This is a genomic window from Novosphingobium sp. EMRT-2 (assembly GCF_005145025.1).
Lineage (GTDB): Bacteria > Pseudomonadota > Alphaproteobacteria > Sphingomonadales > Sphingomonadaceae > Novosphingobium.
On the sequence record NZ_CP039695.1, the window covers coordinates 2837501 to 3060890 of the forward strand.

The 223390-nt window shown below is 67.4% G+C and carries 212 protein-coding genes, 1 tRNA gene, 2 rRNA genes and 1 riboswitch (1 of these 216 only partly in view); of the genes, 109 read left to right on the forward strand and 106 right to left on the reverse strand.

The genetic code is table 11. From position 1 onward, the window contains the following. A 23S ribosomal RNA gene (locus FA702_RS13900) occupies positions 1–499 on the forward strand; it begins 2294 nt to the left of the window's first position. A gap of 139 nt (positions 500–638) precedes the next feature. Next, positions 639–753 (forward strand): 5S ribosomal RNA (gene rrf, locus FA702_RS13905). Between the two features lie 297 nt (positions 754–1050). On the opposite strand, the gene FA702_RS13910 is transcribed toward rrf, so the two are convergent. The 8 genes from FA702_RS13910 to FA702_RS13945 form a co-directional block, all read right to left on the reverse strand. Continuing rightward, positions 1051–2745, reverse strand: coding sequence for an amidohydrolase (locus tag FA702_RS13910; RefSeq protein WP_136956612.1), 1695 nt, complete (start codon positions 2743–2745; stop codon positions 1051–1053). Continuing rightward, a complete protein-coding gene (locus FA702_RS13915) occupies positions 2742–3653 on the reverse strand; it encodes an NAD(P)-dependent oxidoreductase (protein ID WP_136956613.1) in 912 nt (303 codons plus the stop codon). The genes FA702_RS13910 and FA702_RS13915 overlap by 4 nt, the downstream gene beginning before the upstream one ends. A 56-nt stretch (positions 3654–3709) precedes the next feature. Further along, positions 3710–4252: a hypothetical protein gene (locus FA702_RS13920; protein WP_136956614.1), complete on the reverse strand. Its 543-nt coding sequence runs from the start codon at positions 4250–4252 to the stop codon at positions 3710–3712. Between the two features lie 861 nt (positions 4253–5113). Continuing rightward, a complete protein-coding gene (locus tag FA702_RS13925; RefSeq protein ID WP_136956615.1) occupies positions 5114–5599 on the reverse strand; it encodes a hypothetical protein in 486 nt (161 codons plus the stop codon). Between the two features lie 5 nt (positions 5600–5604). Then, positions 5605–7458 (reverse strand): ATP-dependent helicase, encoded by a 1854-nt coding sequence (locus tag FA702_RS13930; RefSeq protein WP_168196071.1) that lies wholly within the window; start codon positions 7456–7458, stop codon positions 5605–5607. Between the two features lie 176 nt (positions 7459–7634). Further along, complete coding sequence (locus FA702_RS13935; RefSeq protein ID WP_136956617.1) at positions 7635–8015, reverse strand: hypothetical protein; 381 nt, start codon at positions 8013–8015, stop codon at positions 7635–7637. 88 nt (positions 8016–8103) lie between these two features. Next, positions 8104–9219: an integrase arm-type DNA-binding domain-containing protein gene (locus FA702_RS13940; RefSeq protein WP_136957421.1), complete on the reverse strand. Its 1116-nt coding sequence runs from the start codon at positions 9217–9219 to the stop codon at positions 8104–8106. A gap of 189 nt (positions 9220–9408) precedes the next feature. Next, positions 9409–9482: transfer RNA gene (locus FA702_RS13945), tRNA-Gly, on the reverse strand. Between the two features lie 180 nt (positions 9483–9662). Here FA702_RS13945 and FA702_RS13950 point away from each other — a divergent pair. After that, entirely contained in the window at positions 9663–9950 is a 288-nt protein-coding gene (locus FA702_RS13950) for a DUF2218 domain-containing protein (RefSeq protein ID WP_136956618.1), read from the forward strand. A 61-nt stretch (positions 9951–10011) separates the two neighbouring features. Further along, a complete protein-coding gene (locus FA702_RS13955) occupies positions 10012–12129 on the forward strand; it encodes an acetate--CoA ligase family protein (RefSeq protein ID WP_136956619.1) in 2118 nt (705 codons plus the stop codon). Between the two features lie 65 nt (positions 12130–12194). On the opposite strand, the gene FA702_RS13960 is transcribed toward FA702_RS13955, so the two are convergent. The 6 genes from FA702_RS13960 to lgt form a co-directional block, all read right to left on the reverse strand. Beyond that, entirely contained in the window at positions 12195–12731 is a 537-nt protein-coding gene (locus FA702_RS13960) for an adenine phosphoribosyltransferase (RefSeq protein WP_136956620.1), read from the reverse strand. A gap of 136 nt (positions 12732–12867) precedes the next feature. Then, positions 12868–13689 carry a cytochrome c1 gene (locus FA702_RS13965; RefSeq protein ID WP_136956621.1) on the reverse strand — a complete coding sequence of 274 codons (822 nt, stop codon included), beginning with the start codon at positions 13687–13689 and terminating at the stop codon, positions 12868–12870. Positions 13690–13722: 33 nt separating this feature from the next. Continuing rightward, entirely contained in the window at positions 13723–15009 is a 1287-nt protein-coding gene (locus tag FA702_RS13970; protein ID WP_124810002.1) for a cytochrome b/b6, read from the reverse strand. 12 nt (positions 15010–15021) lie between these two features. Continuing rightward, complete coding sequence (petA, locus tag FA702_RS13975; RefSeq protein ID WP_136956622.1) at positions 15022–15588, reverse strand: ubiquinol-cytochrome c reductase iron-sulfur subunit; 567 nt, start codon at positions 15586–15588, stop codon at positions 15022–15024. A gap of 285 nt (positions 15589–15873) precedes the next feature. After that, positions 15874–16980, reverse strand: a complete 1107-nt coding sequence (locus tag FA702_RS13980) for a class I SAM-dependent methyltransferase (RefSeq protein ID WP_255504579.1) — start codon at positions 16978–16980, stop codon at positions 15874–15876. Next, positions 16977–17840, reverse strand: coding sequence for a prolipoprotein diacylglyceryl transferase (gene lgt, locus FA702_RS13985; protein WP_136957422.1), 864 nt, complete (start codon positions 17838–17840; stop codon positions 16977–16979). Before lgt ends, FA702_RS13980 begins: the two co-directional genes overlap by 4 nt. Before the next feature lie 203 nt (positions 17841–18043). Between lgt and FA702_RS13990 the strand changes: the two genes are divergently transcribed. After that, on the forward strand, positions 18044–19753 hold the full coding sequence (locus tag FA702_RS13990) for a class I adenylate-forming enzyme family protein (protein ID WP_136956623.1): 1710 nt from the start codon (positions 18044–18046) through the stop codon (positions 19751–19753). An 89-nt stretch (positions 19754–19842) separates the two neighbouring features. Then, positions 19843–22587: a [protein-PII] uridylyltransferase gene (locus tag FA702_RS13995; RefSeq protein ID WP_136956624.1), complete on the forward strand. Its 2745-nt coding sequence runs from the start codon at positions 19843–19845 to the stop codon at positions 22585–22587. A gap of 17 nt (positions 22588–22604) precedes the next feature. Here the strand turns inward: FA702_RS13995 and FA702_RS14000 are convergent, their stop codons facing one another. Further along, on the reverse strand, positions 22605–22793 hold the full coding sequence (locus FA702_RS14000) for a hypothetical protein (protein WP_136956625.1): 189 nt from the start codon (positions 22791–22793) through the stop codon (positions 22605–22607). A gap of 207 nt (positions 22794–23000) precedes the next feature. Between FA702_RS14000 and FA702_RS14005 the strand changes: the two genes are divergently transcribed. After that, a complete protein-coding gene (locus FA702_RS14005) occupies positions 23001–23561 on the forward strand; it encodes a YqgE/AlgH family protein (protein ID WP_136956626.1) in 561 nt (186 codons plus the stop codon). Between the two features lie 12 nt (positions 23562–23573). On the opposite strand, the gene gltX is transcribed toward FA702_RS14005, so the two are convergent. From gltX to FA702_RS14025, 4 genes are read right to left on the reverse strand one after another with little or no spacing between them, the layout of a single operon-like run. Beyond that, a complete protein-coding gene (gene gltX, locus FA702_RS14010; protein ID WP_136956627.1) occupies positions 23574–24926 on the reverse strand; it encodes a glutamate--tRNA ligase in 1353 nt (450 codons plus the stop codon). Between the two features lie 30 nt (positions 24927–24956). Next, positions 24957–25820, reverse strand: coding sequence for a metallophosphoesterase (locus FA702_RS14015; RefSeq protein ID WP_136956628.1), 864 nt, complete (start codon positions 25818–25820; stop codon positions 24957–24959). After that, positions 25813–26667: a diacylglycerol kinase family protein gene (locus FA702_RS14020; RefSeq protein ID WP_136956629.1), complete on the reverse strand. Its 855-nt coding sequence runs from the start codon at positions 26665–26667 to the stop codon at positions 25813–25815. Before FA702_RS14020 ends, FA702_RS14015 begins: the two co-directional genes overlap by 8 nt. A gap of 43 nt (positions 26668–26710) precedes the next feature. Next, on the reverse strand, positions 26711–26977 hold the full coding sequence (locus tag FA702_RS14025) for a hypothetical protein (RefSeq protein ID WP_136956630.1): 267 nt from the start codon (positions 26975–26977) through the stop codon (positions 26711–26713). A 277-nt stretch (positions 26978–27254) separates the two neighbouring features. On the opposite strand from FA702_RS14025, the gene FA702_RS14030 reads away from it, so the two are divergent. Beyond that, positions 27255–27557: a UrcA family protein gene (locus FA702_RS14030; RefSeq protein WP_136956631.1), complete on the forward strand. Its 303-nt coding sequence runs from the start codon at positions 27255–27257 to the stop codon at positions 27555–27557. A 69-nt stretch (positions 27558–27626) separates the two neighbouring features. Here FA702_RS14030 and FA702_RS14035 read toward each other — a convergent pair whose 3' ends face one another. After that, positions 27627–28139, reverse strand: coding sequence for a helix-turn-helix domain-containing protein (locus FA702_RS14035; protein ID WP_136957424.1), 513 nt, complete (start codon positions 28137–28139; stop codon positions 27627–27629). 145 nt (positions 28140–28284) lie between these two features. Between FA702_RS14035 and FA702_RS14040 the strand changes: the two genes are divergently transcribed. The 6 genes from FA702_RS14040 (at position 28285) to FA702_RS14065 (ending at position 33802) form a co-directional block, all read left to right on the forward strand. After that, positions 28285–28629 carry a hypothetical protein gene (locus FA702_RS14040; protein WP_255504580.1) on the forward strand — a complete coding sequence of 115 codons (345 nt, stop codon included), beginning with the start codon at positions 28285–28287 and terminating at the stop codon, positions 28627–28629. Positions 28630–28795: 166 nt separating this feature from the next. After that, positions 28796–29503, forward strand: a complete 708-nt coding sequence (locus FA702_RS14045; protein WP_136956632.1) for a hypothetical protein — start codon at positions 28796–28798, stop codon at positions 29501–29503. Between the two features lie 95 nt (positions 29504–29598). After that, positions 29599–30564, forward strand: a complete 966-nt coding sequence (locus tag FA702_RS14050) for an SPFH domain-containing protein (RefSeq protein WP_136956633.1) — start codon at positions 29599–29601, stop codon at positions 30562–30564. Next, positions 30557–30997: an NfeD family protein gene (locus FA702_RS14055; RefSeq protein ID WP_136956634.1), complete on the forward strand. Its 441-nt coding sequence runs from the start codon at positions 30557–30559 to the stop codon at positions 30995–30997. The genes FA702_RS14050 and FA702_RS14055 overlap by 8 nt, the downstream gene beginning before the upstream one ends. 28 nt (positions 30998–31025) lie before the next feature. Further along, a complete protein-coding gene (gene msrB / locus FA702_RS14060; RefSeq protein WP_125953902.1) occupies positions 31026–31424 on the forward strand; it encodes a peptide-methionine (R)-S-oxide reductase MsrB in 399 nt (132 codons plus the stop codon). A gap of 161 nt (positions 31425–31585) precedes the next feature. Continuing rightward, a complete protein-coding gene (locus FA702_RS14065; protein ID WP_136956635.1) occupies positions 31586–33802 on the forward strand; it encodes a transglycosylase domain-containing protein in 2217 nt (738 codons plus the stop codon). Between the two features lie 331 nt (positions 33803–34133). Here FA702_RS14065 and FA702_RS14070 read toward each other — a convergent pair whose 3' ends face one another. From FA702_RS14070 to hflK, 3 genes are all read right to left on the reverse strand, one after another. Next, complete coding sequence (locus tag FA702_RS14070; RefSeq protein ID WP_210417543.1) at positions 34134–35672, reverse strand: Do family serine endopeptidase; 1539 nt, start codon at positions 35670–35672, stop codon at positions 34134–34136. Positions 35673–35780: 108 nt separating this feature from the next. Continuing rightward, the gene (gene hflC, locus FA702_RS14075; protein ID WP_136956636.1) at positions 35781–36635 is read right to left on the reverse strand and encodes a protease modulator HflC; all 855 of its coding nucleotides are present in this window, start codon (positions 36633–36635) and stop codon (positions 35781–35783) included. Between the two features lies 1 nt (position 36636). After that, entirely contained in the window at positions 36637–37827 is a 1191-nt protein-coding gene (gene hflK / locus FA702_RS14080) for a protease modulator HflK (protein WP_255504581.1), read from the reverse strand. A 303-nt stretch (positions 37828–38130) separates the two neighbouring features. Between hflK and FA702_RS14085 the strand changes: the two genes are divergently transcribed. The 5 genes from FA702_RS14085 to dnaA all read left to right on the forward strand — a co-directional run bounded on the left by FA702_RS14085 (position 38131) and on the right by dnaA (position 44692). Next, entirely contained in the window at positions 38131–38898 is a 768-nt protein-coding gene (locus FA702_RS14085; RefSeq protein ID WP_255504815.1) for an Mrp/NBP35 family ATP-binding protein, read from the forward strand. A 4-nt stretch (positions 38899–38902) separates the two neighbouring features. Further along, on the forward strand, positions 38903–41230 hold the full coding sequence (locus tag FA702_RS14090) for a molybdopterin cofactor-binding domain-containing protein (RefSeq protein ID WP_255504582.1): 2328 nt from the start codon (positions 38903–38905) through the stop codon (positions 41228–41230). A 5-nt stretch (positions 41231–41235) separates the two neighbouring features. Beyond that, on the forward strand, positions 41236–42288 hold the full coding sequence (gene hemH, locus FA702_RS14095; protein ID WP_136956638.1) for a ferrochelatase: 1053 nt from the start codon (positions 41236–41238) through the stop codon (positions 42286–42288). 182 nt (positions 42289–42470) lie between these two features. After that, on the forward strand, positions 42471–42731 hold the full coding sequence (gene rpsT / locus FA702_RS14100) for a 30S ribosomal protein S20 (RefSeq protein WP_124810021.1): 261 nt from the start codon (positions 42471–42473) through the stop codon (positions 42729–42731). Positions 42732–43294: 563 nt separating this feature from the next. Then, positions 43295–44692 carry a chromosomal replication initiator protein DnaA gene (gene dnaA / locus FA702_RS14105; protein WP_124810064.1) on the forward strand — a complete coding sequence of 466 codons (1398 nt, stop codon included), beginning with the start codon at positions 43295–43297 and terminating at the stop codon, positions 44690–44692. A 45-nt stretch (positions 44693–44737) separates the two neighbouring features. Here dnaA and FA702_RS14110 read toward each other — a convergent pair whose 3' ends face one another. Both FA702_RS14110 and mgtE read right to left on the reverse strand, forming a co-directional pair. Further along, positions 44738–45145: a DUF1489 family protein gene (locus FA702_RS14110; protein ID WP_136956639.1), complete on the reverse strand. Its 408-nt coding sequence runs from the start codon at positions 45143–45145 to the stop codon at positions 44738–44740. A 19-nt stretch (positions 45146–45164) separates the two neighbouring features. After that, positions 45165–46625: a magnesium transporter gene (gene mgtE, locus FA702_RS14115; protein WP_136956640.1), complete on the reverse strand. Its 1461-nt coding sequence runs from the start codon at positions 46623–46625 to the stop codon at positions 45165–45167. A 113-nt stretch (positions 46626–46738) separates the two neighbouring features. On the opposite strand from mgtE, the gene FA702_RS14120 reads away from it, so the two are divergent. Together FA702_RS14120 and FA702_RS14125 are read left to right on the forward strand one after the other, a co-directional pair. Beyond that, complete coding sequence (locus FA702_RS14120; RefSeq protein WP_124810023.1) at positions 46739–47194, forward strand: peptidylprolyl isomerase; 456 nt, start codon at positions 46739–46741, stop codon at positions 47192–47194. Positions 47195–47420: 226 nt separating this feature from the next. Next, on the forward strand, positions 47421–48956 hold the full coding sequence (locus FA702_RS14125; protein ID WP_136956641.1) for an acetyl-CoA hydrolase/transferase family protein: 1536 nt from the start codon (positions 47421–47423) through the stop codon (positions 48954–48956). Between the two features lie 13 nt (positions 48957–48969). On the opposite strand, the gene FA702_RS14130 is transcribed toward FA702_RS14125, so the two are convergent. Further along, positions 48970–49866, reverse strand: coding sequence for a LysR family transcriptional regulator (locus FA702_RS14130; RefSeq protein ID WP_136956642.1), 897 nt, complete (start codon positions 49864–49866; stop codon positions 48970–48972). Positions 49867–49970: 104 nt separating this feature from the next. Between FA702_RS14130 and FA702_RS14135 the strand changes: the two genes are divergently transcribed. Then, a complete protein-coding gene (locus tag FA702_RS14135; RefSeq protein WP_136956643.1) occupies positions 49971–52073 on the forward strand; it encodes a malate synthase G in 2103 nt (700 codons plus the stop codon). 56 nt (positions 52074–52129) lie between these two features. Continuing rightward, positions 52130–52342 carry a DUF4287 domain-containing protein gene (locus tag FA702_RS14140; protein ID WP_136956644.1) on the forward strand — a complete coding sequence of 71 codons (213 nt, stop codon included), beginning with the start codon at positions 52130–52132 and terminating at the stop codon, positions 52340–52342. Between the two features lie 8 nt (positions 52343–52350). Here FA702_RS14140 and rsmA read toward each other — a convergent pair whose 3' ends face one another. From rsmA to FA702_RS14160, 4 genes are all read right to left on the reverse strand, one after another. After that, positions 52351–53184 carry a 16S rRNA (adenine(1518)-N(6)/adenine(1519)-N(6))-dimethyltransferase RsmA gene (gene rsmA, locus FA702_RS14145; RefSeq protein ID WP_136956645.1) on the reverse strand — a complete coding sequence of 278 codons (834 nt, stop codon included), beginning with the start codon at positions 53182–53184 and terminating at the stop codon, positions 52351–52353. Continuing rightward, the gene (gene pdxA / locus FA702_RS14150) at positions 53181–54188 is read right to left on the reverse strand and encodes a 4-hydroxythreonine-4-phosphate dehydrogenase PdxA (RefSeq protein ID WP_136956646.1); all 1008 of its coding nucleotides are present in this window, start codon (positions 54186–54188) and stop codon (positions 53181–53183) included. Before pdxA ends, rsmA begins: the two co-directional genes overlap by 4 nt. 76 nt (positions 54189–54264) lie before the next feature. Beyond that, positions 54265–55653 carry a peptidylprolyl isomerase gene (locus FA702_RS14155; RefSeq protein WP_136956647.1) on the reverse strand — a complete coding sequence of 463 codons (1389 nt, stop codon included), beginning with the start codon at positions 55651–55653 and terminating at the stop codon, positions 54265–54267. 181 nt (positions 55654–55834) lie between these two features. Next, the gene (locus FA702_RS14160) at positions 55835–58108 is read right to left on the reverse strand and encodes an LPS-assembly protein LptD (RefSeq protein WP_255504583.1); all 2274 of its coding nucleotides are present in this window, start codon (positions 58106–58108) and stop codon (positions 55835–55837) included. A gap of 159 nt (positions 58109–58267) precedes the next feature. On the opposite strand from FA702_RS14160, the gene FA702_RS14165 reads away from it, so the two are divergent. The 4 genes from FA702_RS14165 to FA702_RS14180 all read left to right on the forward strand — a co-directional run bounded on the left by FA702_RS14165 (position 58268) and on the right by FA702_RS14180 (position 61048). Next, positions 58268–59725, forward strand: coding sequence for a leucyl aminopeptidase (locus FA702_RS14165; RefSeq protein ID WP_136956649.1), 1458 nt, complete (start codon positions 58268–58270; stop codon positions 59723–59725). Positions 59726–59734: 9 nt separating this feature from the next. Then, complete coding sequence (locus FA702_RS14170; RefSeq protein ID WP_136956650.1) at positions 59735–60181, forward strand: DNA polymerase III subunit chi; 447 nt, start codon at positions 59735–59737, stop codon at positions 60179–60181. A gap of 100 nt (positions 60182–60281) precedes the next feature. Then, on the forward strand, positions 60282–60704 hold the full coding sequence (gene ndk, locus FA702_RS14175) for a nucleoside-diphosphate kinase (protein ID WP_136956651.1): 423 nt from the start codon (positions 60282–60284) through the stop codon (positions 60702–60704). A 104-nt stretch (positions 60705–60808) separates the two neighbouring features. Further along, positions 60809–61048: a hypothetical protein gene (locus tag FA702_RS14180; RefSeq protein ID WP_136956652.1), complete on the forward strand. Its 240-nt coding sequence runs from the start codon at positions 60809–60811 to the stop codon at positions 61046–61048. Between the two features lie 3 nt (positions 61049–61051). On the opposite strand, the gene cls is transcribed toward FA702_RS14180, so the two are convergent. The 3 genes from cls to purM form a co-directional block, all read right to left on the reverse strand. Next, entirely contained in the window at positions 61052–62500 is a 1449-nt protein-coding gene (cls, locus tag FA702_RS14185; RefSeq protein WP_136956653.1) for a cardiolipin synthase, read from the reverse strand. A 69-nt stretch (positions 62501–62569) separates the two neighbouring features. Continuing rightward, positions 62570–63460: a phosphoribosylglycinamide formyltransferase gene (purN, locus tag FA702_RS14190; RefSeq protein WP_255504818.1), complete on the reverse strand. Its 891-nt coding sequence runs from the start codon at positions 63458–63460 to the stop codon at positions 62570–62572. A 43-nt stretch (positions 63461–63503) separates the two neighbouring features. After that, complete coding sequence (purM, locus tag FA702_RS14195; RefSeq protein ID WP_136956655.1) at positions 63504–64613, reverse strand: phosphoribosylformylglycinamidine cyclo-ligase; 1110 nt, start codon at positions 64611–64613, stop codon at positions 63504–63506. 136 nt (positions 64614–64749) lie between these two features. Here purM and FA702_RS14200 point away from each other — a divergent pair, with 136 nt between their 5' ends. From FA702_RS14200 to FA702_RS14215, 4 genes are all read left to right on the forward strand, one after another. Next, the gene (locus FA702_RS14200; RefSeq protein WP_255504584.1) at positions 64750–66012 is read left to right on the forward strand and encodes a heavy-metal-associated domain-containing protein; all 1263 of its coding nucleotides are present in this window, start codon (positions 64750–64752) and stop codon (positions 66010–66012) included. 54 nt (positions 66013–66066) lie between these two features. Next, a complete protein-coding gene (locus FA702_RS14205; protein WP_136957430.1) occupies positions 66067–66699 on the forward strand; it encodes an ATPase in 633 nt (210 codons plus the stop codon). Between the two features lie 26 nt (positions 66700–66725). Next, positions 66726–67448, forward strand: coding sequence for a serine O-acetyltransferase EpsC (gene epsC, locus FA702_RS14210; protein ID WP_124810040.1), 723 nt, complete (start codon positions 66726–66728; stop codon positions 67446–67448). Between the two features lie 74 nt (positions 67449–67522). Further along, positions 67523–67828 carry a DUF2794 domain-containing protein gene (locus FA702_RS14215; protein WP_255504585.1) on the forward strand — a complete coding sequence of 102 codons (306 nt, stop codon included), beginning with the start codon at positions 67523–67525 and terminating at the stop codon, positions 67826–67828. A 353-nt stretch (positions 67829–68181) separates the two neighbouring features. Here the strand turns inward: FA702_RS14215 and FA702_RS14220 are convergent, their stop codons facing one another. Then, complete coding sequence (locus FA702_RS14220; protein WP_136956657.1) at positions 68182–68793, reverse strand: DUF4328 domain-containing protein; 612 nt, start codon at positions 68791–68793, stop codon at positions 68182–68184. Between the two features lie 107 nt (positions 68794–68900). Next, the gene (locus FA702_RS14225) at positions 68901–69809 is read right to left on the reverse strand and encodes an SDR family NAD(P)-dependent oxidoreductase (RefSeq protein WP_124810043.1); all 909 of its coding nucleotides are present in this window, start codon (positions 69807–69809) and stop codon (positions 68901–68903) included. Between the two features lie 294 nt (positions 69810–70103). On the opposite strand from FA702_RS14225, the gene FA702_RS14230 reads away from it, so the two are divergent. Further along, positions 70104–71549 (forward strand): porin, encoded by a 1446-nt coding sequence (locus FA702_RS14230; RefSeq protein ID WP_136956658.1) that lies wholly within the window; start codon positions 70104–70106, stop codon positions 71547–71549. A gap of 22 nt (positions 71550–71571) precedes the next feature. Here FA702_RS14230 and FA702_RS14235 read toward each other — a convergent pair whose 3' ends face one another. Together FA702_RS14235 and FA702_RS14240 are read right to left on the reverse strand one after the other, a co-directional pair. Beyond that, a complete protein-coding gene (locus tag FA702_RS14235) occupies positions 71572–72672 on the reverse strand; it encodes a branched-chain amino acid aminotransferase (RefSeq protein WP_136956659.1) in 1101 nt (366 codons plus the stop codon). Between the two features lie 435 nt (positions 72673–73107). Next, the gene (locus tag FA702_RS14240) at positions 73108–73704 is read right to left on the reverse strand and encodes a hypothetical protein (protein WP_136956660.1); all 597 of its coding nucleotides are present in this window, start codon (positions 73702–73704) and stop codon (positions 73108–73110) included. A gap of 91 nt (positions 73705–73795) precedes the next feature. Here FA702_RS14240 and FA702_RS14245 point away from each other — a divergent pair, with 91 nt between their 5' ends. From FA702_RS14245 to FA702_RS14255, 3 genes are all read left to right on the forward strand, one after another. Further along, positions 73796–74521: a TlyA family RNA methyltransferase gene (locus tag FA702_RS14245; RefSeq protein ID WP_210417650.1), complete on the forward strand. Its 726-nt coding sequence runs from the start codon at positions 73796–73798 to the stop codon at positions 74519–74521. 112 nt (positions 74522–74633) lie between these two features. Then, a complete protein-coding gene (locus FA702_RS14250) occupies positions 74634–75194 on the forward strand; it encodes a TspO/MBR family protein (protein ID WP_136956662.1) in 561 nt (186 codons plus the stop codon). 67 nt (positions 75195–75261) lie between these two features. Continuing rightward, positions 75262–75510, forward strand: coding sequence for an accessory factor UbiK family protein (locus tag FA702_RS14255; RefSeq protein ID WP_136956663.1), 249 nt, complete (start codon positions 75262–75264; stop codon positions 75508–75510). A gap of 22 nt (positions 75511–75532) precedes the next feature. On the opposite strand, the gene FA702_RS14260 is transcribed toward FA702_RS14255, so the two are convergent. Then, on the reverse strand, positions 75533–76873 hold the full coding sequence (locus FA702_RS14260; RefSeq protein WP_136956664.1) for a PAS domain S-box protein: 1341 nt from the start codon (positions 76871–76873) through the stop codon (positions 75533–75535). A 106-nt stretch (positions 76874–76979) separates the two neighbouring features. Next, positions 76980–78188, reverse strand: a complete 1209-nt coding sequence (locus FA702_RS14265; RefSeq protein WP_136956665.1) for a PLP-dependent aspartate aminotransferase family protein — start codon at positions 78186–78188, stop codon at positions 76980–76982. 96 nt (positions 78189–78284) lie between these two features. Between FA702_RS14265 and FA702_RS14270 the strand changes: the two genes are divergently transcribed. Continuing rightward, positions 78285–79616 (forward strand): phospholipid carrier-dependent glycosyltransferase, encoded by a 1332-nt coding sequence (locus FA702_RS14270; protein WP_136956666.1) that lies wholly within the window; start codon positions 78285–78287, stop codon positions 79614–79616. Positions 79617–79637: 21 nt separating this feature from the next. Here FA702_RS14270 and FA702_RS14275 read toward each other — a convergent pair whose 3' ends face one another. The 4 genes from FA702_RS14275 to uvrB form a co-directional block, all read right to left on the reverse strand. Then, positions 79638–80246: a hypothetical protein gene (locus FA702_RS14275; RefSeq protein WP_136956667.1), complete on the reverse strand. Its 609-nt coding sequence runs from the start codon at positions 80244–80246 to the stop codon at positions 79638–79640. 21 nt (positions 80247–80267) lie between these two features. After that, positions 80268–80588, reverse strand: coding sequence for a HigA family addiction module antitoxin (locus FA702_RS14280; protein WP_136956668.1), 321 nt, complete (start codon positions 80586–80588; stop codon positions 80268–80270). Continuing rightward, complete coding sequence (locus tag FA702_RS14285) at positions 80563–80844, reverse strand: type II toxin-antitoxin system RelE/ParE family toxin (RefSeq protein ID WP_136956669.1); 282 nt, start codon at positions 80842–80844, stop codon at positions 80563–80565. Before FA702_RS14285 ends, FA702_RS14280 begins: the two co-directional genes overlap by 26 nt. Positions 80845–80994: 150 nt before the next feature. Beyond that, positions 80995–83184, reverse strand: a complete 2190-nt coding sequence (gene uvrB / locus FA702_RS14290; protein WP_136956670.1) for an excinuclease ABC subunit UvrB — start codon at positions 83182–83184, stop codon at positions 80995–80997. 174 nt (positions 83185–83358) lie between these two features. Between uvrB and FA702_RS14295 the strand changes: the two genes are divergently transcribed. Next, positions 83359–83928: a DUF3617 domain-containing protein gene (locus FA702_RS14295; RefSeq protein WP_136956671.1), complete on the forward strand. Its 570-nt coding sequence runs from the start codon at positions 83359–83361 to the stop codon at positions 83926–83928. Positions 83929–84056: 128 nt separating this feature from the next. After that, positions 84057–84869, forward strand: a complete 813-nt coding sequence (locus FA702_RS14300; RefSeq protein ID WP_370385475.1) for an esterase/lipase family protein — start codon at positions 84057–84059, stop codon at positions 84867–84869. Between the two features lie 24 nt (positions 84870–84893). On the opposite strand, the gene FA702_RS14305 is transcribed toward FA702_RS14300, so the two are convergent. Then, positions 84894–86972 (reverse strand): molybdopterin oxidoreductase family protein, encoded by a 2079-nt coding sequence (locus FA702_RS14305; RefSeq protein WP_136956672.1) that lies wholly within the window; start codon positions 86970–86972, stop codon positions 84894–84896. Positions 86973–87180: 208 nt separating this feature from the next. Between FA702_RS14305 and FA702_RS14310 the strand changes: the two genes are divergently transcribed. From FA702_RS14310 to FA702_RS14340, 6 genes are all read left to right on the forward strand, one after another. After that, positions 87181–88623 (forward strand): circularly permuted type 2 ATP-grasp protein, encoded by a 1443-nt coding sequence (locus FA702_RS14310; RefSeq protein ID WP_136956673.1) that lies wholly within the window; start codon positions 87181–87183, stop codon positions 88621–88623. 48 nt (positions 88624–88671) lie between these two features. Further along, entirely contained in the window at positions 88672–89619 is a 948-nt protein-coding gene (locus FA702_RS14315) for an alpha-E domain-containing protein (RefSeq protein WP_136956674.1), read from the forward strand. A gap of 13 nt (positions 89620–89632) precedes the next feature. After that, on the forward strand, positions 89633–90505 hold the full coding sequence (locus FA702_RS14320; protein ID WP_136956675.1) for a transglutaminase family protein: 873 nt from the start codon (positions 89633–89635) through the stop codon (positions 90503–90505). A 387-nt stretch (positions 90506–90892) separates the two neighbouring features. After that, a complete protein-coding gene (locus FA702_RS14330) occupies positions 90893–91660 on the forward strand; it encodes a proteasome-type protease (RefSeq protein WP_136956676.1) in 768 nt (255 codons plus the stop codon). 254 nt (positions 91661–91914) lie between these two features. Next, positions 91915–92535 carry a response regulator transcription factor gene (locus tag FA702_RS14335; protein ID WP_136956677.1) on the forward strand — a complete coding sequence of 207 codons (621 nt, stop codon included), beginning with the start codon at positions 91915–91917 and terminating at the stop codon, positions 92533–92535. A gap of 150 nt (positions 92536–92685) precedes the next feature. Further along, a complete protein-coding gene (locus FA702_RS14340) occupies positions 92686–93174 on the forward strand; it encodes a CHAP domain-containing protein (RefSeq protein ID WP_136956678.1) in 489 nt (162 codons plus the stop codon). A gap of 43 nt (positions 93175–93217) precedes the next feature. On the opposite strand, the gene FA702_RS14345 is transcribed toward FA702_RS14340, so the two are convergent. Continuing rightward, positions 93218–93892 (reverse strand): extensin family protein, encoded by a 675-nt coding sequence (locus FA702_RS14345; protein ID WP_136956679.1) that lies wholly within the window; start codon positions 93890–93892, stop codon positions 93218–93220. A 240-nt stretch (positions 93893–94132) separates the two neighbouring features. On the opposite strand from FA702_RS14345, the gene FA702_RS14350 reads away from it, so the two are divergent. The 5 genes from FA702_RS14350 (at position 94133) to FA702_RS14370 (ending at position 99757) form a co-directional block, all read left to right on the forward strand. After that, a complete protein-coding gene (locus FA702_RS14350; protein ID WP_136956680.1) occupies positions 94133–95260 on the forward strand; it encodes a phosphoserine transaminase in 1128 nt (375 codons plus the stop codon). Positions 95261–95377: 117 nt separating this feature from the next. Continuing rightward, entirely contained in the window at positions 95378–96961 is a 1584-nt protein-coding gene (serA, locus tag FA702_RS14355) for a phosphoglycerate dehydrogenase (protein ID WP_136956681.1), read from the forward strand. Between the two features lie 119 nt (positions 96962–97080). Beyond that, a complete protein-coding gene (locus FA702_RS14360) occupies positions 97081–98205 on the forward strand; it encodes an ATP phosphoribosyltransferase regulatory subunit (protein ID WP_136956682.1) in 1125 nt (374 codons plus the stop codon). A 179-nt stretch (positions 98206–98384) separates the two neighbouring features. Then, entirely contained in the window at positions 98385–98771 is a 387-nt protein-coding gene (locus FA702_RS14365) for a hypothetical protein (RefSeq protein ID WP_136956683.1), read from the forward strand. A 176-nt stretch (positions 98772–98947) separates the two neighbouring features. Next, positions 98948–99757 carry a mechanosensitive ion channel family protein gene (locus FA702_RS14370; protein ID WP_210417544.1) on the forward strand — a complete coding sequence of 270 codons (810 nt, stop codon included), beginning with the start codon at positions 98948–98950 and terminating at the stop codon, positions 99755–99757. Between the two features lie 218 nt (positions 99758–99975). Here the strand turns inward: FA702_RS14370 and FA702_RS14375 are convergent, their stop codons facing one another. After that, the gene (locus FA702_RS14375; RefSeq protein WP_136956684.1) at positions 99976–100908 is read right to left on the reverse strand and encodes an alpha/beta hydrolase; all 933 of its coding nucleotides are present in this window, start codon (positions 100906–100908) and stop codon (positions 99976–99978) included. A gap of 253 nt (positions 100909–101161) precedes the next feature. On the opposite strand from FA702_RS14375, the gene FA702_RS14380 reads away from it, so the two are divergent. The 3 genes from FA702_RS14380 (at position 101162) to FA702_RS14395 (ending at position 104349) form a co-directional block, all read left to right on the forward strand. Beyond that, positions 101162–102451 (forward strand): adenylosuccinate synthase, encoded by a 1290-nt coding sequence (locus tag FA702_RS14380; protein ID WP_136956685.1) that lies wholly within the window; start codon positions 101162–101164, stop codon positions 102449–102451. A gap of 249 nt (positions 102452–102700) precedes the next feature. Next, positions 102701–103219 (forward strand): murein L,D-transpeptidase family protein, encoded by a 519-nt coding sequence (locus FA702_RS14390; RefSeq protein WP_255504586.1) that lies wholly within the window; start codon positions 102701–102703, stop codon positions 103217–103219. 104 nt (positions 103220–103323) lie between these two features. After that, entirely contained in the window at positions 103324–104349 is a 1026-nt protein-coding gene (locus FA702_RS14395) for a winged helix DNA-binding protein (protein WP_136956686.1), read from the forward strand. A 10-nt stretch (positions 104350–104359) separates the two neighbouring features. On the opposite strand, the gene FA702_RS14400 is transcribed toward FA702_RS14395, so the two are convergent. Further along, the gene (locus FA702_RS14400; protein WP_370385476.1) at positions 104360–106471 is read right to left on the reverse strand and encodes a TonB-dependent receptor plug domain-containing protein; all 2112 of its coding nucleotides are present in this window, start codon (positions 106469–106471) and stop codon (positions 104360–104362) included. Positions 106472–106579: 108 nt separating this feature from the next. Here FA702_RS14400 and FA702_RS14405 point away from each other — a divergent pair, with 108 nt between their 5' ends. Beyond that, the gene (locus FA702_RS14405) at positions 106580–107077 is read left to right on the forward strand and encodes a homogentisate 1,2-dioxygenase (RefSeq protein ID WP_255504587.1); all 498 of its coding nucleotides are present in this window, start codon (positions 106580–106582) and stop codon (positions 107075–107077) included. Positions 107078–107097: 20 nt separating this feature from the next. Then, complete coding sequence (locus FA702_RS14410; protein ID WP_136956687.1) at positions 107098–108072, forward strand: cytochrome-c peroxidase; 975 nt, start codon at positions 107098–107100, stop codon at positions 108070–108072. On the opposite strand, the gene FA702_RS14415 is transcribed toward FA702_RS14410, so the two are convergent. Then, positions 108069–108440, reverse strand: coding sequence for a winged helix-turn-helix domain-containing protein (locus tag FA702_RS14415; protein WP_136956688.1), 372 nt, complete (start codon positions 108438–108440; stop codon positions 108069–108071). The two genes, FA702_RS14410 and FA702_RS14415, sit on opposite strands and share 4 nt — an antisense overlap. A gap of 42 nt (positions 108441–108482) precedes the next feature. Then, entirely contained in the window at positions 108483–109112 is a 630-nt protein-coding gene (locus FA702_RS14420; protein WP_255504588.1) for a TlpA disulfide reductase family protein, read from the reverse strand. A 16-nt stretch (positions 109113–109128) separates the two neighbouring features. Between FA702_RS14420 and argH the strand changes: the two genes are divergently transcribed. Genes argH through FA702_RS14440 form a run of 4 tightly spaced genes read left to right on the forward strand, consistent with a single transcriptional unit; the run spans position 109129 to position 112861 of the window. After that, positions 109129–110505 (forward strand): argininosuccinate lyase, encoded by a 1377-nt coding sequence (argH, locus tag FA702_RS14425; protein ID WP_136957438.1) that lies wholly within the window; start codon positions 109129–109131, stop codon positions 110503–110505. A gap of 10 nt (positions 110506–110515) precedes the next feature. Further along, positions 110516–110797 carry a hypothetical protein gene (locus tag FA702_RS14430; RefSeq protein ID WP_223806816.1) on the forward strand — a complete coding sequence of 94 codons (282 nt, stop codon included), beginning with the start codon at positions 110516–110518 and terminating at the stop codon, positions 110795–110797. Positions 110798–110818: 21 nt separating this feature from the next. After that, positions 110819–112081 carry a diaminopimelate decarboxylase gene (lysA, locus tag FA702_RS14435; RefSeq protein ID WP_136956689.1) on the forward strand — a complete coding sequence of 421 codons (1263 nt, stop codon included), beginning with the start codon at positions 110819–110821 and terminating at the stop codon, positions 112079–112081. A gap of 6 nt (positions 112082–112087) precedes the next feature. Then, positions 112088–112861 carry a bifunctional precorrin-2 dehydrogenase/sirohydrochlorin ferrochelatase gene (locus tag FA702_RS14440; RefSeq protein WP_136956690.1) on the forward strand — a complete coding sequence of 258 codons (774 nt, stop codon included), beginning with the start codon at positions 112088–112090 and terminating at the stop codon, positions 112859–112861. 3 nt (positions 112862–112864) lie between these two features. On the opposite strand, the gene FA702_RS14445 is transcribed toward FA702_RS14440, so the two are convergent. The 9 genes from FA702_RS14445 to pyrE form a co-directional block, all read right to left on the reverse strand. Next, on the reverse strand, positions 112865–113314 hold the full coding sequence (locus FA702_RS14445) for a PaaI family thioesterase (protein WP_136956691.1): 450 nt from the start codon (positions 113312–113314) through the stop codon (positions 112865–112867). After that, positions 113299–113730: a PaaI family thioesterase gene (locus tag FA702_RS14450; protein WP_136956692.1), complete on the reverse strand. Its 432-nt coding sequence runs from the start codon at positions 113728–113730 to the stop codon at positions 113299–113301. Before FA702_RS14450 ends, FA702_RS14445 begins: the two co-directional genes overlap by 16 nt. A 128-nt stretch (positions 113731–113858) precedes the next feature. After that, complete coding sequence (gene ruvX / locus FA702_RS14455; RefSeq protein WP_136957439.1) at positions 113859–114326, reverse strand: Holliday junction resolvase RuvX; 468 nt, start codon at positions 114324–114326, stop codon at positions 113859–113861. After that, a complete protein-coding gene (locus FA702_RS14460) occupies positions 114323–115450 on the reverse strand; it encodes a DUF3089 domain-containing protein (RefSeq protein WP_136956693.1) in 1128 nt (375 codons plus the stop codon). The genes ruvX and FA702_RS14460 overlap by 4 nt, the downstream gene beginning before the upstream one ends. Before the next feature lie 13 nt (positions 115451–115463). Further along, positions 115464–116537 (reverse strand): AI-2E family transporter, encoded by a 1074-nt coding sequence (locus tag FA702_RS14465; RefSeq protein ID WP_136956694.1) that lies wholly within the window; start codon positions 116535–116537, stop codon positions 115464–115466. Between the two features lie 3 nt (positions 116538–116540). After that, complete coding sequence (gene lepB, locus FA702_RS14470; RefSeq protein WP_255504820.1) at positions 116541–117419, reverse strand: signal peptidase I; 879 nt, start codon at positions 117417–117419, stop codon at positions 116541–116543. Positions 117420–117445: 26 nt separating this feature from the next. Then, the gene (gene acpS / locus FA702_RS14475) at positions 117446–117880 is read right to left on the reverse strand and encodes a holo-ACP synthase (RefSeq protein WP_136956695.1); all 435 of its coding nucleotides are present in this window, start codon (positions 117878–117880) and stop codon (positions 117446–117448) included. Next, positions 117877–118635: a pyridoxine 5'-phosphate synthase gene (locus tag FA702_RS14480; protein WP_136956696.1), complete on the reverse strand. Its 759-nt coding sequence runs from the start codon at positions 118633–118635 to the stop codon at positions 117877–117879. The genes acpS and FA702_RS14480 overlap by 4 nt, the downstream gene beginning before the upstream one ends. Continuing rightward, complete coding sequence (gene pyrE, locus FA702_RS14485) at positions 118635–119219, reverse strand: orotate phosphoribosyltransferase (RefSeq protein ID WP_136956697.1); 585 nt, start codon at positions 119217–119219, stop codon at positions 118635–118637. Before pyrE ends, FA702_RS14480 begins: the two co-directional genes overlap by 1 nt. Before the next feature lie 294 nt (positions 119220–119513). Here pyrE and coxB point away from each other — a divergent pair, with 294 nt between their 5' ends. From coxB to FA702_RS14560, 16 genes are all read left to right on the forward strand, one after another. Beyond that, a complete protein-coding gene (gene coxB, locus FA702_RS14490) occupies positions 119514–120551 on the forward strand; it encodes a cytochrome c oxidase subunit II (protein WP_255504589.1) in 1038 nt (345 codons plus the stop codon). A 22-nt stretch (positions 120552–120573) separates the two neighbouring features. Beyond that, a complete protein-coding gene (gene ctaD / locus FA702_RS14495; protein ID WP_136956698.1) occupies positions 120574–122265 on the forward strand; it encodes a cytochrome c oxidase subunit I in 1692 nt (563 codons plus the stop codon). A gap of 124 nt (positions 122266–122389) precedes the next feature. Beyond that, the gene (locus FA702_RS23235) at positions 122390–123301 is read left to right on the forward strand and encodes a hypothetical protein (protein ID WP_136956699.1); all 912 of its coding nucleotides are present in this window, start codon (positions 122390–122392) and stop codon (positions 123299–123301) included. 67 nt (positions 123302–123368) lie between these two features. Next, positions 123369–124286: a heme o synthase gene (locus FA702_RS14505; RefSeq protein WP_136956700.1), complete on the forward strand. Its 918-nt coding sequence runs from the start codon at positions 123369–123371 to the stop codon at positions 124284–124286. Further along, positions 124283–124447: a hypothetical protein gene (locus FA702_RS22810; RefSeq protein WP_158453908.1), complete on the forward strand. Its 165-nt coding sequence runs from the start codon at positions 124283–124285 to the stop codon at positions 124445–124447. The genes FA702_RS14505 and FA702_RS22810 overlap by 4 nt, the downstream gene beginning before the upstream one ends. 2 nt (positions 124448–124449) lie before the next feature. Beyond that, on the forward strand, positions 124450–125025 hold the full coding sequence (locus FA702_RS14510) for a cytochrome c oxidase assembly protein (RefSeq protein ID WP_136957442.1): 576 nt from the start codon (positions 124450–124452) through the stop codon (positions 125023–125025). Positions 125026–125157: 132 nt separating this feature from the next. Beyond that, on the forward strand, positions 125158–125982 hold the full coding sequence (locus FA702_RS14515; protein WP_136956701.1) for a cytochrome c oxidase subunit 3: 825 nt from the start codon (positions 125158–125160) through the stop codon (positions 125980–125982). Beyond that, positions 125982–126356: a DUF983 domain-containing protein gene (locus FA702_RS14520; RefSeq protein WP_136956702.1), complete on the forward strand. Its 375-nt coding sequence runs from the start codon at positions 125982–125984 to the stop codon at positions 126354–126356. The genes FA702_RS14515 and FA702_RS14520 overlap by 1 nt, the downstream gene beginning before the upstream one ends. After that, positions 126353–126946, forward strand: coding sequence for an SURF1 family protein (locus FA702_RS14525; RefSeq protein ID WP_210417547.1), 594 nt, complete (start codon positions 126353–126355; stop codon positions 126944–126946). The genes FA702_RS14520 and FA702_RS14525 overlap by 4 nt, the downstream gene beginning before the upstream one ends. A 35-nt stretch (positions 126947–126981) precedes the next feature. Then, the gene (gene thrC / locus FA702_RS14530) at positions 126982–128403 is read left to right on the forward strand and encodes a threonine synthase (protein ID WP_136956703.1); all 1422 of its coding nucleotides are present in this window, start codon (positions 126982–126984) and stop codon (positions 128401–128403) included. A gap of 18 nt (positions 128404–128421) precedes the next feature. Beyond that, the gene (locus tag FA702_RS14535) at positions 128422–129315 is read left to right on the forward strand and encodes a class I SAM-dependent methyltransferase (protein WP_136956704.1); all 894 of its coding nucleotides are present in this window, start codon (positions 128422–128424) and stop codon (positions 129313–129315) included. A 39-nt stretch (positions 129316–129354) separates the two neighbouring features. Next, on the forward strand, positions 129355–129729 hold the full coding sequence (locus FA702_RS14540; RefSeq protein WP_124810912.1) for a dihydroneopterin aldolase: 375 nt from the start codon (positions 129355–129357) through the stop codon (positions 129727–129729). Next, positions 129726–130502, forward strand: a complete 777-nt coding sequence (locus FA702_RS14545; RefSeq protein ID WP_124810911.1) for an SDR family oxidoreductase — start codon at positions 129726–129728, stop codon at positions 130500–130502. The genes FA702_RS14540 and FA702_RS14545 overlap by 4 nt, the downstream gene beginning before the upstream one ends. Continuing rightward, positions 130499–131515, forward strand: coding sequence for a GTP 3',8-cyclase MoaA (moaA, locus tag FA702_RS14550; RefSeq protein WP_136956705.1), 1017 nt, complete (start codon positions 130499–130501; stop codon positions 131513–131515). The genes FA702_RS14545 and moaA overlap by 4 nt, the downstream gene beginning before the upstream one ends. A gap of 2 nt (positions 131516–131517) precedes the next feature. After that, positions 131518–131757, forward strand: a complete 240-nt coding sequence (locus tag FA702_RS14555) for a MoaD/ThiS family protein (protein WP_136956706.1) — start codon at positions 131518–131520, stop codon at positions 131755–131757. Positions 131758–131806: 49 nt separating this feature from the next. Continuing rightward, positions 131807–132199 (forward strand): molybdenum cofactor biosynthesis protein MoaE, encoded by a 393-nt coding sequence (locus FA702_RS14560; protein WP_370385515.1) that lies wholly within the window; start codon positions 131807–131809, stop codon positions 132197–132199. Here FA702_RS14560 and FA702_RS14565 read toward each other — a convergent pair whose 3' ends face one another. Beyond that, the gene (locus FA702_RS14565; protein ID WP_136956707.1) at positions 132200–132763 is read right to left on the reverse strand and encodes a hypothetical protein; all 564 of its coding nucleotides are present in this window, start codon (positions 132761–132763) and stop codon (positions 132200–132202) included. 273 nt (positions 132764–133036) lie between these two features. Here FA702_RS14565 and rplU point away from each other — a divergent pair, with 273 nt between their 5' ends. From rplU to FA702_RS14580, 3 genes are all read left to right on the forward strand, one after another. After that, positions 133037–133333 carry a 50S ribosomal protein L21 gene (gene rplU / locus FA702_RS14570; RefSeq protein ID WP_124810906.1) on the forward strand — a complete coding sequence of 99 codons (297 nt, stop codon included), beginning with the start codon at positions 133037–133039 and terminating at the stop codon, positions 133331–133333. A gap of 23 nt (positions 133334–133356) precedes the next feature. Further along, on the forward strand, positions 133357–133626 hold the full coding sequence (gene rpmA / locus FA702_RS14575; protein ID WP_124810905.1) for a 50S ribosomal protein L27: 270 nt from the start codon (positions 133357–133359) through the stop codon (positions 133624–133626). A 263-nt stretch (positions 133627–133889) separates the two neighbouring features. Beyond that, positions 133890–134465, forward strand: a complete 576-nt coding sequence (locus FA702_RS14580; RefSeq protein WP_136956708.1) for a GNAT family N-acetyltransferase — start codon at positions 133890–133892, stop codon at positions 134463–134465. A 146-nt stretch (positions 134466–134611) separates the two neighbouring features. Here the strand turns inward: FA702_RS14580 and FA702_RS14585 are convergent, their stop codons facing one another. Further along, a complete protein-coding gene (locus tag FA702_RS14585; protein ID WP_136956709.1) occupies positions 134612–135220 on the reverse strand; it encodes an NAD(P)-dependent oxidoreductase in 609 nt (202 codons plus the stop codon). A 56-nt stretch (positions 135221–135276) separates the two neighbouring features. On the opposite strand from FA702_RS14585, the gene FA702_RS14590 reads away from it, so the two are divergent. After that, positions 135277–135729, forward strand: coding sequence for a helix-turn-helix domain-containing protein (locus FA702_RS14590; protein WP_136956710.1), 453 nt, complete (start codon positions 135277–135279; stop codon positions 135727–135729). Between the two features lie 9 nt (positions 135730–135738). On the opposite strand, the gene FA702_RS14595 is transcribed toward FA702_RS14590, so the two are convergent. After that, the gene (locus FA702_RS14595) at positions 135739–136125 is read right to left on the reverse strand and encodes a VOC family protein (protein ID WP_136956711.1); all 387 of its coding nucleotides are present in this window, start codon (positions 136123–136125) and stop codon (positions 135739–135741) included. A gap of 88 nt (positions 136126–136213) precedes the next feature. Then, positions 136214–137110, reverse strand: coding sequence for a metal-dependent hydrolase (locus tag FA702_RS14600; protein WP_136956712.1), 897 nt, complete (start codon positions 137108–137110; stop codon positions 136214–136216). A 28-nt stretch (positions 137111–137138) separates the two neighbouring features. On the opposite strand from FA702_RS14600, the gene FA702_RS14605 reads away from it, so the two are divergent. Next, positions 137139–137729 (forward strand): TetR family transcriptional regulator, encoded by a 591-nt coding sequence (locus FA702_RS14605; protein ID WP_136956713.1) that lies wholly within the window; start codon positions 137139–137141, stop codon positions 137727–137729. Between the two features lie 7 nt (positions 137730–137736). Here FA702_RS14605 and FA702_RS14610 read toward each other — a convergent pair whose 3' ends face one another. After that, positions 137737–138480 carry a folate-binding protein YgfZ gene (locus FA702_RS14610; RefSeq protein WP_136956714.1) on the reverse strand — a complete coding sequence of 248 codons (744 nt, stop codon included), beginning with the start codon at positions 138478–138480 and terminating at the stop codon, positions 137737–137739. A 249-nt stretch (positions 138481–138729) separates the two neighbouring features. On the opposite strand from FA702_RS14610, the gene FA702_RS14615 reads away from it, so the two are divergent. Then, complete coding sequence (locus FA702_RS14615; protein ID WP_136956715.1) at positions 138730–140013, forward strand: amidohydrolase family protein; 1284 nt, start codon at positions 138730–138732, stop codon at positions 140011–140013. Positions 140014–140792: 779 nt separating this feature from the next. On the opposite strand, the gene FA702_RS22985 is transcribed toward FA702_RS14615, so the two are convergent. Then, on the reverse strand, positions 140793–141422 hold the full coding sequence (locus tag FA702_RS22985) for a hypothetical protein (protein ID WP_210417548.1): 630 nt from the start codon (positions 141420–141422) through the stop codon (positions 140793–140795). Continuing rightward, positions 141419–141643, reverse strand: coding sequence for a DUF2188 domain-containing protein (locus tag FA702_RS14625; protein WP_136956716.1), 225 nt, complete (start codon positions 141641–141643; stop codon positions 141419–141421). Before FA702_RS14625 ends, FA702_RS22985 begins: the two co-directional genes overlap by 4 nt. A 368-nt stretch (positions 141644–142011) precedes the next feature. Here FA702_RS14625 and FA702_RS14630 point away from each other — a divergent pair, with 368 nt between their 5' ends. Next, on the forward strand, positions 142012–143334 hold the full coding sequence (locus tag FA702_RS14630) for a dihydroorotase (protein ID WP_136956717.1): 1323 nt from the start codon (positions 142012–142014) through the stop codon (positions 143332–143334). 136 nt (positions 143335–143470) lie between these two features. On the opposite strand, the gene rarD is transcribed toward FA702_RS14630, so the two are convergent. Beyond that, positions 143471–144328, reverse strand: a complete 858-nt coding sequence (gene rarD / locus FA702_RS14635; RefSeq protein ID WP_136956718.1) for an EamA family transporter RarD — start codon at positions 144326–144328, stop codon at positions 143471–143473. A 193-nt stretch (positions 144329–144521) separates the two neighbouring features. On the opposite strand from rarD, the gene FA702_RS14640 reads away from it, so the two are divergent. Both FA702_RS14640 and FA702_RS14645 read left to right on the forward strand, forming a co-directional pair. Continuing rightward, a complete protein-coding gene (locus FA702_RS14640) occupies positions 144522–144956 on the forward strand; it encodes a glycine zipper 2TM domain-containing protein (protein WP_210417549.1) in 435 nt (144 codons plus the stop codon). A 120-nt stretch (positions 144957–145076) separates the two neighbouring features. Continuing rightward, complete coding sequence (locus FA702_RS14645) at positions 145077–145310, forward strand: hypothetical protein (protein ID WP_136956719.1); 234 nt, start codon at positions 145077–145079, stop codon at positions 145308–145310. Between the two features lie 20 nt (positions 145311–145330). Here the strand turns inward: FA702_RS14645 and astD (FA702_RS14650) are convergent, their stop codons facing one another. Together astD (FA702_RS14650) and FA702_RS14655 are read right to left on the reverse strand one after the other, a co-directional pair. Beyond that, a complete protein-coding gene (gene astD / locus FA702_RS14650) occupies positions 145331–146761 on the reverse strand; it encodes a succinylglutamate-semialdehyde dehydrogenase (RefSeq protein ID WP_136956720.1) in 1431 nt (476 codons plus the stop codon). Between the two features lie 59 nt (positions 146762–146820). Beyond that, positions 146821–148245 (reverse strand): protein adenylyltransferase SelO, encoded by a 1425-nt coding sequence (locus tag FA702_RS14655; RefSeq protein ID WP_136957446.1) that lies wholly within the window; start codon positions 148243–148245, stop codon positions 146821–146823. A gap of 161 nt (positions 148246–148406) precedes the next feature. Between FA702_RS14655 and FA702_RS14660 the strand changes: the two genes are divergently transcribed. The 5 genes from FA702_RS14660 (at position 148407) to FA702_RS14680 (ending at position 154190) form a co-directional block, all read left to right on the forward strand. After that, positions 148407–149267, forward strand: coding sequence for an alpha/beta fold hydrolase (locus FA702_RS14660; protein WP_136956721.1), 861 nt, complete (start codon positions 148407–148409; stop codon positions 149265–149267). Beyond that, positions 149264–150415 carry a glycosyltransferase gene (locus tag FA702_RS14665; protein ID WP_136956722.1) on the forward strand — a complete coding sequence of 384 codons (1152 nt, stop codon included), beginning with the start codon at positions 149264–149266 and terminating at the stop codon, positions 150413–150415. Before FA702_RS14660 ends, FA702_RS14665 begins: the two co-directional genes overlap by 4 nt. A 148-nt stretch (positions 150416–150563) precedes the next feature. Continuing rightward, entirely contained in the window at positions 150564–151349 is a 786-nt protein-coding gene (locus FA702_RS14670) for a tetratricopeptide repeat protein (RefSeq protein ID WP_136956723.1), read from the forward strand. A gap of 25 nt (positions 151350–151374) precedes the next feature. Continuing rightward, positions 151375–152745 (forward strand): PQQ-binding-like beta-propeller repeat protein, encoded by a 1371-nt coding sequence (locus tag FA702_RS14675; protein ID WP_370385477.1) that lies wholly within the window; start codon positions 151375–151377, stop codon positions 152743–152745. A 68-nt stretch (positions 152746–152813) separates the two neighbouring features. Continuing rightward, complete coding sequence (locus tag FA702_RS14680) at positions 152814–154190, forward strand: isoprenylcysteine carboxylmethyltransferase family protein (protein ID WP_136956724.1); 1377 nt, start codon at positions 152814–152816, stop codon at positions 154188–154190. Positions 154191–154194: 4 nt separating this feature from the next. Here the strand turns inward: FA702_RS14680 and FA702_RS14685 are convergent, their stop codons facing one another. The 3 genes from FA702_RS14685 to FA702_RS14695 all read right to left on the reverse strand — a co-directional run bounded on the left by FA702_RS14685 (position 154195) and on the right by FA702_RS14695 (position 156711). After that, positions 154195–154494: a putative quinol monooxygenase gene (locus FA702_RS14685; RefSeq protein WP_136956725.1), complete on the reverse strand. Its 300-nt coding sequence runs from the start codon at positions 154492–154494 to the stop codon at positions 154195–154197. Positions 154495–154512: 18 nt separating this feature from the next. Then, positions 154513–155886, reverse strand: a complete 1374-nt coding sequence (locus FA702_RS14690) for a glutamate--cysteine ligase (RefSeq protein WP_136956726.1) — start codon at positions 155884–155886, stop codon at positions 154513–154515. A gap of 75 nt (positions 155887–155961) precedes the next feature. Further along, positions 155962–156711, reverse strand: coding sequence for a 16S rRNA (uracil(1498)-N(3))-methyltransferase (locus FA702_RS14695; protein ID WP_136957448.1), 750 nt, complete (start codon positions 156709–156711; stop codon positions 155962–155964). Positions 156712–156832: 121 nt separating this feature from the next. Here FA702_RS14695 and ubiA point away from each other — a divergent pair, with 121 nt between their 5' ends. After that, entirely contained in the window at positions 156833–157750 is a 918-nt protein-coding gene (gene ubiA, locus FA702_RS14700) for a 4-hydroxybenzoate octaprenyltransferase (protein ID WP_136956727.1), read from the forward strand. On the opposite strand, the gene FA702_RS14705 is transcribed toward ubiA, so the two are convergent. Continuing rightward, entirely contained in the window at positions 157741–158118 is a 378-nt protein-coding gene (locus FA702_RS14705; protein ID WP_136956728.1) for a VOC family protein, read from the reverse strand. The two genes, ubiA and FA702_RS14705, sit on opposite strands and share 10 nt — an antisense overlap. Before the next feature lie 94 nt (positions 158119–158212). Between FA702_RS14705 and soxR the strand changes: the two genes are divergently transcribed. Then, entirely contained in the window at positions 158213–158659 is a 447-nt protein-coding gene (gene soxR, locus FA702_RS14710; RefSeq protein ID WP_136956729.1) for a redox-sensitive transcriptional activator SoxR, read from the forward strand. A 31-nt stretch (positions 158660–158690) separates the two neighbouring features. Here the strand turns inward: soxR and FA702_RS14715 are convergent, their stop codons facing one another. The 5 genes from FA702_RS14715 to FA702_RS14735 all read right to left on the reverse strand — a co-directional run bounded on the left by FA702_RS14715 (position 158691) and on the right by FA702_RS14735 (position 165008). Beyond that, positions 158691–159416: a class I SAM-dependent methyltransferase gene (locus FA702_RS14715; RefSeq protein ID WP_136956730.1), complete on the reverse strand. Its 726-nt coding sequence runs from the start codon at positions 159414–159416 to the stop codon at positions 158691–158693. Beyond that, on the reverse strand, positions 159416–162850 hold the full coding sequence (gene smc, locus FA702_RS14720; RefSeq protein ID WP_136956731.1) for a chromosome segregation protein SMC: 3435 nt from the start codon (positions 162848–162850) through the stop codon (positions 159416–159418). The genes FA702_RS14715 and smc overlap by 1 nt, the downstream gene beginning before the upstream one ends. A 27-nt stretch (positions 162851–162877) precedes the next feature. Beyond that, positions 162878–163627, reverse strand: coding sequence for a thioredoxin domain-containing protein (locus FA702_RS14725; RefSeq protein ID WP_136956732.1), 750 nt, complete (start codon positions 163625–163627; stop codon positions 162878–162880). Between the two features lie 95 nt (positions 163628–163722). Beyond that, positions 163723–164430 (reverse strand): thioredoxin domain-containing protein, encoded by a 708-nt coding sequence (locus FA702_RS14730; RefSeq protein WP_136956733.1) that lies wholly within the window; start codon positions 164428–164430, stop codon positions 163723–163725. Further along, positions 164430–165008 (reverse strand): DUF721 domain-containing protein, encoded by a 579-nt coding sequence (locus FA702_RS14735; RefSeq protein ID WP_136957449.1) that lies wholly within the window; start codon positions 165006–165008, stop codon positions 164430–164432. The genes FA702_RS14730 and FA702_RS14735 overlap by 1 nt, the downstream gene beginning before the upstream one ends. Before the next feature lie 29 nt (positions 165009–165037). On the opposite strand from FA702_RS14735, the gene FA702_RS14740 reads away from it, so the two are divergent. The 4 genes from FA702_RS14740 to FA702_RS14755 are packed head-to-tail and all read left to right on the forward strand — an operon-like array spanning position 165038 to position 169029. Continuing rightward, entirely contained in the window at positions 165038–166096 is a 1059-nt protein-coding gene (locus tag FA702_RS14740; protein WP_136956734.1) for an A/G-specific adenine glycosylase, read from the forward strand. A 28-nt stretch (positions 166097–166124) separates the two neighbouring features. Next, a complete protein-coding gene (locus tag FA702_RS14745) occupies positions 166125–167441 on the forward strand; it encodes a serine hydrolase (protein ID WP_136956735.1) in 1317 nt (438 codons plus the stop codon). Continuing rightward, positions 167438–168322, forward strand: a complete 885-nt coding sequence (gene nudC / locus FA702_RS14750; RefSeq protein WP_136956736.1) for an NAD(+) diphosphatase — start codon at positions 167438–167440, stop codon at positions 168320–168322. Before FA702_RS14745 ends, nudC begins: the two co-directional genes overlap by 4 nt. After that, a complete protein-coding gene (locus FA702_RS14755; RefSeq protein WP_210417550.1) occupies positions 168319–169029 on the forward strand; it encodes a DsbA family oxidoreductase in 711 nt (236 codons plus the stop codon). The genes nudC and FA702_RS14755 overlap by 4 nt, the downstream gene beginning before the upstream one ends. Before the next feature lie 72 nt (positions 169030–169101). Here FA702_RS14755 and FA702_RS14760 read toward each other — a convergent pair whose 3' ends face one another. Together FA702_RS14760 and FA702_RS14765 are read right to left on the reverse strand one after the other, a co-directional pair. Next, complete coding sequence (locus FA702_RS14760; RefSeq protein ID WP_136956738.1) at positions 169102–169341, reverse strand: hypothetical protein; 240 nt, start codon at positions 169339–169341, stop codon at positions 169102–169104. A 146-nt stretch (positions 169342–169487) separates the two neighbouring features. Beyond that, the gene (locus tag FA702_RS14765) at positions 169488–170855 is read right to left on the reverse strand and encodes a cell wall hydrolase (RefSeq protein WP_136956739.1); all 1368 of its coding nucleotides are present in this window, start codon (positions 170853–170855) and stop codon (positions 169488–169490) included. 152 nt (positions 170856–171007) lie between these two features. Beyond that, positions 171008–171209: riboswitch (cobalamin riboswitch) on the forward strand. A 105-nt stretch (positions 171210–171314) separates the two neighbouring features. Here FA702_RS14765 and FA702_RS14770 point away from each other — a divergent pair. The 4 genes from FA702_RS14770 to FA702_RS14785 all read left to right on the forward strand — a co-directional run bounded on the left by FA702_RS14770 (position 171315) and on the right by FA702_RS14785 (position 175819). After that, a complete protein-coding gene (locus tag FA702_RS14770) occupies positions 171315–173219 on the forward strand; it encodes a TonB-dependent siderophore receptor (protein WP_136956740.1) in 1905 nt (634 codons plus the stop codon). Between the two features lie 64 nt (positions 173220–173283). Further along, positions 173284–174093 carry an ABC transporter substrate-binding protein gene (locus FA702_RS14775; RefSeq protein WP_255504590.1) on the forward strand — a complete coding sequence of 270 codons (810 nt, stop codon included), beginning with the start codon at positions 173284–173286 and terminating at the stop codon, positions 174091–174093. Further along, positions 174090–175055, forward strand: a complete 966-nt coding sequence (locus tag FA702_RS14780; RefSeq protein ID WP_136956742.1) for an iron ABC transporter permease — start codon at positions 174090–174092, stop codon at positions 175053–175055. Before FA702_RS14775 ends, FA702_RS14780 begins: the two co-directional genes overlap by 4 nt. Then, positions 175055–175819: an ABC transporter ATP-binding protein gene (locus FA702_RS14785; RefSeq protein ID WP_136956743.1), complete on the forward strand. Its 765-nt coding sequence runs from the start codon at positions 175055–175057 to the stop codon at positions 175817–175819. The genes FA702_RS14780 and FA702_RS14785 overlap by 1 nt, the downstream gene beginning before the upstream one ends. Here the strand turns inward: FA702_RS14785 and FA702_RS14790 are convergent. The 3 genes from FA702_RS14790 to FA702_RS14800 form a co-directional block, all read right to left on the reverse strand. Beyond that, a complete protein-coding gene (locus tag FA702_RS14790) occupies positions 175803–177368 on the reverse strand; it encodes a DUF389 domain-containing protein (protein WP_136956744.1) in 1566 nt (521 codons plus the stop codon). The two genes, FA702_RS14785 and FA702_RS14790, sit on opposite strands and share 17 nt — an antisense overlap. Positions 177369–177505: 137 nt before the next feature. Continuing rightward, entirely contained in the window at positions 177506–178636 is a 1131-nt protein-coding gene (locus FA702_RS14795) for an acyl-CoA dehydrogenase family protein (RefSeq protein ID WP_136956745.1), read from the reverse strand. 50 nt (positions 178637–178686) lie between these two features. After that, a complete protein-coding gene (locus FA702_RS14800; RefSeq protein ID WP_136956746.1) occupies positions 178687–179886 on the reverse strand; it encodes an acyl-CoA dehydrogenase family protein in 1200 nt (399 codons plus the stop codon). A 402-nt stretch (positions 179887–180288) separates the two neighbouring features. Here FA702_RS14800 and FA702_RS14805 point away from each other — a divergent pair, with 402 nt between their 5' ends. Beyond that, the gene (locus FA702_RS14805) at positions 180289–180963 is read left to right on the forward strand and encodes a Crp/Fnr family transcriptional regulator (protein ID WP_255504591.1); all 675 of its coding nucleotides are present in this window, start codon (positions 180289–180291) and stop codon (positions 180961–180963) included. A gap of 18 nt (positions 180964–180981) precedes the next feature. Here FA702_RS14805 and FA702_RS14810 read toward each other — a convergent pair whose 3' ends face one another. The 7 genes from FA702_RS14810 to FA702_RS14840 all read right to left on the reverse strand — a co-directional run bounded on the left by FA702_RS14810 (position 180982) and on the right by FA702_RS14840 (position 189383). After that, positions 180982–182448, reverse strand: a complete 1467-nt coding sequence (locus FA702_RS14810) for a TRAFs-binding domain-containing protein (protein WP_136956747.1) — start codon at positions 182446–182448, stop codon at positions 180982–180984. A gap of 27 nt (positions 182449–182475) precedes the next feature. Further along, positions 182476–182955, reverse strand: coding sequence for a nucleotide synthetase (locus FA702_RS14815; protein WP_136956748.1), 480 nt, complete (start codon positions 182953–182955; stop codon positions 182476–182478). A 1-nt stretch (position 182956) separates the two neighbouring features. Then, entirely contained in the window at positions 182957–184570 is a 1614-nt protein-coding gene (locus FA702_RS14820) for a toll/interleukin-1 receptor domain-containing protein (RefSeq protein ID WP_136956749.1), read from the reverse strand. Between the two features lie 121 nt (positions 184571–184691). Beyond that, on the reverse strand, positions 184692–186092 hold the full coding sequence (astD, locus tag FA702_RS14825; protein ID WP_136957451.1) for a succinylglutamate-semialdehyde dehydrogenase: 1401 nt from the start codon (positions 186090–186092) through the stop codon (positions 184692–184694). A 20-nt stretch (positions 186093–186112) separates the two neighbouring features. After that, entirely contained in the window at positions 186113–187123 is a 1011-nt protein-coding gene (locus FA702_RS14830) for an arginine N-succinyltransferase (RefSeq protein ID WP_136956750.1), read from the reverse strand. Positions 187124–187128: 5 nt separating this feature from the next. Next, positions 187129–188325 carry an aspartate aminotransferase family protein gene (locus FA702_RS14835; protein WP_210417551.1) on the reverse strand — a complete coding sequence of 399 codons (1197 nt, stop codon included), beginning with the start codon at positions 188323–188325 and terminating at the stop codon, positions 187129–187131. Positions 188326–188357: 32 nt separating this feature from the next. Further along, positions 188358–189383, reverse strand: coding sequence for a 2-oxoadipate dioxygenase/decarboxylase family protein (locus FA702_RS14840; RefSeq protein WP_136956751.1), 1026 nt, complete (start codon positions 189381–189383; stop codon positions 188358–188360). Between the two features lie 72 nt (positions 189384–189455). Between FA702_RS14840 and FA702_RS14845 the strand changes: the two genes are divergently transcribed. Continuing rightward, on the forward strand, positions 189456–190367 hold the full coding sequence (locus FA702_RS14845; protein ID WP_136956752.1) for a LysR substrate-binding domain-containing protein: 912 nt from the start codon (positions 189456–189458) through the stop codon (positions 190365–190367). 10 nt (positions 190368–190377) lie between these two features. On the opposite strand, the gene FA702_RS14850 is transcribed toward FA702_RS14845, so the two are convergent. The 12 genes from FA702_RS14850 to FA702_RS14900 form a co-directional block, all read right to left on the reverse strand. After that, positions 190378–191274, reverse strand: coding sequence for a YdiY family protein (locus tag FA702_RS14850; protein WP_136956753.1), 897 nt, complete (start codon positions 191272–191274; stop codon positions 190378–190380). A gap of 153 nt (positions 191275–191427) precedes the next feature. Further along, positions 191428–193080 carry a DUF6351 family protein gene (locus FA702_RS14855; RefSeq protein ID WP_210417552.1) on the reverse strand — a complete coding sequence of 551 codons (1653 nt, stop codon included), beginning with the start codon at positions 193078–193080 and terminating at the stop codon, positions 191428–191430. A 92-nt stretch (positions 193081–193172) separates the two neighbouring features. Next, a complete protein-coding gene (locus tag FA702_RS14860) occupies positions 193173–194804 on the reverse strand; it encodes an AMP-binding protein (protein WP_136957454.1) in 1632 nt (543 codons plus the stop codon). 26 nt (positions 194805–194830) lie between these two features. Continuing rightward, a complete protein-coding gene (locus FA702_RS14865; RefSeq protein WP_136956754.1) occupies positions 194831–196234 on the reverse strand; it encodes an aldehyde dehydrogenase family protein in 1404 nt (467 codons plus the stop codon). A gap of 45 nt (positions 196235–196279) precedes the next feature. Continuing rightward, on the reverse strand, positions 196280–197335 hold the full coding sequence (locus tag FA702_RS23240; protein ID WP_255504592.1) for a TonB-dependent receptor: 1056 nt from the start codon (positions 197333–197335) through the stop codon (positions 196280–196282). A gap of 95 nt (positions 197336–197430) precedes the next feature. Next, positions 197431–198486: a TonB-dependent receptor gene (locus tag FA702_RS23245; RefSeq protein WP_255504593.1), complete on the reverse strand. Its 1056-nt coding sequence runs from the start codon at positions 198484–198486 to the stop codon at positions 197431–197433. 34 nt (positions 198487–198520) lie between these two features. Then, complete coding sequence (locus FA702_RS14875) at positions 198521–198991, reverse strand: cytochrome C (protein ID WP_125957181.1); 471 nt, start codon at positions 198989–198991, stop codon at positions 198521–198523. After that, complete coding sequence (locus FA702_RS14880; protein WP_136956755.1) at positions 198988–199473, reverse strand: cytochrome c; 486 nt, start codon at positions 199471–199473, stop codon at positions 198988–198990. Before FA702_RS14880 ends, FA702_RS14875 begins: the two co-directional genes overlap by 4 nt. Continuing rightward, entirely contained in the window at positions 199470–200018 is a 549-nt protein-coding gene (locus tag FA702_RS14885) for a methylamine dehydrogenase light chain (protein ID WP_125957177.1), read from the reverse strand. Before FA702_RS14885 ends, FA702_RS14880 begins: the two co-directional genes overlap by 4 nt. 3 nt (positions 200019–200021) lie before the next feature. Next, a complete protein-coding gene (locus FA702_RS14890; RefSeq protein WP_194918318.1) occupies positions 200022–200612 on the reverse strand; it encodes a thioredoxin fold domain-containing protein in 591 nt (196 codons plus the stop codon). After that, the gene (locus FA702_RS14895) at positions 200612–201112 is read right to left on the reverse strand and encodes a MauE/DoxX family redox-associated membrane protein (RefSeq protein WP_168196072.1); all 501 of its coding nucleotides are present in this window, start codon (positions 201110–201112) and stop codon (positions 200612–200614) included. Before FA702_RS14895 ends, FA702_RS14890 begins: the two co-directional genes overlap by 1 nt. A 1-nt stretch (position 201113) precedes the next feature. Then, complete coding sequence (locus tag FA702_RS14900) at positions 201114–202283, reverse strand: amine dehydrogenase large subunit (protein ID WP_136956757.1); 1170 nt, start codon at positions 202281–202283, stop codon at positions 201114–201116. Between the two features lie 150 nt (positions 202284–202433). Between FA702_RS14900 and FA702_RS14905 the strand changes: the two genes are divergently transcribed. Continuing rightward, on the forward strand, positions 202434–203138 hold the full coding sequence (locus FA702_RS14905; RefSeq protein ID WP_136956758.1) for a TetR/AcrR family transcriptional regulator: 705 nt from the start codon (positions 202434–202436) through the stop codon (positions 203136–203138). A 121-nt stretch (positions 203139–203259) separates the two neighbouring features. On the opposite strand, the gene FA702_RS14910 is transcribed toward FA702_RS14905, so the two are convergent. Together FA702_RS14910 and FA702_RS14915 are read right to left on the reverse strand one after the other, a co-directional pair. After that, complete coding sequence (locus FA702_RS14910) at positions 203260–203796, reverse strand: hypothetical protein (protein WP_168196073.1); 537 nt, start codon at positions 203794–203796, stop codon at positions 203260–203262. 69 nt (positions 203797–203865) lie between these two features. After that, the gene (locus tag FA702_RS14915; RefSeq protein WP_136956760.1) at positions 203866–204753 is read right to left on the reverse strand and encodes a LysR family transcriptional regulator; all 888 of its coding nucleotides are present in this window, start codon (positions 204751–204753) and stop codon (positions 203866–203868) included. A gap of 88 nt (positions 204754–204841) precedes the next feature. Between FA702_RS14915 and FA702_RS14920 the strand changes: the two genes are divergently transcribed. Continuing rightward, positions 204842–206026, forward strand: a complete 1185-nt coding sequence (locus FA702_RS14920) for an acyl-CoA dehydrogenase (RefSeq protein ID WP_136956761.1) — start codon at positions 204842–204844, stop codon at positions 206024–206026. Between the two features lie 145 nt (positions 206027–206171). On the opposite strand, the gene FA702_RS14925 is transcribed toward FA702_RS14920, so the two are convergent. After that, positions 206172–207929 (reverse strand): cation:proton antiporter, encoded by a 1758-nt coding sequence (locus FA702_RS14925; protein WP_136956762.1) that lies wholly within the window; start codon positions 207927–207929, stop codon positions 206172–206174. Positions 207930–208063: 134 nt separating this feature from the next. Between FA702_RS14925 and FA702_RS14930 the strand changes: the two genes are divergently transcribed. The 6 genes from FA702_RS14930 (at position 208064) to FA702_RS14955 (ending at position 218697) form a co-directional block, all read left to right on the forward strand. After that, complete coding sequence (locus FA702_RS14930; protein WP_136956763.1) at positions 208064–208441, forward strand: hypothetical protein; 378 nt, start codon at positions 208064–208066, stop codon at positions 208439–208441. Positions 208442–208479: 38 nt separating this feature from the next. Further along, on the forward strand, positions 208480–209742 hold the full coding sequence (locus FA702_RS14935; protein ID WP_136956764.1) for a threonine ammonia-lyase: 1263 nt from the start codon (positions 208480–208482) through the stop codon (positions 209740–209742). Positions 209743–209970: 228 nt separating this feature from the next. Further along, on the forward strand, positions 209971–210813 hold the full coding sequence (locus tag FA702_RS14940; protein ID WP_136956765.1) for an arginyltransferase: 843 nt from the start codon (positions 209971–209973) through the stop codon (positions 210811–210813). 16 nt (positions 210814–210829) lie between these two features. Further along, positions 210830–213079, forward strand: coding sequence for an autotransporter assembly complex family protein (locus FA702_RS14945; RefSeq protein ID WP_255504594.1), 2250 nt, complete (start codon positions 210830–210832; stop codon positions 213077–213079). Next, positions 213079–217311 carry a translocation/assembly module TamB domain-containing protein gene (locus tag FA702_RS14950; protein ID WP_136956766.1) on the forward strand — a complete coding sequence of 1411 codons (4233 nt, stop codon included), beginning with the start codon at positions 213079–213081 and terminating at the stop codon, positions 217309–217311. Before FA702_RS14945 ends, FA702_RS14950 begins: the two co-directional genes overlap by 1 nt. A 63-nt stretch (positions 217312–217374) precedes the next feature. Beyond that, on the forward strand, positions 217375–218697 hold the full coding sequence (locus FA702_RS14955) for a glycosyltransferase (protein WP_136956767.1): 1323 nt from the start codon (positions 217375–217377) through the stop codon (positions 218695–218697). 174 nt (positions 218698–218871) lie between these two features. On the opposite strand, the gene FA702_RS14960 is transcribed toward FA702_RS14955, so the two are convergent. Continuing rightward, entirely contained in the window at positions 218872–220299 is a 1428-nt protein-coding gene (locus FA702_RS14960; RefSeq protein ID WP_136956768.1) for an aldehyde dehydrogenase family protein, read from the reverse strand. A 165-nt stretch (positions 220300–220464) separates the two neighbouring features. Between FA702_RS14960 and FA702_RS14965 the strand changes: the two genes are divergently transcribed. Beyond that, positions 220465–222759, forward strand: a complete 2295-nt coding sequence (locus tag FA702_RS14965; RefSeq protein WP_136956769.1) for a bifunctional diguanylate cyclase/phosphodiesterase — start codon at positions 220465–220467, stop codon at positions 222757–222759. A 10-nt stretch (positions 222760–222769) separates the two neighbouring features. Here FA702_RS14965 and FA702_RS14970 read toward each other — a convergent pair whose 3' ends face one another. Next, the gene (locus FA702_RS14970) at positions 222770–223201 is read right to left on the reverse strand and encodes a hypothetical protein (protein ID WP_136956770.1); all 432 of its coding nucleotides are present in this window, start codon (positions 223199–223201) and stop codon (positions 222770–222772) included. Between the last annotated feature and the right edge of the window lie 189 nt (positions 223202–223390).

The window sequence follows — 223390 nt, forward strand, 5'->3', positions numbered from 1 at the left end:
TCATAGTGATCCGGTGGTCCCTCGTGGAAGGGCCATCGCTCAACGGATAAAAGGTACGCCGGGGATAACAGGCTGATGATTCCCAAGAGCTCATATCGACGGAATCGTTTGGCACCTCGATGTCGGCTCATCACATCCTGGGGCTGGAGCAGGTCCCAAGGGTTTGGCTGTTCGCCAATTAAAGTGGTACGTGAGCTGGGTTCAGAACGTCGCGAGACAGTTTGGTCCCTATCTGCCGTGGGCGTCGATACTTGAGAGGAGTTGCCCCTAGTACGAGAGGACCGGGGTGAACATGCCTCTGGTGTACCTGTCATTCCGCCAGGAGTGCAGCAGGGTAGCTATGCATGGACGGGATAACCGCTGAAAGCATCTAAGCGGGAAGCCTCCCTCAAGATAAGGTATCTTCGAGTCGTGATAGACCATCACGTTGATAGGCCGGGTGTGGAAGTGCGGTAACGCATGAAGCTAACCGGTCCTAATAACTCTGTTCATGCTTGAGAATCCCGCCATCAATGACAGGCCTGCCCTTGCAGGTCCCGTCCAACGATGTCGGACGATACCAGCCAACTTAACAACATCGCAAAATCCATCCCCAAAGGATGGACCCAATGCATCGATACAATCCGTCGGCTCCATTGCCTGGTGGCCATAGCGTCTGTGAACCACCCGATCCCTTCTCGAACTCGGCCGTGAAACCAGTCCGCGCCAATGGTACTAACGCTCAAGCGTTGGAAGAGTAGGTCGCCGCCAGGCATTGTAGCCGACGGATTATCACAATCAAAAACCCATTCATGATGATCAGACAAAAGCCTGCCTTCCCGGCGGGCTTTTTGTTTGTCTGCGTTTCGCGAACCGAAGCGGACCTTTTGTTGCAACAAAGCATCAGGCGATTGTCGAAAATGCACCCGGGTGCATTCGATGCTGGCGCGCCCCGTAAATGGCCCTAGAACACCCTCATCCACCGTTCGCCCGGCGTGGCATGGGAGAGGATGCGGGAAAACTGCACCGCGCCGGGCGTTACGGGGATTTCAGCTCTGACAGTTTGAAGTCTCAGCGCTTCTCGGCTGCGCTGTTGGCGTCTGCCTGCTCGGCGCTCCACACCTTGCCGCCGCCGACCCACGTCTCGAGGACTTTGGTGGCGCGGATTTCCGCCGGGCTGGCGAACATCGGATCGGTATCGACGAACACGAAATCCGCGCGCTGCCCGGGCGCGAGGCGGCCGAAGCGTTGCTCGGCAAAGCCAGCCCATGCCGCCGCGCTGCTATACCCGGCCAGCGCGCTGGCCCGGTCGACGCGTTCCTGCGCCTGCCATCCGCCGGCGGGCTGGCCTGAGGCGTCTTCCCGGCTGATCGCCGCGGCGATACCGGCAAAGGGATCGGCCTGTTCCACCGGCGCGTCCGAACCGAACGCGAGCGTTGCGCCGGCCGCCTGGAGCGAATGCCAGGCATAGGCACCAGCGAGCCGCTGCGGCCCCAGGCGGGCTTCCGCCATCAGTCGGTCCGAGGTCTGGTGCACCGGTTGCATCGAGGCAATGATGCCGTTGCGTCCGAACCGCGCGAAATCGGCCGGGTCGACGATCTGCGCGTGTTCGATGCGCCAGCGACGATCGCCCTTGTAGGTCTGCGAGAGATCCTCGACGGCATCCAGTACGGCGGCGTTGGCCTGATCACCGATGGCGTGCACCGCGATCTGGAAGCCGTCCATCGCCGCTCGGCTCATCAGGTTGCGCAATTGCGTGTCCGACAACTGGGGCAGTCCGCGCGTGCCGGGCGCATCGGCATAGGGGGCCTTGAGCCATGCCCCGCGCGATCCCAGCGCGCCGTCCATGTAGAGCTTCACCCCGTTGAGGCGCAGCCGGTCCTGATAGAGCCACGGGGTGGGGGCGGGACCGGCGATCAGCGCCATCTGATCGATGCCGGCGGCATAGGCCATGATCCGGATATAGAGTTCGTTGCGATCGCCGGCGCGGCGATAGGCCTGCCAGTCCTCGATGCTGGTGCCCATGTCGGCCACGGCGGTCACCCCGCGCCGGAACAGCAGGCGCTGGGCGGTCGCCAGCGCGACATCGCGGTCGGCCGCGCGCGGGGCGGGGACCACGCGCGCCACCAGCGCTTGCGCCGCATCGACCAGCACGCCCGCCGGTGCGCCGGCGGCGGTGCGTTCGAGATGGCCGCCGGCAGGGTCCTTGGTCTGCGCGGAGACGCCGGCGGCTTTCAGCGCCGCGCTGTTGGCCCAGCCGGCATGGCCATCGACGCGTTCGAGCCAGACCGGCTTGTCGGCCACCACCGCATCGAGTTCCGCCGCGGTGGGAAAGCGCCCCAGCCCCCAGCTTTCCTGGTTCCAGCCACGCCCGATGATCCAAGGACGATCGGGATGTTCGGCAGCATAGCTCTTGATCCGCTCCAACGCCTCGGCCAGCGATTTCGTGTCCGACAGATCAAGCGTAAGCGCGGCAAAGCCGATCTGCATGACATGCGCGTGCGCGTCGATCAGGCCCGGCAGCATGATCCGGCCTTTGCCGTCGACGTGGTATTGAATGCCCTTGGGCGGCTTTTTTTCGCCGGCCCGATAGATCGCCTTGATCACGCCGGCGTCGTCGAAGACGAGCGCCGAGAACGTCTGAACGCGGCCATCGGGACCGATAGTTTCGCCGCTGACGTTGTCGACCAGGGTATCGGCCAGCGCGAGCGACGGGGCCGCCGCCAGCAACAGCGCCGCGATCGCGGCCCGGCGCCTGTGGCTCACGCGGGCGAGCCCTTCTCGCCGCCTCTCCTCGGCAGGCGGCGGATCAGCGCGCTGGTATCCTCGCGCCCGCCGCCCAGCGCCTGCACATCGGCATAGAACTGGTCGATCAGCGCCGTGGTCGGCACGCTGGCGCCCAGGTTGCGCGCTTCCTCGATGGCGAGGCCCAGGTCTTTGCGCATCCAGTCGATGGCGAAGCCGAAGTCGAATTCGTCCTTGGCCGCAGTGTGCCAGCGGTTGTCCATCTGCCAGCTCTGCGCCGCGCCGCCCGAAATGGCCTCGAACACCTTGTCGAGATCGAGGCGGGCGATCTGGCAGAAGCGGATCGCTTCCGAAAGACCGGCGATGGCGCCCGCGATGCACATCTGGTTGGCCATCTTGGCGGTCTGCCCTGCGCCGGACTTGCCGACATGGACGACCCGCTTGGCATAGGCGGCAAGGATCGCGCGCGCGGCGTCCACCGCCTTCGCGCTGCCGCCGCACATGATCGAAAGGGTGCCGTTTTCCGCGCCGGACTGGCCCCCGGTGACGGGCGCATCGACGCAGAGCAGTTCCTTGTCGCGTCCTTCCACCGCGATCTGCCGGGCGATCCGGGCGGAAACGGTGGTGTGATCGATGAACAGCGCTCCTCGCCGGAGCGTGGAAAACGCGCCGGTGGGGCTGAGCACGACGTCGGCGAGATCATCATCGTTGCCAACGCAGGTGATGACGACGTCGGCTCCTTCCGCTGCTTCCGCGGGCGACGAGGCGACACGCGTTGCCAGACCGGGGTTCGCCGCCTGCCACGCCTCCGCACGGGTGGCGGTGCGGTTGTAGATGGTGAGGCGGTGGCCGGCCTGGCCGAGATGGCGGGCCATCGCGCCGCCCATTACGCCCAGCCCCAGAAACGATACGTTGAGAGGTTCGCTCATACCCGCCTGTTTAACGGCTTTGGCGGCGGGTTCCAGTCGCAAAGCGCAAGGAGGCGTCAGGCGTGCCGCGCCTGCAGGCTGGCCGTCAGCGACAGATAGAATTCCGCGATGGCGGCCATCGCCTGGTCACTGATGACAGGGGTAGCCCCATGCCGCGTGGGGACAAGCCCGCGCCCGTGCGCGGCGATGGCAAGATCATGGGCCAGTCTCGTGCCCGGCGAAACCGGGGAATGGCCCGTTGCGAAAGCGCGGACGCGCCCGATCGCGCGCAGGCGCAGGACGTCCACCGGAAAGCGGCTTTCCATCGCCTTGATCCGCGACAGCTTGCGCGTGCTATCGGTGTCACTCCCCGCTGCGGCGCCGTGGCGGGACGGCGCCTCTGAAGGCGGGGCGTGCTCGTCGATAAGGATGGTCAGGAAGCGATCGAGTTCCTTCAGGCAATTGCCCGCCAGCCGCAGCGCCACGCGCGCGGTACGTTCGCAGCCCGGCATCACGGTGGCATCGCGCGCGGCGCGATCGATCAGAAAACGGCAGCCCCGCACCATTGCGCGATGCGCTGCGGAAAGCGCCGCTGCATCGGCCTGGACCCGCGTGGGCAAACCCTTCCGCGAAAGGGAATCAGGCAAGGAAGTGGCGCCCGGACGGATGGTGACGGTAACGTTCGGTCATGGGGCTGCTCCGATCCAGGCGTGCCAGCGGGAAAGTTCATCGTGCCGGCAGCGCTATTTTCGGAACCTGACGGATGCGCCCGCTTACAGCAGTTGCGCGCGTGCGTCCAACAGCGAACTCAGGCGGTGGCTTGCGGAGCGGAATGGATCAGGAGGTAGCGGGAACCGTGAAATGGCCAGAAAAGCGCAGATTATCGACGTTTCTGGACGGAGCATTTCGCAGGATACCCCCAATCATACCCCCAAACGTGCTGGCTAGGCGCATTTTCGGACCGATGGAGGGCCGCCCCGCGCACCAATCCCAGGCTCGTGCGGAGCAGAACCGACAATCCGACTCGGGCGCGTTTACCGGCCCGAGAATTGCCGATTAGACCCCCACACCGTACGCGATAAATCGCAGCCGAAAAGCCAGCAGTTCCGGGCATTTCGGCAAATGGCAGCTTCCCCGTCAAATCTGACTTGCGGCCAGTTTTTAAGTCACTTTCAATTCACTGCCGAAAAATGACCTTTTATTCTCGTCACTTACGCGCCCTTTTGAGCGGGGAAGTCGTGACTTGAATGTGAGTGGCTGGCGACAGCTCGGTTCGGCCCAGCCGGGCGGCTGGCGCTTCGCCTTGTGGGATTGCTCTTCGAATGTCGGGAACGGCGGGAAATTGGGAACAGCCCGCCTAAACACCTGTCAAGCAACGGCAAATCGTGTTCCCACCGTTTGCCAAGCCTGTTCCCCGCATCGCGTATTGGGAACAAAAGGTGCGGAAGCCTACTCCACGCTTGAGAGTGTTCGGGCAAGCATTAGGCCCCATTCTCGGCGCGGAGACGTACCACCGCAGAGATTATCGTCACGAGTTTGTCGGCCGCTCGCCAAGCCACGAAGAGTTCACCGTGTAGAGAATCGAGGTCTGCGATCATCTCCTTGCGGCCGTCCTCGGTCTGGATTTTAAAGTTATGCCTCTCGAAGAAGCCATGCATAAGCTGATTTCGCGCCTTGAGAGCAGACGAGAAACCCTCCTCTAAGTCGCCCTCGATGGTAATGTGCCGCTTCAGATCATTCAGCGCCCGCCCGAGCGTGCTTCGATCAATGGTGTCGAGCACCTCTCGAGCGGCCTCCCCCTCCGGCATTATGTGCCAGCCTTCGTCTAAGGCGCGTAGGCACAGCAGTAACGTGCCGAGCTCGGTCTCGAAGAGCTGGGCGGCCTCTGCTGCAATCCCGTACTTTGCGTAAAGCTCGTGCCGGTCCGCCATGCCCTCATATTCGACGTTGAGCTGCGAACCGCTCATCGCCTCTACCCCTTGACCGGCGCGGGCGCCGCCGGGCCGAGCTCGCCAATAAAGCGGCTCGGCAGCAGGTTCGCCATTGGCCCCGATTGCGTCTTGAACGCCACCTTCGCCCCGTATGCGTCCTTAGCCGGCATCTGTTGGGCATACGTGATGAACAGGCTCCCGGGCCGGTCATTCGCCGGGTCCGCCTTCACCCGCGTGATGCCCACATAGAACAGCCGCCGGGCTTCCTCGAGCGCTGCGTCCTTGGCCTCCTTCGAGGGCGCATCATCGAAGGAGGGCGGGAGGATGCCCTCCACGCAACCGGCTATAAACACATAGGGCGAGCTAAGGCCCTTACTCTTGTGTAGGCTCATTAACCGGACCTCCTCGACGGTAGGCGGAATGTCCGGTTGGGTAATCTCCTGCATCATTGCGGAGAGGAGGTCCTCGGGCGTCTCGGCCGCCTCCATCTGCGCCAGCGCGAGTTCGCGCAATTCTGATACGTCAGGGTCCGCGTCCGGGAACAAGGTATCAGTGAAAGCTGCGAGATCGTCCTTAACCGCCTCGAGCTCTTCGAGGGCTTCCTTGATGAGCTTGAATTGCTCGATCAGTGGCTTGGTGTACGGGATGGTGAGCGCGTCGTCCGCAAGCTTGTCCATCGCAACCCAAGGGCTATCCCCGCTGGCCTCGCAATGTTGCCGCACCCGAGCGTATGGCTTGCATCGGAAATCGTCCCGGTCCCAGCCGAGAAGATAGCGCAGCGCAACCCGGTCCTCTTTGTCGAGGAATAACTTGAACAGCGCGAAACGCATCTGCGCCGCTTCAGAATCGAGCTGGCTCTCCTCATAGTATGACTTGGCCGGGACACCCTCGCCCTTGAGGGCGTTTAGGATTGGCTTCCCGACAACGGCGCGCTGCACGAGGACGATTATCTCGCTGGGGTGGACGCCCTTCTCGAGGAGCTCCTTGATCTTCGCCGTGATCCACGTCGCCTCGCTGTGGAGGTACGGCACCTGCACGATGGCGACCTCGCCCGCTCCCTTCTCTGGCAGGGGCGTCAGCGCTCGGGGCGCGCGGTTGGTATTCACGTTGATGAGCGTGTTCGCCATCTCGACCACCGTGGTTGGGCAGCGGTGGCAGTCGGCCATCTCGAGATCAGCGCAAGCCGCGTGAAGGTCCTTCCACTCACGGATGCCCTCGGGGTGGGCGTACTTAAAGCTGTAGATGGACTGGTCATCGTCGCCCACGATGCAGATTTCAGCCTCCTCCCCGAGGTAGGCAATGGCGGTCTGCTCGGCCTTGTTGAGGTCCTGATACTCGTCAACGAGGAGGTGCTTGAATTCCGAGCGCTCGGCCGCCGCGGGATTGTCCTTGAGGTAACGGACAAGGTACGGAATCAGCTCACCGATCAGCATCCCGTAGTGAAACTCGAGCCAAGCGAGAAGGGCGGACGAAAATGCCTTCTCCTCATCGTTGTTGGGGAAGCCGGGCTCGTCCCCTTGGCTCTGCGCCCATGCGGCAGTGTACCCCTGAATCATCTTCTTCGCAGCGAGCTTCCCGCCGCTCGCATCGGCAATGTCGCAGATCAAGGCCTTCATCTCGAAGGTGTTGAGCGACCGAGGGGTGCGCCCCACGGCCTCGAGGACGTGCTGTCGGGATAGGATGCGCATGGCGAGGCTATGGAGGGTCTGCCCCTCGAGTTCCTCGCATCCCGGCACTCCGAGCTTCTGCAATTCCCGATGGAGGTCCTCTGCCGCAACCCGCGTGAATGTCACGGCAAGGAGCTCTTTGGGCGCCACGCCCGACTCAAGGAGGCGAGCGACCCGACGCTTCATGGCGAAGGACTTGCCCGTGCCGGGACCGGCGATGACCCGCACGCGCGGCTCCGGCGCCGATGCGATGCCGTAAGCTACGCTGCCAGTGTCCAGTCCCGTATCCCAAGCCATTGATGCCCTCCGGTTTGCCCTCGGCACAAGTAACAGCGATAACGGCTGAATGAAAAGGCAAGACCGGAAATAAATGGCTTCAAACGAAACATCGAAAGTCTGCCCCACTACGCCCGCAACTCATGGCTATAGTGCAGCCTCAGCGTGGGAACCGATACCCCGATCAGCTTGGCCACTTTCGCCACGGGCATTCCCCCCAGGATTGCCCGCCTAACAATCTTGCGTGTCGCGGGCGTCGGAGCGTGTCGCCGCCGACCTTTGGGCGGGCTGGCCACCGTGCTGGGGAAATAGTGCCTTGCGACGGTGTTGACGCAGACGCCCAAGGCCCGGGCGATGGTTGGCCAGGTCGCCCCAGCCGCCTTCAATTCGTGTGCGATCAGCATTTGTTCCGGCGTTGGAACGTGCGGCTTTCTGCCGACGCGATGGCGGGAAGGCTCGGGCCGCGCCTCGAACAGATCGAATTGCGGCGGGCTATCGGGGGCGGCCATCACCAGCCGTTCAGATCATCGGCGAAGGGATCGCCGCCGTAGTCGAAATCATCCGCACCGGGCGCGGCTGGACCTTCCATCGGCCAGTCTAGGCGGCCCGCACCTTGTCAGCATCGCCATGGGCAAGCGCCCGCTCGATGGCATCCGGGTGCCACTTGCCGCTTTCATTCAGCAGCGTTGCAGCCATCGCCCGGAACCCGTGCGCGGTCATTTCGTCGCTGGCGTAGCCAAGCCGCCGCAGCCCCGCGTTCAACGTGTTCTCGCTCATGGGGCGGGCACGGGTGCGGACGGACGGAAAGACATAGCCAGCCGGGCCGGTGAGGGCGTGAATCTCGCGTAGGATCGCCACGGCCTGCCGGGACAACGGAACGCGGTGATCCTTCCGCATCTTGGTTTTCTCGGCTGGGATGGTCCACAAAGCGCCGTCCAGGTCGATTTCATCCCAGCGGGCATGGCGCAGCTCACCGGGCCGCACAAAGACATGGGGAGCCAGTTGTAGCGCCAGCCGGGTAAGCCCGAGGCTTTCATAGCCGTCTATCGCGCGGAGCAGCTCGCCCACCTTCACCGGCTCAAGGATGGCCGCGTAGTGCGTCACCTTGGGCGTTGCCAGCGCCCCGCGCAGATCGCGGGTAGGATCGGACGCCAGCCGCGCCGTCGCCACCGCATAGCGGAACACCATGCCCGCAAGCTGCAATGTCCGGCGCGCGCTCTCCAGCGTCCCCTTGCCTTCGATCTTGCGGACGGCGGCCAGAATGTCGGCAGGTTCAATCTCTCCGATCGGCAGGCTGCCAAGGGCAGCGTGCAGACGGGAAAGCAGGTATTCGCTCCGCTTGGCCGTGGCAGGTGCCCAGCCGTCCTGCCCGTCCTGTTTCCGCTTGGCGCAATACTCGGCAGAGATGATCGCAAAGGTATTCATCGCCTCTGCCTGCTGGCGCACCTTGGCCCGCCGTTTTTCCCGCGACGGGTCTTTGTTGGCAGCAATCTGTTCTCTGGCTTCATCCCGGCGCTTGCGGGCGTCGGCAAGGCTCACTTCGGGATAGGCACCGAAGGCCGCCAGCTTTTCCTTGCCCGCCAAGCGGTATTTCAGCCGCCAGAGCTTTCCGCCCGCCGGCGTGACAAGCAGATAGAGGCCCGCCCCATCGGCGAGCTTGTATTGCTTCGCCGCCGGTTTCGCCTGTCGAATTGCAATGTCTGTAAGCGCCATGGCCTGCCCTCGCATACCCCCAGCGCCGCACATCATACCCCTTGCCTATTCCGGCTTCCCCCAATCATACCCCCATCGTCGGGTGGCTAGATATGGACGCGGGCGAACGAATGCGGCCTGATATGCCGCTAAATACCGTGGATTTCAGGGGTATGTCCAGACTGATACGGACGCGGCTGGACGGGAAGGTGGAGCGGGTAGCGGGAATCGAACCCGCGTATTCAGCTTGGAAGGCTGCTGCACTACCATTGTGCTATACCCGCGCAATCAAGTGGCACGTCTTGATTGCGGCGGCGAACTCCGTCGCCACCCATGTAGGGGCCGATTGCCACGGCGGCGCGGCGGCGTCAACCGGCGTCTTGGTAAACCGGGCGAAGCGCTGCCCCTTGCATTCGAGGCGTAAAGATATATCTTTGAGCGATCTTAACAAGCGAGGATTCTCCATGTCTGTAACCCGCGCCATCGTGCCCACCGCCAGCGCCAGCCGCTATCTCCAGCAGCTGTGCAAGCACTGGAGCCACAAGTTCGACGTCACCTTTGATGCGCACCAGGGGCGGGTGCCGCTGCCGCTCGGCCCCGTCGATCTTGTCGCGGACGAGATGGCGCTTACCGTGACCTGCACCGTTGCCGAGGGCGGCGACATGGCGCGGATGCAGAAGGTGGTTGCCGATCACCTGAACCGCTTCGCTTTCCGTGAAGGCGAACTGGTGTTCGACTGGCAGCCGGCCTGACGTTCCGCCTTTACGCGCCTCCGAATATTGTTATAGAACATAGCTAATTTCGGAGGATGTCATGACTGACGCGAATCTCTCGCACGCCGCCCTTGACCGTTTCCTGCGCCCGCGTTCGGTTGCCGTCGTGGGGGCGTCCGACAAGCCGGGCGCGCTGGGCGCCACCCTGCTGACCAACCTGGCGAACAACGGCTATTCCGGCGCGATCTATCCGGTGAACCCGAAGCGCGACGAGATCATGGGGCTGCGCTGCTACCCTTCGGTCGATGCGTTGCCGGAGGGTGTGGACGTGGCGGTGCTTGCCATTCCGCGCGCGGGCGTGCTGGACGCGGTGCGCGGACTGGCGGCGCGCAAGGCCGGCGGCGTGGTGATCTTCTCCGCCGGGTTTGCCGAAGGGGGCGAGGAAGGGCTGGCCGAACAGCACGAGATCGCCCGGATCGCGCAGGAGGCGGGGCTGGTGGTCGAAGGGCCGAACTGCCTCGGCCTCGTCAACTATGTTGATCGCGTGCCGCTGACCTTCGTGGAAACCAACGCCGTGCCGCCGGGTGATCGCCGCGCGATCGGCATCGTCTCGCAATCCGGCGCGATGGCGGCGGTGCTGGGGACCATGCTGCTCGCGCGCGATGCCGGCGTGTCGTACTCGGTATCGACCGGCAACGAGGCGGCGAGCGGGGTGGAGGACTATGTCGACTGGATGGTCGACCAGCCCGACACCCATGTGATCGCGATGATCGTCGAACAGTTCCGCAAGCCGCAGCGCTTCCTGGCGGCGGCGCGGCGAGCGCGGGCGGCGGGCAAGCCGATCGTCCTGCTGCATCCGGGCAAGTCGAGCGCGGCGCGCGAATCCGCGGCGACGCATACCGGCGCGATGGCCGGCGATTACAAGCTGATGCGGGCGATGGTTTCGCGCGCCGGCGTGATCTTCGCCGAAACGCTCGAGGAACTGGGCGACATTGCCGAGATCGCGGTGCGGTGCCCCGTGCCGCCTTCCGGCAACACGGCGGTGCTGGGCGAATCGGGCGCGTTCAAAGCGCTGACGCTCGATCTGGCCGAGGAACTGGAACTGCCGCTGGCCGATCTGCACGATGCGGATTCGCCCGCGCTGCGCGCGGCGCTGCCGCCCTTCGTGCCGGTGAGCAACCCGCTCGATATCACCGCCCAGGGCCTGTCCGAACCGTCGATCTATACCCGCACGCTGGAAGCGTTGCTGGAGGACGACCGCGTCGGCACCGTGCTGGCCGGGATCATCCAGGCCGAGCCGATCACCTGCGCGATCAAGTACCCGCCGATCCTGGCGGCTGTGGACGGCAAGACGCTGACCAAGCCACTGGTCTTCGCCGGGCTGGACGAAGGGGCGGAGGTGCCGGCCGAACGCATCGCCGCGCTGCGCGCCGCCGGCATCCCCTGGTTCCCGACCACCGAACGCGCTTTGCGCGCCATCGCGCGGCTGACGCACTGGTCCGCCCGCGATCTCTCGGCCACGGACAAGCCGGCCCTGCCGCTTGCCGGGCTGGACGCGGTTTTGGGCGTGGTGCCGGAATACAAGGCCAAGGAACTGCTGGGGCCGCTGGGCCTGCCGTTCCCCGCCGGCCGGTTCGCGGCGAGCGCGGACGCAGCGGTCGCCGCTGCTGACGCGGTCGGCTATCCGGTGGCGATGAAGGCGCAGGCCGCCGCGCTGGGGCACAAGAGCGATGCCGGCGGCGTGCTGCTCAACCTGGCCGACGGCGCCGCCGTGCGCGCGGCGTGGGAGCGCATCCACGATAACGTCGCGGCCTATTCGACGGCGATCCGGCTGGACGGCGTGCTGATCGAGGCGATGGGCAAGCGCGGGCTGGAAATGATCGTCGGCGCGAAGAACGATCCCGAATGGGGGCCGGTGGTGCTGGCCGGTTTCGGCGGCGTGACGGCGGAGATCCTGCAGGACGTGCGCCTGCTGACCGCCGATCTCACCGAAGAAGCGGTCGTGGCCGAACTCATGAAGCTGAAGAGCGCGGCGCTGCTCAAGGGCTATCGCGGATCGCCCGCGCTGGACGTGGATGCGCTGGCGCGCCTGATCGTCACGGTGGGGCAGGTGCTGCGGGCCGAGCCCTCGATCCGCGAGATCGATCTCAATCCGGTGATCCTGCACCCGGTGGGCGAGGGCGTCGTGGCGCTCGACGCGCTGATGCTGGTCGATTGATCGCCGGCGAAAGTCGGTAGGTTGCACAAGACCCCGCTCTCGTAGGAGAGCGGGGTCTTCGCGTTTCAGTGCCCCGGAAAGTCCATCAGGGCTTCCACGGTCAGGCCGGCGCCGCGCAGCCGTTCGGCGCCGTGGAGATCGGGCAGGTCGATCACGAACAGCGCGTGACGGACGGCTGCCCCGGCCTGACGCAGCAGCTCGGCGGCGGCCAGCGCCGTGCCGCCGGTGGCAATCAGATCGTCGACGATAACCACGCGCTGGCCTTCGCGGATCACCGTGGGGTCGATTTCCAGCCGGTCGCGCCCGTATTCCAGCGCATAGTCGATGCCGATCGTCTTGACCGGCAGCTTGCCCGGCTTGCGTACCGGCAGGAAGCCCACGCCCATGCGCGCCGCCACCGCCGCGCCGAAGATGAAGCCGCGCGCTTCCATGCCGGCAATCAGTTCCGCGTCCGCCGCGCGGGCGCGTTCGGCCAGGTGATCGACGCAGGCGCGAAGCCCTTCGCCATGGGCGATCAGCGTGGTGATGTCGCGAAACAGGATGCCGGGGGAGGGGAAATCGGGAACCGACCGGACAAGCATCTTGAGATCGTCGGGCGTCATCGGGCAACTTTCGAGGAGAGGGTGTGGGAATTTCGGCGCGATGGGCGCGGCGCACCATGGCGTTCCGGCAGCCGTGCGCCAACGAAAAAGGCCACCGTTCCCGGTGGCCTTCTCGTGTCTGGCAATCGGCAGGCGATCAATGTCCGCCCACGTTGCTCCAGACCTGCTTCTTGGACAGGTAGGCCAGTACGGTGGCCGCCAGCAGGAAGCCCAGCACGGCCCAGCCGGTCTGCTTGCGCTTGTCCAGCTTGGGTTCCGCCGTCCACGTCAGGAACGCGGCGACGTCCTTGGACATCTGGTCGACCGTGGCCGGCGTGCCGTCGCTGTAGGTCACCTGGCCATCGCCGGTCAGCGGCGCGGGCATCGCGAGGTTCAGGTTCGCGAAGTAGGGGTTGTAGTGCAGGCCTTCCGGCGTCTTGGCGTCCGGGAACTTCTTGAGCAGTTCCGCGGGCTGGTCCTGATAGCCGGTCAGCAGCGAATACACATAGGCCGGTCCTTCGTGACGCGCCTTGGTGATCAGCGACAGGTCGGGCGGCGAGCCCTGGCCAGCGTAGTAAACCATCGGGAAGTGATCGGCGGGCAGGTTGTCACGCTCGCCACGGTCACCGGTCTTCGGGTCGAAGGTCGGCTGCTTGGTGCCCCACTGCTTGGCGATCGCCTTCACTTCGGCTTCCGAATAGCCGAGCTGCTGGAGATCGCGGAAAGCGACGTGCTTGAGCGAGTGGCAGGCCGAGCACACTTCCTTGTAAACCAGGAAACCGCGCTGGAGCTGTTCCTTGTCGAAGCGGCCGAACACGCCGTCGGAAGCAAAGTGCACTTCCTTGGGGTGCTTGTGGAACTCGTGCTCGGCTGTCGGAGCGGCCGGCTCGGTGATGGCGACATAGGCGCCATTACCGAACGACCAGAGCAGCGCGACGGCGAAGAAAAGGCCGACGAAGGGGCCAAAAAGACGGACCATAGGGGTTCTCTCGTTCTTTCCGGTTCGGCTGGCTCAGGCAGCGGGGTTGGCGGACAGCACGGCGCCGTCATCCTTGCCCAGCACGGCTTCGGTGATCGAATAGGGAAGCGGTTCGGGCTTCTCGATCGACGAAACGAGCGGGAGAATGACGAGGAAGTGCAGGAAGTAGTACGTCGCGGCGATCTGCGAGATCATCACGTAGGGCTCCGCGGCCGGCGCGCCGCCGCAGTATCCCAGGATCAGCACGTCCACGAGCAGGACGTAGAAGAACTTGCGGAACAGCGGACGGTAGAGGCCCGAACGGACCGGCGAGGTATCCAGCCAGGGCAGGAAGAACCACACCAGGATCGCGCTGAACATGGCGAGCACGCCCATCAGCTTGGCCGGGATGAAGAAGAAGTCCGACGTGAAGGCGCGCAGGATCGCGTAGAACGGCCAGAAGTACCATTCAGGCACGATGTGCGCCGGGGTGCTCATCGGGTTGGCCGGAATGTAGTTGTCCGGGTGGCCCAGCGCGTTCGGCGCGAAGAACAGCACCGCGCAGTAGAGCAGCAGGAACACGCCCAGTCCGAAGCCGTCCTTCGCCGTGTAGTACGGGTGGAAGGGAACGGTGTCGCTCTCGCTCTTCACTTCCACGCCCGTCGGGTTCGACGAACCGGGGATGTGCAGCGCCCACACGTGCAGGATCACCACGCCCAGGATCACGAAGGGCAGCAGGAAGTGCAGCGAGAAGAAGCGGTTCAGCGCCGCCTGATCGGGCGAGAAGCCGCCGAGCAGCCACTGCTGCAGCGGTTCGCCCACCAGCGGGATCGCGCCGAACAGGCCGGTGATGACCTTGGCGCCCCAGAAGCTCATCTGGCCCCAGGGAAGCACGTAGCCCATGAAGGCGGTGGCCATCATCAGCAGGAAGATCACCACGCCCAGCAGCCAGATCATCTCGCGCGGGGCCTTGTACGAGCTGAAGAAGAACCCGCGGAAGATGTGGACATAGACCACCACGAAGAACGCCGAGGCGCCGTTGGCGTGCGCGTAGCGCAGCATCCAGCCCCAGTTCACGTCGCGCATGATGTGTTCGGTGGAATCGAACGCTACGCCCGTGTTGGCGGCATAGTGCATCGCCAAGATCACGCCGGTGACGATCTGGAGCATCAGGCAGACGCCTGCCAGAATGCCGAAGTTCCAGAAATAGTTCAGGTTGCGCGGCACCGGATAACCGGCGCCGACGGCGTTATAGACGAAGCGCGGCAAAGGCAGCTTCTCGTCCAGCCACTGCATGAAGGGGTGGCTAGGCTTGTAATGGTTCGCCCAGGGAAAGCTCATCGGGTCTTATCCTCAGCCGATCTTCACGACAGTGTCGGAAGTGAATTCGTAGGGAGGCACTTCGAGATTCTTCGGTGCCGGGCCTTTGCGGATGCGCGCCGCGGTATCGTAAACCGAACCGTGGCAGGGGCAGAAGTAGCCCCCGAACTCGCCCTTCACCTCGCCTTCGCCGGCGCCGAGCGGCACGCAGCCCAGGTGGGTGCAGACGCCCATCGTGATGAGCCAGTTCTTGTGGCCTTCCTTGGTGCGCTGCTCCAGCGTCTGCGGATCACGCAGCGACGAGGCATCGACCGCGTCCGCTTCCGAAATTTCCTTCGGGGTCAGGTTGCGGACGAACACCGGCTGCTTGCGGAACACGGCCTTGATCGCCTGTCCCGGCTGGATCGCCGAGATGTCGATCTCCGTGGAGCTTTCCGCCAGGACGTCCGCCGACGGACTCATCTGCCGCACCAGCGGCCAGACGGCGGCAAGGCCGCCCACTCCCGCAAAACTTACGGCCGCGATATTGATGAAATCGCGCCGCCGCACACCTTCTCCGGTACCATCAGCCGGAGTGTCGATGCTCGCCTCATCAGCCATTGAAATTCCCTGCCTGCTGCCGCCGCGCCCGCGGACCGGGCGCGGTCCAACTTGCCCCTTTGAACGTGCCCGGGGAAAGGACCGTCCGGATTATCCCCCGTGCACAGGGGCCGGGCGCACGCGAACCGCGCGCACCAAACCCCCACTTGGGGGGGCCTGATAGACGCAAAGGCGATAGTTTGCCAACAGGCATTTTGGTCCTGCGGGAAGCGCGGATTCACAAGGGTTTGGGCAGGGGGGCGAGCAGGGTTTCGCCGGAAGAACCCCGGAAGGGGGATTCGCGGCCTAGCGCGGGAAACCGGCGCCCGCAGGCCAGCCGGGGTTCGCCAGCCCCATAACCTTGAAAAGCGCGCCCATCTGCGATTCCCCGGTCAGTCGGTCGAGCGCCGCGTTGAGGGTCGCGACCTGTGCCGGTGCCGAGCGCGCCAACGCCTGCGCGCGTGCGCCGATGCCGAGCGCGCGGAGCCAGTGGCCCTGTTCCGCCGTGCCCATCCACCGCGCGCCGCCGGCTTCGGCGGTCTCCGCCATCGCCGCGAAATCGACGTGCGCGGTGAGGTCAGCCTCGCCGGGCATGGCGAAAGCATCGACCTTGCGGTGCGCGCGTACCGCCTGCAGCGTGCTGCCAAGGCGCGGCGCGGTGTGGCCATAGTCGATGAACAGCGCAGCGCCGCCCTGCGCGGCCAGCCGTTCCGCGACCGCGCGCACAGCCGCCACAGACGCGGGACTGCTTTCGAGGATCGCGCCGTCGGGCGCGTCCGCGATCAGCGCGGCAAGCGCGGCGGAGACGGTGCCACCCATCGCCACCGCCGCATCCATAGGGCGCGCGCCCACCACCGGGGCCAGCCTGCCTTCGTGCATCCCCACCAGGCGTTCGCGCCAGCCAGCGGCGGTCTTCACCAGTTGATGCACCGGCAGCGCATCGAGGAACTCATTGGCGACGATCAGCAGCGGCGCGCCCGCGGGCAAGGTGGAGAGATCGTCGTGCCAGTTGGCATCGGGATGGTGTTCGCGCTGGATCGCGCGCAGCGCCGTGCTGCCTTCCACGAAATGCACGGCGGGCGCCATGCCCTGTCGTCGCATCACGCGCAGCGCGTCGCGCGCCAGAGTGCCCCGGCCGGGGCCGAGTTCGACGTAGTGGACGGGATCAGGCGCGCCGGCGCGGGACCAGATGTCCGCCAGCCACAACCCGATCAGTTCGCCGAACATCTGGCTGACTTCCGGGGCGGTGATGAAGTCTCCCGTCAGGCCGAGCGGGTCGCGCGAATCGTAATAGCGCGCGTTCGATTCGGCCATGAAATGCGCGATGCTCAGTGGCCCGGTGGCGGCGATCAGGCGGGTGAACGTCGCGGTGAGCGAACGATCGTCCCGGGCCGTCGTGGCCCCCCCGGTCACGCGGTGGCGGCCGGCGCGGTTGCCGGCTTCGGGGCCGAAAGCGGAGGGCGAACCAGCGCGCGAATGAAGAAAAACAGGCCCACCGCCATCATCGGCATGGTCAGCCACTGGCCCATCGAGAAGCCGGTGCTGCGGGCGAATTCCTCAAGCTGCGCGTCCGGTTCGCGGAAGTATTCCACCGTGAAGCGTGACAGGCCGTAGCCCAGCGTGAACAGCCCGACCAGCAGGCCCGGCCGCCAGCGCGCGCGGGTCTTCCAGAACAGCGTGATCAGCAGCACGGCCAGCACCAGGCCTTCGAGCAGCGCTTCGTAGAGCTGGCTGGGATGGCGCGGCTGGGGGCCGGCGCCGGGAAAGATCATGACCCAGGGCACCGTGGAGGTGGTCACGCGGCCCCACAACTCGCCGTTCACGAAGTTGGCCAGGCGGCCGAACAGCAGACCGAAAGGCACGCAAACCGCGATGTAGTCACACACCCGCACGAAATTGAGTTTGTTGCGCCACGAAACCCACGCGATGGCGAGGACCGTGCCGATCATGCCGCCGTGGAAGCTCATGCCGCCTTCCCACAGCTTCACCAGTTCACCCGGATGCGCGAACATGCGCGGGGCGTAGAACGTGGCATAGCCCAGCCGTCCGCCCAGGATCACGCCCAGCGTGGCGTAGAAGAACAGATCGTCGGCATGGCGCTGCGCCAGCGGCGCGCCGGGCGAACGGATCATGCGAAGAAGGTGCCAGTAGGCGAGCAGGATGCCCGCCAGATAGGCCAGCGAATACCACTTGATCGTGAAGAAGCCGAGGTCGACCGCGATCGGGGAAAGGCCCAGGTCTTCCCAGTGCAGCGGCTGGTGGGGCAGGGCCATCGCCCCCGACGCGAGCAGCGGAACCGACTGTGACAGCGCCGATAGTGACAGCAAGGAGTGAACTCCGTACAAGTTGCAGAAAGGGACCTGTCTGTGTCTTCGCCGGCAGGTACGCCGCCGGCTTTTGGCACGGCAGCGAATGCCTGACAAACATGAAAAGGCCGCGCTACGCGGCACGCGCACTTGGGAGAGTAACGAAAGCAATGCTGAGCCAGCTCGATCGGGATCTGTCCCGGATCATGGATGCCCTGACCGCCGAAGGCGGCATGTTTGCCACGGTTCCGTTCCAGCGCGCGGGCTGGACAGTGCCGATGATCGCCGCCGCCCCGCCCAGCCTGGCGGCCTATTTCGTGCTGTTCTGCGCGCAGCAGGGCGATCGCGAATTCATCATCGATGGCGGACAGCGGCTGACGTTCGCGCAGATCTACGCCGCCGCGCGCGTGGTGGCCGGCGGGCTGGTGGAAGGCCACGGCGTGCAGAAGGGCGAGCGGATCGGGATCGTCGCGCGCAATTCGGCAAGCTGGGTCGTGGCCTACATGGCGGTGGTGATGGCGGGGGGCTGCGTCACGCTGCTCAACGGCTGGTGGAGCGGCGAGGAACTGGCGCACGGCATCCGGCTGGTGGGGTGCCGTCTGGTCATCGCCGACGCCGGCCGCGCGGCGCGGCTCGAGGGGCTGGACCACGGAGCGACGCTGCTGCCGATGGAGCACGATTGCCCGCCGCTGCAGGGGCTGGCCGCGCTGACGGCGCAGGGCGGCGGCGCCGAAACGCCTTTGCCGGACCTGACGGGCGACGATCTGGCGACGGTGCTGTTCACCTCCGGCTCCACCGGCAATGCCAAGGGCGCCTATTCGGATCATCGCGGGGTGGTGCAGGGCACGATGAACTATCTGGCGCAGAGCGTGATGGCGCTGGGCCTGATGACCGAGCGGGGCGAAGCGCCCCCGCTGGGCGCGCAGCCGGTGACATTGGTCAACGTGCCGCTGTTCCATGTCACCGGCGAGGTTCCTGTCTTCCTCCAGAGCTTCGCCCTCGGCCGCAAGCTGGTGCTGATGCCAAAGTGGGATGCGACCGAGGCGATGCGCCTGATCGAGCGCGAGAAGGTGACCTATTTCGTCGGCGTGCCGCTGATGAGCTTCGAGATCGCCACGCATCCCGATCGCGACAAGTACGATCTTTCGAGCTGCGTGACGTTCGCCGCCGGTGGCGCGCCGCGCCCGGTCGAGCACGTCGAGCGCATCCGCAAGGCGCTGCCGCAGGGCTTCCCGATCATCGGCTATGGCCTGACCGAAACCAATGGCGTCGGCTGTGGCAATCTCAACGAGAACTATCTCGCCAAGCCCGACAGCACCGGCACGGCCTCGCGCCCGCTGGTTGATCTGGCCATCCTCGATGACGCGGGCAAGCCGCTGCCGCAGGGCGAAATCGGCGAAGTGTCGATTCGCAGCGTCTGCAATTTCCTGGGGTACTGGGACAATCCCAAGGCGACCGCCGAGGCGATCATGCCCGACGGCTATTTCCGCACGGGCGATCTCGGCTATCTCGACCCGGAAGGCTACCTGTTCATCGTCGATCGCAAGAAGGACATCATCATTCGCGGTGGCGAGAACATCTCGTGCATCGAGGTGGAAGGGGCGATCTACGCGCATCCCTGCGTCGCCGAGGCCAGCGTGTTTGGCCTGCCCGACGAACTCTATGGCGAAGTGCCGGTGGCGGTCTATCTGGCCAAGGACGGCTGCTCGGCCAGCGAGGAGGAACTGCGCGTGTTCCTGGCCGAACACATCGCGCCGTTCAAGATTCCGGTGCGCTTCTGGCAGGTTCACGCGCCGCTTCCGCGCCTGGGCACAGAAAAGGTCGACAAGCGGACGCTGCGCGAGACTTATGCGAAGCTGTGGACGGTCAAGGCGGGTTGAGCGGCCGGCACCAAACGTAGCCCGGCTTTGCGGGAACCACGGAGGACTTCGTGGTTTCCCGTCAACCCCGCTCCCTCTATAGAGCCGCCATGACGCTTCCCCGCCTTCCGCACCAGCGCGCGATCGTTGATCGGCGCACCCTGACCGACGCGGTGGCCGCCGCCGTGGCCGAGCATCGCGACAAGGCGCGGCCCGTTGTGGTCGAACTGCTGCGCGAAGCGCTGGCGCGCGGACGTTCGGAACTGATGCGGCGGCTGTCGGAAAAGCCTTCCGCCGGCTACGAATGCGCGCAGGGGCATGCCTTCCTGATCGACCAGCTGGTCCGCGTGATTCACGATCACGTGGTGGGCGATGTCTATCGCGCCAGCAACCGCAGCACCGGCGAACGGATCGCCGTGCTGGCGGTGGGCGGATACGGGCGGGGCGAAATGGCGCCGCATTCCGATGTCGACATCGCCTTTCTCACGCCGATCAAGCCGACGGCGTGGTGCGAGCAGGTGATCGAGGCGATGCTCTATTTCCTGTGGGATCTGGGGCTGAAGGTCGGCCATTCCAGCCGCTCGCTGGACGAACTGGTGCGCATGGCGCGCAGCGACCTGACCATCCGCACCGCGCTGCTCGAAGGGCGCTACGTGTGGGGCGATCGCGAACTGTTCGAGGAAGGATCGCGCCGCTTCTGGGCCGAGGTCGTTACGGGCACCGAACGGCAGTTCGTTTCCGAGAAGCTGGCCGAGCGCAACGAGCGGCACAAGCGGCTGGGCGACAGCCGCTATGTGGTCGAGCCGAACGTGAAGGAAGGCAAGGGCGGCCTGCGCGATCTTCACACGCTCTACTGGATTGGCAAATATATCCACAAGGTGCGCGATCCCAGCGAACTCGTCGACGTGGGGTTGCTAACCGCTGACGAATACCGCCAGTTCCGTCGCGCCGAGAACTTCTTCTGGGCGGTGCGCTGCCATCTCCACGCGCTGACGAACCGGGCCGAGGACCGGCTGACCTTCGATCTCCAGCGCGAGGTCGCCATGCACATGAACTTCGCCGACCGGCCGGGCAAGAGCGCGGTCGAACGGTTCATGCAGTTCTTCTTCCTGCAGGCCAAGCAGGTGGGATCGCTGACCGGCGTATTCCTGGCCCAGCTCGACGAACAGTTCGCCCGCCAGAAGCGCGGGTTCTTCGCGGCGTTCCGGCGGCGGAAGAAGAAGGTGGGCGTGTTCACCATCGATGCCGGGCGCATCACCGTGACCGGCGACGACTTCTTCCGAAAGGACCCGGTGCGCCTGCTGGAGATGTTCGCGATCGCCGATCGCGAGGCGATGGAAATCCATCCCGAGGCGATGCGCCTGGCCCAGCGCGATTCCGGGCTGATCGACGCCCGCGTGCGCAAGGATCCGCGCGCCAACGCGCTGTTTCTCGACATCCTGACCAGCCGCAACGATCCCGAAACCGTGTTGCGCTGGATGAACGAGGCCGGCGTGTTCGGCCGCTTCGTGCCCGATTTCGGCCGCGTCGTCGCGCAGATGCAGTTCGACATGTACCACCACTACACGGTGGACGAGCACACCATCCGCGCGATCGGGCTGCTGGCGCGGATCGAGAAGGGCGAGGCGCGCGACGATCATCCGCTGGCCAGCGACGTGATTTCCAAGGTTGCGTCGCGCCGCGTGCTCTATGTCGCCACGCTGTTGCACGATATCGCCAAGGGGCGGCGCGGGGACCATTCGATCCTCGGCGCGGACGTGGCGATGAAGCTGTGTCCGCGGCTGGGCCTGTCGGCAGCGGAAACCGAACTCGTCGCCTGGCTGGTGCGCCAGCACCTGCTGATGAGCGCCACCGCGTTCAAGCGCGATCTGGCGGACTACAAGACCATCGCCGATTTCGCGGGCACGGTGCAGAGCGTCGAAAGGCTGCGCCTGTTGCTGGTCCTGACGATCGTGGACATTCGCGCCGTCGGCCCCGGCATCTGGAACGGCTGGAAGCGGCAGCTGCTGGGCGACTTGTTCCTGGCGACCGAGGAAATGCTGCGGCTGGGCCATAAGCAGCACGGCCGCGCCGAACGGATCGCGGCGAAGAAGAAGGCGGTGGGCGAGATCCTGCGCGAGCGGGACAACCTGATCGGCACCGCCGGCCGCCAGCTGGGCGAAGCCTACTGGATCGCCGAGCCGGAGGACATCATCGCGCTCAACCTCCAGCAGCTCGATCGCGCGCACGGGCAGCCGCTGTCGGTCGAGGCGCAATACTACCCGGCGCGCGGGGCGACGCTGGTCACGGTGATGGCGGCGGACCATCCGGGGCTGTTCTATCGCATCGCGGGCGGCATCCACCTGGCCGGCGGCAACATCATCGACGCGCGCATCCACACCGCGCGCAACGGCACGGCGGTCGACAACTTCCTGGTGCAGGACCCGCTGGGGCGCCCGTTCAGTGAAGAGGCCCAGATCGAAAGGCTCAAGACCATGATCGGCGATGCGCTGGCGAACCGGGTCAAGCTCGTGCCGCAACTGGCGGCGCGCCCGCTGGCTCGCCCGCGCGCCGATGCGTTCGAGGTCCAGCCGATCGTGATCTTCGACAACAAGGCGTCCAACCGCTTCACCGTGATCGAGGTGGGCGCGCGTGATCGGCCCGCCCTGCTCAACCGCCTGGCGCGCGCGCTGTTCGAGGCGCGGCTGGTCGTCCATTCCGCACATATCGCCACTTATGGCGAGCGCGCAGTCGATACGTTCTACGTCACCGACGTGCTGGGCGAGAAGGTGAGCGCCGAGAACAGGCTGAAGACGGTGGAGAAGCGCCTGCTGGAAGCGGCCGGCGAACACGAGATGAAGGCGGTCGCAGCCTGACGGGATGCGGGCGGGTTTCAGCCCGCGCGCGCCACGATCTGGCGGGCGATCAGCCAGCTTGCCGGGAACGCCAGAACGAAGCCGCCCAGCGCGGCGGCCAGGATCGGCCCCCTGGCAACATAACCTGCCGCCAGCGCGGCGGTGATTCCAGCCCCCATCAGGGTGGTGGCGATGACAGCGTGAAGCACAAGCATCAGGCGCAGCACGGCGCGTTCCTTCCTGGTCCGAACGGCCCCTTGGCCGGCATTCCGCCACACCGGGCCATTGCGTTCAAAAGGGATCGCGACTCGGATTAATCAGTTTTGCCTAATATGGGTTGACCGGTATCAAATGCCCGACGATTCGTCCCGTTGTGCCGGTCGTCCAGCTGCGTCATGATGGGGTTCGGGAGGCTCGAAAGGATACGGTTTCACATGCCTGTAGCGCAGTACCTCGCCGGCCGGATCCTGCTGGCCATGCCGGGCATGGGCGATCCGCGTTTCGACCACGCGGTGATCGCGATGTGCGTGCATGACGAACATGGCGCGATGGGCATCGGCGTCGGTCAGCCCCGTGATGGCGTGACCCTGCACGGCCTTCTGGAAGACGTGGGCATCGATCCCGGCGTCGCGCCCGATGGGCCAGTGCTCCATGGCGGCCCAGTGGAACCGTCGCGCGGGTTCGTCCTCCATTCGCGCGACTGGGGCGGGGCGGGCACCATCGACGTGCATCCGCTGTGCGGGCTTTCCGCCTCGCTCGATATCCTGCGGGCGATCGCCGAAGGGCGCGGGCCGCGGCACTGGCTGATCGCGCTGGGCTATGCCGGCTGGGCGCCTGGCCAGCTCGAAGGCGAGATGCGGCGGCACGGCTGGTTCGCGGCGGACGGCAGTTCGGACATCCTGTTCGATACGCCGGTCGGCGCGCGCTGGGCCGCGACCTGGCGTATCCACGGCATCGATCCCGCCTTGCTGGCGAGCGAAACGGGCAGCGCCTGACCCGCTTCGGCGTCAGGGCGCGGGGCTGAGCCGTCCGATCGCCTCGGCCTGGCCGATCAGCGGCAGCAGCGCCTTCATGTCCGGCCCGTGGTCCATGCCGGTCAGCGCCTGCCGCAGCGGCAGGAACAGCGCCTTGCCCTTGCGCCCGGTCGCGTCCTTGAGCGTCGCCGTCAATGCGCTCCAGGGGTCGGACGCCCAGTCGATCCCGGCGGCGACCGTCGCGGCCTGATCGAGGAAGGCCCGCGTCTCGGGGTCGGCCTCGGGGGCAGTGATCGGCCCGGTTACCACGCGCCACCAGTCGGCCGCTTCGCCGATGTGCGACAGGTTGGGGCGGATCGCTTCCCAGGCGGCCTCGGTCATGCCTTCGGGCAGGAGATGGGCCACGCGCGCGAAGGGCAGGCGATGGACCACGGCGGCGTTGATGCGGTGCAGTTCGGCATCGTCGAACCGCGCCGGCGCCCGGCCGAACCGGGAAAGGTCGAACGCGGCGGCCAGCGCATCGGCATCGAGCGCGGGATCGATCGGGTCCGACGTTCCCAAGCGCGCCAGCATGGCGATCAGGGCTTCGGGCTCGATTCCCGCTTCGCGCAGGTCGGCGACGCCCAGCGAGCCCAGCCGTTTGGAGAGCTTGCCTTCGGTGCCGGTCAGCAGTGCGGCGTGGGCGAAGCGCGGCGGCTCCGCCCCCAGCGCGCCGAACATCTGGATCTGCGTGGCGGTGTTGGAAACATGGTCCTCGCCGCGCAACACGTCGGTAATGCCCATCGCGGCATCGTCGATCGCGCTGGGCAGCATGTAGAGCCACGATCCGTCGGCGCGGCGCACCACCGGGTCCGACATCTGGCGCGGATCGAAGTGTTGCGGGCCGCGGATGCCATCGTGCCATGCGATCGGCGTGTCGTGGTCCAGCAGGAAGCGCCAGTGTGGCTTTTCGCCCGCCGCCGCCCTGGCCGCGTGATCGGCTTCGGACAGGTGCAGCGCGGCGCGATCGTAGATCGGCGGCAGACCGCGCCCGAGCAGGACCTTGCGCTTTAGATCGAGTTCCTGGGCGGTCTCGTAGCAGCGATAGAGCCGCCCGGCGGCGACCAGCCGGTCGAAGGCGGCTTCGTAGATCGCAAAGCGCGCGGACTGGCGTTCCTCACCTTCCGGGTGCAGCCCCAGCCACGCCAGATCGGCGCGGATCGCTTCGACATGCTCCTCGCGGCTGCGCTCGGCGTCGGTATCGTCGATGCGCAGCAGGAAGCGGCCGCGATGGCGCTTGGCCAGCAACCAGTTGTGCAGCGCGGTGCGGATATTGCCGACATGGAGCCGCCCGGTGGGCGATGGCGCGAAGCGCGTGACGACGGGCGTGGAAGGGTTTGCGGACATGGGTGCCCTATAGCGCGTGTCGCGCCGCGCTCAATGCACCGGCGGATCAACCTCGGGCACGGCGCCTACCGGGGCTACCGGCGCGCCGGTCTCGCGCGGGGGCAGGGCGTTTTCGGGGATATCGTCGATCTGCATGGCGCGGGTGGGCACGCGTTCCAGGTTGCGCACGCGCACCTCGATCCGGCCATCGGCGATCGTCAGTTCGTTGAAGCTGACCGGAGTCGAGCGGATGCGCTGCGAAAGCGTGCCCGCGCCGATCATGCGGACCGGGCCGTTGGCGGTGGGGTGAATCAGGTCGAACGGATCGTGGACGTGGCCGGAAAGCACGGCCAGCACATCGCGCTTCGCCAGTTCCGCCAGTGCGCGCGATCCGCCCCGCGTCAGCGCCTTGCCCCGCGTGCCGGCTTCCACCAGCGGGTGATGCACGGCCACGATGGCGCGGACGCCCGCCGGCAGCGCATCGATCGCCGCCAGCGTCTGCGCCAGCGCGGGCCGGGTCACGCAGCCTTTGGACCAGTTCAGGCGCGGCTGCGCCCGTGCCGTGGTCTTGAGCGGGATGATCGCGACGTGGTTTACCGGAAGCGCGCGCTCGACCAGCGCCTCGATCCGGCGAAAGCGGCGATAGGGAGCGATGAAGCGTTCGATCAGGTTGAAATAGGGCAGGTCGTGGTTGCCCACTTCCACCGTGACCGGGGCTTCGAGCGAAAGAATCCAGTCGCAGGCAGCGGCAAATTCGCGATGGCGCGCGCGCATCGTGAGGTCGCCGGTGATGGCGACCGCGTCGGGCGTTTCGCGGGCGATGCATTCGCGCGCCCAGGCCAGCGCCTCGCTGTCCTCCAGCCCGAAATGGATATCGCTGACGTGGAAAATCCGGATCGGGGCTGCGTTACTCATGCTGCCGGATGCTAGACAGGAAATTCACGTCGCAGTCCATGATTTCGAACGTCTCGTCCCGCGATCCGGTGCGGCGTTCGCCATCGATCATAAGTTCGATCGGTTCGCTGGAGCGGCAGCGCACGCGATCGTGTTCGCCCAGCTTGTCGTGCGGGCCGGTGCGGAAATCCCGCCGCAGGATCGCGCCGGCCTGCTGCGCGACGCCGGCAATGTCCTGCGGGCCATAGGCATCGACGGCCATGCTCGTGGCGCCGGGGTGCAGGCGGATGGCGGGATAGCCTTCCTCGCGCCCGGTCGCCGGCTCGACGATCATCACGCCGGGGTCCGAGGCGCTGCGGCGAATCGCTTCGCCCAGCGATGTCGCGATGCCGCCGAGATCGCCATCGCGGATTTCCTCGCGCACATCGGCCCATACCGCGCCGGGGCCGGCCACGATCTCGCAAAGAGCGTCGCCCTGCGCGCAGCGGATCAGGCGGCGGCGCGTGGACGAGAGGCTGCCCTGTTCCAGCGCCGCGACCACGCCTTCGACCGAAACGTCTTCGCCATGCAGGGCCTTGGCCATGAGATTCTGCGTGCCGCCGGGCAGGACAAGCACGGCGCCTTGCCAGCCATAGAGCCGCGTGCACTGCGCGTTGACGGTGCCGTCCCCGGTAAACACAGCGAGCATAGCGACGCCTTCGCGGTCGAGATCGGCGCGCGCCGGCAGGGGATCGTCGGGAAAGCGCACGACGCGCGCCGGCTCTCTCCCGGTGGCGGCCAGTCTGGCCATCAGGTCGTCGAGCGCGGCGTCGCTGTTGCTGCCGCTGGCCGCGTTGGCGACCAGCCAGATTGGCGGGGTTCGGTCCATCGTTCGGGCAATGCGGCTGGGCGCGCGTGGTTCCCGGGCCGGTTCAGATACGGTCGCTCAGGATCAGCCACGCGGATAGGCCGTTGAGCGCGGTATAGCCGAGGTAGGCGACCGGCCCCCAAGCAATGCCCTGCGCGGTCAGCAGCAGCCCGGCGAACAGCATCAGGAATTCGATCGCGAAGCTGAAGCGCTGGTGGAGCGCGTGATAGAACCACGGCATCTTGCCAAGCAGCGGATGGCCGCTGTCCATGACCGCCCGGTGCAGCGCGAAATTGCCGATGCCGAGCAGGAATGTGACGAGAATGGCCATTGTCCCGTAACGATAGAACCCTTCGCCCCGGTTGTCAGCAACATGCGACGCATGCGCCCCATGCGGTTCGCCGGGTCAGGAAAGCTGTTCGTCGGACGTGATCGCTTCTCGTCGGCGGGACTGCCTGTCTTGTCGATGCCGGCGGGCGCGGTGGCGCGCGGTGGCGTAGGAAGACTTCAGCGACGGCGGTTGCCCCCCATACCCCGACCCGCCGTCGCAGCCCCCCTTCCGGGATCGAACGCCAAACGGTTTCGGACACCAGATTGAGGACCAGACCATGACCGCTCTCACCAAGACCGCTTTCGCCACTGCCCTTTTCGGCCTGAGCATCGCCGCGCAGCCCGCCTTTGCCCAGGAAACCCGCGCGGTGGACTATGCCGATCTCGACCTTTCCACGTCGCACGGACAGTCCGCGCTCGATGCCCGCCTGCGCAGCGCGGCCCGCGGCGTCTGCGGCATCGGCACCGACCGTGCGCCGCTGAACGAACAGGTGTCCGAACGGACTTGCTATAACAGCGCGCTGAACAACGCTCGGGCGAAATTCGCCTCGATCAAGCGTGGACCGGTCCACAGCCGGTAATCTGCACCCCGGGGGCGGACCTCAGCCCCCCGCTCCCGGGTTCTTTTTGCAGATAGTCTGCGGGGCTTGCTACCCGACGATGCGGACCGGAGATGTTCCGGTCGCCGCGCCGCCCGCTTCTTCCGCTTCCACATCCGCCAGATCACGCCAGGTGAGGTCGCTGTGCCTCAGCTGGCGATCGTCGTGCGCGCGGATGGTGATCGGCGCGATCGGCTTGCCGTCGCGCGCGTCGCACAGCACCGGATTGGCGGCGACGCCGAGCTGCCATTTTTCGCCCCACTGGCGCAGCGCGAGCATCGCCGGCAGCAGGTCGAATCCCTTTTCGGTCAACCGGTATTCGATCCGGCGGCGATCGTCGGCGCAATGCTCGCGCTTGAGGATGCCTGCTTCGACCAGCCTTGACAGGCGGTTGGAAAGGATGTTCCGGGCGATCCCGAGCTCGTCGAGGAAATCCTCGAAGTGCCGGACGCCGTTGAGGGCGGCGCGCAGGATCATGAACGACCAGCGCTCGCCCATGGCTTCCAGCGCCACGGGAAGGCCACACTGTCCGATCTCGGCAAGGGGTTCGTGAAGTTTGTGCATGTCGTCGCGGTTGTACCCCATATCGTCGCCCTATTTAAGTTTTTAGTTGCAACTTAAAACCTATCGATATAGGAAACGATTCGCAACGGAAATCGACCCTCTCCAAGGACCCCATGATTTCCTTGCCATGAAAAGGGGAAGAATCATGACTGCACTTCGCCATGGCGCGTTGCGCCAGTTTGCGCCTGCCGTTCTCGCGCTGGTCGGAACGATCGCCGGTTTCACCGCAACCGCCACGCCCTCGCACGCGGCCGGCGGATACTATTCGGTGACGCTGGCAACGGCTCTCGATGCACCCAAGCGCCTGATCGAACACGGCGTTTCGTGGTCCTGCGCCGGTTCGGAATGCTCGGCCGCGCGCGACACCTCGCGCCCCGCGATGGTCTGCGCCCGCATTTCCCAGAAGGTCGGCACGATCGCCCGCTTCGCCACGCCGGAAGGCGAGCTTTCCGCCGAGGAGCTTGCGCGCTGCAACGGCGGGAAGGCCTGATTTTGGCCTGAACGGTCGAGCCGGGCCTTAACAAGCGCCCGGCCGATCCGATCTTTTCTCCAGCGCGTGTCCTCCCGCTACCCTGCCGGACACGCCAAACCTGCCAGGGCCGCGGGCTTCGTGCTCGCGGCTTCTTTTTTGCGTGCGCCGCGCCTATAGCGTGCCCATGCGCATTCCCGCCGCGCTTGCCGCGCTTTCGCTGCTTGTTCCGTCCATCCTGCCGGCATCGCCCGCCGCTGCGGCCGATGCGGCCACGGGTGACCGCCTGACCCCGGAACACCGCGCCGCGCTGCAATGCGCCGCCGTCTTCGCGATCGTTGCGTCCGAGCAGGCCAACGGGGCACCTGCCGCGCTCGCGTTCCCGCCGCTGGCCGTGCGGGGCAAGCGCTATTTCGTCGAGGTGAGCACGCGGGTGATCGCCGAAGCCGGCCTGACGCGCGAACAGGTGCGCGATCTGATCGTGGCCGATGTCGGCACCCTGCAGAAGAGCGCCAGCGCCGATCCGGCAGACACGGAGCTGACCACGCGGATGCGCGCCTGCCTTCCCCTGCTGGACAAGACCGTTCCGCCGCTGCGCACGCCCGACCTTCTGCAATGTACCGCGATCCTCTCGCTCGCCTTCGAGGAAATTCACGGGCGCGAGGGCATGACGCCGGCCGCGCAGGACATGAAGACGCTGGCCTCGGTGCTGACCGCGCGCGAGCACGAGGCACTGATAGCCGCGGGCAGGAGCGGCGACCAGGCGGACCAGGCGATCGCCGAGGCGCATGACGCCATGCTCAAGGAAGCGTTCGACGATGGCGGGGGTGTCGAAAAGTACGACATCGCCCACTGTTACGATCTCGCGAAGCCGGATCAGAAGTCGCACTACTGATCGACCCCCGCCGCGTTGCGGTAGCTAGTGCGGTTTGTGCTTGGCTGGAATGCACCGTGCGCTAGACTTCGGCATCGAAGCGATTGGGGGTGGCGATGGAAGGCGTTCTCGTTCTGCTGGCGGTGCTGGTCGCCGTCTATTTCTTCACCGGCGTCCGCGTCGTTCGCCAGGGCTATGTCTATACCATCGAGCGGCTGGGCAAGTTCACCCTGGCGGCCACGCCCGGCCTGCATTTCATCATGCCGTTCGTCGATCGCGTCGGGCGCAAGGTCAACATGATGGAGCAGGTGCTCGACATCCCCGGCCAGGAGATCATCACGCGCGACAACGCGATGGTCGGCGTGGACGCCATCGTGTTCTTCCAGGTGCTGGACGCGGGCAAGGCGGCCTACGAGGTATCGGACCTCTTCGTCGCGATCATGCAACTCACCACCACCAACTTGCGCACGGTGATGGGGTCCATGGATCTGGACGAGACGCTGTCCAAGCGGGACGAGATCAATGCCCGCCTGCTGGCGGTGGTCGATCATGCCACCTCGCCCTGGGGCCTCAAGATCACGCGCGTCGAGATCAAGGACATCCGTCCGCCGGCGGACATTTCCAACGCCATGGCGCGCCAGATGAAGGCCGAGCGCGAGAAGCGCGCGCAGATTCTCGAGGCCGAAGGGTTGAAAAGCGCGGAAATCCTGCGCGCCGAAGGGCAGAAGCAGGCGCAGATTCTCGAAGCCGAGGGGCGGCGCGAAGCGGCCTATCGCGATGCCGAAGCGCGCGAACGCGCGGCCGAGGCCGAGGCACGGGCCACGCAGGTCGTGTCCGAGGCGATCGCGTCTTCGGGCACGCAGGCGCTCAACTATTTCGTGGCGCAGAAATATGTGGAGGCGGTGCAGCAGTTCGCGGTTTCGCCCAACGCCAAGACCATCCTGTTCCCGGTGGAGGCGACGCAACTGATTGGCTCGCTGGGCGGGATCGGGGAACTGATCGGTGACGCGATCAAGCCTCCGGCCAACCCCGCACCGGCGGACAAGGCGGGGGCGGACAAGGCGGGGATCGGCCGTGCTTGACGCGTTGGCGCCGCACTGGGGCTGGCTGGCGCTGGGCGTGGCGCTGGCCATCGCGGAGCTGGTTGCGCCGGGCTATTTCCTGATCTGGCTGGCGGCGGCGGCCCTGCTTACGGGCTTCGTGGCGGCGGCGCTGCCGGTGGCGCTGGCCGCGCAGGTGGTGCTGTTCGCCGTGCTGGCGGGCTGCGTGCTGTTTGCCGGACGGCGCTGGCTGGCGCGCAATCCGGTGGTCTCGGCCGATCCCCTGCTCAACGATCGCGGCGGTCGGCTGATCGGCCAGAGCGTCACCGTTGTCCAGGCGATCGAGGGCGGCGGGGGACGCGTCCGCCAGGGCGACACCGAATGGCTGGTGCGCGGCCCGGATGCGCCGGTCGGCGCGCGGATGCGCGTGGCCGGGCACGATGGCGCGGTGCTCATTGTAGAGTTTCCCGACTGACCCCATATGCGCGGCAAAGGAGATCCCCATGGCCGACAAGCTGAACCTCACCGAAGCCGAATGGCGCGAAAGGCTGACGCCGGAGCAGTACGCGATCCTGCGGCAGGCGGGCACCGAGCGCGCCTTCACCGGCAAGTATGAAAAGAACAAGGCCGCGGGCGACTATGTTTGCGCCGGCTGCGGCGCGCCGCTGTTCGCCTCCGCCACCAAGTATGACAGCGGCTCCGGCTGGCCGAGCTTCTATGCGCCGATGGAGGCCGAAGCGGTGGACGAACACCGCGATGTCACGCACGGCATGGTCCGCACTGAAGTGCGCTGCGCGCGCTGCGACGGGCACCTTGGCCATGTCTTCCCCGATGGCCCCGCGCCCACCGGCCTGCGTTATTGCATCAACAGTGCCTCGCTGGATTTTTCGCCAGAGGACTGACGGGAAACGGCCTTTTCCGCCTGCTGGAAAACTTCCGATTAACCCTGCGTTACAAATCGCCTATGCAAAGGGCGGTTCGCGTTGGGGGCCATCCATGCCGGATGCCGTGTTGCTCCCGCCAGCATGGTTCGCAGTAAACGGAAAGGTCCGGTAGAAGACTGATGGCCAGACGGGATATTCCACGCAGCCCGGATTCGGGCGGCTCTTCCCGCGCGCCGAAGAAGCCATCGGCCTTCCGCCGTTGGATACGGCGCATTTTCGTCTGGGGCGGTGGCCTTGCGCTTCTCGCGGCGATCGGCGCGGCGGTGGCGGTGTTCGTCACCGCGCGTTCGCTGCCGAGCTACGAGAAGCTGAAGTCCAGCCAGGCCGGCCAGATGATCGTGGTACGCGCCAACGACGGTTCGGAAATCGTCACCCTGGGGCCAAGCTATGGCCGGTGGATTCCCTATGACCGCATTCCGCGCGTGATGCGTGACGCGATGGTTTCGGTGGAAGACCGGCGCTATCGCGAACACTGGGGCGTGGACCCGCTGGGCATCGCCCGTTCGCTGATGGTCCGCGTCGAAAGCGGGCGCTGGCGGCAGGGCGGTTCCACGATCACGCAGCAGCTTGCCCGCAACATCTTCCTCAACAACAGCCGCACATTCGATCGCAAGCTGCGCGAGGCGGTGCTGGCGCTGGCGCTGGAGCAGAAGTTCAGCAAGGATCAGATCCTCGAACTCTATCTCAACAAGGTCTATTTCGGTGGCGGCGCCTATGGCGTCGATTCCGCCGCGCGCAAGTTCTTCGGCCATTCGGGCGAGCGCCTTTCGCTGGCCGAGGCATCGATCATCGCCGGGCTGGTGAAGGCGCCTTCGCACTATTCGCCGACCGCCGATGCCGATGCCGCCGTCGGGCGCGCCAAGGTGGTGCTCGACGTGATGCAGCGCAACGGCACGATCACCCCCGCCGATGCCGCCGCGGTCGATTTCAAGGACGTGAAGCTGGCGGGCGAGGAAGGCCAGAACTCCGCGCGTTACTTCACCGACTGGGTGCTGCCGCAACTGGACCTGATCCTGCCGGACAACGACCAGCCGATCGAGGTCTGGACCACGCTTGATCCCGTCATGCAGCACGCCGCGACCAGCGCGATCCAGGGCTATGCGCCCAAGGGCGCGCAAGGCGCGATGGTCAGCGTGGATCGCGATGGCGCGGTGCTGGCGATGGTGGGTGGCACCGATTACGTGACGTCCAACTACAACCGCGCCACCAACGCCGTGCGCCAGCCCGGCTCGGCGTGGAAGTTGTTCGTCTATCTCGCCGCGCTGGAAGCCGGTTACACCCCGGATTCGCGCGTGGTCGATGCGCCGGTCACGATCGACGGGTGGTCGCCGCGCAATTCGGGCGGCACCTATGCGGGCGAGATCGACGTGCGCACCGCCTTCGCCTATTCCAAGAACACCGTGGCGGCGCAGCTCGGCAACGAGGTGGGCTTCGGCGCCGTGGCCAACATGGCCCGCCGCTTCGGCATCACCACGCCGATCAACACGCTGCCCTCGATGGTGCTGGGCACCTCCGACGTGCGCGTGATCGACATGGTGCGCGCCTTCGCCTCGGTGCAGAACAAGGGCGCGTCCGTCACACCCTACGGCATCCGCAAGATCACCACGACCGATGGTGAAGTGCTCTACAGCCACCGCCCCGATGCGTCGCAGCAGTTGGTCCCGACTTACGTCGCGGCCGGCATCACCGATCTGCTGCAGACGGCGGTCAGCATCGGCACGGGCCGCGCCGCGCAGATCGGCCGGCCGGTGGCGGGCAAGACCGGGACGACCAGCTCGAACAAGGATGGCTGGTTCCTGGGCTTTTCCAGCGGCATCACCACGGGCGTGTGGATGGGGCGCGACGATGCCCACGCGGTGCCGGGGCTGCAGGGCGGCACCGCGCCGGCGCGCGCCTTCGCGGCCTATATGAAAGTCGCCACCGCCAAGCGCCCGGCGGAGAAGTTCGATACCGAACTGAAGCTGCCGCAATGGCAGCTTGAGCCCGACGACGAGGCCCTGCTCAACAATTCCGACAACTACTTCTACGTGGACGAGAACGGCAATCTGGTCGACCAGGGCGGGCAGGCGCCGCAGGGCGGGGCGCCGGGCGGCGGTCCAGCGGGTGGCGCGCCGGGCATCGGCAGCAATACGCCAGCGGGGGCGCCGCGCGAACGACAGCCGACCTACCGCGATGGCAGCGGCGCCGACGGCAACAGCCCGGCGGCCGCGAACGACGATTTCCTCGATCGCGCGATCGGTCGTGGCCGGAACGACGCCAACGGCCAGACACCGCCGCGCCCCCGGCCGACGGGCGGCACCCGCGTCACCGTCGGCGGGGGGCAGGGCAACCCCTGATCGTTCCACAACGTGTGGAAAGCCCACCCCGCTGCGGCTAGCGACGCCTGCGGCGACGCAAGCCTCGCTCGCCTCCCGCAAGCGGGAGGGGCTGGGGGTGGGTAGCGCGCACCCGTTGGCAAACGATCCAACCGCCGACAAAAAGGAGGGCGGTGAGGCCCTCCGTTTGGTGTTCAAGGCGCGATTGCCAGAGCCGGATGACGTAGCCTTCAATCGTCTTTGCGAGGGGCGGAGCCCCGAAGCAATCCAGAGCCGCACGCAGGACTCTGGATTGCTTCGCTGACGCTCGCAATGACGAAGCGGGTTAAATTGCCCCTATCGTCGACTACGCTCAGCGCAGGCGCACCGGCACGTAGATCGCCGGCTGGCCGCGGCGCTGGACGCGCAGCAGCACGGCTTCGCGGTTTTCCGCCTTGGCGGCACGCACCACGGCTTCGAGATCGGCGATGCTGGTCAGCGCGCGATAGTTGGCCGACAGGATGATGTCGCCACGCTGCAGCCCCTTGGAGCCGGCGTCCGACGAATCGTCGACCGCCGTGACCACCACGCCGCGCGTATCGTCGCTGGCGCCAAGCTGGCGGGCGATCTGGGTGGTCAGCGGAATGGCGGCGAGGCCCAGCGACTGCTGGATCACGGTGCCGTTCTGCTTCTGGCTCTGGTTCTTGCCGCCGAAGCTGTCGTCCTGGTCCTGCGCGTCGGGATCGAAGCTCTGCTTGGCCAGTTCCTCTTCGGTCGGGCGCTTGTCCACCACCGCGTTCACGGTCAGGCGCTGGCCGTTGCGGACCAGCTCGATCGGGATGCGCGTGCCGGGAGCGGTGTTGGCGACGATGAACGACAGAGTCTGTTCCGGCGTGACTTCCTTGCCCGCCACGGAGACGACCACGTCGCCCGCCTGGATGCCGGCCTTGGCCGCGCCATGGCCCGGCTCCACCGACTGGATGAATTCGCCGCGCTTCTTGGCCAGACCCAGCGAGGCGGCCAGATCGTCCGACAGCGGCTGGATGCGCACGCCCAGATAGCCGCGCTCAATCGCCTGGCCCTTGATCAGCTTGTCCACGATCGGCGCGGCGGTTTCGGCGGGAATGGCGAAGCCGATGCCCACGCTGCCGCCGGTGGGCGAAAAGATCGCGTTGTTGATGCCGATCACGTTGCCCTGCATGTCGAACATCGGGCCGCCCGAGTTGCCCCGGTTGATCGATGCGTCGGTCTGCAGATAGCGGTCATAGGCCGAACCCGAACCGGTGTTGCGATAGACCGCCGAGATGATGCCCTGCGTGACCGTGCCGCCCAGGCCGAACGGGTTGCCGATCGCGATCACCCAGTCGCCCACGCGCGCCTTGCGCGAATCCCCGAACTTCACGAACGGGAAGGGCTTGGAGCTGCTGATCTTGAGCACCGCGAGGTCGGATGCCGCATCGCGCCCGATCAGCTTGGCGGGGTAATCGGTGCCGTCGGTCATCGTCACGGTGATCGATTCGACCTCGCCCTGGCCGTCGGCGGTGATGACGTGGTTGTTGGTCACGACATAGCCGTCGGCCGAGATGACGAAGCCCGATCCCAGCGACTGCGCTTCGCGCGTGGTCGTGCCGCCGCCCTGTCCGCCGCCGAACAGATCGCCGAAGGGCGTGCCGGCGAACGGGTTGTTGTTCTGCACCTTCACCCGCTGGCGGGTGGAGATGTTGACCACCGCTGGCTGAAGTTGCTGGGTCAGGTCGGCGAAGCTGGCCGGCGCGCCGGCGCGGGGGACGACCGCCTGCATCTGCGCGCTGTCGTTCTGCGCGACCTGCGCCCCGGCGGGAAATCCGGTGACCAGCGTCAGAGCGCTGCCGGCGAGGAGCAGGGCCGTAGTCACACCATAAGCATATCGCACGTGGCCATTTCCTTCTTGTCTGTTCGATTGGGGCGGAGTGCCGCCGCGTGAGATCCCGCCCCGTTTTTCACGCTTTGTTGCATGAACGGGATTTGAATGACGCGGTTCCTACTTTCCCCTGAACTGCTTCAGATATTCGTTGTCCGGCGACAGCACGATCGAGGTGCTGCTGCCCTTCTGCGCGAAGGTCGCGTCATAGCTCTGCATCGCGCGGTAGAAGTCGTAGAACGCCGGGTCCTTGCCGAAGCTGTCGGCATAGGTCTTGGCGGCGGAAGCGGACGCCTCGGCGCGGATGATCTGCGCGTTCTTCGAGCCCTGCGCGCGGATCGTCGCCGCCTCCTGCTGGCGCGCGGTGCTCATCCGGGTGAAGGCACTGTCCAGCGGGGTGCCGTCGGGCAGGTCCGCCCGCTTGATCCGCACGTCGATCACCTGCGCGCCGTATTCGCGCGCTTCGTTGTCCAGCCCGGCACGGATGTTGGCCATGGCCTGCCCGCGTTCGGCGGTCAGCAGCGAGGCGAAGGTGCGGTTGCCCAGTTCCTGGCGCAGCGCGGAATTGAGGATTGGCTGGAGCTGTTCGGAAACGCGGTCCACCGTGCCGGCGGTCTGGTACATCTTGACCGGATCGATCACGCGGTAGCGGGCATAGGCGTCCACTTCCAGCCGGCGCTGGTCGGCCGAGGTCACCTGCTGGCGTTCCAGATCGACGTCGAGCACGCGCTTGTCGATGCGCACCGCCTGCTCGAAGAACGGAATCCGCCAGCTCAGGCCCGCGCCGGTCTGGCCGTAATCGGTGTTGGGCCGGAAACGGTTGATGACGCGCACGGGATCGCCCAGCCGCACGATCAGCACCTGTTCCTTCTCATCGACCACGATCAGCGAACTGATCGCAAGCAGCAGTACGGCGGCCAGCACCGCCAGCACCGCCTTCTGTTCGCGCCACAGGTTCTCGAAAAAGCCCCCCATGTCAGCGGCCCTCCGTCGGTGCGGGCTTGGGCTGCTGCATCAGTTGCGGCAACGGCAGATAGGGCGTGACGCCCGGCGTTTCGACGATCACCTTGTCGGTCTGGCTCAGCACGCGTTCCATCGTTTCGTAGTACATCCGGCGCCGCGTCACTTCCGGGGCCAGCTTGTATTGTTCATAGACCTTGTCGAATGCGGCCGCATCGCCTTGCGCGCGCGCGGTGGTTTGCTGCGCCCAGGCCTGCGCGCGGTTGACGTCGCTCTGCGCGTCCTGCTGCGCGGCCAGCACTTCCTTGAACGCGTCCACCACCTTGGCCGGCGGGTCCACCTTCTTGATGTCCACGCCCTGGATCAGGATGCCCGAACGATAGGCGTCGAGTACCTTCTGCATCCGGTCGCGCGCGCTTTGTTCGATCGAGGCGCGGCCTGCGCCCATGGCGTCGTTCAGCGTGACTTCGGCGATCGACTGGCGCATCGCCGCTTCGGCCACCTCGCGCACCGTCTGGTCCGGATCGGCCAGCTGGAACGAATAGAGCTTCAGGTTCTTGATGTTCCAGCGCACGAGGTACGACAGATCGACAAGGTTCTGATCGCCCGTGAGCATCAGCTTCTCGCCATCGCCCTCCGGAATCGATTCCCGGCGGATCGAGGTGACGTCCTGCGTCGATACCGACTGGATCGGCCAGGGCAGCGTCAGCGCCATGCCGGGGTCCAGCATCCGCGAATACTTCCCGAATGTGGTGACCACGCCCTTTTCCTGCGGCGAGATGCGATGGACCATGGATGCGCCCAGCCACACCGCCACGACCAGCGCGATGCCGATCGGCAGCCACGACTTGCCATCGGGCCGCTGCGGCAAGCGCGGCAGCGTCGGTCCCTTGCCGCCGCCGCCATCACCGCCGCCGGGGCGGCCGCGCCCGGTGCGCGCGCGGAAGATGTCCTCGATGCTGGCCGAACGGCGTCCTTCGCCCGACGAGGGCGGCAGCCAGGGATTGCGAGGGCCGTTGGGCTGCTTCGGCTCCTGCGGCTTTTCGCCCGCTGGTTGCTCCGGCGCATCGGCATCGTCGCCGTCGGCGGCAGGAGGCGTTGCGCCACCCGGTTCGGTGCCACCGGCGCCGTCAGGATCGCCCCATGGGCTTTTCTTGCCGGCCATCGCCAGGCCGATGCGCGTCATCCGCTCGCCAAAACTGCTCATGAAGTCGTTATAGGAACGGGTTTCGCGGAAAAACAGTGTCTCCTCCCCAAAATTCATCTGCTAGGACGCGCGCGAGTTGGAAGGCCCGGAAGAACAGGAAAACACGTGAGTCTGAACGAAGACGCGCTGCGAAGCGCCCTTGAAGAACTGGCCGGCGCGCGGCTGCAATCGCTGCGCGGCGCGGATGGCATCGCCACGATCGTGCTGGACGTCGGCGGGATGGACCGCATGGAGCGGGACCGGCTGGAAATGGCGGTGCGTGATGCCGCGCGCAAGGCCGGCGCGCAGGACGTGCGGCTGGCGATGACGGCGGAGAAGCGCCAGCGCCGCATCATCGCGGTCGGTTCGGGCAAGGGCGGCGTGGGCAAGTCCACGCTCTCGGCCAATCTGGCCGTCGCCATGGCGCGGCTGGGGCGCAAGGTGGGGCTGGTCGATGCCGATATCTACGGCCCTTCGCAGCCGCGCCTGCTGGCGACCGAGGGCCGCCGCCCGGAGGCCGAAGGCAACAAGATGATCCCGGTGCCGAGCCCGTTCGGCGTGCCGATGCTGTCGATGGGGCACCTTGTCCAGCCGGGACAGGCGATCGCCTGGCGCGGGCCTATGGCGGGCAATGCGCTGGGCCAGCTGATCGACGCGCACTGGGGCGATGCCGAGATCATTGTGGTCGATCTGCCGCCGGGCACCGGCGACGTGCAACTGACCATGCTGCAGAAGCACAAGCCCGCCGGCGCGGTGATCGTGTCCACGCCGCAGGATCTGGCGCTGATGGATGCGACCCGCGCGATCGGGCTGTTCGAACAGGGGCAGGTGCCGATGATCGGGCTGGTCGAGAACATGGCCGGCTATATTTGCCCCCATTGCGGCGAGGAGAGCGATCCGTTCGGCATCGGCGGCGCGGAAGCGGCGGCGAAGACGATGAACCTGCCGTTCCTGGGCCGCGTGCCGCTGGACCTGACGATCCGGCGCGAAAGCGATGCGGGTCACCCGCCGGCAGCGGGCGAAGGGCCGCAGGCCGAAGCCTTCGCCACGATCGCGCGCGGCGTGCTGCGCTGGCTGGACGGGCAGGGCTGATCGCGTGGCGCTGGGCGGGCGGCTGACCCGGCGGGGGCTGCTGGTCGGTTCGGCCGGCGCCGCCGTGGCCGGTGGCGGCCTGCTGCTGGCATTCTCGCTGGTGCCGCGCCACTATGCCACGCCATTACGCGCGGGCGATGGAGAGCATGTTTTTGACGCCTTCATCCGCATGGCAGCGGATGGCGCGGTCAGCGTCGCCGTGCCGTTCTGCGAGATGGGGCAGGGCATCACCACGCTGGTCGCGCAGATCGTTGCGTGGGAACTGGGCGCGGACTGGCGGCGCGTGGGCGTGGAGCCGGCGCCGGTCAGCCCGGTCTATGCCGATCCGGTACTGGCCGCGCACTGGGCGCCGCTGTGGATGCCGCTGGGCGCGGGACTGGCGCAGAATCCGGACGGGATTCTCGCCCGGCTGAAGGCCGAACGCGAACCGATGATGATTACCGCGGATGGCACCGCGCTGGCCGCTTTCGAACAACCGCTGCGCGCGGCAGCCGCCGGCGTGCGCGCGATGCTGGCCAAGGCGGCGGCGGCGGAATGGAACGTTGGCTGGGAGGAGTGCGAGGCGCGGGATCATTTCGTGATCCATGGCGGCAAGCGGCTGGCCTTCGCCGCGCTGCTGCAAAAGGCGCTGGCCTACGACCCGCCCGATCCGCCGGTGCAGCGCGCCGGCGCGCCGGCGGAAAGGCCGCGCGATTTTCCCGAAGGCGCGCGGGCGCGCTATCCCCGGCTCGATCTGCCGGCCAAGGCGGACGGCAGCTTCGTGTTCGCGGGGGATGTTCGGTTGCCGGGCATGGGCTTCGCCGCGATCGCGCACGGACCGCAGGGCAACAGCGTGCTATCCAGCCACGACAAGGATGCGGCGGCGGGCGTGCGCGGGCTTGTTGGCGTGGTCCATGCCAAGCGCTGGCTGGCGGCGGTGGCGACGACCTGGCACGCCGCGAACAAGGCGGTGAAGGCGATGGAGCCGCGCTTCCGGGCGGCCGGCCCGATCGCGGACAGCGCCGCGATCGACCAGGCGCTCAACACCGCGCTGCAAAAGGGCAATCCCGTCCGTGTCGCCGCGGATGGCGATCCCGATGCCCTGCTGGAGAAGGCCGGGCCAGTGAAACTGGGGCTCACCGCCCGCTACGATGTCGAACCCGCGCTGCACGCGCCGCTTGAGACGGCCACGGCCACGGCGCGGCTGCGCGATGGCAAGCTGGAGCTGTGGGTGGCGACGCAGGCGCCCGAACGGGTGCGCCGCGCCGGCGCGCTGGCGGCAGGCGTCGCGCGCGCGGACGTGATCGTCTATCCGATGCACGCCGGCGGCAGCTTCGATGCGCGGCTCGACAGCCGCGTGGCGGCCGAGGCGGCATCGATCGCGCGGCAGGTGGGTCGCCCCGTGCAGCTCGTGTGGTCGCGCTGGCAGGAATCGCTGGCCGGCCTGCCGCGCACGCCGGTTTCGGCCGAACTGGCCGGCTCGCTCAGTCCCGACAAGCAGCATATCCTGGGCTGGCGCGCGCGTCTGGCGTTGCCGCCCACCGCGATCGAATCCGGTCTGAGGCTGTTGCACGACCGTGGCGTGCCCGAAGCGCTGAAAGCGAGCGAGGGGCGGGCCGATCCGCTGGCCTGCGAAGGGGCTTTGCCGTTTTATGGCATTCCGGAAAAGGCGGTCGATCACATCGCAGCCAGCCTGCCGCTGCCGACCGCGCGCTATCGCGGCAATGCCCATGGCTATGCCGCGTTCTGCAACGAGAGCTTCGTCGATGAACTGGCCCATGCCGGCGGGCAGGAGCCGCTGGCGTTCCGCATGGGCATGCTGGGCGGGCAGCCGCGCCTGGCCGCCTGCCTTTCCGGCGTGGCGCGCATGGCGATGTGGGGCGGCGGGGCGGATGCTTCGGGGCAGGGCATCGCCTGCCATCGCATGGACCTGCCGACGGGCAAGGGGCAGGTGCGCAGCGGCTTCATCGCGGTCGTGGCCACCGCCCGGCAGGACGAAGGCGCGGTCCGGGTCGACCGGCTTTCCGTGTTCTGCGACATCGGCCGGATCGTGAACATGGACATCGCCCGGCAGCAGGTGGAAGGCGGGCTGGTGTTCGGGCTGGCGCAGGCCATCGGCGGCAGCACGGCCTATGCCGGCGGGCTGCCGGTCTCGGGACGGCTCGCGCAACTCGGCCTGCCTGTGCTGGCCGATTGCCCCAAAGTCGATGTTGCCTTCGCCGAAAGCAGCGAGGAACCGTTCGATCCGGGGGAACTGGCCGTGGTTGCGGTCGCGCCCGCCATTGCCAACGCCCTGTTTTCGGCCACGGGGTTGCGGTTTCGCCGGTTGCCGCTGCTATCCGAAGGTCTGTGACGCGAATGTCTCTCAACGAATCCTCCGCCAATCCCCGGCCCGCAGGCCATCCACCGGTCGCCACGGGCCGGATCGGCGTGCTGCTGGTCAACCTTGGCACGCCAGACGCGCCCGAGCGCGGCGCGGTGAAGCGCTATCTCAAGGAATTCCTGTCCGACCGGCGCGTGGTGGAAATTCCGGCGCTGGTCTGGCAGCCGATCCTGCGCGGCATCATTCTCAACACGCGCCCCGCAAAGTCGGCCCATGCCTATGGCCAGGTATGGGGGCCTGACGGATCGCCGCTGGCCGCGATCACCGCCGCACAGGCGGCGGCGTTGCAGGCCCGCCTTGAGCGGGCGCATTCCGGCGATGCGGTGATCGTGCGCCACGCCATGCGCTACCAGAACCCGGCGATCGCGCGCGAGCTCGATGCGCTGGTGGAGGCCGGGTGCGAACGCATCCTGTTCGCGCCGCTCTATCCGCAGTATTGCGCCGCCACCACGGCCAGCGCGCTCGACGCGCTCGGCACGTGGATCGCCGGTCGCCGCCGCCTGCCGGCCCTGCGCACGCTGCCCCCCTATCACGACGATCCGCTGGCCATCGCCGCACTACATCGCGATCTTTCCCGTCAGATGGCGGTGCTGGACTTCGTGCCCGAACTGCTTCTGCTGAGCTACCACGGGATGCCCGAGCGTACGCTGCACTTGGGCGATCCCTATCACTGCCATTGCCGCAAGACCTCGCGGCTGCTGCAGGAGGCTTTCGCGACCACGCACGCGGGCATGCGCATCGAAACGACCTTTCAATCGCGCTTCGGCCGTGCCCGCTGGCTGGAACCGGCCACCGACGCCGTGCTGAAGGCCGAAGCCGCGAAAGGCACGCGGCGGATCGCGGTGGCCGCGCCGGGCTTTTCCGCCGATTGCCTCGAAACGCTGGAGGAACTGGCGATTCGGGGGCGCGACGATTTTCTGGCGGCGGGCGGGACCGACTTCGCCACGCTTTCCTGCCTCAACGCGGGGGACGAGGGCGTGCGCCTGCTGGAAGCGCTGGTGCGGCGCGAGCTTGCGGGGTGGCTATAAAGCGATTATCGGCCTCTTCGAAGGACGAGGTGCCGGAATCCGGTCGAATCTGTTGACGATTCGCCCTCCCGTGGGTATGGGCGCCGCTTTCCGGCGGGCTTGCCCGCCTTGTACGTGCAAGCAACCAGGATTTTCCCGGTCCGTCTCCGGACGGTCCGCCAGAGGACAGAAACAGGACAGACATGGCCAATACGCCGCAAGCCCGCAAGCGCATCCGTCGCAACGAACGTCGCGCCGAAATCAACGGCAACCGCCTTTCCCGCATCCGCACCTTCGTGAAGAAGGTCGAATCGGCGATCGCCGGTGGCGACAAGTCGGCGGCGGCTGAAGCGCTCAAGGCGGCGCAGCCGGAACTGGCGCGTGGCGTGGCGCGCGGCGTGCTCCACAAGAACACCGTGGCGCGCAAGATGTCGCGTCTGACCAAGCGAGTCGCAGCGCTCTGATTCGACCGCTCATCCCCCATCGGGGATGATGCTCAGGGTCGATACGGATATCTGACAGAGGAAAAGGCCGGCGGTTCCATCGCCGGCTTTTTCGTTTTTCGGTTCCGTGACGATTTGCGGTCGCAGCAAGTCATGGATTTTCCGCGATTCGCTTCACCTCCGCAACGAAGTATATATTTTTCAAATACTTATGCGATTTCCGCGGCGTCCAGCGAGTCAAGGCGATTTATTTCAGTTTTTTTGCGTCGCCACGCTTGCGCTCCGCCCCCCGTCGCCAATAGACAGGCTGAACCGGCATCGTTGATCTCACGGAGCCGTAACAAGCACTGGGATCAGCGTGACGGTGTCACGGAAATCGCATGGTTCGAGTCCGCTGGCGGAATCCCCGCTGGCGGTCGGGGGTTCGTCATGTCTGCGGCGGGGGGATGTCGTCGCAGGCCTTGATCAGGTCGGGACAGCGCCGCGTGAAGATGGATGAATTTGGCAGCGCGGGCGGCTACCGCGCACCGGCTGCGCGTGGGGGCGGCTCGGAAGCCGTGTCAGGCAGGAAGGGACGGGACGGGATGATCGAGGACCAGGAAGCGCTGGATCTGGCAGCGGACTGGGCCGACATCAGCCAGGGTCTGAAAAAGGATCTGGGATCGCAGCTGCACGGGCAGTGGATCAAGCCGATCCAGCTTGGCAGCTTCTGCAAGGAAACCGGCACGCTCGACCTGTTCCTGCCGACCGAGTTCTCCGCGAACTGGGTGGCGGATCGCTTCGCCGATCGCCTGTCGCTGGCGTGGAAGATCGCGCGGTCGGAAGTGCGTCAGGTGCGCATCACGGTGCATCCGCGCCGCCGCGCCATGCCCGAACTGCGCATCGGCGGCGATGCACCGGTGCCGGCGGCGTCGGCCACCGTGCGTACCCCGGCTTCGATCGGCATGTCGGATTCGCTGGTTTCGGGTCTCGATCCCTCGCTGATCTTCGCCGAGTTCGTGAGCGGTTCGGCCAACGTGCTGGCAGTCAACGCGGCGCAGCGCATGGCCGCGCTGGAGACGCCCCAGTTCTCGCCGCTCTATCTCAAGGCCTCGACCGGGCAGGGCAAGACCCACCTGCTGCACGCGATCGGCCACGCCTATGCCGCGAACCGGCCCGGCGCGCGCATCTTCTACTGCTCGGCCGAGCGCTTCATGATCGAATTCGTCCAGGCCATGCGCCAGAACGAGATGATCGAGTTCAAGGCGCGCCTGCGCGGCTTCGATCTGCTGCTGGTCGACGATATCCAGTTCATCATCGGCAAGGCGAGCACGCAGGAGGAATTCCTGCACACGATCGACGCGCTGCTGGCCGCCGGCAAGCGGCTGGTCGTCGCGGCGGATCGCGCGCCGCAGGCGCTCGATGGGGTCGAACAGCGGCTGCTGTCGCGTCTGTCGATGGGGCTGGTGGCCGATATCCAGCCGGCCGACATCGAACTGCGCCGCAAGATCCTCGAACACCGCCTGTCGCGCTTCACCAGCACGCAGGTTCCGTCCGACGTGATCGAATTCCTCGCGCGCACGATCAACCGCAATATCCGTGAACTGGTCGGCGGCCTCAACAAGCTGATCGCATTCGCCCAGCTCACTGGCCAGCCGGTCTCGCTGCAACTGGCCGAGGAACAGCTCACTGACATTCTCTCGGCCAACCGCCGGCGCATCACGATCGACGAGATCCAGCGCACGGTCTGCCAGTTCTACCGCGTGGACCGCACGGAAATGGCCTCCAAGCGCCGCGCCCGCGCCGTGGTTCGCCCGCGCCAGGTGGCGATGTATCTCGCCAAGGTGCTGACGCCGCGCAGCTATCCGGAAATCGGCCGCAAGTTCGGCGGGCGCGATCACTCCACCGTGATTCACGCGGTGCGGCTGATCGAGGAACTGCGCACGCGCGATGCCGACATGGACGGCGACGTGCGGACGCTGCTGCGTCAGCTCGAAGACTGACGGGAAACGGGGGCGGGCCTGACACGCCCGCGCCCGTCGATTGCTTCAGACCAGACCCAGCTTTGCCAGCTCGCCGGCCAGCCCGGCGGGCAGGGCTTCGCCCGCTTCCCCCATGGCCAGATCGCGCGGCGCGTCCTTGTCTTCCAGATAGCGCCAGCCCTGGTGCGCCCGGCGCGGCACGGGATGGACGTCGATCAACTGGGTGGAGATGACGATGTGCGTCTTGCCACCTTCGGCTTCCTCGAAACCCAGGATCGGCGAGCGCGCGACGAGCTGGTGCTTCAACACCCAGAACAGCGATCCGCCCACCATTTCGGCGTGGCGCTTGGGCAGGTAGCGCGTGGTCAGCCGCGCCTCCGGTCCGCGCCGGGCGAACCAGGCGTGGACCTCGGCCAGCGACTGCGCGCCATAGGCAACCTTGGTCATGTGCAGGCGCGGGGTGTCATCGTCCATCGTCAGGCATCGTCCATTATCAGGCGCCGATCCCCGCCAGCGTCGCCAGCCCCAGGAAGCTGAGGAAGCCCATGCAATCGGTGCACATCGTCACGAACACGGCGGACGAGGTGGCCGGATCGATGTTCATGCGATCGAGCGTGACGGGTACGAACACCCCGGCCAGCCCGGCGACCATGTTGTTGATGAAGATTGCGGCGGCGAAGACCAGCGCCAGCGGCACGCTGTGCCAGAGGAAGAACGATCCGATCCCGATCAGCGTGCCGAGCGAAACGCCGTTGGTCGCAGCGATGCGGAATTCGCGGCTCAGCACGCGCAGGGTATTGCTGCTGGTCAGCTGGTTGGTGGCGATGGCGCGCACGATCACGGCCAAGGTCTGCGTGCCGGCGTTGCCGCCCATCCCGGTGACGATGCCCATCAGCGTCGCCAGCACCGCGTAGCGCGCGATCTCGGCATCGAACAGGCTCACCACGCTGGCCGCCAGCATCGCCGTCGGCAGGTTGATCAGCAGCCACAGCAGGCGCGTGCGCACCGTCAGGTGCAGCGGCTCGTTGATGTCGCCATCGCCGGCGCCGGACAGCAGCAGCGCGTCCTCACCCGCTTCTTCCTGGATGATGTGGACCACGTCGTCGACGGTGATCTGGCCGACCAGCCGGCCGTCCTCGTCGACCACCGCGGCGGAGATCAGTGCATACTTCTGGAAGCGGAGCGCCACTTCCTCCTGGTCCATCGTGACCGGAATCAGCGTCTGGTCGCGCTTCATCACGTCGGCCAGTGCCACGTCACGCGGCGTGCGCAGGATCCACGAAAGCACGCAGGTGCCGATCGGGCGGTGCTTGTGATCGACGATGAACACTTCCCAGAACTCGGTGGCGAGATCCTGGTTTTCGCGCAGGTAGTCGATGAGATTGCCGACGGTGAGATGTTCGGGCACCGCGATCAGATCGCGGCTCATCAGGCGGCCGGCGGTCTCTTCCGGATAGGACAGCGCGCTTTCGATCGCGGCGCGATCTTCTGGATCGAGCTCGGCGAGGACGGCTTCCTTGTCCTCCTCGTCGAGGTCCTCGATCAGGGCGACCGCGTCGTCGGTCTCCATCTGCTCGGCCAGCTCGGCCACCTCGTCGGGGTCGAGCTGCTCGATCAGCGATTCGCGGACGTGGTCGTTGAGTTCGGCGAGCACTTCGCCGCCCATCAGGTCGTTGATGGCGCGGGCTAGGCGGGGCCGTTCCTCGGCGTCGATCAGCTCGAACAGGTCGGCGATGTCGGCCGGGTGCAGCGGCTCGACAAGATCATAGACCGCGTCGCGGTCGCCTTCGTCCAGCGCATCGCAGACCTTGCGGATGAACGCCGGCTTCAGCGTGTTGTGTTCCTCGTCGAGACTTTCCGCATGGCGCGCGGTTTCCTCGGCCGGCGATGCATCGCCGCCGTCGGCAAGGGCCAAGTCGATGGCCAGATCGATCCGGTCGTCTTCGCGCTCCATCAAGGGCCGGGATAGGCGGTCGCAAGCCAAAAGCAACGCCCGAAAAGAGCATGGCGTGACTTTGTCGGGGAAGACCCTATATCGGCGGCAGACAAGGAAGGATTTTGTGACAGATGGCTGAAGAGAAACTCGTCTTCTCGCTCGATTCCGGCGATGTCGTGATCAAGCTGCGCCCCGATCTTGCACCCAATCATGTGGCGCGGATCAAGGAACTGGTCGGCGAAGGCTTCTATGACGGCGTGAAGTTCCACCGCGTGATCCCCGGCTTCATGGCGCAGGGCGGCTGCCCGCAGGGCACCGGCATGGGTGGCTCAGATAAGCCCGACCTGCAGGCGGAATTCAACAGCGAACCGCACGTGCGCGGCGTCTGCTCGATGGCGCGGACGAGCTATCCGCATTCGGCGAACAGCCAGTTCTTCATCTGCTTCGACGATGCACGCTTCCTCGACAAGCAGTACACCGTCTGGGGCCAGGTTGAGAGCGGCATGGAACACGTCGATGCGCTGCCCAAGGGCGAGCCGCCGGCAAACCCCGGCGTGATCCGCAAGGCGAGCATCGTCTCGGCCTGATCGACCGGCGCGGCTCGATTGCAAAAAGGGAACCGATCCCGTCGGTTCCCTTTTTTCATGTCCGGGCAAATGCGCTATAAATCGCCAAATCCCGGTGATTGCATTATGCGCAATTACACTTTTGCGTGGGAATATAAGGAATTGCTACGACGGAAGTAGTGGTTATCAACCACTCGCTACGGGTCTACGCGCGGCCAAACAGCGGCCCAGATGGCGGAGTTTCCCCATGTCCCAGTCCTCCCTTTCGCAGCGCATCGCCCATCCGGCCCTTCAGGCGCGCGTGACCGATGCCGATAGCGCCGCCGCGCTGATTCCGCCGGGTTCCACCGTCGGCATGAGCGGCTTCACCGGCGCGGGCTATCCCAAGGCGGTGCCGCTGGCGCTGGCCAAGCGGATCGAGGCCGCCCATGCGGCGGGCGATCCGTTCCGCATCAAGGTCTGGACCGGGGCCTCGACCGGCCCGGAACTCGATGGCGCGCTGGCCAAGGCCAAGGGTATCGACTTCCGCCTGCCCTACAATTCGGACCCGATCGCGCGCGAACAGATCAACCGCGGCGAGATGAACTACTTCGACATGCACTTGTCGCAAGTCGCGCCGATGGCGTGGCAGGGCTTTCTCGGCCCGCTCGACATTGCGCTGATCGAAGTGACGGCGATCCTGCCCGACGGGTCGCTGGTGCCGTCCTCGTCGATCGGCAACAACAAGACCTGGCTCGACCGCGCCGACAAGGTGATCCTTGAAGTCAACCGCTGGCAGAGCGAGGCGCTGCACGGGATGCACGACGTCTATTACGGCACCGCTCTGCCCCCGCACCGGGTGCCGATCCCTCTGATCCGCCCCGAAGACCGCATCGGCCAGACGACCTTCCGTTGTGATCCCGCCAAGGTGATCGCCGTGGTCGAAACGGATTCGCCCGATCGCAACCAGCCGTTCAAGGCGCCGGACGCCAACGCCCGCGCCATCGCCGGGCACCTGATGGAGTTCTTCGCGCACGAAGTGAAGATGGGGCGCCTGCCGTCCTCGCTGCTGCCGATCCAGTCGGGCGTGGGCAACATCGCCAACGCCGTGCTGTCGGGGCTGATGGACAGCCCCTTCGAGAACCTGACTGCCTATACCGAAGTGCTGCAGGACGGGATGCTTGACCTGCTCTCCAGCGGCAAGCTGCGCATGGCTTCGGCCACGGCCTTCTCGCTCAGCCCCGAAGCGGCCGAGACGATCAACGCCGATATGGCGCGCTATCGCGACCGGCTGGTGCTGCGCCCGCAGGAGATCAGCAACCATCCCGAACTGATCCGCCGGCTCGGCTGCCTCGCGATGAACGGGATGGTCGAGGCCGACATCTACGGCAACGTCAATTCCACGCACCTGATGGGATCGCGCATCCAGAACGGCATCGGCGGGTCGGGCGATTTCGCGCGCAACGCCTATATCTCGATCTTCATGGCCCCATCCACCGCGAAGGGCGGCCAGATTTCGACGATCGTGCCGCAGGTCAGCCATGTCGATCACATCGACCAGGACGTGCAGATCATCGTGACCGAACAGGGCCTGGCGGATCTGCGCGGGCTGCCGCCCCGCAGCCGCGCCGAACTGGTGATCGGCAACTGCGTGCACCCCGCATACCGGGATATGCTGGCCGATTATTATGCGCGTGCCTTGCGCGATTCCTGGGGCAAGCATTCGCCGACGCTGCTGACCGAGGCGCTGGCATGGCACCAGCGCTATATCGATACCGGTTCGATGTTGGCGCCAGCCGGCTGACGGGGCGGGCGGCTTACCGCTCCCACGGCGGCACCGGGCTGAAATGGCGGCGCAGGTGTTCGGTGAACGCGCCGACGCTCGCCGCCATGTGCTGGCCCGCCGGCCGGATCGCATAGATTGCCACGTCGTCGCTGCCCTGGTGATCGGGCAGCACGCGCACCACGCGCCCTTCGGCCAGGTCTGGCCGGATGTCCCACAGCGAACGCAGCGCGATGCCCACGCCCCCCAGCGTCAGTTCGCGCACGACCTCGCTCGAATTGGTGGCGACCACACTCTCCGCGTCGATCGTCACCGGCCGGCCGTTGGCGCTGAGCCGCCACGGCAACTGGCCACGCGCGGCGAGCAGACGGTGCCCGGCCAGGTCGCGAATCGATGCCGGCGTGCCGTGCGCGGCGAGATAGGCGGGCGAGGCGCAGAGGATGCGGCGGCTGGGCGCGAGCCGCACCGCCTCCAGTCCGCGCTCCACCCGCGCCGTGATGCGGATGGCCAGGTCGATCCGTTCCGCCAGCAGATCGGTGAAGCCATCGCTCAGCTCGATCTCGATCCGCACCTCGGGGAAGTGTTCCAGGAACGAGGGCAGCAGCGGGGCGATGAACATGCGCCCGAACGAGGTGGGGGCGGCGATGCGCAGCGGCCCCTTCGGCTCCAGCGTGCGCCCCGCGACCCGCGCCTCGGCATCGTCGATGCTGGACAGGATCGCGAGCACGTCGGCGTGGAAGCGCGCGCCCTGTTCGGTCAGTTCCAGCCGCCGCGTGGTGCGCCGGATCAGTTCCGCTCCCAGCCGCTCCTCCAGCCGCGCCAGCCGCTTCGACACCATCGGCGGGGAAAGCCGCAGCGCCCGCGCGGCGGCGGCGAGGCTGCCGCTGGCCACGATCTGTGCGAAAAGCCGATAGTCCCGATCCCCGTCCATTGGTTCTCCAGAAGAATGAGTGTCGTAACTTTAATCACTCTACCGAACGAGATGACCGAAGGCTAGGATGCGCGCATCGGAATGGATGCGCATGGGAGCAAGCGATGAGTGAACGGGTTGAACGCAGCGGTCTGAAGGTCGACGGCCAGCTTGCCGCTTTCCTCGAACAGCGCGTGCTGGCGCCGATCGGGCAGGACGCCGCTGCTTTCTGGCAGGGCTTCGCCGCGCTGTGCGATCGCCTCGTGCCGCAGAACCGCGCGCTGCTGGCCAAGCGCGATGCGCTGCAGGCGCAGATCGACGCCTGGCACCTCGCGCGCAAGGGCCAGCCTATCGACGCCGACGCCTATCGCGCGTTCCTGACCGAGATCGGCTATCTCGTGCCCGAACCGGAGGACTTCCTGATCGGCACGCAGAACGTGGACGAGGAAATCGCCACGATGGCCGGGCCGCAGCTTGTCGTTCCCGTGCTCAACGCGCGCTTCCTGCTCAACGCCGCCAACGCGCGCTGGGGCAGCCTCTATGACGCGTTCTACGGTACCGACGCGCTCGATGCGCCGCCGGCGCGCCCCGGTGGGTATGACGAGGCGCGCGGCGCGGCGGTGATCGCTGCCGGGCGCCAGTTCCTCGATGGCGCGCTGCCCGGCTGGGAAGCGGCGCTGACCGGCGGCGAATGCCCGCATCCTTACGCCACGCGCGATGGCGGGGTGATGTTCAAGCACAACGGGTTGCACATCGAGCTGGTGATCGATCGCAATCACCCGGTGGGCAAGGGCGATCCGCTGGGCATTGCTGACATCGTGCTCGAAGCCGCGCTGACCACGATCGTCGATCTGGAGGATTCGGTCGCCGCGGTCGATGCCGAGGACAAGCTGGCGGCCTACGCCAACTGGCTGGGCGTGATCCGCGGCGATCTGGCCGATACGTTCGAGAAGGGAGGCCAGACCATCACCCGCACGCTGGCGGAGGACCGCACCTGGCACGCGCCTTCGGGATCGGCGTTCAGCCTGCCGGGGCGCAGCCTGCTGTTCGTGCGCAATGTCGGCCATCTGATGACCAATCCGGCGATCCTGCTGGCTGACGGATCCGAAATCCCCGAAGGGATCCTGGACGCCGTCATCACCTCGGCGATCAGCACACACGACGTGAAGGGCCTAGGCCGCTTCCGCAACAGCCGCACCGGCAGCATCTACATCGTCAAGCCCAAGATGCACGGGCCGGAGGAAGTGGCCTTCACCAACACGCTGTTCGATGCGGTCGAAGACCTGCTCAGCCTGCCGCGCCACACGGTCAAGGTCGGCGTGATGGACGAGGAGCGCCGCACCAGCGCCAACCTCGCCGCCTGCATCGCGGCGGTGAAGGACCGCATCGTGTTCATCAACACCGGCTTCCTCGACCGTACCGGCGACGAGATCCACACCTCGATGCAGGCCGGGGCGATGATCCGCAAGGGTGCGATGAAGGCGTCCGGCTGGATCGCCGCCTATGAAAAGCGCAACGTCTGCATCGGCTTGCATCACGGCCTTTCGGGTAAGGCGCAGATCGGCAAGGGCATGTGGGCCGCGCCGGACATGATGCGCGACATGATGGACCAGAAGATCGGCCATCCGAAGACCGGCGCCAACACCGCCTGGGTGCCTTCACCCACGGCCGCGACGCTGCACGCCACGCACTATCACCAGGTCGATGTCTTCGCCGTCCAGAAGGACGTGGCGAAGGAGGAAACCCCGGGGCTGGACGTGCTGCTGGCCGTGCCGCTGGCGGCGGGCGCGAACTGGTCGGAAGACGAAGTGCGCGCGGAACTGGACAACAATGCGCAAGGGCTGCTGGGCTATGTCGTGCGCTGGATCGATCAGGGCGTCGGCTGCTCCAAGGTGCCCGACCTCAACGACGTGGGCCTGATGGAAGACCGCGCCACGCTGCGTATTTCCAGCCAGCACATCGCCAACTGGCTGCTGCACGGCGTCTGCTCGAAGGAGCAGGTCCTGGATTCGCTGCACCGCATGGCCGCCAAGGTGGATGCGCAGAACGCGGGCGATCCGCTCTACGAGCCGATGGCGGGCAACTGGGACACCAGCTTTGCGTTCCGCGCGGCCTGCGATCTGGTGTTCAAGGGCGTGGAGCAGCCCAACGGCTATACCGAGCCGCTGCTGCACGCCTGGCGGCAGAAGAAGAAGGCAGCGATCGCCAAGGTGGCGGAGCCGGCTTGATCCGCGTTGTCGGGGCGCATTGACAGGGTAGGGCTCGGCATGGTTGCTTCGCGGCCATGACCGAGCCCAAAGCCACCGGACCCGCATCGTACTTCCCTTCCATCGAGAAGAAGTACGGCAAGCCGATCGCCGATTGGAAGGCACTGGTCCGCGCCGCGCTTCCCGCGAAGCATATGGAACTGGTGGCGATGCTGAAGGAGCAGCACGGCCTGGGCCATGGCCACGCCAATGCCATCGTGGCGCACACGCTGGCCGAGGCCGACGGCTAGCGCGACGTTTACGGCGTCAGCGCGCGGGCGATGCCGACAAATTCGTCCACAGAGAGCGTTTCCGCTCTCCGCTGGGGATCGATGCCCAGCGGCTCCAGCACGTCCAGCGCGCCGGGCAGGCCCTTGAGCGACTGGCGCAACATCTTGCGGCGCTGGCCGAAGGCGGCCTCGGTCACCCGTTCCAGCATCCGCGCGGAGACGCCGGCGGGCATCGCCGCCGGCTCGACATGCACGATCGCCGACATGACCTTGGGCGGCGGGGTGAACGCGCTGCGGTGCACTTTCATCGCGATGACGGGGCTGGCGCGCCACTGCGCCAGCACGGCGAGCCGGCCATAGGCATCGGTGCCGGGCCGGGCGACGATGCGCTCGGCCACTTCCAGCTGGAACATCAGCGTCAGCGATTGCCAGCGCGGCGGCCATTCCTGGCCGGAAAGCCAGCCGGTGAACAGCAGCGTGCCCACGTTGTAGGGCAGGTTGGCGGCAACGTGCCATGGCCCGTCGAACAGCGTGGCGGGATCGATCCGCGTCGCGTCGCCCTCGATCACGGTCAACTGGCCTGGGAAGGCATCCGACAGTTCCGCAAGCGCCGGCAGGCAGCGCTTGTCCATCTCGATCGCGGTCACGTTCGCCCCGGCGCGCAGCAGCGCGCGGGTCAGCCCGCCAGGACCGGGGCCGACTTCCAGCACGTTCGCCCCGCGCAGGCTGCCGGGCACCTTGGCGATCCGGTCCAGCAACTGTTCGTCGAACAGGAAGTTCTGGCCCAGCGCCTTGCTGGCGAACAGGCCGTGGCGGTTCACGACATCGCGCAATGGCGGCAGTTGGGGCGAAGTATCCGTCATGCGGAAAGCCTGCGCGCGGCGCATTCCCCGGCCATGCGGATCGCGGCGACGGTCGCGCCCGCGCGCGCCGTGCCGGTTCCGGCGATGGCGAAGGCGGTGCCGTGATCGGGCGAGGTGCGCACGATCGGCAGCCCCAGCGTGACGTTGACGCCGGCATCGAAATCCAGCGCCTTGAGCGGGATCAGGGCCTGATCGTGGTACATGCAGATCGCCGCGTCATAGGTCTCGCGCGCTTCGGCGTGGAACATCGTGTCCGCCGGCAAAGGCCCGCGCGCATCGATTCCGGCGGCGCGCAGCGCGGCGACGGCGGGGGCGACCACGTCGGCGTCCTCGTGCCCCATGCGGCCGTCCTCGCCTGCGTGGGGGTTCAGCCCGGCGATGGCCAGCCGGGGTCGCCCGATGCCGAAATCGCGCGCCAGCGCAGCCGCCGCTATCGCCGCGCGCGCGCGGATCAGGTCGACGGTGAGCATGTCCGGCACCGCGCGCAGCGGAACGTGGACGGTCACGGGCACCACGCGCAGGCGTGGCCCCGCCAGCATCATCACCGCGTTCCGGGGGGTGACGCCGCAGGCTTCGGCGACGAATTCGGTCTGCCCCGGCTGGGTGAAGCCGATCGCGGCGAGGCGGCTCTTGGCGATGGGGCCGGTGACGATGCCCGCCGCCGCGCCGGATCGGGCAAGGCCGGTCGCCGTTTCCAGCGCGCGCAGGGCCAGCGCCGCACCGGCGTCGTCCGGCTCACCGGGGGTGTACGGTAGATCACCTAGGTCGATGACCGGCAGCGCGGTGTCATAGACCTCCACCGCTTCGGCGGGCGAAGCGATGGCGCGCACCGGAACCTCGATCCCGCGCCGATGCGCCGCCTGTTCGAGCAGCGCCCGGCTGCCTACTACGAAGAACGGGGGCAGGGCTTCGGCGCCGCTCAGCGCCCACGCGGCGCACAGCAGTTCCGGGCCGACACCGGCGGGATCGCCGATGCTGGCGGCGAGGGGAAGGGAAAGCGTCATGCCGGTTCCCTGTCATGCGCCGGACCGCCCGTCCTTGCGGAGCCGCAACGACGCCGCGATGACAGGCGGATCAGCGTCAGTTGTATTCGATCACCGCGTCGCGTCGCAGATCGCGCAGGTAGGTCTGCGCGCGCTTGTTGACGCGATCGTCTTCCATCTGCTGCTGCAATTCGTCGAAGCTCGGGCCGGAATCCACCTTGGGATCGTCACGCCCGCACAGCAGCAGCACGCGCACGCCGTCCTCGATCGATCCGAACGGCGGGGTAGCCTCGCCCACCGAGAGCTTGAGCAGCGTTTCCTGCAGCGCGCCGGGCAGGTCGCGCGCCTTGATCTGGTCGTTGGCGACCACCGATGCGCCGATCGTGGCGGCCGCCTTTTCCGCTTCGCCGCAGCCGTGGATCGTCTTCACCATGCTGGCGAAGCCGGCGGCCTTGTCGGCGGCCTGCTTTTCAGTGGTGCCCTTGGGGAACGAGATCGAGATCTGCTTGAGGCTGAGCACGGCGTCGCGCGGATCGGCGGTCAGCACCTGGCGCTTGTCGATCAGGTAGAGGATCGAGAAGCCGCCGGGAATCGGGATCGGGCCGGCAAGCTGGCCGGGGGCCATGCCGGCCGCGGTCGTGGCCAGTTCGTTGGGCAACTGGCCGAGGCGGATCCAGCCGAGATCGCCGCCGACCGCCGCCGTCGAGGCTTCGGAGAACTGGCGCGCATAGGCAACGAAGCTGCCGCCCTGCTTGATCTGCTCGACGATCTTTTCGGCGTTGGCGCGGACCTGCTGCTGGGTTTCGTCCGTCGCCGACAGGAAGATTTCGCCGATGCGGTATTCCTCGGTGCCCTTCGACGCCTGGAGCCGCTCCATCATTTCGCGCACTTCGCCGTCGGAGACGTTGATGAAGGGCTGGACGTTGCGGCGCAGCAGGCGCTGCCACGAAAGCTCGCCCTTGATCTGGCGCTTGAGCGAGGCAGCCGACGAGCCGATCGAGGCGAGGTACTTTTCCAGCGCCGGCACCGACTGGCCGAAGTTCTGCGTGGCCACGCGCTCGAACGTCTGGTTCACCTCGTCATCGCCGATCTGGATGTCGGCGGCCTTGGCTTCCTGGATCTGCAGCGTTTCGTCGATCAGGTTGCGCAGTACCTGCAGGCGCAGGCGGTCCATTTCCTCCGGCCCCACCTTGTTGCCGTTGGCGTTGACGATCAGCGCCAGGCGCTGTTCCACGTCGGTGCCGGTCACGATCTCGCCGTTCACGATCGCGGTGGCGCGGCGGACGTTGGGATCGCTCTTGCCGAACAGGGTGGGGTTGGCCGGTATGTTCAGCGCGCCATTCGCGTCGGCGCTTTCCCGCACGGCCTGCGCGCTTGCGGTTGAGGCGATCGGCGCCGCGACCATGGCGGCAAGGCCCAGAACCAGCGCGCTCTGGCCGATCAGGGGACGACGGATCGGGGAAGGAAGGCGGACGGTACGCGTCATGGCAATCTGAATATCCTGTCGAACCGGCGCACCGGCATCCTTCTGCGCATTTCCCGGCAAATGGTATCGCCGGGCTTAACCCAAGCTGAGTGGCGCGGCGATAGCCGTATTGCAACGGCGAGGGAAGCGAAAGCGGGGAAAACGCCGAACGGCCGAGCTGGCGGGCATCCCGGAACGCGGGTCAGCGCCCGCCCAGGCTGCGCAGCGACAGCGAGAACGAGAAGCCGTTGCCCTGCTTCGCGTCGCCCGTCGTCACGTAGTCGCGCACCCAGGTGAACGAAAGATCCAGGCAGTCGTCGGTATAGGCGAAGCCCAGCCGGTGCCGCAGCATCTGGAACCCGTCGGAAGCGGTGTTCGTCGGGTCCTCGGCGCGGGGCGTCAGGTTGACCACGCCCGATCCGAACACCGACCAGTATTTCGCGAAAGCCACGCGCCCGGTGAAGCGCAACTCCTGCCGGTCGCGCAAGTCCTCGAAGGTGGAGGCGATGTCGCGGTTGAGGCGCAGATAGCCTACTTCGAAGTAGGACTTGTGTCCGCCGATGGTCGCGTCGAATTCGTTGCGGCGCAGCACGAAATCGTTGTGATCCAGCCGGAACCGGTGCGTGAACTTGACGATGTCGTCAAAGCGCAGGTCCGTCCTGCCAACGATGTCGGACGCGCGGGTGGTCAGGCCGGTGCCGTCCGGCAGCAGGGTCATGTCGTTGGACAGGCGGTAGCTTTGCCCCACCGTGGTGGAAACGCGCCAGCCGGGCCGGGTCAGGCTCCAGTCGAAGCCGTAGGTGAAGCGGACGCCGTCCTCGATCCGGTCGTATCCGGGAAACCGGTTCAGCGAGAACAGGTTGGCGTCGTCGAGATCGACCGAGCGCGAATCCTCGTTGGGGATCGACAGGTTGCGCACATGCGGCGTCGCCACGATCTGGAAGCGCGGGGTCAGAACCTGCGTGCCGCCCAGGAATTCGCCCACGAAGGGCCAGCGCACGTCGACCGCGGCCGTGGCGATGCCGCGTGCCTGCCAGCCGGGATTGCCGCGATAGAGCACGGTTGGCGTCAGCGCGTTCTGGTCGCTGTGATAGACGTCGCCGCGCAGCAACCCGGTCAGTGTGATGACCTGGCCCATGCCGGTCACGGTGCGCAGGTCCCATTGCGCGCGGGCGAAGGCGCGCTGCGTATCCTGCCCGCCGGTGCGCGTGATCGCCAGCGTGTTGGCCTGAAGCTCCAGCTTGCCGCCCACGCCCGGCACATCGAGCCGCCGGCGATAGTCGATCGCCGGAATCGCGATCGGCACCTGTCCCTGGGCGTAGCCGACGCGCAGCGTCTGCACCGCCCAGCCGGCCAAGCTGAAATAGCTGTTGTCGTCGATGCGTTCGAGATTGATCGAGGAGCGCAGCCGGTCGTCGCGGCCCAAGTCGTAGCGGCGCAGGAAGGTGCGGTCGCTGGCGATGCGGCCGTAGCCCGAAATGCTCCAGTTGTCGGACAACTGAAAGCGGCCGTTGCCTTCGAAATAGCCACGGAACTGCTGGTTCTGCGCACCGGTATTGCCCGAGACCGAGATCACCGAGCTGCGCGTGAGGTAGCCCGTGATCTGGAAGGCGCCGCTTTCGGTCAGCTGGCGGTAGCGGGTCTTCACCATCGGCAGCGAGCCGGTGTAGAAGTTGCCGGTCACCGCCAGGTCCTTGTTGTCGGCGATGCGCCAGTACCACGTCAGGCCCAGTTCGGCGCCGTTCGATGCGCCCAGCCGGAAGTCCGGGATCAGCAACCCGCTGACGGCGCGGAAGTCCGATGTGTGGGCAAGGCCGGGCAGCGGCAGCAGCGGCACGCCGAACACGTGCAGCACCGCGCCCTTGTAGCGGACGCGCTTCTGCTTGTCGTCGTAATGGACGCGGACGGCGGTGATTTCCCAGCTCGGCTTCTTGGCGCAGCCCTCGATGTCCTCGATCGCGCAGCCCGAATAGGCGGCATCGTGCAGGATGATGTCGCCATTGTCCTCGCGCTCGCCGCTCTTTGCCGCCAGCCGGCCGCCTTCGCGCATTACGACCAGCAGGTCGTCCATCGCGCCGGCCTTCAGTTCCTCGGTCAGGTCGGCCTTGTCGGTATAGACGATGTTGCCCACGTCATCGACCATGCGGACGTTGCCTTGCGCCTGAATCGCGCCGGTCTTGCGGTTCCAGGTGATCGTATCGGCGCGCACCGACTGTTCCTCGCGCCGCAGCACCACATTGCCCCGGGCGGTGACGACGTCGGAGTCGTTCGCGTATTCGACCTTGTCCGCCGCGAACTGGACAGGGGTGTCATCGTCCGAATCGGCGGGGGGCGGGGTGGATGGCGCAGGGGCGGGCGGGGAGGCCGGAACGGCCGTCTGCGCCAGGGCGGGCCAGGCCACGCCGATCATCAGGCCCAAGGCCAGACTGCCCGCCAGTTCACGGGAAAACGGGATCAGCGCCACGCCTGCGGTCATGCGGCGCGGACGCAAGCGTCGGTAAAGGGCTTGCGGCTGCGGCCGCTTGGCGGGTTGCATGGCTTGCCTATCGCACCAGCGCGCCCTAACTGCAAATCCACAATTTCAGCCTTGGCGCGACTGCGCCGGGCTGTGGCCGCTTTCCGACAGGAGCACCCGATGAACGTTGTTTTCCGCCCGGCCGCCCAAGCCCGTCCCCGTCTGGTGGCCACACTGGTGCCGCAGGGCGACTTTCCGGCGCAGGCCGATGCCGTCGTGCGCGATGGCGCTGCCGCCGCGCGCTTCACCGGCAAGACCGGGCAGGTGTTCGAAGCCTTCGCGCAAGGGGCGGACGGTCTCCAGCGGCTCGCTTTCGCCGGAATCGGCGATGTGGCGGCGGCCGATCGCCTCTCGGCGCTGGAACGCGCCGGCGCGGCGCTGACCGCGAAATACCTGACCTCGGGCGAAACCGCGCTCGGGATCGATTTCACCGGCAGCGGTCTCTCGGCGGACGAAGCCGTGGCCGTGCTGTTCGGCGCGCTGCTGCGCGGCTGGCGCCTCGATGACTATCGCACGAAGCTGACCGACGAACAGAAGCCCTCGCTCGCCGAAATCGTCGCGATCGGCGCGCCCGATGGCACGGAAGCCGCGTGGCAGGCGGAAGCTGCGCTGGCCGAAGGCGTGGCCTTCACCCGCGAACTGGTGACCGAGCCGGCGAACGTGATCTATCCCGAAAGCTTCGTCGCCCGCGCGCAGGAGCGGCTGGCCGGCCTCGGCGTGGAAATCCGCGTGCTCGACAGGGCGGAAATGACCGAACTGGGCATGGGTGCGCTGCTCGGCGTGGCGCAGGGATCGGTCCGCGAACCGCGCATCCTGGCGATGCGCTGGAAGGGCAAGGCCGGGACCAAGCCGACCGCGTTCGTGGGCAAGGGCGTGACGTTCGACACCGGCGGCATCTCGATCAAGCCGGCCGCCGGCATGGAAGACATGAAGTGGGACATGGGCGGCGCCGCTGCCGTTGCCGGCACCATGCTCGCCCTGGCGAAGCGCAAGGCCGAAGCCGACGTGATCGGCGTGTGCGGGCTGGTCGAGAACATGCCCGATGGCAACGCGCAGCGCCCCGGCGATGTCGTCACCTCGATGTCGGGGCAGACCATCGAGGTCATCAACACCGATGCCGAAGGCCGTCTCGTGCTGTGCGACGCGCTGACCTGGGTGCAGAAGGAATATGCGCCCGCCACGATCGTTGACCTTGCCACGCTGACCGGCGCGATGATCATCTCGCTCGGCCATGAACACGCCGGCCTCTTCGCCAACGACGACCTGCTCGCCAGCCAGCTCGATGCGGCGGGCAAGGCCAGCGGGGACAAGCTGTGGCGCTTCCCGATCGGCCCGGCTTACGACAAGCTGATCGACAGCCCCATCGCCGACATGAAGAACGTGGGGCCGCGCTATGGCGGGTCGATCACCGCCGCGCAGTTCATCCAGCGCTTCGTCGACAAGGGTGTGGCCTGGGCGCACCTCGACATCGCTGGCACGGTCTGGGCGGACAAGCCCGGCGCGACCTGGGACAAGGGTGCGACCGGCTTCGGCGTGCGCTTGCTCGACCGCTACGTGCGCGACGTGCTGGAAGCCTGACCCGACACCGTGCGCGTTGATTTCTACCAGTTGAGCCGCGATCCCGCCGAAGGCGTGCTGCCGCTGATCGCGCGCAACACTCTGGGGGCGGGCGCCCGGCTGCTGGTGGTGTCGGAAGACGAGGCGCAGCTTGGCCGCATCGGCGAGGCGCTGTGGACGCGCCTGCCTGACAGCTTTCTTGCGCATGGACGGGCGGGCGGCGCGCACGACAGCCGCCAGCCCATTCTCCTGTCCGACACGGTGAATCCCGCCAACGGCGCGCGCTTCCTGGCGCTGGCGGATGGCCTGTGGCGCGATGCGGCGGAAGGCGCGGAGGATTTCGAACGCGTGTTCCTGCTGTTCCCGGCCGATCGCATCGACGGCGCGCGCGATTGCTGGCGAATGCTGGGCCAGCGCGAAGGCGTGGACCGGCGCTATTGGCGGCAGGACGGCGGCAAATGGCGCGAGGGGCCTTAGCAGCCCGACCGCGGTCCCCGATTTTGCGCGTCTTGCGGCGCAGCACAATCCCGGCTAGGGGCGCGCGCAACAAATCCCCAATTTCGCGAAGGAACATTCCATGGCGGTTACCCGCACGTTTTCGATCATCAAGCCCGACGCCACCCGTCGGAACCTGACGGGCGCCGTGACGGCGAAGCTCGAGGAAGCGGGCCTGCGCGTCGTCGCCTCCAAGCGCATCCACATGAGCCGTGCGCAGGCCGAAGGCTTCTACGCGGTGCACAAGGAACGCCCCTTCTTCGGCGAACTCGTCGAATTCATGATCTCCGGTCCGGTCGTGGTGCAGGTGCTCGAAGGCGAGGACGCCGTGAAGCGCAACCGCGACATCATGGGCGCAACCAACCCCAAGGATGCCGCCGAAGGCACGATCCGCAAGCTCTTCGCCGAATCGATCGAGGCCAATTCGGTCCACGGTTCGGATTCCGAAGAGAACGCCGCGATCGAGATCGCGTTCTTCTTCAAGCCGGAAGAAATCGTCGGCTGATCGTTCGCACCGAACGGACATGGCAAAGGGCCGGGGCATCCGCTCCGGCCCTTTTGCTTTGCCTCCCGCCCCCGACCAGCTATGCCGGGCGCGGGAGACAAGCGATGCACGGCATGGGTTCGGGCGATTGCCCTTTCGAGTTCAATTTCGACGCCGCGACGTTCAAGGTCGGCGATACGGTCAGCTACCGCGTCAACGGCAGCCTGGAGGGGATGCCCTTCGTCGGCACGCTGCTGGAAGTGCACGAGGACCACGTGGTGATCGCGGGCGATGCCAACGATCCCTCCTGCCGCTATCGCGGCACGCGCGAAAGCCGGCCGCAGGTGGATTACGCCGAGCTCTGAGGCTCAGAGCAGCGGGCTCATCATCGCGGCAAGGTTCTGCCACAGGCGGCGGGGCAGGCTGTATCCGGCCACGGTCGCGGCGGTGATGGGCACGGACTGCGCGATCCAGTGGTCCTGCGTGGCCCGGATCGCGCTCGTCAGCGCCGGATCGAGAAACAGGATGTTGTTCTCGTAGTTCAGCTCGAAGCTGCGGCGGTCGAGATTGGCCGAGCCGATCATCGTTACCTGTCCGTCGACGGCCATGGTCTTGGCGTGGAGCAGGCCGGGCCGGTACTCGTGGATCTTCACCCCGGCTTCCAGCAGCGCGTGGTAATAGCTGCGGCAGGCGGCGGCCACGAAGCGGCTGTCGTTGCGCGCGGGCACGATCAGCACCGTGTCCACGCCGCGCCGCGCGGTGGAGAGCAGCGCGTAGAGCAACTGTTCGTCTGGCACGAAATAGGGCGTGCTGATTACCAGTTCGCGCCGCGCGGAATGGATGAGTTCGGCGAAGCAGGCGGTCATCGCCGCATACGTCAGCGTGGGGCCGGTGCCGATGACCTGGGCGATGATGTCGCCCGGCCGTTCGTCCGTCTCCTCGCAAGCGTCGATCAGCAACGGTGATACGTCGTCCCCGCCTTCGGCCATCCAGTCGGACGCGAACAGGAACTGGCATTGCCGCGTTACCGGTCCTTCCCAGCGGGTCATGATGTCCACCCACGGCGCGAAGCGGGGCTTGATGCGGAATTCGGGATCGGCGGCGTTCTGGCTGCCGCACCAGGCGATGCGGTTGTCGATCACCAGTACCTTGCGGTGGTTGCGCAAGTCCACGCGGCCGCGCAGCATCGTCCACAGCACGTTGCCCACCGGCAGCGCGGGCAGGGCTTCCACGCCCGCCTCGCGCATCATCCGCCACAGCGGCGACGACGTCATCAGGCGCGATCCCAGCGCATCGGCCAGCACGCGCACGCGCACGCCGCGTCGGGCGGCGCGGGCCATGGTTTCGGCCAGCCGCGTGCCGTTGTTGTCGGGCAGCCAGATGTAGAAGCACAGGTGGACCGTGTCCCGCGCCGAGTCGATGTCCGCGATCATGCCGTCGATCGCGGCGTTGCTGTCGGTGAACAGGCGGGCCGCGTTGCCACCGCCCGGCTCCAGCTCGTTTACCGTGCTCGCCAGCGCGAACGGCGCTGCATAGGGACTCTGGCTCACCTGGCAATGCGCGGCCATGTCCCCGGGCGGGCGGGGCAGGGCGGCATCGATCGCGGCGCCGCGCCGCCGCCGTTCGCGGCTGAGCAGCGTTTCGCCCAGCAGCAGGTAGCCCAGCACGCCGATGACTGGGAACATCAGGATGACCACCAGCCAGGCGACGCGCGATTCGGGTTCGCGGTGCGGCCGCAGCATGGCGCGCAGCAGCGCCCATATTTCCGCCGCGACGAGAAGGAGCGCGCCGGTCACTTCAAGCTGGTAAAGCGTCATCGCCCCCTGCGTCCCACGCGCGCGGGCACCTGTAAAGGGTCAGGCAGCGAAGAACGCGGAAAGCGCCCGTCAGAATTCCATCATTGCGGCCAAGCGCTTGGGAGCGATGGCGGCCCAGCTTCGGCGCAGCCAGTCGGCGATGCCGTCCCAGTCGGTATCGCCCAGGTCGAGCCGGATCGCGATCCAGCCATCGCCGAAATAGGCCGGCCGGTAATAGCGCGTCGGGTCGCTTTCGATCAGCTGTTCCTGCTCGTCCAGCCCGCTGATCTTGACCAGCAGCGCCGTCTTGCCGTCGCCATGATGGTCCACCGAGACGTAGGCGAACTTCTTGCCCTTCAGCACGCCGAAGCAGGGCATGCCGTGGCTGGTGACTTCGTCCGCCTCGGGCAGCGCCATGGCGCGTTCGCGCACTTGCGCGACAAGGTAGTCCGGCGCGGTTTCGCGTGTCACAAAGTCGGCCAGCACGCGCGAATAGAGCTGGTGTTCCGCGATCAGCACCCGCGCGGCCAGCGTGTCGTCGCTATCGCCGGGCAGGATCGCCACCGGCGTCTGGCCCAGGATCGGGCCGTCGTCGAGTTCGGCAGTGACGAGATGGACCGAGCAGCCGCCATGGCTGTCGCCCGCCTCGATCGCGCGGTCGTGCGTGTGCAGGCCCTTGTACTTCGGCAGCAGCGACGGGTGGATGTTGAGCATCCGGCCTTCCCAGCGGCCGACGAAGGCGGGGGACAGGATGCGCATGTATCCCGCCAGCGCGATGAAGCGCGCGCCGGCCTTGATGACTTCGGCTTCCATCGCCGCGTCGTGGTCGGCGCGCGCCATGCCCTTGTGCGGCAGGCAGAACGTGGCCACGCCTTCGGCTGCGGCCAGCTTCAGCCCCGATGCTTCGGGGTTGTTCGAAAGCACCAGGACGATGCGGTACGGACAGTTTTCCGCCCGGCTGGCATAGAGCAGCGCGGCCATGTTGGTGCCGCTGCCCGAGATGAAGACGGCGACGGGGACGCGATCAGCCAAGGTGCGTCGCTTCCCATGCGGCGCGCGCGGACCAGGTTTCGGCGCCACCGGTCACGGTGCAGCCCTTGTCGCCCTTCACGATCTCGCCCACGCGGAACACGGTCTCGCCCGCCGCTGCGAGATCGGCGGTGACCGAGGCGACGTCCGCTGGCGCGACCGCCAGCACCATGCCGACGCCGCAGTTGAACGTGCGCGCCATTTCCTGCGGCTCGATGTTGCCCTGCGCCTGCAGGAACGCCATCAGGCGCGGCTGTTCCCAGGCATCGGCGTCGATCCGCGCGTGAAACCCGGCGGGCAGCACGCGGGGCACGTTTTCGAGCAGTCCGCCGCCGGTGATATGCGCCAGCGCGTGGACCCGGCCCGAACGGACCACGGGCAGCAGGCTTTTCACGTAGATCCGCGTCGGTTCGATCAGGTAATCGATCAGCAGCCGCTCGTTGTCGAACAGGGCCGGGCGTTCGAGCTTCCAGCCCTTGTCGGCGGCGAGGCGGCGCACCAGCGAATAGCCGTTGGAATGGACGCCCGACGAAGCCAGCCCCAGCAGCACGTCGCCTTCCGCCACGCGATCGCCGGTCAGTTGTTCGCCACGTTCCACCGCGCCCACGCAGAAGCCGGCAAGGTCGTAGTCGCCGGGGCCGTACATGCCCGGCATTTCCGCCGTTTCGCCACCGATCAGCGCGCAGCCGGCGATCTTGCAGCCTTCGGCGATGCCGGCGACGACCCGCTCCGCCACGCCGTTATCCAGCTTGCCGGTGGCGAAGTAGTCGAGGAAGAACAGCGGCTCCGCGCCCTGTACGATCAGGTCGTTCACGCACATCGCGACAAGATCGATACCGATATGGTCGTGTCGGTCGTGGTCGATGGCCAGCTTGACCTTGGTGCCCACGCCATCGTTCCCGGCCACCAGCAGCGGGTCCTTGTAGCCGGCGGCGCGCAGGTCGAAAAAGCCACCGAACCCGCCGAGTTCCGCGTCCGCGCCGGGGCGGGCGGTGGCACGGGCCAGAGGGCCGATCGCCTTGACCAGCGCATTGCCTGCGGCGATGGAAACGCCAGCCTGTTCGTAGCTGTAGCTTTGGGGCGGAGTGTTGGTGTCGCTTGCCATGATCGCCGCCGCCTAGCGCTTTCCTGCTTGGATTTCCACTTGCCTTTCGGCAAAAGCGCCCGCGAAGAGGTCGCGAACAACAGGGTCCGGCGGCCATTCTACGGGAGTTCCCTTGGCCGTTCCGCGCGCAATGCAGATGCCGAAGTTGAGCCGGAAGGCCTGGATCGCCGCGGGAATCGGCGGTGCGTCGGCGCTCGCGCTGGTTTTCGCCGGCCCCGCGCTGCTCGCGCAGATCGAGGGCGATCGCGGTATCGCGCCGATCGCCAGCAACGGCGATTTCGAGGTCAGCGGCATTGATGTGAACGTCTCGGGCGACAATGCCGAGGACGCGCGCATCAAGGGCTGGCGTGAAGCGCAGCGCAAGGGCTGGGAAAAGTTGTGGGAACACAACCACCTGGGCGGTGGCGGCGGTGCACCGGCGCTGGATGACGGCACGATCGATTCGCTGGTTTCGGCGGTGGTGGTCGAAAAGGAGGAAATCGGCCCGCACCGCTATATCGCGCGGCTGGGCCTGATCTTCGATCGCGCGCGGACGGCGCAATATCTGGGCTTGCAGGGCGCGCACGCCAAGTCCGCGCCGATGCTGGTGATTCCCGTGCTCTATCAGGGCGGCGCCGGTTCGGTTTTCGAAACGCGCACACCCTGGCAGAAGGCCTGGGCCGATTTCCGCACCGGGGAAAGCGTGATCGACTACGTGCGCCCCAACGGTGGCGGCGCCGATTCGCTGCTGCTCACGGTCGGGCAGGTTTCGCGCCGCAGCCGCAACTGGTGGCGGCTGATTCTCGATGAATTCGGCGCGGCGGATGTCGTCGTGCCGATCGCGCGGCTGGAACGGCAATGGCCTGGCGGCCCGATTCGCGGCACCTTCACCGCGCGCTATGGCCCCGACAACCGCTTCCTGGGCAGCTTCCAGCTGACCGCCGAGAGCGAGGACAAGCTGCCGGCAATGCTGGCCGACGCTGTGCGCCGGATCGACGGCATCTATGCGGGCGCGCTGGCCAATGGCCAGTTGACCCCCGACCCGACGATCAACATGGCGACCAAGATCGATCCCAAACTGATCGAACAGGCGCTGGGGCAGCTCGGCCCGGCGCCCGCTGCGGCTCCGGTGGCCGGGACCGACGGCGTTCCGGGGGCCGTGGCGTCGACCACGGCGGCGCCCGCCGCCACCTTCATCGTGCAATTCGCCACGCCCGACGGCGCGGCGGTCGATTCGGGGCTGGCCGGTGTTCGCGCGGCGGCCGGGGTGCAGGGCGTGGCGACGACCAGCATCGCGATCGGCGGCACTTCGGTCATGCGCGTGACGTTCGCCGGCGATCTCGACGCGCTGGCGGCGGCCTTGCGCGCGCAGGGCTGGAAAGTCACGCAGGGCGCCAATGCGCTTTCCATCCGCAAGTAACCGGCGATCCGCATATGGCCGGCGGGCGCGCGTGCGTTCCGGTCGATGAACCGCATGTCGCAGATCGCCTTGCCGCTGGTAACCGCCGTGGGCGCGGAGACGATTGCCATCGGGCCTTCGTTGCAGCCGGTGATCGATGGCCTGCGCGCCGCAGCGGACTGGCCGTTCCGCACCGCGATCCTTTCCGGCCCGCCGCGTTCGGGCAAGAGCCTGCTGGCGCGCTGGTTCGCCGAAAGCGGGGCGGGGGACGTGGTCGACGATGCCGACAGCTTGCCGCAGGACGATCTGTTCCACCGCTGGAACCGCGCGCAGGCGGAAGGCCGGCCGCTGCTGATCGTCAGCAACGCCGCGCCGGGCGAATGGCAAGTGACCCTGCCCGATCTCGCTTCCCGGCTGGGCGCGGCGCTTCCGCTGGAAATCGGCGCGCCTGATGATGCCCTGCTGGTGGCCTTGATCGAAGCGCATGCGGCGCGGCGCGGGCTGGTGCTGGGCGATGGCGCGCTGGCCTATCTGCTGCCACGCATCGAGCGGACCCATGCGGCGGCAGAACGGCTTGTCGAAACAATCGACAGGCTGAGCCTTGAGCGCAAGGCATCCGTCACCATATCGCTGCTGCGCGACGCGCTCGCCGTTTCAGGGGGCGAGAGCGGCGAGCGCACGGGCCGGCAACCGCCGCGCTTGCCTTGAGCCGTGAAAAGAGGGAGAATCGGCCCATGTTCGCGAAACTGATCGACTATCTGGATTCGATCCAGGCGCGCGATCCCGCGCCGCGTTCGCGTTGGGAAATCCTGCTCTATCCCGGCCTGTGGGCGGTGGCGCTGCACCGCGTGGCGCACTGGCTGTTCCAGGGGAAACTCTATTTCCTGGCCCGCGCGGTGAATCACTTTTCCCGCTTCATGACCGGAATCGACATCCATCCCGGCGCGAAGATCGGCCGCCACCTGTTTATCGACCACGGCTTTACCGTGATCGGGGAAACGGCCGAGATCGGCGATAACGTCACGATCTACCAGTGCGTGACGCTGGGCGGCACCAACCCCGCCAACGGCGTGCCCGGCAAGCGCCACCCCACGTTGCAGGACAACGCGATCATCGGATCGGGCGCGCAGATTCTCGGCCCGATCACGGTGGGCCAGCGCGCCCGCGTGGGGGCCAACGCGGTGGTGACCGAAGATGTGCCCGAAGGCGCAACGATGATCGGCCTCAAGGCCCGCTCCACGCTGGTCCCGGTCGAAACCTGGCTCAAGGACTTCATCCCTTATGGCACGCCCTGCAAGGAGCCGTGCGAGCCGGCGGGCGGCACCCGCGTCGATGAACTGGAGGCGGAAGTCGCCGCGCTCAAGGCGCAGGTGGCCGCGCTCGTGGCGGCGCAGCTCGAAACCGCCGACGGTGACGGAACCGCGCCGTCGCCCACGCGGCGGAGGTCGCGGACCTGAGCGGGCCGGGCGGAGCGGACGCGTCGGGCGGGGCTCCCGCCGGCACGGTCATTCCCTTTCCCCATGCGCGCGCCGTGCCGCAGGTAGCCTTCGCGCGTGACGAACTCACGCGGATTCTCGATCTCTACGGGCGCATGGTCGCGGCTGGCATCTGGCGGGACTATGCGATGGATTTCGGGCGCGATGCTGCCAGCTTCTCGGCTTTTCGGCGCACTGCCGAGCGGCCCAGCGCCCGGATCGAGAAATGTCCGGCCTTGCGGACCCGCCAGGGCATGTGGGCGCTTTATGGCGAGGCGGGGCAAGTGCTCAAGCGCGGGCATGAATTGGCCGGCGTTCTTGTCCCGCTCGAACGCAAGCTGCTCAAGGTGGTGGACGATTAGGGTACTAAGCCGGGCAACGAGCGGCTGTCTGCTGCCGCTCCTGCTGCTTTCCGCCTGCTCCGACGCCGCGCCCGCACGCAAGCGGCAGAACCGCGTCGCAGCGCAGAACGGTCCGCTGATCCGCGTTCTGTTCCGTTCCGATCACTGGCTGCTGCTGGTGCCCTACCGCGCGAAAGACACGCCGCAAGCGCGGCTGGCACCCGATTGCCTGGAGCCGCTGGTGATCGATGCTGCCAGCGGGGTGGCGCATCCTGTCAGTCGGGCGGAGGCACTGGCGCGGGTCCGGTCCATGCAGATGATCGGGGCCGAGCGCGGCGATTGCGCCCCCGCGCCGGCGCCGGTCCGGAGGCCGGTCAGGCAAACACCGCCGCTTCGCCCCGCGCCTGCTGCGCTTCGGTGATCTCGCCCACGATGCGATAGAGGAACCACGCTGACCCGGCGAGGCTGGCGGTGGCGCCGAAGCCGAGCACGGCGGCGACGGCATGGTTCACGTCTTCCAGGCGCTGGGCCAGGGTGGCGAGGATGTTGCCGCCGATCCAGCATCCCCACCACAGGCGCAGCAACGCCTGGCCATTGCTTGCCGCTCCCGATGACGCCTCAAGGCTGGCGTCCCATATTTCCTGCATGGCCTGGAACGGTTTGAACAGATTGGCCACCGGGACCAGATACCACGCCCAGGCGCCGTTGGGGCCATAGGCCAGCGCGGCGCCGGTCTGACGCAGGTTGTCGTTGGCGCGATAGAGCCACATCGATGTGGTGACCGCGCTGGCGACAAGGCACCCGAACTGGGCCAGACCCGCCGCGATCGCGATGCGGGCGGCCATCGGGTCGGTGGCCGCCTGATCGAGCAGGCCCAGGGCGGTGATGACGGAAAGCGCCAGATCGGCCGCCACGAACAGCAGCAGCACGATGGACAGGGCCTTGGCGCGACCGGCCAGTATTCGCCTGCCATCCTCGATCGTCATCGCGCTCTCCCGGTTCGCTGCCGAATCCTAGCGCGCCGGTCGGGAAAGTCAGCCGCAATCATCGCTATTGTGGCGTCATGGTTGCGGCTGGCCCTTCTTCCTGCCGGTCAGCCTTTCATCGCGGCCTGCAGCTGGCCGATGATCACCTGGCTCTGTTCCGATCCCGATGCCGGCACGAAATCGCCGGTGCGGTCGGAAATGCGGTCCCACGCCGCGGCGAAGCCTTCCACGGTGCGTTCCGCCGGCGGCAGGACCACGCCCTTGTTCATCGTGACCCATGCCGAATGGTAAGCGCCCGCGCCCGCGCCGACGATGGCGTTGCTGGGGGCGTCTTCCGAGACGAGGAACAGCGCCGCCGGGACGACGTTCTCCGGGCCGAACAGCTTGAAGGCTTCCTCGGGCAGGATGTCCTCGGTCATCCGCGTTGCCGCCACGGGGGCAAGCGTGTTGACCTTCACGTTATATTTCGCGCCTTCGAGGTACAGCGTCTTGGTCAGCCCGGCGAGGCCGAGCTTGGCCGCGCCGTAGTTTGCCTGCCCGAAGTTGCCGAACAGTCCGGTGGACGAGGCCGTCATCAGGATGCGGCCGTAGTTCTGTTCGCGCATCAGATCCCAGCACGCCTTGGTGGCGAAGGCGGAGCCGATCAGGTGGACCTTCACCACCAATTCGAAATCGGCGGGCTCCATCTTGGTGAAGCTCTTGTCGCGCAGGATGCCGGCGTTGTTGATCAGGACGTGGACACCGCCCCACTTTTCCTTGGCGCGTGCGACCATCTCGGCCATCTGCTCGTATTCGGTCACCGACCCGCCGTTGGCGATGGCTTCGCCGCCGCCGGCAAGAATTTCCTCGACGACCTTCTGCGCCGCGTCCGAAGCCCCGGTGCCGTCGCGCGATCCACCCAGATCGTTGACCACGACCTTGGCGCCGCGCCGGCCCAGTTCGAGCGCGTAGGCGCGGCCCAGCCCGCCGCCGGCGCCGGTAACGATGGCAACCCGGTCCTTGAACGAAATCGACATGCCAGTTCTCTCCACCTGCGTTTCCGTCGCGCTACCTAATCGCGCGATTAAGCGATGACGCGCGATGCCATGGCCGGGGCCGGGGTGCAACACCGTGCTTTTTCCAGGCGCGCGGGCGTGATGGCAGTTTGGTCAACTGAACGTCAAAAAAGTGTAACACAAACGTCATAATGCGCCGGCCAAGGAAGGGGCACGGCATCTCGCATCGCCTGCTTCGGGGACAATCGCGGGGCTTGCCCCGCAGCCGGGATCGCGTGCGGCATCAGCATGGGGTTTCGGCGGAAGGGGCCACTGATGAAGGGACGCGGCGCGTCAGCGCTGATCGTAGCGGCCATGGTTGCGCTGCCTCCGGTAGCCGCGCGGGCGCAGAGCGTGCAGGAGCTGCAGCGCCAGATCGATGAACTGAAAGCCGCCGTGCAAACGCTGACCGCGGCGTTGGCCGCAACGAAGGCGGCACCCAGCGGCGCGACGACCGGTCAGGTGACGGCTTCCGCAGCGCCAGCGCCGGCGCCCGTGGCCCTTGCATCGGCGGCACCGGCACCTGCCACACCCTTGCCGGTCGCTTCGTCCGGCGCTCCCGCCCGCGCGAAGGCGTGGTACGAACGCATCCAGGTGCGCGGCTATACCCAGCTGCGCTACAACAGCATCATCTCCGGCGATGCCACCGCGCCGGGGAACCGTTCGCGCCTGCGCTCCGTTTCGGACAGTGGGCTGAACGATGCCGGCAATTTCTCGCTCCGGCGGGTGCGGCTTGTTTTCCAGGGCGATGTGACCGACCGAATCTCGTTCTATCTCCAGCACGATTTCGCCACTGCTGTTGCCAGCCAGTCCGTCGGCGAACGGCGCGAATCGTTCGGGCAGTTGCGCGATGCCTATGTCGATGTCGCACTGGACCGGGCCAAGCGCTTCAAGCTGCGCTTCGGGCAATCGAAAGTGCCCTATGGGTGGGAAAACCTGCAATCGTCGTCCAATCGGCTCCCGCTCGACCGTTCCGACGCCATCAACAGCGCGGTTCCGGGCGAGCGCGATCTGGGCGTGATCGCGTTCTACACGCCGGCGCGCGTGCAGCGGATCTGGGACGATCTGGGCAGGAAGGGCCAGAAGCTGTTCGGCAGCTATGGCGCTTTTTCGCTGGGCGCGTTCAACGGGCAGGGGATTGCCCGGTCCGAACAGAACAAGACGCTGATGCTCACCGCCATGGGCACATGGCCGTTCCGGCTCGATGGCCTGGGTGATGCGTTCGCAGGGCAGGTGCTCGAACTGGGCGCGTCGGTGATGCGCAACAAGGTGCAGCCCGATACCCGCACGGGCGGCGTCAGCCCGGTGGCGTTCGACGACAACCGCGTGGGTCTGCACGCCATCCTCTATCCCCAGCCGTTCGGGATTCAGGCCGAATGGAACTGGGGGCGCGGGCCGGAATTCGATGTCGCGGCGCAGGCCATTCGCGCGAAGAAGCTGGACGGCGGCTATGTGCAGACGATGTACCGGGTCGAGGAATCCCCGATCGGCCCGTTCATGCCCTATGCGCGCTGGCAGCGGTATCGCGGCGGCTACAAGGCGGCGATCAACGCGCCGCGCCTGGAAACCGACGAGGTGGAACTGGGCGTGGAATGGCAACCGATCAAGGCGATCGAGCTGACGCTGGCCTATGCCCGGATGAAGCGCAACGAAGCCGATGAACGCCGCCTCGGCCGGGCCGAGGGCAGCGTCATCCGCAGCCAGTTGCAGTGGAACTACTAAGCGCCGGAACCCATGGGATCGTTCAGGCGATCCGCTTGACCCAGCCGTGCGCATCCGGCGCGTCGCCGCGCTGGATCGCCACCAGCTTCTGGCGCAGCTTCTGCGTGAGCTGGCCCGGGCCGCCCGATCCGATCGTGAATGCGCCATCGTGGCTGGAAACGCGGCCGACCGGGGTAACCACCGCCGCCGTGCCGCAGGCGAAGGTTTCGACGAGCCTGCCCGAAGCCGCGTCGGCCTTCCACTGGTCCAGGCTGTAGCGTCCTTCGCGCACGGTGAGGCCTTCTTCCTGCGCCAGCCGGATCAGGCTTTCGCGGGTGATGCCGGGCAGGATCGTGCCGGTCAGCTCGGGCGTCAGGATCGAACCGTCATCGAACACGAAGAACAAGTTCATGCCGCCCAGTTCCTCCACCCACTTGCGCTCGACCGCATCGAGGAACAGTACCTGGTCATGGCCGCGTTCAAAGGCTTCGGCGGTGGGGACAAGGCTGGCAGCGTAGTTGCCGCCGCACTTGGCCGCGCCGGTGCCGCCCGGGGCGGCGCGCGTGTAGTCGCTCACCCAGATCGAGACCGTCGGCGCGCCCGACTTGAAGTAGTTGCCGGCTGGCGAGGCGATCACCAGGAACTTGTACTGCTTCGACGGGCGCACGCCGAGGAAGGCTTCCGACGCGAACATGAACGGGCGCAGGTACAGCGAGCCGCCTTCCACGGTCGGGAACCAGTCCCGGTCGGCCAGTACCAGTTCCTTCACCGCCTGCACGAACAGGGTTTCCGGCAGCTCGGGCATGGCCAGCCGGCGGGCCGATGCGTTGAAGCGCGCCGCGTTGGCTTCGGGGCGGAACAGGGCGATGCCGCCGTCGGCCAGGCGATAGGCTTTCAGCCCTTCGAAGATTTCCTGGGCATAGTGCAGGACGGCAGCTGCGGGATCGAGCGGGATCGGGCCGTAGGGAACGACCGAGGCGTTGTGCCAGCCGTGTTGCTCGTCCCAGTCGATCGATACCATGTGATCGGAAAAGGCCTTGCCGAAGCCGGGGTCGGCCAGCACGGCCGCGCGCGCATCCGCCGCCAACGGCGCGGGATGGGGCAGGCGGGTGAAGGTCATTTCGGATTCGGCGAGCGTCGCCATGGCAGTCAGTCCTTCCGCAGGATTCGGCAAGGAAAGCGCCGTGAACTATTATTACGCGAAAGGCAAGCGGTTTGTAATAAATGTGAAGGGCCGCCCCGGTAACCCGGAAGCAGCCCTTCGCATGGTCAGCGGCCGGAAGTGCCGCCCACGAAGCCTTTATCGCTTAATCGAAACTCAGCGATAATGCCTCGCGCGGGACTGTACCGACCTCTCTGCTGAACCATGAGACATCGGATCACCTCCTTTCGCGCTGTTGAGCCAAAGATCGCCGCCTTGCGAGCGGCTGGACCGGGAGCGTCTGAGGCCCTCCGGCCTTGATCGGAATGTGAGTCATTCGGGCGCGAACAACAAGACTTGCATTCAACTTTTTTGGCGTCAGTATCGAGACTTCGCGTGTGCAAAATGGCGCGTCGGAAAGCCCGGACGCGACGCCCGCTAGCCCCGGCAATCCTCGATCACGCGGCCCACTTCCGACCATGCCGGCAGGTAGAGCGTGGGAAGGCCGTTCACCTCCACCGCGAAGCGGCCCCGGCTGAACGCCATGGCATCCAGCAGACGGTCTCCCGCAGGCAGAACGACCTCGAGTGTCTGCGCGCGCGAAGGGGCTGCGCTGAGAGGGCGCGTCTGCGTGCTGGTGGTTACCGACATCGGCAGCGGCCCCGGCGCCGCGCCGGCCCGCGCGATCGTCACCGTGCGGGCCGTACGGTCGCAGCGCAGGCTGAGCAGTGCCGTGGCGCTCGGCGGGTTGGAAAACTGCGCGACGCCGCCGTTTGGCGTTGCGTGATAGAACCACGATCCCACCGTCTGCGGGGCATCCCGCCAATCACGAAAGGCGGGCGGTGGCGGTGTTGTCTGCGTAGCTGGGGGTGCCGGCGCCACCCGCGGGGTGGGCTGCGGCGCCGGGGGCGGCGGCGGTGCGGCGACGCAGCCGGCAAGCGCCAGCGTGGCCGCCAGCGCGGCCAGGGCGGAATTGGCCGGGGCGGAAATCGCGACGCCGGGGCGACGTTGTTGCGCGGTACGGTTGATCTTCATGCCCGTTGTATGAAAGGAACGGGAGGTGACCTCAACCCCGCCTCCTTCCGCTTCGGTGAAGCCCGCCCGACCCGTCAAGCCGGCCGCGAAGGTGCGCGTGGACCAGTTGCTGGTCGAACGCGGGCTGGTCGAAAGCCGCGCGCGGGCGCAGGCGCTGATCCTGGCGGGGCTGGTCTATGCCGGCGAGGCGAAGATCGCCAAGGCCGGGCAAACGGTGCCCGCGGACATCGCGCTGGACGTGCGCGGGCGCGATCACCCGTGGGTTTCGCGCGGCGGAATCAAGCTCGCCCACGCGATCGCGCATTTCGCGCTGGACCCGCGCGGCGTGACCGCGATGGACATCGGCAGTTCCACCGGCGGTTTCACCGATGTCCTGCTCCAGAATGGGGCCGATCACGTTTTCGCCGTCGATTCGGGCACCAACCAGCTGGCGTGGAAGCTGCGGCAGGACCCGCGCGTCACCGTGCTGGAACAGACCAGCGCCCGCGTGCTCACGCCGGCGCATATCGACCGGCCCGCGAGCTGGGTGGTGTGCGATGCCAGCTTCATCGCGCTGCGCAAGGTGCTGGAGGTGCCCTTGGCGCTGGCGGCGCGGCCGACGCGGCTGGTCGCCCTGATCAAGCCGCAGTTCGAGGTCGGCCGGGCGGAAGTGGGCAAGGGCGGCGTGGTGCGCGATCCGGCGCTGCACGCCCGCGTCTGTGCCGAGGTCCGGGCCTGGCTTGAGGGCGAGGGCTGGGAGGTGGATGGGATCGTGGAAAGCCCGATCACCGGGCCGGAAGGCAATGTGGAATTCCTGATCGCGGCTTTTCGCGCCTGAACCGCGCATTGTGCGCGTTTGTGACATTGCGCGCCCGGCATCGGCCCGCCAATATCCCGGGCGAATCACGAAGGGCGCCGGCTTCTCCGGACTCTGCCCGCAGTAAGGTGCCATGAGATACCTCGCTTCGCCCGCACAGCTTCGGGCCAGCTTGTTGCGCTGGTCGCTTTTCACGGTTCCGCTCGTCCTCGCGCTGGGCTTCCTTTCGGGAAGAAGCGCGGGCAGCGGGCCTGACAACCCCTGGTTTGCGTCCCTGGTCAAGCCCGGCCTCTATCCGCCGCCTGCCACGTTCGGGATCGTGTGGACGGTGCTCTACGCGCTGATGGGCGTTGCGCTCGCCATGGTGCTTTCGGCGCGGGGCGCGCGGGGACGAGGGCTGGCAGTGGCAGCGTTCGTCGTGCAGCTCGCGCTCAACCTGGCGTGGAGTCCCGTGTTCTTCGGCCTGCACCGGATAGCGTTCGCTCTTGGCATCATCGGCGCCCTGGCGCTGGCGCTGGCGGTCACGATCGCGCTGTTCTGGCGCGTGCGCCCGCTGGCGGCGGGGCTGTTGCTGCCCTATCTCGCATGGGTCTGCTTTGCGTCGCTGCTCAACTGGCAGTTGCTGGCGCTCAATCCGGGCGCGGACGGCGCTTCTTCCGCGGGGGCGACGGTGCGGGTGCAACTCGCTCACTGATCGCGCCCTTGCGGCCGGCATCAATCAGTCCCATCTAGGCGGCCTCACAGTTTCAGGACAGATTGCCATGCAGAGCGAAAACCCGCTGATCGCCGATTTCGTCAAGCTGATGAACAGCGCCGCCGGAACGCTTGCCGGCGTGGGCCGCGAAGCCGGCGAAACCGCGCGCGAAAAGGTGCGGGAGGTCTTCGGCGGCCTCGATTTCGTCAGCCGCGAGGAATTCGACGCGGTGAAGGACATGGCCGCGGCCGCGCGCGAGGAAGTGGAAGCGCTCAAGGCGCGCCTCGCCGCGCTGGAAGGTGCCAAAGCCGACTGATCGACAGGACGATACGTCGCGGTCAGGACGAAGCAAGATGGTGGGCGATGTCCGCATCGCAGTCCAGCCGCCACAGCAGCCCTTCCTGCGCATAATCCAGCGTCACGTTCGCCGACAGGCTGCGCGCGGGAATATGGCGGATCAGCGTGGTGCCGAACCCGCTTTCGCGCGGCGGGGCCACGGCGGGGCCGCCGCGTTCCCGCCATTCTACCACAAAGCGCCCGTCCGCTTCCCACCAGGCAAGATGGACACTGCCCCCGATCAGGGAAAGCGCGCCGTATTTCAGGGCGTTGGTGGCCAGCTCGTGCAGCGCCATGCCGATCACTTCGGCCGCGCGGGGGGAAAGGGCGATGTCCGGGCCATCGACGGAAACGTGGCTGCGGCTCTCGCCATCGAGAATGGCGAGCTGGGCATCGGCCAGTTCGCCCATCGGGATCGTCGCCCAGCCACGGCGGACCAGCAGGTCCTGATTGGCGGACATGCTGGCGAGGCGCTGTTCGAAGCGCTGGAGGAATACCGGATCGACGTTGCCCGATCGCCGGGCGAGCGCCTGCACCACGGCCAGCATGTTCTTGGAGCGGTGGTTCACTTCCATCAGCAGGACGCGGATTTGCTCTTCCTTGTCCAGCAGCTCGGTCACGTCGGTGTTGGTCCCGAACCAAGCCAGGATCACGCCGCGCTCATCGCGGATCGGCTTCGCGCGCGAAAGGAACCAGCGATAGCTGCCGTCGCGCCCGCGCAGGGGAAACGTATCTTCCCATTCGCGGCCGGCGGTGATGTATCGCGCGAACTTTTCGCGGACCCGTTCGAGATGGTCGGGGTGCTGGACAGCCGCCCAACCCCAGCCCTGCATTTCCTCGAACCGGGTGCCCGTGTATTCGTACCACCGGCGGTTGTACCAGTTCAGCCCGCCGTCCGGTTCCGCGATCCACGCCAGTTGCGAGATGTTGTCGGCCAGCATACGGAAGCGGAGCTCGCTTTCCTTGAGCGCTTCGGCAGCGGCGAACTGGTCGGTCACGTCGCGCGCGATCTTGCTCGCGCCGATGATGTGGCCATCGGCGTCGAGCACGGGGGAGATTGTCAACGAAACGCGGATGGGCGTGCCATCCTTGCGCAGCCGGATCGTTTCGAAATGCCGCACGCGCTCCCCGCGCTGCAGGCGGCCGATTATGTCGTCTTCCTCGCCCTGGCGATCCGCTGGAATCAGCAGGCGGATGGACTGGCCGATCATTTCCGCTTCTTCGTACCCGAAGATGCGGGTCGCGGCCGGATTCCAGCTGATGACCGTGCCGTCGAGCCGCTTGCTGATGATGGCGTCATCCGATGACTGGATGATCGCGGAAAGATGCTCTTCCGCCAGCAATCGACTGCTCCCCGCTGCCCGTTCGGGACCAAACTAGCCGGGGTTTGGCCCGACTGTCCACGAACGGATGCGGCGGGGATGGGTTCCCGGCTTCAGAGGATGGCCCTCAAAGACCGGCTTTCGTCAGCGCCTGGTCGAGATCCTCGATCAGGTCGTCCGGGTCTTCCAGGCCGACGTTGAGGCGGAGCATCCCCTCAGTCACGCCCATGTCCTCGCGCGCTTCGGGGGGGACCGAATAGTGCGTGGTCGAGGCGGGGTGGCACATCAGCGAACGCGAATCGCCGATGTTGTTGGAGATGTCGATCAGTTGCAGCGCATCCAGCAGCGCGTGCGCCTGTTCGCGCCCGCCATCGAGCACGATCGAGAAGATCGAGCCGCAGGCCGACATCTGCTTCATCGCCAGATCGTGCTGGGGATGGCTGGCAAGGCCGGGGTGCAGGATCGTGGGCACGCGGCTTTCCACGAACCGGCCGACCTTCAGCGCGTTCTCGCTTTGCCGGTTGATCCGCAGGTCCAGCGTTTCCAGACCTTTCAGCACGACCCAGGCATTGAACGGCGCCAGGTTCGGCCCGGTGTTGCGCTGGAACGGCAGTAGCTTGTTGGTGATGAAATCGTCCGAACCGCACACGGCCCCGGCCAGTACGCGGCCCTGTCCGTCCATCATCTTGGTGGCGGAATAGGCGACCACGTCCGCGCCGAATTCCAGCGGGCGCTGCAGCGCGCTGGTGGTGAAGGCGTTGTCGACCACGGTGGTGATGCCGTGCGCGCGGGCGAGGCCGCAGACATATTCCATGTCGACGATGTCCATCGTCGGATTGGCCGGCGTTTCGAAGAAGAACACCTTGGTGTTGGGGCGGATCGCAGCCTCCCACGCCGCGTTGTCGCGGGAATCGATCACTGTGCCTTCCACGCCGAAGCGCGGCAGCAGGCTGTCCACCAGCCAGCGGCACGATCCGAACGCGGCCTTGGCGGCGACGATGTGATCGCCGGCGGAAAGCTGGCAGAGCAGCGCGGCAGTCATCGCCGCCATGCCGCTGGCCTGCGCGCGGCAGGCTTCGGCGCCTTCCAGCATGGCGATGCGTTCTTCCAGCATCGCCACCGTAGGGTTCTGGAGGCGTGAATAGGTCATGCCGGGCTGTTCGCCGGCAAAGCGCGCGGCGACCGTGGCGGCATCGTCGTAACTGTAGCCCGACGTGAGGAACAGCGCTTCCGACGTCTCGCCCATTTCCGAACGCCACGTGCCGGCGCGCACGGCGCGGGTTGCGGGGCGCCACTTGGCGGTGATCGAGCGGTCCTGGCCAGTCGTCCGTTTCATAGCGCAGGGCCTTACGCCGCGCGCGTTGGCGGTGCAAGGCGTGCCCCGTCACCTCCCATTGCGCGGTTTCGCGCAACGGCCTATCTGGCGATGGGCATGGCCTCGCTTCTCCACAACGCCCCCGCTTTCGACCGTGCCCACCGTTCCGGCCGGGATCGCGATCCGCTCGGCTGGTGCGTCCTGCTGGCCTTCGTGTTCTGGGTGGTGGTGCTGCACCGGCTCGGCATCCCGTCGAAGCCGATGTTCGATGAAATCCACTACCTGCCCGCCGCGCGGCGGCTGATCGAACTGTCCAGCCGGCTCAATCCCGAACATCCGCTGGTCGGCAAGGAACTGATCGCGCTGTCGATGAAGCTGGTGGGCGATACGCCGTTCGGCTGGCGCCTGCCCTCGGCGATCGTGGGCACGCTGGGCCTGTTCGCGGCCATGCGCGCGATGTGGTGGGCCACGCTATCGCGCCGGGCGACGCTGGTATTCGGCGTGTTGATGGCCACCAACTTCATCTGGTTCGTGATCGCCCGCATCGCCATGCTGGACATGGCGATGGGCGGAGCGATGGCGCTGGCGTTCTGGCAATGGGCGCTGGCCTGGCGCAGGGGCGGCGAGGGCCGGCCCGGACGCGCGCGGCTGCATCTGGCGCTGACGGGCGTGTTCCTGGGCCTTTCGCTCGGCGCCAAGTGGAACGGCGCGCCGCTGCTCGCCGCGCCCGGCCTGCTGTTCGCGTGGGACCGCTGGCACGCGCTGGCCGGCCGGCGCGGACGCTTCCTGATCGCGCGCGATGCCGCGCCGGTGCAGGGCGTCTCGCTGCTCGAAGCCGGGCTGTGGCTGGGGTTGCTGCCGATCCTGACCTACCTCGCCACGTTCGCGCCGGCCTTCTTCTACAAGGTCCAGCCGATGACGCTGCACGGGCTGCTGCCCTGGCAGAAATACATGCTGCAACTGCAGGACAGCGTGGTGAAGCCGCACACCTACATGAGCCGGTGGTGGCAATGGATGTTCAACCTGCGCCCGATCTGGTTCCTCTATGAAAAGGTCGATGGCGCGCAGCGCGGCGTGCTGATGCTGGGCAATCCGTTCACGATGCTGGCCGGGTTGCCCGCGCTGCTGTTCTGCCTGTGGGACGGGGTGCGGGGCAACCGCCTGCGCGCCGGTCTGTTCGCGCTCTATTTCCTCAGCCTGGTGTTCTGGGCGGTGAACGGCAAGCCGGTGCAGTTCTACTACCACTACATGCTGGCCAGCCTGTTCCTCACCGCCGCGTTGGCGGTGGTGCTGGCGGACTGGTGGGATCTGGGCGTGCGCTGGCCAGGGCGGATCGCGCTGCTGCTGGCGGTGGGCCTGTTCATCGGGTTCTACCCGATCCTGTCGGCGGGCCGGTTGCCCGCGAAGAACGCCTATACCGCCTATACCTGGCTGCACAGCTGGCGCTGAGGAGGCGGACTTTCGCGCGCGTCAGGTCGCCGCGTGTTCGGCCAGCTTCGGCGCGGGGGGAGCCGATGGCAGGGGCAGGGGCGATGCGTCCTCGTCGGCGGTCCGGCCCCGGCAGCGCCGCACCACTTCGCGCGCGACATCGCTGCCCGCCACGGTGATCTTGCCCGCGCCCGGGAGGGTGCCGTCGAAGCCGTTGCCGGTGAACACGGCGGCGCGCGGGTCGTCGGCCGCGATCGTGCCCTGCCAGATGTAGCCGCGCTCGCCCGGCAGGTTGGTGGCATCGACCGGCAGGCGCAGGACCTGCCCCCCGCCGATCACCGCGAACAGCGCCTGCGCGCCGATCTCGGCGGGCACCGGCCGGGTGACGATCAGTTGTCCCTCGCGGCAGGCCAGCATCAGCAGCGGCGTCTGCCCCGGAAAGCCATAGCGCGCCGCCGCCCCGTTGGCATGGGCGCTCCACCCCGCCTTGGCGTCGGGCGCGGGCGGCCCCGGCATCGGCTCATTGGCGGGAATGGAAAAACGCACCGCCCCCAGCGGCCCGCCACTGTCGGCAGACTGTGGCGCCGGTTTGGAACAGGCGGAAAGCAAGAGGGCGAGCGCAGCGCCGAACAGCAGCGGACGGGTGAGCATGGTTGCGCTGGGGCTAGACGTTCAGGCGGCGCGGCGCGCGATGCGGGCGAGTTCATCGCCATGGGCGCGGCGTTCCTCCTCAAGATCGAAATCGATCTGTAAACCGAGAAAGAAACCTTCGCTGATGCCGAAATAGCGCGCCAGCCGGAGGTCCGTGTTCGCATCAACCGGAGCAGAACAGGCGAGCAAAGCTTCCAGCCTTTCGCGGGCGATTCCCGCGCCCGTGGCAACTTCTTCCAGCGGAACGTCGCTACCGATCAGGAAGTCCTCACGCAGGATCGCGCCCGGATGGACATTGTCCAGCAGGCCGTCGTCCTCAGTGGTAGTCCTCGATCCGGACATCGTCCGCGCCTCCGTCAGACCAGCGAAACGTGATGCGCCACTGGTCGTTGATACGCAGACTATATCGTGAAGGTGTAAAGCCTTTCAACTGCTCGAAACGGTTGCCCGGTGGAATGCGCAGGTCGTGGAGCCTAGCGACGCGGTTGAGCAGGCGCAGTTTCCGGCGGGCAACCTGCTGGATGTCGGACGGCAGCTTACGGCTGCGCTGGCCCAGCCAGATGCGTTCGGTTTCGGGATCGGCAAAGGTGCGGATCATAAAGGACCTGTGAATAAGGATAACGACGAACACGATCCACGTGGCTCGACGTCTCACTCACATTTTGGGAGGCGGACCCGGTACGCGCCTTTTTGGTGTGGCCCCTTTGACGTAAACTCTATTTAGCGTGCCGGCCCATTTGGTGCAAGCTTAACGCCCCCACTTCGTCTTCTGGCTCTTCCCAAACCGCGTCTTCCGCGTCCCCGGCTTGCCCTCGTTGCTCCGCCCCACGATCGGTGCTTTCCGATCGTCCTCCGGCAGGCCGAGTTCGGTCGCTTCGAGCTTCCTGATCTCGTCGCGCAGGCGGCCGGCTTCCTCGAATTCCAGGTCGGCGGCGGCGGCGCGCATCTTCTTTTCGAGTTCCTCGATATAGGCGCGCAGGTTGTGGCCCACGAGGTTGTTGGCGCCTTCGGCGTCCACTTCCACCAGCACGCCGTCGCGGCTGGCGGTGTCAGCGACGATGTCGTGGATGTTGCGCTTGATCGTCTGCGGGGTGATGCCGTGGAGTTCGTTGTATTCCTGCTGCTTTGCCCGGCGGCGATCGGTTTCCGCGATGGCGCGCTCCATGCTGCCGGTCATGCGGTCGGCATAGAGGATCACGCGCCCGTCCACGTTGCGCGCGGCGCGGCCGATGGTCTGGATCAGCGAGGTTTCGCTGCGCAGGAAGCCTTCCTTGTCGGCATCGAGGATGCACACGAGGCCGCATTCGGGAATGTCCAGCCCCTCGCGCAGCAGGTTGATGCCCACCAGCACGTCATAGACGCCCAGGCGCAGGTCGCGGATCAGTTCGATGCGTTCCAGAGTCTCCACGTCCGAATGCATGTAGCGGACTTTCAGCCCCGCCTCGTGCATGAACTCGGTCAGGTCCTCGGCCATGCGCTTGGTCAGCGTGGTGACGAGCGTGCGATAGCCATTGGCGGCGGTTTCGCGGCATTCGTTGATGCAGTCCTGCACCTGGTCCTCGACCGGGCGGATCAGCACCGGCGGATCGATCAGACCGGTGGGGCGGATCACCTGTTCGGCGAAGACGCCGCCCGCCTGCTCCATCTCCCACGATCCGGGCGTGGCGGACACGGCGATGGTCTGCGGTCGCATCGCGTCCCATTCGTTGAAGCGCAGCGGGCGGTTGTCGATGCAACTGGGCAGGCGGAAGCCGTATTCGGCCAGCGTCAGCTTGCGGCGGTGGTCGCCGCGCGCCATCGCGCCCACCTGCGGCACCGTCTGGTGGCTTTCGTCGATGAACAGCAGGCAGTTATCCGGCAGGTATTCGAACAGCGTCGGCGGCGGTTCGCCGGGCAGGCGGCCGGTCAGGAAGCGGCTGTAGTTCTCGATGCCCGCGCACGATCCCGTCGCCGCGATCATCTCCAGGTCGAAGTTGGTGCGCTGTTCCAGCCGCTGCGCTTCCAGCAGCCGCCCTTCCGCCGTCAGTTCCTTCAGCCGTTCGGACAGTTCGAAGCGGATCGCCTCGGCCGCCTGCTTCATCGTCGGCCCCGGCGTCACGTAGTGCGAATTGGCATAGACGCGCACGTTGCCCAGCTTGGTCCCGGCCTTGCCGGTCAGCGGATCGAACTCGACGATGGCCTCGATCTCGTCGCCGAAGAAGCTGATCCGCCAGGCGGTGTCATCATAGTGCGACGGGAAGATTTCCAGGTTGTCGCCGCGCACGCGGAATGTGCCGCGCTGGAACGCGGCATCGTTGCGCTTGTATTGCAGCGCCACCAGCTTGCGGATGATCTCGCCCTGATCGACGCTGGTGCCCACCTTGAGATCGAAGATCATCGCCGAATAGGTTTCGACCGAGCCGATGCCGTAGATGCACGAAACCGAAGCGACGATGATCACGTCGTCACGCTCCAGCAGCGCGCGCGTGGCCGAATGGCGCATCCGGTCGATCGCCTCGTTGGTCGAGCTTTCCTTCTCGATGTACGTGTCCGATCGGGGCACGTAGGCTTCGGGCTGGTAATAGTCGTAGTACGAGACGAAGTATTCCACCGCGTTCTCGGGGAAAAAGCTCTTCATCTCGCCGTAGAGCTGCGCGGCGAGAATCTTGTTGGGGGCGAGGATCAGCGCCGGGCGCTGCAGTTCCTCGATCACCTTGGCCATGGTGAAGGTCTTGCCCGAACCGGTCACGCCCAGCAGGACCTGCGTCTTCTCGCCCTCGAGCGCGGTGGCGACAAGGTCGGCGATGGCGCCGGGCTGGTCGCCCGCGGGGCTGTATTCGGACACGATCCGGAACGGCTTGCCGCCTTCGACCTTGTCCGGCCGCTGCGGCTTGTGCGGCACGAAGGTGCCGGATGTGTCGGGCTCTTCCAGCCCCCTGCGGATCACGAGTTCAGCCATGCGCACAGATATGGCTGTTCATGCTGCGTTCCGCAACCGGCCGGGCGGCCGCGCGTGGCTTTTGGCCACGATGGGTGATTTGCAGCATTGGCGCGCACCGCAACCGGGCTATAGCGTGCCTGTGGTCATGGCGCCTCCCGTTGCGGAGGCCCGGTTGTTCCGAGGGGATTGTTCATGCGTCGAATCCTGTTGCCCGCGCTGGTCGCCGGTGTGTGCCTTTCGCTGGCCGCCTGCAGCGATGAGAAGAAGGTCGAGGCGAAGAACGAAAGCGTGGCGGATGTGGCCAAGAAGGTCGCCGCCTCCGATATCCGCTTCACGCCGGGCCGCTGGGAAACCACGGTGAAGATCGAGAAGATGGAAATCGAGGGGATGCCGCCGGAAGCCAAGGCCGCGATGCAGCAGGCCATGGGGCAGGCGCGCACCATGTCTAGCTGCCTCACCAAGGAGCAGGTGGAAAAGCCCAACAGCGAATTTTTCGGCCAGGTGGGCGATGGCTGCAAGTACGATTCGTTCACGATGGCGGGCGGCAAGCTCGACGCCAAGATGACCTGCAAGACCGCGCGCGGCGAACAGGTGGTGACGATGGGCGGCACTTACACGCCCGAAAGCTACGACGCGACGATGAACATGGATGGCAAGGGGCCGGACGGCAAGGCGATGACGATGGCCATGTCGATGAAGTCGAAGCGCGCGGGCGACTGCACCGGTACGGAAGATGTGAAACCCCAGCCGCCTGCCAAGTAAGTCGCCCGCCTGGCGGATGCGGCTGACGGAAAGTTGACGGTGGCGCGCAGCAGTTGACGCGAAACTGAAACAATTGCGATTGCCGTGCGTTCATCGGGGGTTGATCCGGGTGAGTGCAGGAAGGCGCGATGATCCAGATGGCGGACTTGACGCGACAGGGCATGGACGGCTTTCGCCAGGCGGGCGAACGGCTGGCCGCGTGGCGCGCGGAAGTGGCGCGCCGGGCCGCGCTGGCGCGTCAGCCGCAGCCCGAAGGCGCGCGGCCGCCATCCGTCCGCCGCCTGATCGCCGAACTGGGCTCGCCGGCCGAGCTGTGGCGCGAGGCGGGCAAGGTGCGCCGCGCCGGCGGGCTGGAACTGCCGCGCGGCACATCGCGCGCGGTCATGCTGGTGCCGGGTTTCGGCGCGCACCCGATGCGGATGCGTGGGCTGGCCCGCGCGCTGGAAGGCGCGGGGCACCGCGTCAGCGACTGGGGCATGGGCTGGAACCTTGGCGCGGACGAGGACCGCTTCGCGCGCTTATGCGAGCGTGTCGACGCCATGGCGCGCAAGGAACGCGAACCGCTGACACTGGTCGGCTGGAGCCTCGGCGGGCTCTTCGCGCGCGAGGTGGCCAAGGTCATGCCCGAAAACGTGGCGATGGTGGTGACGATGGGCACGCCCTTCTCGGGCGACCGGCGCGCCAATAACGCCTGGCGCGCCTATCAGGCCGTCACCGGCCACACGGTCGATCACCCGCCGGTCGGCGAAGACCTGGCCGAAAAGCCCCCGGTGCCCACCGTGGCGCTGTGGAGTCCGCGCGACGGCATCGTGGCGCCGCGCTCGGCCTGCGGCTGGCCCGGCGAACGCGATCGCGCCATCGCCGTGCGCTGCACGCATCTGGGCTTTGCTGGCCATCCGGACGTGACCCGCGCGGTGGCGGCGCTGCTCACCGAAGGCTGACAGGCGGTCGCGGCGGACTCCGGGTTACGCCGTAGCCTCCTCGAACGCGCTTACTTCCACGCGCACGCCCGAAAGCGCCGCGTTTCCGGAAAGCGGATCGATCGCGGTTTCGTCGGTCAGGTCGTTCACGCTGACCCCGGCGTAGGCTTTCGCCGTCTGCATGGCGATCCCGGGCAGGCCGTGCCCCCAGCCATGCGGGATGGAGACGGTGCCGGGCATGATGTCCTCGGTCACTTCCGCCGGCAGGGTGATCGACCCGGCGCGGGAACGCACGGTGGCCGTCTCGCCATCCACAATGCCCCGCGCGGTTGCGTCGTCGGGGTGGATCATCAGCGTGCACCGGTTGGGGCCTTTGGTCATGCGGCGGCTGTTGGCGAGCCACGAGTTGTTGGTGCGCAGATGCCTGCGTCCGATCAGCAGCAGCGCGCCATCGTGCCCGGCGGACGTTTCCGGCACCTCCAGCGCGGCCAGCGCCTCCAGGCATTCGGGATCGGCGCAGGCCACGGTCTTGTCCGGTGTGCGCAGCCTTTCGGGCAGGCGCCCTTCCGCGGGCGGACCGAAATCCAGTCCGGATGGGGCCGCTTCCACATCGGCCAGCGAGACGGCGTAAGGCCCCGAGCGCAGCAAGGCGTCGAGCGTCTCGCGCGGGGTGGGTGCCTGCACCGGCTCGCCCGTGATCGCGCCGGCCAGCCCGCGCAGGATTTCCCAGTCCTGCAAGGTGCCATCTTCGGGCGCGAGCGTCGGCGGCGAATAGGCGGCGATGGTGCGCACGGCCATAGGCAGCAGGAACAGGCCATAGTGATCGCGTTCGAGCGGGCCGACGGGGGGTAGGATGTAGTGCGCGCGCCGGCTGGTCGCGTTGCGGTACATGTCGATCGACACCATCAGGTCCAGCTCGCTCAGCGCCTTGTCCAGCCGGGCGCCGTTGGGCGTGGACAGCACGGGATTGCCAGCGACCACGAACAACGCGCGTAGCCGCCCCGGCCCGGGCGTCTCGATCTCTTCCGCCATCGCGGCGGCCGGCAGTTCCCCCAGTACGGAGCGGTGGCCCGAAACGCGCGAGCGATGCTTGCCGATCGAGCCGGGGGGCAGGATGGCCAGCGTGTCGAGCGCGGGCAGGGGGAACACGATGCCGCCTTCGCGGTCCAGTTGTCCTGCGGCGATGTTGATCAGGCCGATCAGCCAGGCGTTGAGCGTGCCGTGGGCCTGCGTGGCCACGCCCATGCGGCCATAGAGCACCGCCGGCCCTTGCGTCATCCGTTCGGCCAACCCGTCGATGTCCTCCGCCGCGACACCGCAGGCCGCGCCGCAGGCGGCGGCATCGAACCTTTCCAGCGCGGCGGCCACGTCTGCCAGCCCCGTGATGAAGTCCTGAACCGGCCTTGCCGGTCGTCGCGCCAGCACCGCCTTCAGCAGCGCGACAAGGAAGAAGGCATCGGTTGCCGGCCGGATGAACAGATGGCGGTCCGCCACGCGCGCGGTTTCGGTGCGCCGCGGATCGACCACGATCAGCGTTCCGCCGCGCTGGCGCAGTTCGCGCGCGCGGTTGCGGAAATCGGGCACGGTCCAGATGCTGCCATTTGACGCCATTGGATTGCCGCCCAGGATGATCAGCGTCTGCGTGCGGTCGATATCGGGGATGCCGAACAGGCTGGCGTGCCCGAACAGGCGCAGGTTCGCCACCTGATGCGGCATCTGGTCCACGGTGCTGGCCGAGAACTTGTTGCGGGTGTGCAGCGCTTTGGACAGGTATTCGGCATTGAGCGCGTTGCCATAGCTGTGCGCGTTCGGGTTGCCGATATAGACGGCGGAGGCATCCGGATCTTCGGCCAGGATGGCGCGCGTGCGCTGGCCGATTTCGGCGAAGGCCTGTTGCCAGCTGATCTCGTGCCAGGTTTCGCCCACGCGTTTGACCGGCCGGCGCAGGCGATCTGGGTCTTCCTGAAGATCCTGCAGCGCGGTGGCCTTGGGGCAGATATGCCCGCGCGAGAGCGGATTGTCCGGATCACCCTTGATCGACAGCACGGCGCGGTCTTCCGTTTCGACCAGGATGCCGCAGTTCGCCTCGCAGATGTGGCAGGTGCGGTGATGGATCCGGCGCATGGCCACTCTCCCGACTCTGTTTTAATTGACCGGTTAAGAATGCGGCGGGATCGGCATCAAGGCAAGCGGAAACCCCCGGGGCGCCTGCGGACCAACCTTCGTCGCAAATTGCACCAATTCGCGCCAAATTTATTTCGCAGGTGCAACATGAGAGCGCTTGGCAAAGCCCGAATCATATGCAAGCAATGGGCACAGACGGGATGTGCTTATGACAAACTCCTCGCCATCGTCCTATGACGAGATGCTTGACGCCGATGGCTCGGTGCGCGCCGCATACGCGGGCTATTGCAAGTGGTACGAGGAGCAGCCGCCTGACCTGCTGAGACGCAAGAAAAGCGAGGCCGAAGCCTTCTTCCGCCGCACCGGGATCACCTTCAACGTCTACGGCGCCGAAGATGCCGAGGAACGGCTGATCCCGTTCGACATGGTGCCCCGGATCATCACCGCGAACCAGTGGCGCAAGCTGGCGCGCGGGATCGAACAGCGCGTCCGGGCGCTCAACGCCTTCCTGCACGACCTCTATCACCGGCAGGAAATCGTGCGGTCGGGGCGTTTCCCCGAACGGCTTCTCAAGGGCAACGCGGCGTTCCTTGCGGAAATGTCGGGCTTCACGCCGCCGGGTGGGGTCTATACCCACATTGTCGGCATCGATCTTGTCCGCACGGGCGAAGACGATTTCATGGTGCTGGAAGACAATGCCCGCACCCCGAGCGGAGTCTCCTACATGCTGGAGAACCGCGAAACGATGATGGCGATGTTCCCGGAACTGTTCACCCGCGTGCGCGTGCGGGAAGTTTCGGACTATCCGCGCCGTCTGGCCCGCAGCCTTGCCGCCTGCGCGCCGCCGGCTTTCGATGCGTCGGGCGGGCGCAAGCCGGTGGTCGCGGTGCTGACGCCGGGTATCTACAACAGCGCCTATTTCGAACATGCGTTCCTGGCCGACCAGATGGGCGCGGAACTGGTCGAGGGCAGCGACCTGCGCGTCGAGAACGGCCGCATCGCCATGCGCACCACGCGCGGGTGGAAGCCGATCGATGTGCTCTACCGCCGCGTCGATGACGAATATCTCGATCCGCTGACCTTCAATCCGGACAGCGTGCTGGGCGTTTCGGGCATCATGGACGTCTATCGCGCGGGCGGCATCACCATCGCCAACGCGCCGGGCACCGGCATTGCCGACGACAAGGCGATCTACAGCTTCATGCCCGAGATCGTGGAGTTCTACACCGGCGAGAAGCCGATCCTCCAGAACGTGCCCACCTGGCGCTGTTCGGAGCCGGAGGCGCTGGCCTATGTGCTGGAACATCTGCCCGAACTGGTGGTGAAGGAAGTCCACGGCTCGGGCGGCTATGGCATGTTGATCGGGCCGACGTCCTCGAAGAAGGAAATCGCCGCGTTCGAGGCCAAGCTGCGCGCGCGGCCGGACAACTACATCGCCCAGCCCACGCTGTCGCTGTCGACCGTGCCCATTCTCGCCAAGGCCGGTCTTGCGCCGCGTCATGTGGACCTGCGGCCCTTCGTGCTGGTTTCGCCCAACGGGGTGGACATCACGCCGGGCGGCCTCACTCGCGTCGCGCTGAAGAAGGGGTCGCTGGTGGTGAATTCGTCGCAGGGCGGGGGCACCAAGGACAGCTGGGTTCTGGATGATTGATACCGCCTCCCGGCTGGGGGCGACGGATCGGACGGTCATGGAGACGGAATGCTAGGCAGATCGGCAAACGGTATTTTCTGGCTCTTCCGCTACCTGGAGCGCGCGGAGAACACCGTGCGCCTGGTCGAGGCGGGGTTCCGCATGGCGCTGACGCGCGACGCCAAGGACGCCAGCGACGAATGGCGCTCGGTGATCGTCACGCTGGGTCTGCAGGCGCTGTATGAAGCCAAGTTCGGCAGGGAATACACCGGCCCGCACGTCTTCAATTTCGTGCTGCGCGACAAGGAGAACCCCGGCAACGTCTTGCTGATGTGCGAACTCGCCCGCACCAACGCGCGCATGGTCCGCACCGGCATCACGCGCGAGGTGTGGGAAGCCGTCAACGAAAGCTGGATGAAGGTGAAAGAGCTGCTCGCCCGTCCGGTCACCGAAACGCGGTTGGGTGACGTGCTCGATTGCATCCGCCGCCAGTCGACGCAGGTGCGCGGCGCCATGGAAGGCACCATGCTGCGCAACGAGATCTACAATTTCGCGCGGATCGGCAGTTTCATCGAACGGGCGGACAACACCGCGCGCATTCTCGACGTAAAGTATTACGTCCTGCTGCCGGCCGTGTCCTACGTGGGGTCCAGCCTCGACAACGTGCAGTGGGAGAACGTGCTGCGCTCGGTTGCGGGGGAGCGCGCCTACCGCTGGCTCAACGCCGGGCGGATGGACCCGCGCGGCATTGCCGAGTTCATGCTGCTCGACGGGCGTTTCCCGCGCAGCCTGGCGTTCTGCTATGCCAAGCTGCGCTCGAACCTCGCCAGCCTCGCCCGCGAGTACGGCGAGGAAATGGAAAGCCACCACATCCTGCGCAACGCCGACAGCGAACTGCAGGCGCTGACGGTCGATGCGATCTTCGATCAGGGCCTCCATGAATTCATCGGCCGGTTCATCGCCCACAACACCCAGCTCGCGCTCCAGATTCAGCGCGACTACCGTTTCGTCGAATAGAGAAGGATCGCCGGTGCGCATCGCCATCGATCACACCACGCATTACCGCTTTTCGGAACCCGCCGCGCATGGCCTGCAACGCCTGCGGCTCACGCCCAAGGCAACGTCCGGCCAGACGATTCTGTCGTGGGACATGGAGCTGGCGGGCGCCGTGCTGGAAGCCGAATACGACGATCACAACTGCAATCACGTTTCGCTGATTGCCTTCACGCCTGGCGCTACCGAGGTGACCATCCGCTGCCGGGGCGTGGTCGATACCGCCGACAATGCCGGCGTGCTGGGCAAGCATTCCGGCCATCTGCCGCTGTGGCATTTCGCGCAGCCGACCGAACTGACGCGGGCGGGGCCACGCGTGCGCGCGCTGCTGGCGGCGCTGGGACAGGCGCAGAATCAGGGCCAGGCGCAGGGGCAAAGTCAGAGCCAGAGCCAGAGCCCGCGCCAGGGGGATGACAGGCTGACGATTCTGCACGATCTGTCCGCGCTGGTGGCCGAACGGGTCGCCTACGCCGCCGGGCACACCGATGCGGCGACGCCGGCCGAAGCCGTGCTGGCGGCGGGCCATGGCGTCTGCCAGGATCATGCCCACGTGTTCATCGCGGCGGCGCGGGCGCTGGGCATCCCGGCGCGCTATGTCAGCGGTTATCTGCTGATGGATGACCGGGTGGATCAGGATGCCGGCCATGCCTGGGCCGAAGCCTTTGTCGCCAATCTCGGTTGGGTCGGTTTCGATATCTCGAACCGCATCTGCCCCGACGTGCGCTACGTCCGCGTGGCGACGGGCGCGGACTATCGCGATGCCGCCCCGATCACGGGCATCCGCTATGGCGATCTTGACGAAACCATGCACGTCAAGCTTGCGGTGGAACAGCAGCGTGTGGAACAATAACTCAGGGTCAGGACCCATTACTGGCGCGGTCGAGGTTTGAAGCAAAATGGCCCAGGGCAAGGAGGAGGGGCGCAGGAATATGTCGATATTTCAAGCCGTCTCGACGCCGCAGCGGGCCATTTTGGTCAAATCCCTGCGGGACGTCCAAATGGCTTCCATCTCGAACCGAAAGGCGCTTGCAAAGGCAGCCAGCCTTCGCGGCGCGCCTTTCGGCCCGACATGTTCGCCATTTGGACGCCTCGACCGCGCCAGTGATGGGTCCTGACCCTTGGGATTCATCCGCAGCGGACGTTGACGGCGATTGCCCCCGCTGTGCGATAACCTGATAGACGAGTAATACCGGGGGACGGGGGCGGCTGGCTCCCTTTTGGCGTACACGGGGGAACGATGACCTATTGCGTGGGGATGGTGCTCGACAGGGGCCTCGTGATGATGAGCGACACCCGCACCAATTCCGGGGTCGATAACATCTCCGTGTTCCGCAAGATGTTCAGCTGGCATGTTCCCGGCGAACGGATCATCACGATGATGACGGCGGGCAACCTCGCCACCACGCAGGCGGTGGTCAGCCAGTTGGAGGAACGGACCAAGGCGCCGGGCGAACGCCGTCCCTCGCTGCTGGAAGCGCCGACCATGTTCCAGGTGGCGACCATCGTGGGCAATCTGCTGCGCGATGTGATCGAACGGCGTCAGGACGATGGCGGGCCGGCGGGGGAAGGACCGCGCTTCACCGCCTCGATCATCATCGCCGGCCAGATCCGGGGCATGGAACCGCGCCTGTTCATGGTCTATCCCGAAGGCAACTTCATCGAGGCATCGTTCGATACCCCGTTCTTCCAGATCGGCGAGACCAAGTATGGACGGCCGATCCTGCTGCGTGGCTACGAACCGACGATGACCTTCGAGGACGCGGTGAAGCTGCTGATGGTCTCATTCGATTCCACGCTGGCGGCGAACCTTTCGGTGGGTCTGCCGTTCGACCTGATGGTGATCGAGCGCGACCGGTTCGAACCGCTGCACCAGCGCCGGATCACCAGGGAAGATCCCTACTTCATGCGGATTTCGTCAAGCTGGAGCGAGGCGTTGCGGCAGGCGTTCCATTCGCTGCCTGACTACTCGTTCGATCCGCCCGCTGTTGCTTCCGAAATAGAATAAGTAGTTTCACCGAGTATAGTTACGGACGCTTTCTTTTCTATCCGTTGGCATTTGCTGCTTGCTTCTGTGGATTATTCGGATATTAGGGCGCAATATTTTCTCGAATTTGGCGGTATATGCGATAATTCCGTCCGGTTTCGATGTCGATTTACTTAGTAAAATTAGATATTAACTATATTTCGTCGCCGCTTACACTTCCGTTCTGAAGTCGATGTCGCTGGCGTAATCGCCCTGTTCGATGATGTGATGCCGTCATGGCTGAACGCATCACACTCCACGTCCTCGACAGTGACTCCGCCCGCCGTGCCCGGCTTGCCCGCCTCGCTTTCGCTGCGGGGCACCATGCCGAAATCTACGCCAGCGCGGATGAACTCATGTCTCACGCACCGTCCGGCGGCCTGGTCATCGCGCATGATGAACCGGTGGGGGAAGGCATCCCGTCGCTCCTTGGCCTGATGAACCGGTTCGGCCACTGGCTACCGGTTATCGCCGTGGCGGAGCGCCCGCAGACGGAATCGGTGGTCCGCGCGATCAAGGCCGGGGCGCTCGACTATCTGGTCCTGCCGCACGAGATCGCGCCGCTCAACGAGGCGATCGAGCGCGCCGCGCGCGAGGCGGACAACCACCGGGCGCACCGCGCCCGCGCGGCCGACGCCCGGCAGCGCATCGCGCGCCTGTCCCTGCGCGAGCGGGAGGTGCTCGATCGCCTGGCCGATGGATGCAGCAACAAGGCCATCGCGCGCGAACTCGACATCAGTCCGCGCACCGTGGAAATTCACCGGATGAAGATGATGGGCAAGCTGGGCGCGCGGCACGCGGCCGAGGCGGTGCGCCTACGGATCGAGGCGGACGGGCTGCATATCGCCGCCGCGTGATCGCGCGATGCCGAGTCCGGGCCTCCGGGAACCAGGTTTTCCACAGTGCGTTAAATCACAGTTACCATCCCCGGGTGGATGGTGTCTGCCGCACGACGACTCGTTGCGGCCACAGGTTTGTGCGCTGCGGAAATTGGCTATGAAGCTGCCATGCTTCGCACCGCCTACGCTTCGATCCTCGCTCTGCTGGCTCTCATCGCCACCGCTGTCCCGGCCCAGGCCCGCCTCCAGTGCGTGACCTATGCCCGCTCGGTGTCCGACGTGCAGCTGTTCGGCAATGCGCGGACGTGGTGGGATCAGGCCGCCGGCACGTATGCCCGGGGCCATCGCCCGCGCGCGGGTGCGGTGCTGGCCTTCCGCGCCACCGGCGCGATGCCGATGGGCCATGTCGTGGTGGTGAGCAAGGTGCTCGACAGCCGCCGCGTGCTGCTCAACCATGCCAACTGGTCGCGCCCCGGCATGGTCGAGCGCGAGGCGCTGGCGGTCGATGTTTCCGAAGCGGGCGACTGGAGCAAGGTGCGCGTGTGGTACGCGCCGACGCACTCGCTGGGCCTGCGCGAAGCGCCGGCTTTCGGCTTCATCTACCCCGACGGGTCGGATACGCTGGCGGCGGATAGCGTGCAGGACGCGAAGGGTTGATTGGCCGGGCCGCGCGGAGCGGTCCCGGCTAATCCGTCCCGGATCAGCGGCAGAAGGGCCGGCTGGCCCCGATTTCCAGATGGAAGTGGTTGCGGTGCGCGGCGTTGTAGTCCGGGCTGAGCACCGTGCCGAAGCGCTTGCAGGCGCTGGCGTGGATCACGCGCAGGAATTCGCGTTCCGCGGGTGTGCCGCCTGACCAGTTGTTGAGCACGCTCACGCGGCGGCCATCGGCCAGCAGGAAAGCGGCGATGTCGATCGCGTTGGCGGTGGCGTGGCCCGAAAGCCGCGCGGTGCCCGCCACGGTGCGGCAGGAATAGGTGCCCATCGTCTCGATGCGCAGCAGCGGGCTGCCCAGGATCTGGCGCGCGGCGCGGTCCACGCCAAAGCGCGCCCAGCCCGAAAGCGTGGTGGCGAGCGGGCAGCTGACCGGACCAAGGTTGGACAGTTGCAGCCGCCGGTCGTCGCTTTCTAGCCAGGTCAGGCGCACCGCGTTGAGCGTGGAGCAGCCCGCGCCGTAGTACTGGTCGGGCAGGGGGGTGAAGCCGGCATCGGATTGCCCCAGCCGGGCGAGGCAGGCCTGCGCGGCGGGGGCGGGCGGGAAGGTGCCCAGCGCGCTGCGCGGCGGTTCGCGCCGCTGCGGTTCGGGCGCGCTGATACAGCCGGCCAGCGCCGAGGAAAGGCAGGCCGCCATGAGCAGGGAAGGGCCGCGAATCTTCATGAGGCAGCTTATAACCGGGAATGGTTATTTTTGTGGTAACTCTCTGCAAAACAAAGATTGTTCATCTGCGGGAAAGGTGGCGACCGGCGCTTTCCCGGCTTCGGCGCGCGGGCGCCGCTTTTCCGCACGATAATTTTGCGGCGGGCCGGTTCCGGTTGACAATCCGCCCCGCGCCGTTAGGTGCGGCTCCGGGCCACGCGGTCCCAACGCCGCGCGAGCTCTCTGCAAGGAGAGTCAGACATGACTACGACTATTCCGGCGCGCAAGCCTGCGCGTCCGTTCTTTTCTTCCGGTCCCTGCGCGAAGCCGCCGGGCTACTCCCTCGACAAGCTGGCCACCGATTCGCTGGGGCGCTCGCACCGCGCCAAGATCGGCAAGACGCGCCTGCAATACTGCATCGACCTGATGCGCGAAGTGTTGGGCCTGCCCGACACGCATCGCATCGGCATCGTGCCCGGTTCGGATACCGGCGCTTTCGAAATGGCGATGTGGACGATGCTCGGCGTGCGCGGCGTGACGACGCTTGCCTGGGAAAGCTTCGGTGAAGGTTGGGTCACCGATGCGGTCAAGCAGCTCAAGCTCGAACCGACCGTGATGCGCGCCGATTACGGCCAGCTTCCCGATCTCGACAAGGTGGACTGGTCGGACGACGTCCTGTTCACCTGGAACGGCACCACCTCCGGCGTGCGCGTACCCGATGGCGAATGGATCGCCGCCGATCGCCAGGGCCTGTGCTTCGCCGACGCCACCAGCGCGGTGTTCGCCTATGACCTGCCGTGGGACAAGATCGATGTCGCCACCTTCTCGTGGCAGAAGGTGCTGGGCGGCGAAGGCGCGCACGGCGTGCTGATCCTTGGTCCGCGCGCGGTCGAACGGCTGGAAAGCTATACGCCCGAATGGCCGCTGCCCAAGGTGTTCCGCCTGATTTCGAAGGGCAAGCTCGCCGAAGGCGTGTTCAAGGGCGAAACCATCAACACCCCCTCGATGCTGGCGGTGGAAGACGCGATCTTCGCGCTGGAATGGGCCAAGGGGCTCGGCGGGCTCGAAGGGCTCAAGGCGCGCTGCACCGCCAATGCCGAGGCGCTCGACAAGATCGTCGCCGAACGCGCATGGCTGTCGCACCTCGCGGTCGATCGCGGCATCCGCTCGAAGACCTCGGTCTGCCTCTCGGTCGAAGGCGCGGATGCGGACTTCATCAAGGCGTTCGCCGGCCTGCTCGAGAAGGAAGGCGCGGCCTATGACATCGCGGGCTATCGCGATGCGCCTCCGGGCCTGCGCATCTGGTGCGGCGCGACCGTTGATACCGCCGACATCGAAGCGCTCGGTCCCTGGCTCGACTGGGCCTGGGAAACGCTGAAGGCCGCCTGACCACATTCTCGTCATCCTGACGAAAGTCAGGATCTCGGGCCGGATTGCCGGACAAAAGGTTCCGTTCAGCCGCCCGGGATCCCGGCTTTCGCCGGGATGACGCCTGGAGCAAGAAGCATGACCAAGCCCAAAGTCCTTATTTCCGACAAGATGGACCCCAACGCCGCCGCGATCTTCCGCGAGCGCGGTTGCGAGGTGGATGAGATCACGGGTCTGAAGCCCGAGGAACTGATCGCGATCATCGGCCAGTATGATGGCCTCGCCATCCGCTCGTCGACCAAGGTGACCAAGGAAATCCTCGACGCCGCGACCAACCTGAAGGTCGTCGGCCGCGCCGGCATCGGTGTCGACAACGTCGATATTCCGGCGGCTTCGGCCAAGGGTGTCGTCGTCATGAACACCCCGTTCGGCAACTCGATCACCACCGCCGAGCACGCCATCGCGCTGATGTTCGCGCTGGCGCGCCAGCTGCCCGAAGCCAACGCGCAGACGCAGCAAGGCCTGTGGCCGAAGAACGGCTTCATGGGCGTGGAAGTCACGGGCAAGACGCTCGGCCTGATCGGTGCGGGCAACATCGGCTCGATCGTCGCCAGCCGCGCGCTGGGCCTCAAGATGAAGGTCGTTGCCTACGATCCGTTCCTCACGCCCGAACGCGCGGTGGAAATGGGCGTGGAGAAGGCCGATCTCGATACGCTGCTGGCCAAGGCGGACTTCATCACGCTGCACACCCCGCTGACCAGCGAGACGCGCAACATCCTGTCGGCGGAAAACCTCGCCAAGACCAAGAAGGGCGTGCGCATCATCAACTGCGCGCGTGGCGGGCTGGTCGACGAGGCGGCGCTCAAGGACCTGCTCGATTCGGGCCACGTTGCCGGTGCGGCGCTGGACGTGTTCGTGACCGAGCCGGCCAAGGAATCGCCGCTGTTCGGCACGCCGAACTTCATCTGCACCCCGCACCTCGGTGCCTCCACCACCGAAGCGCAGGTCAATGTCGCGCTGCAGGTGGCCGAGCAGATGGCGGACTACCTCGTCACCGGCGGCGTCACCAACGCGCTCAACATGCCCTCGCTCTCGGCCGAGGAAGCGCCCAAGCTGCGGCCGTACATGGCGCTGGCGGAGAAGCTCGGTTCGCTCGTCGGCCAGCTCGCGCACGACAACCTCACCAAGATCGCGATCGAGGTCGAAGGCGCGGCGGCGCAGCTCAACCCCAAGCCGATCACCGGCGCGGTGCTGGCCGGGCTGATGAAGCAGTATTCGCAGTCGGTGAACATGGTCAACGCGCCGTTCCTGGCCAAGGAACGCGGGCTGGACGTGCGCGAAGTGCGCCATGACCGCGAAGGCGAATACCGCACGCTGGTGCGCGTCACCGTCGGCACCAGCCAGGGCGAACGCTCGGTCGCGGGCACGCTGTTCGGCAACGGCCAGGCCCGTCTGGTCGAGATCTTCGGCATCGGCATCGAAGCCGATCTCGATGGCGACATGCTCTACATCGTCAACACCGACGCGCCGGGCTTCATCGGCTCGATCGGCACGCTGCTCGGCAAGACCGGGATCAACATCGGCACGTTCCACCTTGGCCGTCGCGAGGCCGGTGGCGAGGCCGTACTGCTGCTCTCGGTCGATAGCCCGGTCAGCGAGGACGTGCTGGCCGAAGCCCGCCAGGTCCAGGGCGTGCGCATCGTCAAGGCGCTGAAGTTCTGACCTGAGCGTCGGGACGGAAGGACACGTCATCCCAGCGTGCGCTGGGATGACGGTCCTGTGCGGGGATGACGCGCCCTTCCGTTCGACATAACCGCCAATACCCCCTAAAGGCTCGCGCCATGGATACCAGCGACCCCGATCTGCTGCCCGAAGGGCTTGAGGACCGGCTGCCGCGCGAAGCGGCGACGGCCACCCGTGTGATGCGTGCCGTTCAGGACGTCATGCACGGCCACGGCTATGATCGCGTGCTGCCGCCGATGATCGAGTTCGAGCGCAGCCTGGCCGCGCGCATGGCGGGCATCCAGTCGCGCCGGATGTTCCGTTTCGTCGACCCTTCTTCGCTGCGGATGATGGCGCTGCGCAGCGATTTCACGCCGCAAATCGGCCGCATCGCCGAAACCCGTCTGGCCGCCGCGCCGCGCCCCTTACGCTTGTGCTACGCCGGGCAGGTGCTGACGATCAAGGGCGATGGGCTGGACCCGGCGCGCGAGCGCTTCCAGTGCGGCGCCGAACTGATCGGCGCGGACAATGTCGCCGCCGCCAGCGAGATCGTCGCGCTGGCGATCGAGGCGCTGGCGGCCGCCGGCGGGCGTAACATCAGCGTCGATTTCACGCTGCCCGATCTTGTCGATACGCTGGCCGAAAAGGCCATGCCGCTCGCCCCCGGCCAGATCGAGGCGGTGCGGCGCGAACTCGATACCAAGGATGCCGGCGGGCTGATCGATGCCGGCGGCGAGGCCTATGTTCCGCTGCTTTACGCGACCGGCGATTTCGATGCCGCGATCGAGAAGCTGGCGGCGATCGATGCCGGCGGGGTGCTCGCGGGCCGCATCGCCGCGCTGCGCCAGATCGCGGCGCGGCTCGGCGGGGCGGCGCGGCTCACGCTCGATCCGGCCGAACGGCACGGCTTCGAATACCAGACCTGGTTCGGCTTCACGCTCTATGCCGAAGGCGTGCGCGGCGTCCTGGGGCGGGGCGGCACCTACCGTATCGCCAGTGCCAGCGGGGGTGAGGGCGAGGCCGCGACCGGCTTCTCGCTCTACCCGGATGCGCTGGTAGGCCTGCTCGCCGCCTCGGAACGGCGCGAGGACATGGTGTTCCTGCCGCTGGGGCATGATCGCGATGCCGCCGCGCGGCTGCGCGCGATCGGCTGGCGCACTGCCGCCGCACTCAGCGAGGCCGACAGCGCCGCCGCGCTCGGCTGCACGCATGTGCTGGGCAAGGACGGCCCGGAGGCGCTCTGACCGCCGGCGCGGAAGTGCCCGTTATCGCCGGCCCGGCGGTGGCGCGCGCGCTTCTCGCTGGATGGCAGACCCGCTGGCGCGCTCCCGCTGACGGCCCCCTTTCGCGCTGTGCGCCGGGCGATCGCCTGATCGTGCGAGAAGCGTGTATTCCCGGCCGTATCCGCGACGGAGGGGAGGTGATGACCGATCTGCCCCGCGCCGAATTCGTGGTCTTTCCCGATGGCTGGCGGCGCTATCCCGACGGCTCCGGCCATCGCGGCCCGCTGCCGCGCGATGCCGACGAGAAATGGATAGCGGCGGTGCACATGCCGCGCTGGGCGGTGCGCATCGAACTGATCGTCGAGCGTGGGCTGATCGAGCCGGTGCAGGCGATCATGCGCGCCGACATGCGCGCGGAAGGCTTGCGGCCGCTGCTCGGCGGGCTGGTCTGGCGCTGGCCTGGGCATGGCACCGGGGTTTCCCTCCGCCGCCTCTATGCGCGGCGCTGGAATCTGGACCATCCCACGCCGGGTTGTCGCTGGCAGGACAACCCTTCCACCATCGTGCTGGATGTCCGCGCCACGTGAACGCGGCCATCCCCGCCGACCCGCGGGAGAATGGACCATTTTTGGACGAAAATCGGCCGTTTCCTGCCGGTTTTGCCGATGAAATGGAGAGAGTTCCGTTTTATCGGCCCGCCGCCGTCGTTCTATCCTGAGAGCAAGGCCTTCGTGCGAAGGCTGCTTGCTTCCTTGGAGAAGACATGATGGATCTCTCGGCGCTCTGGGCCAGTGCGGCACCGCTGCTTACCGAAGGCGCGATCAAGATCGGCGCGGCCTTCGTCCTCTACATGGTCGGCCGCTGGCTGATCGGCTTCGCCATCCACGCGCTGTCGGCGGTGCTGACCAAGCGGAACTTCGACGCCACGCTGCAGCGCTACATCGCCAACATGCTGGCGGTGGTGCTCAACATCCTGCTGGTCGTGGCGATCCTCGGCTACTTCGGGTTGCAGACCACCAGCTTCGCCGCGCTGCTCGCCGGCGTCGGCCTTGCCATCGGCGCGGCCTGGTCGGGCCTGCTCGGCAATTTTGCGGCCGGCGCCTTCATCATCATCTTCCGTCCCTACAAGCTGGGCGATTATGTCGTGGCCGGCGGCGTCGAAGGTACGGTGATCGAGATCGGGATGTTCAACACGATCATCAACACGCCCGACAACGTGATGTCGGTGGTGGGCAACGCGAAAGTCTCGGCGGACGTCATCAAGAACTTCAGCAGCAACGGATACCGCCGCGTCGATCGCACCGCGCAACTGGCGTTCGGGGTGGACGCACTGGACGCGATCGCCCGGCTCAAGGCGGCGCTGGGGAGCATCCCCAACGTGCTGACCGATCCCGCGCCGGACGTGGAAATCCTCGATTTCAACGAGCGCGGCACGGTGCTGTGCGTGCGCCCCTATTGCCACACCGATCATTACTGGCAGGTCTGTTTCGATACCAACAAGCTGATCGCCGAAACCTTCGGCGCGGCGGCCTATGGTACTCCGCATACGGTCCATCAGGTCAGGCAGGGCTGAACCGCCCTCGCGGGTCGCGCGGAAAGCGCCGGTGCGGGATGCCGCGCCGGGGCTTTCTTCTTGGCGACTATCTTATTCGCGAACGACGGCGTGGATCGCCCACCCCGCTGCGACTAACGCCGCCTGAGGCGGCGCAAGTCTCGCTCCCCTCCCGCTTGCGGGAGGGGTTGGGGGTGGGCATTCCCACGCAACGTTGCCTAGGGTCCTGACCCTAGGCGTTACTTCCCGAACGTCGCCTTCAGCCAGCGGTCGGTCAGCGCGGTGGCGGGATAAGCGGGATCGCCCAGCTTCGCGTTGATTTCGACATGGCCCTGCAGGCCCGTGCCGGGGAAGCTGCCGGTCTCGGCGCTCGTTCCGGCGGCGCGCAGCGCCTTGGCCAGTTCGTCCGCCTGCGCCACGCCGTCCGGCCGCTGGACATGGAGTAGTAGAAAGCGCGGCGCGTTCGGCGCGGCGGCCTGCAACGCGGGGGAGAGCGCGCGCTGGCGGGCGGGGTCCGATCCGAACGGCGCGTCATAGATGCGCCGCTGATACGGCCCGACCGAGGCGATCTGCTGCGGCACGTCATAGGCCGCGCCGTCGATCGGGATCACGCCCGCCACATCCGCGAACGAAAGGCCGGCCTGCCGCAGATAGCGTTCGTCGGTGCCGACCAGCGCCACAAGGTGCGCCCCGGCGCTGTGGCCCATCAGCACCACGCGGTGCCGATCGATCCCCAGCGCATCGGCCTGCGCCAGCAGCGCCGCCAGCGCGGCGGCGACATCGCCGGCTTCCTGCTCGACCGTCACCTGCGGCACCAGCCGGTAATCGATCGAGGCGAAGGCATAGCCGAGCGCGGGGAAGTGCTCGACCTTGGCCTTGCCGGTCGCGTTCTCCTTGCTGCCGTGTGCCCATCCACCGCCATGGACGAACAGGACAAGCGGCGCCGGGCCTTCCGCCTCGCGCGCCGGCCAGAACGCGATCGTCTGCGCGGCATCGTCGCCATAGCGGATCGTCCGGTCGGCCGCCGGCAGGGTGCGCCAGGCCTGATCGCCCTGTCCGCCGTTCTGGCGTCCGGCCATCATCGCGCGCAGGCGATCGCCGGGGCTGGCCTCGGCGGCGGCGGTCAGCACCAGGGCCGTGCCGATCAGGGTGCCAAGAAAGAGGTTTCGCATGAGACAGCACTTCGCGATTTCAGACCGCTCCATGCTATCGTGCGCCGCCCGCACCGCCAGTCTGAAGTGGTTACGAGGTGTGACAACGCGGTGTGAGGTATGCGATGTGGCGGGGCCGGCGCACGGCAATTGTGCCTCATGCGTCTTTCCCGGCAGTGCGCTCTTGCCCTTGCACCCGGTGTCCCCTAGTGCGCCGCGGGAACTCCCCAAGACACTTTCAAGACACCGAGTCCGCGACAGGAAAGGCATCGTTTTGGCCAACGTAACCGTGATTGGCGCCCAGTGGGGCGATGAGGGCAAGGGCAAGATCGTCGATTGGCTGGCCAGCCGGGCGGATGCCGTCGTGCGCTTCCAGGGCGGGCACAACGCGGGCCATACGCTGGTGGTGGGCGATCAGGTGTACAAGCTCAGCCTGCTGCCCTCCGGCATCGTCACCGGCACGCTGTCGATCATCGGCAATGGCGTGGTGCTCGATCCCTGGGCGCTGAAGGCCGAGATCGAGAAGCTCGAAGGCCAGGGTGTCGACATCAACACCGAAAACTTCGCCATCGCGGACAACTGCCCGCTGATCCTGCCGCTGCACCGCGATCTCGATGGCTTGCGGGAAACGGCGGCCGGGACAGGCAAGATCGGCACGACCGGGCGGGGCATCGGCCCGGCTTACGAGGACAAGGTCGGCCGCCGCGCCATCCGCGTGTGCGATCTGGCCCACCTCGATGCGCTCGATGCGCAGCTCGATCGCCTGTGCGCGCACCACGATGCGCTGCGCGCGGGCTTCGGCCAGCCGCCGGTGGATCGCGCCGCGCTGCTCGATGAACTGCGCGGCATTGCGCCGTTCGTGCTCCAGTTCGTGCAGCCGGTGTGGCGGCGCCTGAAGAAGGTGCGCAAGGCCGGCGCCCGCATTCTGTTCGAAGGCGCGCAGGGCGTGCTGCTGGATGTCGATCACGGCACCTATCCGTTCGTCACCTCGTCCAACACGGTCAGCGGATCGGCCGCCGCCGGTTCCGGCCTCGGCCCCAATTCGGTCGGTTTCGTGCTGGGGATCGTCAAGGCTTATACCACGCGCGTCGGTTCCGGACCGTTCCCGACCGAGCTGGAGGACGAAACCGGCCAGCGCCTGGGTGAACGCGGCCACGAATTCGGCACCGTCACCGGGCGCAAGCGCCGCTGCGGCTGGTTCGATGCGGTGCTGGTGCGCCAGTCCTGCGCGATTTCGGGCGTGACCGGCATCGCGCTGACCAAGCTGGACGTGCTCGACGGCTTCGAGAAGGTGAAGATCTGCACCGGCTACCGCCTGCGCGGCAAGGTGCTCGATTACTTCCCCAGCCATGCCGCCGATCAGGCGGACGTGGAGCCGATCTACGAGGAAATGGACGGCTGGAGCGGCACGACCGCCGGCGCGCGCTCGTGGGCCGATCTGCCGGCGCAGGCGATCAAGTATATCCAGCGCGTGCAGGAACTGATCGAAACCCCGGTCGCGCTCGTTTCCACCAGCCCCGAGCGCGAGGACACCATCCTCGTGCGCGATCCTTTCGTCGACTAGGGTCAGGACCCATTACTGGCGCGGTCGAGGCGTCCAAATGGCGAACATGTCGGGCCGAAAGGCGCGCCGCGAAGGCTGGCTGCCTTTGCAAGCGCCTTTCGGTTCGAGATGGAAGCCATTTGGACGTCCCTGCGGGATTTGACCAAAATGGCCCGCTGCAGCGTCGAGAAGGATTGAAATATCGACATATTCCTGCGCCCTCTCTCCTTGCACCAAGCCATTTTGCTTCAAACCTCGATCGCGCCAGTAATGGGTCCTGACCCTAAGGCGATGCGCCTGCGTCCGTTCCTTCCGCTGGGCTTTCTGCTCATGGCGGGAGGGTCGGCGCAGGCCGTGCCCGATGATCGTCCAGCCGCCGATTTCGTGCTGGTGGAAAAGGGCGCACGGCGGCTGACGCTGTTTGCCGATGGCCGGCCCTATCGCGTCTATGAAGGCCTGCAACTGGGCGACGAGCCCGTCGGCCCCAAGCGCTTTGAGGGCGACGAGCGCACGCCCGAGGGCCATTATACGATCGATTATGGCAACGATCGCAGCGCCTATCACCTGTCGCTCCATATCTCCTATCCGGGGCCGGCGGACGTCGCGTTCGCACGAGCGCAGGGGCGTTCGCCCGGCGGGCTGATCTTCCTCCACGGCCAGCCGAACGAACTGCCCAGGGGCCGCGTTCCGGGCGATTGGACCGATGGCTGCATCGCGGTATCCAACGCCGAAATCGAGGAAATCTGGTCGCTGGTCGGCGATGGCACCCCGATCGAAATCCGGCCCTGAAGCCCGCCGGGCCGTGCTGTTGCGCCAAATCCGACCTATCCGCTGTTGACCCGAACGCGCTTTTGTTCCCTTCTTGTTCTGATCTCGCAGGGCGGAGATGAAACATGGGGCAGGGCGTTACGCGGTTCGACTATGATGATTCCACGGCGGCCCGATCCGATCGCGCGCGCGCGCCGCTGGCGGTCGCGATCTTTGCCGATCAGCCGTTCCTGCGCGCCGAACTGGCGGACGATGTCACGGCCGCCGGCTTGCGCGTGGCCCGGTCGCACACGCTTGCCGCGCTTCTCGACGATCCGGACGAACGCGCCGTCGATGATCTCGTGCTGGTCGATTGCCCCGTTGTCGATGCGGCGGAACTGGCCGCCTTGTCGCAGTTGGATATGCGCGCGGCGCGCGGCGGCGCGCAGGTCGTGGTGTCGACCAGTCTCGATTCGCTGGAAGCGGTGTTCGGCTGCCTCGATCAGTCGCAGCCCGATATTCTCGTGGCGCCCAGCCGCGCCGATCGCATGATCGCGCTGGGTCGTGGATTGGCACGGTGTGGATTGGCGGGGCGGGGCAACCGGGTGTGCGAACTGGATGACGAGGATCGGTTGACGCTGCTGCGCCTGACCGAGCAGGTCAGCGAAATCGCGCGCACGCTCGCCCGCTTGTCGGGAGAGGACGATGCGGATGGCGGCGGCGGAACCGTGGAGGACAAGGTTTCCGCCTTCCGCTTCGATACCGCGGACGGAGGCGGCGCGCGCGAGCGCGACGACGGCCGTCTGGCGCGGGCGATCCGGCCGCCCTTGCCCGATCCGCGCCTGATCCGGCGGATCGCCCGCCAGCGCCAGTTGCGAGCCCGGTTCTTCGAAGGAGACCTGTTCGCCGATCCGGCGTGGGACATGCTGCTCGATCTGACCGCCGCGCGGGCGGAACACGCACGCGTTTCGGTGACCTCGCTGTGCATCGCCTCGGGGGTGCCCCCCACCACCGCCTTGCGCTGGATCGGCCAGATGACCGACGCCGGGCTGTTCCGGCGGGTGGAGGACGATACCGATCGCCGCCGTGCGTTCATTGCCCTGACCGATCGCGCCGCCGATGCCATGGCGCGTTACTTCGCCGACATCGGCGTGGGCGCGTCGGTGCTGTGAACCAGGGCGTTTAGAACGCGACGCTGGCCGTGGCGTAAAAGCTCCGTCCCGGCTCGGGGAAGCCATCGACCAGCGCATAGTTGTCGTCGAACAGGTTGCGCGCGCCCACGCCCACCTGCAGCCCCTGCCGCACTGTCCAGTCCGCGCGCAGGTTGGCGAGCGCGTAGCGGCCGGTGTCATAGTATTGCGTGACGGCGGTGTTGGCGGTCTTGCGGTCGGAGGCGATGTCGAGGCTGGGCGTGATGCGGAGCGCCGGCACGGGCTTCCATTCGGCATAGAGGAACGCCTTGTGCGTCGGCACGCCGGTCAGCGCGAACAGCGGCACCGTGACGCCGGTCGCCGGCGTAATGTCGAAATCGCGATGGATGTATGTGTAGTTCGCCCCGAGAGACAGCGTTTCCCCGAGCGTGGCGTTGAGCGCGATTTCGGCGCCGTAGTAGGTGCCGTTCCCCAGGTTCTGGCGCTGCGTGGTGCCGGCAGGGAAGCCCTCCGGCCGCACGGCCACGATCGCGTCCTTAACGTCGCTGTAGAACAGCGCGCCTTCCACGCTCACCGGGCCGAACCGACGCTTGCCCCCCAGTTCCACGTTGGTCGCGCGCTCGGGCTTCAGCGCGGGGTTGGATGCCGCCGTGCCGAACTGCGTGCTGAACCGCTCGAAGATCGTGGGAAAACGCACGCGCGAGGAGACGCTGGCGTTGATCCGCGTGTCGGCGCCGGCCTGCCAGACGAGCTGTCCTTGCGCGTTCCAGCCGTCGGCATTGCTGTGCGGATACTGGAATATCCGCGCCGCGCCGCCGCCCGGTGGCGCGCCGTATTCCTCCGCCTTCTTCATGTCGCGCCAGTCGAAGCTCGCGCCGGCCACGAAGGTCAGTTGCGGCGTCAGCATCAGCCGGTTTTCCACCGCGATGCTGTAGGTGTCCTCGATGTTCGTCTGCTTCGGCTCGGTCGCGCCGGACTGGAAGCCTTGCTGCCATTCCACGTGCTTGTCGCGCCGGTAATGCACCGCCAGCGTCAGGTGATCGGCGTGGCTCACGTCCACGCCGAGTTCGGCCGATCCCCCCCAGGCTTCGTCCGCGTAATAGGAATTGAACGCCCGCCCGAGCGTCTGCCTGGTCTGCGCTGCATCGTCAAACGAACGCAGCAGGTTGTCGAAGGTGTTGCGATAGAGGCGCGTCTTCAGCGTCGCCACATCGCCCAGGGCGGTGGTGGACAGGAAATAGAGGCTGTCGATGTTCCAGTAGGGCCAGCTCCAATAGCGCTGGCTGGCCGGGGCATCGGTAACGTGCAGCGGCGCGTTCTTGGCGCCTTCCTGCCGGGTGTAGCTGATCGCGTATTCGTCGGTGGCGTTGGGCGTGAAGCCGGCCTTGACGTTGACCCGCCAGTCCTCGCTGCGCGACAGGCCGCGCTGCCCGCCGTCCTCGGCCGATGTGGCGGTGGGCTTGTAGTCGCCCGACAAATCCCAGTGGTCCTGGAAATTGCGCGCATAGGACACCTGCGCGTACCATTTCTCGTGCGCGGTGCCGAGCCGGCCGTAGAGCGTATAGCCGGCATACTCCGCTTCGCGCCCCAGGTTCAGCGTGCCGCGCACATCGCCTTCCAGCGCGCGCGTGGGCTTGCTGGTGACGAGATTGATCGCGCCGCCAATCGCGCCCGGCCCGTCGAGCACGGAAGGATAGCCTTTGGCCACCTGGATCTGCGCGATGTCGGGCGTCAGGAAGCGGCCGTAGTCCAGCCGGTTGTCGGCGGGCAGGTACACGCGGATGCCGTCGATCGAGAGCGGCACCTGAAACCGGTCGAACCCGCGCACGAACACCAGCCGTTCGTTGCGCGTGCCGCCGGAATTGGACCCGTTGACGCCGGGCATCAGGTTGATCGCGTCGTCCAGCGTGTTGCGGTTGAACAGGCCGATGGCGGCGGCGCTCAGAGTCTCGCCGCTGATCTCCACGCCATGGGCGGGCGCGGCCGTCACCACGATCTGGCCCAGCGTGAACGCCTTCGCGCTATCATCGGCGGGCGGTGGAGCGTCTTCGGCGCGCGCCTGGGCGGAGGCGAGCGCGATCAGCGAAGCCGCCATGGCGAGAACGCAGCGCGCCGATAGGGCGGGCGCGGGAAAACGGCGCATGGAAGACTCCCTGTTGATCGTTCTTGCGGTTTGTGGCTGAACCTATATTCATTGAAATATAGGATGACAATGCGGGGATCGATCGTGCGGGGATTTAGGGTTGGGTGTGTGCTGCTGGCGTCGATGGCCTTGGCCGGTCCGGTTCTGGCTCAGGAACAGCCGCCGGTCTGCGCGGCGCCAGTGGCGCCCTCTGGGGAACTGGCGGCATGGGCCAGCCCGGGCGACCGCGTCGCCGCCACGGATGTGGCCGGGCTGCCCGCCGCCATGTTGGCCATCGGCGAGGCGGCGCGTGTGAAGCTGCTGCCGACGCCGGCGGTGCGCTATCCGTTGCGGCCGGAAAAGCCGGGCGGCTCGGTCAGCTTCGGCGGGCTTGTCCGCCTGCATGTCAGCGCGCCGGGCACCTACCGCATCGCGCTGGGATCGGGGGCGTGGATCGATCTCGTGGCCGAGGGCAAGGCGGTCGCCTCCACCGCGCACGGCCACGGGCCGGATTGTTCCGGCATCCGCAAGATGGTCGATTTTCCGCTGGAGACGGGGGATTACACCCTGCAGATCGCCGCGAACGGCGCGGATGCGATCACGGTTCTCGCGGTGAAACTGCCCTGATGGGGCCGGCGCGGTTGCGAATGGCGAGGTTGGCTGCGGGCCTGCTGGCGCTGACCGCGTTGGTTGCGGCGGGCAGGCCACCATGGCCGACGGGACTGCCCGTGCCGACCCGGCCTGCGGGCGAGCCGGCTATGCCCCCCGCCATCGAACAGGCGCGCGTGGAACTCGGCAGGCGCCTGTTCTACGATGCCGACCTTTCGCGCGATGGCACCATGGCCTGCGCCACCTGCCACGAACAGAAGCGCGCTTTCGCCGACGGCAACCGCACGCATCCGGGTGTTACCGGCGAGCCGGGCCGGCGCAACGTGCCCGGCCTTGCCAACGTGCGCTGGATCGCCCCGCTGACCTTCGCGGACCCGGCGCAGGCCACGCTGGAAGCGCAGGTCGCGGTGCCGGTGTTCGGCACGCACCCCGTCGAAATGGGCATGAAGGGGCTGGAAGGCGAGATCGCCGTGCGCCTTGGGCGCGACGATTGCTATGTCCGCCAGTTCCGCAGCGCCTTTCCGGACGATGGGGGCCGGATCGATCCCGCCAACGTGGCGCGCGCGGTGGCGGCGTTCGAACGGACGCTGGTGTCGTTCGGCAGCGCGTTCGATCGCGGCGCGCTGTCACCGGATGCGCGGAAGGGCAGGGCGGTGTTCGCGCGCGCTTGCGCGGGTTGCCACGTCGGCCCGCTGTTCACCGACCGGGGTTATCACCGCCTCGATCCGGTCGATCCCGCCGCGCCCGATCAGGGGCTGTTCGAGGCGACCGGCCGGGCCGAGGATCACGCGCGGTTCCGCACGCCGTCGCTGCGCAACGTGCTGCTCACCGGGCCGTGGTGGCACGATGGCAGCGCGGGCACGATCGAGGAGGCCATCCGCCGCCACCGCCGGCCGGCCACGTCGGAGGACATGGCCGTGCTGGTCGCCTTCCTGAGGGCACTGTCCGATCCCGAGTTCACCACCCGAGCCGACCTTGCCATGCCGGACAAAGCCTGCGGCCGCGCGCTTTAGTCCTTCTGCGTGGCTTTGGGCTCGCTGCGCAGAGCGGCGGAAAGCGCGGTGAAATCGGGGCCGCGCGCGCCGGCGTCCACCCTCGCCTGCAGGGCGCGGTAATGCGCCAGCACCTCGGTCCCGAACGGGGTGACGCGCGCGCCGCCGCCGTGCGCGCTGCCGGGGGAGGTGACGACCAGCGGTTCGTTCCAGCAGCGGTTCATCACGTCCACCAGTTGCCAGGCGCGGCGATAGCTCATGCCCAGCAGCCGCCCCGCGCCGGAAATCGATCCTTCTTGCGCGATCGCGTCGAGCAGGTCGGCCTTGCCCGGCCCCATGGCGATTTCCGCGCCGCAGGTGATCTGGATCTTGAGCTTGAGCGCGGTCATGCGGCGAACCTACTCCGCTTGCCGCCGCCCCTCAAGCGGGCGTCACTTGCCCGCCAGCGTATCCGCCAGCAGCGCGTCGGTGCGCGGGCTGGACCAGTCGTGCGCGCCGATCATGCGCCACACTTCCTTGCCGTCCTTGTCGTAGAGCACGGTCGTGGGCAGCAAGCCGGTGTTGTAGTGGAAGCCCAGGTCGTTCTTGGGGTCGAGCCAGGGCTCCAGCCGCGCGAACTTCTTCTCCGCGAACAGCGCCTTGACCTTTTCGGGCTGGCCCATGTCCTGCGAGATGGTCAGCACGCGCAGCTTGCCGTCTTCCTTGGCGGCCAGCTGGTCCAGCATCGGCATTTCCAGCACGCAGGGGCCGCACCACGTCGCCCACAGGTTCACCAGCACCGGCTTGCCCTTGAGGTCGGCGGTGCGCAGCGTCTTGCCCTCGGTGTCGGAGAAGGTGAGGTCCGGGATCGCCTCACCGCGCTTGCTGATGTCGAGCGTGCCGTTGAACTCGCCCTTGGTTTCGCCGCCCGATCCGTCCTTCGGGGCATTTTCGCCCCCGCTCTGCGGTTGCGCTGTCTCCGGGCTTTTCCTATCGCACCCCGCGAGCGTCAGGCCCGCCGTCAGCGTGGCCGACAGGATCAACACCTTTGACGAACGGAAGATGACTGGGATGACGGGCAATTCAGGCTCCAACCAGATGTGGGGCGGGCGTTTCGCCGCCGGCCCGTCGGCGATCATGCGCGAGATAAACGCCTCGATCCCGTTCGACAAGGCGCTGTGGCGGCAGGACATCGCCGCGTCCAAGGCCCATGTCGCCATGCTGGGCGCGCAGGGCATCGTCTCGGCGGACGACGCCGCGTTGATCGCCGAGGGGCTGGACACGGTCGCCGCCGAATACGAAGCGAACGGCGTGCCCGAGGACTGGGACCTCGAAGACATCCACATGACCACCGAAAGCCGGCTGGCCGAACTGATCGGCGCGGCGGCGGGGCGGCTGCACACCGCGCGCAGCCGCAACGACCAGGTGGCGACCGACTTCCGCCTGTGGGTGCGCGATGCGTGTGAACAGGCCGATGCCGGGCTGCAGGCGCTTCAGGTGGCGCTGGTGATGCGCGCCGGGGAACATGCCGACAGCATCATGCCCGGCTTCACCCATCTGCAAACCGCGCAGCCGGTCACGCTCGGTCATCACCTGATGGCCTATTACGAGATGATCGGGCGCGACCGGTCGCGCTTTGCCGATGCGCGCGCGCGGATGAACCGCTGCCCGCTGGGCGCGGCGGCGCTGGCCGGTACCGGCTTTCCCATCGACCGCTTCCGCACGGCCGAGGCGCTTGGCTTCGACGGGCCGACCGACAACAGCCTCGATTCGGTGTCCGACCGCGATTTCGCGCTGGATTACCTGATGGCGGCGGCGCAGTGTTCGCTGCACCTGTCGCGGCTGGCGGAAGAGTTCATCATCTGGGCCAGCCAGCCGTTCGGCTTCGTCACGCTGCCCGACAGCCTTTCCACGGGCAGCTCGATCATGCCGCAGAAGAAGAACCCCGACGCGGCCGAGCTGGTGCGCGGCCATTCCGGGCGGATCGCCGGCTGCCTGACCGCGCTGATGATCACAATGAAGGGCCTGCCGCTCGCCTATTCCAAGGACATGCAGGACGACAAGCCGCCGGTGTTCGAGGCGGCCGGGCTGCTCGCGCTGTCGATCGCGGCGATGACGGGCATGGTTGCCGAAGCCGCGTTCCGAACCCCGCGGATGCGCGCGGCCGCCGAACTCGGCTATGCCACGGCGACAGACCTGGCCGACTGGCTGGTGCGACAGGCGAACATCCCGTTCCGTGAGGCGCACCATATCACCGGCAGCGCGGTGAAGCTCGCCGAAAGCCGGGGCGTGGCGCTCGACCAGTTGCCCCTGGCGGACCTCAAGGTGATCGACACGCGGATCGATGAGCGCGTCTTTGCCGCGCTATCGGTCGAGGCATCGGTCGCCGCGCGCGCCAGCCATGGCGGAACCGCGCCGGTGGAGGTAAGGAAGCGCGTGGCCGAGGCGCGCGTGGCGCTGGGGCTGGAGGACTGACGGTATGGAAATGGGCGAGATCAGGCGCCTGCGTCGGGCTGCACCAGTGATCCGCGCCGCGCTGGCGCTGGGCGTGGCCGGGCTTGCCCTGTCCGGCTGCGGCAACCAGCGTCCGCTGAAACCGCTGGCGGACCAGCAATTGCCCAAACCGCCTTTCGGGCGCGAGGACCGTCCGGTGGCCGACGAATTGCTGCGCGCGCCGGTGCAGGCGCGGCCCGAACGCGGCATCGAACCCCGGCAGCGCTCGCAGGAGCGCGAGGACGATCCGTTCGATCTCCCGCCCGAGCAGTAATCTCTCTTTCAAGGCCGAATCATGGACCATTTCGAATATCGCGACGGCGTTCTCCACGCCGAGGACGTGCCTCTGCCCGCGATCGCGCAGGCCGTGGGCACGCCCGTTTATGTCTATGCGCGCGCCACGCTGACGCGCCATGCGCGCGTGTTCCGCGATGCGCTGGCGGTGCTGCCGCGCGTGAAGATCGCCTTCGCCGTCAAGTCCAACCCCAACCTGGCTGTGCTGCGCGTGCTCGCCGCCGAAGGCTATGGCGCGGACGTCGTTTCGGGCGGGGAACTGGAGCGCGCGCTGGCGGCGGGCATGGCGGCGGACGGCATCGTCTTTTCGGGCGTCGGCAAGACCGAGGCGGAAATGCGCCGCGCGCTGGAAGCGGGGATCGGCCAGTTCAACCTCGAAAGCGAGGAGGAGGGGCTGGAACTCGCCGCGCTCGCCGCGTCGCTGGGCACGGTCGCGCCGGCAGCGCTGCGCGTCAATCCGGACGTGGATGCCGGCACCCACGGCAAGATTTCCACCGGCAAGGCCGAGAACAAGTTCGGCGTGCCCTTTGACCGCGCGGCTGCGATCTATGCCCGGCTGGCGGAAACGCCGGGCATCGCCATGCGCGGGCTGGCGCTGCACATCGGCAGCCAGCTGGCAAAGCTGGAGCCGCTGGAGCAGGCGTTCACCAAGGTCGGCGGCCTGATGCGCGCCATCCGCGCGGCCGGCCACGCGGTGACGCACATGGACCTGGGCGGTGGCGTGGGCGTGCCCTACCGCGAAGGGGAGGTGTTCCCGCAGCCGGCGGACTATGCCGCGATGGTCGAGCGCGTGACGCGCGATTGGGACGTGACGCTGATGTTCGAGCCGGGCCGCGTCATCACCGGCAACACCGGCGTGCTGATGACGCGCGTGGTCCGCGTGAAGGAAGGCGCGAGCCACCCGTGGGTGGTGGTCGATGCGGCGATGAACGATCTTGCCCGTCCCGCGCTCTACGATGCCTGGCACGATTTCGCGGCGGTCACGCCCGATGGCGAACGCTTCACCGCCAACATCGTCGGGCCGATCTGCGAATCGAGCGATACCTTTGCCATGGCGCGCGCCGTCGATCGCGTGACGCGGGGCGATCTGGCGGTGTTCCGCACCGCCGGCGCCTACGGCGCGACGATGGCCAACACCTACAATTCGCGCCCGCTGGTGCCCGAAGTGATGGTCGACGGCGGCCGCTGGGCGGTTGTGGCCGATCGCATCGATCCGGCCACCATCCTCGCGGCCGAACGCGTGCCCGAATTTCTGGAAGGCTGACGCGCCATGCAATCGTTGCCCCTGTTCCACCGCATCGCCGGCCAGCCCGTCGTCGTGCTGGGGCAGGGCGAAGCGGCGGCGGCCAAGCGACGGCTGGTGCAGCGGGCCGGCGGTATCGTGGTCGACGATCTGGCCGAGGGCATCGATACCGGCGCGCGGCTTGCCTTCATTGCCCATGACGACGAAACCGCTGCCCGCGCCGACGCCCTCCGCGCGCGGGGCGCGGGCCTGCTCGTCAACGTCACCGACCGGCCGGAACTGTGCGATTTCACCGTGCCGTCGCTGGTCGATCGCGATCCGGTGCTGATCGCGGTGGGGACGGGCGGGGCCTCCGCCGGGCTCGCCAAGGCGCTGCGCCTGCGGTTGGAGCGGCTGCTGCCGCAAGGGCTGGGCGCGCTGGCGCTGGCGCTCCATGCCGCACGCGAAGCGGTGCGCGCGCGCTGGCCCTCGCCGGGCGACCGCCGCCGGGCGCTCGATGCCGCGCTGGAGCAGGGCGGGCCGCTCGATCCGCTGGCGGAGCCGCCGGCCGATGCCGTGGAGCGGTGGCTCGCCGCCGCCTCGGCTGGCCTTTCCGGGCGCTTCACCATCGCACTGCGGTCGGACGATCCGGACGATCTCACCCTGCGCGAGGCGCGCCTGCTGGGGCAGGCCGACGCGGTGATCGCTGGCCCGGACGTGCCGCCGACCATTCTCGCCCGCGCGCGCGCCGATGCCGTCCGCCTGCCGCCCGGCGCCATCGCTCCGGATCAGGGAATCGTGATCGAGCTGACTCTCGGGTAGGCCCTATCCGGCCTTCGGCGCGAGCAGGAAGTTCATCCAGCAGCTTGCCACCGGCTTGTCGCGATCGGCCTGCCACGCTTCCACGCGCACGTTGGCCACGCGCCGGCCCGCGCGGGTCACGCGGCCCATGGCGTAAGTGCGGTGATCCACCCCGCCGCGCAGGTATTCGATGCTGATGTTGACCGGCTTGATCCGCATCGCGGCGCCGGTGCGGTCCAGTTCGGCCCGCAGCGAGGTGATCGCCGCCATTTCCAGCATCCCGCCGATCGCGCCGCCATGGAGATAGCCCGGACGGCCCACCGCCCGCTCGGTAAAGTCCATGCCGATCACCGGCACGCCGTCTTCCATGTGGTCGATTTCCATGCCCATGGCACGGGCATAGGGCGGCAAGTGCAGCGGGTGTTCGGCGGGCAGGGGCGCGGCGTCGTCCGGGCTGGTCACGCTTTCATCCATCCGCTTGCCTCCACCAGCATGAAGATGCCCGCGGCGTGCGCCACCGGATCGGTTAGTTCGCCATCGTGCGCGATGCCCCGCACGAAGGCCATGCTGCGCCGGAGTTGATAGCATTCGGCGCGGGCGACGATCGTCTTCCCCGGCGTGGCGGCACGCACATAGTCGATGCGCAGGTCCAGCGTCACTTGCGGCTGGAATTCGCCGCGCCGCGCCCAGACCGACATCGAGGTGCAGTTGTCGAGCAGGCTGATGATAGGGCCGGAAGCCAGCACGCCGGTTTCCTCCACGCCCACCAGATCCTTGCGCCATGGCAGTGCCAGCTCGAACCAGTCTTCGCCGTGGCCGACGTATTCCATGCCCAGAAAGCCGCTGTGGCCGTGGCGTGTCAGGGCCTTGCTGCTCTTTACCGGGTCCATGCCAACCCCTGGCGGGACGCTGAACCGAGGCGGGAACGTGTTTTTCTTGTCCTCCATCCCGGATGCTGTGCCGGTCGCCGGAAGCAATGACAAGTGGCAATGTGGGACCGATCGGGTGCCGCCCGGTCTTACAGCACCCCGCCCGCGAGCGCGTCGATGGCGCCTTGCAGGATCAGCGCGGCGGCGTGCGAATCGATTCGCTCGGCGCGTTTGGCGCGGCTGAAATCCTGTTCGATCATCGCGCGTTCAGCGGCCTGGGTGGTCCAGCGTTCGTCCCACAGCAGGATCGGCAGGCCCAGATCGTCGAGATTGCGCGCCATTGCGCGCGCGCCCTGGCTGCGCGGGCTTTCGCTGCCGTCCATGTTGAGCGGCAGCCCGATCACCAGCCCTCGTACCTGCCGTTCCTTCACCAGCGCGCGCAGCTGTTCCTTGTCCTGTGCGAACTTGCGCCGGACGATGGTCTTGCCCGCCGTGGCGAAGCGCCAGCCGGCATCGCACAGCGCCACGCCGATCGTCTTGGTGCCGGTGTCCAGCCCCAGCAGCACGCCGCCTTCGGGCAGCGCGGCGCGGAAATCGGGGGTGAACGTGGTAATCATCGCGCCGGGACCGAGTGCGACTTTTCCCATGCCGCCGTCCGCCGCGCCACGTCGGCGCGCAGGTTCGCCCAGAACAGCGGAATGTCATAGACGTGATAGTTGTTGCCCGGCAGCACATAGGGGCCAACGTTGGGCGGGTCGCCGATAAGCAGCAGCCCGCGTTCGTCGCAATGCGCGGGCGCGGCGCCGGGGATCAGCTTTCCGCCGGTCGGGTTCTCGTCCATCTGCAGCGTGCCGAGATTGGCCGCGATCGGCGCGCTTCCGCCCAGGCGGCCGGTCAGCGGGTTGGTGCAGAGCGGAGCCTCTTTGCCCACGCGCTGCCCGTCCAGCCCGGTGCGGGCATGAAAGGCGTCCAACACCAGCGCCGGTTCGGCCGGTTCGGCAAAGGTTTCCCAGCTGATCGCGCAGCCGGTGTCGTCCGGCCCGGCGCAGGCCGGCAGGCCCATTGCCGGCAAATCGTGCCGCGCAGAGATCGGCCAGCCGACGGCATACGCGGCGATCAGACGTTGCTGGACCGGCGTGCCCTTCACGCTGTCGCGCAGCAGGTGGATCAGGTGCAGCGAACCCTGGCTGTGCCCGGCCAGGATGATCGGGGCGTCAGCCGGCACTTGCTGCAGGAAGCTGGCGAACGCGGCCTTCACGTCCTGGTAGGCCACCGCCAGCGCCCGGGCGCTTTCCGGCTTGTCGGTCAGGAACGCGCCGAACGTCGCCTGGCGATAGCGCGGCGCCCACACTTGCGCCGCGCCGTTGAAGGCGCTGCCCATGGCGCGGATGAACGAGGCGGCGCGCCGGTTCGAGTCGGCATCTTCCATCGACCCGTTCCAGTGATCGCGCGCGAGATAGCTGGTGGGATGGACGAAGAACACCACCGCGCGCGAACGGCCAACCTCGGTCTTGATGCCTTCGGGGTGAAGCTGCGCCGGATCGTTGGCGATGCCGGGGCGCGAAAACCACATGCCCGGCGCCTTATAGGCTCCATCGGGCAGCGGGCCTTTCTGTTCGAAGCCGCCCCGCGGCACGAAGGCGAACCGCGTCAGTTCCAGCGACCAGATGCGCATCGCGGCCAGCGCCACGATGACCAGCACGACCAGAACAGCGATGAGATACAGGAACTTGCGCGCCATTTCGGAGAACTTCTCAGCCTTCCTCGCCGGAACCATCCGTGGCCGGGCGGTCGTTGCGCTCGGCCTGCCGTTCCAGCGCGATCTTCAGCATGGCCACGATCGGATCGGCGAGCAGCAGGCCCAGCAGGCCGAACATTACGCCGAAGATCAACTGTGCGCCCAGCACCAGCGCGGGGGCGAGGTCGGCCGTCTTCTTCGCCACCATCGGCACGATAATATTGCCGTCCACCGTCTGCACCACGACATAGACGATGATGCAGAAGAGGCCCATGTCGGTACCTCCCGAAAAGCCGACCAGCACCATGAGGATGCCCGAGATCGGCGCGCCGATGTTGGGCAGCGCGGCCAGCAGGCCGGTGAGCAGGCCCAGCAGCGCCGCCATCGGCACACCATAGAGCGCGAGCAGCGCCCAGGTCGCCACCCCTTCCACCGCCATGCCGATCAGGCGGCCGAACAGCAGCATCCGCAGCGCCTTGCCCATGCGGTTGGCGGTGCCGTGGAAATGCTCCCGGCTTCCCTCGGGCATCATCCAGGCGATGCCGCGCCGGTAGAGGTCCGGCTCCAGCACGAAATAGATGCCCAGGATCATGATCAGGAACGCGGTGCCGAAGCCGCCGAAGATGCCGCCCAGCGCGCGGGTGACGGGGCCGACGCCGCCGATCAGCTTTTCCGCGACGTTGGAGAAGTCGGCCTGGTTGACGGAAATGCCGTGGGCGTGGCCCCACGCCAGCACGCGCGCGGTCTGCGTCTCGATCACCGCCGGCATCTGCGCGGCCTGCGTGGCGATCTGGCTGCCGGCGAACATCACCAGCCAGATCAGGAAGGCCAGCGCCGCCAGCAGCACGATCAGGATGCGAAAGCCCCGGCGGATCGGCAACACGCGGCTCAGCAGTCGCTGCCCGCCGTCGATCATCGCGGCGAAGACCACGCCGCCGAAGATCACCAGCAGCGGTTGCGCCAGATAGACCGCCAGCGCAAGCAGCGCGGCGACGCCGATCCAGACGAAGGCCTTCTTCGCCTCGCTGCGGACCAGATCGTCGCGGATGTCGGTCGGACCGGACCGCCCCTTTTCCTCACCGTTCGCCATGGCCTATCGGTCCTTCCGCCCCGTTTTCGCAATTTCCGGGCGCAGACTGGTCCAGGCGCGTCCATCGCGCAAGGCGCGCCACCACGACAGCGGGTTCCAGCCTTCGCTGCCATCGAGCGAGAACGTGAGGAATTCGGCACGGCCGCCCACATCGGCCAGCGGGACAGGGCCGCCCAGGCCCTTTTCCTCGATCGGCGCGCGGCTGTCGGCGGAATGGTCACGGTTGTCGCCCATCAGGAAAACGTAGCCCTGGGGCACCTTGACCTCGGCATAGTTGTCCAGCGGCTGCTGGCGATGGTCGATCACGCGGTAGGTCGCGCCGTTGGGCAGCGTTTCGCGCAGAATCGGCAGTTCGCAGTACCAGCGGCCATCGTTCGCGCGATAGCGCAGGCCGGGGAAGTCGTCGGGATCGCAAGGCTGGTTGAGGTCGACCGGCAGTTCCAGCGGCGGTTCGACCTGCTGCGGCACGGGCTTGCCGTTCAGGATGATCTGCCCGTTCACCACCGCGATGCGATCGCCAGGCAGCGCCACCACGCGCTTGATATAGTCCTCGTCGCGATCGGGCGGCACCACGATCACGATGTCGCCATAGGCGGGCGTGCGCGGCAGGATCCGCGTCATCCCGCGCGGCAGGATGTGGAAGCTGGCCGATACCCACGACCAGCCATAGGGATACTTGCTCACCACCAGCCGGTCGCCCACCAGCAGGTTGGGCATCATCGAGATCGACGGGATGTAGAACGGCTTGGCGATCAGGCTGTGAAAGCCCACCACCGCCAGCAGCATCAGCGCCAGCCCGCGCAGTTCCAGCAGCCAGTTAACCCCGCGATCCTCGTCCGACGGGGTGGTTGCCGGCCCGGGAGAAGGGGAGGTTTCAGGCAGGTCCGGTCCGGATTCGGTCGTTTCGTTCAAGCGTCACCTTGCGCGCTGGGGGCGTCGGGGCGGAGCGGGCGCGCCTCGATCACCACGAAGGCCTGCGCCCAGGGATGATCGTCGGTCAGCGTCAGGTGGATCACCGCCTCGTGCCCGGCGGGGGTGATCCTGGCCAGCCGCGCCGCCGCGCCGCCGGTCAGCGCCAGTGTCGGCGCGCCGGAGGGGGCGTTGACCACACCGATGTCCTTCATGAAGACCCCGGCCTTGAACCCGGTGCCCACCGCCTTGGAGAAGGCTTCCTTGGCCGCGAACCGCTTGGCCAGCGTGCCGGCGCGGGTGAAGGGACGGCGGTTGGCCTTGGCCATTTCCACGTCGGTGAACACGCGGGCCTCGAATCGTGCGCCGAAGCGGTCCAGCGATGCCTGGATGCGCTCGATGTTGCAAAGGTCGGAGCCCATGCCGATGATCACCGCGCTTCGTCCATCAGGTCGCGCATCCGGCGCACAGCGTTTTCCAGTCCGACGAAGATCGCCTCGCCGATCAGGTAGTGCCCAATGTTGAGTTCGGCGAGCTGGGGAATCGCCGCGACCGGCTGGACGTTGTCGTAGGTCAGGCCGTGCCCGGCGTGCGGTTCGATGCCGTTGCGGGCCGCCAGCGCCGCCATGTCGGCGATTCGCTTGAGTTCGACCGCGCGCGCTTCGCCCGTCGCATGGGCATATTCGCCGGTGTGCAGTTCCACCACCGGCGCGCCCAGCCGGATCGCGGCCTCGATCTGCCGCGCTTCCGGCGCGATGAACAAGCTGACGCGAATCCCCGCGTCGGACAGGCGCGCGACGATCGGGGCCAGGCGGTTGTGCTGGCCGGCGGCGTCCAGCCCGCCCTCGGTCGTGCGCTCCTCGCGCCGTTCGGGCACGATGCAGGCCGCGTGCGGGCGGTGGCGCAGCGCGATTTCGAGCATTTCCTCGGTCGCCGCCATTTCCAAGTTCAGCGGCAGGTCGGTGGCGGCCTGGATGCGGGCGAGGTCCTCGTCGCGAATGTGGCGCCGGTCCTCGCGCAAGTGCGCGGTGATCCCGTCGCCGCCCACCGCCGCGACGATTTCCGCCGCGCGCACCGGATCGGGATGATCGCCGCCGCGCGCGTTGCGGATGGTGGCGACATGATCGATGTTGACGCCCAGCCGCAGCCGGCCCGGCGTCAGCGCCGCGTTGGCCGCAGGCCCGCTCATCAGGGTTGCGCCCGGCTGCCCGGCTTGACCGCCGGAGTCGCGGCCAGTTCGGGCGGCAGTTCTTCGGGTGCGTAAGTCGGGAAGTTCAGCGCCACCAGCGGGAAGAACGGCACGCCCAGATCGACCGCTCCGGCCGACCGATCGACCAGCGCGGCGGCGGCGATCACTTCGCCCCCGGCCGCTTCGATCGCCTTGATCGCCTCGCGGCTGGACAGGCCGGTGGTCACCACGTCCTCGACCATCAGCACCTTTTCGCCCGGCTGCAGCGTGAAGCCGCGCCGCAGCTCGAAGGTGCCGGTGGGGCGTTCCACGAACATCGCGTCCACGCCCAGTGCGCGGCCCATTTCGTGGCCGATGATCACGCCGCCCATCGCGGGGGAGACGACCTTCTGGATCTGCTGGCGCAGGTCGCGCGGCAGCTTCTGCGCGGTGGCGGTGGCCAGGCGCGCGGCGCGCATCGGGTCCATCAGCACGCGCGCGCACTGCAGGTAGAAGGCGCTGTGCCGGCCCGAGGAGAGCAGGAAGTGGCCTTCGAGCAGGGCCTGGCTGGCCCGGAATTCGGAAAGGACGTCTTCTTCCTGCATGATGCCTCGCACGATGATGCCGGATTCGGCCTTGATGGTCGCCCGTCCCGCCGGCCCGCAAGCCGTGGAACGGCGAACCGCGCAAATGGCCCGCGCGCGCCCGCGCGGCAAGCATTTTCGCACGGCAAAGCGGCGCCCGTCGGCCAGTCGGAAAAATATGGGTCTAGGCGCTTGAGGGATGGTGAGGTGCCGCGTATAGGCGGGACAAATTGTCCTACTTGGGGCGATCAGAGGGGATACGCTTTGGTCCTTGGTCAAGGGCGGGGCGTACACAGGGAAGCGGAACTTTCGACGATGAGTCTAGCCGATACCGCCCAGGCCATGGGCAAAGCGATCCGGACCCTTGGCGTCGCAGCGGCGCTGGCGTTCGCCCCGCAGGTTATGGCGGCGCCTGCCGCCGCACCTGTCGCGGCCGCCACGGCGCCCGCCGCCGATGCCGTCCAGCCGGCCGCCAAGGCCGACGCCGGTGCCGAAACGAACAGCTACGTGCCGGCCAAGCCCACGCCGGGCAAGGGCCAGCCGGTTGCCGGCGCGCTGTCCTTCCAGGACCAGTATTCGATCACGGGCCAGCAGGCGCTGCGCATGTACGATTACGTGCTGATGCCGATCATCACCGTGATCACGCTCTTCGTGCTGCTGCTGCTGCTGTTCGTGATGGCGCGCTTCCGTCGCGGCGCCAATCCGGTCGCCTCGAAGACCAGCCACAACACGCTGATCGAAGTGATCTGGACGCTGCTTCCGGTGCTGATCCTGGTGGTCATCGCGGTGCCGTCGATCCGCCTTCTCGCCGCGCAGTACACGCCGGCGCCGAAGAACGCGCTTACGGTCAAGGCCACGGGCTACCAGTGGTACTGGGGCTATACCTATCCCGATAACGGCGGCTTCGAAGTGATCTCGAACATGCTGCCGGACGAGGAAGCGCTGAAGCGTGGCGAGCCGCCGCAGCTTGGCGCCGACGCGCGCATGGTCGTGCCCTATGGCGAACCGATCCGCATGCAGACGGTGGGCGCCGACGTGATCCACTCGTTCGCCGTGCCTTCGCTGTGGTTCAAGCTGGACGCGGTGCCGGGCCGGATCAACGAGAAGGAACTCTTCATCAAGGAACCGGGCGTGTACTACGGCCAGTGTTCCGAACTCTGCGGCGTTCGCCACGGCTACATGCCGATTGTGGTCGAAGCCGTCAGCCGGCCGCAGTTCGAAGCCTGGGTGAAGGCTCAGGGCGGCACCGTCGGTCCGAAGGAAGCGGCGCCTGCCGCCGCTCCGGCCGCCGCCGCTCCCGCCGCGGATGCGTCCGCTCCCGCCGCCGACGCTTCCGCGTCGCCGGCCGCGTAATTCAGGAAAGGGGTAGTCCGTCATGGCCACCATTCCCGCAGACCACGAAGGGTTCGATGCGCATCATCACCACGATGCGCACGATCACGATCACAAGCCGAGCTTCTTCGCTCGCTGGTTCATGTCCACCAACCACAAGGACATCGGCACGCTCTACCTGATCTTCGCGATCTTCGCGGGCATCGTCGGCGGCGCCGTGTCGGGCGTGATGCGCGCCGAACTGGCCCAGCCGGGCATCCAGTATCTCGGCGCCGTCGCCAGCTTCCTGGGCGAAAAGAATCCCAGCTTCGACCAGCAGCTCCATCTGTGGAACGTGCTGATCACCGCGCACGGCCTGATCATGGTGTTCTTCATGGTCATGCCGGCGATCATCGGCGGCTTCGGCAACTGGTTCGTTCCGATCATGATCGGCGCGCCGGACATGGCCTTCCCGCGCATGAACAACATCTCGTTCTGGCTGACCTTCGTCGGTTTCTGCTCGCTGATGTTCTCGGCCTTCGTGCCGGGCGGCGTGGGCAACGGCGCGGGCACCGGCTGGACGGTCTATGCCCCGCTTTCGACCTCGGGCTCGGTCGGGCCGGCCGTCGACTTCGCGATCTTCTCGCTGCACCTTGCGGGCGCGGGTTCGATCCTGGGGGCGATCAACTTCATCACCACCATCTTCAACATGCGCGCGCCGGGCATGACCCTGCACAAGATGCCGCTGTTCGTGTGGTCGGTGCTGGTCACCGCGTTCCTGCTGCTGCTGTCGCTGCCGGTTCTTGCCGCCGCGATCACCATGCTGCTGACGGACCGCAACTTCGGCACGACGTTCTTCGATCCGGCCGGCGGCGGTGACCCGATCCTGTACCAGCACCTGTTCTGGTTCTTCGGCCACCCCGAAGTGTACATCATGATCCTGCCGGGCTTCGGCATCATCAGCCAGATCATCTCGACCTTCTCGAAGAAGCCGGTGTTCGGCTACCTCGGCATGGCCTACGCCATGGTCGCGATCGGCGTCGTCGGCTTCATCGTGTGGGCGCACCACATGTACACCACCGGCCTCGACGTGAACACGAAGATGTACTTCACGGCGGCGACCATGGTCATCGCGGTGCCCACCGGCATCAAGATCTTCTCGTGGATCGCGACGATGTGGGGCGGCAGCCTCGAATTCAAGTCGCCGATGGTCTGGGCGATCGGCTTCATCTTCCTGTTCACGCTGGGCGGCGTGACCGGCGTGGTGCTCGCCAACGGCGGCATCGACGACAACCTGCAGGACACCTACTACGTGGTGGCGCACTTCCACTACGTGTTGTCTCTGGGCGCGGTCACCTCGCTCTTCGCCGGGTTCTACTACTGGTTCCCGAAGATGAGCGGCCGGATGCACTCCGAATTCCTGGCGCACCTGCAGTTCTGGGTGTTCTTCGTCGGCGTGAACCTGATCTTCTTCCCGATGCACTTCCTGGGTGCGAACGGCATGCCGCGTCGCTACCCCGACTATGCTCCGGCGTTCGAACACTGGAACAAGGTCGCCACCGACGGCTACATGATCATGTCGGTCAGCATCGTGATCTTCCTGATCAACATCGCCTATGCCTTCCTGGCCGGCAAGAAGGCCGAAGCCAACTACTGGGGCGAAGGCGCGACGACGCTGGAATGGACGCTGTCCAGCCCGCCGCCGTTCCACCAGTTCGAAACCCTGCCGGTGATCGACGCCAAGGCGGCGCACTGATCGGCGGTTTCGCCTGAACCATGACAAGAGGCTCCGGAGCGATCCGGGGCCTCTTTTCTTTTGCGCTGGCCTTTTCCGCGCGGCGTGGGATTATAACTTTCGTTGCGGCGATCGGGGGCGGGCGATGAGGCAGGTCGGGTATGCGGTGGCGGGCGTTCTCGCGATGGAGCTGGTCCTTTCCGCACCGATCCAAGCGGCGATGACGCGGACGAAAGCGATGCAGCTCTATGCCGCTGGCGGGTTTCCGATCAGTGCGAACGGCGATCATCCCACCAACCGCTGTGGCGCGGTGGCCAGCCCGCGCATCACCTTCGTCGACATGAATGCCGATGGGCGCAAGGAAGCGCTCTTCATCGATGCCGGCCCTTGCTACAAGCCGGATGGCCGCTGGTACGCGATCGCCACGCAGGCGCCCGATGGCCAATGGCGGCGCATACTGGAGGGGCAGGGCACGGTGGCCACCACCGGCACCGCGTTCGGCGGCTGGTTCGTGCTGTCCGCCACCAGTGGCGGGCGGACCGGGCAACTGCGCTTCGATGGCACGGTCTATCGTCCGGCCGAGACGGTCACCGCCGGAGCGCCGCCCCGGCCACAGGCGGCACCGCGCGGTCCGGTGACCGGCGACGCCGCGATCTTCGCCGCCGCCGGCTTCCGGCAGGCGCACGGGCGCTGGGAAAGCGGTTGCAACGATGGCAACGACGATGGTGCGACCTACGAACCCGGCCGGATCGACCAGCGCCGGGATCTCAACGGCGATGGCCACCCCGATGCGGTGATCGTGGAAGGCGGGCTGTTCTGCTATGGCAATACCGGGGCCGCCTTCTGGATCGTGGCCGGGCAGGCGAACGGCGGCTGGAAGCTGATGGCGAACGAGGTCGGCATCCCCGATTTCAAGGCGGCCCGTGGGGTCGGTGGCTGGCCGGACATCGAGGTCGGCGGCCCCGGCTTCTGCTGTCCGGTGATCCGCTGGAATGGGACGGTCTATGCCCGCAACCGCCTGGAGTACAACGGCAAGCCCTGCAAGCCACCGCGCTGACGCGCGGGTGGCGCATTGTTCTCACCGGCTTTCCCTTCCGCGCGCGCGGGACTATAGCGCGCGCACGATGGATGCCGCCAAAACCCTGACGCTGCCTGCCGACTGGCGGGATTTCTTCGCGCTGACCAAGCCGCGCGTGATGACGCTGGTGATCTTCACCGGCCTGTGCGGCCTGCTCGCCGCGCCGGGGGAAATCCATCCGGTGCTGGGTTTCACCGCGATCCTGTGCATCGCCGTGGGCGCGGGCGGGGCCGCCGCGCTCAACCAGTGGTGGGAAGCGGATATCGACGCGGGGATGAAGCGCACGCGCGAACGGCCTTTGCCGGCCGGGCGCATGGACCGCGAATCCGCGCGCGATTTCGGCTTCGCGCTGGCGGGGGCCTCGGTCATGGTCATGGGGCTGGCCAACGGCTGGCTGGCGGCGGCGATCCTGGCGGTGTCGATCTTCTACTATGCGTGGATCTACACCGTCTGGCTCAAGCCGCGCACGCCGCAGAACATCGTCATCGGTGGCGGGGCGGGCGCCTTTCCGCCACTGATCGGCTGGGTGGCGGTGACGGGCCATGTCACGCTGATGCCGGTGCTGCTGTTCCTGATCATCTTCTTCTGGACGCCGCCGCATTTCTGGGCGCTCGCGCTGTTCGTGCAGACGGACTATGCCAAGGTCGGCATTCCGATGATGCCGGTGGTGGCGGGCGAAAAGGCCACGCGCCGCCAGATCCTAGCCTATGCCGTGTTCCTGCTGCCGCTGACGCTGGTGCCGTGGTTCATCGGCGGCACGGGGCTGGTCTATGGCCTCTCGGCGCTGGTGCTGGGGCTGGTGTTCGTGGCGCTCTCGGTCCGCGTCGGCCTGCGCACCAGCGCGCCGGACGATGGCATGAAGCCCGAAAAGCGCCTGTTCGCCTATTCTGTGCTCTATCTCTTCGTGCTTTTCGCGATGCTGGTTGCCGATCGCATCGCCACGGTGCAAGGCTGGCAAGCATGAACCCCAATGATGATCACCTGAGTCCCGCCGAAAGCGAAGCCTATCGCGCGCGGCAGCGTGCCCGCAGCAAGGTGCTGGGCCTGATTCTCGGTGCGCTGGCGGTGCTGTTCTTCGCGATCACGATCGCGAAGATGAGCGTCCATGCATCGGGGCAGATGTGACCGTGGCCACCGCGACGCAAAGCCGTGGCAGCAACCGCAAGGTCGCGCTGATCGCGGCGGGCGGGGCGCTGGCGATGTTGGGGCTGGGGTACGCCTCGGTCCCGCTTTATCGCCTGTTCTGCCAGGCGACCGGCTTCAACGGCACCACGCAGCGCTCCACCGTTGCGCAGGCCGATTCGGTCAAGGTCACCGCGCGCCCCGTCCGCGTGCGCTTCGATGCCAACGTGGCCAGCGGCATGCCCTGGCAGTTCCGGCCAGAACAGGTGACGCAGGACGGACGCATCGGCGAGCGCAAGATCGCGTTCTTCATCGCGAAGAACACTTCCACCCACCCGATCATCGGGCGTGCCACGTTCAACGTCACGCCCGAACAGACCGGTGCCTATTTCCACAAGATCCAGTGCTTCTGCTTCAACGAACAGCGGCTGGAACCGGGTCAGGAAGTGCGGATGCCGGTGATCTACTATGTCGATCCGGCGATGCTGGACGATGCCAACGCCAAGGATATCGGCGAAATCACGCTGAGCTACACCTTCCACGAGGCGGCCGGGACCGCGCCCGTGCCGGCGGCGAAGTAGAGTGGTGGCGCTAAGTCGGGAAAGGGGCCGAAAGCCACTGGACCGCGCCGTTCGCTGGCGATAAAGGCCGATCTTGAGATGCGTCTGGATCATGTCCGGATGCCATGAGAAATTTGGGGGAATCAGACCATCATGGCTGGCGCTAAGAACCACGATTACCACATTCTGCCGCCTGACATCTGGCCGCTCACCGGCGCGCTTTCGGCGCTGACCATGACCAGCGGCGGCGTGCTCTTCATGCACAGCCTGCCCGGTGGCAAGGCGGTGATGCTGCTGGGCCTGCTTGGCGTTCTCCTCACGATGTTCTCGTGGTGGGGCAAGGTCATCAAGGAAGCGCACGCGGGCGATCACACCCCGGTGGTGCAGCTGCACCAGCGCTATGGCATGATCCTGTTCATCGCTTCGGAAGTGATGTTCTTTGTCGGCTGGTTCTGGGCCTTCTTCGATTTCTCGCTGTTCCCCTCGACCATCAACGTCGACGTGATCGGTGGCCAGTGGCCGCCCAAGGCGATCGAGGCGGTGATGGACCCGTTCGATCTGCCGCTGCTCAACACGCTGATCCTGCTGTGCTCGGGCTGCACGCTCACCTGGGCACACCACGCGCTGATCCACGGTGATCGCGACGGCCTGAAGAAGGGCCTGTGGGCCACGATCCTGCTGGGCCTGCTGTTCAGCTCGATCCAGGCTTACGAATACGCGCATGCGCCGTTCGCCTTCGGCAAGAACACCTATGGTTCGGCCTTTTACATGGCCACCGGCTTCCACGGCTTCCACGTGATTGTCGGCACGATCTTCCTGATCGTCTGCCAGGTGCGCGCCTACAAGGGCGATTTCACCCCGCGCCAGCACTTCGGTTTCGAAGCCGCCGCGTGGTACTGGCACTTCGTCGACGTGGTGTGGCTGTTCCTGTTCGTCGCGATCTACGTCTGGGGCGGCTGGGGTTACCCGACCCACTGATGCCGCATCCGGCCGATCAGGCGGAATCGAAAGGGCAGTCCGGAATTCTCCGGGCTGCCCTTTCCGCTTCCTGCCCCCGCTGTGGCGCGCGCACGCTGTTCGCCGGGCCGGCGACGTTCGCCCCGCGCTGCCGCGCCTGCGGGCAGGATTTCGCCAGCCACGAACTGCAGGGGCGCCAGCTTTACCCCGTGGTGTTGCCGGTCACGGTGCTACTGATCCTGGCGGCGTTGAGGCTGGACGATATGGTGCGTTTTCCGGTCTGGGTGCTGGCGCTGGTCTGGCCTCTGCTGGCGGCCGGCGTGCTTACGCTGGCGCTGCGCGTGGCCAAGGCGGTGCGGCTGGTGCGCCGGTTGCGTGCGGCGGGCGAAGCATGATCCGCCGCATCCCCATCGTGCCCACGCTGGTCGTGCTCGTGGCCGTCGCCACGATGATCGGTCTCGGCCTCTGGCAATTGCAGCGCCGGGCCTGGAAGGAAGCGCTGATCGCGCGCTACGCCGCGGTGCGCGTGGACAGCGCCGAAGTGGAGTGGCCGCGCGATCCGCAGGCGATCGAAGCCGCGCTGTATCGCCGCAGCACCGTGTGGTGTGACCAGGTGCTGGCCACCACCGCCATCGCCGGCCGCAGCGCGCGGGGGGAACAGGGCGTGGCGCAAGTTGCCACCTGCCGGATCGACGGCGGCGGGCAGGTCGATGTCGCGCTGGGATGGGCGTTGCAGCCGGCGCCGGTGTCGTGGGCGGGCGGCAAAGTCGGTGGCATTGTGGCATCCGGTCCGCAGCACAGCGCGCGCCTGATCGCCGATCCGCCACAGGCCGGGCTGGCGCCTTTGGCCCGTCCGGACCCGCGCGACATTCCCAACAATCACCTGGCCTATGCGGTGCAGTGGTTCCTGTTCGCCACGGTCGCGGCGGTAATCTATGCCCTTGCGCTTGCGAAGCGGCTTGCCGGGCCGGGCCGGCGCGGCTAACCGCGCCGCAAGCCGGGGCATGTAAGGATTCTGCCATGAAGTACATCAGCACGCGCGGCAACGCGCCCGCGCTCGACTTCCAGGGCGCGACCCTGGCGGGCCTTGCGTCCGATGGCGGGCTTTACGTGCCGGAAACCTGGCCGACCTTCACCGAGGCGGACATCGCCGCGATGGCGGGGCTGCCCTATGCCGAACTGGCGGCGCGGGTGATGCAGCCCTTCGTCGGCGATTGCCTGACGCCGGAGCGGCTGCTGGAGCTGTGCCGGCAGGCCTATGGCCGTTTCGCCCATGTCGCGGTGACGCCGCTCAAACAGCTCGACGAGAAGCAGTGGGTGCTGGAACTGTTCCACGGCCCCACGCTGGCGTTCAAGGACGTGGCGCTGCAACTGCTGGGCCTGCTGTTCGAGGAATTCCTCAGCCGCCCGAAGGCCGATGGCGGCGATCACCACATCACCATCGTCGGCGCCACCTCGGGCGATACCGGTTCCGCCGCGATCGACGCGGTGGCGGGCCGCGCCGGGGTCGATATCTTCATGCTGCACCCGCACGGCCGGGTCAGCGACGTGCAGCGCCGGCAGATGACCACGGTGCTGGCGCCGAACGTGTACAACATCGCCATCGACGGCAGCTTCGACGATGCGCAGGCGATGGTGAAGCGCATGTTCAACGATGCGGCGATGACCGGCCGCTTCGCGATCAGCGCGGTCAATTCGATCAACTGGGCGCGCCTGATGGCGCAAGTGGTCTATTACTTCGCCGCCGCGCTCCAGCTTGGCGCGCCGCAGCGCAAGGTGGCCTTCAGCGTGCCGACCGGCAATTTCGGCGATGTCTTCGCCGGCTATGTCGCCGCGAAGATGGGCCTGCCGATCGAGCGGCTTATCGTCGCCACCAACGTCAACGACATCCTGCACCGCGCCCTTTCGAGCGGGGACTATTCGGCCAGCACCGTCACGCCCACCGCCGCCCCTTCCATGGACATCCAGGTCTCGTCGAATTTCGAACGCCTGCTGTTCGATGCCGCCGGGCGCGATGGCGCTGCGCTGGCCGCGCAGATGAAAGGCTTCGAGGCGACGAAGGCGATGCAGCTGACCAACGCCCAGCGCGAAAGCATCGCCGCGCTGTTCACCAGCGCCCGCGCCGACGCCAACGATATGGCCCACGCGATGCGCTGGGCGCACGAGGCGACGGGCGAAGTGCTCGATCCGCACACCGCGATCGGGTTGCACGGTGCGCGCACGGCGCAGGGCATCCCCGCCGGCGTTCCCGTGGTCACGCTGGCGACCGCGCATCCCGCCAAGTTCCGCGATGCGGTGGAACGCGCCACCGGCGTCCGCCCCGCGCTGCCGACGCGGATGGGCGACCTGTTCGAGCGCGAGGAATCCTGCGCGCACCTGCCGGGCGATTACGACACCGTTGCCGCGTGGATCGCCGAGCGCGCCACGCCGCGCCACGGCTGACGGGACGCGGGAAAGCGCATGGCCCGGCTTGATTCCGCGCCCCGCCTGATGATCGGGCAGGGCTGGCCCGATTTCGGGCTGGTCGACAGCGGACACGGGCGTAAGCTGGAACGCTATGGGCGTTACCGCTTCATCCGGCCCGAACCGCAGGCGCTGTGGACGCCGCGCCAGGCCGACTGGACGGCGGACGGGGAATTCGTCCCCGGTTCCGACGAGGATGGCGGCGGGCGCTGGATGTTCGACCGGCCGGTGCCGCGCGAAGGCTGGGACCTGACGCGGGGCGAGGTGCGCTTCACCGCCTCCTGCACGCCGTTCCGCCATCTCGGCTTCTTTCCGGATATGGCCCCGGTGTGGGACTGGATGGGGGACCGGCTGGAAGGCAAGTCCGACGCCTCTACGCTCAACCTGTTCGGCTATACCGGCGTGGGCACGTTGTCCCTGTCGGCGTTCGGGCCGGTCACGCACGTCGATGCCTCGAAGAAGTCGGTGGCGCAGGCGCGGGCCAATGCCGCGCTTTCGGGCATGGCCGAACGGCCGGTGCGCTGGATCGTCGACGATGCCGCCAAGTTCGCCGCGCGCGAAGTGCGGCGCGGGCGGCGCTATGACGGGATCATCCTCGATCCGCCCAAGTTCGGCCGAGGGCCGGATGGCGAGGTCTGGCGGCTGGAAGAGAACCTGCCGGGCCTGATCGCCGATTGCCGGCAGTTGCTCGACGCCGAAAGCCGCTTCCTGTTCCTGACGGTCTATGCGGTGCGCATGTCCTCGCTCGCCATTGCCGGCCTGCTGGCGGAAGCGCTGGCCGATCTGCCCGGTACGATCGAACACGGCGACCTCGCGATTCGCGAGGATGGCGACGACGGACGCCTGCTGCCGACCGCGATCTTCGCGCGGTGGAACGCGCAAGGCGCGTAACGGTGGACTTTTCCCGCGCGCGCTGCCAAATGCCGCGCCGTGTCTGACAGCCTCATCCTCGAAGTCGCCAACATCGAAACCGACGTGCTCACCGGGATTTACTCGGAAGAGACCGGGCGACCGCAGCCGTTGCGCATCTCCATCCAGGCCTGGCTGACGCCGCGAGACGGCTATTCGCCCGATTGCCCGCTATCGGCGAGCAAGAACTACATGGACCTCAAATTCGCCGCCTCGGACGGGCTGCCCAAGGACGTCCATTTCAAGCTCATCGAGGCGGTGGCCGACCACATCTGCGAAACGCTGTTCCTGCAGGATACGCGGATCGAACGGATCGCGGTGAAGATCGTCAAGCTGGCGATCAGCGAGAACGGCGAGGAAATCGGCATCACGCTCACGCGCGAGCGGCGCGGTTGAGCGAGGACGGGCCAGCGCCGCGGCCGCTTGCGCTGGTCACGGGCGGCTGGCGCAGGATCGGCGCCGCCATCGCGCGCAAGCTGGCATCTGCGGGGTGGGACCTGGCGCTCCACGCGCACCACGCCGGCTCGTTCGACACGGAATTTGCCGCCCAGCTCGAATGGATCGGCGCCCGCGTGGTGCCGCTGGCGGGCGATCTCGATGATCCGGCCTGCGCGGAACGGCTGCTGGCGGACTTGCGCGAACAGGCCGGGCGCGCGCCGCGCCTGCTCGTCAATTCGGCCTCGGTCTTCCACGACGACACCATCGCGACGATGACGCCTTCCGCGCTGGAGCATCATTTCCGCGTCAACCTGTTCGCGCCGATGCTGCTGACCCGCGCCTTCGTTGAGGCGCTGGGGGAAGGCGATGGCTCGGTGGTCAACATCCTCGACCAGCGCGTGGTGAACCCCGTGCCCGATCAGCTCAGCTACACGCTGTCGAAGCAGGCGCTGCACGCCTCGGTGCGCACGCTGGCGCGTTCGCTGGCGCCGCGCGTGCGCGTGAACGGCGTGGCGCCGGGCCTGATCCTGCCCACGCAGGATTACGATGCCGAACAGTGGCGCCGGCTGGAAGAGATCATGCCGCTTCGCCGCCTGCCCGGCGCCGACGAGATAGCCGACGCGGTCCATTACCTGGCGTCGGCCTCCTCGGTCACCGGACAGACTATTTTCGTCGATGCCGGCGCGAACCTTGAATCTTATCCGCGTGATTTCGTATACTTGGAAAAGTGAGCACGCCCGCACCTCTCCCCGCACCCCTGGTTGACCGCTTCGCGCGGAGGATCACCTACCTCCGGCTGTCGGTTACCGATCGGTGCGATCTGCGCTGCGCCTATTGCATGCCGGAGCGGATGGAGTTCCTGCCCCGGGCCGAGGTGCTGACCCTGGAGGAACTTCACCGGCTGGCGCTGGCCTTCATCGCGCGTGGCGTCACCAAGCTGCGGCTGACCGGGGGCGAACCGCTGGTCCGGCGCGACATGATCGAGCTGGTCCGCGCGCTGGGGCGCCAGCTGGGAGAAGGGCTGGAGGAGCTGACGCTCACCACCAACGGTACGCGGCTGGCCGAATTCGCCGGGGACCTCGCGGCGGCGGGCGTGCGGCGCATCAATGTTTCGCTCGATACCCGCGATCGCGCGCTGTTCGAGCAGCTGGCCCGGCGCGACAGTCTGCCGCAGGTACTGGAAGGCATCGCGGCGGCGAAGGCGGCGGGCCTCAGGGTCAAGCTCAACACCGTCGCGCTCAAGGGGCTGAACGAGGCGGAAATTCCCGATCTTGTCGCCTGGGCGCACGGGCAGGGCCACGATCTCACGCTGATCGAGGTCATGCCGCTGGGCGAGGTCGAGGGCGACCGCTTCGATCACTACCTGCCGCTCGATGCGGTGCGGCGCGATCTGGCCGCGCGCTGGACCCTGACGGCGAGCGAGGCGCGTTCCGGCGGCCCGGCGCGCTATGTCGATATCGCGGAAACGGGCGGGCGGCTGGGCTTCATCACGCCGCTGACCGGCAATTTCTGCGACGGCTGCAACCGCGTGAGGGTGACGGCCACCGGGCAACTGTTCATGTGCCTTGGCGGCGAAGGCAAGGTGGACCTGCGCGCTGCGCTGCGTTCCGACGATCCCGATGCCGCGCTCGCGGTCGCCATGGCACGCGCCATGGGCGAAAAGCCCGAACGCCACGGCTTCGTCATCGATCGGCCCGGCGCGGCGCCGGCGCTGTCGCGCCATATGTCGATGACCGGCGGCTGACCATGGCGGCGCGGCTGGTGTTTCTCGGGCGTCTGGAAGACGTCGCCGGCGCGCCCGAGCGCGTGGTCGCGCCTGGCCCGCTCGAGGCGATTCTGGCCGCGCTCGATCCGGCGCTGGCGGTGGAACTGCTCGGCGATCGCGTGCGGATCGCGCTCAACGGCCGGCTGTTGAGCGACCACGGCGGGGTCATGCTGGCGGAGGGCGACGAACTGGCCTTCCTGCCACCGGTTTCGGGCGGCTGACGTGGCCGAGATCGTCTTGCGCGAATCGGCGTTCGATCCCGCGGCGGAAATGGACGCCTTCATCGGCCGTCACGCACAGGCCGGTGGCGTCGTCAGTTTTCTCGGACAAGTGCGCGGGGACGGCGGCGTGGAAGCGCTCGAACTGAAGCACTATCCGCCGATGACGCAGCCGGGGATGGCCGATCTCGCTGTCACGATCGAACGGCGCTGGCCGCTGGAGGGGCTGCTGTTGCTGCACCGGGTGGGCCTGATGGTGCCGGGTGATCCGATCGTGCTGGTCGCCGCGGCCGCGCGCCATCGGCGCGATGCCTTCGCCGCCGCCGATTTTGCGATGGACCACCTGAAAGGCGAAAGCTGGTTCTGGAAGCGCGAAAAGACCGCCGCCGGCTGGCGCTGGATCGAACCGCGCGCGCAGGACCACGCCGACCTCGCGCGCTGGTAGCTATCCGCGCACGCGGCCGCGCAGCGAATCGAGCGAGCGGTTCTCGTCCGCCAGCCAGCCGTCCACTTCATCGCGCACCTTGCGCACCGCCTTGAGATCGGCATCGGGGCCGTCGACGGCGGCCTTGGTCGCTTCCACCAACATAGTGTCGAGATCGGCCAGCGGCAGCAGCAGGCTGGACCGGGCCGAATCGAGCGCGGCCAGCGCGCCCTGCGCGACCGACCAGTTCTCCGCGCCTGGTGCCGCGCCGGCCGCCTGCGCCGCCGCGCGTTCGCCGGCAGGGCGCAGCGCCTCGAAATCGCGATGCGCCTTCGCCGCGGAATCGCGCAGCGTGGCCAGGCGGGCGAGCAGCGCGGGGCTGGCGGCCGATGGCGCGGGAACAGGGGCGGGCTGGGGAGCGGTGACACCCGTGCCATAGGCGCTTTCGGCCGGGCGGCGGGCCAGTGAGGGATAGTGTCCGCGCGCCGCGCATCCTTGCACCGCCAGCGCGGCGATCGCGAGGACGCCGAGGCGGAGGGCGGCGGGCGAGAGCGGGGGCTTGCGGAATGGATCGGGGCGAAGCATGCCGACGCCATAGCATGGGCACGGCCGCTGGCCACCCCGCAGCGCTACCCTGCGCTGGCCTTCGTCGTGCGCTGTGGCCCGGCGCGCGCAATTTCCGCCCGCCGCACCGGCCTTTCGCGTTGACAGGCGGCCCACCTTGGACTATCCGCGCCTCTCTTTCCGGGACCCTGCCCACGGTGGGGTGCCGGTGTGTTGCCCGCTATCCGCCGATTCGTGCGGGGTCTGGCGAGCAGACGTGAAGACGGGCAGACTTGAAAGACGGATAGTAGAACCATGTTCGCAATAGTGCGCACGGGCGGCAAGCAGTATCGGGTGGCCGCCGGAGACAAGATCGCGGTCGAGAAGCTGGCGGGTGAAGCCGGCGAAACGATCACCCTCGGTGACGTCCTCCTTGCGGGCAAGGACGGCGAACTGGCTGACGCGGCCAAGATCACGGTTTCGGCCGAGATCATCGCGCAGGCCAAGTCGGAAAAGGTCGTGGTGTTCAAGAAGCGCCGCCGCCACAACTATCGCCGCAAGAACGGTCACCGCCAGCAGCTTACCCTGCTGCGCATCGTGTCCGTGGCCTGATTCGAGATCCGGAGTAAGACGAGATGGCACACAAGAAAGCAGGCGGCTCTTCGCGTAACGGTCGCGATTCGGCTGGTCGCCGCCTTGGCGTGAAGAAGTTCGGCGGTCAGGAAGTGATCGGCGGCAACATTATCATCCGCCAGCGCGGTACCAAGGTGTACCCGGGAGCCAACGTCGGCATCGGCAAGGATCACACCCTGTTCGCGCTGACCGAAGGCCGCGTACGCTTCCACGCCGGCAAGCTCGGCCGCAAGTACGTGTCGGTCGATGCCATGGCGGAAGCCGCCGAGTAATCGGATGGTCGATAAAGGGCCATCCTGACGGGATGGCCCCGCCGGTCTTCGCAGGAAGGCCGGCCGAACGAGGGAGAGGGGCCGACCCGTCTCCCTTTTTTTGTTTCTCCCTCATCCCGCCGCGCCGGAAACCCGGATCGCCGCGCCGGTGGCCCATGGCCGCCTGCAGGACGCGATTCCGCATCGTTCCGGCGCAACGCGAAACAATGCTGTCACTTCATGTGCTTAGTGGGCGCGTGAGGGGCGGATGAAGGAGATGTGCCATGTTCATTCGCAGCGAACGCCTATTCCTGAGGCCGGGCTGGCCCGAGGACTGGGCCGAGCTTCTGGCGCTGATCGACGACGAATCGGTCGTGCGCAATCTCGCTCGCGCGCCCTGGCCCTACAGCCCGGCCGACGCGCGCGCCTTCGCCAGCCAGCCGCAGGCGCGGCGCCATCCGCACTTCTTCGTGACGCTGCCCGGCGCGACCGGGGCCAGGCTGATCGGTTGCGTGGGGCTGACCGACCAGGACGGCGGGGCCGAACTGGGATACTGGATCGCGCGGCAGCACTGGGGCCGTGGCTATGCCACGGAAGCGGTGCGGGCGGTTCTGGCGCTTGCGCCCACGCTGGGGCACCGCCGGCTCGGCGCGCACCATTTCCTCGATAACCCGGCATCGGGCCGCGTCCTGACCAAGGCGGGCTTCGTGCCCACCGGCGATGTCCGTCCCCGGTTCAGCCTTGCGCGGCGCGGGGCGGCGCCATCCGCGGCCTATGTGCTGCACCTTGCCGCGCCGGTGAACGGCGGGAGCGAAGGCGGAGATGCTGGTGATTCTATCGAGGTGATGCGCGCCGCCTGACGGCCAGTCGGGTAGGGCGGATGCGGAAAGCCCACCCCGCTGCGACTAACACCGCCTGAGGCGGCGCAAGTCTCGCCCCCCTCCCGCGTGCGGGAGGGGTTGGGGGTGGGCAGCGGCCTTTGCATGCAAAGGATGTAATCGGCAGCTCAATAGCCGGCAGTGAACCGCGCGCGCGGGTAGCGGTGCTGTTCCAGCTCGTCGACCATGGCGATGGCATAGTCGGCAAAGCTGATCCGGCTCTCGCCCTTGTCGTCGGTCACCAGCTGGTCCTTGCCGCCGCGATAGGTGCCAAGGCGCGGGCCTTCGAAGATGAAGGCGGCGGGGGAGAAGAACGTCCAGTCGATCTCGGTCTCGCCCTTCAGCGCGTCTAGGAAGGCGATCCCGCCCTGTGCCGCGCCTTTCCACGCTTCGGGGAATTCCGGCGTATCGATCAGCCGCACCCCCGGCGCCACTTCCAGACTGGCCGCGCCGCCCGTCACCAGCAGACGGCCGACGCCGGCCTGCTTTAGCGCCGAGAGCAGGGTGGCGGCGGGAACGTCGAAATGGATCGCGCTGATCACCGCATCTGCGCCCCGGATCAGTTCGGCCAGCGCCGCCGGCTCAGAAGCGTCGCCGGCCTTGGCGGTCACGCCCGGCAGCGCGGGAATCGCTTCGGGCTTGCGCGCGATGGCGATCACCTCATGGCCGCGCGCGACCAGTTCCTTCACGATCTCCGACCCGGCGCGTCCGCTGGCGCCCAGAACTGCAATGGCCATGGCCTGTCTCCTCGCATGGTTTCCAATGGGTACCAGCTGCGCTATGGAAACTTCCCATGCAAGAACGCACGGAATCCATACCAGGTCACCTCGCGGTAACTCTAGAGCCCGGCGGCGACAGCCGGCGCGCCCATGATCGGCGCGGCAATGCCTATGCCGCCGAATGCCCCACGCGGCAGTTGCTGGATCGCATTGCCGACAAGTGGAGCGTGCTGATCCTGCTGCTGCTGGGCAAGGAGGACTTGCGCTTCAGCGAACTGAAGCGGCGCATCGGCGGGATTTCGCAAAAGATGCTAGCCCAGACGCTGCGCGCGCTGGAGCGCGACGGGCTGGTGCTGCGCGCGGTGGAACCGACCGTGCCGGTCACCGTCACTTACAGCATCGCACCGCTGGGGCGCGGGCTGATGGCCGCCTGCCGCTCGATGCTGGAATGGGCGGAAACCTGCATGGTCGAAGTCGCCGCCGCGCAGCGCGCCTACGATCTGCGGCAGGAAGCGGCCGAAAGTTGAAGCGCCGGCCTATTCCGGCGCGTGGCACGCCGCTTCCACGTTGACGCCATCGGGATCGAGCACGAAGGCTCCGTAATAGTTGGGATGGTAGTGCGGGCGCAGGCCCGGCGCGCCATTGTCGCGCCCACCGTGCGCCATGGCCGCCGCATGGAAGGCATCGACCAGCGCACGCGTGGGCGCGGTGAAGGCGATGTGCACGCCGGCGCCATTGGGGCCGCCGCTCGATACCCAGAAGAAGGGCTTGCCATCGCGACCATAGCCGACGCCTTCGTAACCGCCAGTTTCCGCGGCGATCAGTTCCATCATCGGGGTGATGCCCAGCGGAGCCAGCGCGGCGTCATAGAACCGGCGCGAGGCGGCGTAGTCCTTCGCCGCGATGCCGATATGGTCGATCATGCCGGTCGCCTCCTGCCTTGCCGAAACCGCAGCAGCTTAGGCGTGCGGTCCGGCAAGGGAAAGGAGCGGCGTCTCCGTCGCGCCGATTTCAGGCCGTCGCCAGCCGCGCGTCGGGGAATTCGCTGTCGACCTTGTTGATCAGCTTGCGGTCGTCGTGCTGCCACGGGTGGAAGCCGGGCACGAAATAGCTGACCCAGGCCGGGAAGATGCGGCGCAGCACGCCGGGTTTCCACAGCAGGTAGGCGGCCAGCCGCCATTTCCACTTCGCGCCGGTCAACCCATCCTGCGCCAGCAGGTCCAGCGTATCCTGCACGCGGTGGGTCAAGAAGTTCTTGGTGACGACTACCATCATCAGCGACTTGACCTTCCAGCGCTTCCACCGGCTCCAGCCGCGCGTGGCGTGCAGCCAGGTGTCGTAGGCCACGCCCTTGTGCTCGATTTCCTCGATCGCGTGCCAGCGCCACATCGCGGCGGTTTCCGGCTCGGCCCCGGCGAAATGCTGCGGGTTTGCGAGGAATTCGTGCGCCATCATCGCGGTATAGTGTTCCAGCGCCATCGTCGCCGCCAGGTTCAGGATCACCGGGCGGTCCTTGGTCAGCGCCAGCATTTCCTCCACGCGCTTGTCGATCTTGTCGATGTCGTAGCCAGCTTCGCTGGCGGCGCGGTTGAACACGATGTGTTCGCGGGTGTGGTTGATTTCCTGCTTCACGAAGGCGCGGATCTCCGCCTCCAGTTTGGGCGGCACGCCATCGCGATGGGCTTTCACCGCCTCGATGAAGAAGGCTTCGCCGCGCGGGAAGGTGGCGGACAGCGCGTTGTGCCAGGCGGTGGCGACGGGGTCGTTCGCCAGCCACCAGCGGCCGGGCTTCTCGTCCCGCCCGAAGCGCCGGTCGCGCACGGTGATGGTGAGGTCGGAAGGGGTAGGCGCAACCTTGCCCTCGGCAACGGCGCGTTCTACGGCGATGGGATCGGTGATTGCGTTCATGCGGCTCAAGGTATAGTAACTTACATCAATGTCAATAAGGAAACGTCTCAGCCCCGAGGAGAGCCGCGTTGCCGCGCTGGAAGCGGCGCGCGCGCTGCTGATCGAAGCGGGGCCGCAGGCCGTGACGCTGAAGGCCGTGGCGGCCCGAATCGGGCGCACGCATGCCAACCTGCTGCACCATTTCGGCTCGGCTTCGGGCCTGCAGAAGGCGCTGGCGGCGCATCTGGCCTCCGCCATCTGCGGCACGATCGCCGAAGCGGTGATCGCCACGCGCTCCGGCGTCGGCTCCCCCCGCGAGGTGGTGGACCTGACCTTCGACGCCTTCGACAAGGAGGGCGCCGGCGCGCTTGCCTCGTGGATGCTGCTTTCGGGCAACGAGGACGCGCTCGACCCGATCGTCGATGCGATCCATGATCTCGTCACCGAACTGAACGAGCCTGAGGCGGCGAAGATGCATGCCACCACGCTCACGCTCACGCTCATGGCGCTGGGGGACGCGCAGATGGGCGGGCCTCTGTCCGCCGCGCTGGGCCTGCCGCGCACCGCCGCGCGCGATCATGCCGAGGCGATGCTGGTCGAGGCGGCCGAACGCGCCGGGATCGTGCAGCAGCAGGGTTAGCGGCGGGTCAGTCTTCCCCGGCCCCTTCTGGCGCCAGCGCCATCCACGCGGGCGCGAGATCGGCGGGCAGGTCTTCCACGCGCAGGTGATCCACGGCGAGGCCAAGGTCGGGATAGGCCACGCGCCGCCGCGCTTCGTCGGAGCGGTCCAGCGGCACCACCACCAGCCGGCGGTTCACCTTCTGCCGCCAGTTCATCCGCGCGGTGTTTTCCTGCCCCACGTAGCAGCCCTTGGTGAAGCTCACGCCGTTGAGATCGCCGGCGTTGGCTTCCAGCCACAGCGTCTTGTCGCTGCCGAGTTCGTCCGCGCCTTCGGGCACGCCCAGCGCCAGCCGGTGCGCGCGCCATATGGCGTCTGCAGGCTGGTCGGCGGGATCGGCGGGGGCGAGCCAGCGCTGGCCCAGCGCGGCCAGGCGCGGGTCGGGATTTTCACCCTCTCCCGCGCGCCAGTGGACGGCAAGCGACTCGTCGCGGGCGATGGCGATCTTGCGGCGCAGGCGGTAGAGCGAGAGCCGCTTGGCGAGCGCGTCCGCCGCGCCGGCCTCGCAATCGATCAGCAGGTCGTCGCCGTCGCGCCACACGATGAAGTCGAACAGCGCCTTGCCCTGCGCGGTCAGCAGCCCGGCCCAGACCGGCAGCGGTCCCTGCATGTCGCTGGTGACGAGGCCCTGGAGGAAGCCGGCCACGTCCTCGCCGGCCTCCTGCGGCGAAAGGCGGAGCACGGCGCGGTCGAACAGGCGGGTGGCGGTCATGCCGCGAATCTGGAGACCGGTGCGGAGGGAATCAAGAGGGATGCGGTCGATGCCCACCCCCAGCCCCTCCCGCAAGCGGGAGGGGAGAAGAGAGGAACCCCCTCCCGCATGCGGGAGGGGCGCGAGACTTGCGTCGCCGCAGGCGGCGTTAGTCGCAGCGGGGTGGGCCGTCCGACGTCCCACGATTTAGGGCTTGGACTTTCCCGCCGCGCCCGCTCAAATCGCCGCCTGACGAGAGGAAGTCCGCCCATGTCCCGCCCGTTCGCCCGCCCCCTGCTTGCCCTCATCGCCGCCCTGCTGGCGTCTCCCGTTTCCGCGCAGGAAGCCCCGCGCGGGGCCTATCTGCTCAAGCCCGACGCGGTGTTCGACGGCACCGGCACGGAGCTGCATCGCGGCTGGCAGGTGCTGGTGCGCGGCAACCGGATCGAGGCGGTCGGCCCCGCCATCGCCGCCCCGGCCGACGCGCGGGTGATCGACCTGCCGGGCACCACGCTGCTGCCCGGCCTGATCGAGGGGCATTCGCACTTGTTCCTCCACCCCTACAACGAAACCCCGTGGGACGATCAGGTGCTGCACGAGCCGCTGGCGCTGCGCACCGCGCGCGCCACCGTTTCCGCGCGGGCGACGCTCCTGGCCGGCTTTACCACCGTGCGCGATCTCGGCACCGAGGGCGCGGGCTATGCCGATGTCGGGCTGAAGCAGGCGATCGCGCAGGGCATCGTTCCGGGACCCCGGATGCTGGTGGCCACGCGCGCGCTGGTCGCGCCCGGTGCCTATGGCCCGCGCGGGTTCGAGCCGGGCGTGGCCGTGCCGCTGGGGGCGGAGGAGGCTGACGGGCTGGCGCTCGTCACCGCCGCGCGCCGCCAGATCGGCGCGGGGGCGGACGTGGTGAAGCTCTACGCCGATTACCGCTGGGGCGCGGGCGAGCCGAGCCGGCCGACCTTTACCCAGGCGGAAATGGCGGCGGCGGTGGAGGCCGCGCACAGCGCCGGGCGCAAGGTCGCCGCCCATGCCGGCACGGCGGAGGGGATGCGCCGCGCGGTGCTGGCCGGCGTCGACACCATCGAACATGGCGACGAAGGCACGGCGGAGGTCTTCGCGCTGATGAAGCAGCACGGCACCGGCTATTGCCCCACGCTCGCCGCCACCGACGCGATCGCGCGCTATCGCGGCTGGAACGGGGCGGAGCCGGCGCCGCCCATGGTGCAGGAAGCGCGCACCGCCTTCGCCCGCGCCCGCGCGGCGGGCGTCGCGTTCTGCATGGGCGGCGACGTCGGCGTCTTCGCCCACGGCGACAACGCGCGCGAGGCCGAGCTGATGGCCGCCGCCGGCATGCCGCCCGCGCAAGTGCTGATCGCCGCGACCTCGGGCAACGCGAAACTGTTCGGCCTCGACGACCGCCTGGGCACGGTCAGGCCCGGCCTGCTGGCGGACCTCGTCGCCGTGGCCGGCGACCCCACCCGCACGATCGCCGCGCTGCGGCAGGTGCGGTTCGTGATGAAGGACGGGGAGGTGTGGAAGGGGGACAGGTAGGGGGATGCAGCGAGATTGTCGGCGTCGTTCACCCGTCGTGCAAGTGGTTGTGGTGTGACTGGCCGGATGACGAGGTTTGGGACAAAGCAGGCGTTCCTCAGTGATCCGTCCAATGACTGATCTTGTCAAAAACTGACGTTCAATATTTGTCCAATCGCTTCAGCACGCTAGACGTGACAAGCGCGAAGCGGTGCACCTGCAAGTGATTGAGGGAAGATTGACTGGCCCTAGACTAGAGAGATCCGATCCTCCTTGAAAATTATAAATCAGCTCCGACGGGGCCTGGACTTTACGCAATAGGTGAGGCAATCGATCAATCAACCGCAGTAACGCCTTGTGATGATTACGATCGTTATTTAGGGCGCTGGCCCAATAACTTGCGCCTAGTGTATGTCGGGATTTCGCAGTCAGCTAAACGAGGTGTGAGAGGCCGCCTTAGTTCACATGCACGCAAGAAGGGCAACAAGTTTGTGGCGGACAGATTACGTGCCGGGGCTCAAATGTGGTTTGTCGCCATCTCTTGCGACGAGGTTATCGAGTATGAAGCACTCTTACTGTGCCTAAAGACTACCGGACAGTTTGAAGGCAACGTAAGGGAGGAAGCAGACCGTAGTGCGAGGCGCGGAATGAAGCAGATACGAGATGAAATGGGGCCTCAGTCGTGCGATTTCTATGACAAACTCGATATGGGTGAACACGGCGAAGGTATGTGATGGCTAGCGCTCGGCGGTGGCTGATGGTCGTGATTTGATCGGTAAATGCGACTTGCGGTTTGATCGTTATGAGGGCCGACCCGCCTCAACCCATTCGCGCATCGCGGCAACGACTTGAACCGTGGGATAGGCTTTGATGTCATCGTCTGAAGCACCACGGGCCATTTCACGTTCCCAGTACCACTCCTGAAAAGTGAGATAGTTGCCCTGGACTTTTGCAGGTCCGACTGGAGTTGCACCGGCTTGTCGCATCAGCCAGCTCACCACTATTCGAACAACTTTGATGAAGTCACCATCATGGGCGTGTATGTCCCAACCAGATATATCGGACAGCCCCCTCTGGTAATCGTATCGACTCTCTTCAAGGATCAAAATGGCTTTCCCGGCCATGTGCCCGCCACCAAATCGAGCGCACGCATGATCCAAGCCAAGCTCGAATGGCATATTTAACCGTGCGTACTCGCCCACCGAAGTAGACTTGCATCTGCTTAGATCATGGATCCCAAACTTTGAACTGCGGATCAGATCGATGATCCGGTCAAGTCGGTTCGCCGCATTGTCCGCGTTCTCGGGCGCCAATCGAGGGAAAAACCCCATGTCTGTCAAACAGAAGGCAATCGCTTGAAGAAGCGGCGCAAATTCTTCATCGAACGGGCAATTGACGAAGACGGAATATTCGAACGGCGGAGTATTCATCCCTTCTGCGGATGTGGATCGTTGCCGTAGGAATTCCGTTCGCGAATGCGTCCGTCGCGTCCATGAATGTAAAGCTCAGTCCGCTGGTTTTTCGCAATCTGCGTGGCGGCCGCAATCGCTTCTTGCTGAGTCGCATGCGTGCTCGATGCTCTCGATGCACCAGCCTTCTTGACGCTCCATCCACCAGATGATGGAACAACATGCTGCCCTTTCTTGGCCATCGCAGATACCTCACTTTCTGCCCGGTATATAGCGACACAAGCTACCGCCAGCTAGGGCAGTAGCAGGTCGCATGAGCATTATTCAATGCCATGGTCCGGATGCTCGGACATGTGCCAGTGACAGGTTTCAGTGTAGGCAGACATGCAAGTGGGGGCTGGAGGATGGCGCGAATTGGTCGTTCCCCGCCAAAGCACGGCGCCCCCTCCAACACCCCCTGTCCTAATCCCCCCACCTATGGCAAAGCAGCGCGCATGACGCCGCCTCCCGCCCGTTCCGCCTCCCGCCACAGGCGCAGCGGCGGGCGGTGGACGGTCTTGCCCTGGACCGTGTCAACTTTGTCAACTTGTTCAGCTTTGGAGTGCCTTCGATGAACGTCGCCCCCGAACTCGTCCTGTCGAACGGCACGGTCCACACGCCGTCCGGGCCGGTCGTCGCGGATGTCGCGGTGCGGGACGGGAAGATCGTGGGCGTGGGGGCGTACCCGGACGCGGCGGAGCGGATCGATTGCACCGGGCTGGATGTGCTGCCCGGCGTGATCGACAGCCAGGTCCACTTCCGCGAACCGGGGCTGGAGCACAAGGAAGACTTGGAAAGCGGCAGCCGCGCCGCGGTGATGGGCGGGGTGACGGCGGTGTTCGAAATGCCGAACACCAATCCCAATACCGATACCGCCGATCGCGTGGCCGACAAGCTTGCCCGCGCGCACCATCGCATGTGGTGCGACCATGCCTTCTATGTCGGCGCCACGGCGGAGAACGCCGAGCATCTGGGCGAGCTGGAGCGCATTCCCGGCACCGCCGGCGTCAAGATCTTCATGGGCGCCTCCACCGGCAGCCTGCTGGTGTCGGAGGATGCCGATCTGGCCCGCGTGCTCGCCCACGGCAGCCGGCGCGTGGCCATCCATGCCGAGGACGAGGCGCGGATGAACGCGCGCAAGGGCCATCGCGTCGAAGGTGATGCCTCCAGCCATCCGGTGTGGCGCGACGATGAAAGCGCGATGCTGGCCACGCAGCGCATCCTGCGGCTGGCGCGCGCGGCGAAGCGGCCGATCCATATCCTGCACGTGACCACGCCCGCCGAGCTGGAGCTGATCGCGCAGCACCGCGACGTGGCGACGTGCGAGGTCACGCCGCAGCACCTCACCCTGCGCGGGGAGGAGGCCTATCCGCGCCTTGGCACCTATGCGCAGATGAACCCGCCGATCCGCTCCGGCGCGCATGTCGACGGGCTGTGGCACTGGCTGCGGCAGGGCGTGCCCGACGTGATCGGGTCCGACCACGCGCCGCACACCATCGAGGAGAAGGCCAAGGTCTATCCCGCCAGCCCCAGCGGCATGCCGGGCGTGCAGACGCTGCTGCCGCTGATGCTCGATCACGTCGCCGCCGGGCGGATGACGCTGGCGCGGCTGATCGACATGACCAGCGCCGGGTCGCAGCGCCTGTTCGGCCTGGTCGGCAAGGGCCGCATCGCCACCGGCTATGACGCCGATTTCTCGGTCGTCGATCTCAAGGCGAAGTGGACGGTGACCGAGGACTGGCTGCAAAGCCGCTGCGGCTGGTCGCCCTACACCGGCATGGAGCTGACCGGGCAGGTGGTGGGGACCATCGTGCGCGGGCACCGCGTGATGTGGGAACGCCAGCTCGCCAATGCGGCGGCGGGCGAAAAGCTGCGCTTCGCGGCGGCGCTGTAGCGTATAGGCCGTCTTTGGCCATACCTCGTCATTGCGAGCGCAGCGAAGCAACCCAGAGTCTCGCGCGCCACCCTGGATTGCTTCGCTGCGCTCGCAATGACGATGCAAAGCGATGCATCTGGCTTAGGCTGACGGTTCAGGCCGGCGCGCGCTGGCGGCGGCGCAGCATGTCCCAGCTGAACAGCGCGATCGCGGTCCAGATCAGCACGAAGCAGGCGAGGCGCACGGGATCGAGCGGCTCGTCGAACACGAAGATGCCTAGCAGGAACGCCAGCGTGGGCGAAAGGAACTGGACGAAGCCCAGCGTCGAAAGGTCCAGCCGCCGCGCCGCCACCGCGAACAGCAGCAGCGGCACCGCCGTCACAACGCCCGAGGCGGCAAGGCCGATGGTGGTGCCGGCGTCTTGGCCCAGGCTCGATCCGGCGGGGCTGTGCGCCTGCCAGGCCACCACGGCGATGGCGGGCAGGTAGAGTACCGAAGTCTCGATCGTCAGCCCCGGCACCGAGCCGACCGGGGTGAGCTTGCGGACCAGGCCGTAGAGCGCGAAGCTGACGGCGAGCGCCAGCGCGATGCCAAGGCCGGCGATGGCCACGGCGGTCCACTGCGTGCGGGTCAGCCGCTCGCCCAGCAGGAGCGTGCCGAGCAGGACGTTGAGCAGCGGGTTTATGTAGTAGCCAAGGCTGGCTGCGAGGACGTGGCCGTTGTTGATAGCGATCACGTAAAGCAGCCAGTTCGCACCGATCAGCAGCGCGCTGGCGCACAGGCGCAGCAGCACCGCGCGGTCGGCCAGCGCCGCGCGTACGTCCGCCGCCTGTCCGCGCGCGGCCACGATCGCCAGGCACAGGGGCAGCGTGAACACCACGCGCCAGCCCACCAGCTCCACCGCCGGCACATGGTGGAGCATGCGGAAGAACAGCGGCAGGAAGCCCCAGATCACGTAGGCGGCAACCGCGAGCATCAGACCGGTGCGATGGTGCGAGGAAGGCTGGGACATGCCGTGCCTCTCGCATTGGCGAGCGCGCCGGCCAAGCACAAAATATTCAACGGCTTGCCGATGTGACGGTTCGTTTCATCCTGTTTCACGAAGTCTGACGGAACGGTTGCCGTCCATTCAGGTCCGTATCGGTAGCGATTTTCGTAACGGCCGGGCGGTTCTCCGCGAAAGGCCGAATGAACAGGAGACCGACATGAGAATCATCACCCGTGCGGCCATTGCCGCCGCTCTCTCCTCCGCCTCCCTGGCGCTTGCCGCGCCGGCTTCGGCCACGGTCATGGCGGTTCCGTCCGCGCCCGCCGCGTCGGTGGCGGATGCGCTGGGCGAAGGCTGGAATCACCGTGATCGCGGCTGGCATGAAGGCTGGCGCGGCGGGGATCGCGGCTATTACCGGGATGCCGGCCGCCGGGATTACTACCGTGGCCCCTCGTGGCGCGGGCGTGACGGACGCTATTATTGCCGCCGTTCGGACGGCACCACCGGCCTGCTCATCGGCGGCGCGGCGGGCGCGCTGATCGGGCGCGGCGTGGCCGGTCGCGGCGATCGCACCGTGGGCACCGTGCTGGGACTCGCCGGCGGCGCGCTGCTGGGGCGGGAGATCGACCGCAGCGGATCGCGCTGCCGCTGAAAACCTGCCGCCTTTCGGGTCGCACCATGGGCAGGGCAGGGGCGCTCCGGCGAAAGGCCGGGGCGCCCTTTCGCGTTCCGGCGAACGCTTCCTTAACCATGGCGGAGGCAAGGCGTGGGAATGGTTCGTCCCTTGCCGTTCATCGCGCTGCTTGCCGCGCCGTTCGCGCTTGCCGCTTGCGCGCAGGACGATGGCCCGCACCGTGCGGATGCCGATGATCCGGTCATGGCCCAGGCGCTGGAAAGCCAGTTGATGGTGGACCCCGATCTGTCGCAGCAGAACCTGCGCAACCAGGCGGTCGTTCCCGGTGGTCCGGTCGATACGGCGCTGGTGCGGTTCGACCGGCACGATTGAGCGCCGGCCGCAGCCCGGCTTCAGTTTTCGCGCAGACCCACGCCCATGCTGGCGCGCGGTTGCTCCATCTCCGCCGATGCCACGGGATAGGCGCAATAGTCCGCCGCGTAATAGGCGCTGGGGCGATGGTTGCCCGACAGGCCAACGCCGCCCATCGGCGCGGATAGCGACGTGCCGTTCGTCGGCCGGTTCCAGTTGATCACCCCGGCGCGGACATTGGCCCAGAACTGGTTGTATTCCTCGGGCGATCCGCCGACGAGCGCGGCGGTAAGGCCAAAGCGCGTGCGGTTCGCTTCCGCGATCGCCTGATCGAAATCATCGACCCGGATCACTTGCAGCAGCGGCCCGAACAGTTCGACATCCGGCCGTTCGGCCATGTCGGTCACGTCGATCATCGCCGGCGACAGGAAGGGCAGGTTTTCGCGCAGCCGCCGCATGTGCAGGATCGGCCGCCCGCCGTTCGACAGCAGATAGACAAAGCTTTCGGTCAGCCCGTCGGCCGCCTCGTTGTCGATGACCGGCCCCATGAACGGTTGCGGCTCATCGAACGGCGCGCCGACGATCAGCCGGCTGCCTAGGCGCTTCATCTCGTCGATCAGCGGTTCGTACAACGATCCCTGCACGATCAGCCGGCGAGCCGAGGTGCAGCGCTGGCCCGACGTGGCGAAGGCGGACTGGATGGCCAGCACCGCCGCATCGGCGATCTTGGGCGTGTTCCACACCACCATCGGGTTGTTTCCGCCCATTTCGAGCGCAAGCATCTTGCCGGGGTTGCCGGCCAGGCGGCGGTTGATGGCGATGCCGGTGTGCGCAGAGCCGGTGAACAGCACGCCATCCACCCCGTCGTGTTCGGCCAGCGCGCGGCCCTGATCCGGGCCGCCGATCAGCAGTTGCACCACGTTTGCGGGAATGCCGGCGCGGTGGAAGCACTGCACCAGCAGTTCGCCGGTGGCCGGGGCCTTTTCCGATGGCTTGAACACCACCGCGTTGCCCGCGATCAGCGCCGGGATGATATGGGCGTTGGGCAGGTGCGCCGGAAGATTGTAAGGCCCCAGCACCGCCATCACCCCATGCGGCTTGTGGCGCAACGCGGCGGTGCCCTGCAGCGCGCCGTCGAACTTGCGCTGGGCAGACCGTTCGCCATAGGCACGCGCCGAGATATCGACCTTGGCGACGACCTTTTCGACTTCCGCGCGGGCTTCCCACAGCGGCTTGCCGGTTTCGCGCGCGATCAGCGCGGCCAGGTTCTCCTGCTCCTTGCGCACTTCGTTGGCGAAGCGCCGGCACAATTCCACGCGGTTGGAAAGCGACAGGGCGGCCCACGTCGACCACGCCTGTCGCGCCCGATCGACGGTCGCGTCCACGTCACCCACCGGCCCGCGCCACAGTTCGGCGCCGGTCGCGGGTTCGCGGGAGACGATCTCGGCATCGTTGCCGGAAGGAGCGGTCATCGGTTCATTCGCTTTTGCTTTATCGGCAACGCTCTAGCAGGAAATTGGTTACCATATTTTCAAGCCGGTCCCGCATGACCGCGCGGGGCTGGCGCGGTGCCCAGCGCTTCCCCCATGCGCCGGACGGCGGCAACCTTGGCGTGCAATGCCCTCCAATCGTCCTTTTCGGCGATCGGTTCCCAGATCGCCTCCACTTCGTCGATCAGCATCGATTGCGGGGCTTCGTCGAACCAGTAGGGGTGATCGTCGACCATCGACCGGTAGGGGCCAAGCGCCTCCTTCAGCGCCGCGCCCGCATCGTCGGCCGCAAACGGTCCGCGCCCGCCGCGATGGGCGAAGAAGAAGGCGTCCGGCCCGATGCCCTGCGCCACCATGGCCGCTTCGCAGGCGCCGATCAGCGCGCTGTCTTCCTCCAGCCCGCGCGGCTCCACGCCAAGCCGCCAGCACCAGCGCCGCGCCATCGCCTGCTGGTAGAGATCGGGAAACCGGTTCAGCGCCGCGATCAGCGGCGGAGCTTCCGAAAGCAGGCGCAGCGCGACGGCCAGCTGTCCGCAGTTCCAGTGGATCGCCTCGGGCTGGCGGCCGAAGGCGTAGAGGCCCGAATGATCGAAATAGGCGGCGGTGAACGCCGGATTCCACGTCGGCAGCCAGCGCCAGGGGCCATAGTCGAAGCTCTCCCCGGTCACGTTCATGTTGTCGGTGTTCAACACGCCATGGACGAAGCCCGCGACCATGTAGCTGGCGGCCATGTCGGCCATGCGTTCGACCACCTGGTGCAGCAGCCGCGCCGCCTTGTTGTCTGGCTCGGGCGCGTCGGGGGGAAGGGCGGGGCCGGGGAAGCTGGCCAGGCAGTAATCGACGAGCTGTTCCATTTCGGCAGGCGCATCGAGCGCTGCCAGCCGCTGGAACGTGCCGAAGCGGATATGGCCGTGGCTGAGCCGGACCAGCACCGCTGCGCGGGTGGGCGAGGGTTCGTCGCCCCGCCACAGCGATTCGCCGGTCTCGATCACGGAGAAAGTGCGGCTGGTCGCCACGCCCAGCGCTTCCAGCATTTCCGTTGCCAGAACCTCGCGCACCGCGCCTTTCAGCGTGAGGCGGCCATCGCCCTGCCGGCTCCAGGGGGTCTGCCCCGAACCCTTGGTGCCAAGGTCCATCAGCCGGCCCCGCCGATCGCGCATCTGCGCGAACAGAAAGCCGCGCCCGTCTCCCAGTTCGGGATTGTAAACGCGGAACTGGTGGCCGTGGTAGCGCAGCGCCAGCGGCTGCGGGAGATTGCCGGGCAATGGCGCGAAGCGGCCGAAATGCGCGATCCATGCTGCATCGTCGAGATCGGCCAGCCCCACGTCCCGCGCCGCGCGATCGTTGCGGAAGCGCAGCGTCGTTCCGGGGAAGTCTGCTGGCGCCACCGGATCGCCCAGCCAGCCGGCCAGCGAAAGGATATGGGGATCAGCGGTGTAGATCGCGTCTTGCGGGTTGGGTTGCATCAAGCGATAGTGGTCTCTGGGCGGTCCGCAGGCAAGCGGGTCCGCTCGCGGACGCGGGATATTGGGCGCGGATACGGGATAATGGTGTTTGAGCCGGGCGGATGTTCGGCTTATGGCGCCGGTCGCGTGGGGGCGTTGAACAAGGAACGGTTTTTCAGGCGATGGCGGATTTCGAGAATCGCAGCTGGTCCAGCCGCGACGGGCTGCGCCTGCATTTCCGGGACTTTCCGGGGCCGGACAACAAGCCGCCGGTGCTTTGCCTGCCGGGCCTGACCCGCAATGCGCGCGATTTCGAGGACGTGGCGGCGCGGCTTGCCGGGCAATGGCGGGTCATCTGCCCGGACATGCGCGGCCGGGGCGACAGCGATTACGCCAAGGATCCGATGACCTACAATCCGGCGCAGTATCTCGATGATGTCGAGCTGCTGCTGGAACAGCACGGCATCGCCCGGTTCGTGGCAGTCGGCACGTCGCTGGGCGGCTTGCTGACGATGCTGCTGGCGGGCCGGGACAACAGCCGGATCGCGGGATTCGTGCTGAACGATATCGGTCCGGAAGTGGAAGAGGCCGGGCTGGAGCGCATCCGCGAATACGTGGGGCAGGGCCGCAATTTCGAAACCTGGATGCACGCCGCGCGCGCGCTTCAGGAAAGCCAGGCCGATGTCTATCCCGATTACGGCGTGTCCGACTGGCTCCGCTATGCCAAGCGCGTGATGGCGCTGGGCAGCGGCGGTCGGATTGCGTTCGACTATGACATGAAGATCGCCGAGCCGTTCGACGCGCCGGCCGGGGCGACGCCGCAGGTGGATATGTGGCCGCTGTTCGATGCGCTGGCGGGGCGTCCCGCCCTGCTGCTGCGCGGCGCCCTGTCGGACATCCTTTCTGCCGGCACCGCGAACCGGATGGTCGCGCGCCACCCGGACATGGAGCTTGTGACGGTCGAGCGCGTCGGCCACGCCCCCACGCTGGACGAACCCGAAGCGGTCGCGGCGATCGACCGGCTGCTCGCCCGGGTCTCATGAGCGACGGCGGCAGGCGGCGCCTGCACCTTCTGCACCTGCATTCGACCTTCGGTGCGGGCGGCAAGGAGCGCCGCAGCGTGGCGCTGATCAACCGTTTCGGCCCCGCCATCGATCACAGCATCGTTTCGGCCGAACCCGGCGCGATGGGCGCGATGGCGCATATCGCCAAGGGCATTTCCGCGCATTCCCCGTTCGGCTTTCCGCGGCTGGCCGGTCGGTTCGGCGTGCGCCGGCTGCAGACGCTGGCCCGCGCGATGCGGGGTTTCGACCTGATCCTGACCTACAATTGGGGCGCGATGGACGCGGTGATGGCCCACGCGCTGTTCGGCCCCGCGATGGGGCTGGCGCCGCTGGTGCACCACGAAGACGGGTTCAATGCCGATGAGGCGGAGAAGCTGAAGCCCGCGCGCAACTGGTATCGCCGCGTGGCGCTGGCCCGCGCGAGCGCGCTGGTGGTGCCGTCGCGCCAGCTGGAAGGCGTGGCGCTGCAGGCGTGGCACCAGCCCTCCGGCAAGGTGCACCGCATTCCCAACGGCATCGATACCGCCGCCTATGGCCGCAAGCCCAGGCCCGATGCGCTGCCGCGCGTGGTCAAGCGGCCCGGCGAAAAATGGGTCGGCACGCTCGCGGGCCTGCGCCCGGTGAAGAACCTGCGCCGGCTGGTGCGCGCCTTTCGCGCCTTGCCGCCCGAATGGCAGCTGGTGATCGTGGGCGAAGGGCCGGACCGCGAGGCGATCATGGCGGAGGCGGTCGCGCTGGAAGTGGGTCATCGCGTTCACCTGCCGGGGCATGTGGACGATCCGGCGCGGGCGGTCGGCCTGTTCGATATCTTCGCGCTTTCGTCCGACAGCGAGCAGTTCCCGCTGTCCGTGGTGGAGGCGATGGCGGCGGGCTTGCCCATCGCCAGCCCCGCCGTGGGGGACGTGCGGGACATAGTTTCAGACGAGAATCGCGATTTCATCACGCCGCCGGGCGACGAAGCCGCGCTGGAAGCGACGCTGGCCGCCTTCGCCTGGGACGAGGGGCTGCGCCGCCGGATCGGGGCGTCCAACCAGGTCCGCGCCCGCGCGGAATTCGACGAGACGGCGATGGTCGCGCGCTATGCCGCGCTCTATGGCGGCGTGCTCGGCCTTGCGCAGTTTCCTTGATGCGCGCCTTACGATGGCCATGATTACCAAGTGTTTCCCGCTTCACCGGGGGTTCACCCACGGGATTCCAGAATCATTCCCGTTGAAAAGGCGGGTCTATCCGCTAAACACCCGGCACTTCCGTTAACTGTCCGCCGAAAGCGCAGCCTTGGCCCTTCGTCCTACCCGTCCGCAGTCCCGCTCCGATCAGCTTGCCGAACGCAAGGCCGCGCAAGGCGATGTGTTCCTGCGCGAAGTCGATGATGCGCTGCGCGAGGACCAGGTGTTCGACGCGCTGCGCCGCTATGGCAAGCCGGTGGGCGCGCTGGTGGTGGCGGGGTTGGTCGGCCTGGCCGGCTGGCTGTGGTACGATTATCACAAGGCCACGGTCGCGGGCGAACAGGGCGAACGGATGACGATCGCGCTCGACCAGCTCGAAGCCGGCCGGGTGCAGACCAGCAGCGACAGCATGGCGCCGCTCGTCAAGGATGGCGGGCCGGGCTATCGCGCCGCCGCGCAACTGACGCAGGCCGGCATCGCCGCCCAGCAGAACAAGACCGACGATGCCGCAAAGCTGCTCGCCGCCGTCGCCGCGGACCAGAGCGCGCCGCAGGCCTACCGCGATCTCGCCACGATCCGCGAAGTGGCGATCACCATGGACAAGCTGCCGCCGGAAAAGGTGGTGGAACGGCTCAAGCCCCTGGCCGTGCCGGGCAACGCCTGGTTCGGCAGCGCGGGCGAACTGCTCGGCTTCGCCTACCTGAAGCAGGGCAAGAACGATCTGGCCGGGCCGCTGTTCGCGGCGATGGCCAAGGACAAGACCGTTCCGGCCTCGATCCGGGAACGCGCGCGCCAGTTGGCCGGCACGCTGGGCGTGGATACCATCGATGATCCGAAAGCTCTGATTGCGCAGGGCCAAGCACAGCAGGGGCCGGCCGACGCCGGCGCCCAGTAACACCAGTTTGACGGGGATGACGGGGATGATGCGCAATCCGGTGCAGGAACATGGCGGTATTGCCGCGCGCCGCCGGCTGGTTCGCCGCGCGGGCATGGCCGGGGTGATCGCCCTGGCGGTCGCGGTCAGCGGGTGTGCGGGCAAAAACAAGGTCAAGACCACGCCGACGGTGGGGCAGCGCGTGCCGATCCTGTCGCGGATCGAGGCGGGCACCAAGGTCGATACCGCGATTTCGGGGATGCAGGTGGTGCTGCCGCCGGCCGAAGTGAACACGGAATGGGCGCAGGGCGGCGGCACGGCCAGCAAGTCCTATGGCCATCTCGCGCTCGGTGCCACGCCCCAGCGCCTGTGGACCGCCAACATCGCCGGTTCCTCGGTCAAGCAGCGGCTGGCCGCCTCGCCGGTGATCGGCGATGGCAAGCTGTTTGTGATGGACACCGAAGGCGTGGTCCGCGCGATGGACGCCAATACCGGCAAGGAACTGTGGCGGGCCAGCTTCAAGCTGCCCGAGAACAGCGGTTCCGTGTTCGGCGGCGGTGCTTCGTACAACGAGGGCCGCGTCTATGTGACGACGGGCCTGGGCGAAGTTGCTGCGCTTGATGCCAAGGACGGCGCGATCAAGTGGCGCGTCAAGCCGGCCGGGCCGCTGCGCGGCTCGCCCACGGTCAGCTTCGGCGCGGTTTATGTGATGACGCAGGACAACCAGATCGTCGCGCTCAATATCGAGGACGGCGCGCTGCTCTGGAACGAATCCGCCTCGGTCGCGCAGACCGGCGTGTTCGGCGTGGCCGCGCCGGCTGCCGGGCAGGGCACGATCGTCGCGGGCTACAGCTCGGGCGAACTGGTCGCCTACCGTTACGAGAACGGCCGCCAGCTCTGGTCCGATGCGCTGGCGCGCACCAGCATCGCCACTAGCGTTTCGACGCTGACCGACATCGACGCCGACCCGATCATCGAGCGTGGCCGCGTCTATGCGCTGGGGCAGGGCGGGCGCATGGCCGCCTACGAACTCGTCACCGGGCAGCGCGTGTGGGAACTCAACCTCGCGGGCATTTCCACCCCGGCCATCGCCGGAGAATGGATCTTCACGCTGACCGACGAAGCCAAGCTGCTGTGCATCGCCAAGGGTACCGGCAAGGTGCGCTGGCTGACCCAGCTCCGCCGCTGGGGCAGCGAGAAGAAGAAGAGCAATCCGATCTTCTGGACCGGCCCGGTGCTGGCGGGTGACCGCCTGTGGGTCGCCAATTCGCGCGGCGAGGTGTTCACGCAATCGGTCACCGACGGGAAGGCGAGCGAATGGGGCAAGGTTTCCGGCGCGGTATCGCTGCCGCCGGTGGTCGCCAACCAGACGCTCTATATCCTGGACAACAACGGCCGCATCACGGCGTTTCGCTGATCGGGCGTGAGGCTGGCCAAGGCCGGCCTTTACGCTTTGCTCATGCTTGAACGCTAAACCTGCCGCGCATGAGCGCGCACGGTTCCGTGGCCGAAACACGGCCCCAAGCCCCTTTCGTTCCGGCTAGCCGGCCGGACAGCGATGTGTCCGTTGGCGTCGGCCTGTCGGGGCTTGCCGGTCTGGCGTTCTGGGTGCTGGTCTGCCGCAACTGGCCCGCCATCGTCGACATGTTCGGCCTGCCGGGGCCGCGCGAACCGATGGTGGGGCCGTCCGCCGCGCTTCTCGCGCTGCTTTTCTCGGGCACGCCGATGGTCCTCTATTCGCTGCTGGTCGACAAGGTCCACCGCCGCGCCTCCACCGGGATCGACTGGTCCAGCCCGCGCCCCTTGCGCGAGGTGATGGACATTGCGATCACCAAGCTGGCCGGGCTGTGGGCGACGTGGACGCTGATCGGCTTCGTCTATTGCCTGGGGCGCTGGTACTGGCGCGGGCAGTACCTGTTCGCGATGGACGTGCTGGAAACCACAGCCCCGCTGCTGTTTCTGGCCTCCGTCCCCTATGTGCTGTGGCTCGATCGCGTGCTGGTGAACCCGCGCGACGGCGCCTGGCATTTCGGCGCGATGCTGATGGGGCGCGAACCCTATGCACGCGAGGAAGTCTATCACCACTTGCGCGCCTGGACGGTGAAGGGCTTCTTCTGCGCCTTCATGATCTCGATCCTGCCCGGCGGGTTCGCCGCCGTGGTGCGGGCGGACTGGTCGCTGGCGGCCCACGATCCGGTGCGTATCGCCGGCATGACGATCGAGACGATGTTCATGGTCGACGTGCAGATCGCCATGGTCGGCTATCTGCTGACGATGAAGCCGCTGGATGCGCAGATCCGCACCGCGAACCCCTATCTCGGCGGCTGGCTTTCCGCGCTGATCTGCTATCCGCCGTTCATCCTGATGGGCGGTGGCGACGTGCTGGACTATCGCGCCAACGGGGCCGAGTGGGACTTCTGGCTGCAGGGCCACACCGCGCTATTGTGGATCTGGGGGGCGGCGCTGGTGCTGCTGACCGCGGCCTATGCATGGGCGACCGTGGCGTTCGGCCTGCGCTTTTCCAACCTCACCTGGCGCGGCGTGCTCACCAACGGGCCTTACGCCATCACCCGCCATCCTGCCTATGTGTCCAAGAACGCCTACTGGTGGCTGGCCTCGCTGCCGTTCCTGACCGTAAACCATTCGATGACCGACGCGGTGCGCAACACGGTCACGCTGGGGCTGGTCAGCGCGGTCTATTACTGGCGCGCCAAGACCGAGGAGAAGCACCTGCTCGCCTCGGACCCCAAGTACCGCGCCTATCACGCGTGGATGGACGAGCACGGCCTGCTGACCAGCGCGTTCAACCGTCTGCGCCGGCGCGTGATGCCGGCACGGGTAGAGCTTCAGCCGGCGGAATAACTGCTTAGACGGCCACGCCCTCGTCGGTTTCGAAGATGCGGATGTCGCGGTCCGAAAGGCCGAGTTCGGCGCGTTCCTGCGCCCAGGCCGCCATGTGCGCGGTCTTGAAATGGGCGTCGAGCGCGGCGCGATCGCGCCACTTTTCGCTGACGCGAATCACTTCGGGATCGGCCACGTCGCGCGAATAGGCATAGAGGATGCAGCCGTCCTCTTCCCGCGTGGCGGCGATCACCTTTGCCATCATGGGCAGCGCTTTGTCGAAGTTCGCCGCCGGCAGGCGGAAACTGCCCATGACCAGAATCATCGCTCTTGTCCTTCCGATTCAGAAGCTTTTGACGGCGTAGACCTTGGAAACGTCGCCGCCCCATTCGCCGTGGTAGAGATCGAGCAGCCGTTCGGCCGGAGTCTTGCCGGTGCTGACGATCTCGTCGAGCGGGAGCAGGTAGCCCGTTTCGTTGTCGCCGGCGGCGTTGAGGCGGTTGCGCGCCGAAAGCCCGGCGCGCGCGATGCGCAGCACTTCGCCGGCGATGTCGCGCAACGTGCCGCCGCCCGGAAGGGGCGCGTCCAGACCCAGCTTGGGCACGCTGGAGCGCAGGCGCTCGCGCCCGTCCATGTCCCAGTCCTTCACCAGATCCCAGGCCGCGTCGAGCGCGGTCTGGTCATAGAGCAGGCCCACCCACAGCGCCGGCAGCGCGCAGATGCGGCTCCACGGGCCACCATCGGCGCCGCGCATTTCGAGGAAGCTCTTGAGCCGCACTTCGGGGAAGGCCGTGGAAAGATGGTCGATCCAGTCCGACTTCAGCGGCTTTTCGCCGGGCAGCGCGGGCAGCTTGCCATCCAGGAAATCGCGGAACGACTGGCCGGCGGCGTCGATATACTTGCCGTCGCGGAACACGAAGTACATCGGCACGTCGAGCATGTAGTCGACATAGCGTTCGTAGCCGAAGCCATCCTCGAACACGAACGGCAGCATCCCCGTGCGCGCCGGGTCGGTATCCGACCAGATGTGGCTGCGGTACGAGAGGAACCCGTTGGGCTTGCCTTCGAGGAACGGCGAATTGGCGAACAGCGCGGTCGCCAGCGGTTGCAGGGCCAGGCTGACGCGGAACTTCTGCACCATGTCCGCCTCGCTCGCGTAGTCGAGGTTGGTCTGGATGGTGCAGGTGCGCAGCATCATGTCGAGGCCCATCGATCCGACGCGCGGCATGTGCCGCAGCATGATCTCATAGCGGCCCTTGGGCATGATCGGCAGGTCTTCGCGGCGCTTGTCGGGCCACAGGCCAAGGCCGAGATAGCCGATGCCGAGCTTGTCGCCGATGGCCTTCACCTGCGCCAGGTGGCGGCCGGTTTCTGCGCAGGTTTCGTGCAGGTTCTCCAGCGGCGCGCCTGAGAGTTCCAACTGCCCTGCCGGCTCCAGGCTGACCGTGCCGTCGGCACCGCCCATGGCGATCACGTTGCCGCCTTCGATGATGGGCTCCCAGCCGTATTCGGTCAGCGCCATCAGCAGGTCGCGGATGCCGCCCTGTTCCGCATAGGAAGGGGCGTGATAATCCCGCGTGCTATAGACGAACTTCTCGTGCTCGGTGCCGATCCGCCAGTTTTCGCGTGGTTTTTCACCGCGCTGCATGGGGGCCACGAGCTGCTCGCGGCTTTCGATGACGGGATCGTTGCTATTTGAAACTTGCCGCGTGCTCATGCGCGTTCCGTTAGTGCCTGCAAGGCCTTCTGGCCAGCGCGAAATCGGAAATACACTATCCCGGAAATGGAAGGCTCAGCCGGTCCAGTCGCCGGAAATTCCCATCCACAGCGCGGTAGCCGCGATGGCCGCGGTTTCCCCCCGCAGGATGCGCGGGCCAAGCGATATGGGCACGGCGGCGGGATGGGCGCGGATCAGTGCGCGCTCGGCATCGTCGAATCCGCCTTCCGGGCCGATGAGCAGCCCCGCCGGGCCGGTGTGCGCGGCAAAGGCGGCGGCGGCCGGCGCGCCGCCGGTTTCGTCGGCGAAGAACAGGGTGCGGCTTTCCGGCCAGTCGCGCACCAGCGCCTCCAGCTTCGCCGGATCGGCCAGCGCGGGCAGCGCGGTGCGCGCGCATTGTTCGGCCGCCTCGGTCACGATGGCGCGGGCGCGTTCGGGGTTGAGCTTGTCCGCCACGCAGCGCCGGGTGATCGTCGGGCGGATCGTGCCGACCCCCAGTTCGGTCGCCTTTTCGAGCACGAGGTCGAAGTTCGGTTTCTTGAGCAGCGCGGGGCACAGCCAGAAATCGGGCACCGCTTCGCGCGTGCGCAGGCGCCGTTCGACCGTCAGCGTCACATCGCGCTTGCCCGCGACATTGACTGTGGCGAGCCATTCGCCGGTCACGTCATCGCACAGGATCACCGCATCGCCCGGCGCTACGCGCATGACCTTGGCGAGATAGTGCGCCTGCCCGCCGTCGAGCGGCAGGGTCATGCCTTCGGACAGGGGCATTTCGACGAACAGGCGCGGCGCGCTGCGTGGGGGCCAGGCGGGGGTGGCGGGCATCATGGCTCCTTATCGTCGCAAGCATCTTTCGTCATCCCCGCGAAAGCGGGGATCTCGTGCCTCGATGCCACCGACCGAGATCCCCGCTTTCCCGGGAAGGACGAGGTGCTATAGCGTCGCCATGACCTCCGCACAGATCGTTCCCGATAGCGAACTTCGCGGCCTCGTTGCGCATCTGCCGCCGGGCTTGCGCGATTTCGCGCTGCTGGCGCGGTTCGACCGGCCGATTGGCTGGTGGCTGCTGTTCTGGCCCTGCGCCTGGGGCGTGCTGCTGGCGGGGGGAGCCGCGCGCTGGCCGATCGTGCTGTGGCTGCTGCTCGGCTCGATCGCGATGCGCGCGGCGGGGTGCGTCTATAACGACATCGTCGATGCCGATCTCGACCGGCAGGTGGCGCGCACGGCGGCGCGGCCGGTGGCGAGCGGGCGTGTTTCGACGAAGGCGGCGTGGGTCTGGCTGCTGGCGCTGTGCGGGGTGGGGCTGGTGGTCCTGCTGCAACTGCGCTGGCAGGCGCAGGCGGTGGCGCTGGGCAGCCTGGCGCTGGTGGCGGCCTATCCGTTCATGAAGCGGATCACCGGCTGGCCGCAGGCGTGGCTGGGGCTGGTCTTCACCTGGGGCGCACCGGTCGGCTGGGTGGAAGTGGCCGGGTTCGACCGGCTGGGTGGGCTGGGCCTGCTTTATGCCGGATGTTGGGCCTGGTGCATGGGCTACGACACGATCTATGCCTGCCAGGATCGCGAGGACGATGCGCTCGTGGGCGTGGGATCGAGCGCGCTGTCGCTGGGCCGGCACGTGAAGGCGGGCGTGGGCGCGCTCTATGCCATGGCGGTGGCGTGCTGGTGCGGCGCGGTGTGGCTGGTGCGGCCCGATCCCGTGGCCCTGCTGGCCCTGCTGCCCGTGGCGGCGCATCTCGCCTGGCAGGCCGGGACGCTGCGGCCGGATGACGGCGACAGCGCCCTGGCGCGGTTCCGCTCGAACCGCTTTGCCGGCCTGCTCATGGCGGCGGCCTGCCTCGTGGTGGGTGCGGCTGGTCAGGTGTAGCTGACCACTTCGAATTCGATGCCGTCCCAATCGAAGAAGTAGAACCGCCGGCCGGGTTCGTAATCCGCATGGTTGAAGGGCACGAGTCCGGCCTCGATGACGGTGCGTTCCGCCGCGTCCAGATCATCCACCAGCAGCCCGATGTGGTTGAGCGGCAGGCCCTTGGCGAAGCGCATCGGCCGCTTCTCGTCGGGCGTCCACAGCGCGAGATAGTCGGTATCGGCACTGCCGACGTGGATGGTCCAGCCGCCCAGTTGCGAAGGGCCGCGCCAGCGTTCCTCCCACCCGCACAGCCGGGCCAGGAAGGCAGCCATGCGTTCGGGATCGCTGACGGTGATGTTGATGTGTTCAAGGCGGGCGGGCTGCATCGTTTTGTGTCCTTTCGGGGATGGTTGCGAATCGATGCTCGTGACGATGCAATCTCAAGCTGACTTGAGGTCAAGCAGCGATTAGGCTGTCTGCATGAACCGCAACGACCTGATCCCGATCGGCGCGCTGGCGCGGCGTACCGGCCTCGCCGTGTCCGCCATCCGCTATTACGAGCAGCGCGGGCTGATCGAATCGGTGCGCAGCAGCGGCAACCAGCGGCGATTCCTGCGCTCCGACATCCGGCGGCTGAGCTTCATCCTGATCGCGCAGAAGCTGGGGCTGGGCCTGGCCGAGATCGAGCGCGAACTGGCCGCGCTGCCGCAGGGGCGCACGCCCAACGCGCGCGACTGGGCGCGGATCAGCCGTTCGCTGCGCGGCGAGATCGACCGCCGCATCGCCACGCTGGAGCGCACGCGCGAAAAGCTGGACGCCTGCATCGGCTGTGGCTGTCTGAGTCTGGCGCGCTGCCGCCTCTACAACCCGGAGGACCGTGCCGGGGAGCAAGGAAGCGGGCCGCGCTACGTGCTGGATGACGGCTGATTGGCTGGCGCGATGGGGACGGTTCGAGCGCCTAGAGGGGCTTGTGTCCGAAGGCCATCGTTGCGCAACCGAAGAACGCCCTGCGATAGCTGGCTATAAGACCCGCCCCTTCCAACATGCCGGTGAATTGCCGGCAATTCCCGAATTGTGTGCTGTAGGTACCGATCATCGCGAAATCTTGGGCGCCACGCAGGAATATGCGTTCAATTGCCGGGAGCACGGTCTTCAGGTGGAAAAGGTACAGCGGCCGCAGCAACCAGCCCCTCGGATCCGACGCCTCGATGAACGCGAACCGTCCACCGGGTTTCAGCACCCGCGCGGTCAGCGCGGCAAGACGGCGGTGCTGGGCGGGCGAGAAGGTCTTGAGGCCGAACGTGGACGCCACGAAGTCCGCGCTGGCATCGGGCAGATCGCTGGCCAGCACGTCATCCTCGATGAAGGCGATCCGGTCCGAGCGCATCGCATGGAGCCGCTCCATCGCCAACGTGTGCATGCCCGAGGAGATGTCGACCGCGACGATCTGTTCGATTTCCGGATTCGCCCCCAGCAGGTGCGGCCAGACTTCGCCCGTGCCTGACATGAAATCATAGCCCGTTGCCGCGCCCCGCGGCAAAGCCAGCGCGGCGACGCATTGTCGCCGCCAGCGTTCCGTGAAGCCGAGCGAACAGACGAAACTGAACGCGATGTAGCGGCGCGAGCAGCGGTCGAACACCGCTTTGACGAAGGCCGGATCGTAAATGTCCGGCACGTCTTCCATCAGGCCGTCGCCAGCAATTCCTCGGCCGCGCCAAGATCCACGCTGACCAGCCGCGAGACGCCCTTTTCGACCATGGTTACGCCGAACAGGCGGTGCATTCGGCTCATCGTGACCGCGTTGTGGGTGACGATGAGGTAGCGGGTCTGGGTTTCGCTGACCATCGCGTCGAGCATGTCGCAGAAGCGTTCGACGTTGGCGTCGTCGAGCGGGGCGTCCACTTCGTCGAGCACGCAGATCGGCGCGGGGTTGGTGAGGAACAGCGCGAAGATCAGCGCCACGGCGGTCAGCGCCTGTTCGCCGCCCGACAGCAGCGTCAGCGATTGCAGGCGCTTGCCCGGCGGCTGGGCGAAGATTTCGAGGCCCGCTTCCAGCGGATCATCGCTGTCCACCAGCGCCAGATGCGCCTCGCCGCCGCCGAACAGGCGCGAAAACAGGTGGCGGAAGTGGCCGTCCACCGCCTCGAACGCGGCGCGCAGGCGTTCGCGCCCCTCGCGGTTGAGATTGCCGATCGATCCGCGCAGGCGGTGCACCGCCTCGGTCAGTTCGGCCTGTTCGGTGATGCTGGCGCCGTGGCGGTCCTCAGCCTCGGCCAGTTCGTCGGCGGCGAGCAGGTTGACCGGGCCGATGCGTTCGCGTTCGGCGATCAGCAGATCGTGCCGCGTGGTTTCCTCGGCCGCGTTGCCGATATCGCCAGAGGCGAAGTCGAAGCGTTCGGGCAGCAGCGGTGGCGGGCACTGGAATCGTTCGCCCGAAAGGCTGGCCATTTCCTGCCGGCGTGTGTCGTCGCTCTCGGCGCGAGCCACCGCGCCGGCGCGCCGTTCGCGCGCGGCGGCGAGCGTTTCGTTGGCCGCGCCCAGCGCCGCGTCGGCGGCCTTCGCGGCGGCATCCGCACCAGTCAGTGCGGCTTCGGCCAGCGCCAGTTCCTGGCCCAGCCGCGTGCGGATCGATTCGGCATCCTCGATCTCGCGCAGCAAGGCGGCGGGCCGCGCGGCGCTGATCGCGCGTTCGCGTTCCACCTCCTCGCGCCGGCCCGCCATGTCCGCCAGCCGCTTTGCCGCGTCGCTGGCGCGTGCCTGCCAGTTGCGGATGTCCGCCCGGTGCGTGCCCAGCCGCTCGCGCCCGACGGCAAGTCCCTGCTCCAGCGCGGCGATGGCCGCCGAAGCCGTCTGCAGAGCCGCCCGCGCGGCATCGTTGCGCGTCCGCGCCGCTTCGACGGCGGCACGCCCGGCAGCGGGATCGGGCAGGGCCGCGCGCTTGGCCTCGGCGCTGGCCAGCTCGGTTGCGCCATCGGCCTGGCGCTCGGCCAGCTCGGCGAGCGCGCGATCGAGTTCTGCGCGGCGGGCTTCCGCGCGGGCGCGGGCGGCTTCGGCCTGGTCCAGCGCGCGCAGCGCCGCGCGCTCGGCATCCGCAGCCGCGGTCATGGTGCGTTCGGCCGTGCCCAGCCGGGCTTGCGCGTCGGCCAGCGCCGCGCGCGCCGTCTCGGCAGCTGCTTCCGCTTCGCTCACTGCATCGCGCAGCGCGGGCAGCCGCGCGGCGAGGTCGATCAGCCGGTTCTCCGCTTCCAGCGTGGCCGCTTCGGCCGCGCCTTCGCCGCGCGCGACAAAGCCGTCCCAGCGCCGCAGGTATCCGGTGCGCGTCACCAGCCATTCGCCGGGGGCAAGCGCCTGCCCCTCGTCGCGATCGACCACGCGCACCAGCCCGAAGCGCGCCGCCAGTTCGGGCGGGCACTGCGGCACATGGTGCAGCAGCGAATAGGGCAGCGCGGCATCGACTTGCGCGCCGGTCCAGAAGCGCCCGTCGGCATCCGCCGGGGCGGGGCCTACCGGCGCGCCGGCATCGCGCCCCAGCACGGCGGCGACGGCGCGCTCGAAGCCCGGCGCCACGCGCAGCGCGGCCAGCGCGGTGGTGCCGTGCCCGCCGGCGGCCTGGCGTTCGCGCGCGGCCTTGTCGCGGGCGAGGGCATCGTGTTCGCGCTCCACCCCGGCGAGTTCGGCGCGCGCGGCGGCGAGCGCGCTGCCGGCGTGATCGCGTTCGGCGGTCAGGTTTTCGCGCAGCGCCAGCAGCTCCGTCCGCTCCGCTTGCGCCGTGGCGAGCGCGGCGGCTGCTTCGGCGCGCCGGGCCTCTGCCGCCGCGATCTGCGCGCCGGGATCGCCCTCGCGCGCCAGTTGATCGACCTGCTGCCGCAGCCGCGCCGCTTCGGCGTCGTGCCGTTCGCACAGCTGGCGGGCCGCCGTGACGGCCGCTTCCGCCACGCGCCAGTCGGCATCGATTCCGGCCTGTTCGGCCACGCGCTGCGCCAGCGTGACTTCGGCGGAACGCGCGGCGCGATCGGCATCGTCCTGCGCGGCGGCAAGGCGCGGCCGCTGGGCCTCGTCCGCCGCGAGCGTTGCTTCGGCGGCGGCAATGTCGTCTTCCAGCCGGGTGAGCGCTTCGGCCGCGTCCTCGGTCATGCGGTCGGCGTGGGTACGATCGTCGTCCAGCCGCTGCAGCTGCCGGTCAAGGTCGGCCAGCCGTTGCTCGGCCGCCTCCAGCTGGGTGGTCAGCGAGGCCATGCGCTGGCCATGTGCCGACGCGTCCTGCCGGCGATCGAACAGATCGTCGCGCGCTTCGGCCAGCGCGGCGGCGGCGGCATGTTGCGCCAGCTGGGCCGCGCGCGCGGCGGCCTGCGCGCTGACGACGGCCTCCTCGCTGGCCTTCGCTTCCCGCCGCGCCGCGTCCGCCGCGTCCGCCGCATCGCGCCAGCGGGCAAAGACCATGCGCGCCTCGGCCACGCGGATGCGTTCGCTCACCGCCTTGTAGCGATCGGCGGCGCGGGCCTGCCGGCGCAGCGTGGCGATCTGGCCTTCCAGCCCGGCGAGCAGGTCCACCAGCCGTTCAAGATTGGTTTCGGTGGCGCGCAGCTTCTGTTCGGCATCGCGCCGGCGGACGTGGAGGCCGGCGATCCCCGCCGCTTCCTCCAGCATCATGCGCCGTTCGGCGGGGCGCGCGGCGATCACCGCCGCGATGCGGCCCTGGCTGACCAGCGCCGGGCTGTGCGCGCCGGTGGCGGCATCGGCGAAGACCAGCGCCACGTCCTTGGCGCGCACGTCCTTGCCGTTGACGCGATAGGCGCTGCCCGCGCCGCGTTCGATCCGGCGCACCACTTCCAGCTCGTCGCCGAACGGACCGGAGGGATCGGTCGTGGCGGTCAGCGTCACTTCGGCGAAGGCGCGCGCCGGGCGCTGGGTGGTGCCGGCGAAGATCACGTCTTCCATGCCGCCACCGCGCATCGACCGGGCCGAGCTTTCACCCATGACCCAGCGGATTGCTTCCAGCAGGTTCGATTTTCCGCAACCGTTGGGGCCGACAATACCCGTCAACCCCGGTTCGATCCGGAGTTCAGCAGGTTCCACAAAGCTCTTGAAGCCGGTCAGCTTCAAGCGCCTGAATTCCATCGGCCCCCCTTCTGCGCGCGCTCCCCTTTAGCGCGCGCCAGCCTTTTGTAGCAGCGGTTCCAGTTCCTGCCAGCTTGCAACTTCCAGATTCTTGCCGTTCAGGACGAATGTGGGCGTCCCGGTGACGTTGAAGTCCTTGGTCGCCTTGTCGGTGCGATTGGCCAGCTCGGTGGCCTTGGTGGTGTCGGACAGGCACTTGGAGGCCTGATCGGCCGCGATGCCGCGCGCGGCGAAGAAGTCGGTCATGCCGCCAAGCTGGGCGATGCCGGCGAAGCGCTGGGCCGGCGGCTGTTCCGCCAGAGACTTGAAGCGGGCCTCGTCCTTCTGGAGATTGGTGAACATGTTGGGCTGCCAGTCCCAGAATTGTTCGCTGAGCGGGATCACCGCCTCGGGCGAACCGCAGGTGGCGAGCAGCGCCGCCGGCACGTCGAGCGCGTTGAGCATGAACAGGCGCAGCTCGTAGCTCACCCGGCCGCTGGCGACGTAATCGTCCTTCAGCTTGGGAAAGCCTTCCTTGGAGAAGGCGGCGCAGTGCGAACAGCTTAGCGCGCCGAATTCGATCAGCTTGAGCGGCGCTTGCGGGTTGCCCATCAGGTAGCCGCCATCGGGCGTGGCGGAGATCATGTCGGTCCACGCCTTGCCGGCCGGCGGCGCGATCTTGGCGATCGGCGCGGCGGCTTCGGCGCCGACGCCGACCTCGTCCTTCTTGCCGCAAGCGGAAAGGCCCAGCACGAGCGGCAGGGCAAGCAGGAGAAGGCGGGCGCGGGTAGGTTTCATGAATGCTGTTCCCGGGATTGGAAGGGTCGCTGAAAGGAAGGGCTAGCCGATCCGCGCGCCGGATTGAAGCCGGATTGAAGCGCGCGCGGGGCGGATCAGTGCAGGCGGGCTTCGATCTGCGGCTTCAGAGCCTCCCAAGTGTAGGTGCCCGAAAGCGGCACGCCGTTCAGCACGAAGCTGGGCGTACCGGTGACGAAATCCTTGTCCATCGCGTCCTGCGTGCCCTTGGCCAGCTTGTCGGCCAGGGCCTTGTTGGCAAGGCAGCGATCAATGGCGGGCCTGTCGAAGCCATGTGCCGCCATGATTTCGTAGAAATGGAAATCGCTGGCGATGGCGCGGGTGCGGCTGGCGAAATCGCCGGCGGTCCAGCGCTGCCGCTGGGCGGCGTTGGCGGAGACCATGGGGCCGATCCAGTCGGCCTGCCGGCCCAGAAAGGCGTTGTGCAGAGTGACGAATTTCGACGGCGGTCCGCAATGCGTCAGCAAGGCCACGGTCATGTCCACTGGATCGCGCACGAAGCTGCGGATCTCGACCGAACCCTTGCCGTTGCCGATGAAGCCGATCTGGAGCTGCGCGAGCGATTCATGATGGAATTCGGCGCAGTGCGGGCAGGTATAGCTGATGTATTCCACCAGCTTCACCGGCGCGGCGGGGTTGCCCAGGATGTGGCTTTCGGTGGCCGTGCGGGTGACGATGGTGGTCGGCGCGCGCGTCGTGGTCGGCAGGCGCCCCGCGGCGGTGAGTGTCGCCAGCCCGGCCACAGCCAGCGCCAGCATGCCCAGCGTCCGCAAGATCAATCGCATCACTGTGTCTTTTCCCCGTCCTGATTGCCGTCCGAAGTGTTCCCGCCCAGGTTGCGCGCCAGCGATTCCAGCACGGCGCGCAGTTCCGGATCGCCGATGTCGCGCAGCGATTCCCCCAGCTCCATGGGAATGGGCTTCAGCGAAGGCGGCGCGGTCCGCGCGCCGTCATTCCCGCGCGGCGTCTGAACCTGACCTTGCCGGATCTTGACGCGCGCCACCGCGCGATAGCCGAAGAACCGGTTCACCCGCTCGATGATCTCCGGAATGACGTGCTGGATCAGCGGCGCGTGCGCGGGCGTGACGACAAGCTGGAGAATGCCATCGGCTTTTTCGCCGGGCGGGAAGCGGATCGATTCGGGCGCGCAGTGCCGGGCATGGTGCGATCCCACAATCTCGGGCCAGCGCGTGACCACCGAACTCTGCACGAAGCCGAAGCGGCGGAAGGCGGTGCGCCCGATCGCGGGCATCAGGTCGGCGATCTGCCGCGCTTCCCCGCCGCGCGCGCGCTCGAACGGCTTGCCGGCTTTTTGGCCGGTCTTTTGCGGGGCGTTCCGGGGCTTTCCTGCTTCGCGTTCCATATTGGCTGCTGCCATGCCATAGCGGCGCGATGCAGACCAGTGGCGAGACGAATTCGGGTGCGGGTACGATCGCCGGCGATCTGCTCGCCTGGTACGATGTCCATGCGCGCCGTTTGCCGTGGCGGCGGCTGCCGGGGGAGCCAGCGCAGGACCCCTACCGCGTGTGGCTGTCGGAAGTGATGCTCCAGCAGACGACCGTGGCCGCCGTCGGCCCCTATTTCGCGAAGTTCACCCAGCGCTGGCCGGCGGTGACCGATCTGGCGGCGGCGGACGATGCCGATGTCATGGCGGCCTGGGCGGGGCTGGGCTACTACGCCCGCGCCCGCAACCTGCTGGCTTGCGCCCGCGCCGTGGCGGCGATGGGCGGGAGCTTCCCCGATAGCGAGGAAGCCCTGCGCGCCTTGCCGGGGCTGGGCGCCTATACCGCAGCCGCCGTTGCCGCGATCGCTTTCGGGCGGCGCGCGGTGGTGGTCGATGCCAATGTCGAACGCGTGGTGGCGCGGCTGTTCGCCATTGCGGAGCCGCTGCCCGGCGCGCGGCCGGCGATTCGCGATGCCACCGACGCGATCACGCCCGAAGCGCGCGCGGGCGATTTCGCGCAAGCGATGATGGACCTTGGTGCGACGGTCTGCACCGTGAAGGCCCCTCGCTGCCTGCTGTGCCCGCTGCGCCCCGAATGCCGCGCCTATGCCGAGGGCGAGCCGGAGCGGCTGCCGGTCAAGGCGGCGAAGAAGGCGCGTCCCACGCGGCGCGGGCGCGCGTTCTGGATCGTGCGCGATGGCGCGGTCTGGCTGGTGCGGCGGCCGGGGAAGGGGATGCTGGGCGGGATGCGCGCCCTGCCGGACGATGGCTGGAACGCGCGCGCAGATGGCCATGGCGAACCGCCGCTGGCCGCAGCCTGGCGCTCGGGCGGACTGGTCCGACACACCTTCAGTCATTTCGATCTCGAATTGCAATTGATGCTTTGCGATGCTGCCGGTGGTGCTAGTCTGGCGGAGGGAGAATGGTGGCCGCTCTCCGGGATCGGGGAGGCCGGCTTGCCCACGGTGTTCGCCAAGGCGGCGCAACTGGCGCTGGCCGAAGCGTAAGGACGAGCGAGAGGCGATAGACGACCCCATGCGAAGCGAAGTTCTGCCCCCGTTCCGGGGCCTTTCCCGACGCGAGATCATGCGTGGTGGCCTGTTCATCGGCCTCGGCGGCGCTCTGTTTCCCCGGTTCGCTTTCGCCAGCGCGGCGGCCGAGGCGCAATGGCCGGCGGTGACGCAACTGCTCGATGGCTACGTGTCCGGTGGCAAGCTGCCGGGCATGATCGCGGCGCTTGGCTGGGGCAGCGCCCCGCCGGAAAGTATCGCGCGCGGCGTGGAGACGAAGGGCGAAGCCGCCCCCGTCACCATGGACAGCCTGTTCCGCGTCTATTCGATGACCAAGCCGATCACCGGCATGGCGGCGATGATCCTGATCGACGAAGGCAAGCTGCGCCTCGACCAGCCCTTGTCGGACATCCTGCCGAAGTTCGCGAAAATGCAGGTGCAGGTGACGCCGGACGGCTCGATCACCGATCTCCGGCCCGCGAAAACGCCGATTACGATCCGTCACCTGCTCACCCACACGGCGGGGCTGGGCTATTCGATCATCCAGAAGGGACCGATCAAGACCGCCTACGAACAGGCTGGCATCGTGCCCGGCCAGATCACGCGGTTGCCGGTGCCGGGCATGCAGCAGCCCGCCGCCATGCCCCGTAGCCTGGCCGAATTCGCGGACCGGCTGGCCGACCTGCCGCTCGTCTATGAACCGGGCACGCAATGGAGCTATTCGGTCGCGCTCGACCTGCTGGGACGCGTGATCGAGGTGGCATCGGGCCAGCCGTTCGAGCGCTTCCTGCAGGATCGCATCTTCGGCCCCACGGGCATGGACAGTTCGTGGTTCCAGGTGCCGAAGAGCGAAGTCGGCCGGCTGACCTCGAACTACGGCGTGCTCGGCGGATTCGTGGTGCCGCTCGATCCGGCGCAGTCCTCGATCTACCTCGATCCGCCGGCGTTCCCGTTCGGTGGCGCCGGGCTGGTCAGTTCCCCGCGCGATTATGACCGCTTCCTCACCATGCTGCTGGGCTATGGCACGATCGACGGGCGGCGGGTGATGAGCGAAGCGGCGGTACGGCTGGGTACCAGCAACCTGCTTCCGCCCGGCGCTGCCACCGACGGCACGATGATCGCGGGGGCGGGCTTCGGTGCGGGCGGGCGTGTGGGCATCGGCGTGGATGCGGGCACCTATGGCTGGGCCGGGGCCGCCGGCACGATCGCCTTCATCAACCACCGCGTCGGCAACCGCGCGGGCCTCTATACGCAATACATGCCCTCCGAAGCCTATCCGGTGCAAAGGGATTTCCCCAAGGCTGTGATCGCAGACCTGTTTCGTGGAAAGAAAGCCGCATGAACGGAACCACCATCGCCTTTGCCGGCAGCGCGCTCGACCGGGCGGATCATGTCCGCTCCGATCCGGACAAGCTGGCCGGCCTGATGAACTGGCGCGCGCGCCTGCTGCGGCTGGACGGGCTGGACCCGGTGCTAGCGCCCGAAGGCGGGCTGGACTGGGGCACGCTGGCCGATGCCGATCCGCAGGCCGAACTGGTTTTTCTGGGCCTGACCGAGGACGGCCGCGGCTGCTTCGCCGAAGTCGCGCCGCGTCTGGTGGGCAGCGTGGCGCCGCCCAATTCGCGCCTGTGGCAGGCGATGACGATGCTGGGATCGCAGGACCTCGCGATCTATGGCGGGGCGCGCAGCCTGGTGGACTGGCACGCCCGGCACCGCTTCTGTGCGCGGTGCGGCCATGCCACTGTGCTGGCCAAGGGCGGCTGGCAGCGTTCCTGCACGAACGCGGCGTGCAAGGCGGAGCATTTCCCGCGCGTCGATCCGGTCACGATCATGCTGGTGGAGCATCAGGGCAACCTGCTGCTGGGCCGCCAGCCGCGCTTTCCGCCGCGCCGCTTTTCGGCGCTGGCCGGGTTCGTGGAGCCGGGCGAATCGATCGAGGGCGCGGTGGCGCGCGAAGTGCAGGAGGAAGCGGGCGTGGTCGTGCGCGACGTGACCTATGTCGCCAGCCAGCCGTGGCCGTTCCCCTCGTCGCTGATGATCGGCTGCCACAGCCTGACCGACGATCCCACGCTCACCGTCGACACCACCGAACTGGAAGAGGCGCGCTGGTTCACCCGCGCCGAAGTGCGGGCGGCGCTGGACGGCGATGAGGAAGGGCCTTTCATCGCGCCCCCGCCGCACGCTGTGGCGCGGCACCTGCTGGAATGGTGGATCGCCCGATGACCGCGCCCGCTGCGCCAAAGCCGGTGACGATCGATATCTGGTCGGACGTGATGTGTCCGTGGTGCGTGATCGGCTACCACCAGTTGCAGAAGGGGCTGGCCATCCTGGGCGACGAAGTGGCGGCGACGATCCGCTTCCACCCGTTCGAGCTCAACCCCGACATGCCGCCCGAAGGCGAGGAGCAGAGCGCGCACATCATGCGCAAGTACGGGCGCAGCAAGGAACAGGCGGCGGAAGGCCGCTCGCAATTGCTGGCCATCGCCGAGCGGGCCGGCGCCAACTTGTCCTGGTCGGGCGAGGGCACGCCGCCGCCCGCGATGATGTGGAACACCCGCGCCGCGCACACGCTGCTGGTCCACGCGCTGCGTGATTACGATGCGGAAACCGAAGTGCGGCTGAAGCTCGCGCTGTTCGAGGCGCATTTCCAGCACCGCCGCAACGTTTCGGACCAGGGCGTGCTGCTCGATGTGGCGGAAAGCTTGGGGCTGGACCGCGCCCGCGCGCAAGCCGCGCTCGACGATCCGGAACTGGCCGCGATTGTCGAGGCGGGCGAGCAGCAGGCGTGGGACTGGAACATCTCGGGCGTGCCGGCGATGGTCGTCAACGGCAAGTACCTGATCCCCGGCGCGCAGGAACCGGACGTCTATGCCAACGCCCTGCGCCGCGTGATCGCGCGCGAGGCGGCGGCGGGGGCAATACCTGAATGAACTTCCGCTATCGGGTGACCACGAAAATCGGCTCATGGGCGGGAATGGCGGGGGGAGCGGACGTTTTGGCTATTACCATCCACCGCCCCAATATTCAGCGATACCGCCAGCGGCAAAGCCTACGCCAATAGCAAGGATGAACACGCCAAAGCCGGTAAGTGCTTTGCGCATGTAACCCTTGTGCTTGTCTAACTTCTTGAAACCGCTAGCCCACATTGGAAGCCAGTAGCGGCTAGCGTAAACGAGAGCAGCAACACCGACGCACCAAGCGCCGACGAACACCACTTCCATGCTCTTGGCGAGAAACGTCATCCCGCTTTTTTGCACGGCGCTTCGACGTCCGCAATCGTGCCTGTTCGGCATGGCTTGACCGCCTCAACTGTCGAAGAAAGCGGACTGATAACCAGTCCCCACACCCGTTCGTCCTGAGCTTGTCGAAGGACGCGCGTGGAGCCGGTCTACCCCTGCGGCTGCGCGATCCACTTGCCGCTGTTCTGGTATTCGGGCCGGATGGTGTTGGCGCCGGGCAGGTTCGATCCCGCAGGATGCGAACCGGCGGGAGGTGTGCCGGGCAGCCGGTCGCTCGCGCGGAACACGGCATCGCCGCCGCGCTGCTCGATCGCCGGCGCATAGGCGGGCGCGGTGGCGTGGGGCAGCGGCGCCTGCCCGAACGCGGCGGACGTGGCCGCCGGCACCGGCGCGGCCTGCTGTTGCAGCGCGGCCAGGCGGCCATCCTCGTAGGCGCGGGCGAGCGCGACCGGATCGGCGATGTCGGTGGGCGCGGGCGTCCAGGTGCGCGGATGCGGCGCGGCGATCGGCTCGCCCCCGGCATAGACCGCGTTGAACGCCGCCGGGCGGCCCGCGCCGCCGCTCCAGCGGTAGAACCGGTGCGCGCCGATCGTGCCGATGAACGTCAGGCTGTCGGCCCAATAGGGGTGGATCGCGCTGGTGTGGTAATGCGTGGCCAGGCCCACCGGGGCATAGACGTACCCGGCCAGCGCATCGCGGGCGACGCGCCGCGCGCGTTCCCAGAACGCCACCATCGGCCGGCGCGCCAGCGATCCGTCGCAGGCGAAGCTGAACTGGCAGCCGGGCCGCTCCGATCCCTGATAGACCACGCCGCACACGGTATTGGGGAAGGCGGGATGCGCCACGCGGTTCAGCACCACTTGCGCCACCGCGCGCTGACCGCTGTCGGGTTCCGAAGCGGCCTCGTAATAGATCGCCGCCGTCAGGCATTGCAGCGCGCGCCACTGGTCCTCGCCGCTGCCGCGCGCGAAGATCGGCCGCGCGGCGGGGCCGGCGGGCTCGGCGGTGGAAGCGACCTCCTCGTCGTCGCGGTGCGCGGCCCAGGCCTGTTCGGCGGCATTGGGCGCGATCAGCCCGGTATCGTCGGGTGAGACATAGTAGAAGGCCGATCCGGGAAAGCTCTCGCCCGCCTGCTCGAACGGCTGCAGCGCACCCGCTTCGGCCTGCGCGGCGGCGCGGTCGATTCCGCCGGGGCTGCCCCAGCCGATGGGGCCGAGCACCATCGCGAACAGGCCGATCGTGGCCACGCCGGCCAGACGCTGGCGCAGCAGCGACGGGGTCCGCAGCCGGCGCCGCACCGACACCATGTCGCGCCGGCGGATGCGCGCGGCAAAATCGCGCGGGCGGGGCATCGGCAAGGCGCAGGCGGCGGTCGCTTCAGTGGCTTCGGTGCGTGCCAGGGGAACCGGCGTCACGCCATCGAGCACTGCCGAAGCCGCACGCGCCGCATCCCGCGCCGGCGAGGGCGTGGCCTCGGGCGGAAGGGCGAACGGACGGTAGGCGATCTCCAGCGGCATCGGGTCTTGGACGCGTTCCTTGTACTTTCGTGCGCTAGCGCGCGCGGAAAGGTCCCGCACGCGCGGCGTTCGCGCCGTCCCAGGGCGGCACAGACCCGCGTCATAGGGTGAATCGGTTAAGACTCTTGCCCGTGCCTGCGTTCGGGGCTACGCGCCGCAGCGACGCCACCGGTGCCCCTAAAGGGCCAAGAGGGAATCCGTTGAAGGACCAGTCGGTCCCCGAACCGGAGCTGCCCCCGCAACTGTATCCGGCGAGCGCCCTGTCCACGATGCCACTGGCCGCACGGCCGGGAAGGCGGGCGGGGGGCGATGACCCGGAGAGCCAGGAGACCTGCCGGTGTGTGGTCGTTCCGCGGCCGGGCGGGGTGTACCGGGCGCACGCGTCGTGAGTTCCGCCCGTTGGCCCGGCGGTCCTCCCGCCATGAACGGCAGTTCGTTCATGGGCTGGGAGTCTGAAGAATGCCGGGCAAGTATCTGTTTTTCCTTACCGTATCCCTGTTGGCCGCCACGCCGGCGCTGGCCCAGGACGAGATGGCGCAACCGGCGCCCGCCGCCGTCTCCGCCGATGCGCAGATCACCGTGCTCGCCACGGGCAGCAAGCTGCGGCTCGACCAGACCGGGCAGGCCGTCACCGTCATCACCGCCGACCAGATCGCGCAAGTGCAAGGCCCGGACCTGACGCGCGTGCTGGAGCGCGTGCCGGGCCTCACCTTCTCGCGCAACGGCGGCCTTGGCGGCTTTACCGGCGTGCGCCTGCGCGGCTCCGAAGCCGAACAGGTGCTGGTGCTGATCGATGGCGTGCGGGTGGAAGACGTGTCCTCGCCGTCGGGCGGCTACGATTTCGGCAACCTGCTGACCGGCGGGATCGACCGCATCGACGTGCTGCGCGGCTCGAACTCCGTGGTCTGGGGCAGCGCCGCGATCGGCGGCGTCATCGCGGTGACGACGAAGGAAGTGAACGGCGCGGAAGCCAGCGTCGAATATGGCGCGAAGGAAACCGTCTCCGCCGATGCCGTGGCCGGCGTGGCCAACGATCGCTATGCCTTCTCGCTCAACGGCGGCTACGCGCGCACCGATGGCGTGTCCGCCGCCGCGACCGGCACCGAGCCGGACGGCTATCGCCAGTGGCGCATCGGCGGGCGCGGGCGCGTGAACCTCACCCCCGATCTCTCGCTCAACGCCGTCGCGCGCTATGCCGACAGCCGGCTCGATATCGATGGCTATCCGGCGCCGACTTACACCGTGTTCGGCGACACGCCCGAATTCCAGAAGACGCGCCAGTTCTCGGGCCGCGCCGGGTTCCACTACGCCGGCAGCGCGCTCACGCTCGACGGCGGCTACGCGCTCGCCGATACGCGCCGGACCTACTACGATCCCACCTACGGCACCGATCCGCAGTACGGTTACAAGGGCCGCAGCCAGCGCGTCGACCTCACCGGCCGCATCGCGCTGCCCGCGCATTTCGCGCTCGATTTCGGCGGGGACAGCGAATGGACGCGCTTCTCCTCCACGTTCGATCCCCAGCGCAGCGCGCGCCTCTCCAGCGGCCACGCCCTGCTCGGCTGGTACACCGACCGGGCCAGCCTTGCCGCCGGCGTGCGTGTGGACGATCACAGCCGCTTCGGCACGCAGGCGACGTTCGGTGCCAATGGCAGCGTCCGCGTGGTGCAGGGCCTGCGCCTGCGCGCCAGCTATGGCGAAGGGTTCAAGGCGCCCACACTCTACCAGCTCTATTCGGACTACGGGAACCAGGGGCTCAGCCCCGAACGCAGCCGCAGCTACGATGCCGGGGTCGAATATACCACGGCCGATGGCGTGTTCCATGCCTCGGCCACCTGGTTCCGGCGCGATACGCGCAACCTTATTTCCTATGTCTCGTGCTTCTCGGTCACCAGCCCGCAGTGCGCGGGCGGGCGCTTCGGCTTTTACGACAACGTTGGCAAGACTCGCGCCGAAGGCGTGGAGCTGGAACTGCGCGCCGATGTCAGCCCCACGTTCCGCGCACAGGCGGTCTATACCTATGATCGCGCCCGCAACCTCACCGTCGCGGACGCGAACTACGGCAAGGCGCTCGCCCGCCGCCCACGCAACGCGCTGACGCTTTCGGCCGACTGGACCTCGCCGCTCGCTGGCCTGACCCTGGGTGCGGATGTCCGCCTTGTCAGCGACAGTTTCGACGATGCGGGCAACCGCACCAGGCTCGATGGCTACGAACTGACCACGCTGCGCGCCAGCTTGCCGTTCGGGGATTTCTTCGAACTGTTCGGCCGCGTCGAGAACCTGTTCGATGAAAAGTACCAGACCTCGGCCGGATACGGCACCTGGGGCCGGTCCGCCTTCATCGGCGCGCGGGTGCGGTATTAAGAAACGCCGCGCCTCGCCCTTCCTCACCCCGCCGGCCTTGGGACGGCGAGGCCGGGGGCTGGCGTTGCTGGCGGGCCTCTGCGCGTGCACACCCGCCACGCCGCCACCTTCGGCCGCGCGCGCGCATCCCGCGATCGTTTCGCTCAACCCGTGCAGCGATGCGATCCTGGCCGAAGTGGCCGATCCGGGGCAGGTGCTGGCGCTGTCGCACTACAGCCGCGATCCCCGGTCGAGTTCGATGGACGTGGCGCAGGCCCGGCGCTTCCCCGCCACGCGCGGCACGGTGGAGGAAGTGCTGGCGCTCCATCCCGATCTGGTGCTGGGCGATACGTTCCTCGGCCCGGCGGCGCGCGCGGCCTATGACCGCCTCGGTATTCCGGTTGCCCAGCTTCCCATCGCGATGAACGTGGCCGACAGCCGCGCGCAGGTCCGCCGCATCGCCGCGCTGGCGGGGCATCCGGAGCGCGGCGAGCGGCTCGTCGCGCGGATCGACGCCGCGCTTGCCGCCGCCGCGCCGCCGCCGGGTGCCGCGCCGGTGCCCACGGTCGTCTGGCAATCGGGCGGGATCGTGCCGGGCGAAGGCACGCTGATCGCCGACCTGCTCCGGCGCACCGGCTTTGCCAGTTTCAGCGCCGCGCGCGGGATGCGCCAGGCGGACGTGCTGCCGCTCGAACGGATGCTCGCCGATCCACCGCGCCTGATCCTGGTCGCGTCCGACGCGCACGGCGATGGCGATCGCCTGCTGCACCATCCCGTTCTCGCCGCGCTGGACGGCACCCGGCGCGAAACGCTGGCGTCCGGCCTGCTCTATTGCGGTGGTCCCACGATCGTCCGCGCGGCGGCGCGGCTGCGGCAGGTGCGGGCTTCGCTATGACCCTGCGCCTCATCCCCGCCCTGCTTGTCGCGCTGGCGCTGGCCGTGCCGCTCTCGCTGCTGGCAGGGCAGGTTTGGATCGATCCGCTGGCGCCGGCCGCGCGCAACGCCGTGCCGATCCTGATCGAGCTGCGCCTGCCGCGCGCGGTGCTGGCGCTGCTCGTCGGCGGCGGGCTGGGCGCGGCGGGCGCGGCGATGCAAGGCTATCTGCGCAATCCGCTGGCCGATCCGGGGCTGTTCGGCATTGCGCCGATGGCGGCGCTGGGCGCGGTGCTGTCGTTCTGGACGGGCTATGCCGCGCAAGCCTGGCTGCTGCCGCTGTTCGCGCTCGCCGGCGCGGGGCTGGGCATGGCACTGCTGGCGCTGATCGCGGGGCGGACCGGCGGGGTGGCGCTGTTCACGCTGGCGGGAATGATGATCGCCAGCCTGGCCGGCGCGCTCACCAGCCTCGCCATCAGCCTGGCGCCCAATCCCTTCGCGCTCAGCGAGATCGTCACCTGGCTGATGGGCGCGCTGGCCGATCGCGGCTGGCCCGATGTGCTGATCGCGTTGCCGCCCACGCTGCTTGGCCTGCTGGTGCTGTGGCGCACCGGCCCCGCGCTCGATGCGCTGACGCTGGGCGAAAGCGCGGCGCGCTCGCTTGGCGTCGATCCCCCGCGGTTGCTGTGGTTGATGGTCGCGGGGGTCGGTCTCGTCGTTGGCGCGGGCGTGGCGGTCGCCGGGATCATCGGGTTCGTTGGCCTCGTCGTGCCGCATCTCGTCCGTCCCTTTACCGACCGCCGCCCGTCGGCGCTGTTCCTGCCCAGTGCGCTGGCCGGGGCGCTGCTGCTGCTCATGGCCGATTGCCTGTGCCGCGTCCTGCCGCTGGCGGGCGGCGAACTGCGCCTCGGCATCGCGCTCAGCTTGATCGGCGCGCCGTTCTTTCTACGTCTGCTGCTGGCGATGCGGCGGGAGATCGCGTGATGCTCGCCGCCAAGCAGATCTCCGTTCCCGCCCGGCTCGAGGCGATCACCACCGCGCTGCGCCCTGGCGAAGTGACCGCAATCTGCGGCCCCAACGGCGCGGGCAAGTCCACGCTGCTCGCGTGTCTCGCCGGGCTGCACGCGCCGACGGAAGGCGTCGTGTTGCTCGATGGCCATCCTGTCGCCACGCTACCGCCGCTCGCCCGCGCGCGCGCCATCGGCTTCCTGCCGCAGGACGGCGCGGTCGCCTGGGATGTCACCGTGGAAACGCTCGTTCGGCTCGGTCGCCTGCCGCACCGCGCCGGACCCGAAGCGGACGCCGCCGCGGCGCGGGCTGCCATGGCCGCGCTCGATCTGGAGGGCTTCGCCGCGCGGCCCGTTTCCGCGCTATCCGGCGGCGAGCGCGCCCGCGCCCTGCTGGCGCGCGTGCTGGCGGGTGAGCCGCGCTGGATTCTCGCCGACGAACCGCTCGCCAGTCTCGATCTCGCGCACCAGCTTGCCTTGCTGGCCCGCTTCCGCATCCTCGCGGGGGGCGGAGCGGGGGTGGTCCTCGTACTCCACGATCTCGCGCAGGCGATGAACCATGCCGATCGCGTCCTGATCCTCGATCAGGGTCGCCTCGTGGCCAATGGGCCGCCCGAAACGACGCTTACCCCCGCGATGATCGGGGAAGTGTGGGGCCTTGATGGCCATTGGCTGGGCGAGCCGGGCGCAAGGGCGCTGGCTTTCTCTCCGGCAGGAAACGCGCCTACTGGCCGCCGCTAAACGGCGGCGGCGCGAAGATTTCCAGAATCGCGGTGCCGGCCGGGGCAACCTTGCCGGGCATGGGTTGCGTCGTGATCCCGGCGCCGGCCAGTGCCCCGGGCAGGGCTTCGTCGTGTGCGTCCTCGGGCATGGCGATGCGGACGTGGGCAACGCCCCAGCGCTGCAAGGCCCAGATCGCGACACCGGCCGGAATCGCGTCGGCGGGGGCTCCCTCGGTGGTGAGCGCGACGCGCAGTTCCGCCGTGGCGGGCGGGATCACGCGCACGCTCCAGCCCTCCGCCGCGTCGGTGGCGATGCGCTCGGCCTGAAGATAATCGGTCAGCTTCCAGCCGGGCGCAGCAACCGGCTGGATGTTCACCGCGCGTTCGGTGCGGTTGATCCACAGCGCGGTGGTGGGCAGGCCGATGCTGGCGCGGATGCGGGCATAGGGCGGCACGTCGGCGGCGATCCCGGCGGCGGTGCGTTCCATCGCCGCGTCGATCATGGCGCGGGTTTGCGCGGGCAGGTCGGCGGCCAGCACCTGCTGCAGATTGACCGAGACTTCCGGCCCGACCTTCGGTGCCAGGAGATCGTGGACGCGCTGTTCGCCGTTCGCCGCGTATTGCGGGGCGACCACGACCGCATTGACCGAGGGATCGCCGAACAGGGGCCAGTGCACGTCCATCTGCGCGATGCTGGCGCCCCGCTGGCCGGAAACCTGCTCGATCGCGCTCCTCGCGGACGAACGCAGCGTCGCCTCGCGCTTTACCTGCACGAGTGTCATGGCCAGCGGGGTGGCCAGCGCCAGGAACGCGGCGACACCGGCTACGGTATGCGTGGTGGTCCATTGCACGTTCTGCAATGGCCGCGCCGCGCCGGAGAGCCGGGCGACCAGCGCGAAGGCAAAGGCGATGGCGGAAAGGTTGGTCAGGAACAGCAGCAGCGCGCCCAGCGCGAAGGTGGGTTGCAGCGTGGCGATGCCATAGCCGACGGTGGTCAACGGCGGCATCAGCGCGGTGGCGATGGCCACGCCGATCGCGGTCCCGCCCTTGCGCATCACCGTGGCGTACCCGCCGGCGATGCCGGAAAGCAGCGCGACGGCGAGGTCGAGCAGGGTCGGCTGCGTGCGGGCCAGAAGTTCGGGCGTGGCGTTGCGGATCGGGCTGATCCAGGTGATCAGCATTCCGGCGGCAATGCCGATCGCCGCGCCCACCAGCACCACGCGCGCGGCATCGCGGATGCGCTGCCCGTCGATCGAGGCGAAGCCGAAGCCCAGCGCGGCGATCGGGCTCATCAGTGGCGAGACCAGCATCGCACCGATCACCACGGCGGTTGACGATTGCAGCAGGCCCAGCGCCGCGATGCCGGCGGCCAAGCCGCACATCAGCATGTACCCGCGTGTCAGCGCGCCATCATCCTGCACCTGATGCCCCAGTTCACGCGCGTCATCGGGCGAGAGCTCCGGAAGCAGGATAAGCCGGGCGAACCGGACGCGCCAGCGCATCAGGCGATGCCGGAGCGGAGCGATTCGGGAGGAGAGCGCGGCGGGATCGGGAAAGCGGAAAGCCATGCCGGGAGGATAGCGGCCTCGCTGCCGGTCGCCAAATCCGCAGGGTCCTTGCCGCCGATGATTTCATCCGCACCGGATGCGAAAAGGGCATGGAACCGGTCCATGCCCTTTCCCTTGCTTCAATATCCGCAGGCCGATCAGGCCGGAAGCGTCAGCGCCTCGTAGCGTTCGAGATGCCAGTCGGCGGGGCCGAACTGGCTTTCGATCATCGTCATGCGCTTGAAGTAGTGGCCGGCGGCCAGTTCCACGGTGATGCCGATGCCGCCGTGCGTCTGCACCGCGTTCTGGCCGATGAAGCGCAGCGACTTCGAGACCTTGGCCTTGGCGAGGCTCACCGCCGCCTTGCGCTGTTCGGCCGGCAGGTCGAGCTTGAGCGTGCCCATCAGCGTCATCGAGGCGATCTGTTCGGCCTCGATCATCATGTCGGCCAGGCGGAACTGCAGCGCCTGGAACCGGCCGATCGGCTGGCCGAACTGCTTGCGTTCCTTGGTATAGGCCAGCGTCAGTTCGTGAAGCTGGCGCCCGGCGCCCTGGCCTTCGGCGCAGACGGCCATCGTGGCTTGGTCCATCACCTGCTCGATCAGGTCCATGCCACCGGGCAGCAAGGCTTCGCCGGGGACGGCGACGTTCTCGAAATAGACTTCCGAGGCCTGGAACCCGTCGACTGTCGGGTAGTCGCGGCGCGTCACGCCCGCACTTTTCGCGTCCACCACGAACAGCTCGACGCCGCCGCGTTCGTTGCCCGATCCGCCGGTCCGGGCGGTGACCAGCAGGTGCGTGGCCCACGGCGCGGCATAGACCACCGCCTTGTGACCGTTCAGCACATAGCCGGCGCCGTCCTTGCGCGCGGTGGTTTCGATCCGCGCCAAGTCATAGCGGCCCTTCGGCTCGGCATAGGCGAAGGCGAAGATCACATCGCCGCCGATGATGCCGGGAATCAGCGCGTCGGCCATCGCGCCGCCCGCCGCCTTCAGCGCGCCGCCGCCGATCACGGCGGTCTGGAGGTAGGGTTCGATCGCGATGACCTTGCCCAGTTCCTCCATCACGATCAGGTTTTCCAGCGGCCCGCCGCCCAGGCCGCCCTGTTCCTCGGAAAAGGGCGCGGACAGGATGCCCAGCTCGGTCGCCAGCGCGCGCCAGATGCCGGGATCGCGGCCTTCGGGGCGCTCCAGCATCTTCTTGCGGGTTTCAAAGTCGTAGGTGTCCGCCAGGAAGCGCGAAAGCGTGTCGCGCAGCATGTCCTGCGTTTCGGTGAAGCTCAGGTCCATTCGTATCTATCCTCTCGGTCGGCCGCCGGATGGCCAGCCTGTTGGCTGGCTCAGAGGCCGAGAACCATCTTGGCGATGATGTTGCGCTGGATTTCGTTGGACCCGCCATAGATGGTGGTCTTGCGCATGTTGAAATAGCTCGGTGCGGTGTGGTGCGCCCAGTCCGGCCCGATCGGGTGCTCGTTGTCCCCTTCGCCGAAGCCGCGGAAATAGGGCGCGCCATAGTGCCCCGCCGCTTCCAGCGCGAGTTCGGTGATGCGTTGCTGGATCTCCGAACCCTTGATCTTCAGCACGCTCGATTCCGGCCCCGGCCCGCGCCCGGCGGCTTCGCCGGCCAGCGTGCGCAGTTCGGTGAATTCCAGCGCGGTCAGGTCCATTTCCAGTTCGGCCACCTTGCGGCGGAAGAACGGATTGGCCAGCAGCGGACGGTCGCCGTCCATTTCCGACGAGGCGATCGAGCGCACCCGCTCGATCCCGCGCTTCGAGGCCGCGACGCCGGCGATGCCGGTGCGTTCGTGCGCCAGCAGGAACTTGGCGCAGGTCCAGCCCTTGTTCTCTTCGTACACGCGGTTTTCGACCGGCACCTTCACGTCTTCGAGGAACACCTCGTTGACTTCGTGTTCGCCGCCCAAGGTGATGATCGGGCGCACGGTGATGCCCGGCGTCTTCATGTCGATCAGCAGGAAGCTGATGCCTTCCTGCTGCTTGGCATCGGGATTGGTGCGGACCAGGAAGAAGCCCCAGTCGGCATGCTGCGCCATCGTGGTCCAGGTCTTCTGGCCGTTGACGATATAGTGCGTGCCGTCGTCGCTCAGCACCGCGCGCGTGCGCAGCGAGGCAAGGTCGGAGCCGGAGCCGGGCTCGGAATAGCCCTGGCACCACCAGTCCTCGCCCGAAAGGATGCGCGGCAGGAAGCGGGCCTTCTGCTCGGGCGTGCCGAAGGTGTAGATCACCGGGCCGACCATGGTGATGCCGAAAGGCATGATGCGGATGCAATCGGCCCGCGCGGTTTCCTCGGACCAGATGTAGCGCTGCGTCGCGGTCCAGCCGGGGCCGCCGTACTCGACCGGCCACGCGGGCGCGATCCAGCCCTTCTTCGCCAGCACCTTGTGCCAGGACAGGAAATCCTCCTTGCTCAGGTCGCCGCCCTCGTCCTGCTTGCCGCGCAGCTGGGCGGGGTAGTTTTCGGCGATGAACGCGCGCACTTCGTCGCGGAAGGCAAGCTCTTCCGGGCTGAAATCAAGGTTCACGACGTCTCTCCCTTTTATAGACCGTCAGGCGCTGTCCGGCGAACGCGAAGGCTCTCGGAACAGGTTTAATCGGGCGACTGAATAGCAGGAAAATTGCCCGGTTTTAAGCGGGTGATGCAGGCTTTGGCGCAAGATCGCGGCAGCGCCGGACGAGGCTGGATGACGTAACGGAAAGAAACGCGGCAAGGCGCCGAGGCGGCCCTTTCGGGCGGTCTGCGGCGGCAGCGCGGATGCGCGGGTAAGCGCGGGAAAAGCACGCCGCGCGAATCGGGTCCGGCCCTGAAACCGGCTTGGCGCGGGCCAGACGAAGTGTGATGAAACTCACGGACGCTGGCGTTGGCATGGTTCTACCATTTGGCCCTTGCAACGCTTCCCTGAAGCTGGAAACGCGAAGTACCGGGCATGTCGGGCAGGTCGAAGGGAATGCACAGGGACGAACGCATAACGGCGATCGCCGCGATGTTCGATTGCGCGCCCGCGCTGGCCGCACACGTCGAGCCATCGATGCAGGCGGTATCGTTCGCGCATAAGGCGGTGCTCGCCCACCAGGGCGATCCCTCCGAACATTGCTGGCTGGTGATCGGCGGCACCGTTCATATCCAGGTGAACGGCATCGACGGGCAGCGCGTGCAACTGGCCTATCACGGACCGGGTGAATTCTTCGGGGCCTACCCCGAACCGGCGACCCACCGCGCGGACATGGTGGCGCACGGCGCGGTCGATCTGCTGCGCATTCGGTGCACCGAACTGGCGGCGCTGGCCACGCGCGAACCGGCGCTGGCGGTCGGCCTTGCCAGACGGCTCGCGCGCCAGCTCGATCTGTCGTTGGACCGGATGGCGGCGCAGACCACGCTTTCGGCGCCCGGGCGCATTCATGCGGAATTGCTGCGGCTGGCGGATGCGGAATACCGCATTGTGCCGGCACCGCAGATTACCGCGCTGGCGCTCAACGCCAACACCGCGCGCGAAACCGCCTCGCGCGCGGTCAGCGCGCTGGAGCGGCGCGGGATCGTGGAACGGTCGGAACGGGGCCTGACCATCCTGGCTCCACGCATGTTGCGCGATATGATCTACTGACCGGGCGTTTGCTGTTAATCAGCGCACCGCCAGCAGCCCCAGCGCCAGATCTCCCTGCGCCGACGCGATCTGGCCGAAGTTTTCGCAGTGCAGGTCCGGCGCGTGCAGGGTCAGCGCCAGCGCCAGCGAGCGGGATACCGGCACTTGTCCGGGCAGCCCCGCACCGGCCACGCGCACGGCCGTTTCCAGGCGCTGCGTGGTGTTCCCGGCCGGATCGTAGGCGCCATAGGTCACGCCCAGCGTGCGGCCGTGCAGCGTCACGTCCGCCAGCGCTATGCGCGCCGCCGCGACCGGATCGTCGAATCGCGCGATGGTGAACGCGCCGTGCCGGACCAGCGCCGCGCCGGCGTGGGCGAAATGGTCCGCCGGCTCGCCATCGGGCACGGCGACAAGCGCCTCGCGCGCGAAGGTGGGCGGGGGGCTGGTCGTGGAGCCGCTGCGTTCGAGCGGGACTCGTTCGATGGGCAGGCCACGGTCGCGCCAGGCGGCGTCCAGCAGCGAACCTTGCGCCCGCGTGCCGTCGCCCAGCCGCAGCGCCACGGCATGGCTTTCGAGTTGGCGGGCATGGCGGATCGCGCAGCCCATCGCCATCTCGTCGCCGACGTAGATTCCCGATTGCGAAACCGCGTCCAGCGCCTCGATGGTTTCCACCGAAGCGGCGGCTTCGAGAATGGCGTCGAAACGCGCTTCCCAATGCGTGCCGAAGCGGGAGACCGAATCGTGGCGGAAGCCCTCGATCGTGGCGGGCAGCATGACGTGCAGTTCCACGTCGCGTTCCAGCAGCGCTTCGGCGACCATGATGTCCGCCCCCGCGGCCAGCGCGCCGAAGGCGAAGCCGGGCCGGATGCGATCCACCGCCTCGGCGATCCGTTCGGGCGATTGCGCCTGATCGGGCGCGACGTGGATGATGCCGCTGAAATGCAGGCTTGCCGGTGGACGATAGGCATCCAGCCATTCCGCCGGCCGCGCGAGCGTCGCCATGATCAGCCGGAAATGCCGCAGGGTGGAGGCGTGATCCTCCCACGCGCGCGGGGCCTGCCGGACGGCCTGCGCCAGCACCGCCTGGCCCTTGTCGATCTCGCCCAGCAGCAGGCACGCTTCCGCGCGAGTGGCGTGCAGCCAATAGGCGGTTTCGGGTTCGTGATCGCCCGCATCGAGCATGGTCAGGACGCGGGTGGCCAGGATCGCCGCGTCCTTTTGGTTGCCTTCCAGCAGTGCGATCGTTGCGGCGTTGATCAGCGGATAGGTGGCCGGCATCATCGCCGCAGCCGAGAGATAGGCCTGCCGCGCCGCGCCCAGCAGGCGGGTGCGTTCCGCCGTCGATGGCGCGGAAAGGCCCCGGTCCTTCAACAGGCGGCCCTTCAGCGTCAGCGTATCGGGATGCCGGTCGCCTTCCAGCGCGGCGTCGGTGAACATCTGCCACGCCCGCATCGTATCGCCGCTGCGGGCAAGCCGTCTGATGATCGGGATTTTCGAATTGTGCACGGCTTGCCCAGCTTTCCTTGCGGGGTTTCAGTTGAGCTTCGGCGGCGGGTTCTTGATGTCCGGATCGATGCTCATCCCGATCCAGCGCGGACCCCTGCGGCTCTTCTGCAGCAGGTCGATGTTCACGTTGAAGGCGTGCGTGGTGCCGAACTTGCCGCCCTTGTTGAAGCGCGCCACGAAACGCACGATCTTGTAGCGATCCAGCTTCTCGTCATAGCCGTCGTATTCGAGATTGCTGTAGAACGCGCCGAGATTGGCATCCTTCATGGTGATCGCGTCGAACGCCTTGGAGAAGAACAGCTGGTCGCCCTTCAGCACGATCTCGACCATCGTGTCTTCGGTGATCGCGATATAGTCCTGCGCTTCCTGGCCATCCTGATCCATCTTGAGCACGATCGCGCCGTTGCGGGCATAGAGGCTGATCGTGAAGGTCAGCGCCTTGCCGGCCGCCGTGCGCAGCGCGGGATCGTGGGGAAGCGCGTATTGCGCGGGGGAACATTGCGACATGTTACTTCTCCGTTTTCAGATCGGGAAAACTTTGCAGGATGCGCAGGCGCCAGGTCAGCCAGTCGCGGTTGTCGGGATCGGTGGCGATCAACCGGTTCGCGGCCTGCATGGCCAGCCTTGCGGAGCCGCGCGCGCCGGTCTTGTCGCCAAGGTCCGACAGCAGCGTTGCCATCGAATAGCGCGAAAGCATCCAGTCCTGCCGGTAGGCGGCGTTGGCCGGATCGATGCGCAGCAGATCGTCCATGATCGTGGCCTGTTGCTGGCGTTCCGCCAGCGCGTCGCGCTTGTGTCCGGCCGCGTTGAGCGCATCGGCCAACCAGGCGTGGCGGTTGGCGAGATCGGCCTTGATGCCCGCATCGCCGGGGCGGGATCGCGCGGCCTGTTCCATCGCGGCAAGCGCGCTGCGGCAGGCGTCTAACCCGGCCGGCGGGCGCGCCTGCTCCGCCAGTTCCAGCGAACAGATATTGCCCTGCGCGTAACCCAGCTCGCGCAGCGCGCCGGCATCGCCGGGTTGCAGTTTCACCAGCTTTTCGGCCAACGCGCGATAGGCGGTGAAGTGCGGGCGCGCGGCGGCATAGCGGTTGCGCTGGTAGTCGGTATAGCCGATCCAGAACTCGCTTTGCGCATGCGCGAACACGCGCTGCGGATCGTTCGGCATTTCCGCCAGCAAAGCGCCGGTGGCGCGGTGCGCTTCGCTGAACTCCATCAGCGCGGCGTCCAACCGTCCGCGCTTCTGGTCGTCCTCGCCCATCGCTTGCAGCACGCGGGCGCGCCGGTCGAGCGAGCCGGCGGGCAGGCCGTCGAGATCGCCCTGTGCGGCATAGTAGTCCAGCGCGCGCGTGTTGACCGATTCCAGCACGTCGAGCCGCCCGACTCCTTCCAGCCTTGTCCGCAGGTCTGTCAGCATGAACTCGATCAGCCCTTCGGCCTGTTGCCTTTGCCGGTCTGCCTCGTTGCGCGCGTTGATCGCCACGAACAGGAGCGTGGACAGCACTACAACGGTCAGGGCGGAAACAAGCGTGATGGCCGTCACGCGGCGCAGCTGCCGCTGCGCGTCGCGCTGCACCAGCTCGTCGAGCCCGATGCCGGTCAATCCGGCAACAAGGCGCAGGCGGGCAAGCTTGCCGTCGCCGATCCGGCGGAAGTCGGCGGCGGCCGGCTCGCGCACCGCTTCTCCGGCTTCCCCGTCGGTCGCGGCATCCGTCAGACTGGGCGGAAAGGCGTCTTCCGGTTCGCCGTGGAGCAGCCCCGCCAGGATCGGGCGATCCGGGTGCTTTTCGCGGAAATAGCGGATTTCCTGATCGACCCAGCGCGAACGCCGCGCCTCGGGCGAACAGAGCACGATCAGGCAGGCCGATGCGGCCAGCGCGTTGCGGACTTCCTCGTTCAGATCGCTGGAGGCGGGCAGCTCGTTGCGATCGCGGAAGATCGGCGTCAGCCGGCGTGGCACCCGGCCGCGTGGCGTTTCCAGCCCCACCAGCCGGGGGGGGATGCGGTACGTCTCCAGCCAGCGGTGAAGCCGCGCGGCCGCCGGCGTATCCGCATGGCTATAGCTCAGGAAGGCGCGATAGCGCGGCTGCTCGTTTGCGGAACTGGCCTCCGGCGGGGCAGTCATCGATCACTCCAGCGGACAGTCTGGCAGACATAGGGGCCAAGGGCTGCCGAGGTTTATACTCAGGCAACGCCCTTAGACAATTGTCGCGACCGCTGGTGTGATCGATGCCGCAGCCGGCGGGTCAGCCTATTCCGGGCACCGCCTCGGGCACGGCCGCATCGCTTTCGAAGCTTGCCACCGGATAGGCGCAATAGTCCGCCGCGTACCACGCACCGGGGCGGTGATTGCCCGATTCGCCCAGACCGCCGAACGGCATGTTGGCGGCAGCGCCCGTGGTCGGGCGGTTGCGGTTGATCACGCCGGCGCGGGCGAAGTCGAGATAGTGCTCCCACTTCGCGTCATCGCCGGTGACGAGGCCGGCGGAAAGGCCATAGGCGGTGGCGTTGGCGGCGGCGATCGCCTGTTCGAAATCGCCCACGCGGCGCACGAACAGCACCGGCGCGAAGATTTCCTCGTCGGGCACGTCCACGCCGGTTACGTCATAGAGCGCGGGCTTGACGAAGCTGCCCGGCCGGCCGGCGATCCCGGTGAAGCGCCGCAGCGGGCGCGCGCCCATCCGCTCGATCGCGCCGACCATGTCGAGCGCGCGTTCCGCGGCCTGCACCGACACCAGCGGCCCCATGAAGGCGTCGCCGGCGTCCGACCATGCGGCCACCGGCAGGCGGTCGATCAGCGCGGTCAGGGCCTCGATGAAGGCGTCGCCCGTCGCGCCTTCGGGCACGATCAGCCGGCGCGCGCAGGAACAGCGCTGGCCGGTGGTGATGAAGGCGGACATCGCGATCACGCGCGCCACCGCCTCGGGATCGCCGTCCCACGCAATCAGCGGGTTGTTGCCGCCCAGCTCCAGCGCCAGCATCACGTGGGGCCGGTCGATGAAGGCGCGGCGGAAGGCGCGGCCGGCGGCGGAGGAGCCGGTGAACAGCAGCCCGTCGATGTCGCCGCCGATCAGCGCCGCGCCGGTCTCGCGCGCGCCCTGCGCCAGTTGGAGCACGCCATCGGGCAGGCCCGCCTCGGCCCACGCGCGGGCCATGACCTCGCCGGTCCATGGCGCGATCTCGGACGGCTTGAACACCACCGTGTTGCCCGCCAGCAGCGCCGGCACGATGTGCCCGTTGGGCAGATGGCCGGGGAAGTTGTAGGGGCCAAGCACCGCCATCACACCGTGCGGGCGGTGGCGCAGCACCGCGCGGCCGAACGCGGTCGCGCTTTCGCGGGTGCCGGCGCGTTCGGCCTGCGCCGCGATCGATACCTCGACCTTGCCGGCCATGGACGCAGCTTCGGTCTTGCTTTCCCACAGCAGCTTGCCGGTCTCGCGCGAGATCGTCTCGGCGATCGAGCCTGCGTTCGCCTTCAGGTAATCGGCGTAGCGCCGGGCCACGGCGATGCGTTCGTTCAGCGGCGTGCGCGACCAGCCGGGCAGGGCGACGCGGGCGCGCTCCACCATCGATGCGGCTTCCTCCGGCGCGGTGATCGCGCCTTCCCACACGGTTTCGCCGGTTGCGGGATCGATCGACTGGAGCATTTCGGCCATGTTCGCGTCCTTCAGGCCCGGACCAGGATCTGGCTGCCGGCATCGAGGCCGAGCATCCGGGCGGTGGAAGCCGGAATGTGGGCATTCCCGTCGCAAATGTCGACGGGGGCGTGAGTCACGCGGAAGCGCTCGATGGCGTCGTTGGCGACCAGCCGCGAAGGCGCGGCGGCGACGTTGTCGTTGACGGCTACGGTGCAGGGCGTGGTTCGACGGATCGTGTCGATCTTGTCGCGCGCGCAGGTCACCGTTGGTCCGCCGTCGAACACGTCGACCAGCCCGGTCCAGCTGAAGCCTTCGCTTTCGAGCATTTTGCGCGCGGCGCGGCCATCGGGGTGGACTTCGCCGATCACGTCGCGCGCGAACGGCTCGATCAGTTCCAGGTAGATCGGGTGGCGCGGGGCCAGATCGACCAGGAACTGCCCGTTGCTGGCGGTGATCATGCGGTCCGCTTCCTCGAAGGGCAGGCGGAAGAACTTGGCGGAAACGCCTTCCCAGAACGGGCTTTCGCCTTCCCAGTCAAACCAGCCGCGCAGTTCGGAAACGATCTTGTCGGCGAAGCGGTCGCGCGCCGCCGCTATCAGCATGTAGCGCGATGCCGCCAGCAGCGTGCCGTTGCCGCCGCCGCGATGCTCCGGGTGGACGAACAGCGAGCCGACCTCGCTGGCCCCGGCGCATTCGTTGACCAGCACCAGCGCCTCGTGCTCGAAGTTCACGCCGGCGGCGTTGGAATGCTGCGCCAGCTTGACCACGCGGAACGAGAAGTGCGGGCGCGCCACGCCGATCGCCCCGCGCACCGAGGCGACGCCGATCACCTGCCCGGTATCGCTCTCCTCCAGCATCAGCGTGTACCACGCCTCCGCCGCCGGGATCGTCCCGGCGAAGCTGGCCGCCGACAGGGCGAGCCGGTGGCCCAGCGTATCGGCGCATTCGGGCAGGCTGGTCAGCCCCGGACCGCCCAGGCGGGCGAGGTCGAGCAGGGCGTCGAGATCGGCTTCGGTGCCGGGGCGAACGATGCGGGCCATGGCGTTCAGGCCACTTCCGGAACGTGCGCGTTCCAGGCCGCGAACGTGGCGTCGAGCTTGGCGAGCGCCTCGTCGGCTTCGTCCTCCGAGATGATCAGCGGCGGCAGCAGGCGGATGCAGTTTTCGCCGCCGCCGGCCACCAGCAGGCCCTGTTCGCGCGCGGCGGCCATCATCTCGCGGTTGTTGGGCTTGAGCTTCACGCCCACCAGCAGGCCCTTGCCGCGCACTTCCTCGACGATCTCGGGATAGCGTTCGATCATCGCGCGCAGGCCCGTGGCCAGCCGGTCGCCGATCGCGCGCACATGGGCGAGCAGCGCTTCGTCGGCGATCAGGTCGAACGCCCTGGCCGCGACCGCCATGGCCAGTGGATTGCCGCCGAAGGTGGAGCCGTGGGTGCCGAAGACCATGCCCTTGGCCGCTTCGGCGCTGGCCAGGCACGCGCCCACCGGGAAGCCGCCGCCCAGCGCCTTGGCCACGGCCATGATGTCCGGCTCGCAGCCATCGAACCACTGGTGCGCGAACAGCTTACCGGTGCGGCCCATGCCGCTTTGCACTTCGTCGTAGATCAGCAGCACGCCGGCTTCGGTGCAGCGCTGGCGCACGTTGGCCAGCCATTCGCCGCTGAGCGCGCGGGCGCCGCCTTCGCCCTGCACCGGCTCCACGATCAGCGCGGCCGTGGTGGGGGAGGCGATGGCCTTCTCGATCGCGGCCATGTCATCGACATGAAGCTGGACGAAGCCGGGCAGGCGCGGGCCGAAGCCGTCGAGATAGGCAGCATTCCCCGAAGCGTTGACGGCGGCATAAGTGCGGCCGTGGAACGAACCGGCGAACCCGATCACGTCGATGCGCTCGCCCTGCCCGTTGACGTGGTGATAGCGCCGCGCCGTCTTGATCGCGCACTCGATCGCTTCGGAACCGGAATTGCCGAAGAACACCACGTCGGCAAAGGTCGCGCCGGTCAGGCGGTCGGCCAGTTCTTCCTGCCCCGGAATGCGGAAGATGTTGGAGACGTGCCACAGCTTGTCGGCCTGCGCCTTCAGCGCGGCGACCAGCGCCGGATGGCAATGCCCCAGGCCGTTGGTGGCGATGCCGGCCACGCAATCGAGGAACACGCGGCCGTCGCGCGTGTGCAGGCGCACGCCTTCGCCGCGTTCGACTTCGATCGGGGCACGGTTGTAAACCGTCATCAGGTGGTCGCTCATGCCTGTTCCTCCGGTTGCTGGGTCACGTATGCTCAGGCCGCGCGCGTCATCGTGAAGATGCCGGTCGCATTGGCGCTGTCGAAGCTGAGATCGAGTTTGCGCGACAGCGGTTCGCGATCGCGCGTGATGAATTCGTAGAACGACCCGGGCACTTCGCGTTCCACGCCGCGGCCCTGCGCATCGCGGAAGAACCGTTGCACCGGATCGGCGCGGAACGCGGTCTGGCGCACGCGGCCGTTGGCGGAAACCTCCACCCGGTCCTTGATCGGGCGGCCTAGCGCGCGCTGCTGCGCCGCCACCTGATCGACATCATCTACCCGGTCGGTCACGTGGTTGAAGCTGTTGCCTTCGGTCGCGATCCACGCCGCTTCGGCGGATTGCGCGAGGAGAGTCTCGTAGTCGGCCAGCGCCGGCATGGCGTGCTGGCGGCCGAACGCCGTAAGGATCGTGCGCAGGGCGGGCAGGGCATCGGCCAGCGGCACTGTGCCTTCGCTGGCGAAGCGGGCGAGCACGGCCTTGGCCTGATCGTCCAGCGGATCGCGGCTGCTGTCGAACACGCGGTGCGCGGCGGCGCCGAACGCGCCGTCGAACTGGCCCACGTCCAGCTCGCTGACGAAGAACTGCGGCACGTTCTCGGGATCGCCCAGATGGCGGAAGGCGAAGCCGGTCATGCGCAGGCGCGGCAGGGGATAGACCGCCGCCACGCGATAGCCCAGCGGTTCCAGAATGCGGCGGAACGCGTCGATCCCGCCCGCCATTGCCCCGGTCGCGCTCGACGGGAAGCGGATGGTGCGCAGCGCGCCGTGATCGAAGCGGATGCGCTCGCCCGCCGCGATGCGGTCGGCGACGTAGGCGCGGCCTGTGGGCACGCGCTCCAGCAGATCGGCGAACAGCGCGGCGTTCATGGCCCAGGTGAAGTCCAGCCGCGATGCCATGCCGGCGGGCGCGCCGGTGGTTTCGGGAAGATGGGCGATGCGCGCCAGCGTTTCCTGCGCCGCCGCTGGCCCGACAAGGCCCTCGACCAGCCGGGCAATCGCCGTATCATGCATATCGATCATCTTTCCTTGCGCCGAATGCCCTTAAATGCCAGCTTCACAAAAGGATCGGAAAAGACATTTCATCATCTTCTCATGACGGATCATCATCAGGAAGCCCGGCGCAAGGAACTGCCGCCACTGCCCGCGCTGGCCAGTTTCCTCGCCGCGATCGAAACCAGCAATTTCTCGCAGACCGGGCAGCGGCTTGCGCTCACCCAAAGCGCGGTCAGCCGCCAGATCGCCTTGCTGGAAGACTGGCTGCAGGTGAAGCTGTTCGAACGGAAGGGCCGGCGCGTGGTGCCGACCGCCGCCGCGCTCGCCTATGCCGAGGCGATCGGCCCGGCGGTTGACCGCATCCGCGCCGCCACGCGCCGCGCGCTGCAACCGCCGCAGGACGCGGCGCTGTCGATCGCGACGCTGCCCAGCTTCGGGATGCGCTGGCTGGCGCCGCGCCTGCCCGATCTCAGCGCGCACTATCCGGACATGCTGGTCAACCTTGCCGCGCGGTCCAGCCCGTTCGATTTCGCCGACGAAGGCTTTGATGCCGCGATCCACTTCGGCCTGCCGGACTGGCCTGGCGCGGAACACGCGCTGCTGTTCCGGGAAGACGTGGTGGCCGTCTGCTCCCCCGCATGGCTGGCGGCGCATCCGCTGGAGCAGCCCGCCGATCTGGTCGGCAAGACGCTGCTCAGCCTCGATTCCCGGCGCGATTCCTGGTCGCGCTGGTTCGCGGCGGCCGGTGTCCCGGCCAAGGGGCCGCCGGCGGGGCCATTTTACGAACACTTCCTGATGCTGTCGCACGCCGCCGCCGCCGGGCTGGGCGTCGCGCTGGTGCCGCGCTTCCTGATCGTGCCCGAGCTGGAAAGCGGCGCGCTGGTGGCGCCGTTCGACCTCGTGCTGACGGCCGAGGAAGCCTATTACCTCGTCTGGCCACTCGACCGGCCGGTCAGCCGGATGCTCGACCAGTTTCGCGCATGGCTGCTGCGAGAGGCGGCGGTCTCCTGACGTCCGTCGCTCAGAACCCGTACACCATGGTGAAGCGGGTGACGGTATCGGTTTTCTTGAAGCCGGCCGGCGGATTGCTGTTGTTGGTGATCTGGTAGGATACCCGCGCCGACAACGCGGTGCTGAGCTTGGCGGACAGCGACGTCAGCGAATTGAGATTGGTGTTGTCGCGGCTGTAAAGCGCGTTGGCGTCTTCGGTCAGCGTCAGCGTGCGCGAAATCGCCCAGCGCGCATTGAGCGCGGCGAGGCCGGTCAGGTCGCTGGCGGCGGGTTCGCCGATATAGCTGGTCTTGCGCCAGGCCGGGCCGGCCTTCACGTCCACGGTGAAATTCGGCTGCGCGATCACGCGATAACCGAGGCCGCCCGACAGCGTGGTGCGCGAGGTGAAGCCGGCGAAGCGGTCGCGTTCGTACTGGGCCAGGCCATAGGCGAACAGGCGTTCGTTGAAGCGGTAGTTCGGCTCGAACGCGAACAGCATCTGGTTGCGGCTGGTCTGCCCGTTGTTGCGCTGGTAATCGGCCAGCGCGCGCAGGCTGAAGCGCCAGCGCAGGCTTTCCCGGGTCAGCCCCAGCCCGGCGGTGAGGCCGACGGTGGTGGCGTTGCCCGACGATTGCGTCGCGCCGATCTGGCCTTCGCCCTTCCAGCCTTCCAGCAGACCCAGATGGCGCAGCTTCTCTTCCTTGGCGGCGGCGATCTGCGCACGGTGATCGCCGATGGTCCTGTCGACCTCGGCCGCGTCGGCGGGGCTGGCCTGCTTCAGGTACTTGGCGATCGTGTCGATGTCGGCATCGTTGCCGCTGGCGATCGCGGCATCCAGCATGGAGCGCATCTGCGGCGCAAGCTGGGCATGGGCGGTGCCGGCGGCCAGCAGGGCCGCACCGGCGAGAAGAAGCGACACTGTGCGCATGGGGCCTCGGGTGCAGGAGGGATCGGGACTGCGCACAAAGTCCCGATCCCTGCCGGCGTCAATTTGGGGACTGGACCGAAGTGCGGAGCATCGGTGCGAACCTGCTCCATTACGGCAGGGTCCGCGTCGGGCGCGCCGGCTCAGCCCGTCCAATCAGCCCTTGGGCGCACCATAGGGCATCCGGCATTCGTAGCTGCCGGCCAGTTCCGCATCGCCGCCGGTATAGTGGGCATAGGACGGCCACGGGCACATTGGGCGCTGGCGCGAAGGCTGGCTGGAGCGCCAGCTCAGCACCGCTTCGGGCGTCCGGCCCTGTTCCACCCACGCCACCACCGCGCCGAGCAGGTCGAAATCGTCGAAGGAATCGCCACCCCGGCAATGCCCCATGCCCGGCACCATGTAGAACCGGCTGGCATCGCGCCAGGCCGTGCCGTTCGCGGCGGAGGCGCGCTGCCAGTAGTTCAGCGTATCGAACGCGGAAAACCAGGGATCGCTGACACCATGGTAGAACAGGATCTTGCCGCCGCGCCCGAGGAAGGTGTTGAGGTTGGTCCAGGTATCGGTATCGGTCAGGCGCTGGCTGGCGTTGGCCCGGATCGCCTGGATGCGCGCGTCTACGTCGATGGCCAGATCGCGATTGGCCGGGCCGAACACGCCCGGCTTGCCCGTCGGCAGGAAGCCGGGAATGCGGCCCTCGGTATTGGTAATGCCCGTGTCGTAGGGATAGGGCGCGTAGAGCGATGCGCCCGCCTTGTCGCGCGGGGCGGTGAACGCGCGCTGGATAGCGGTGACTTGCGCGGGCTTCAGGCAATCCGCCTTCTGGCCCTTGCGGCAGGCCAGTCGGCTGGCGTCGAAGCGGCATTGCCCGACGTTCATGATCATGCCGTCGTCCAGGCCGTCCAGCCCGTCACACTGGGCAAGCAGACCCTTTTTCAGCACCGCGCGGTCCGCGTCGGAAAAGATGCGCTCCACCAGCGGCTTGCCCGCGCCATCGCGCGGGGCGGCCTGGTTGAACTGCACGGCGGCCCAGCTCAGCGCCAGGTTGGAATTGCCGGTGCGCATCGCCGGCGCGCCCACCACTATGCCATCGAACAGTTCGGGATAGCGCTGCGCCGCCAGCATGGATTCGCGCCCGCCGGTGGAACAGCCCGCCATGTAGCTGTGCCCGATCGCGCGGCCATAATAGCTGGCAATCATCGCCTTGGCGGTGCGCGCCACGGTGGGGACGGCGTTCTCCGCGAAGTCCAGCGCGGCGCGCTGGTCGGCCATGAAGCTGTCGTCGAACACCGCGCCCTTGTGGCCGCTGTCGTGGCTGGCCACGGCAAAGCCGCGCGCCAGCGCCGGGATGTCGCCGGCCGCCGCCGCGCCGATCGGCGGGTGGACCGTGCCGTTCAGCCCGCCGCCGCCTTGCAGCAGGAAGCGGCCGTTCCAGTCGTCGGGCAGGGCCAGCGCGAAGCCGATGCCGAACGGCTTGCCTCCCGCGCCGGTGCGTTCGCCGATCACGCCTTCGATGCGGCAATGCGGCGGAATGGAATTGGCGAGCGGCGCGGAATCCGGTTCCAGACGGGTGCCGGCCGGCGTAACGCCCACCGTCCGCGCGGTCAGGATCTTGACGTCGCCGGGCAGGGTCTGGCCGGCCAGCGCGGTGCAGCGGTCGGTGACGGGCGGCGCGGCGGGAGCGACGACGGTGGCCGGAGAAGCCGTTGGCGCTGCGGCAGGACGCGCCGCCAGCGCGTGCACGCCGGCAAACACCACCACGGTCATGCCCGTCAGGCCCAGCATTGCGCCCGAAATGCGTCTCGTCATCCGTTCCCTCCCACCGGACCGCTCCCCCGATCCCCGAAGTTATCCGGTATTACGATTGGCAGGCGAAGGGCAAGCGTTCAGGCGGTTGGCGTTCAGGCGGGGAGCGACAATTCCGCTTCCATCACCTTGCGCATCTCGAACTTCTGCGCCTTGCCGGTAACGGTCATCGCGAAGGCGCTGACGATGCGGACGTAACGCGGCACCTTGTAATGCGCGATGCGGCCCTTGCAGTGCGCGATCACGTCGTGCTCGCCCAGCGTTTCGCCCGGCTTGGCGATGATCCACGCGCAGACTTCCTCGCCGAACTTGGCGTCGGCCACGCCGAACACCTGCGCATCGGCGATCGCCGGGTGCGACAGCAGGAACTCCTCGATCTCGCGCGGGTAGATGTTCTCGCCGCCGCGGATGATCATGTCCTTGATCCGGCCGGTGATGCGGACGTAGCCCTGCGCGTCCATCGTGGCGAGATCGCCCGAATGCATCCAGCCGTCGGTATCGATCGCTTCGGCGGTCTTTTCCGGATCGTCCCAGTAGCCCAGCATCACCGCATAGCCGCGCGCGCAATATTCGCCCTGCTGGCCGATGGGCAGCGTCTCGCCGTCAAGTCCCACGATCTTTGCCTCGGCATGGGGATGGACACGGCCCACCGTGGCCACGCGTTCCTCGATCGGATCGTCGGTGGCGGTTTGCGTGGTCAGCGGGCTGGTTTCGGTCATGCCATAGCCGATGGTCACTTCGCGCATGTTCAGCCGTTCCATCACCTGCCGCATGGTGGTGACGGGGCAGGGGGAGCCGGCCATGATCCCGGTCCGCAGCGTCGAAACGTCGTAGGTATCCAGATCCGGCTGGTTCAGGATCGTGATGAACATCGTCGGCACGCCATATAGCGCGGTGCAGCCTTCGGCCTGCACCGCTTCCAGCGCCAGGCGCGGGTCGTAGGCTTCGCCCGGATAGACCATCGCCGCCCCGCTGGTCAGCGCGGCCAGATTGCCCAGCACCATGCCGAAGCAGTGGTACAGCGGCACCGGGATGCAGATGCGGTCGTCCGGCGTCAGCCGGATCGTGCGTGCGGTGAAGTACCCGTTGTTCAGGATGTTGCGATGGGTGAGCGTCGCTCCCTTGGGAAAGCCGGTCGTGCCGCTGGTGAACTGGATGTTGATCGCATCGTTCGGGTCGAGCGTGGCGTCCACGCCCGCCAGCCGGGCGGGATCGGGTTCGGCGCGCAGGTCGGCCCAGGGCATGAATCCATCGTGCCGTTCCTCGCCCAGCACCACGATCTGCTGCAGCAGCGGCAGCTTTTCCGCGCCCAGTTCGCGCAGCATCCCCACGTAGTCGCTGGTCTTGAACCGCGCCGCCGTGACCAACACCGTGCAACCGACCTTGTTCAGCGCGTATTCCACTTCGGAAACGCGATAGGCGGGGTTGATCGTGACCAGCACCGCGCCGATCCGGGCGGAGGCGAACTGGATGACCGTCCATTCCGCGCAGTTGGGCGCCCAGATGCCCACGCGATCGCCCTTGCGCACGCCGAGGTCGAGCAGGCCCGTGGCGATGCGGTCCGCTTCGGCGTCCAGCTCGGCCCAGGTCCAGCGGATGCCCTGGTGGCGCGAGGCCAGCGCCAGCCGGTCGCCCCACTGGCGGCCCGCCTGGCGCAGCGCGCCGCCGATGGTCGTTTCCAGAAGAGGGACATCGGTCGCCCCCTGCGTGATCGACAAGCCCTGCATCATCCTCCGCTCGTTTTCCGTTCTTGCTACTTCTTGATATTGATGACCTGCAGCTGGGTGTATTCGGCCAGCCCTTCCACCGACTGTTCCACGCCCAGCCCCGAATTCTTGAAGCCCGCCATCGGAATGTGCGGCCCGATGCCGACGTGCTGGTTCACCCAGACCTGCCCGCTTTCGATGCGCGAGGCAACATCGGCGGCGCGGGCTACGTCCTTCGACCAGACTGATCCGCCCAGCCCATATTCCGAAGCGTTGGCGCGGGCGATCACGTCGTCCACGTCGTCGAAGCGGATCACCGGCAGGATCGGGCCGAACTGTTCCTCGTCCACGATGCGATCGCCGTCGGTCACATCGCGCACGATCGTCGGGCGGATGAAATAGCCGGCGCGCTCCATCACCTCGCCGCCGGCGATCACCTTGCCCTCGGCCTTGGCCGCGTCGAGGAAGCCCTTGACCTTCTCGAACTGCATCGCGTTCTGGATCGGGCCGATCTGCGTGCCCTGTTGCAATCCGTCGTCGACAACGGCGGCCTGCGCCAGGTTGGCCAGTTCCTCGCACATCGCGTCATAGATATCGGCGTGGACATAGGCGCGCTTCACCGCCAGGCACACCTGCCCGCAGTTGAGGAAGGCGTTGCCGAAGATCGCCTGCGCGGTTTCACGCACGTCCACGTCCTCCAGCACGATCGCCGGGTCGTTGCCGCCCAGTTCCAGCGTCACGCGCTTGAGCGTGTCCGCGCCCGTCGCCGCGATGCGCTTGCCCGTGGCAGTCGATCCGGTGAAGCCGATCTTGGCGACATCGGGGTGCGAGGTTAGGTGCGGCCCCAGGTCGTTGGCGTCGGTGATCACGTTGACCACGCCCGCCGGGAAAATGTCGCGGCACAGCTCGCCCAGCATCAGCGCGGCGACGGGGGTCGTCGGCGCGGGCTTCAGCACGATGGCGTTGCCGGCCAGCACGGCGGGGCCGATCTTCCAGCAGGCGACCAGCAGCGGGAAGTTCCACGCGATGATCCCTACCACCACGCCCAGCGGCTTGTGCCTGACCGCAATGTAGCCGTCGGCGTCATCCTGGATCACGCGGTCGGGCAGTTCCAGCGTAGCGTAGTGGCGCAGGTATCCCTCGGTCCAGGCGAGTTCGCCCTGCGCCTCGGCCAGCGGCTTGCCCTGTTCCAGCGTCAGCGTGCGGGCAAATTCGTCCCTCCGCGCGGCGATGGCGTCCGCCAGTTCGATCAGCTTCCGGCTGCGTTCCGCGAACGGGACGGCCGACCAGCCCGGCACCGCGGCCTTGGCGGCGGCGATGGCCTTGTCGGCCTGCGCCGCCGAGGCGCGGGGAACCGTGGTGAAGGGTTCCCCGGTCGCCGGGTTCACGACGTCCAAGGTCATGTCGCCAGGGACGAGTTCGCCGCCGATCAGCAGCTTGGTATCGGTCATTTTCCTCTCCCCCGCGCCCGGGACGCGGATTGTTGTACCGGAACCTTAGAACTTGGCGCCCAGCGTCACGCCGAATGTGCGCGGGTTGCCGATGTGGTTGTAGTCGAAACCGAAGCCCGCCAGCAGATCCACCCGCGATGTGAAGTAGAACTTGTTGCCCAGATTCTTCGCCCAGACCGACAGCGAATAGCGCCCGTCCGCCGTCTCCAGGTCCATATGCCCGCCCACCAGCGCGTAAGATGACTGGCGCAGGCGGGGGACGTTGATAACCTCGAAGAACTGGCTCGACTGGAACGACAGGTCCGGATGGATCGAGAACGTAACGGCGTCGTTCTTGAACACGGTGAAATCCACTCCGGCGTTGAACGTCAGCGAAGGCGCGTTCGACAGGCGGCGCCCGGAAACGTCGGTGCCGCTCACGTCGCCCCGGATGATCTTGGTGGACAGCAGGCCCATGCCGCCGTGGAAGGTGAAGGTGTCGGTCGGGCGCACCGTCAGTTCCGCTTCCGCGCCATAGATGCGCGACTTGGGAATGTTGAGCAGCGTCTGCGCGGCGGTGGTGGGATCGACGTTGATGAACTGCTGGTTGCGGTAGTCGTAATAGAACGCCGCCATGTTCAGCGTCACGCGGCGGTCCCAGAACTGCGTCTTGGCGCCCACTTCATACGAGGTGACCTTTTCCGCCTTGGCGACACTGAGTTCCGACGGATCGAAGAACGCCTGCGCGTTGAAGCTCGGCGCGCGATAGCCCTTGCTGAAGCTGGCGTAGAGCAGGTCGCCGCTGGCCAGCTTGTAATCGAAGCCGATCTTGCCCGAGACGTTGTTGTTCTTGTAGCGCAGCGCCGACGGCGGGATCAGCGTGGCGACAAGGCTGTTGTCCACGCCCAGCGCGTCGGACCGGAAGCCGTTCTGCACGCCGGTATCGTGGGTGTAGCGCAACCCGCCGCGCACGGTCAGCGCATCGGTCAGCTTGTATTTCAGGTCGCTGTAGAGCGCGAAGCTCTTCTTGATCTGGGTGAACTGGTTCTTGACCTTGCAGGCCAGCGGCAGCCCGTCGGCGCAGTCCTGTGCGTTGATGAAGCCATCGCCGTTGACGTCCACGTCGGTCGCAATCTCGAACGTGGTCTCGTTATAGACCTTCTCGCGGTTGAAATAGGCGCCCAGGATGAAGTCGAACGGACCGCCGGTGTCGCTGGTCAGGCGCAGGTCCTAGCGAACTGGCTGGCGCGGTCGTAATAGGGGATTTCCAGCAGCTTGGTGGCGGTGCCGTCGGTATCCTCGCGGAAGAACAGCGTGCCCTTGTCGTAGGAGGTGATGCTGGTGATCGCCAGCGTGTCGGACACGTCGATGTTGGTGGTCAGCGCGACCGACGTGGTGCGCGCGCGGCGGCGCTGGCTGACGTCGGAAGCGATTTCCCACTTCGACAGGCCGGGCCGGTGGACCGCTTCGGGCTGGGCGTAGATGCCGTAGTTCTGCGGGTTCTGGAAGCTGGTGGAAGCACGCAGGGTGAAGCGCACGCTGTCGGTCGGTTCGAACTTCAGCGTGCCGCGCAGCGCGTATTCGCGTGTGCTGGCAAGGTCCGGCAGGCCGGGCACCACGTTCTTGAACCAGCCGTCCGCGCGCGAGAACGTGCCGGCCACGCGCAGCGCGGCCTTTTCGCCCAGCGGCACGTTGACCGCGCCGTTCACGTCCACGCGGTTGTAGTTGCCGTATCCCGCGTTGAGATAGCCGCTGGTCTCGCCGAGCTTGGCATCGCGGCTGATGATGTTGACCGCGCCGCCCGTGGTGTTCTTGCCATAGAGCGTGCCCTGCGGCCCGCGCAGCACTTCCACGCGCTCCAGGTCGTACATGGCGACGCCCAGGAACGCGAAGTTGCCCTTGTAGACTTCGTCGTAATAGGTCGCGACCGGGCTGGACTGGTTGAGGCTGTAGTCGGACATCGACACGCCGCGCAGCGCGAAGATCGGCGTGTTGTCGCCCACGATCGAGGTCAGCTGCAGGTTGGCGACCTTGGTCACCAGGCTGTCGACATTGGTGATGCGCGATTTTTCCAGGGCATCGCCGCCGATCGCCGAAACCGAGATCGGCACCGACTGGAGGTTTTCCGATCGCTTCGCGGCGGTGACCACGATTTCGCCCGGCGCGCTTTCGCTGCCGCTGTCGCTTTGCGCCTGCGCGAAGGCCGGGGTGGCCGTGGCGGCGAAGACCGCGATTGCGGTGAGCGCGGTGTTGCGGAGAAGACGTTCCCTCATGGTATTGCTACCTCCCATTGTGATGGTGCCCTGTTCAGGGGCGCGCTTGTTCCTGCCCTGGTTGTGAAAACCCCTCGACCAGGCGCGCTCTCATCGCGGCGCGCTCGAGCCGAAGGGGGTGTTGGCGCAGACGCCCGATTTCCTCCGCCGTGTAGGGGCGGAAGTCGGCCGGCATGTGCGCCGCATCAAAAGTATAGAGTGTCCAGTTGACCAGATTGGCGAGCCTTGCGTCGTCGAGATTGACGGTCGAAACGCCGGGCACGCGGCCGATGAATTCGCGCCCGCCCGGCACTGAAAGGAACCGGGCGACGATGTGCTTCATCGGCGGATTGGAATGGTCGTCGCCGCTGCCGTCGGGCCGGTGGCAGCCCTGGCACTTCAGCATATAGTCGACCTTGGCCTGCCGCACGTCCGTCACGCCCGGCGGCGCGGCCTCGCCCGCCTTCACGCCAGCGCCGGCCAGCAGGGCGGCAAGGAGCGGAAAGGCGAGCAGGGCCGGTTTCATTTACCGCCGGCCCCGGCATGGAGGCGGGCGACGTCGGCCGAGGAAAGCGATGCGCCGCCGGCCCGGATCGTGCCGATCTCGGCCGGGGTGAAGCGGCGGAACGCCGGCCCGACCTTAGTGATCGTGGTGCCGACATGGTTGAGCACGGCGGCGATGGCCGCGTCATCCAGGCCCGCTTGCGCTGGCATCACGCCGCGAAAGGCTTTGCCTTCGACCGTGATCGGGCCGGACAGCCCCTTGATGACGGCCAGCGCGATATAGCGCCGGCCTTCGTTGCGCGCCGCCAGCGTGCGGAAATCGACGCCCAGCGGGGGATAGGCGCCGGGCACGCCCGCACCGGTCGCGGTGTGGCACGCGGCGCAGCGGCCATAGAGCGCCGCGCCATTCGGTTCCGCGCTGCCAGCCTGCGCCGGGCTGCGCGCGACCAGAGCGGCGGTGAGCGCCATCGCGCCGAGGGCAGCAACTTTCAGCGCGCCGGTCATTTCGGCTGGTCCAGCGCCACGCCCACGATCACCGCCGTGGAGCAGTTGTACACGCTGCTCTGCGAGCCCAGACACCAGTTGTAATCGTTGTTCGATTGCGGGCGCACTTGCGGGCGATCGCCCTCGTTGCGGTTGCACAGGCACTGCCCGCACGAGGACGTACCGCAGCAATCGTTGTAGCTGATGATATAGGCGCGGTTGTCGGCCGGGTTGGTGCAGGTGCCAATCCAGGTGATCGGCGACATTTCCGTGCCCGGCGGGCAGCTGCTGACCGACCCGCCGCAGCAGGTGCAGAGGAAGCCGTCGATCGCGCAGTAGCGCCAGTAATCGCAGCTCGTGCGGTCGCCGGGGTCCTGATCGATGCCGGCGGTTACCGGGCTATGGGTCGGCCCGCCGCCGTGCGTGGCGGCGCGCGCCACCGGCAGGACGGGAAAGGTGGCCGCGCCGGTCATGCCCGCGCCTAGCCACGCCAGCATGGACCGGCGCGACGTGCCGCGGGCGATGCGCCGGGCGAATTTCTCGGTAAGCTTGTCAAAGCCGGCCATGGCTCAGGCCTCCCTGTTGCGGCGGGCGAGATAGTCCTGGATCGACGCCACGCCGCGTTCCTTGGCTTCGAACAGACTTTCGAGGTGCTCCCGGCTGTTGACGAGGCCGAGCGAGGCGACCTTGCCGGCTTCGTCGAGCAGCACCGCATAGGGCAGCTTCGATACGCCGAAGGCGCGGCCGAGCGCTTCGGACAGGACCAGCGGAATGCCGTCGAGGCCGTGGTCCTTGGCAAGCTGGCGGTATTGCCCCTTGGTGCCGTCGCCCGCGATCACGATGTCGATCCAGTCGGCTTCGGCGCGCGCGGCGGAGCGCACCACCGGCAGCAGCGATTTGCACACCGGGCAATCGGGCGAGGCGAAGAACAGCAACTGGCTGCGGCCTTCGCGCTTGCCGCCGATCTCGATCGGCGCGCCGTCGATGGTGGTCACCGTCATGGGAGAGGCGGTTTCACCGACCTCCACCTTCTGGTGCAGGGTCAGCGCGCCGGCCGGCGCGATGCGTTCGTGGAGAATGCCGACCTGGCGGGCAAGGGCTGCGATCAGCAGCGCCTGAACGATCACGGCGGTCCACAGCAGGATCTGGGATGTCAGCATCACGGCTTCCTCCACGCGGGTTGGGGAATGGCGAGCAGCTCGGAAATTCCGAGGTAAAGCGCACAAAGTCCGGCGGCGGCGAAGGGCGTTTCGATGCCGAACGCCGCCGCCGGGAGGGTGGAAACGAGGCCGGCTGCCAGTGCGAGCAGCGCCGGGCGGGCGGTTTGCGCTAGGGTCACCGGCTTTTCGCGGGCGACCAGGTCGCAGCCGCAATCGAGCACTTCGCCCCGGCGGCGGAACAGGGCGATAGCATAGCCCAGCCACAGCGCGGCGGCGATCAGCGCGCCGGTCCTTTGCAGGGGAGTAATGAGCAGGCAGGCCGCCGCCACCGCTTCCACGCTGCCCGCCGTTAGCAGGAGCAGCGGGCCGGAACTCGGGCGCGTGCCCGCCAGCCGCGCGGCGGCGATGGCGAGCCGTTCATGGGCCAGCCCCTTGTGCAGCGCCGATCCGGCCAGCAGCAGCGCCAGAAACAGGGTGATGGAACCGGGTGCGGGCGCCATCTCAGGGCACCGGCGTGATGAGGATCGGGTTGGCGGCAACCGTCGCGCCCAGCGAGCGGACGAACGCGCCGGTGGCGGCGTCGTGCACATCGATCACGCCGTCGGCGCGCGCGACGATCAGGTGCGGGGTGTCCTCGGGCGTCACGCCCACGGCCACGCCCACCGACCGCAGCGGGAAGCGGGCGATTCGCGCCTTCTTCGCCGGGTCGATCACCCACACTTCGGTGCCGCCATCCTTGTGGCTGCCCTCGCGACCGTTGGGGCTCATCAGCACGTAAAGAAGACCTTTGGCGTCCGCCGCGATCACTTGCCAGCCGCCCGGCCGCCATTCGGGCGCGCCGCCTTCGGTCGTGCCCACGTTGAACGCACCGGGCAGGGGGCGGGGAACCGGGCCGGAGAAATCGAAGCCCTGAACCTGCCCGTAATAGCTGACGAACCAGCCCGTCCTGCCCATCATCGCGGGCGTGCTGAACAGCGGCTGCTTGTCGATGTCCTGCACCTTGGCGATGGTCTTGGAAGAGGCGACCTGGCCCTTGTCGTCCAGCGTCACGCTGAACATCGAACCGTCGGCGCAGAAGCTGCTGAAGCCGCGCTCGCCGGTGGGATAGATCTGCGCGCAGCCGGGCAGGTCGATCTCGCTCAGGATCTTGCGCGCGTCGAGGTCGACCACCGTCACCGATTGCGCGGGCGTGAAGTTCGCCACCAGCGCCCAGTGTTCGCCGTTGGTGAACTGGAACAGGTGCGGATAAGTCACCGATTGCTGGCGCTTGCCGCCGGGCAGCACGATCTCGCCCTTGGGTTGGAGCGTTTCCATGTCCCAGATGGTGATCGCGTCGGTGCGCTCGCCCCGCGTCAGGCGGGAGAAGAAGGTCTCGGCCGTGTAGATTTCGCCGCGCTGGCGCGAAACCAGCGAATTGGCGAACTGCGCCGCGCGGACCAGCCCTTTCAGCGGCTGGTTGGCCGATGTGGTGTCCACCACCGCAAGCCGCCCGTCGAGGATCGAGGCGAAGTAGAAATCGTGGATGACGACCCAGCTTTTCGGCCACGCCTTCGGCAGCGTCTTGACCGTGGGGATCGGCTCTTCGGGCAGCGGCGTGGGATAGGCGGCGGGTGCGGCGGAAACCGCGCTCGCCGAAACGGAGAGGGCAAGCGCCAGAGCAAGAAACCTCATGCGGTACTCCCAAAGTCTCGGCGAATTGTTGCGCCTTTGTTGCCGGGAGAATGACGAATGAGGCATAATTCTGTCAAGTGACCTAATTTTGTCGCGTGACATATTTTTTAAGGCGGGTTATCAAGAGCGAAAGTGGAGCTGAAATTTATTATGAATCAGTATGATGGTGCGCCATCTTTCGTCACCGACCTGGTCTTTCCGGAACGCGAGGGCGGCTATGCCAAGGGCCACGAAACCCGCGAACTGATCCTGCGCACCGCGCTGCACATCCTGATCGAGGAAGGCTATCGCGCGATGTCGATGCGGCGAGTCGCCGCCGCCTGCGACATGAAGTTCGGCAACCTGACCTACCATTTCCGCAGCCGCGAGGATCTTGTGCGCGAACTGCTCGACGCGGTCATCCGCAGCTACGAGCAGGAATTCGACGCCATCGTGCGGATGCCCGGCGCGCCGCCGGAAGAGCGGTTGCGCCGCCTGTGCCTGCTGGTGCTGGAAGACATCCGCAGCAAGAAGACGACGCGCTTGTTCCCGGAATTGTGGGCGCTGTCCAACCACGACGCATTCGTGTTCGACCGCGTCCACGAACTCTACGTCCGCGCCCGCGCGCCCGCGATCGAGATCATCCGCGAAATGCGCCCCGACCTGCCGTGCGAGGCGTGCGAGATGCTCGCGCTGTTCATCTCCGCCTCGATGGAGGGGATGACCGTGTTCGCCGGCTACGACAAGCCGTTCGAACCGCACATGGCCAAGCTGGAAAGCATCGCGCTCAAATCGTTCATCGCGCTGTTGAAAACAGTAACGGCGGAAGAGGCGCTGGCGCTGGGCGAGGGCGGCGAGGCGTGCGCCCGGGTGTGATCTGGTGGCGCGCGGCTCGGGGACCGGGTTGAATGGCGGGAAGGGCGAGGTTAGCCTACCGTCGAAAAGTTGCGCACACCGCCCGTCCTGAGCTTAGCGTCTGCAAAGCCTGATCAATAAATCAACATCTACCCTCATAGGCTTGCTTATAAGGTGAGCCAAAGCATTTCCCCATTCTGGTAAGAAAAGACAGGTTCGGAGGCCATTCCAAATCGCCTTCTGGATAATCAGGAGGTCGTTTCAATGCTTTCAAAGCAAAAATGACTTCATCAAAAGCCGCTCGATCATTTTCTAGAAAAGCAATCGTTCCTTCAACGTACAAGTTCCATCCATCGATGTCAGTTGTAGTGCGCTTTTTGCTTGCAATCATCTCCGCAATGGCTTGGGAATAACTGCCCGAAAAGGCCAGAATCTGCCCACGATGCCACAGGAGAAGCGGGCGAATATCTTCACCCAGCTGATTTTCATTATAGTGAACATATTTTTGAATGAGTTCGGCGGCTTCGCGCTCGCATCCTGCGGTGCTTGCAAGATGTCTCCAGCCGTCTTCCCCTTGATCAAATTCGATCGGGTTCATTCCAACATAGCTGGACAAATCATATTGACACTCATCCGGCGCACCTATGCTTGCCGGCGACGATCCAAGCAGCATAGCCAAAAGTGTTAACATGCTTCAGCCTCACTACCATTACAGTTGGTTGCCGCACTGGCCCAGTCCACCGTACCCCTACAACGCCAGCGCTTTCTCGATCACCCCGCGCGCAGCCGCAGGGGTGTCGTCGCGGCAGAGCAGCGCCAGTTCGACGGTGGCGGCATGATCGGCCAGGGGGCGGAAGGTCAGGCCGTCGAGCGCGAGGTGCTGGAGCGAGGCGGGGGCGAGGACCACGCCGCGCCCGGCGGCGGCGAGCACGGCGGCGGAGATGAAATCGTCGGTGCGGTGAAGCGCGGGCATGGCGAAGCCGCCGGCGCGCGAGAGGTCACGCACGGCTTCGGCAAGGCCCACTTCCTCGTGGAACTGCGGCATGATGAACGGCTCGCCGGCGAGGTCCGCCAGCCGAACGGCGGCGTGGAAGGTCAGCGGATGGTCGTCGGCCAGCGCCAGCACCAGCGGTTCGCGGTGGACGGTGCGCGCGGTGATCGCCGGGGGGTAGGACGGCCTGGGGCGGGTCAGCCCGATGTCGATCTCGCCCGAAACGATGCGGTCGAACTGCACCGGCGTTTCCATCAGTGAAAGGCGCACGTCCAGATCGGGCAGGGCATCGCGCAGCGCCCGCAGCGCGCGCGCCAGCGTTCCGCTCATCGCCGCGGAGAACACGTAGCCGATGCGCAGCGGCCCGGCGGCGCCGCGCGCGATGTTGCGCCCGATCCGCTCGGCCTGCCGCAGCGAGGCCAGCGCCGCGCGCGCCTCGTCCAGAAAGAGCTGGCCGGCGCGCGTCAGCGCCACGTCCTTGCGGCTGCCCCGCGTGACCAGCCGGGCGCCCAGCCGGTCTTCCAGCCGCTGCAGGCGCTTGCTGACGACCGACTGCGCGATGCCCAGCCGGTCGGCGGCGCGCAGGAAGTGCCGGGTTTCGGCAATGGCCAGGAACGCTTCGAGCTGGTCGCCGTCGAGCATCATTCATTCCATATCGCGATTGAACACGGCAAATTCGGTTCTTGATGCGATCGATGGCAGGTTGCAGGATCACGCGCAAGGAGGACGCCACATGGCAGGCATGGTTCGGTTCGATTGGGAAGACGCCTTCGCGCTCGATGCGCAGCTCACCGAGGATGAGCGGCTTATCGCCGGCTCCGCGCGCAGCTTCGCGCAGGATCGCCTCCAGCCGCGCGTGATCGATGCCTTCGCGCAGGAACATACCGATCCCGCGATCTTCCGCGAAATGGGCGAACAGGGCCTGCTCGGCATCACGCTGCCGGAAAAGTATGGCTGCGCCGGCGCGTCCTACGTCTCCTACGGCCTTGTCGCGCGCGAGGTGGAGCGCGTCGATTCCGGCTACCGCTCGATGATGAGCGTGCAGTCCAGCCTGGTGATGTTCCCGATCTACGAATACGGATCGGAAGAGCAGCGGATGAAGTACCTGCCCAAGCTCGCCACCGGCGAATTCATTGGCTGCTTTGGCCTGACCGAACCCGATGCCGGCTCAGATCCGGGCGGCATGCGTACCCATGCGGTAAAGGTGGAGGGCGGTTATCGCCTGTCCGGTTCAAAAACCTGGATTTCCAACGCGCCGATCGCCGATGTCTTCGTGATCTGGGCCAAGTCCGAAGCGCATGGCGGCGCGATCCGTGGCTTCATCCTCGAAAAGGGCATGAAGGGCCTGTCCGCGCCGAAGATCGACAACAAGCTCTCGCTGCGCGCCTCGATCACCGGCATGGTGATGATGGACGACGTGTTCGTGCCCGATGACGCGCTGCTGCCCAACGTCGAAGGGCTGAAGGGGCCGTTTGGCTGCCTCAACCGCGCGCGCTACGGCATTTCGTGGGGTGCGCTGGGCGCCGCCGAGTTCTGCTACCACGCCGCGCGCCAGTACGGGCTCGATCGCAAGCAGTTCGGTCGCCCGCTCGCCGCGACGCAGCTGTACCAGAAGAAGCTGGCCGACATGCTGACCGAGATCAGCCTGGGCTTTCAGGCCTCGCTGCGCGTCGGCCGCCTGATGGACGAAGGCGCCTTCGCGCCCGAGATGATCTCGATCGTCAAGCGCAACAACGTGGGCAAGGCGCTCGACATCGCGCGGACGGCGCGCGACATGCACGGCGGCAACGGCATCTCGGGCGAATACCAGGTGATCCGTCACATGGTGAACCTCGAAACCGTGAACACCTACGAAGGCACGCACGACGTTCACGCGCTGATCCTGGGCCGCGCGATCACGGGCATCGCCGCGTTTTGAAGGCGTTGGGGCAGGGGTGCCGGCACTGGCCCACCCCCAACCCCTCCCGCAGGCGGGAGGGGAGTTAAAGGAGGGGCTTTCGACACTTCTCCCCTCCCGCTTGCGGGAGGGGCAGGGGGCGGGCAATCGATGCCTTACGCGCCCCTCACGTCTCCTGCGGCGTTGGCGCGGTGATGATGCGGTCGCGCGCGGCGCGGATGTCGCCAGCCTCGATCTGGATTTTCAGCCGTTCGCGATCGTTGTTGCGATAGATGTCTTCGGCCCGGTTGATCGCTTCCAGGTTGACGCCCGCATCCTCCAGCGCCAGCCGCGCCATCTTCACGGCCGATTCCATCACCTCGCGCACGATCCCGCTGACGGGCGTGCGCTTGAGGCGGATCACCGCGCGGCGGTCATAGGCGCGCACATAGATCGCGGCATCGGGAAACGCCTCGTGGACGGCCTCGATCATCTCGGCGTCCAGTTGGTCGCCATCGGTGCAGAACAGGATCAGTTCGGCCTCGGCTGCGCCGGCCTGGCGCAGCACGTCGAGCCGGCAGCCGTCGCCGAAATAGACCTTTGCGCCGAAGCTCGCCGCCACGTCGATCATCTCGATGTCGGTGTCGATCAGCGTCACTTCGATGTCGCTGGCGTTCAGCATCTGCGCCACGGTCTGGCCGAAGCGGCCATAGCCCACGACGATCGCGCTCGCGCCGTCGGCGCTCGGTCCTTCGCGCTCGCCCTGGTCGGCAGCTGGCTCGTCGCGGAAGCGGCGCGTGGCCATCATCAGGAACGGCGTGCTCGCCATCGAAACGGTGACGATCGCGCCGAACAGGCTGGCGGCCTCGGGCGCGACAAGCAGTGCGTTCTGCGCTTGCGTGAACAGCACGAAGCCGAATTCGCCCCCCTGGCTGAGCAGCAGGCCCAGCGCCATCGCGCCGCGCCAGGTCATGCGGAAGGCAAGGCCGATCGCGAAGATCACCGCGGCCTTCACCCCCACCAGCGCCGTGGCCATGCCCAGCACGAACAGTGGCCGCTGCGCGATGGCGTTGAGATCGAGCATCATGCCCACCGCCAGGAAGAACAGGCCCAGCAGGATCGAACGGAACGGTTCGACATCGGCTTCCAGTTCATGGCGATAAGGCGAATCCGCCAGCATTACCCCGGCGACGAACGCGCCCAGCGCGGTGGATAGGCCCAGCGCTTCCATGATCGCGGCCGCCGCGATCACCGTGAACAGCGCCGCCACCACGAACATCTCGCGCTCGCCTAGTTTGCCGATCAGGCGGAACAGCGGGCGGATCAGGAAGCGCCCGGCGGCGACAAGGCCGACGATCGCGCCGATCGTGTAGAGCGACAGCAGCCATCCCGGCGGGCCACCCACGTCGGCCGGGTTGCGGCTCATTGCGGCGATGATCGTGATCATCGGGATGATCGACAGGTCCTGGAACAGCAGGATGGCGAAGGCCCGTTCGCCAAACGGCGTGCGCAGCCGGCCCGACGATTGCAGCATCGGCAGCACCTGCGCGGTGGAGGAAAGCGCCAGCGGCAGGCCCAGCGCGAGCGCGGCGGCGGACGAGAATTCGGTGCCCAGCGCGATCATCGCGGCGATGGCCATGCCGCAGGCGGTCACTTGCAGCAGCCCGAGCCCCAGGATGTCGCGCTTCATCTTCCACAAGCGCGAAGGGTTCAACTCCAGCCCAACCAGGAACAGCAGCAGCGTGATGCCGAGTTCAGCGATGCCCAGCTTCTGTTCGGCATCGCCCACCAGGCCCAGCACTTGCGGCCCCACCACCGCGCCGGCGACGAGGTAGCCCAGCGTCGCGCCCAGCCGCAGGCGCCGGAACAGCAGCACGAAGCCGAGCGCGAAGCCGAGCAACAGGAAGCCGTCGTGCATCATGGAATGCGGCGCGCCGCCGTTCATCGGGTTCGGACCTTCAGCATGCCCCTTCTGTAGCCAGCCGCGCGCCGGCCGCAACCCGCCGCGTTCGCTTTCGCTTCATTGTGGGTGCGCACGCTCGCTTGCTTCGCCGGTCGCTGGCAGGCTAACGCGGCCGCATGAGGAATCGCCGCCGATCCGGTCTGTTTTCGCCGTCCGTCCTGCGCGCTCTGTTCTGGATCTGCTGCGCTTTCGCGGTGGTCATGGCCGTGCTGCCGCATCCGCCGCACCTGCCGATCGACCGGCTGGGTGACAAGTTCGAGCACATGATGGCGTTTTCGGTGCTGGCCCTGCTGGCGGCGCTGGGCTGGCCGTCGTTTCCCAAGCGGCGCATCGCGGAGCGCCTGTCGTTCCTGGGCGCGCTGATCGAGCTGGCCCAGTCGATCCCCGAACTGCACCGCGATTGCGATATCCGCGACTGGATCGCCGATACGCTGGCGGTCCTCGTCGTGCTGGGGATCGTGGCGGCGGTCCGCGGCGTGCGCGGCACCCGTTAAAGGTTTCCTTGGCGCGCCCTTTGCATTAGGGCGCCTGCATGGAAAATCTGGTCCGTTCATCCGCTCAGCAGCCCACCGGCAATCCCGGTGCCCTGCTCGACATCGCCGAGGTACGCGCGGCGGCGGAGCGAATTAGCGGGCAGGTGGTGCGCACCCCCACGCTTTACAGCAGGACGTTGAGCGCCATCACCGGCGCCGAGATCTGGCTCAAGTTCGAAAACCTCCAGTTCACGGCCGCCTACAAGGAACGCGGCGCGCTCAATGCCCTTCTGCAACTCGATGAGGAACGCCGTTCGCGCGGCGTGATCGCGGCTTCGGCCGGCAACCACGCGCAAGGCCTGTCTTACCACGGCACGCGGCTGGGCGTGCCCGTCACCATCGTCATGCCCAAGACGACGCCGACGGTGAAGATCATGCAGACCGAGAGCAACGGCGGCAAGGTCGTGCTCGAGGGCGAGACGTTCGACGAGGCCTATGCCTATGCCCGGTCGATGGAAAAGCAGCTCGGGCTGACCTTTGTTCATCCGTTCGACGATCCGCAGGTCGCCGCCGGGCAGGGCACGGTGGCGCTCGAAATGCTCGAGGATGCGCCCGAGATCGACATGCTGGCGGTGCCGATCGGCGGTGGTGGACTGCTTTCGGGCATGGGCACGGCGGCGCGGGCGCTGAAACCCGATATCGGCCTGATCGGGGTGCAGGCGCAGCTTTATCCGTCGATGTACGACAAGCTGAAGCACGCCGATCTGCCATGCGGCGGCGATACCCTGGCCGAAGGCATCGCGGTGAAGGAGCCGGGGGCCTTCACCTCGGCGGTGCTGGCGCAGCTTGTCGATGACATCGTGCTGGTCGACGAAGCCGCGCTTGAAAGCGCGGTGGCGCTGCTGCTGCAGATCGAGAAGATCGTAGTCGAAGGCGCGGGCGCGGCCGGGCTGGCCGCGGTCATGCGCAACCGCGCATTGTTCGAAGGACGCAACGTGGGCATCGTGCTGACGGGCGGCAATATCGATACCCGCCTGCTCGCCAACGTGCTGCTGCGCGATCTGGCGCGGTCGGGCCGGCTCGGCCGGCTGCGCATCGTGCTGCAGGATCGCCCGGGCGCGCTGTTCCATGTGGTCGAGGAGTTCAACCGCTACCAAGTGAACATTCTCGAAGTCTGGCACCAGCGCATTTTCACCTCGCTTCCGGCCAAGGGGCTGACCGCCGAGATCGAATGCGAGGCGCGCGATCGCGAGCAGATCGACCTGCTGGTCGCGGCGCTCCGCGCCAAGGGATATGACGTGATTCAGATCGAATTGGGCTGAAATCGCGCTTCGCCCGACCGTTCTGGGAGTGTCCGTCTCGTAAAGGATGCGCCGCCCTGTCGTCCGGAACCGGGACAGGGCGGCGCAAACCGGGCCTGCGCCGGCCTCGAGACGGACTGAGGCGCATTATTTCGTGGTTAAGGGTCTTTCACCAAGTTCGATGCTGAGGCATTGTCGTCTTTGAACGGCGCCGGATGGTCCGGATGCCCAGAGGAAGCCCAGCAGGCCGTGACCGCGCCCGTCCGTTTTCCCCGCTTTTTCGTGACGAGCCCCGCGCCGTGCCCCTATCTTGAGGGTAAGAGCGAACGGAAGGTGTTCACCGAGCTGAAGGGGCCTCATGCCGACGACCTGAACGACGCGCTGGGCCGGATCGGCTTCCGCCGCAGCCAGACCGTCGCCTACCGCCCCAGCTGCATCGATTGCACCGCCTGCGTCTCGGTGCGCGTCGTCTCGGACGAGTTTCAGCCCTCTTCGGCGCAACGCCGGGCGATCAAGGCCAATTCGGACCTGATTGTTACTGCATGCAAGCCGTGGTCGACGCAGGAACAGTTTGACCTCCTGCGGCGTTACCTGTCGGCGCGCCACCCCGATGGGGGCATGGCGGCCATGGACGAGATGGATTTTGCTGACATGGTGGAACATACGCCAGTCAGAAGCTATGTGATTGAATACAGGGAACCGGGCGTGGGTGGCGCGCCGGGCAAACTGGTGGGAGCCTGCCTTACCGACCATCAGGGCGATGGTCTTTCGATGATCTACAGTTTCTACGATCCACATCACGAGACGCGCACCGGGCTTGGAACCTACATCATCCTCGATCACATTCTGCACGCGGCGAGAATCGGCCTGCCCTACGTCTATCTCGGGTACTGGGTCGAAGGATCTTCGCGCATGCAGTACAAGGTGCGCTTCCGTCCGCTCGAACGCCTTGGCCGCGATGGCTGGGAGCGTTTCTCGACTGATGAACAGGCCATCGCCATCGATCGTGCGGCCACCTCGCGGCAGGGCGGTTTCGAGCACGGGGGCAAGGATGGTCTGCACGCCGGACAGGAAATCTACCGTCCGGCCTGATCGTGCTTCGCTGCGCATGTCGGGATCGCTGACGCGGATCATCGCGGCGGCGCTGTTTGTCGCGCTGGTGCCCGCGCCGATGGCGCTGGCGCAATCGCGCGATACCGACCAGGCGCTCAAGGACCTGATTCCCGATTCGGCGATCGACAATGCCGAAAGCTGGGCGCTCGATACCGATGCCGCGCGCCAGCCCGCGCCCGATGTCGCCGCGCTGCTGGGCGCGACCGAACCGTTGCAGGCGCTGACCGACATTCCCGGCATCACCATCGATTGGCCGCAGACCGCCGATCTTCCGCCGTTCAAGCCGCTCGATCCCGATCCGGACATCGCGCTGGCGCAGCAGCAGGTGGATGGCGCGGTCGATGCGCTGGATGGCGAACAGCAGCAGGTCGAAAGTGCGCGCAACGCGCTGATCCCCGATGCCTCGCTCTCGCACGTCGGTGGGCAGGTCGATCTGGCGTTCTCGCCCACCGATGCCTTCCCCGAACGCGATGAACTGGTTTCGCGGTTCTCCGGCCTCTCCAGTCTGCATTCGCTGGACGATGACGAGGACAACCTTGCCCAGCTGACCCGCCGCGCGCGCAGCGATCGCGACCTGATCGTCGAAATCCTGCGCACTTATGGCTATTACGACGCCGAGGTTTACCAGTCGATCGTCACGCCGCAGAGCGAGGCGGCTGCTTCGGCGGCGTCTGCCAGCGCGGAGGGTGGCAACGGGGCGCGGCGCGGCCAGCGCCGCAATGCCATCGATCTGTCCAAGGTGGTCGTGCGGTTCGATGTGGTGCCGGGGCCGCAGTACCGGCTGGCGAAGATCGACCTTGGCGATATTGCCGGAACGGGCGCGGACTACGAAACCCTGCGCGCCGCTTTTGGCGTCCGCGTCGGCGATCCGGTCAATACCGAGAAGATCCTCAAGGGCCGCGCCGATCTTGCCGCCACGCTGGGCGACAACGGCTATGCCTTCGCCAAGGTGGGCGAACCGGCGCTGGTGATCGACCACGAGCCGCGCACCGGCGATCTGACGGTGCCGGTCACCAGCGGCGGCCGCTATGTGTTCGGGCAAGTCGTCAGCGGCATGCCGCGCTTCATGGGTTCGCGCCATATCCAGCATATCGCGCGATTCCGGCCGGGCGACGTCTATCAGACCGCCATGCTCGACGATCTGCGGCAAGCGATCCTGGCGACCAGCCTCGTTTCCTCGGTCACGGTCAAGACGCGTGAAGTGACGCCGCCCGCCGCCGGCAAGCCCGGCGTGGTCGATGTCGATGTCGATATGGCCAAGGCGCCGCAGCGCACGATTGCGGCGCTGATCGGCTATTCCAGCGGCGAAGGCTTCCGCGTCGAGGCGAGCTGGGAGCACCGCAACCTGATCCCGCCCGAAGGCATGGTGCGCGTGCGCGGCGTCGCCGGCACCCGCGAGCAGTTGCTCGGCGTAATCTATCGCCGCAACAACTTCCTCACGCGCGATCAGGTGCTGACCGCCGATCTTTATGCCCAGACCAAGGTGAGCGATGCCTATCAGGCGCGCACCCTGTCGCTGGTCAGCAGCATCGAGCGGCAGACCACGCTGCTGTTCCAGAAGCCCTGGGTCTATTCGGCAGGCCTCGAAGTGGTGGCCACCAGCGAGCGCGAGGACAGCACCCAGCCGCGCAAGACCTATTTCATCGGCGCGCTGCCCTTGCGCGGGGCCTATGACGGCAGCGACAGCCTGCTCGATCCCACGCGCGGCTTCCGCGTGGCGCTGCGCGTCTCGCCGGAAATCTCGCGCCAGGCCGGCGCGAATTCGACCTATGTGAAGGTCCAGCTCGACGCGAGCCTCTATCGCCCGGTCAGCGACAGCGTGGTCATGGCCGGCCGCGTGCGCTTCGGCGCGATCCAGGGCGCGGACATCGCCAGCATCGCGCCGTCGCGCCGGTTCTATGCGGGGGGCGGATCGTCGGTGCGCGGCTATGGCTATCAGCAGATCGGCCCGCGTGACACGACCGGCGCGCCCAGCGGCGGCCGTTCGCTGACCGAATTCTCGCTCGAAGCGCGGGTCAAGACCGGGCTGATGGGCGGTGCGGTCAGCGTGGTGCCGTTCGTCGATGCCGGCGCGGTGGACGAAACCACGACACCGCGCTTCCGCGACATCAAGGTCGGTGTCGGCGTGGGCATCCGTTACCAGACCAACTTCGGTCCGATCCGCATCGATCTCGGCACCCCGCTCAACCCGTCGAAGGGCGATAGCCGTATTGGCGTCTATGTCGCGCTGGGGCAGGCGTTCTGATGGCGGACGATACCGTGCCACCCACGCCAGAGGAGGCCAACCCCGCGCCGGGCGCTTCGCCGCGTCCGGCGGACTCGGCCTCTACTCCCGCGCTCTGGCGTTGGACGCGGCGCATCGGCGCGGCGGTTGCCGTGCTGGCGATGGCGCTGCTGGGCGGGCTGCTGGTGCTGGATTCGCCGATCGGCCACCGTTTCGTCGCCGACCGCGTCGCCACGCTGGCGCCGGCTTCGGGCCTGCGCATCAAGATCGGCCGGATCGATGGCTCGCTGTTCGGCAAGGCCGGGTTGAAGGACGTGGTCCTAAGCGATCCCCATGGTCCCTTCCTGACCGTTCCTGATGTCGACCTGGACTGGCGGCCCTATGCCTGGACGGTCAACACGCTCGACATCCGCACGCTCGCGCTGCACCGGGGCACCCTGTTGCGCCGGCCGCAACTGAAGCCGGGCGATCCCAACGCGCCGATCCTGCCCTCGTTCAACATCCGCATCGACCGTCTGGAAATCGATGCCCTCACCATCGCGCAAGGCGTGATCGGGGAAAAGCGCCGCGTGGACCTGACCGCGCGCGCCAACATCCGATCGGGGCGCACGCTGATCGACGCCAACGGCAGGCTGGGCGGCAAGGACCGGCTGGCGCTGCACCTCGATAGCGAGCCGGATCGCGACAAGTTCGATCTCGCGCTCGATTATGCCGCGCCGCGCGGCGGCCTGCTCTCGGCGCTGACCGGCGTGAAAAGCGACATCGTGGCGAAAGTGGCGGGCAAGGGCCGGTTCAGCGCGTGGCATGGCTGGGCCGTGGCCCGGCGCGACGGCGAACGGCTGGCCGGCTTCCTGATCGACAACCGCGCCGGCACCTACACCATCGCCGGGCAGGTCTTCCCCGAAGCGCTCATGGCGGGCGCCACACGGCGCATCGTGGGGACCAAGCTTTCGCTGTTCTATCAGGGCACGTTCGCGGATTCGACGCTGGACGGGCGCTTCTACGTGGGCGGCGCGGCGTTCCGTGCGACGGGGCAGGGCGCGGTGGATCTTACCGCCAATCGCGTCAGGGAACTGGCGCTGAAGGCCGACCTCCGCCGGCCCGATCTGGTGATGGCTTCGCCCGAACTCGCCGGTGTGCGCCTTGCCGCCACGCTGGACGGGCCGTTCCGTGATCTCGCCATCCGCCACGATTTCACCATCGACCGGCTGAAGAGCGGCACTACGCAGGCCGAAGGGCTGCACACCGCCGGCACCGCCAACTGGAACGGCAAGCGCCTGCTGCTGCCGTTGGCCGTCACCGCGAAGAAGGTGGTGACCGGCAACGGCATGATCGACCCGCGCTTCGTCGGCGCCAGCGTGAAGGGCGATCTGGTCGTGCAGGGCAGCCAGCTTTCGTCCGAACAGCTCGCCATCGATCTCAAGGGGCTGGCCGCGCGGCTGGTGCTGCGCAGCGACATGGCCAAGGGCATGTACGCACTCGCCGGGCCGGTCACCGCGCGCGGTTTCGCGCTGCCGAATCTGGGCTTGGTCGATGCCGATGCCAAGATCGTGTTCGGCATGGGCAACGGCGTGCCGTGGTCGCTGCGCGCCAACGCGGCCGGGCGCATGGCGCGGATCGACAACGCCACGCTGGCCAACCTGACCGGCGGCAATATCCGCTTTTCCGGCGGCGTCGTCACCGGCGCGCTGATCCCGCTGCGGTTCAGCGACGCGCGCCTGTCCTCGCGCAAGCTGGCCGTCGCCCTGAACGGGCAGGTCCACCCCGATGGCCGGACCACCGTGGTCGGCAAGGGCCGTCACCTCGACTACGGCGATTTCACCATCGATGCCGCGATGGCCAAGGACGGTCCGTCCGCCGTGCTGGTTTTCGCCAATCCCTTGCCCGCCGCCGGCCTCAAGGACGTGCGCGTGGCGTTGTCTCCCGTGGGTGACGGATTCCGGATCGAGACGAAGGGCGATTCCACGCTGGGGCCGTTCGATGGCGTGCTGGGCCTGCAATCGCCGCCCAAGGGGCCGACGCGCATCGCGATCGAGCACTTCAAGGTCTGGCAGACGGAGATCACCGGCGGGCTGGACCTCGCCACGGGCGGCGTCAGCGGCGATCTGGCGATCACGGGCGGCGGGATCGATGGCACCGTCCGGCTCGATCCAAAGGAAGGCGGGCAGGCGATCACCGCGCTGGTCACGGCGCGCAACGCCCGCTTCGGTGGCGCGCGGCCGATTTCCATCGGCAATGGCAAGGTCGAGGTGAACGGCTTCCTGGCCGAGGGCAAGAGCACGATCGATGCCACCGCGCATATCGAAGGCATCGGCGCGGGGCAGTTGTTCATCGGGCGACTGGCCGTCAACGCGAAGCTCGTCAACGGCGCGGGCAGCGTCACCGCGTCCATCGCCGGGCGGCGCGGCACGCGCTTCGCCATGCAGGGTACGGCGACGGTTTCGCCCGACAAGATCGTCGCGCTCGCCTCGGGCGACTATTCCGGCCGGGCGATCCAGATGCCGCGCCGTGCGGTGCTGGAGCGCGAGGGCGCCGGGTGGCGGTTGCAGCCCACGCAGGTCAATTTCGGGCGCGGCGCGGTCATCGCCGAAGGGCATGTGCTGGGCGGCCCCACCGAACTCAAGCTGCAGATCGCGCGGATGCCGCTGTCGCTGGCGGACATCGTGGTCGCGGACCTCGGCCTGGGCGGGGCGCTTTCGGGCGTCGTCGAATACCGCAACGATCACACCGGCGCGCCGTCTGGCCATGCCGCCGTGCAGGTGCGCGGGCTGACGCGCTCCGGCCTCGTGCTCACCTCGCGGCCGATGAACCTCTCGCTTGTCGCCGATCTCGATCCGTCTGCGCTGCAGGCGCGCGCCGTGTTCAAGGATGGCGGGCGGGACGGCGGCACTGTGCGCGGCGGGGTGCAAGCGCTCCTCTCCGGCCTGCCGCGTGGCGGCACCGTGCTGGAGCGCCTGCGCGGTGGCCGGTTGCAGGCGCAGGTCCGCTATGGCGGCCCGGCCGAAACGCTGTGGCGCCTCGCGGCGGTGGACTTCATGGACCTGACCGGCACCATCGGCGCACGCGCCGACATCACCGGCACGCTTGACGATCCGACGTTTGTCGGCGCCATCGCCAGCAAGGATCTGCGCGTGCAGAGCAGCGTGATCGGCACCGACATCCAGAACATCCAGGCGAGCGGCACCTTCAACGATTCGCGGCTATCGCTGAACCGCTTTGCCGGCACCACCGCCAACGGCGGCAAGGTGACCGGCAGCGGCACCATCGATCTGTCCAACATCGTCTCGCGCGGGGTCGCGCTCGATCTGCGGATGGCCGCGCAGAACGCGCGCATCGTCAATCGCGACGACATGGCCGCTACGGTCACCGGCCCGCTGCGCATCGTCAGCGATGGCATCGGTGGCACTATCGCCGGGCGGGTGCGCATCGAACAGGCGCGCTGGGCGCTCGGCAGCGCCAGCGCGGTCGCGGAACTGCCCTCGATCCCCACGCGCGAGATCAACCCGCGTGCCGACGTCGCCCCGGCGCGCACGCCGTCGACCCCGTGGACGTTCCTGATCGACGCCTCGGGCGCCAATCGCATCGACGTGCGCGGGCTGGGGCTGGACAGCGAATGGGGCGCGGACATCCGCCTGCGCGGCACCACCGCCAATCCGCAGATATTCGGCAGCGCCGATCTGGTACGCGGCGGCTACGAATTCGCGGGCAAGCGCTTCGACCTCACGCGCGGCCGCATCCGCTTTGCCGGCGAAGTGCCGATCGATCCCCGGCTGGATATCGCTGCCACGGGCGATGCCAATGGCGTCAGCGCCACGATCACGATCACCGGATCGGGGATGAAGCCGGTGATCGCCTTCTCCTCCACGCCTTCGCTGCCCGAAGAGGAACTGCTCAGCCGCCTGCTGTTCGGCAGCTCGATCACGCAGATTTCCGCGCCGGAGGCGGTGCAACTTGCCGCCGCGCTGGCGTCGCTGCGCGGCGGCGGCGGGCTGGACCCGATCAACAAGCTACGCAGCGCCATCGGGCTGGACCGGCTGCGCATTCTCAACGCCGATGCTTCCATACCGCGCGGCACCAGCGTCGCCGCCGGCAAGTACCTCGGCCGCAAGTTCTTCGTCGAACTGGTCACCGACGGGCGCGGCTATAACGCCACCTCGGTCGAATTCCGCATCACCCGCTGGCTGGCGCTGCTGGCCTCCGTGGCGACGATCGGGGACGAGAGCCTCAACCTGCGCGTCAGCAAGGATTATTGACGCCGTTCAAGGAATTTTGCCCGCGGTCGCGAAAGAGTCATAACGGATCGATTGAAGGGATCCGTGACCATCGACGGCAACGCGCTTCTGATCTGCGACCTGACGCAAAGCTATGCCCCGCAGGGCGGCGGCGGCATCGGCACGTACCTGCGCGAAAAGCGCGCCCATGTGCTGGAGCATACCGGGCACCGGCTGCTGCAGATCGTGCCGGGCGCCGAGGACCGGGTGATCGAGAACGGCCGGCATATCTGGGTGGAGATCGGCGCCGATCCGGTGCGGGGCAGCCCCAATTACCGTTTCATCCTGCGCACGGCGGCGGTGCGCGCGGTGCTGGCGCGCTATCGGCCCGACGTGATCGAATCGCTGTGCCCCTGGGTACTGCCGTGGACCGCGATCGACCACCGCCGCGCGTTCCCGCACACCACGCTGGTCGCCGGCTATCACACCGATTTTCCCAATGCCCACGTCTATCGCGTCGGTTCGGAACTGTTCGGCGATTTCGTCGCGCGCGGGCTGCGCAAGGTCAGCGCCGGCTATGCCGAGGCGACCTACCGCGAATTCGACCGGGTTTACACGCTGGGACGCGACATGCGCGCGATGCTGACGTCCTATGGCGTCGAGCATGTCGACGAACTGGCGCTGGGCGTCGATCCGGCGGTGTTTCATCCCGATCGCCGCGATTCGGTCTTGCGCGCGCGGCTGGGGCTGGAAGGGCAGGGGCCACTGCTGGTCTATGCCGGGCGGCTGGACAACGAGAAGCGCGCGGATCGGCTGCTCGCGATGTTCCGCGCGCTGCCGGCCGATTGCGGCGCGGCACTGCTGCTGATCGGCGATGGCAAGCTGCACGACCGGATGATCGAGGAAGCGCGCGGGCTGCCCGTGGCGTTCCAGGGCTTCGTCGGCGATCGCGCCGAACTGGCGCGGCTGCTGGCATCGGCGGACATCTATGTCTCCGCCATGGCGGACGAGACGTTCGGCATCTCGGTGCTGGAAGCGCAGGCGAGCGGGTTGCCGGTGGTCGGCGTCGCCTCGGGCGCGATGCTAGAAAGAGTCACGCCCGCGCTGGGGCGGCTGGCGCCGGTGGATGACGTGGACGCGATGGCGCGGCTGGTGATGGAGGTCTGGCAGGGCGACTACGCCGCGATGCGCGCCGCCGCGCGGGCGCATGTGGTCGATCGGTTCAGCTGGAAAGCCACGTTCGATTGCCTGTTCGGCGAGATCTATCCCCGCGCGATGGAAGCCGCCGCCACGCGCGAACAGGCGCTGGCGCAGCACGCGCGCCGCTACGCCGCCCGCGCGCTCAACAGCGCGATTGCCGGCATCACCGGGGCGATGAACGGCGCCGCAGCGGTGGAAGGGTCACGCCGCTGGCGACGGGCCGGCTGATCCGGACGATGGGGGGCAGCCCACCCCGCTGCGACTAACGCCGCCTGCGGCAGCGCAACGCGAGCGGGAGGGGCTGGGGGTGGGCTTTCCCAAGCCTCAACGGCAAAGGCCGACGCTCCCCTCAAGAAGCACCGGCCTTTCCGTTCCGGCGTACCGGAAATCAGAATCTGGAAATCAGAACTGAGCGATGGTCTTCACTTCCATGAAGTCCTTGAGGCCGTACTTGCCGCCCTCGCGCCCGTTGCCAGACTGCTTGTAGCCGCCGAACGCGCCGCCCTTCACGCCGGCCCAGCCGTTCACCGTGACCAGGCCCGCACGCAGCTGGCCGACCACGTCGGAGGCCGATTCCGGGGTGCCGCTGACAGTGGCGGACAGGCCGTAGCTGGTCTTGTTGGCCAGATCGATCGCTTCGTCGAGGTCGGTATAGGTGGTGATCGTCGCCACCGGGCCGAAGGTTTCCTCCTTGAAGATGGTCATGTCCGGCGTCACGTCGGAGAACACCGTCGGGCGGATGAAGTAGCCGCGGTTGACGTTGTCCGGCAGTCCGGGGCCGCCTTCGAGCAGGTTCGCGCCTTCGGAGATCGAGGCATCGATCAGGCTTTGCACCTTGCTCCACTGCGCCTTGTTGACGACGGGGCCGATGTGCGCGCCCTGTTCCGCCGGGCTGCCGACCTTCACCGCCGCGAAGTAGTTCTTCACGAACTCCTCGGCTTCGGCCTTGCGCGCGGCGGGGACCAGCAGGCGGGTCGGCGCGATGCAGCTCTGGCCGGTGTTGGCGACCACGCCCTGCAGCGTCGGCGGCAGGTGGGTGGCGAAATCGGCGTCTTCGAGCACCAGGTTCGGGGCCTTGCCGCCCAGTTCCTGATGCACGCGCTTGACGGTTTCGGCCGCATTCTTGGCAATCTGGATGCCCGCACGGGTCGAACCGGTGAAGCTCACCATGTCCACATCGGGATGCACGGTCAGCGCCACGCCCACGCCGGGGCCATCACCCTGCACGAGGTTGAACACGCCAGCCGGAACGCCGGCCGCGTCCAGCACTTCGGCGAAGATCGCCGCGTTGGTCGGGCATTCTTCGGAAGGCTTGAGCACCACGGTGTTGCCCGCCGCGATGCACGGCGCGATCTTGGCGCAGATCTGGTTGAGCGGCCAGTTCCACGGGGTGATCGCCGCCACCACGCCGACCGGTTCGTGGACCATGCGCGCGTTGGGCGTGCCGGGAATCGCTTCTTCCCATTCGAAGCCGTCCAGCGCTTCCAGCGTGCCCAGCATGTAGCCAATGCCGGCGCCGACCTGCGCCGTGCCGGCGAAGCTGACGGGCGCGCCCATTTCCTCGCTGATCGCGGCGGCGAAATCGGGGATGCGCTTCTTGTATTCGGCGATGATGTTTTCCAGCAGCGCCTTGCGCTCGGCCACCGTGGTCTTGCTGAACGTGGCGAAAGCGCGCTTGGCGGCGGCAACGGCCTTGTCGACATCGGCCTGGCTGCCCAGCGTCACGACCGCGCAGGGTTCCTCGGTGGCGGGATTAATCACCTCGTGGCGACGACCGCCCTCGCTGTCGACCCATTTGCCGTCGATATAGTGCTGAAGCCTCTCGCGCATATCTTACTCCCGCTGAAAAAGTTAGTCTTACGAACAATTAGGAAGGCCATCGCAGATTTGCAAGTTTGAGTAGCCGATTGCAACGGTCCCGACGTGCAAAATCGTTGGCGATGGATAGTGGCGCGCTAACCATTTGTTCGGATAGGGCCTCTACCGTCCCGATGCATGGCGATTGGGTATCTGTCACAGGCAACGGCGCTGCGGCGCACGGCGGGCGTGTTGCGCTCCAGTTGGATTGTCGTGGCCACTTTCCTCGCCTTGCTGGCGTTGTCGGTGGCCCTGGTGGCCTCGTTCAGCAACTCGACTCGCATCGCCGACGAACTGGCGCAGAGCGACGAACGCGTCCGAGTCGCGCACTATCTCGACAGCGCGGCCAAACGGATACTCGCGGCGCAGAAGCTCCAGCAGACCTGGGATGATGCCATGCGCCATGCGGTGCTGGGCGACGATCCGGTGTGGTCGCGGACCTACCTCGGGTATTTCTTCTGGGGCAGCCAGCGCGCCGATCACGTTTTCCTGGTGCGGCCGGATGGTTCGCTCGTGCGCGGGTGGGAGCGGGGCGAGGATGCGCCCGCCGACCGCTATGCCGGCCTGCAACCGCGCGTCGCCCGGCTGATCGCGCGCACGCGCGGCGAAAGCCGGGACGATGGAGACATCGCGCGCTGGATCACGCTCGAGGACGGCAAGTGGCCGGTCGACAAGCGCGGCTACCCGATGCAGCGCGGGCTTTACGAATTTTCCCGTTACCAGGGGCGGCCGGCGATCATGACCGTCGCCGCGATCATACCCGATTCGCGCGTGGACCTGCTGCGGCGCGCGCCCAACTATGTGCTGCTCGTCCGCACCATGGACGAAACCCTGCTGCATGAACTCAGCCGCGCGGTGCTGCTCGACGATATGAGGGTGAGCGATGCGCCGCCGGCCGCGGACCGGGCGCGCAACGGTACGCCGATCGCCGATCCCAACGGCCAGATCATCAGCTGGCTCGATTGGGCGGCGCGGCGCCCCGGCGAAGCGATCATCCGGCGGACCGCGCCCCTGCTTTCGGCCTTTATCCTGTTCTTCGTGGGGGTTCTGCTTGGCGGCGTGATGATCGTGCGCCGTCACATGCGCACCACGCGCGAACTGGTGGCGAGCGAGGCGCAAGCCCAGCACAACGCGATGCACGACGCGATGTCGGGCCTGCCCAACCGCGTGCACTACATGCAGCGGCTGCGGCAGGAACTTTCGGCCTGCATCAACGATCAGCGCCTGGGCGACGTGTTCGTCGCCTATCTTGATATCGACAGCTTCAAGGTCGTCAACGATACGCTGGGCCATCACGTTGGCGACGAGCTGGTGCGGCAGGTGGCCATGCGCCTGCGCCGGGCCTTGCCGTCCACCGATTTTCTCTCGCGCTTCGGGGGCGACGAATTCGTGCTGATGCGCCGATCGCCCGGCGGACGCGCTACGGCCGACGAGCTGGGCACGCAGATCATGGACCTGATGCGCGAACCCTTCCTGATTTCGGGCAACACGCTGGAAGTCACCTGCTCGTGCGGGATCAGCTGGGGGCCGGAGCAGAGCGAGGATCCCGGCGAACTGCTGCGCCGCGCCGATATCGCGCTCTATCGCGCCAAGCAGCGCGGCCGCGCGCGCTACCGCCGTTTCACCCGCGACATGGACGCCAGCCTGAAGCTGCGGCGCGAAATGGAGATGGAACTGCGCCGCGCCATCGCGCGCGACGAACTGTCGGTGGCGTTCCAGCCGATCATCGGGCTGCCCGATGGCGGCATTCATGGCTTCGAGGCATTGCTGCGCTGGTATCACCCCGATCGCGGGGAAATCCGGCCGGGCCTGTTCGTGCCCGTGGCGGAGCAGGCGGGCCTGATGATCCCGCTGGGCAACTGGGTGCTGCGGCGGGTGTTCAACGAATGCCAGGCCTGGCCGTGCGACATCTCGGTCAACCTCTCGCCCTTGCAGATCATGGCCAGCGATTTCCTCGTCACCCTGCGCACGATCCTGGCCGAAACCGGCATGGACCCGCGCCGTGTGGTTCTGGAAGTGACCGAAGGCGTGATGCTGGATCGCAGCGAGCACGTCTTCTCGGTGCTGCGCGAACTCAACGGCATGGGCTTCCGCATCGCGCTCGACGATTTCGGCATCGGCTATTCGAGCCTCAGCTACCTGCGGTCGTTCCAGTTCGACCGGATCAAGATCGACCGCTCGTTCGTGCAGAATGTCGAAGGCGATGTCGATGCCCACTCGATCCTCTGCGCGATCGTTTCGCTGGGCCATACGCTGCGGATGAAGGTCGTGGCCGAAGGCGTCGAAACCGACGTCCAGCGCCAGCTCGTCCAGGCGGCGGGCTGCGAGCTGGTGCAGGGGCATCTGTTCTGGGCGGCGCTTGCACCCCAGGAGGCGTTCGCGCTGCTGACGCGCGATGCCGAGGGTGGCGCCGCGCGACGGCTCGTCGGGTAAGCGCCCGCCTTCAGCCGCCTTGGGGCGGGCGGGTCACCAGCCGGGTTTCGGTCAGCTCGATCACCGGCACTTCCCATGGATGGGCGCGCAGGATAGCGCCGATCGCGGCATCGATCCGATCCTGCGGCGCATCGTGCGGCAGGTGGACGGTCAGGATGACGGTGGATGACACCGCGTTCTCCCCGGCGGTGCCGGCCGTGGGGCGGGCGGTGTCCGTCGGCGTGAACAGCTCCCAGCCGGGCGAGAGCTCCATGACGCCGCGATAGAGGCCGAAATCGCCCAGCGGATTGTCACCCCGCACGATCGCGAGCATGGCGGCCAGCGCCGGGTCGTCCTCCAGCGCCTGCCGATCGCCAGCGAGCAGGCGGGCCAGTACCGGTTCCGCCACGGGGCAATGGATGCGCAGGGCGCAGGCGGGGCGGAGATCGTACTGGCGCGTCATAGGACCACCGATAGGCGTTATGGCCGGCGCAGGCCAGTGCTGCGGAGTGAGCCGTTCCCACCCCCGACCCCTCCCGCAAGCGGGAGGGGAGTGAGACTTGCGCCGCCGCAGGCGGTGTTAGTCGCAGCGGAGTGGGCTTTCCGCGCTCCGTCTTTGCAAGCGATACAATCGCCAAAACAAAAGGCGCCC

Excerpts from the sequence above, each read along its gene's own strand:
- FA702_RS13915 (WP_136956613.1), bottom strand. The coding sequence starts at position 3,653 with ATGAGCGAACCTCTCAACGTATCGTTTCTGGGGCTGGGCGTAATGGGC.
- FA702_RS13925 (WP_136956615.1), bottom strand. The coding sequence starts at position 5,599 with ATGAGCGGTTCGCAGCTCAACGTCGAATATGAGGGCATGGCGGACCGG.
- FA702_RS13935 (WP_136956617.1), bottom strand. The coding sequence starts at position 8,015 with ATGGCCGCCCCCGATAGCCCGCCGCAATTCGATCTGTTCGAGGCGCGG.
- FA702_RS13940 (WP_136957421.1), bottom strand. The coding sequence starts at position 9,219 with ATGGCGCTTACAGACATTGCAATTCGACAGGCGAAACCGGCGGCGAAG.
- FA702_RS13950 (WP_136956618.1), top strand. The coding sequence starts at position 9,663 with ATGTCTGTAACCCGCGCCATCGTGCCCACCGCCAGCGCCAGCCGCTAT.
- FA702_RS13955 (WP_136956619.1), top strand. The coding sequence starts at position 10,012 with ATGACTGACGCGAATCTCTCGCACGCCGCCCTTGACCGTTTCCTGCGC.
- FA702_RS13960 (WP_136956620.1), bottom strand. The coding sequence starts at position 12,731 with ATGACGCCCGACGATCTCAAGATGCTTGTCCGGTCGGTTCCCGATTTC.
- FA702_RS13965 (WP_136956621.1), bottom strand. The coding sequence starts at position 13,689 with ATGGTCCGTCTTTTTGGCCCCTTCGTCGGCCTTTTCTTCGCCGTCGCG.
- FA702_RS13970 (WP_124810002.1), bottom strand. The coding sequence starts at position 15,009 with ATGAGCTTTCCCTGGGCGAACCATTACAAGCCTAGCCACCCCTTCATG.
- petA (WP_136956622.1), bottom strand. The coding sequence starts at position 15,588 with ATGGCTGATGAGGCGAGCATCGACACTCCGGCTGATGGTACCGGAGAA.
- lgt (WP_136957422.1), bottom strand. The coding sequence starts at position 17,840 with ATGGCCCTGCCCCACCAGCCGCTGCACTGGGAAGACCTGGGCCTTTCC.
- FA702_RS13990 (WP_136956623.1), top strand. The coding sequence starts at position 18,044 with ATGCTGAGCCAGCTCGATCGGGATCTGTCCCGGATCATGGATGCCCTG.
- FA702_RS13995 (WP_136956624.1), top strand. The coding sequence starts at position 19,843 with ATGACGCTTCCCCGCCTTCCGCACCAGCGCGCGATCGTTGATCGGCGC.
- FA702_RS14005 (WP_136956626.1), top strand. The coding sequence starts at position 23,001 with ATGCCTGTAGCGCAGTACCTCGCCGGCCGGATCCTGCTGGCCATGCCG.
- gltX (WP_136956627.1), bottom strand. The coding sequence starts at position 24,926 with ATGTCCGCAAACCCTTCCACGCCCGTCGTCACGCGCTTCGCGCCATCG.
- FA702_RS14015 (WP_136956628.1), bottom strand. The coding sequence starts at position 25,820 with ATGAGTAACGCAGCCCCGATCCGGATTTTCCACGTCAGCGATATCCAT.
- FA702_RS14020 (WP_136956629.1), bottom strand. The coding sequence starts at position 26,667 with ATGGACCGAACCCCGCCAATCTGGCTGGTCGCCAACGCGGCCAGCGGC.
- FA702_RS14025 (WP_136956630.1), bottom strand. The coding sequence starts at position 26,977 with ATGGCCATTCTCGTCACATTCCTGCTCGGCATCGGCAATTTCGCGCTG.
- FA702_RS14030 (WP_136956631.1), top strand. The coding sequence starts at position 27,255 with ATGACCGCTCTCACCAAGACCGCTTTCGCCACTGCCCTTTTCGGCCTG.
- FA702_RS14035 (WP_136957424.1), bottom strand. The coding sequence starts at position 28,139 with ATGCACAAACTTCACGAACCCCTTGCCGAGATCGGACAGTGTGGCCTT.
- FA702_RS14040 (WP_255504580.1), top strand. The coding sequence starts at position 28,285 with ATGACTGCACTTCGCCATGGCGCGTTGCGCCAGTTTGCGCCTGCCGTT.
- FA702_RS14045 (WP_136956632.1), top strand. The coding sequence starts at position 28,796 with ATGCGCATTCCCGCCGCGCTTGCCGCGCTTTCGCTGCTTGTTCCGTCC.
- FA702_RS14050 (WP_136956633.1), top strand. The coding sequence starts at position 29,599 with ATGGAAGGCGTTCTCGTTCTGCTGGCGGTGCTGGTCGCCGTCTATTTC.
- msrB (WP_125953902.1), top strand. The coding sequence starts at position 31,026 with ATGGCCGACAAGCTGAACCTCACCGAAGCCGAATGGCGCGAAAGGCTG.
- FA702_RS14065 (WP_136956635.1), top strand. The coding sequence starts at position 31,586 with ATGGCCAGACGGGATATTCCACGCAGCCCGGATTCGGGCGGCTCTTCC.
- hflC (WP_136956636.1), bottom strand. The coding sequence starts at position 36,635 with ATGGGGGGCTTTTTCGAGAACCTGTGGCGCGAACAGAAGGCGGTGCTG.
- hflK (WP_255504581.1), bottom strand. The coding sequence starts at position 37,827 with ATGAGCAGTTTTGGCGAGCGGATGACGCGCATCGGCCTGGCGATGGCC.
- FA702_RS14085 (WP_255504815.1), top strand. The coding sequence starts at position 38,131 with ATGACGGCGGAGAAGCGCCAGCGCCGCATCATCGCGGTCGGTTCGGGC.
- hemH (WP_136956638.1), top strand. The coding sequence starts at position 41,236 with ATGTCTCTCAACGAATCCTCCGCCAATCCCCGGCCCGCAGGCCATCCA.
- rpsT (WP_124810021.1), top strand. The coding sequence starts at position 42,471 with ATGGCCAATACGCCGCAAGCCCGCAAGCGCATCCGTCGCAACGAACGT.
- dnaA (WP_124810064.1), top strand. The coding sequence starts at position 43,295 with ATGATCGAGGACCAGGAAGCGCTGGATCTGGCAGCGGACTGGGCCGAC.
- FA702_RS14110 (WP_136956639.1), bottom strand. The coding sequence starts at position 45,145 with ATGGACGATGACACCCCGCGCCTGCACATGACCAAGGTTGCCTATGGC.
- mgtE (WP_136956640.1), bottom strand. The coding sequence starts at position 46,625 with ATGGAGCGCGAAGACGACCGGATCGATCTGGCCATCGACTTGGCCCTT.
- FA702_RS14120 (WP_124810023.1), top strand. The coding sequence starts at position 46,739 with ATGGCTGAAGAGAAACTCGTCTTCTCGCTCGATTCCGGCGATGTCGTG.
- FA702_RS14125 (WP_136956641.1), top strand. The coding sequence starts at position 47,421 with ATGTCCCAGTCCTCCCTTTCGCAGCGCATCGCCCATCCGGCCCTTCAG.
- FA702_RS14130 (WP_136956642.1), bottom strand. The coding sequence starts at position 49,866 with ATGGACGGGGATCGGGACTATCGGCTTTTCGCACAGATCGTGGCCAGC.
- FA702_RS14135 (WP_136956643.1), top strand. The coding sequence starts at position 49,971 with ATGAGTGAACGGGTTGAACGCAGCGGTCTGAAGGTCGACGGCCAGCTT.
- FA702_RS14140 (WP_136956644.1), top strand. The coding sequence starts at position 52,130 with ATGACCGAGCCCAAAGCCACCGGACCCGCATCGTACTTCCCTTCCATC.
- rsmA (WP_136956645.1), bottom strand. The coding sequence starts at position 53,184 with ATGACGGATACTTCGCCCCAACTGCCGCCATTGCGCGATGTCGTGAAC.
- pdxA (WP_136956646.1), bottom strand. The coding sequence starts at position 54,188 with ATGACGCTTTCCCTTCCCCTCGCCGCCAGCATCGGCGATCCCGCCGGT.
- FA702_RS14155 (WP_136956647.1), bottom strand. The coding sequence starts at position 55,653 with ATGACGCGTACCGTCCGCCTTCCTTCCCCGATCCGTCGTCCCCTGATC.
- FA702_RS14160 (WP_255504583.1), bottom strand. The coding sequence starts at position 58,108 with ATGACCGCAGGCGTGGCGCTGATCCCGTTTTCCCGTGAACTGGCGGGC.
- FA702_RS14165 (WP_136956649.1), top strand. The coding sequence starts at position 58,268 with ATGAACGTTGTTTTCCGCCCGGCCGCCCAAGCCCGTCCCCGTCTGGTG.
- ndk (WP_136956651.1), top strand. The coding sequence starts at position 60,282 with ATGGCGGTTACCCGCACGTTTTCGATCATCAAGCCCGACGCCACCCGT.
- FA702_RS14180 (WP_136956652.1), top strand. The coding sequence starts at position 60,809 with ATGCACGGCATGGGTTCGGGCGATTGCCCTTTCGAGTTCAATTTCGAC.
- cls (WP_136956653.1), bottom strand. The coding sequence starts at position 62,500 with ATGACGCTTTACCAGCTTGAAGTGACCGGCGCGCTCCTTCTCGTCGCG.
- purN (WP_255504818.1), bottom strand. The coding sequence starts at position 63,460 with ATGGCCGCGCTGCTCTATGCCAGCCGGGCGGAAAACTGTCCGTACCGC.
- purM (WP_136956655.1), bottom strand. The coding sequence starts at position 64,613 with ATGGCAAGCGACACCAACACTCCGCCCCAAAGCTACAGCTACGAACAG.
- FA702_RS14200 (WP_255504584.1), top strand. The coding sequence starts at position 64,750 with ATGCCGAAGTTGAGCCGGAAGGCCTGGATCGCCGCGGGAATCGGCGGT.
- FA702_RS14205 (WP_136957430.1), top strand. The coding sequence starts at position 66,067 with ATGTCGCAGATCGCCTTGCCGCTGGTAACCGCCGTGGGCGCGGAGACG.
- epsC (WP_124810040.1), top strand. The coding sequence starts at position 66,726 with ATGTTCGCGAAACTGATCGACTATCTGGATTCGATCCAGGCGCGCGAT.
- FA702_RS14220 (WP_136956657.1), bottom strand. The coding sequence starts at position 68,793 with ATGACGATCGAGGATGGCAGGCGAATACTGGCCGGTCGCGCCAAGGCC.
- FA702_RS14225 (WP_124810043.1), bottom strand. The coding sequence starts at position 69,809 with ATGTCGATTTCGTTCAAGGACCGGGTTGCCATCGTTACCGGCGCCGGC.
- FA702_RS14230 (WP_136956658.1), top strand. The coding sequence starts at position 70,104 with ATGAAGGGACGCGGCGCGTCAGCGCTGATCGTAGCGGCCATGGTTGCG.
- FA702_RS14235 (WP_136956659.1), bottom strand. The coding sequence starts at position 72,672 with ATGGCGACGCTCGCCGAATCCGAAATGACCTTCACCCGCCTGCCCCAT.
- FA702_RS14240 (WP_136956660.1), bottom strand. The coding sequence starts at position 73,704 with ATGAAGATCAACCGTACCGCGCAACAACGTCGCCCCGGCGTCGCGATT.
- FA702_RS14250 (WP_136956662.1), top strand. The coding sequence starts at position 74,634 with ATGAGATACCTCGCTTCGCCCGCACAGCTTCGGGCCAGCTTGTTGCGC.
- FA702_RS14255 (WP_136956663.1), top strand. The coding sequence starts at position 75,262 with ATGCAGAGCGAAAACCCGCTGATCGCCGATTTCGTCAAGCTGATGAAC.
- FA702_RS14265 (WP_136956665.1), bottom strand. The coding sequence starts at position 78,188 with ATGAAACGGACGACTGGCCAGGACCGCTCGATCACCGCCAAGTGGCGC.
- FA702_RS14270 (WP_136956666.1), top strand. The coding sequence starts at position 78,285 with ATGGCCTCGCTTCTCCACAACGCCCCCGCTTTCGACCGTGCCCACCGT.
- FA702_RS14275 (WP_136956667.1), bottom strand. The coding sequence starts at position 80,246 with ATGCTCACCCGTCCGCTGCTGTTCGGCGCTGCGCTCGCCCTCTTGCTT.
- FA702_RS14280 (WP_136956668.1), bottom strand. The coding sequence starts at position 80,588 with ATGTCCGGATCGAGGACTACCACTGAGGACGACGGCCTGCTGGACAAT.
- FA702_RS14285 (WP_136956669.1), bottom strand. The coding sequence starts at position 80,844 with ATGATCCGCACCTTTGCCGATCCCGAAACCGAACGCATCTGGCTGGGC.
- uvrB (WP_136956670.1), bottom strand. The coding sequence starts at position 83,184 with ATGGCTGAACTCGTGATCCGCAGGGGGCTGGAAGAGCCCGACACATCC.
- FA702_RS14295 (WP_136956671.1), top strand. The coding sequence starts at position 83,359 with ATGCGTCGAATCCTGTTGCCCGCGCTGGTCGCCGGTGTGTGCCTTTCG.
- FA702_RS14300 (WP_370385475.1), top strand. The coding sequence starts at position 84,057 with ATGATCCAGATGGCGGACTTGACGCGACAGGGCATGGACGGCTTTCGC.
- FA702_RS14305 (WP_136956672.1), bottom strand. The coding sequence starts at position 86,972 with ATGCGCCGGATCCATCACCGCACCTGCCACATCTGCGAGGCGAACTGC.
- FA702_RS14310 (WP_136956673.1), top strand. The coding sequence starts at position 87,181 with ATGACAAACTCCTCGCCATCGTCCTATGACGAGATGCTTGACGCCGAT.
- FA702_RS14315 (WP_136956674.1), top strand. The coding sequence starts at position 88,672 with ATGCTAGGCAGATCGGCAAACGGTATTTTCTGGCTCTTCCGCTACCTG.
- FA702_RS14330 (WP_136956676.1), top strand. The coding sequence starts at position 90,893 with ATGACCTATTGCGTGGGGATGGTGCTCGACAGGGGCCTCGTGATGATG.
- FA702_RS14335 (WP_136956677.1), top strand. The coding sequence starts at position 91,915 with ATGGCTGAACGCATCACACTCCACGTCCTCGACAGTGACTCCGCCCGC.
- FA702_RS14340 (WP_136956678.1), top strand. The coding sequence starts at position 92,686 with ATGCTTCGCACCGCCTACGCTTCGATCCTCGCTCTGCTGGCTCTCATC.
- FA702_RS14345 (WP_136956679.1), bottom strand. The coding sequence starts at position 93,892 with ATGAAGATTCGCGGCCCTTCCCTGCTCATGGCGGCCTGCCTTTCCTCG.
- FA702_RS14350 (WP_136956680.1), top strand. The coding sequence starts at position 94,133 with ATGACTACGACTATTCCGGCGCGCAAGCCTGCGCGTCCGTTCTTTTCT.
- serA (WP_136956681.1), top strand. The coding sequence starts at position 95,378 with ATGACCAAGCCCAAAGTCCTTATTTCCGACAAGATGGACCCCAACGCC.
- FA702_RS14360 (WP_136956682.1), top strand. The coding sequence starts at position 97,081 with ATGGATACCAGCGACCCCGATCTGCTGCCCGAAGGGCTTGAGGACCGG.
- FA702_RS14365 (WP_136956683.1), top strand. The coding sequence starts at position 98,385 with ATGACCGATCTGCCCCGCGCCGAATTCGTGGTCTTTCCCGATGGCTGG.
- FA702_RS14370 (WP_210417544.1), top strand. The coding sequence starts at position 98,948 with ATGATGGATCTCTCGGCGCTCTGGGCCAGTGCGGCACCGCTGCTTACC.
- FA702_RS14375 (WP_136956684.1), bottom strand. The coding sequence starts at position 100,908 with ATGCGAAACCTCTTTCTTGGCACCCTGATCGGCACGGCCCTGGTGCTG.
- FA702_RS14390 (WP_255504586.1), top strand. The coding sequence starts at position 102,701 with ATGGGTCCTGACCCTAAGGCGATGCGCCTGCGTCCGTTCCTTCCGCTG.
- FA702_RS14395 (WP_136956686.1), top strand. The coding sequence starts at position 103,324 with ATGGGGCAGGGCGTTACGCGGTTCGACTATGATGATTCCACGGCGGCC.
- FA702_RS14400 (WP_370385476.1), bottom strand. The coding sequence starts at position 106,471 with ATGCGCCGTTTTCCCGCGCCCGCCCTATCGGCGCGCTGCGTTCTCGCC.
- FA702_RS14410 (WP_136956687.1), top strand. The coding sequence starts at position 107,098 with ATGGCGAGGTTGGCTGCGGGCCTGCTGGCGCTGACCGCGTTGGTTGCG.
- FA702_RS14415 (WP_136956688.1), bottom strand. The coding sequence starts at position 108,440 with ATGACCGCGCTCAAGCTCAAGATCCAGATCACCTGCGGCGCGGAAATC.
- argH (WP_136957438.1), top strand. The coding sequence starts at position 109,129 with ATGTGGGGCGGGCGTTTCGCCGCCGGCCCGTCGGCGATCATGCGCGAG.
- FA702_RS14430 (WP_223806816.1), top strand. The coding sequence starts at position 110,516 with ATGGGCGAGATCAGGCGCCTGCGTCGGGCTGCACCAGTGATCCGCGCC.
- lysA (WP_136956689.1), top strand. The coding sequence starts at position 110,819 with ATGGACCATTTCGAATATCGCGACGGCGTTCTCCACGCCGAGGACGTG.
- FA702_RS14440 (WP_136956690.1), top strand. The coding sequence starts at position 112,088 with ATGCAATCGTTGCCCCTGTTCCACCGCATCGCCGGCCAGCCCGTCGTC.
- FA702_RS14445 (WP_136956691.1), bottom strand. The coding sequence starts at position 113,314 with ATGGATGAAAGCGTGACCAGCCCGGACGACGCCGCGCCCCTGCCCGCC.
- FA702_RS14450 (WP_136956692.1), bottom strand. The coding sequence starts at position 113,730 with ATGGACCCGGTAAAGAGCAGCAAGGCCCTGACACGCCACGGCCACAGC.
- ruvX (WP_136957439.1), bottom strand. The coding sequence starts at position 114,326 with ATGATTACCACGTTCACCCCCGATTTCCGCGCCGCGCTGCCCGAAGGC.
- FA702_RS14460 (WP_136956693.1), bottom strand. The coding sequence starts at position 115,450 with ATGGCGCGCAAGTTCCTGTATCTCATCGCTGTTCTGGTCGTGCTGGTC.
- FA702_RS14465 (WP_136956694.1), bottom strand. The coding sequence starts at position 116,537 with ATGGCGAACGGTGAGGAAAAGGGGCGGTCCGGTCCGACCGACATCCGC.
- FA702_RS14480 (WP_136956696.1), bottom strand. The coding sequence starts at position 118,635 with ATGAGCGGGCCTGCGGCCAACGCGGCGCTGACGCCGGGCCGGCTGCGG.
- pyrE (WP_136956697.1), bottom strand. The coding sequence starts at position 119,219 with ATGCAGGAAGAAGACGTCCTTTCCGAATTCCGGGCCAGCCAGGCCCTG.
- coxB (WP_255504589.1), top strand. The coding sequence starts at position 119,514 with ATGAGTCTAGCCGATACCGCCCAGGCCATGGGCAAAGCGATCCGGACC.
- ctaD (WP_136956698.1), top strand. The coding sequence starts at position 120,574 with ATGGCCACCATTCCCGCAGACCACGAAGGGTTCGATGCGCATCATCAC.
- FA702_RS23235 (WP_136956699.1), top strand. The coding sequence starts at position 122,390 with ATGAGGCAGGTCGGGTATGCGGTGGCGGGCGTTCTCGCGATGGAGCTG.
- FA702_RS14505 (WP_136956700.1), top strand. The coding sequence starts at position 123,369 with ATGGATGCCGCCAAAACCCTGACGCTGCCTGCCGACTGGCGGGATTTC.
- FA702_RS22810 (WP_158453908.1), top strand. The coding sequence starts at position 124,283 with ATGAACCCCAATGATGATCACCTGAGTCCCGCCGAAAGCGAAGCCTAT.
- FA702_RS14515 (WP_136956701.1), top strand. The coding sequence starts at position 125,158 with ATGGCTGGCGCTAAGAACCACGATTACCACATTCTGCCGCCTGACATC.
- FA702_RS14520 (WP_136956702.1), top strand. The coding sequence starts at position 125,982 with ATGCCGCATCCGGCCGATCAGGCGGAATCGAAAGGGCAGTCCGGAATT.
- FA702_RS14525 (WP_210417547.1), top strand. The coding sequence starts at position 126,353 with ATGATCCGCCGCATCCCCATCGTGCCCACGCTGGTCGTGCTCGTGGCC.
- thrC (WP_136956703.1), top strand. The coding sequence starts at position 126,982 with ATGAAGTACATCAGCACGCGCGGCAACGCGCCCGCGCTCGACTTCCAG.
- FA702_RS14535 (WP_136956704.1), top strand. The coding sequence starts at position 128,422 with ATGGCCCGGCTTGATTCCGCGCCCCGCCTGATGATCGGGCAGGGCTGG.
- FA702_RS14555 (WP_136956706.1), top strand. The coding sequence starts at position 131,518 with ATGGCGGCGCGGCTGGTGTTTCTCGGGCGTCTGGAAGACGTCGCCGGC.
- FA702_RS14560 (WP_370385515.1), top strand. The coding sequence starts at position 131,807 with ATGGACGCCTTCATCGGCCGTCACGCACAGGCCGGTGGCGTCGTCAGT.
- FA702_RS14565 (WP_136956707.1), bottom strand. The coding sequence starts at position 132,763 with ATGCTTCGCCCCGATCCATTCCGCAAGCCCCCGCTCTCGCCCGCCGCC.
- rplU (WP_124810906.1), top strand. The coding sequence starts at position 133,037 with ATGTTCGCAATAGTGCGCACGGGCGGCAAGCAGTATCGGGTGGCCGCC.
- rpmA (WP_124810905.1), top strand. The coding sequence starts at position 133,357 with ATGGCACACAAGAAAGCAGGCGGCTCTTCGCGTAACGGTCGCGATTCG.
- FA702_RS14580 (WP_136956708.1), top strand. The coding sequence starts at position 133,890 with ATGTTCATTCGCAGCGAACGCCTATTCCTGAGGCCGGGCTGGCCCGAG.
- FA702_RS14585 (WP_136956709.1), bottom strand. The coding sequence starts at position 135,220 with ATGGCCATTGCAGTTCTGGGCGCCAGCGGACGCGCCGGGTCGGAGATC.
- FA702_RS14590 (WP_136956710.1), top strand. The coding sequence starts at position 135,277 with ATGCAAGAACGCACGGAATCCATACCAGGTCACCTCGCGGTAACTCTA.
- FA702_RS14595 (WP_136956711.1), bottom strand. The coding sequence starts at position 136,125 with ATGATCGACCATATCGGCATCGCGGCGAAGGACTACGCCGCCTCGCGC.
- FA702_RS14600 (WP_136956712.1), bottom strand. The coding sequence starts at position 137,110 with ATGAACGCAATCACCGATCCCATCGCCGTAGAACGCGCCGTTGCCGAG.
- FA702_RS14605 (WP_136956713.1), top strand. The coding sequence starts at position 137,139 with ATGTCAATAAGGAAACGTCTCAGCCCCGAGGAGAGCCGCGTTGCCGCG.
- FA702_RS14610 (WP_136956714.1), bottom strand. The coding sequence starts at position 138,480 with ATGACCGCCACCCGCCTGTTCGACCGCGCCGTGCTCCGCCTTTCGCCG.
- FA702_RS14615 (WP_136956715.1), top strand. The coding sequence starts at position 138,730 with ATGTCCCGCCCGTTCGCCCGCCCCCTGCTTGCCCTCATCGCCGCCCTG.
- FA702_RS22985 (WP_210417548.1), bottom strand. The coding sequence starts at position 141,422 with ATGAATACTCCGCCGTTCGAATATTCCGTCTTCGTCAATTGCCCGTTC.
- FA702_RS14625 (WP_136956716.1), bottom strand. The coding sequence starts at position 141,643 with ATGGCCAAGAAAGGGCAGCATGTTGTTCCATCATCTGGTGGATGGAGC.
- FA702_RS14630 (WP_136956717.1), top strand. The coding sequence starts at position 142,012 with ATGAACGTCGCCCCCGAACTCGTCCTGTCGAACGGCACGGTCCACACG.
- rarD (WP_136956718.1), bottom strand. The coding sequence starts at position 144,328 with ATGTCCCAGCCTTCCTCGCACCATCGCACCGGTCTGATGCTCGCGGTT.
- FA702_RS14640 (WP_210417549.1), top strand. The coding sequence starts at position 144,522 with ATGAGAATCATCACCCGTGCGGCCATTGCCGCCGCTCTCTCCTCCGCC.
- FA702_RS14645 (WP_136956719.1), top strand. The coding sequence starts at position 145,077 with ATGGTTCGTCCCTTGCCGTTCATCGCGCTGCTTGCCGCGCCGTTCGCG.
- astD (WP_136956720.1), bottom strand. The coding sequence starts at position 146,761 with ATGACCGCTCCTTCCGGCAACGATGCCGAGATCGTCTCCCGCGAACCC.
- FA702_RS14655 (WP_136957446.1), bottom strand. The coding sequence starts at position 148,245 with ATGCAACCCAACCCGCAAGACGCGATCTACACCGCTGATCCCCATATC.
- FA702_RS14660 (WP_136956721.1), top strand. The coding sequence starts at position 148,407 with ATGGCGGATTTCGAGAATCGCAGCTGGTCCAGCCGCGACGGGCTGCGC.
- FA702_RS14665 (WP_136956722.1), top strand. The coding sequence starts at position 149,264 with ATGAGCGACGGCGGCAGGCGGCGCCTGCACCTTCTGCACCTGCATTCG.
- FA702_RS14675 (WP_370385477.1), top strand. The coding sequence starts at position 151,375 with ATGATGCGCAATCCGGTGCAGGAACATGGCGGTATTGCCGCGCGCCGC.
- FA702_RS14680 (WP_136956724.1), top strand. The coding sequence starts at position 152,814 with ATGAGCGCGCACGGTTCCGTGGCCGAAACACGGCCCCAAGCCCCTTTC.
- FA702_RS14685 (WP_136956725.1), bottom strand. The coding sequence starts at position 154,494 with ATGATTCTGGTCATGGGCAGTTTCCGCCTGCCGGCGGCGAACTTCGAC.
- FA702_RS14690 (WP_136956726.1), bottom strand. The coding sequence starts at position 155,886 with ATGAGCACGCGGCAAGTTTCAAATAGCAACGATCCCGTCATCGAAAGC.
- FA702_RS14695 (WP_136957448.1), bottom strand. The coding sequence starts at position 156,711 with ATGCCCGCCACCCCCGCCTGGCCCCCACGCAGCGCGCCGCGCCTGTTC.
- ubiA (WP_136956727.1), top strand. The coding sequence starts at position 156,833 with ATGACCTCCGCACAGATCGTTCCCGATAGCGAACTTCGCGGCCTCGTT.
- FA702_RS14705 (WP_136956728.1), bottom strand. The coding sequence starts at position 158,118 with ATGCAGCCCGCCCGCCTTGAACACATCAACATCACCGTCAGCGATCCC.
- soxR (WP_136956729.1), top strand. The coding sequence starts at position 158,213 with ATGAACCGCAACGACCTGATCCCGATCGGCGCGCTGGCGCGGCGTACC.
- FA702_RS14715 (WP_136956730.1), bottom strand. The coding sequence starts at position 159,416 with ATGGAAGACGTGCCGGACATTTACGATCCGGCCTTCGTCAAAGCGGTG.
- smc (WP_136956731.1), bottom strand. The coding sequence starts at position 162,850 with ATGGAATTCAGGCGCTTGAAGCTGACCGGCTTCAAGAGCTTTGTGGAA.
- FA702_RS14725 (WP_136956732.1), bottom strand. The coding sequence starts at position 163,627 with ATGAAACCTACCCGCGCCCGCCTTCTCCTGCTTGCCCTGCCGCTCGTG.
- FA702_RS14730 (WP_136956733.1), bottom strand. The coding sequence starts at position 164,430 with ATGCGATTGATCTTGCGGACGCTGGGCATGCTGGCGCTGGCTGTGGCC.
- FA702_RS14735 (WP_136957449.1), bottom strand. The coding sequence starts at position 165,008 with ATGGAACGCGAAGCAGGAAAGCCCCGGAACGCCCCGCAAAAGACCGGC.
- FA702_RS14740 (WP_136956734.1), top strand. The coding sequence starts at position 165,038 with ATGCAGACCAGTGGCGAGACGAATTCGGGTGCGGGTACGATCGCCGGC.
- FA702_RS14745 (WP_136956735.1), top strand. The coding sequence starts at position 166,125 with ATGCGAAGCGAAGTTCTGCCCCCGTTCCGGGGCCTTTCCCGACGCGAG.
- nudC (WP_136956736.1), top strand. The coding sequence starts at position 167,438 with ATGAACGGAACCACCATCGCCTTTGCCGGCAGCGCGCTCGACCGGGCG.
- FA702_RS14755 (WP_210417550.1), top strand. The coding sequence starts at position 168,319 with ATGACCGCGCCCGCTGCGCCAAAGCCGGTGACGATCGATATCTGGTCG.
- FA702_RS14760 (WP_136956738.1), bottom strand. The coding sequence starts at position 169,341 with ATGACGTTTCTCGCCAAGAGCATGGAAGTGGTGTTCGTCGGCGCTTGG.
- FA702_RS14765 (WP_136956739.1), bottom strand. The coding sequence starts at position 170,855 with ATGCCGCTGGAGATCGCCTACCGTCCGTTCGCCCTTCCGCCCGAGGCC.
- FA702_RS14770 (WP_136956740.1), top strand. The coding sequence starts at position 171,315 with ATGCCGGGCAAGTATCTGTTTTTCCTTACCGTATCCCTGTTGGCCGCC.
- FA702_RS14780 (WP_136956742.1), top strand. The coding sequence starts at position 174,090 with ATGACCCTGCGCCTCATCCCCGCCCTGCTTGTCGCGCTGGCGCTGGCC.
- FA702_RS14785 (WP_136956743.1), top strand. The coding sequence starts at position 175,055 with ATGCTCGCCGCCAAGCAGATCTCCGTTCCCGCCCGGCTCGAGGCGATC.
- FA702_RS14790 (WP_136956744.1), bottom strand. The coding sequence starts at position 177,368 with ATGGCTTTCCGCTTTCCCGATCCCGCCGCGCTCTCCTCCCGAATCGCT.
- FA702_RS14795 (WP_136956745.1), bottom strand. The coding sequence starts at position 178,636 with ATGGACCTGAGCTTCACCGAAACGCAGGACATGCTGCGCGACACGCTT.
- FA702_RS14805 (WP_255504591.1), top strand. The coding sequence starts at position 180,289 with ATGTCGGGCAGGTCGAAGGGAATGCACAGGGACGAACGCATAACGGCG.
- FA702_RS14815 (WP_136956748.1), bottom strand. The coding sequence starts at position 182,955 with ATGTCGCAATGTTCCCCCGCGCAATACGCGCTTCCCCACGATCCCGCG.
- FA702_RS14820 (WP_136956749.1), bottom strand. The coding sequence starts at position 184,570 with ATGACTGCCCCGCCGGAGGCCAGTTCCGCAAACGAGCAGCCGCGCTAT.
- astD (WP_136957451.1), bottom strand. The coding sequence starts at position 186,092 with ATGCTCCAGTCGATCGATCCCGCAACCGGCGAAACCGTGTGGGAAGGC.
- FA702_RS14830 (WP_136956750.1), bottom strand. The coding sequence starts at position 187,123 with ATGGCCCGCATCGTTCGCCCCGGCACCGAAGCCGATCTCGACGCCCTG.
- FA702_RS14835 (WP_210417551.1), bottom strand. The coding sequence starts at position 188,325 with ATGAGCGACCACCTGATGACGGTTTACAACCGTGCCCCGATCGAAGTC.
- FA702_RS14840 (WP_136956751.1), bottom strand. The coding sequence starts at position 189,383 with ATGATCGATATGCATGATACGGCGATTGCCCGGCTGGTCGAGGGCCTT.
- FA702_RS14845 (WP_136956752.1), top strand. The coding sequence starts at position 189,456 with ATGACGGATCATCATCAGGAAGCCCGGCGCAAGGAACTGCCGCCACTG.
- FA702_RS14850 (WP_136956753.1), bottom strand. The coding sequence starts at position 191,274 with ATGCGCACAGTGTCGCTTCTTCTCGCCGGTGCGGCCCTGCTGGCCGCC.
- FA702_RS14855 (WP_210417552.1), bottom strand. The coding sequence starts at position 193,080 with ATGACGAGACGCATTTCGGGCGCAATGCTGGGCCTGACGGGCATGACC.
- FA702_RS14860 (WP_136957454.1), bottom strand. The coding sequence starts at position 194,804 with ATGCAGGGCTTGTCGATCACGCAGGGGGCGACCGATGTCCCTCTTCTG.
- FA702_RS14865 (WP_136956754.1), bottom strand. The coding sequence starts at position 196,234 with ATGACCGATACCAAGCTGCTGATCGGCGGCGAACTCGTCCCTGGCGAC.
- FA702_RS23245 (WP_255504593.1), bottom strand. The coding sequence starts at position 198,486 with ATGAGGGAACGTCTTCTCCGCAACACCGCGCTCACCGCAATCGCGGTC.
- FA702_RS14875 (WP_125957181.1), bottom strand. The coding sequence starts at position 198,991 with ATGAAACCGGCCCTGCTCGCCTTTCCGCTCCTTGCCGCCCTGCTGGCC.
- FA702_RS14880 (WP_136956755.1), bottom strand. The coding sequence starts at position 199,473 with ATGACCGGCGCGCTGAAAGTTGCTGCCCTCGGCGCGATGGCGCTCACC.
- FA702_RS14885 (WP_125957177.1), bottom strand. The coding sequence starts at position 200,018 with ATGGCCGGCTTTGACAAGCTTACCGAGAAATTCGCCCGGCGCATCGCC.
- FA702_RS14890 (WP_194918318.1), bottom strand. The coding sequence starts at position 200,612 with ATGCTGACATCCCAGATCCTGCTGTGGACCGCCGTGATCGTTCAGGCG.
- FA702_RS14895 (WP_168196072.1), bottom strand. The coding sequence starts at position 201,112 with ATGGCGCCCGCACCCGGTTCCATCACCCTGTTTCTGGCGCTGCTGCTG.
- FA702_RS14900 (WP_136956757.1), bottom strand. The coding sequence starts at position 202,283 with ATGAGGTTTCTTGCTCTGGCGCTTGCCCTCTCCGTTTCGGCGAGCGCG.
- FA702_RS14905 (WP_136956758.1), top strand. The coding sequence starts at position 202,434 with ATGAATCAGTATGATGGTGCGCCATCTTTCGTCACCGACCTGGTCTTT.
- FA702_RS14915 (WP_136956760.1), bottom strand. The coding sequence starts at position 204,753 with ATGATGCTCGACGGCGACCAGCTCGAAGCGTTCCTGGCCATTGCCGAA.
- FA702_RS14920 (WP_136956761.1), top strand. The coding sequence starts at position 204,842 with ATGGCAGGCATGGTTCGGTTCGATTGGGAAGACGCCTTCGCGCTCGAT.
- FA702_RS14925 (WP_136956762.1), bottom strand. The coding sequence starts at position 207,929 with ATGAACGGCGGCGCGCCGCATTCCATGATGCACGACGGCTTCCTGTTG.
- FA702_RS14930 (WP_136956763.1), top strand. The coding sequence starts at position 208,064 with ATGAGGAATCGCCGCCGATCCGGTCTGTTTTCGCCGTCCGTCCTGCGC.
- FA702_RS14935 (WP_136956764.1), top strand. The coding sequence starts at position 208,480 with ATGGAAAATCTGGTCCGTTCATCCGCTCAGCAGCCCACCGGCAATCCC.
- FA702_RS14945 (WP_255504594.1), top strand. The coding sequence starts at position 210,830 with ATGTCGGGATCGCTGACGCGGATCATCGCGGCGGCGCTGTTTGTCGCG.
- FA702_RS14950 (WP_136956766.1), top strand. The coding sequence starts at position 213,079 with ATGGCGGACGATACCGTGCCACCCACGCCAGAGGAGGCCAACCCCGCG.
- FA702_RS14960 (WP_136956768.1), bottom strand. The coding sequence starts at position 220,299 with ATGCGCGAGAGGCTTCAGCACTATATCGACGGCAAATGGGTCGACAGC.
- FA702_RS14965 (WP_136956769.1), top strand. The coding sequence starts at position 220,465 with ATGGCGATTGGGTATCTGTCACAGGCAACGGCGCTGCGGCGCACGGCG.
- FA702_RS14970 (WP_136956770.1), bottom strand. The coding sequence starts at position 223,201 with ATGACGCGCCAGTACGATCTCCGCCCCGCCTGCGCCCTGCGCATCCAT.